This window comes from Halorhabdus utahensis DSM 12940 (assembly GCF_000023945.1).
Classification (GTDB): Archaea; Halobacteriota; Halobacteria; order Halobacteriales; family Haloarculaceae; genus Halorhabdus; species Halorhabdus utahensis.
The window spans coordinates 56,973-280,448 of the sequence record NC_013158.1; the positions used below are offsets into that span (position 1 = coordinate 56,973).

A 223,476-nucleotide genomic window follows, 5' to 3' on the forward strand; every position below is an offset into this window, starting at 1 on the left:
TGCCCTGTATGGTCTCTCTTGTCTCCATGGTCTCGGAATTTCGGCAGTTTCTGGAGGAGTTGGCAACGACGGAAGCACGCATCGCCGCGAGCGTCGGCGTCGCGGTACTCGCGATCATTATTGCGGCGTTCGTCCTTCCGTTCGGCCTCGAACGAGCGTATCGGCTCATCGCGACCCGTCTCGGGACAAGTCGTGTTGCCGACGGGGTTCGCCTCGTCGGCGGGTACGTTCCAGGTACCGTCGCCGAGGGCTTCGTTCGTCTGGTGCAGGTACTGGTCCTGGCGGCGGCCGGGATTTCATTGCTGGTTATTTGGGGACTCGTCGACACCGCCGAGATGGTGCTCACGTATTTCAGTGGGTCAGTTCCTTTCCTCGGCCGTGTGGGGTTGACACTACTGTTCGCCCTGCTGGCGTACGTCGGCGCCGACCAGTACAAGCAGATGGTCGTCCGGATCGGGGAGGAGGCCACCTGGCTGACCGATCATCAACGGGAGATCGTCATCAGGATGGGGCAGATAGCGATCCTTCTGGCTGCCGGACTGATTATTCTCACCGTCTGGGGGATCAATCCGGAGGGGCTGTTGGTCGGCGCGGGCTTTCTCGGCATCGTCGTCGGCCTCGCGGCCCGCCAGACGCTGGGCGCGCTGATCGCCGGCTTCGTGTTGATGTTCTCGCGCCCGTTCGAGATCGGTGACTGGGTCGAGATCGGCGACCAGGAGGGCGTCGTCACCGACATTACGATCATGAACACGCGCCTGGAGAACTTCAACGGCGAGGTCGTCTATCTGCCGAACGACCGCGTCAACGAACGGGCGATCGTCAACCGGAGTCGACGGGGATCACTTCGCCTTCGTGTCGACGTCGGTATCGACTACGAAACCGATCCGGAACACGCCAAGAATGTCGCCATGGAGACCATCAAGCAGATCGACATCATCGCGGACGCGCCCCCGCCACAGATCGTCCCGAAGTCCTTCGGCGATTCGGCGATCGTCCTCGAGATGCGTTTCTGGATCGATCACCCGACACCACCCCGGAAGTGGAACGCGACCGAGCGGGTCGTTACCCAGGTGAAAGCAGCCTTCGACCGCGAGGGGATCAAGATCCCGTTCCCGCAGCGTGAACTCAGCGGCCGGGCCGAAACCAACGGCTTCCGTGTGCAGCAATCAGAAAACACGGTCGACGACGCCTGATCTCAGTAAAGTCGCGTCCCGTTACCGATCCGGGTCTGGTAGGCCCGGGCGTCGATCCCTCGTGCGTCGAACGTGTCGAGCATCGCGTTGGCAACCGACCGCTGGTCCCGGCTCCGAGTGACGGCGAGGACGGCTGGGCCGGCCCCGCTGATCGTGACGCCGGTCGCCCCGGCCGCGAGTGCCGCATCCCTGACCGCGTCGTAACCGTCGATGAGTTTCGCTCGGGCGGGCGTGACGACATCGTCTTCCATGCCTCGCCCGACGAGTGCCGGGTCGTCACGGTACATCCCGGCGGTCAGTGTCGCCGCGTTGCCGACTGTCTCGACCAGTTTCTCGACGGTGGTCTCCGTCGGCACCACCTTGCGTGCGTCCCGCGTCGAGACGACGATCTCCGGGAGCGTGACGACGATGGAAATGTCAGTATCGATCTGTGTGACGCCGTCGGGCGTGGCGATCGTGAACCCACCGAGGATCGCGGGTGCGACGTTGTCGTCATGGGCGTCCCCGGAGACGACAGCCTCTCCCTTGGCCGCGATGGGGACGAGTTCTTTCCGGGACTTTCCACGATCATAGAGGTCGTTCAGTGCTACCGCCGCCGCCGCGGCGCTGGCGGCTGAGGATCCCAGTCCCGACGCTGGTCGAATCCCCTTGTCGATCTGGATGTGGGCTGGCGCGTCAAGCGCCTCGGCGACCGCACCGACGGTGTTTTTCTCGGGATCCTCCGGAATGAACTGGCTCCCGGCACCAGTCACCTCGATCGTCGTCCGATCGGCCCGCTCGACGCGAACGACGTCTGCCGGACGAGAGAGTGCGATCCCGAAGACATCGAACCCGCTCCCGAGGTTGGCGCTCGTCGCCGGGGCACGGGCCGTGCGCATACCCGCCTTTTCCGTACTGCAGTCAAAAAGGTAGCGAACCCGACTGCGACTCTCCTTCCCGTAAACATAAGCCACCGTCTCTCGAATTGGAAACAGAGTCGAGTCGATGGTTCAACTGTCCGTGTCCGTCATCGTGGCTGCTGGCAGTGCTGCCGGGGGAGTCGTCGCTGCCTGGTTGACTGTCTTCGCGTGGCGACGACGCGAAGTCGAGGCCGCCACGCCGTTCGCGCTTCTCGCGGGAGCGGCAAGCATCTGGTCGTTCTGCTATGCCGGTGCCCTGCTGACAGAAAGTGCGAGCACCGCGTCAATACTGTTGCTAACGTCTGCAGTTGCCGGTGCACAGGTTCCCCCATTGTGGGTCGTCTTTTCGATTGTCTATACCGGGTTCGAGCGATATCGACGATCGGTCCTCTATCCGGTACTGTGGACCGCCCCACTCGCGTACGTACTGTTGGTGATTACAGCGCCGGTTCATGGGCTGGCGGAGACGACCGTGCAGTTCCAGACTGTTGCCGGTATCACTGCTCCGGTCCCGCAGGATGACACAGCAACTGCGGCCTATACGGCCCTCTCGTATCTCTTCCTTCTCGGCGGCTACCTCCAACTCGTGCGGTTTCTGGTCGCCGCCCGGAACGTCTACCGCAAACAGACGGTCGTCATCATCATCGGCAGCGTCTTTCCACTTCTGGCAAACGCCTTGTACGTGATGGGCTTTAGCCCCCATCCTGGATTGGATCCGACGCCGCTCGCCTTCGTCCTTACCGGCGGGATCGTCGGCTGGGCGCTGTTCGAGTACGATCTGCTTTCGATTGTGCCACTCGCAAGCGACCTTGTCGTCGATGAGTTACCCGATCCGGTGATCGTCCTCGACGACGAAGACGTCGTCGTCGACCACAATACGGCTGCGAAAGCGGCTTTCGGGACGGACGATCTTTCGGGACGAAACCTTTGGGACGCCGTTCCGGAGTTCACCGACCGTCCTGCAGGCGATCAGTTGATATCGGCGAGTTCGACAACAGACACAGGTGAGGACGGGTTGTACAACCCGCAGACGACTGAGATCACCGACCAGCACAACCAGTATCGTGGCCGGTTGATCGTCTTCCGGAACGTCACGGCCCAGCAGCGGCGCCTCGACCGGATCGAGGCGCTCCAGGCGGCGACGGAAGGGCTCATCGATGCCCGGATCGACGACGAAATCGCCGATATCGCGGTGTCGTTCATCGATCGGATTCTCGATCAGGAGATCGCTGTCGTCTTTCTGGCCACTGACGACGACAACCAGCTTCGACCCGCTGCTGTCTCCTCGGCGATCGAATCAGTGAGTGACGACCGTCCGCCGAACCTGACTGTCGAGGACGAAACGCTCTGGTCTCGATACGAAGAGGCCGATTCGGATGGCGTCGTAACTGGCGACTGGGAATGGGGGCCACTGGAATCGGTCGATGCCGACGAGATGCTTGTTCTCTCGCTGGGCGATCATGGGTTGTTCTGTATCGGGTCAGCGGAGACTGACTATTCGCGTGGGGACCGACAGTTTGCAAGAATCCTTGCCGATGGGACGGAGACTGCGCTGGACCGAGTGGTTCACGAACAGCAACTGCGGGAGAACCGGCGAATCGTCAGACAACACACGGAACAACTCGAGTTTCTAAATGGTGTCCTCCGACATAACATTCGTAACGGGATGCAGGTCATCGACAGCAACGCGGATCTCCTCGGCGCACACATCGGCCCTGATCCGGACAGTCAGCGGTATCTCGACCGGATTCGGGCCCGGACTGCGGAACTCTCGGACCTCACTGCCAGAATCCGTTCGATCACCGACACGGTAACAACTGATCCCGAAGACCGTCTCTGGCCCGTCGAACTCAAGCCGGCACTAACCGAACAGATCGCGGTTATCGAGGACCGTCACGACAACGTCGACATCGAATTTCGCTGTGAAACCGAGCCCATCGTGCGGGCGAACGGACTGATAGAGGACGTCTTCGAGATCATCCTCCAGAACGCCGTCGAACACAACGATGCCGACCGCCCCCGCATCGAAATCGAGGTCACCCACGTCGGGGACTGGCTGCAGGTTCACGTGGCCGATAACGGCCCCGGCATCTCCGATCACCTGAAGGAATCACTCTTCGAGCGGAACGTCTCGGTCAGCGAGACCGCACACGGATTCGGGTTGTATTTCGTGTCGCTGATACTCGATCTCTTTGGCGGGGAAGTCTGGTTCGAAGACAACGAACCGCGTGGGACGATCGCTGTATTGGAGTTTCAACGAGCCCCAGACGAGTAACTCCGTCCGGTATTCCCTGTCGAGAGTGAGCGGTGAAGACAGCAAAAGGCCTATTCGCTGAAGCGCCAATAGCCAGGACATGATTGGCGTCGTCGGCGGCGGAGTCGCGGGGCTGGCAACGGCCCGTCGGCTGCTGGAGCAGGGACATCAGGTAACCGTGTTCGAAGCGAGTGAGGACCTCGGTGGGTTGGCGGCGACCTACGAAACGGCCGGGCACCCGATCGAGCGGTACTATCACCATCTCTCGAAGTCCGAAGAGACGATCGTCGAGTGGATCGACGAACTCGGCCTCGAATCCGACCTGGCGTGGGGGTACAGCAGTACCGCATACTACGTCGACGGGGTCGTCCATCCGATGGACAAACCCTGGGAGATCCTCGCCTACCCGCACCTCTCGGTCTACGACAAGTTCCGCCTTGGCATGCTCGTTCTGGATATAGACGTTCGCGGTGGCATTCCCTCGTTCGACACCTACGAGCGACTCGAAGACTTCGAGGACGTTCCAGTGAAGGAGTTCATCATCGATCACACGTCCCGCGGGTGCTTCGAGCGGTTCTTCAAGCCACTGCTGGAAGCGAAATTCGGCGATCGATGGGATGACGTCAGTGCTGCCTGGCTCCTGGGACGCGTGAAGTTCCGGGGCGAACGGGACCCACTCAGGGGGGAATTACTGGGCTATCCAATGGGTGGATTCGGTCGCCTGATCGACGCGCTGGTCGATGCCGTCGGAAAGATGAACATTTTCACGGGATCGCGAGCGGTCGACATCGGTATCGAAGGCGGTGCCGTCAAGTCCGTGACCGTCGAAACGGATCAGGGGAAGGTCCCACACGCCGTCGACGGCGTCGTCATCGCCACGATGCCCGACGTGCTGGAATCCCTGACGGGCTACGAGTGCGAGATCGACTTCCAGGGCACCGTCTGTTCAGTCATCAGTCTGGAGGAGGCGCTGACGGACACGTACTGGCTCAACATCGCCGACGACGCTCCGTTCGGCGCGCTCATCGAACACACTAACCTCGTCTCAGCAAAACAGTACGGTGGCGAACATCTGTTGTACGCCGTCAAATACATCCAGGATCGCGAGGACGAACTCTGGCAGATGGACGACGAGGGCGTCGAGGAAACCTGGCTCACCGGCATCGAGGACCTGTTTCCGGAGTTCGATCGCGAGTCAGTCAACTGGATCGAAACCTCGCGAAGTCCGAAGACGGCACCCATCTACGAGCGGGGCTATCTCGAGAAAGTCATCCCGTATGATCTGAGCGAGTACGTAGCCGAAGGCGTCTACTACGCCGGCATGGCGTCGCGAGCCCAGTACCCGGAACGCTCGCTCAACGGCGCGATCGTTGCCGGCGAGACCTGCGCCGAGTTGATCGACCACGACGAGTAGCGCTGTCAGGAAGTTCGGCCAGGACGCTGGGACTGTATCGAGGCGTTTCTCAGCTCCCACTCTGGCCGTGGGCCCCAGGCAGCCAAAAGATTTCTCCGCTGGAAACGACACCGAAATATTCATATTGCCTGTGTTTGACGGCCACAGATATGTTTGGCTTGGGAAACCTTGGCGGGACGGTCATGCAACTGGGAATCGGGACGATCGGGCGGTGGGTGCTCTTCCTCGTTGTGCTGGGGCTGTTCCTCGTCCCGGCGCTGTACTTCGGAGTCAGGTACTTCCGTCAATGGCTGGCACTGCGAGGGGCTGGCGAGACGTCGGTCGCCGAAGCCGCCAATACGAACGGCTTAGTGGGCCTCGAAGGCACGGCCGTGGCGGACAAGCCGATCGAACCGGCGCTCGCCGACGAGCGGAGCGTTGGCGCCAAGTACTACCTCAAGGGGATCGCCCCATTGCGCTTGGCCCATGAGTGGAACCCGCTGAATCCGATCGAGAGCCCGCTTGAATCCGGAGCGAACTTCGCTACCCCGTGGCGGACTGTCGACGAGGGCCAGATGACGACCGGGTTCTGGCTCGAAGACGACACGGGACGGATCCGCGTCGAGCCTGAGGACGCCTCGGTGTACGTCACCGGCGGGAAAGTCCACGCCGAGGTCGATACCGATCGTGACCTCGAATCACAACTGTCTGACGTGCCCGAAGACGAGATCGTCCGGGACAAACGCGAAATCTACGACGGGAAGGGCGAGATCGTCACGTTCGTCTGGTCGGTATTGAACTGGGGCGACCGGTGGTACCGGGAGGGGCACATCGAGAATGGCGACCAGGTGTTCGTCGCCGGGCCGGTCGAGACTGATCAGTCGGTATCTGACGAATCCGGAGCGGTCAACGCCGTCGTTCGGTCCGACGGCAGCGATGGCCCCTTTTTCGTGACGAACCGATCCCGGAACGAACACACGAACAAGCTGCTGTACGTGAGTCTGCTGATCTTCGCTGTCAGTGCCGTGTTCATCGGGCTGGTTGGGTGGGGCCTTCTTCAGGCTGTCTAGCTTTCGACGGTTGCCCGCCGACCGCGATCTTCTGTGTCTGGAGCGTCGGCATCACAAACCATCACTGCGTCACCGGGTCAGACGGTATACGAGCGCTACAAGGAGCAAGCCGAGATAGAGACCGAGCGCGTTGCGAACGGCGATCCACGCCGGCGAATGTTGTTGGATTCCCAGTCCCAGATCCCCGATTCCATAGCCGAGAAGTACCACGAATCCCATCCGCAAACTGATTGGCCGGGACTCCGGACGCCACCGTGTGAGTGCCAGCGCCGCGACGACCGAGACAGCGGTAATTCCACTGTAGGTCTCTGGTATCGACACACCAGGTGCATGAGCAAATGCAATCGCGATCGGGAACAGCACCATGTGGATTGCGACGTACGTGACGACGAGGTGTTTCCCACGTCCCCAGCTCTCTTTGAGCGATCTAATCGGCTGTGGACCCGCTTGCTCGGCTGACTGGCGAGTGGGGGACATGCGAGAGTGGTCAATCCAACGAAACAAATCAGTTACGCACTCCAGATGCACCCGGTAGGCCGGCCTTCAGCCCTCTATCTCTGCGTCCTCAACGGCGTCCGGATCCACACCGGGGGCCTCCTCGACGTCGACCTCCTCGGGTTTCTCGCCGCCGCCGATCACAATTTCGCCGTCTTCGGTCTCGACGTAGACATCATCAGCAAACCCGCCGATTGCGTGGGGATGGTCGGGATCATCGAGCTTTTCGGGCGTCGATGGAGCTTCGGGCAGGCCGCCCTCCGGCGCGAACGCACCGAGCGGGTCGTCGATCGTGATACCGTGAGACTCGAAGAAGTCGGCGTAGCGATCGTAGTGGGCCTCGACCTCCTCGACGGGGAATTCCATCATCTCCGTCCAGCCGTGGTTGTAGAAGTCGAAGTTGGCCTGGGCGTGGGTGATCTCCCGTGCTTCTGCCTCCGGGTGGCCTTCCTCGAGTGCCGCGACGTAGGTGTCCATCGTCGCGTCGAAGAACCCTTCCAGGCGTTCGCGCCGCTCTTCCTGGCGGTTCTCCTCGGCCCAGTCCAGGAAGACACCGGTGTGGAGATCGACCAGCTTGTCGGACACCATCTCGCCCACTACCGGCGCAGTCAAACTCTGTTTGGCGGCCCAGTGTTTGACGCTTTGCTTGATTTTCATCTTGTGATCCGTAGGCGCTCCGGTCACATCAATACCGGGACGACGGCAAGCACCGGCGGACCCGTTCCCAATCTGGCACGGTTTGACGACCATCGAGCCGCCGGCCGAGCGGGCTATCCCAGTCCCTAATCGGGGACTGCCAGCGGGGATTGTGCCGATAGCAATCCACATTAGGCCCCGGTCCCAACATCGGGAGCATGACCACGTCGCACGTGATCCTCGGCGACGGCATCGCCGGGAGTTCCGCCGCGGAGACGATCCGTGAAGCGGATCCCGACGCCGACGTCACGATCATCACCGACGAGGGCGAACCTCTCTACAACCGCATTCTGATCAAGGAGTTCGCCAAAGGTACCCTCCCCGAAGAACCGGTCTCGATTCACGAAGAAGAGTGGTACGAGGAGCGGGACATCGACCTCGCACTCAACACCCGCATCACGTCGGTCGACACCGACGCGAAGGTCGTCGAGGCTCACGACGGCACCACCTACGAGTACGACAAGTTGCTGGTCGCCACCGGGGGGACACCGACCAGGCTCCCGGTCGAAAACAGTGACGCCGAAGGCGTCCACTACTTCTGGACGTTCAAGGATGCCCGGGCGATCCGCGACCACGCTGCCGAAGCCGAGACGGGCGTGATCGTCGGGGCCGGACTGCTCGGCATCGACCTCGCTGCGATCTGTGGGGCACAAAACGTCGAGGCCGACTACCTCATGCGGGGCAACCGGTGGTGGCGCTACGCCTTGAGCCTCGACGGCGCGGAGATCATTCACGAGGCACTCAGGGAAAAGGGCGTCACGCCCGTCTTCGAGAGCGGCGTCGAACGCTTCGAGGTCGACGACGACGGCCACGTCACCGGGGCCGTGGACGCGAACGGCGAGTTCCACGACGGTGCGTTCGCTGCCGTCGCGATCGGGCTGGACTTCAACACCGACTTTCTCGAAGACACACCCGTCGAACTCGACGACGGCATCGTGGTCGACGAACACATGCGGACCGGCGTCGAGGACGTCTACGCGGCCGGCGACCTGACGCAGTACTTCGACGTCATTCTGGATGAACGTGCCCAGAACGGCTCGTGGGGTAGCGCCAAAGAGCAGGGCGTCGTCGCCGCCGAGAACATGGTCGCCGACGAACCCGTCGAGACGTTTCGCTACGTCTCCTCGTACTCGATCACACACTTCGACTTCCCGTTTCTGTCCTTCGGTCATCCGACGATCGGCGACGACGAGGCCGAACGGAAGTATTCAGACACCGAGTGGCGACGGCTCACGTTCAAGGACGGCCAGCTTATCGGCGGTGTCCTGATCGGCGACCTCTCCCAGCAGCAAGCCTTCAAACAGATCATCCGCGAGGAGCGACCGGTTGGCGATCAAAAGGAGGCGTTACTCGAACCGGAAGTCGACCTCGACGCATTGGCACCCCCTGCCGTCGAGAAGTGACTGTGCCGGAAGACGTGCCCTTGTCGGATCGACACCGTTTTGCTCGCGACGCTGTTGTCCCGGGATATGGACGCTGACGCCGACGGCGAGATGACGCTTGCGTTCGACATCGACGCCCTACAACACCTGGCACATCCGGATACAGTGTTCAGTGATGCTCGCCAGTGGAGCAAGTACGTGGGCATCGTCTCCGAAGAGCCGACCTACGTCGTGACGAACTTCGCCCGGAAACACCGGATCCGCCAGGACTTCTTCTCCGGGCCTCGCGGGCGTGCGGAGAGCTTCGAGACGATCAAAGACCAGTTCGAAACTCCCCGATACGTCTACGTCGGCACTGACGAGGTGGCTGCGGAGGCGGCCCGGTCGAACGGGTGGGAATATCTCGACGTCGAGGACGCCGCCGAGGCAGCCGAGTGGGAACTCGGCGAACCCGAAGTCCCCTCGGCCGAAGACACCGCCGAGACGCGCGATGATTGGCCCTGAGAGCGGACGGCGTTGTCCCTTGGTGGGCAGTTACTTCGGGTACCGCGTCGTTTAACCCCCCGGACCCGCAATCTCCGCCGATGGCTACCCCCCGCGTTCCGAGCGACGAGGACCGGCTGGAACTTCCGTGTGGCGAGACCGTAGACATCCATACTTTCGACATGGGTCGGCGCGAATTCGAGTGTCACTGCGGTCAGTCCCACGCCCTCGTGATGGACGTTCATCCGCTGACCAGGTTCCTGCCGTCGTTTCTCGTCGACACTCTGGCCGAGACTGTCGAACCGAGTGGGGAGGCGGAACAACTCGGGACGGGCCACCTGATGGGCATCGTCATGGAGGAATTTCCCGACGACATAGTCGCGAAGGACGTCGAGGACGATGGGGCGATCGGGTGTGGGCTGCTGTGGGTATCCGAATTCGATTCGCGTCGGCTCCACGAGATCGTGGTCGAACTCGTCGTCGACCTCATGGAACACGCGATCAGCCACGCCGAAGACGACACAGCGCGGGAAACGTTCGAGGAAGACATGCGTGAGTTCGACGTGGGAACGTTCGTCGATGCGTACCGTGCCGAACGCGACTTCGACGGGGACAACGATACCCCCGTCTAACCGTAGTGGAAGCTGACGAGTGGCGGTACCCACGCCGTCTGACCGCGACGTGTGACAATGCCGGCGGCAATGACGTCTGTGTGACATTCGGACCCGTCGCCTTCTGTCGAATGGCGGGCAACAGCCGTCAGACGCCAGTCTGACGGTGTTTAATGGTGTTCGGGGACGTTTGTCAGACCATGCTGCGCCACGGCGAGTTCGAGCGTATTCGCGCCGTGCTTGCCGAGACGGATCTCGAGGAGCCACTCACTGCGCGGGAGATCCACGAGGTCCTGCAGGCCCACGACGAACCGTTCGAGAGTCCCCACGAGATCGCGACTGTCCTCGGTCGTCACGCCCAACGAGGGAACGTCGAAGTCATCCGCGGTCACCCCTATCGGTATCGGTTCGACGACCGTGGCCAGTAGCCCCTCGCGCGCTTCTCGATCACAACACGTTTGAGACGACCCGCCGTGGCTCCGCTCGTGCGTAGCGTCATCGATCGGCTGGAGGTACGAGAGCCGCGGCGAGCGATCACACTCGTCGTGTTCGTCGCGCTCGTGGCCCGACTCGTCGCGCTCGACGTGCGGATCGCCCACTGGGACGAGGGTCGAGTGGGGTACTGGATCCTCCACACGGCCGCCACCGGGTGGTGGGAATACCGGCCGATCATCCATGGCCCGTTCGTCCAGCACGTCACCCGGTGGACCTTCGAGATCGGCGGCGTCTCGGATTTCACGATGCGGCTGCCGGTGGCCCTGATCGGGAGCGCGCTTCCGGCGACAGCGTTGCTGTTTCGATCACGGCTTCGCGATGTCGAGACGATCGCCCTCGGTGTCGTCCTCGCGGCGAACCCACTCCTGCTCTATTACTCGCGGTTCATGCGCAGCGACGTCCCGGTCGCCGCCTTCGTGTTCGTCACGTTCGGCGCGCTGGTGGCTGCCGTTGATCTGGACCGTCGACGCTATCTTCACCTCGCCGCAATCGCGTTCGCCCTTTCGCTCACCGTCAAGGAGAACGCGATCCTCTACCCGGTCTCGTGGCTCGGAGCCGGCACGCTCCTGGCTCTCTCCCGACTCGCCGACGATCACTACGGCAATGGAGATCCGAGGAAGACACTGCAAAGATGGGCGCGTGCCATCCGCCGCCGCGCGTGGGCCTGGCGACGGAGTCTCATCGTGCTCCCCGTCGAGATCCTTGCGGTGTTCGTGTTCTTCTACGCACCACGCTCGCCGAAGACGGACGTTGGCCTCTGGAGTGCAGTGGCCGACCCGACATTGCTCCCCGGCGTCGTACGGCACGCCACACTCGGATCGATGGGGGAGATCGCGGACCTCTGGTTGTCACCGAGCATCCGTGGGCACGCGTACGGTCCGTATCTCGCGCACTTTGTGATCGTGCTCGCCGTCGCGGCCGCCGCGACCGCTGTCTTCGCGGCCCTGGCAGTTCGGTGGCAACCACGACCCATCGTGACGTTCTGTGGCTGGTGGGCGCTGTCGGGCGTCGTCGGCTATCCATACGTCGCTGACGTCAAAGCGCCGTGGCTCGCCGTCCACGTCGTGATCGCGCTGGCGATCCCCGCCGCCATCGGGCTCGTCGCCACCGTCGACCGAATCCGAAAAGCTCGCGTCGAGCGCCGCCAACTCGAAGCGATCGGTTTGGCCGCATTGCTCGTCTCTTCGGGCGGCTTCGTCATTGCCTCGGCCGGGCTAACGACCTTTCAGCAGCCGCCTCACGAACTGAACATCGTCGCACAGGGCGGACAGCCGAGTGGCGACCTCCGTCCAATAATCGAGGACATGCAGGCGGTCGCAGCCCACAATGAGGGGACAGACGTTCTCTACTACGGCAACCTCTCGATCAGGGACGAAGCTCGGGCGGATCACCCACCTGTCCCGCCACGCTGGTTCAACCGGCTGCCGTTACCGTGGTACACCGAACGGGCAAACGCCACGGTCGACAGTGTCGACACTGTCGCGGACATCGCCGCTGATCCACCACCCGTCGTGATCGCCGAGAGTGACGCACGATCGGACGTCGGTGGGGCACTCGATGGCTACGCCGTGCGCGAGGAGGCGATCCTGATCCGGCCCGGCCCGCGGACGATCAGCGTCGTCGGATTCGAGTACCATCTCGGGGGAAAATCACTGGCATTCTATATCGATCGAGAGGCCCTGTCAGCTGCGACGGCCGGTCACGAGGGTGACACTCGCTGATACGATATTCGAAATCAGACTTCGATGATCGTAACCTTTCGCCGGGTTTATTACGATGAGCGAACTCCGGATGCACAATGACAGCCGACGACCAACCGACGATCCTGTTGATCGGGAGCGGCCCGATCCAGATCGGCCAGGCCGCAGAGTTCGACTACTCCGGCGCACAGGCGTGTCGCGCGCTCCAGGAGGAAGGCGCACGCGTCGTCCTGGTCAACTCGAACCCGGCGACGATCATGACCGACCCCGAGATGGCCGACGAGGTCTATCTCGAACCGATCAATACCGAAGCCATTGCCGAGATCATCCGCAAGGAGGAACCCGACGGCGTGATCGCGGGTCTGGGCGGCCAGACCGGGCTCAACGTCACCGCGGAGCTCGCTGAAGAGGGTGTCCTCGAGGAACACGACGTCGACGTTATGGGGACGCCGCTGGATACCATCTACGCGACCGAGGACCGCGAGCAGTTCCGAAAGCGGATGGAGAAGATCGGCGAGCCGGTCCCCGCCTCGACGACGATCAAGAGCATGGACGAGGTCGAGGCGGCCGTCGAAGAAGTGGGTGGCCTCCCCGTCATCATGCGGACAACCTACACGCTCGGTGGCGCGGGATCGGGCGTCATCGGCGACATGGACGAACTCAAGGAAGCCACACGCAAGGGCCTGCGCCTCTCCCGGGACGACCGCGTGATGATCACCGAGTCCATCGACGGTTGGATCGAACTCGAGTACGAGGTGATGCGCGACGCCGATGACTCCTGTATCATCATCTGCAACATGGAGAACCTGGATCCGATGGGGATCCACACCGGGGAGTCGATGGTCGTCACTCCCTCTCAGGTCATCCCCGACGAGGGCCACCAGGAGATGCGCGACACGGCGCTGAAGGTGATCCGCGAACTCGAGATCCACGGCGGCTGTAACATCCAGTTCGCCTGGCGCGACGATGGCTCGCCCGGCGGCGAGTACCGCGTCGTCGAGGTCAACCCCCGCGTCTCTCGCTCGTCGGCACTTGCGTCAAAAGCGACGGGCTACCCGATCGCCCGCGTGACCGCGAAGGTCGCGATGGGCAAGCGCCTCCACGAGATCGAAAACGAGATCACCGGCGAGACCACCGCGGCCTTCGAACCGGCCATCGACTACGTCGTCACGAAGATCCCGCGGTGGCCGATCGACAAGTTCCGCGACGTCGACTTCGAACTCGGGCCGGCGATGAAGTCGACCGGCGAGGCGATGTCGATCGGCCGGACGTTCGAGGAGAGTCTGTTGAAGGCGCTACGCTCGACAGAATACGACCCTGCAGTCAACTGGACCGAGGTCAGCGACGACGAACTCGAATCGGAGTACCTCGTCCGCCCGTCGCCTGACCGGCCATACGCGATGTTCGAGGCCTTCGAACGCGGCTATTCGGTCGAGACGGTCTCGGAACTGACCGAGATCCGCGAGTGGTACGTCGAACGCTACAAACGGATCGCCGATGCCGCCGACGCCGCCAGTGCGGGCGAACTCGATATCGCGGCCGAGGCCGGATTCACCAACCACGAAGTCGCGACGCTCGCCAGCGGCGGTGCGTTCGACGACACGCACGCCTCCTGGTTGCCAGACCGTCTCCTCGACGAGCGTGGCGTGGTCAGCGACGACGGGGAGGCGACGCCACAGACCGACGGCGGCGGCGTCAGTGTCGCGGACGTCGAAGACGCCGCCCCCGCCCGCTCGTTCAAACAGGTCGACACCTGCGCGGGCGAGTTCGAGGCCTCGACGCCGTACTACTACTCGGCTCGCGAACCTCTCTCGGGGCTGGAGCGCAACGAAGTCCAGGTCGATCCGGAGATCGAGAGCGTCGTGGTCGTCGGCGGCGGCCCGATCCGGATCGGGCAGGGCGTCGAGTTCGACTACTGTTCGGTCCACGCCGTCCGTGCCTTAGAGGAGATCGGTATCGACGCCCACGTCGTCAACAACAACCCCGAGACGGTTTCGACAGACTACGACACGTCCGACGGCCTGTTCTTCGAGCCGATCACCGCCGAAGAGGTCGCCGACGTGGTCGAGGAGACCGGGGCCGACGGCGTGATGGTCCAGTTCGGCGGTCAGACGTCGGTCGACATCGGCCATCCACTGGAGGCCGAACTCGACCGCCGCGGACTCGACTGTGAGGTCATGGGGACCTCGGTCGACGCGATGGACCTCGCGGAGGATCGCGACCGGTTCAACCGTCTGATGGACGATCTGGGCATCGCCCAGGCGGAGGGTGGGACGGCGACCAGCGAAGCCGAGGCGCTCGAACTCGCGCGTGACATCGGTTACCCGGTGCTCGTCCGGCCGAGCTACGTGCTCGGTGGGCGGGCCATGGAAGTCGTCTACAACGACGACGACCTCAAGACGTACATCGAGGAGGCCGTCCGGGTGAGTCCGGACAAGCCGATCCTCGTCGACGACTTCCTCGCGGACGCCATCGAACTCGACGTCGACGCCGTGGCCGACGGCGACGATATTCTCATCGGCGGTGTCATGGAACACGTCGAGACCGCCGGTGTTCACTCAGGTGACTCGGCGTGTATGATCCCCCCACGTAGCGACGAGATCGAGAACGTCATGCCGCGGATCCGTGAGGTGACCGAACAGATCGCCGGCGCCTTAGAGACGGTCGGACTCATGAACGTCCAGCTCGCGGTCCGGGACGGTGAAGTCTACGTCCTCGAAGCGAATCCACGCTCCTCACGGACGGTTCCGTTCGTCTCGAAAGCGACGGGCGTCCCGATCGCCAAGCTGGCTGCGAAAGTAATGGCGGGTGCGAATCTCGACGAGCTCGACGTCGCCGAGCAACAGCCCGAGCAGGTCAGCGTCAAGGAAGTCGTCCTGCCGTTCGATCGCCTCCCGGGTTCGGACCCGCGTCTCGGCCCCGAGATGAAGTCCACGGGTGAAGTCATGGGTACGGCCGGGAGCTTCGGGAAGGCCTACCAGAAGGCCCAAATGGCGGTCGACAAGCCGATCCCGCTTTCGGGCACTGCCATCGTCGATCTGCCGATCGTCGGCTTCGAGGAACACTTCGAGACGCTTGATCTCGATGACTTCGACTCCCAGGCCGAGCTCGAGGCTGCACTGCGGGACGGCGAAATCGATCTCGTGATCTCCCGGAATCGTGACGTTCTCGAAGTGTGTGTCGAGGAGTCGACTACCTACTTCTCCACGATCGCAAGCGGTAAGGCGGCCCTCGAGGCTATCGAGTCGGACGACCAGCCGCTGTCGGTCCAGGACGTCGCGACCCGTCCGAAAACGACTCGGAAGTGGGGCGACAACTGACGGCCATATGGATCCCAGCGAGAAAGCACTGGAATCACTGCTTGCGGACGATGAGTCACTGGTCGAGTCCTGGACGGTCGATACGGTCACTCGCGGTTTCGAGTTCTCCCCGCCCGGACTGGGTGGCACTGAGACAGTTGGCCTGACCGATCGCCGAATCGTCTGGCTCGATGACGAACTCGAAACCGTCGACCTGGAAGACATCAGGTCAGTGGGTGTCGACTCCGTCGGTCAGTCTCTGGCATCGATGCTGCTCATTACTGGCCCTATCGCGACTGTACTCGGCGCGATTGTGACCATCGTACTCAGGCTGTTTACGTCGCTGCCGGCCCCACTCACGCTTGCCCCCCTTGGAATCGGGCTGTGTATCCTCGTCGCTGCGCTCGTCGGGTCTCGGCTGCAGGATCCCGAAGACGTCGACCGTCAGTACTACCTCGACATGAAAACCTTAGAGACAACGGTCCAGATCTACGCGACTGAATCGACCGTCGTGGAGATGACCGAACGGGTCAACACGGCACTGCAGTGAGGCTCACTGTTTGCCGATGCCCGATCGGCAACTGGCGGCGACCGGCAAACACTTGCCCCCCTCGGTCGATAGGGGGAGTATGAGCGACGTGGACTTTTCGGTCGAGAAGTACGAGAAACACAGGCATGCGGGCGAAATCCTGGCGGAAGTACGCGATGAGGCCGCCGAACGCGTCGAAGTCGGTGTGAGCCATCTCGAAATCGCCGAGTGGGCCGAAGACCGGATCCGCGAGTTAGGCGGGAAACCGGCCTTCCCGGTCAACATTAGCATCGACGAGGAAGCGGCCCACGCGACACCCAGTATCGACGACGAGGCGACCTTCGGCGAAGAACTGGTGAACCTCGACATCGGCGTGAGCATCGACGGCTGGCTCGCCGATACGGCGGTGACGGTCAACCTGTCCGGCCACGACGAACTCACCGAGGCGTCGGAAGAAGCACTCGATGCGGCCCTCGAGATCGTCGAGCCGGGCGTCGAGACCGGCGAGATCGGCCGGGTCGTCGAGGAGACCATCGACGGCTACGGCTTCAATCCGGTCGTCAACCTCACCGGCCACGGACTCGGCCAGTACGAACAGCACACCGAGCCCAACATCCCGAACCGAGCAGTCTCCCAGAGTGCGACCCTGTCGGCCGGTGATGTCGTCGCCATCGAACCGTTCGCCACCGACGGCGCAGGCAAGGTTCGGGAAGGCAGCGACGAGGAGATCTTCGCACTCGACCGGGAGGGGTCGGTTCGTAACCGCCGCGCGCGTCAGGCGCTCGAACAGATCACCGAGGAGTTCAAGACGCTGCCCTTCGCCACCCGATGGCTTGATGTCAAACGGCCGTCCATGGCACTCAAGCGGCTGAAGCGAAACGACATCGTCCACGGCTATCCTGTGCTCAAAGAGGAAGCCGGAAAATACGTCAGCCAGAAGGAACACACGATCATCGTGACCGACGACGGCTGTGAGGTCACGACCCGGAGCCGATGACATCCTCCCCGGCGTGAACAGAGCGGGACTACGTCCCGCAGGCAGTCGGGCCTTGCCCGACGACGCCGGGGTTTCCTCCGTGGGAGTCTCAGCCGGTCTACGACTCGCCGGAGGCAACATTCCCGTCACGGTGGACGGTACTCGGGTCTGTGCGCTGTTCTTTGGGACGGTGAGAGCGTGGTGACTCCGACCAGTCGTGGTCGTCCCACTCAAACCGCACGGGCCGTGCCATCGGCCTGACCGCTTCCTCTGTGTGCCGCTCTAGGAATGTTTCCGACGCTGTAAGGTCGGCGTGCCCCTCGAACCCACACGGACAGGTGAGTGTGTCCTGATGCCGTGTCGTTCGGTCTGTCGAACCACACTGCGGGCATTCCTGACTGGTCCACGCCTCTGACCGGACTTCTACCGTGATACCGTATTCTTCGGCAGTACAGACCAGTCGCTCGGTGAATTGCTTGAATGCCCAGAAGTTATGGGTCTTGGCGTTTGTCTCGACCGACCAATGCGTGTCCAGTACGTCGGTCAACCCGCCGATATACAGTGTGTCCACGCCTTCGGCGTACAGTCGTTCCAACAGGTCACGACACAACGCTTCCTGAGCGTGGTCCCGGCGACGAGTCCGTTTCTGGTACAGCCGCCGGATACGCTTGCTACTGTATCGCCCTTCATCGAGTTTCGACTGTAACCGGGCGATTTCTCGCGTCGTGTCGCGGAATCGCTGGAACAACTCGCGGCCCTCGTACAGATATTGCTTACCGGTTGTGGTGGTACAGGCGACGAGATTGTTTGCACCAATGTCCAGAGCGGCCTTTTCATCGGCCAGTGGAGTATCCCGTATCTCGTCAGAAACAGTCACGGGTTGCGAAGCCCTGAACGTGCTATCAGTCTCGTCGTACCACAGGTCTAACCGACCCTGTTTCTCGTACTCGGGCCAGTTCGGGTCGCCAGTGATTTCCAGACGGAGACGCCCAGTGTGGTCGTATCGGTCTTTCAATTCACTCCCGACCAGTATTTCGAGTCGGGAGCGATCGCCCCATTCGACGGTGTACGACGTGTTGCGGATGACGGTATGGAGTTTGCGGCCCTCGTCTTTGTTGCCCCAGAATCCCGGTGGTTCCGGGTGTTCAGTGACGGACGTATCCGACTCGTCGTGATACGCTTTCTTGTTCTCGAAGAATCCGCGCCATGCTTCGGAGTTCTTCCGTATCACCTGTTGGGCGGTGGACGCACCGAGGACGCCTTTGTATTTGCCTTCGAGTCGGCCTGTATCGGCGTCCCACACGTCTTCGTTTTCGTAGCCGCCTTCGTCGTTGTACCGCATGAGGCGTCCGTAGTTAACCTCGTTCCAGAGAGCGGCGGAAGCGTCCAACAAGTCCCGTAGCAGTCGCTCTCCATTGTCGGAAAGCGGTCGCACGGCGAACGTGTTGGTACGCTTCACGACGACAGATTATTATACTTTTAGTCTTAAAGTCTTTTCGTCATGCGACCCAACATCGACATTTCACACACGCTCGGTGGCCGAGTCAAAGACTACGCAGAAGCGAACGATTTGGACCTCTCGGAAGCCTATGCAGAGGTGTTAAAAGCAGGTCTGGAAGCGTTGGAGACTCAGGACCAGCAGTAACACGACGGTTTCCCACCGGAGCTTACGCGATTCACGCCCGCCGTGAACAGCGTGGCGTCGAAGACGCCACGGGCAGTCGGCCGTAGGCCGACGACGGCGGGACTCTCTCGCTGTTGAAAGGTAGGCCGCTTTTGCACCACGGAACGCAGTTTCCGAGCCCACGACAGCCCCTCAAGCGTCGTTCATTCGACGTTCAGTCCGATGGCCGCAGGACTGACACACAGCGACGCGATATGGCTCACGGGAATAGGCGGCGTTCGCCGACGCCTCGTTTTCTGTGTGCAGCCTGATCGAGACGCCGTGGGGCCGGTTGCGCTCACAGGACGGACAGTACTCGGTACGGGTATTTGCCGTCTGATTGGCAGTCGCCATACCGGTTGTGCGTCGGCAAGTACCTTTTAATGGGCGCGTCGTTCGCACCGTTCATCGAGTGGTGGGACAGCACTCGAAAGCACGAACCGAGACGGCCCTAGGGGGCATTTCCAGACATCTCTGTCCCGCTCCGGCATGAAAACAATCCGAAAACGGCCGATAGATATAAATATCACTTCTTCGTGAATCTGTAGTCCGTCAGAGGCGGTCGACGATAGCCGGAATCGTATCGGATGGTTCGCCAGCGGCCCCGGCCTCGGAAGCTTCTTTGGATCCCAGCGGCGACTGTGACACCATGGATCAGGTTTTCGCCCCGTGGCGTATCGAGTGGGTCGAACGCTCCGAGAAGAATCCGGACGTCGATGCGTGTATCTTCTGTGAGCTTCCGGGGTGGGACGACGACCGAACGAACCGCCTCATCGCCGAGAACGACCACGCCTACGTGCTTCTCAACAACTACCCGTACAATCCCGGTCACGCGATGGTGATCCCGCGCACACATACCGGCGCCTACGGCGATCTCGACGACGAGGAACTGCTGGCTCACGCCCACCTCAAACAACGAACGATCGACGCCATGGACGCCGCGTTCGATCCCGACGGCTACAACGTCGGCCTGAATCTCGGCGGGAGTGCGGCCGGCGGCTCGATCGACGACCACCTCCACACCCACGTCGTCCCCCGCTGGGAGGGCGACAACAACTTCATGGCTGTCGTCTCCGAGACGAAAGTCATCGTCGAAGCACTCGAGGATTCCTACGAGCGGCTGCACGATGCCTTTGCCGATCAGTCCGGGGCGATCGTCACTGATCCCGACGACGCGATCTCGTTTTCGTGATCGTCGCGTCGCCACTCACCACCCTCGATTCCCGGGCGATCACAACCCTTGATCGGTGAACCGACCTTCCTGCTCGTAGATGGCCACCAGCTCCTCGACGAACTCAGCGATCGTTTCGTCGTCCTCCAGATAGGGTTCCATCCGTTCGACCAGTTCGTCGTCGAGTTCTATCGTGCGTGACATTATGTATCGTACATTCTGTCGAGGCTTATAGATGTCGACCGTATCACTGACGGGGTTCACTCATCTCGCCGTGAAACACGAAGTCACTATAGGCATCGCTTCCCTATCCGCAGTCGATGACTCGTCGCCGGACGCTTCGACGCGTCGGTCTATTGTTGTTCGGAGCGAACCTGGCGCTGTTCGTGGCCAAAGGCGTCGTCGCCGTCGAGACCGGCAGTCTCGCCGTCCAGTCCGAAGCGATCAACAGCCTCGCCGACACCGTCTATTCGCTGGTTATTGTCGGCGGACTCTACCTGACGACGCGGCCGCCGGACTTCGAACATCCCCACGGTCACGAGCGGATCGAGCCGTTCGTCTCGCTGTTCGTGGCTGCCGGCATCTTCCTGGCCGGCGGCGCGGTGATTTACCAGTCAGGGACAGCATTGCTTGCCGGTGACATCGAGTCGTTGCGGAGCCCAGCGGCCATCGGCGTTCTCGTGGTCTCCATCGGCGCGAAACTCGCCCTCTATCGGTACTGTCTGGCCGTCGGACGAACGTGGCAATCGCCGGCGCTGGTCGCGACCGCCCTGGATAACCGCAACGACGTGCTGACCGCCGGTGCCGCCCTGGCTGGCGTCATCGGTGCAGCCGTCGGGGCACCGATCCTCGATCCACTTGCCGCTCTCGTGGTGGCCATTGGCATTCTGCACACCGGCGTCGAAGTCGTCCGGGACAACGTCAACTACCTCGTCGGTGCGGCCCCGCCGGACGAACTCCGGAAAGAGATCCTTCGGACCGCTCTGGACCATCCCGACGTCAAGGGTGCACACGACGTAATCGCCCACTATGTCGGCCCTGAAATCGACGTGAGTCTGCACGTCGAAGTCGAGGGCCATCGAACGCTCCGGGAAGCCCACGACATCGAGTCGGCCGTCGTCCAGTCGGTCGAGGAACTTCAACAGGTCGACGACGCGTTCGTCCACGTCGATCCGAAGGAACTCGGCGAGTGGAAAACCGACGAGGCAGTCGATCAGTTGGTCGAGACGACTGAGGAGACCACCGACAGAGCCGACGACGGGCGATAGTGGCGACGGACCAGCCGATTTTTAGGTGCCGGGGGAATGGTGGATGTATGGACGAGGCGATCGAGTTCGGTACTGACGGCTGGCGCGCAGAACTTTCCGAGTTTACGTCACCCCGCGTTTCCATGGTCGCACAGGGGATCGCCGATTATCTCAGGGAGGAAGCCGATCACGCCGGCGGCACGGTCGCTGTCGGCTACGACGCCCGCGATACCTCGCCCGGGTTCGCGGCGGACGTCACGGAAGTCCTGACTACCAACGGGTTCGACGTCACGCTGTCAGAGCGTGACTGTCCGACCCCCGTAGTGGCCTGGACCATTCAAGACCGGAATCTCGCCGGTGCAGTCATGATCACCGCCTCACACAACCCACCGCGGTACAACGGCATCAAGTTCATCCCGGACGACGGTGCGCCCGCGCTCCCGGAAGTCACCGAGGCGATCGAATCGCGGCTCCGTGAGCCCGAGGCACTCCCGGCTGACGAACACGGCGTCTACCGGGAAGACGACTTCGTGACGCCGTATTTCGAGGACGTCCTCGTCATGATGGACGCCCACCTGACCGGGATCGATGTCGTCTACGACGGCATGCACGGGAGCGGGCGCGGCGTGACCGACGAGTTGCTGGAGATGGCCAAAGCGGACGTCCATCGAATCCGGTGTGACTACAATCCGACGTTCGGCGGTTCCTCACCCGAACCGTCAGCCGAGAACCTCGAAGCGCTCGTCGAAACAGTCGAGGAACGCGACGCCGACATCGGGATCGCCAACGACGGCGACGCGGATCGCCTCGCCGTCGTGACCCCCGAGCGCGGCTTCCTGAACGAGAACCTGTTTTTCGCCGCGCTGTACGACTATCTGCTCGAATACAACGACGGGCCGGCAATTCGATCGGTTTCGACGACCTTCCTGATCGACCGGATCGCCGACGCCCACGGCGAGGATGTCTACGAGACGCCGGTCGGATTCAAGTGGGTCGCCCAGGCGATGGCCGAACACGACGCGCTGATCGGCGGCGAAGAGAGCGGCGGGTTTTCGATTCGCGACCACGTCCGCGAGAAGGACGGCGTGTTGATGGCGCTGCTCGCGGCCGTAATGACGGCCGAACGGCCGATCGACGATCGGATCGACGACATTCTCGAAACCCACGGCGAGGTCCACCAGGATCGTCGGAGTATCGAGTGCCCTGATGACCGGAAGGAACCCGTCGTCGACGAACTCGAATCACAGTTACCGGACACCGTCGCCGGTGTTGCCGTCGAACGCGTCAACGACGCCGATGGGTTCAAGATCCTGCTTGCGGACGGCTCCTGGCTGCTGGTCCGTCCGAGCGGGACGGAGCCGAAACTCCGCGTCTACGCGGAGGCCGACAGTCCGGACCGGATCGACACGCTGCTGGATGCTGGCGTCGACCTGGTCGAACCGCTGGTCTGAGACGGTCGAGTTACGTCGCTTATTCCGGTTCGATTTCGAGATGCTGACAATGTTTTGCCTCGGCATCGTAGCAGTCCGGACACTCGGGGCGACGCTCGACGTATCGGGTTAACCGGGCGGCGACGTCATCGCTGAGCGCGTGTTCGAGACGGCACGCCTCGTCGTGAAAGCCGTCGGTCACGTCCAGCCCCTCGACGAGGAATCGCTCGATGAGGCAGTGCTTGGCGAGCAGATCTCTGGCCTGTTCGGTCCCCCGCTCCGTGAGTTCAGCACCCCTGCGCTTCTGGTATTCGAGAAGATCCTGTTCCTGCAGCCGCGAGAGCATCTGCGTGACGCTGGGCGGCGAGACGCCGAGTCGATCCGCGATCGCGCCGGTTCGCGCCGCCTCGCCGTCCCGCGAGAGGAGGTATATCTCCTTGAGATACATCTCCACGCTCTCGCTCGTGGCGGACTCGCTGTGATGGCTCACAATTGTTCCCGCTACACGACGAATGGAGAAATACTCACCGCTCCCCACAACTGTGTCGCTGGACCGTTTCTTCGAAAGCGTTCCCGTAGGGTCATTCCCGGCCCGTATATTACTATAGGGCATTTTCATGAATAGGAAATATTAAGCCTCGTCATTTCTTACCCCGGGGTAATGACACAGGTGGTAGCGACTACGACCGGACTGTATCCCCTGCCGGACTGGGCGAAAGACGAGTTGGCCAACTTGAAAGGCCACCAACGGAGCGACCTGATCGACGGGTCGGAAGGCGAAGCAATCGTTTCGACCTACGAGGCGGCACGCGAAGACGTGATCGAGGCCCAGCAATCTGCAGGGCTAGACCGGATCGTCGAGGGCCAGCTCCGGTGGGACGACATGCTCGCGCACCCGCTTTCGGTTCACGATGCCGTCGAGACCCGCGGGATCGTCCGCTATTACGACAACAACAACTTCTATCGCGAGCCGGTCGTCGAGGACGAACTCACGTTCGACGGCGACATCGGCGCGGAACTCGACGCCGCGGCCGCGTTCGTCGACGATGGGCTGCAGGCGGTTCTCCCCGGCCCGTACTCCCTCGCCGACCTCGCGACTGACGAGTTTTACGGCGACGAGGCCGCCTTCCTCGACGCGATCGGGGACTTCCTCGCCGAGGAGGCCGGTGCGTTCCCCGAGGTCGAGACGCTGTTCCTGCTGGAGCCGTCGCTCGTGACCGAGCCGCCGGCCGATGGCGGTGAACACGCCAGCGAAGCCATCGATACCGTCGCAAGCGCGATCGATGCCGACGTCGTCGTCCAGACGTACTGGGGCGCACTCGAGGAGAAAGTCTACGCCTACCTCCTCGACGCCGACATCGACGCCGTCGGTCACGACCTCGTCACCGACCACGAGGGGGCGATCACAAACGTCAACGAGTACGGGACGACCGACGACGTTGCGCTGGGGCTGGTCGACGGCCAGAACACGCTCGTCGAGACGCCCGCGGAGATCCGCGAACGTATCGAGTGGTTCCTTGCGGAGACAACCAACGACTTCGAGACGGTGTATGCCACGCCGAACACCGAGTTGCTGTATCTGCCCGACAACAAGTTCGAGGCCAAACTCGACGCACTGGCCGCAGCCACAACGGAGGCGATCGACCAATGAGCGACACACGCGAACAGTTCCGACCGGACGACCACGACAACGACCACTTCCTGCTGACGACCGTCGTCGGCTCCTACCCGAAACCGGAATGGCACGATCGCGCCCGGGAACTGTTCGAGGCCGAAGACACCGGCTTCGACGAGGACGACTGGGAAGAATCCAAAGACGATGCCTCCCGCGTCATCACCCACGAGCACGAACGCGCGGGCATCGACGTCGTCACCGACGGCGAGATGCGGCGCAACGAGATGGTCGAGTACTTCGCCCACCGGATCGACGGCTACGAGTTCAACGGCCGCGTGAAGGTCTGGGGCCACAATTACTTCGATAAGCCAAGCGTCGTCGAACCGGTCGAGTACGACCAGCAATGGCTCGTCGAGGAGTTCAAGTTCACCGACGAGGTCGCCGACGTGCCGGTGAAGGTTCCGATCACCGGGCCCTACACGCTGGCGTCCTGGAGTTTCAACGAGGCCTACGACTCGGAGGCCGAACTCGCCTACGACCTCGCGGACCTCGTCAACGAAGAGATCGAGGCCTTGGTCGAGGCCGGCGCGCGATACATCCAGATCGACGAACCCGCGCTGGCAACGACACCCGACGATCACGCGATCGTGGGAGAGGCGCTTGAACACATCGTTGAAGACGTGCCCGATGAGGTCCGCCTCGGACTGCACGTCTGTTACGGTGATTACTCGCGGATCTACCCCGAGATCCTGGAGTTCCCCGTCGAGGAGTTCGACCTCGAACTCGCCAACGGCGACTTCGAGCAGATCGGCGTGTTCAAAGAACACGAGTTCACCAAGGACTTCGCACTGGGGGTCGTCGACGTTCACGACACCGAGGTCGAATCCGTCGCCGAGATCAAGGAAAACATCAAGAAAGGACTAGAAGTCGTCCCGCCCGAGCGACTGACCGTCTCGCCGGACTGCGGCGTGAAACTTCTGCCCCGTGAGGTGGCCTACGAGAAGATGGCCAACCTCACGACCGCCGCCCGCGAGATCGAAGCCGAACTCGACGCTGGTGAAATCGACGTCCCGGCTTGCGAATGATCCCGCCGCAGTGAGTGCCGACTCGAGAACGGCCGTCCGATTGCGAACCCGATGCAGTTATTTCGCCGACCCACAGATTGAACAAGTGTCGGAGAAAACCATCATCTGTAATATATGGTCGAACAGGAGGTGAACGGCGCTACGCACACCTGGCCATATCGACCGCGGAATGTCGGTGGCACACTGCTCGCCGCTGTCCCCGTCGTGCATGTCGCGGCTCGGGCCGGCGTGGAGCCACCGGTGATCGGATTCGGGATGCTTGCCGTTGGCGGTCTTCTCGTGGTGATTTCACGGTTCGAACGAACGCTTCGGCCGTTTGCCGTCGGGATACTTCTCACCGGAATGAGCGTGTTTCTCCAGGCAAGCTTGGACGGTGCCGGTGTCGAGCGGGCAACGATCTTTCTGGGACTGTTCGGGGTCGTTCTCGTGGTCAGCGAAACGAGTCCGGTTCGTCACATCAGCCGCCGTATCAATGAACGGATCGACCCGTACGTCGAGGCTGCGGGAACTCGGCTCGGCCGCTGGCTCGCACCTCTCCTGTCCAGACTGAGTTAGGACGGGAACGGGGGACCGGATCATTCCGCTTCGACCGTCTCGATCGCCCGCTTGCCGATCTCGATCACGTCACTCGGGAGTCGGTCGCTCGCCGCGTCGAGGTCGGCCGGCGAGAACCACTCCCAGGCGTCGGCTGGCGCTTCGCCATCCCCGGGCCCAATATTTCGGCTGTCGGCTTCGCCATAGAAAATGAAGTCGACGTGCTGGTGGCCGACCTCGCCGTCGTGGACGTTGATGTCCTCAAGCAGGAAATGCTGGGGCTGGGGGATACTCTCGACCGTTGATGAGGTAATGTCCTCCTGTGGTGCGAGGAGGTCGACGTCGAGTCCGAGCTCTTCCCGGGTTTCCCGCTTCGCCGCAACGTGGGGGAGTTCGTCGCGATCGATGTGCCCGCCGGGCGGGAGCCACATGTCCAATTTCTCGTGGTCGTGTAGTGCCGTCTCGCCGTCGTGAACGACGTAGACGGTCGCGACGAAATGACGCGTTGTCTCCATGGACGCCTTCGAGAACGGGCCGGAGTTGAACCTGCCGAAACGCGTGAGTTGCGAAAATGTGACTGCGTAGCTGACGGTCCTCAGGCCGTCCGGATGTCCTGTTTGGCTTCCAGCAGTTCGTGATACCGGTTGCGGATCGTGACCTCGGAGATGTTCGCGACCTCGCTGACCTCGTTTTGCGTTACCTTCTCGTTTGCCAGCAACGAGGCCGCGTAGATCGCAGCCGCGGCGAGGCCGACCGGACTTTTCCCGGAATGGACTCCCTCCTGCTTTGCGTTCTCCAGGAGATCACGGGCGTGTCGCTCGGCTTCCTCCGTGAGTTCGAGATCCGAGGCGAACCGCGGGACGTAACTCGTCGGGTCCGCGGGCTTGACTTCCAGTTTCAGTTCGCGGACGACGTATCGATACGTCCGGGCGACTTCGTCTTTCTCCACTCGCGAGACGTTGTCGATTTCGTCGAGGCTACGCGGGTTGCCGGCCTGGCGGGCGGCCGCATAGAGCGATGCGGTGGCGACGCCCTCGATGGAGCGTCCGGGGAGGAGGTTCTCGTCCAGCGCACGGCGATAGATCACACTTGCCGTCTCGCGAACGTTCTCGGGGAGACCAAGCGCGCTTGCCATGCGGTCGATCTCGCCGAGGGCCTGCTTGAGATTGCGCTCTTTGGAATCGCGGGTTCGGAAGCGCTCGTTCCAGGTGCGCAACCGCTGCATTTTCTCGCGCTGGCGCGAGGACAGGGAGTTGCCGTAGGCATCCTTGTCCTGCCAGCCGATGTTCGTCGAGAGTCCCTTGTCGTGCATCATGTTCGTCGTCGGTGCACCGACACGGGACTTCTGGTCCTTCTCGGCGGCGTCGAACGCCCGCCACTCGGGGCCGGGATCGATCTCGTCCTCCTCGACGACGAGGCCACACTCACCACACACCGTCTCGCCGCGCTCGGAATCCGTTACCAGGCCGCCACCGCACTCCGGACAGACGTCCGTCTTTGTTTCCTCGTCGGTGGTACTCTCGCGCTGATTCGCTCTCTCGTGGCTTCTGAGGGTCGTATCTGACATTGGTCGATTACGTGACGGGCACAGAGCCCGGAGAACACTGTCACTCAAATCCGTCTTTTTTCTCTGAGACCTTAAATTCTTTGGTCGACCAAAACCTTGCCTTTGCGGAGAGACAAACGCTGCCCGGGGTTTCGAAACCCTTAGTGGGAATCCCGCATTCACCTCAGCCATGAGTGAATCGGCCGTCGATCCCGATGAGGTCGAACACGTCGCTGACCTCGCGCGGGTGAATCTGGATCCCGAAGAGCGCGAGCGCTTCACCGAGCAGTTCGCCGATATCCTGTCGTCTTTCGAGACGCTCGACGAGGTTCCCGAGGTCGAACCTGCGTCGGAGTTGACCAACGTCATGCGCCCCGACGAGGTCGAAACGAGTCTCGACCAGGACGAAGCACTGGAGAACGCCCCGGACCGCGAGGATGGGTTCTTCAAAGGGCCACGCGTCTCATGAGCTACAACGCCTACATCACTGAAGAGACGATCGAGGGCGATGGCGACGGCCCGCTCGCGGGTCGAACTGTCGCTGTCAAGGACAACATCTCGACGGATGGCGTTCGGACGACCGCCGGCTCGGCAATGCTCGCCGAGTACGTCCCGCCGTACGACGCCACCGTGGTCGAGCGCCTGACGGACGCCGGGGCGACGATCCCCGGCAAGACCAACATGGACGAGTTCGGGATGGGGACGACCACGGAGACCTCCGCGTTCGGGCCGACCGAGAACCCCGCCGCCAAAGGCCACGTCCCCGGTGGATCATCCGGAGGATCCGCGGCTGCCGTCGCCGCCGGCGAGGCCGATCTCGCACTCGGTAGCGACACGGGCGGTTCGGTCCGGTGTCCGGCCGCCTTCACGGGCACAGTTGGGATCAAACCGACCTACGGACTGGTCTCGCGATACGGCTTGATCGCCTACGCCAACTCCTTAGAGCAGATCGGCCCGATCGCCCCTTCCGTCGAGGAGGCGGCCGAACTGCTCGAAGTCATCGCCGCTCCCGACGAGAACGATGCGACGACGCGGGCCGCTCACGAGGAAATCGGTGGCGAAAACCCCGATGACATGCGCGAGTATTCCTTTGCCGACGCAGCAGACGGCGACGTCGACGGGCTTGAGATCGGGGTTCCCACGGAACTGCTCGACGGAGCCGACGAGGACGTCGTCGAGACGTTCTGGGACGCCATCGACGAGCTGGAATCGCAAGGCGCGAGTTACCACGAGGTCGACCTGCCGTCGGTCGAACACGCCGTCGAGGCCTACTACGTCATCGCGATGAGCGAGGCGTCCTCGAACCTCGCGCGCTTCGACGGCGTCCGGTACGGCCCGACGCCCGACTACGAGGGCAACTGGAACGAGGAGTACGCGAAGGTTCGCGAGGAGGGCTTCGGCGAGGAGGTCAAGCGGCGGATCCTGCTGGGGACCTACGCGCTCTCCGCGGGCTATCACGACAAGTACTACAAGAAAGCCCAGGACGCCCGCGCGTGGGTCAAACAAGACTTCGATTCGGCACTCGAAGACGCCGACGTCCTCGCGTCGCCGACGATGCCCGTCCCGCCGATGGAACGCGGCGAGAGCCTGGACGATCCGCTCACGATGTACCTCGCCGACGCTAACACGACGCCGGTCAACCTCGCGAACCTGCCCGCCATTTCGGTGCCAGCGGGCGAGACGAGCGACGGGCTTCCGGTGGGACTGCAGTTGATCGGTCCCGCGTTCGGCGAGCGCGCGATCATTCGGGCCGGCAGTGCGCTGGCGTAGTCAAGGAATCGCGATTGATTCGGCGGGTCATCGATCTTTCTCAGAACGAGTTTGTTATAACACACAAATTCTATACTATAGTCTTTCGAACTGATGATCAGTTTGGATGTCTGGCCAACGTACTACCTCACGTCGAAAGGCCCTGCGAGGAATCGGTGCAACATTCCTATCCAGCGGCGTCGCAGGCTGTGTTTTCAGTGACGGCACCACTCGTGGGTTGGAACCGCTGATCATTCGCAATACAAAAGAAACGCCGATCAACGTGACTGTGACATTTCTCGACTGTGGAGTCAGAGTCGACCCGAACGAACCACAGACACTGACAGTATCTCCGGGAGAGGAAGAGTCAATCACGAACGTTGTACGTAACTCCGGGACGTGTCCGGTAAAAGTGAATGTACAGAACGGAACGACAGAGACCTACGACTGGAATGTCAATGAATTGGCGCTGTTCGTCATCGTCCAAGACAATGGGCTATCGTTCGAAATGGAAGATAAGTCTAGGTATCATACGTCAACTGAGATAGCGAATTGATGCAAGAAACGCCGGTTCTCTAGTTGAGATGGAAACGAGCCTTTCACGTCGAAAGATATTACAGGCAAGTGGAGTTATCGCTGCGCCCGTCGCTGCTGGTTGTGTTTTCTACGAACAGAGAGGGCCGACGGACGTGACCGTATACAACGAACGGGAGGGGGAGGTTGCGGCGACAGTGCGATTCGTCGACTGTTCGATCACTGACGAACTGACCAAGACAGCGTCGGTTGCCGCCGGCAGCAAGCACACGTTCAACCATGTCGTCAAAGAACAATCCGGGACCTGCACGATCGCGGTCGAAACGGGGGGAGGGTTGACGGACAGGTTTGACTGGCAAGTGGGGGAGAGTACCCTCGACGTTCGAATCTACGAGAACGAAATCGAGCTCTCACCGAAATGATGTCTCCTCGCGTTCAAAGCACGCCCCGATAAACGTCCTCCAGCGTGTCGACAGCGTTCTCGATGCTGATCGCCTCCCGGCTGTCGAGACATGCCTCGCCGAGTTCCCCGCGTTCCGAAAGCACGCGCTCGATTGCCTCCCGGAAGGCCCCGATGTCTCCTTGGGGATACGTGTAGCCGGTGACGCCGTCCTCGATAGTGACTGAGAGTGCGCCGCTGTCGACGCCGGCGACGGGCGTCCCGCAGGCGTTGGCCTCCAGGGCGACCAGTCCCTGGGTTTCGACGGGACTCGGGAATGCGAAAGCGTCCAGAATGGAGTAAAACGCGGGCAACTCCTCGCGCGGCAGGAAACCGAGGAATCGCACGTCCACGTCGGCCGCGGCGGCCCGGGATTCGAGGTCCTCGCGAGCGGGACCGTCGCCGCCGAAGACGACCGTGACGTCCATGCCGTCGGTGGCGGCGACGATGTCCGGCAGACACTTCTCGTAGCCGTGGCGGCCGGTGTACCCGACGATCGGCCGGTCCTCGGGCAGGTCGTATCGATCACGGAAGTCGGCCGTCTCGACGGGCTTGAACCGCTCGATGTCGACGCCGTTCGAGACTACCTCGACGGGCGTTGACACGCCAACCGATTCACGGACGTGCTCGCGTGTCCGCTCGCTCGGTGTGACTACGATGTCAGCGCGATCGAAGAACCATCGTTCGTAACTTTGGGCCGTCTTGCGGATCGTCCGCTCGACGCGATCACCAAGCGAGACGTACGACGCGTATTCACTGGTCGGCGTGTGATAGGAGGCGACCAGCGGGAGATCCTGTGAACGTGCAACTCGCTTTGCACTCATTCCCAGCCCGAAAGGCGTGTGAGCGTGGACGAGGTCCATCTCGCCAACTTCGTCCGGGACCTGCGGGACGCCGATCCGGAATCCCTCGTAGAACGGAAACGGCAGGCTCCGGACCGGATACTCCCGATCGTCGGGGTCGTAGTCGTCGGCGGCGGGGTAGATAATCGGCATATCACCGCCACGACGGTGCCAGGCGTCGCGCCAGGACTGGACCGTGTAGGTGACGCCGTTGACCGTCGGGAGATAGGTGTCGGTGAACGCGGCGACGGACGGCACACTCATGCTGATCGTGGATTCGGCGACGAGTGATTAATGCGTTGTGTCTTACTCCGGGGGCGGATCGACATCCCTAACCCCCACACACCGTTATTGCATGTTAATGAGTAATGACGCAGCCATCGCCACAGAGCGGATTCAGCGGCTGCACGAAGCAGCTCGCGAGGCTGCCCGTTCCGGAAAGGACCAACGGGCTCGAAGCCACGTTCGCCGGGCGAAACGTATCGCCCAGCGCCATCGGTTGTCACTACCCGACCGGTTCGATCGATTCACGTGTGCGGACTGTGGGGCGTACTTGCTTCCCGGTCGATCGGCCCGCGTCCGCACGCAGAACGGCCACGTCGTGATCACCTGTGACTGTGGTAGCCACGCTCGCTATCCCTACGACGACCAGTAGCCGATCGTTCGTCAACGACATTTTCTGCGCCGCTGTGGTGGCTCAACCCCGGTCCAGTGCCGAAGCTTCAAACAGTCTGGGGACGAACAACGGGGTATGAGTGACGTGACACCCGAAAACGCGATGCATGACCTGGACGTGACGGTCTGGGTCGGCAAAAAGGGGCTCGACGCGGTCGTCGACGAACTCGGTGATCAGTTGCACGAACGCGGCCTGGTCAAGGTCAAGTTCTTACGTGCCGCTCGATCCGAGGGCGAACCGGCGACGCTCGCCGCGGAGCTTGCCGATCGGACGAACGCAACGGTCGTGGACACACGCGGCCACACAACTGTTCTCAAACGATGAGCTCGATCACGTTCGTGCCACTGGTGGGCGTCATCAGTGATCTGCTTGCCGAACAGAACGTCCCGTATGCGGGGGCGATCGGCTCGACGATCACGTTCGTCCTCGTGCTCGGGCTGGTGTCGCTTCTCGGTCGTGCCACAGTCCAGCCCATCGTCCGACGTGGCCTGCGATCACGTGGCGTGGACAAACACGCATCGATACCGATTCTGAAGCTCACGCGGGGCCTGATCGTCTTCGTTGCCGTCGCCGTCGCCTTCCAGATGGCCGGGTTCGGCAACTTCCTCACGTCGCTGGCGACCATCGCCGCCGCCGCGACGCTCGCCATCGGCTTCGCGATGCAGGACGTCATCGCGAACTTCGTCGCCGGCGTGTTCATCTTCACCGACAAACCGTTCCGGATCGGCGACTGGATCGAATGGGACGACCACTCCGGGGTCGTCGAGGACATCAGTCTCCGGGTGACCCGGATCCGCACGTTCGACAACGAACTGCTCACCGTTCCCAACTCCCACTTGACCGACGGCGTCATCAAAAACCCCGTGGCCAAAGACGAGCTTCGGATGAAGTTCACCTTCGGTATCGGCTACGACGACGACATCGACGCGGCAACGGAGATCATCATCGAGGAGGCCGAGGCACACGACGACATCCTTGAGGATCCCGCCCCGTCGGTCCGGCTCGTCGAACTCGGGGACTCCTCTGTGGGTCTGCAATCGCGGATCTGGATCTCGAATCCAAGCCGGTCGGACTTCGTGAAGACCCGCGCTGAATACGTCAAGACTGTCAAGGAACGCTTCGACGAGGCAGACATCAACATCCCGTACCCCAACCGCACGATCGGTGGTGAACTCGAACTCGCGGGCTCCGGTCCTCTCGCTACCGAGGAGTAAACGGCGTCCGCAAACGATCTGTGACAACGCGAGAATTATTTTCGGCGTTCGTCGAGGCGCGGTGCCAGCCCCGCCGCGATGGAACGCATCCCCTCGTCAGCAGGATGGAGGATGTCCCAGGTGAGTTCCGAAGCGTCGAGAAGCTCCGTGCCGTCGACAAGGGAGACATTTTCGTGTGGTGATTCTTTGACGACAGTTCGCAAGGCACTCCGGAACGCTTCGGCGCGCTCCGGATCGCCCGATTCAGTGACGTCAGCGAAGTACGGGAACAGCGTCACGCAAACGACCGGTTTCTCGGGATGGGCTTGTGCGATGGTATTGACGAAGTACTCGGCGCGCTCGCGGAACTCGGCCCTCGTGAACTCGGCGTTCGCCATGTTGACCGACAGCGCCAGCGTCGCGACGTCCCAATCCTCGCGATCGGCGATGTACTCGGCCATCGCGGGGTCCGCGTACGCCGACCCGGAACAGCCGAGGTTCACCACGTCGTAGTCGTTGGCCCGCGCGATCTGTGTGACGAAGCTCAAGTGTGCCGCGGAAGCTTTCGCCCCCTCGGTGATCGAGGTGCCGTACGCGAGATACCGCTGGTCCGGGAGTTCCGCGGCCGTCGGCGGACGACAGTTCCCGGAGACGTCGTGGAGTGCAACGGGGACGAACCGCTCGAAGGCGATCCGACAGACGCGCGGATCGAATCGGCCCTCATCGATGCTGTCATCGAGTTCAGCCAATCGCTCGGGCACACCGAGCGTGAACGTCTTCGGCGTCGAGTCGATCGCCTTGGCCTCCCACGGCTGAAACGATCCCCAGAAGATCCGAAGTTCCGCTCGCTCGGGAGCCGAGAGCGTAATCTCGATCTCCTCAGCGTCATCTTCGGGGACGAACCGGATCTCGCTGTGCGTGGGATGGCGAACTCTGTGACGTGCTTCCTCGTTCAGGTCTCTTCTGACGGATTCGGGGACACGGGAGAGTCGGTCTCCGTCAGGTGTCCATTCCGCGTCCTCTAACTCAGCGACGTTGTGCAGCGAAACAGACGGGTACTTCTCCGTAGACATTGGGACACAGTGTGATCGATGGCGGCAAACATATTCCTGACCATTTCGATCAAGCGGCGGCGTTCGAACCGAACGCCATTCCGCAGGCCCGAGGCTCAGAATGTGATGAATCGGTATGAATGGAGTGGACGCCCGGGATGGCCCGGCGTTCGAGCGTGGGGAATCCCGCGTGCCTCCTCCACCCCGCGACCCTGCGAGCGGCAGGTGTCCAGGGGTCCGCTGCTCGCTTCCGCGCCTGGCGGATTGCCCCCGGTTAACGACACCGGCACGCCCCTGCAGGCGATTCAGTGCCGACCGCTACCCCCGCAGGACGAGGCTTCGACGTTGGCTAACGGGGCCCGCGCCCGTCTGCACGGACGCCCCCGGGTTTCGGCCCCCGCTGAAGACCATAGCGCGGGGTGAGAGCGGGGCCTAACCGCCCGGCCTAGTCCAGTTCACTCTTCCTCACTAACCCATAAGGGCCTTTCGGCTCGGCGGCGTGCTGACGGCGGTCGAATCACAGCACGTCCAGTTCGTAGGCGTACCACGTCGCGACAACTGGGATCGATGCTGCTGTCCCCGTGAGTGCGTATCGGTGGAGCCACGTGATCGAGATGACGTCCGATCGGGCAGTCAGGAGCCAGCCGACAGTCATGATGGCGATCAACAGTCCAAGTGCGAGTCCCACACCAGCGGCCAGCGCTGGATCAGTGCGGTCTTCTCGCCCGGCCGCGAGAACTATCACAGTAACGAGTGCCAACAAACCCCCGAAAAGCGGATCGATCGTGCCCGACGTATAGTATGTGCTGACCGATCCAGTGGCGAATGGATACGCCAGTGCTGCCAGAAACGACAGACACGCGAGGATTCCGATAGCTGGAACGAGGCGTCTTCGGTCCATAGCTGGAGGTCAGACCGCCGCCGTCTTAATGGCGACGCTCGTCGCGTCGCACCGAAAGGCGCACAAATCCCGAGTCACAATCGCGGGGTATGGGATTTGGCGACACCGCGAAAAAACTCCAGAAAGTCACCAGCGCAGCAGAGGACCTCTACGAGAAGATGAACCAACTCCGCGGACAGGTCCAGTCGCTCCGGGAGGAGGTCGCGACCACGAGCGAACAGGTCGATGAGATCGAAACCGACCTCGCCGAACAGCGGGCCCTGATCGAGGCGATCGCCGAGAGCCAGGGGCTCGACGTCGAGACTGTAATTTCCGACGCTCACATCGAGAAGGCCGATGCCGACGACGTGGCGACCGAGGAGGCAACCGACGGGGAAGCGGCCGTCGATACGGACGACGGGAATTGAAGAATCGGTTGAAAGAGTGTACCCGACGTGTCGTGGTGAGAGATTAACCGTCGGCCGGCAGACCCGAGCGCTCACCCGAGCAGTCGTTGGTGTTCAACCTTCATACACCGGTCTTGAACGAATTGGCGGCCTGCATCCTCTGCGTTTCGGGCGCTCTCGTCGTGGGTGATCCCCTTCTGCAGCCAGATTGTGGGCTCGTCCTCGCGCTCGAGTGCCGCCTCGACGATGTCCGGTACCTCCTCACTCGGGCGGAACACGTCGACGACGTCGACCCTGTCGGGGACAGCCGAGAGGGAGTCGTACGCATCACGGTCGAAGATGGTCTCGGCGAACGGATTGATCGGGATGACGTCGTAGCCTGCTTCGAGCAGGTACTCCGGAATGTCGTGGGCGGCCTTGCCAGGTGTCGATGAGCAACCCACAACTGCGATTGTCTCGCTCGTCTCGAGGATCTCGGCGATGGTTTCGTCGTCAGTGACAGGCATAGCGAGAGCTACGAGTATGGTATGGAAAAACGTGGCGCAAACAGCGCATCGAGTCGGAATCGCCGGGACGGATAGAGACATTTTTTAGAGTGGGTGCGTTTTGGGGTAATGCGAAGGGTCGGCCACGGCGACGTGGGCGCTTAGCTCAGCCTGGACAGAGTACTTGGCTTCGGACCAAGCTGTCGGGGGTTCAAATCCCTCAGCGCCCGTAACAAGGCTTCTCGGTAGAGATTGACCGGACAGCGAAAGGGTCCTTATAAATCACATCAACCACCTGAGGCTTGATTTCAACCCGTGACGGGACGCACCCTCTTTCGTCGTGCGTTCACTAAGAGCCGACGTGAGCCAGATGGTTAACTTTTCTCACCGTCACAATATCGGGCGTGGATGTCGCCGGGGCCGGATCATATATTTGGCTCATGTTCCCCATCAGGTCCCATGCAGCGCCGTCTCCAGTAACTCCAACAGTTGACGAGTGTTTGGGGTCGTGGCGTTCGTTCGTCTCCCAGCCAAGCGGGTCTGTCGGGGAGTAGTCGGCGAAATCGTAGTCGTCTACTCGACCATTCCCACTTTCCGCGCCTGAGCCAGAACCAGATCCGCATGCTCTCTGACCCACTCCTCCCCCTTCCGCTCCACCGTCTCCTCCAGTATTTGCTGACCTTCTGGGGTCAACTGTTGCCTGAGATCACGGAGATCTGTCATACGTTGGGGTCCTCGTCCATATTTTGGACTCCGGCGTCATAACCGTGATCGTCTGTCTGGGGGTCCAGACGATACAGTCGAAGATACTCTCCGCGATCTCCATCCCCGAACCCACTTGGCCCTCCGTCTGATGATTCAGCGTGAGGGGACCGAGATCCCACCGACCGGTTTTATCTCAATCGGTGACGGCATCCTGTTCGATCCCAACTCGCCAGTGGCCCGCCTCGTGACTCGTCTGTCTGAACCCTCAGCGACGACTCCTATCTCTGATGATCTGGCACGATCCTCTTTCGTTGCTGGTCTACTCCTCTCTCATCTGCTCGACGCACCAGTAGTACATCTCTTCGCGTAATCCCGGAGATGTTGGACCGAACAGCATTCCGAGTCGATAGCCGAGGTTATGCCACGAGAGACTACTGTGGGCACGCTCACCGTAGTCCTCCTTGTCCGTATCTACGCCCTTTCGCCAGCCTTGGTTGAATACGTCGAGTTTTTCGTCATCGGGATCGGGGTCATCCCGGTCGTCTTCTGCATGTGTTAGCGCTTGGTTGATGTGATACGTCAGGGAATCGTTCATGTGGATAACGAACAAATCCTACCCTCATGGGTCTTTGGTCCCCTCGGGCTTTGGCGATCAGGTCCGACACTCTTTCTGGGAACCTCCGGAATCAGCGGCCTCGAAGTTTGGGGTTTCGGTTCTGTCGGCACTACCTCACGGCTCGTTCTCCCACAGGCCGATTCTCTACCCGTCTCGTCGGTCGTAGACGGCTCTGCTCACACTCGAAGCGTTCGTAGGTGGTATGGGCCCCGATCAACTCGATCCGCGGCTAACGGGACTGGAGAGGCCCGCTGTACCTTTAGCGCCGATCTCGGGGGCAGGGGTCCTGTCGCCGAGGTGTCGACCCCGTGATGGCAACCTCGTTGTCTAGGCCGAGTCTCTCCGCTTAGTCGCCCGCCAGCCCCTCGCGGACAGCGCTGGCTCTACGCTCTCGCACCTTCGATCATGATCAAGGAGTTTGACTCATTGGCCACTTGCGTCCCACTCAGGAAGGCCGTGACGGCGTCGACGACACTCAGTGTCGATTACGATCGTTGACACTCACTCTTCTCGCTCAAAGTCGGAGAGACGCATTTCTTTATTACCGTCTTGACTCCGGCCCTCTTGATTATCAAAATTTAGCTCCCTGGAGCCGGTTGTTTCATCGACAGGAACTACCTGTTCTCCGCCGACATATATCTCGCCATCTCGTTCCTCTACATCGCCCTGTTTGAGTCGGTAGATTAGTTTATTATTGCTCATCTTATCGCCTGACTCTGTTACGTAATATCGACCTTTTTCATTCCCCCAACTGAGCAACGTAACCTCACTCTCTGAATCGGGCATTTCGATAACCAGGATATCCGCCTCTATCTGATACGGTGGGCTCGCATCCTCCTGTGAACGCAGATCGTTGATGACGTTCCTGACATGGACCCTGAACCGCTCAACAGCTTTCTCAATATTCTCCTCCTCTACCTCGTGGACATATCTCCAGCGTTTAACGGCCGGGACGGAGGGATCGGTCACGGTGACTTACTTTATATCTAAGATACTTGTTTGTTTCTACTGACCCCTCAGAGAACGCTGTTCTATCACTTTCGGTCCCACCGGTCAGCGTTTTCAGTGATGGGGCTTGTGCCGGAGACGAAGGTTCGTATCTTGGAAGCGTTAGCCGAGGAGCCAACACATGGGTACCAACTTGCCGAGGATCTCGATCTCTCCCACGGCTACATATACACGCACCTAAAGGAACTCCGCGATGAGAACATGATCGAAGTCGTTGAGGAAGGCATGGATAAGAAGATCTATGAGTTGACCGAAAACGGAATCTATCTTCTCGCGGCACTCACTGACCGGGATCCAGACTCCGTCTGAACCGTCAGCGACACCCCCGAAGATATTCAGAACTACTCATACTCTCTCCCTCAATCCCTCCGGTGCTGCCAGCGTCGACAGTTCGGGTTTCGGTTAGTCGCACGATCCTGAGCCTTCCATTAGCCCCCTGCGGACGCCTCTGTGGCCCCTTACACGATCATTCGACGAGGTCTATGTGGGATTGGTCGTCTTACTTGATCGTGGGTGTCTCAGAGGGTCACAGCGGGCCTCGGTTGGTCCTTCAGAGATCTTCGCGACTGAACACGAGTCTGGCGCTGTGCTCCTCCAGCCACTCGGCGTGCTCCTCGTAGCGGGGATCGTGCTCGGCCACGAGTGACCAAAACATGTCGGTGTGATTCGGCTCGCGTAGGTGGGCGAGTTCGTGGACCACGACGTAGTCGATCACCTCTGGCGGGGCCATTAGCAGCCGCCAGTTCAGGCTGATCGTTCCGTTCGTCGAACAACTCCCCCACCGGGTCCGCTGGTTTCTGATTTCGAGACCGTCGTACTCCAGCCCCATCTCAGCGGCGAAGTGATCGAGACGGTCAGAGAGGTGCTCGCGGGCCTGACGTCGGTAGAAGTTCCGGAGGGCGCGCTTGATCGACGACTGTTCGACCGCGCTTCGTCGAAGGTGGATCGTCCCTTCCCCAACGACGGATTTCTTTCTGGGCTCAACGACCAGTTCGCGCTCCTCGCCCAGGTACGGGAACGTCTCACCGGGCTCAAATGTCCGATCCGGGACATCGTCCCGATAGCTGTCGAACTTTGCCTTCTTGTCGAGCACCCACATCGCGTTCTCCGTCAGGATCGCCTCCGGATCCTCGTGGGCGTCTGAGGGTACAATGACGGTGATCCCGTCGATCCCCGCGTCGATCCGGGCCTGTGTGGCGTCATCGCTCTTCGTGACCTCGTAGACCACTTCTTCGCCGGCCAGCGTCGTCGTTCGCTTACTCGTCGTCTGCGACATAGTTTTGAATCAGGTAGGTATGGACGGCGTCGATGAACTCGTCGGTGACCAGTTCGCCTCGGTCGTGTTCTTTCACCAGTACATCCAACAGTACAAGTTCGATCTCCTTGACCGTCTGGTCGTTCGTCTCCCATCCTTCGTAACTCGTGTCGACGCGGTCGTCGAACTCGGCTACGATGTCGCGGGCAAGTGCTTCGACGGTGTCCTCAGAGAGATCGAGATCTCGCTCCTCAGTGATGTCTGTGAAGATAGCGAACTCGGCATCGGACATCCCGCGTTCGTTAGCCTCCTCCTCGATGGCAAGCACCTCTGCTTCGACCTCCCGGAGCGCCTCGACGGCCTCGGGATCGGCTCTGTCGCCAGCCTGCCACTCCTCGACGATGTCGGTCACGCGCTCGCTCAGTCGTTCGTAGCGGGGGTTCTGTCCCATTCGAGATTGCGTGCTCTCCTGGATGGCGTGAGCGATCGTCGACGCCTTTGCGGCGTCACTCCTGAGGTGGTCCAGGTCCTCCAAGTACTCCGCGCCGAGTTCGTAGACGGGATAATCCCGCTTGATCTCGCCGATGTCGACGTGCTCCTCGACGATTTCACGCGTCTTCTCGCGCATCTCGTCTTCAGGTCGTTCCGAGCGGTTGGCCGTCCGCTGGAAAGCCGTGTGGATCCGCCCGAGCCACCCGTAATCCTCATCGATCCCTTCTTCGACAAGTCGGCGATCTGGCGAGACCGATTCATAGAGGTCCTGGAGTCGTCGGAACCCTTGCTTGAACTCTCGCTTCTCAGGATGGGTACTCACTCGGTCAAGGCACTCGTCGACGACCTCCTGGCTGTCCTCCCTGGGGATTCCCTCGAAGATATCGAGAACTGCGTCGAGTTGGTTCTGGAGTTTCTCGAACAGTTGCTCGCTGTCTTGGGCCGCGTACTGTTTCGTCTCGTCGTCGTAGTCGAGGGCGTCGTCGATATTCTCGAAGACACCCTGGAAGTCGACGATTTCGCCATTCTCCTTGCCATCAGCGGGCCGGTTCGTGCGGGCGATCGCCTGCATGAGAGTGTGATCATGGAGTTCCCGGTCCAAGTACATCGTCTTCAGTACAGGGGCGTCAAAGCCCGTCAGTAGCATATTGTGGACCACGAGGAGTTTGGGATCGTCTTCGTTTTTGAAGTCCCGGACGATCTGATCACGCTCGCCGGGATCGGTATGGAACTGCTGGAGTAACTCCGGATCGTCTTGCGTCGTGGTAAAGAGAACGTCAACGGCGTCCTCGCCTCGCCGGTCGACCAAGCGTTCCCCGTACATGGCCGCCGACTCCCGACTCGGGGTGACGACCATGCCTTTCCAGCCGTTCTTCTCGACGCCATCGAAGTGATCGTCGATCTCGGCGACCACACGTTCGACGCGGGGCTCGATCTCGGCGAGCATCCGACTGGTGACGTGATCGCGGATGATCGCCAACTTCTCCTCTTTGGGGAGGGTGGCGAACGCCTCGTCGAACTCCTCGTCGAGGCCGGCCTCGTCGACGTCCCAGTCCATCTCGTGGCGGAGTCGGAAGAAAACCGGGAGGATCAGCTCGTCGTCGATGCCGTCCTTGATCGAGTAGCGGTGGAGGTACTCCTCGCCCTCGGGAGAAAACTCGTCGAACGTGTTGCGGTCCTTCTCGCGGTCGCCTTCGCGGACGGGCGTCCCGGTAAAGCCGAAGTGGTACGCATCGGGAAGGGCGGCTTCGAGTCTGCTCCCGAGATCGGCCTCCAAGAACCGGTGGGCTTCGTCGGACATCACGACGGCCTCGTCGGTCGACTGGACGCCGGGATCGACGTCTTGGAACTTCTGGATGGTCGTCACGACGAGTTCGCTCCGGCCCGCCGCGATGGTGTCTTCGAGTCCCTCGATACTCTCGGCCTCGGTCCAGCGCTCGAAGGAGAGGTTGGCGAGCTGGTCGCGCATCTGGCTGTTCAGTTTGTCCGTGTCGACGACGACAAACAGTTGCGGGGCGTCGAGAATGTCGCGTTCGAGGAGGTTCTTCGCCGTGAACAGCATCGTGAACGACTTCCCCGAGCCCTGGGTGTGCCAGATCAGTCCCTTGCGGTGATCGCCGCGCTCGACACGGTCGAGGATCCGCTTCACCGCGTAGTACTGCATATGGCGGGGGATGATCTTCGCGTCTTGGTCCGGTTGCTCCTCGAAAAAGACGAAGTACTTCAGGATGTCCAGTAGCGTCTGAGGGTTCAGCAAAGCCTGGACGGCCTGCTTGACGTCGTTGTCAGACTGGTAGGCCTCGGGTGCGGTCGTCCACCCTTGGTAGAACTCGCGGGGGGCTCGGACGGCTCCGTACTGGAAGACACTCTGGTCGGCGGCGACGTTGAACAGCGTCGGGATGAATGCCCGTGGGACCTTCTCCTCGTAGGCCTGGAGGTCGGTGATCGCGTCGTAGAAGTCGTTGTCCTGGGTGACGGATTTCAGTTCCATCTGGACGATGGGGATCCCGTTGATGAGCAGGGTCACGTCGGGGCGAATCGAGCCGCGTCGGGAGACGGCGAACTCGTCGACAGCGTGGAGCCGGTTGTTCTCGGGGTGCTCGAAGTCGATCAAGTCGGCGTAGATCGTCTTCGTGCCGTTGTGTTGCTGGTCGACGGTGTGTTTCTTGCCCGTGGTCAGGATCTCGTGGAACGCCTCGTTGCCGTCGAGCAGGTTGTCGTGATCGAGGTCGCGCCGGAGCGAGTTGAGAAAGCGGTCGACGTTGGCCTCGGTCAGTTCGTCGTTGATCTCGACGACGGCCTCGGCGAGCAGGTCCCAGTAGATGACCTCCGAGCGTTGGCGGCCGTATCGCTCGTCGAGAACCGTCGCGCCGTGGCCTTCGTCTGGGTCATACGTCTCCCACCCGAGGCCGTCGAGCCACTGGAGGACCGATGTCTGAAGGCCGCCCTCAGATGGTTGTTCGTTAGCCATGCTGGAGTGCGTCGTCTACGATCTCGATGTCTGTGTCGTGGGTGCGGACCTTGCCCGAGAGGAGGTCTTGCATGAGGCCCTGTTTGAGGCGCTGGAGTTGCCTTTTGGACTCTCTCTGACTTTCGAGAGATTCTGATATTGATGACACCTTTTCGACGATCCGCTTCTGTTCATCGAGCGATGGCACTCCGACTCGAAGCTTACGGAGGGCCCCGAGGTTGAAGTGCTTCTGTGCCAGACCAGCCTGAAACCGGTCGATCTGCTTTCTCCCTGCAAAGGAATTAATCCACATAGCGGCGTAGTGGGGGTCCAATTTCGGTCCCGGCGTGGAAATGAGTAAATCTGCACAGTTTGCCCCATCAAATTCACCGTCGACGACGCAAGAAAGGCCGGGGTCCCCCGACCTCACCGTTATTACGTCACCTTCCTGCAATCGGCTGTTTTCATTTTCGGCGTTCGACTCTTCCGACATATACTCGAAATCCCCATCAACGATGCCATCTCTGGAGATATCTTTCGAGCGAAGAATCGGGACTGTTCCGTCGTCGTCGTAATACTGGGAAGGCTTAACGACGATACCGACGGAGGAATCTGAAATCAGTTTGCTGTACTGTTTGACATCCCAGTCACAGGGAATGTCGCCGACCCAACTGCTTCGATATGCGACATCGTCGTCGGGCCTGAGCGTCCCATCTTCACGAACGCCCCTCGAAAGGACATCTTGTTCAGTACCACGACGGACCCGTTCAGTTTGCTCGATTATCTCTTCGCTCTTCTGAATCGCCTGATCGACGGTATAGAGCACGCTGGCGATTTTGCGCTGTTCTTCGGCCGGAGGCATGAGTGCTTTCAGGCCGTACGCATCATTTCGGTTTAATCCAGGTATGGCAGATGCAGCGTTTAACCGTTCCAGTTGGATGTTCTGAAGGAGGTAATACAGGAAACGCAGGTTTTGGCTCGTCTCCTCGCTTGTGATATAGTATGTCGTATCGATAGGCCAAAACGGTCTATCGCTGAAATCAATCTCACCAATTGAACCCTTTCGCCCCAATATGATGCCTGGTTTCTCTACAGCGGCCTCAGAATGCGTGTCTACCTGGCCATTAGAGCCAAAAACAGGTACGGTTCCACTTTCTCGACTATCTGATGGAAGATTATCACCGTACTCTAAGGTTAGAATCTCACCCAGCCTAACAAGATTCCATGACTCAATCGGGGAAGATTCGAATTGCTGTAAATCCCCAACACTAACGTCTCCAGAATGATTTCCTCCTGCTTCCTGCTCATCTACGAACTCGTCCAGCGTCGCCTCCTCACTCATAGTTCAGCGCCTCCATGTGCTGGTCCATCCGCGCCTCGATCTCGTCGCGCTCGGCCTGCAACTCCCGGAGCGTCGCCAGTTCCTCAGCCACGTCGATCTCTTCCTCGGGTTCGGTCGTATCGACGTACAGCGCGATGTTGAGGTTGTAGTCGTTCTCCCGGATCTCCTCGATCGACACCGTCCGACTGACGCGCTCCTCGGTCGTCCAGTCCCGGAAGTTCTCGACGACGTGGGCCACGCCCTCGTCGGTGAGTTCGTTCTGGTTCGAGAGTTCCCGATAGAAGGCCTCGTCGGCGGCGTGGATGAACTGCACCTCGCCCTCGCGCTCGGCGGGCTTGTCGGTGTTCAACAAGAGGATGGCCGAGGGAATCGAGTTGTTCTGGAACAGGTTCTCGGGCAGGCCGACGATGGCCTCGACCAGATCGTTTTCCAGCATCGGCTCCCGGTAGCGGGACTCGTGCTTGCGGAACAGCACGCCGTGGGGGATGACGATGGCCGCCTGGCCGGTCTCGTTCAACTGTTCCGCCATGTGCATGATGAACGCGTAGTCGCCCCGGTCGGCGCGGGGGAGCTTCTCGTGCCAGTCAAAGCGCCCGTAGGTGTCGTCCTGGAGTTCGTCCTTCTGCCAGTCCGCCGAGAACGGGAAGTTCGCGAGCACGTAGTCGAACTTGGTCAGTTCGCCGTTCTCGGTGAACTGCGGTCGCAGGAGAGAGTCCTCGCGCTCGATCCGCCCGCTGAGGCCGTGGATCGAGAGGTTCATCTTTGCGATGGCGGCGATATCGGGATTGATCTCCTGGCCCGTGAACGTGAGCTTCGAGGGATCGCCGCCCTGCTCGTCACGGTAGTGGGTGGCCGCCTCGACGAGCATCCCGCCTGATCCCACAGTCGGGTCGTGGAACGTATCGCCATCCTCGAAGGGGGCGAGCAGCCTGACCATCAACTCGACGATGTGGGGCGGGGTGAAGAACTGACCGCCGGACTTGCCCTCCTCCTCGGCGAAGTGGCGCACGAGGTCCATGTACGCCTCACCGAGCATATCCGGCGGGACGCTGTCGTTATCGAGATCGATGGTGCTTAGGTGCTCGATCAGACGAGTGAGTCGATCGTCGGTAAGGGCGTCCTCGGCGACGTAGTCAGCCCGGAACACGCCCTCGACCTCGCCGTCGTTGGCCTCACGAAGGGCGTCGAAAGCGTCGTTGATCGCTTCGTCGACGTTCTCGTTGACCGCTCGTAGGTCGTCCCACAGGTAGCCGTCTGGGACATACGGTACGTCGTAGATGTTAGGCCGGTTGGCGTGTTCATCCCCGTACTCTTCGACGTATTTCTCGCGCTGTACCTCGAAGTTGTCCGAGATCGTCTTGTAGTACACCAGCGGAAGGATGAAATCCTTATACTCTGTCGAGTCAACAGCGTCACGGATGATGTCTGCGCACTTGAAGAGATGAGAGTCCAGTTCGTCGAGAGTCAGCGACATGGGATGAACCTATCAGGGGATCATCTTAGTCGTTGGTGATTGGCGGTCCACTTCACTACGTGTTTCCAACCCACCAGATTTTCAGGAGGGGGTCCCGCTCTCTGTGGGAGGGTCTCCTAAGAGCGCGATCCGCCGATTTCGCGTTTCACTTCGCCGTCTGAACCCTCAACCACTCTGTTCGTCGCATCCGTTGTCTATCTCCCGGAACTGGACAGGAGTCGTGCCTGAACCCTCAGACGGTCCATGTTCGGGGTGGTGTTGGTCGAAGTCGACAAGCCCGAGGAGCGTGGTAATCTGGTCGATATACTGGCGCTTCTCCTTCTGGATCTGTTCGATATCGGGCCCGTAATCGGTGATCTTCTCATACTCGTTCGGGACGGGGATTGTTAGGGAGTAGACGTCGCCGTCGACGAGGATCACCTGTCCGTCTCTCGTCGGAGTCCCTTCGACGGTCTGCTCCTCGAAGTCGGTCGGGACAGTCGTCGTCCGTTCGTGGAGGGCTGTCTCGATCTCCTCCAGCCTCTCGATTTCTTCGCGGAGGGCGAGCGCGGCGTCGAGTCGCCATTCGGCCTCGGTCATGGCCACGGTCTCGCGGACCTCCCGGCCAATCTCCGACTCGTTGATGTACCGGTAGACCTGCCGGGTCGAGATGTCGAGGGCGTCGGCAATCTCCTCAACCGACCACTGGCCGTCCGAGCCGGCTCCGAAGTACTTCGCAACCGCGAAACGGGCCTTGGCCTCAGGAGAGGTGTACTGACTCGGACCGGTGGGACCGCGGGAGAGGGCGAGTTGATCGGCCCCATCGCGCTGATCAGACATGACGTCTCTCGACCGATCTTTATGTCCGTTTATATATGGGCGTTGGGACGTTCGTGGCTCGCTGGACCCTCAGACGAGGTCGCCCCTCGTTTGAGCGCTCAGACGAACTCGTCGAAGTCCTCGGTCCGACACTCGGTAGGGTGTATCCTCGTCTGAACCCTCATCGGATGCTTGTTACTTTTCCGAGGAGTCGCGACATAAGACACACGGGGGGCGGTGGTTACAGACGGGTATTATGGGGTAGGTCGAGATCAAGGAACCCGTCGTCATACCAGATTGTCGCCCCTCGGTCCACGCTGGTCACGTATCCAGCGCGTTCGAGACATTTTAGTGCTCGTCTGACTCGTTTCATTACCGACCTCTCTTTACTGCCTCGCCACTGAATGAGCCCCTCATTAACGATGGTGGAAACAGTCGCCTCTCCCCCGAGTAGCTCCATGCTGTTCTGAAGAGTTATCAGGGTGGCCTCGTGGAACACTGGCCGGCCGCCGTTCTCCTTCGCGCTCTCGATCCAGATCCGACCGAGATCTGGATCGACTGGGTTGATCCTCGTGAGTGCGGTGTTCGTGATTGTGTTCGTCAGGTAATCGTCGCGGTCTCGGAGCTTCACTCGGGGACGACACGCCCGCATGATGTCGGCGATGTCTACCTCGCTGAACCCCCAGACGAGGAGCATCGAGACAGTCGCCATGTCCGCCTCGCTCGTACTCGGATAACTGCCCCCGGGGTTGTATGTGGACAGTAGATGATCCAGCTTCTTAGACACGATCCGAGCTTCCTGTACCGTCGCCCCCCACTCGTTTGTGACCGCGTCTGGGTCGAAATCCTTTCCTAAATCTTCGATGTCATCAGGCTCCAAGGGCTTTGGATCTCCGTGGGAAGAGCCTTTGCTGGCTCCGTTTGACGGTCGGAGTTCAGGAGGGATATGCTCCTCTCGAATCGTACCGATGCCGGGATTTTGGACCTGATGGTAAATGCCTCCAGACGGATGGATCGAGCCCGGGGCGACTACATACCAGTTCTTCGCTCGAATCTCGCCCGCGCCGGCTAACTCACCTTTTCCATGAGCATTATCGACTGACCCGCTGTTACGGTAGGTCTGATGGTAGCCGGTTCCCGACCCACTTCGCACGAGGAGCGTACGCGGAGTCTCATTTGGGGGCCACAGACCAACATCGTCGTGATCCGTGAAGACAAGTTCCTCGGTTCCATGCTCTGGACGTCCAGCGTAAAGCACGAACCCACGACTTCCGCTCCGGATCGCCTCGACAGCCTCATCGGGAGGGCGGAGTAGCTCTTTCGCCCGGGGATTATCCAGCCCAAACCGGTCTCGTATCGCCGGATTTTTGCTATCATCAGTTAGCGGCATCAGTAACACATCATCCCAACCGGCAACAGCGAGCGCGTCGAGATATTCACGAAGGAGTTGACCTCGTTCTTCATCGCTCGTGTTGCAGATACAGACACGATTCTGGTGATTACACTTGGTGGCCGATACGTCGATTCGTTGGTCTGATTCTGATGGCATTTTTTGTCCAACCAGACCGGGCGAGATCGCCGACGCCACGTTTAAGCGGCATACCAACCAAAAATGAGGCGAAGTCTGTGAGTTCAGCGCCTCACTTTGGTCGGGGCTCCCTCCCCGGCCTTGGTTCTGATCGGTCAGTCGAGAGTCTCTTCTTGGGGATCGAGTTCGTCAGCGGCGCGTTCGAGGAAAGTCGTCCAGTCAATACCAAGCCTCGCCTTCGCCACGCGGGCCTGATCGCGGACTTCCTCGTGAACTCGGATCGTGGCATACTGAGGTCGTTCTGCCATGACTCATCTTATCCACTAAAGGCCCAAATATCCGAGGTATGGGTTCTCTATCTCACGTTTAGTAAAAATCAACGTCATCACATACCCGATATCGTTTCGCTCGTTCAGCTTGCACTCTATCCGGTTGGCGTCCGCCTCCCGGCGCGACAGATCGCGGTTTTCGGTGTGGCATCGACGAGAGGGTCCGCCACGGACCGCTGGGAGCCCTTCACGGGGAGTCCTTCTCTCGACGAGGGGGATACATCGTCGAACATCTCGTGGGTCAGAAAAAGCCGCGTGACGAGGGTTGTTCGCCTTTAGCGGCGACTTCACCGATCAAGGTGGACGAAGATCCCGCCAGCGGAAGTCCACAACGTCGCCCGAGTCGAGTTCGAGGCGATAGATCAGGGAGTCACGTTCGTCACCAGTCGCTTGAGAAGCATCGTCTTCGAGAACGCTGAGAACGACTCCCTCTTCCCCATGATAGATGTCATGGTCGGGATCGGTCTCGTCAGGGATGTCGACCCGGACGCGGTCACCCTCAGTGAACCGCTTCATCAGCAGAGGTAAGAGCGGGGAGACAGTTAGTCCTGTCTCACCTCGGTCCACTCATGGCCACACGTCTCACAGGTGTAGTGCTCCTTGATGATCTTCGGTTCCTCCTTCTTGAACATCCAGACGTCGCTATCGTCGCTACAACGGGGGCAGGATTTGGAGGCCTTCCGTGCGATTGGCATGTCTTGATCACCCCTTCGACTCGTCTCCTTCCCCCGACACGTCTGAGGGTTCAGCCGCCCGTACCTGCTCGACCTCCTCGATGGTCAAACGGATCTCATCGACGTCTTCGCTACTGGGATTGAGCACAGAGAGGTCGAAAGTGGGGTCCTGATCGATCGGGACAGCAGAGGGCCGAACCTTTTCGATGTCTCGGACGATCCAGAAGCCCTCTGGACTGTCGTCGGGATCGGCGAGCACCTCGAAGACAGCAAGGTCGGTAAACTCGTCGACGAACTTAGACAGATCATGCCACGAGGCGGGTTCGATCTTGGGGTAAGAGTTTTCGTCAGAAGCCTCTCTGACCCTCGGGAGGTCACATCCAGCGCCGTCTCTTGGGACTCCAGTTCGGTCCATGGGCTATACCCCTTCAAGATAATCTCGGCGCTGTTCGACCTTGACCTCCTCCGAACGCTGGTCATAGTGCATATCGAGGACTTCCTGGCCGACATTCATTCTATCTGAGACGACTTTCTCCGGGACATCCTCGGACAAGTGATGAGTTATAGAGCCACGACGAATCGCGTGAGGAGAGACAGATGAAGGGCACTTACTGGCCGTCTTTCGATTCCCCTTTACTGCCTCACAGGAGTCTTGCTGTCTTCCGTGGGGGCACTCACTCACATACTGACAGGGTCTCGTCCACCGATATACGGTCTCTCGGACCGTCGTCTTGTGGGCTCGTCCGTGTGACGTCGACAATAGTGGCTGACGACCGTATTCGTCGACGACGTCTGGCCGTTCGTGGGAAAGCCAGTCATCGAGGATCCGGCACACCTCATCCGAGAGGGCAACAAGTCGTTCGCCCTCTTCTTTGTTCTTCAGTGGCGTCCCGGAACGATGACGAACTTTCAGCCGTTGCTCCTCGGGATCATAATCTTCGACATCGAGAGCATGAGCGGCCCCGGTGCGGATTCCGGTGTGCCAGAGTAGCGCCATGAGAGTGTGAGCCCGGGAGGCGTACTGGAACCGACCGAGATAGTCCAGGAGTGCTTCGGCTTCCTCTGGGTCAAGCATCACGTCTCTTTGGTTCTCGCCATCGCTCAAAGTCGGAGAGAGGATTGAGGTGTGAAGATCAGTTTCGACGGCGTCAATCGACTCACAGAACCGGATGAACACCCGTAGAGTGTCCATCTGCGTCTTTACGGAGACTTGATTCAGGTCCCCGTCGTCCTGCCGCCAGAGCTTATACTGGTGAAGGGCACGGCCTGAGAGATCGTTCAGATTCTCGATCTCTTCGACCTCGCACCATCGGATGAAGTGACCGAGACGGTAGTCGTGGGCTTCGATCGTTGCGTCCGAGGCGTCGGTACCACGCTCTCGGAGATACATCTCTTTCGCTTCCACCGGGCGAATCGGTTCGAGTTCCTTGGACATAGTTCGCTCCGAACGCCCGACGTCAAAGGGCCGTCCCAGGTCACCAGCCAACCCGACATCTCGCCCGATTCCCCGGGAGCGATCGTAGCTGGCTGCGGTTTTTCCCCATGTTTTGCGCGGAACGGCGCGTTAGCGCCGCACGCCCCGGAAAACATGGTTCGGACCAAGCTGTCGGGGGTTCAAATCCCTCAGCGCCCGTGAATTCTGCGCGAACGACAGTGAGCGTTGAGGAGCGTCGGCTGAGAGATTTAAATCCGAGGGGTCGCGCACAGCGGAGCGAACACGTTTGCATCGTCGGCGTCAACCTGCTGTGGCGCGGTCGGACCGTCGTACCGGACACGCCGTAGGGGCACTCTTTTAGATCGGGGTGTGCTTGGCGTCCCTATCAACGTCGCCATCGTGGGCTACTTGCTGTTCTGGTGAAGGGGCATAGAGGAGTTTCTTGACGTCCAGCCACAGCCGGACGGTGTTCCAGCCGATCGCGACCGCCAGCAGCGAGACCACGATCAGGATGGGTAGATTCCCCGGTTCAGTTCCAGTGCCCGGCGTCTCGGGGAACCGGAGGGAGACGACGGCGAGGAACGTCGCCCACAGCGTCAGTCCTTCCTTCAAGCCCCGGCAAGCTGTATCGCCCGAGAAATGACGTACATGAGCACGATTGCCGTGCCGACGACGAGGACAAGCTGTGTGAACAGCACGAGGAGGAGGCTGACGACCGTCGCTTCAAAGACCGCCAAAACCAGGAAGTACGGAAGCAACGCGAGGGATCCGAACAGGACGACGAGTCCCACGATGGGCAGTGCTTCGCTCCAGATCTGTCGGAGGTCTAACTCGCCGCTCTCGTGGTTGACGAACGGTGGAGAATCTGATATCGAAGGAAACTCACGGCCTTGACCCGTAAACCTTCGGCAACGTCGTCGCAGCCACGCGAGACTTTATTTGCTCTCGCTGTGCATGGCGAGATGGGAATTACATGGCGTTCTCGAACTATCTCCGCGAGCGCCAGTGGCCGACAGTGCTCGGCACCCTACTGTTCGTCGCCCTCATGGTCGCCGGATATTACTACAACATCACGTTCGTCCAGCTGGGACTGATCGACCTCGGCACCCGGTTCGTGGGCCTCTCCGAGACCGCCGTCTCGCTGTGGATGGCCGTGCTCGCGCTCTGTACGCTGGTTGTCGCCGTCGTGACCGGCGTTGCGATGGATCGACGGGAGTGGAGTACGGACCTCCGGACGAAGTTCCGCCTGCTCCTCGGCGTCGTCGCCGTCCAGTTCGTGCTCACGCTCGTCGCACCGTGGATCCGGACTGTCCCCGCTTTCGGCGCGTGGATCGTCGCCGCGTCGATCGGCCTCGGCGTCGGGTTCCCCGTCTCGTTCTCGCTCGCGATCGATCTCGTCCCGGTTCCCGATCGGGGCTACGTCGCCGCCGCGATCACCGCCGTCGCGTACTTCCTTGCGAACGCTATCCCGCTGTCGTGGTCGATCACCGTCTTCAGCCGGGTAATGGTTCTCGCAATGGCACCCGGGCTGCTCGCGCTGGCCGTCCTCTCGTTCGGCCGGTTCGAGTTCATCGAACGGATCCAATCGACGTGGGAATCCCAACATCATACGTTTGGAACTGGGCGGTTCTGCCGACCCGACGCCATCCGGACGCGAGGCCTGGCCTTCGCCGTCCCCGTCGTCCTCATGTTCGGCGTGTTCTTCATCGATAGCCTGGGCTTCCTGCGGATCATCGACACGCCAGCACTGTTGCTCACCTCATGGCAGTCTCCCGACCTCTCGATGCGGCTGTTCATCGCCATCGCGCACGTCGTCGGTGCCGTGATGGCCGGCGTCATCTACGCGAACTACTCGCTGTCCCGTGTCTTCCTCTGGACGTTCGCGCTCTTTGCGCTGACACACGTCCTCTACACCTCTGACCTTCGGATCGCGTCCGTCTTCCCCACGCTCGCCCAAGGGACGACGTCGCCACTCAATCCGGCGATCTACGCCGTCGCCGTGAGCTTCTACACGACGCTGAACTTCGCGCTCTGGCCCGACCTCTCGACAGCCGCAACTGTCGGGACGCGCTCGGCGATCGGGATCGGCGTCGCGGGCTGGCTTGCCACCTTCTCCAGTACCGCGCTTGCGCTGTACTTCCACGCAGCGGACCTGACACTCCTCACCCACCTGAACGTCGTCCAGGCGCTGTCGCTACTCCTGGTCTTTGGCCTGGCCGTCGGCCTCTACGTCCGTCGGATGGTCACGATAGTTCGTGCGAACGGAGGAACGGCAACATGACGCCGACCGACGCGATCCCGCTGTTGATCGTCGTCCTGCTGATGGTATCCATCGGTGGCGGCGACGTCCAGCAGATGACCGTGACGTTCCAGGGCGACAACAATGTCGAGGCGCTGGAAGACGTTCACGTCGTGGCCGGCGGGACGCTGACCGTTCCCGAGAACGCGTCCGTCAGCGGCGACGTGTATGCGATCGGCGGCACGACGACCATCGCGGGCGAACTCGACGGCGACGTGACTGTCTTGGCGGGGAACCTGTCGATAGTGGATAGCGCGGCCGTCACGGGCAGCGTGCAATCAATCGCGGGGGAGTCTGCGATCGCTCCCGGAGTGAGGGTCGGGGACGCGACGACGTTCGAACCGCCGGCCCCCGCGAGTTCTCCCTGGCGACGGGTCGGGGGGTTGTTCGTCCAGTTCCTCGTCCTCGCGGCCGCAGGATGGTGGCTCGTCTCCCGCCATCCCGGGCTGCTCGACACCGTGAGTGAAGCCATCACCGACCATGCGCTCGTCAGTGGCGTCGTCGGCTCGCTCGCCGCCACGTCGCTGCTCGTCCTGTTCGTGTACATGGCGTTCACGATTCTCTTGCTTCCACTCAGCATCGTCGGCCTGTTCGCCGAACTGCTGGTTGTCCTGTACGGGCAACTCGCCTTCGGCTACCTGATCGGCACTCGATTGCCGATCGAACAAACGACCCGGGCGACGGTCGTCGGAATCGCGGTGTTTCTCCTGATCATTGAGGGACTCGGGCTGATTCCGTACATTGGGGCACTCGTCCAGCTCGGGCTGATCGTCGTCGGGTTCGGGGCGGTGCTGAACACGTACTTCGGCCTCCAGCGCTTCGAGCCGGTCACCATTCCCGGTGGGGTCGAGTGATGTGGGATCGTCTCCAGAAGAGCAGTCGAAGCGGACGCGAGCTGCTCGCGCGGTTGAGTCCGACACTCCACATGGGCTGGCGCCAGGTCCTGTTCGCCAACTGGCCAGTTGACCCGTCTGTCGTTCGTCCTCACGTCCCCGACGGCCTGGCAGTGGACACCCACGCTGGCGACGCGTGGCTGTCCGTGGTCCCCTATACGAACGTGGACGTTCGCCCGACGTGGATTCCAGCAGGGTGGGGCGTCGCTTTGCCTGAACTCAATCTTCGGACGTACGTGACCCACGACGGCCACGATGGGGTGTACTTCTTCAGTCTCGACGCCGACGGCCTGCTGGGGGTCCTCGGCGCTCGACTCTTCCACCACCTCCCGTATTTCTACGCCAGCATCTCCATCGATACCGACGGCGATCGAGTGCGCTTCGAGAGCGAGCGGCGACATCCGGGTGCCCGCCCCGCTCGGTTCGCAGGAACCTATCACCCTACCGGCGATCAACTGGCGGCCGACGCCGGATCTCGGGCGGCGTTTCTCACCGAGCGGTATCGTTATTACACCCAAGTTCCGTCCGGTACCCTTCGTTACGCGCGGGTCGATCACGAACCGTGGCAGTTGTACGAGGCGAACGTGGACCTCGGAGAGAACACACTGTTCGAAGCGAACGGTTTCGCTCATCCCGAAACGGATCCGATTCACTATTACAGCCCCGGTGTCCGAACGATCGCGACGCGGAACCGTCCAATCTGAGCCTGGCTGACTTTAGTTCTCCTCAAAATATCACATGTATCAATCCAGCCCAATAGCTGCCAGTTCCTGATAGAATCGAATCGTCCGTATCCAGAAGTATCAGGTCCCATACGCCGAGAATTACCGATACAGATAATATCTCAGCAATCCATTGTATGTCGGTGAAACTGAAATGACTGAAACACTCACTGACACCGTGCCGGTTAGGGAACCCCTGACTGGACCCCGACGCCTCGCCGGCGGCCTCTTCCTCGCGCTCTCGGCGCAGTTCATGACCGCGATCATGCTCGCCGCAGCGATGGCACCGGACTACGACTTCGGGGCCGGTGCGATCAGCGACCTCGGGGTCTTCCCCGAGACTGCGCTCCTGTTCAACGGCTCGTTGATACTCGTCGGGATCCTCAACATTGTGGGCGGGGTGTACTTCTATCGCAGCCACGGCAAGCGCTGGCTCCTTTCGCTGTTCGTACTGGCCGGCGTCGGCGCAATCGGAACGGGGCTCATCCCGCTGAACGTCAGCGACGCCCACAGCCTCTTTGCCCTTGTGGCGTTCCTGTTCTTCAATCTCGAAGCGATCGGCAGCGCAACCCACCTCACCGGACCGATGCGAGTCCTCTCGATCGTCACGGGGACGATCGGTCTCGTCTTCCTGGTCCTCATGGCGGTCGGCGACGCCGGGACGACGGCGGCATTCGGTCCCATCGGCCACGGCGGCACCGAGCGCATGATCGTCTATCCGGTCATGATCTGGCTGATCGCCGTCGGTGGCTATCTGTTGGGTGCGGAAGCAGCAACCGATCAATGAAAGTGCCGACGCAGGAGCGCTCAATTTCGACCGAGAGAGGTGCAATGCTGATCGACTGGACCACTCCGCTTGTGCACCAATTGTTTTGACCTCTTCACGACAACAATGAGTATGCGCGTTCGAATCCTTGGATACGCCGCTTTTGCGGGGATCGCGACGTTCCTCGTCGTTTTCTTCGCGGTCTCGGAAGCACTCCTCCCCTATATCGAGTTTTCCGTATTGGTCGGGATCCCGGTGGGTCTCCTCGTCGGGACCCTTTCCGCCGCGTTCGTGCTCACAGAATTCGGATCGGACACGAGTCAGACCCGTCGAGCTCTCGCTCGCGGACTCGGGACCGCCGGTATCGGCTTCGTAGTCGCGTTCGGCATCGGGCTCCTGACTGGACAGGGAGTCACACTGGCGACAGTCCTTGGAGTCGCGACAGGGCTCATCGCAGGCATGGTGATCGTCATTCGAGAAACGGGGTGATCCGATGGTCTCACGCCGTCTCCGCAGTCGTCTACTGGCAGAAGGACGCAGTACTCGCCATCCTTGAACGGGCCTGAACGCGATCGATAAGTTCATTCTTTCGTGTCCCGTCGTATCCAACATAATGATGCTCCCGACCCACGCCCTCGCAGGGATGGCCCTGGCACTCCCGGTGGCGTACGTCGCCCCGGAGTTCGGCGGCCTCGCCCTCCTCGCGGGGCTTGTGGGCGGGATGTTCCCGGATTTCGACATGTATGTCGGCCACCGGAAGACGCTGCACTACCCCGTCTATTATGCCGCCCTCGCGGCCCCCTTTGTGGCGATCGCATTGTTTCTCCCGTCGGTCCCGACAGTCATCGCCGCCGTCTTCCTGGTCGGTGCGGCCCTCCACAGCCTGACCGACGTGTTCGGAGGCGGCCTCGAACTCCGTCCGTGGGAAGGCAACTCTGAGCGAGCCGTCTACGATCACTACCGGGAGCAGTGGATCGCCCCACGGCAGTGGATCGGCTACGACGGCTCGCCGGGTGATCTCGCGCTCTCGTATGGGCTCGCTGCCCCACTCCTGATTGCGATCGAGGGTCCCTTTCAGTGGGTCGTGATCGCGGCACTGGCCGTCGCGAGCGTCTATTCGGCCGTCCGGCGGTGCCTGCCACGGATCGCTGTCACCGCCCTCGACGTGGCCACGCCGTGGCTCCCCGAAGATGTCCTGTCGGCCCTCCCGTCGCGCTATCGCGATGGCCACCCGAAATCAGCCGGACCGAGCACGTCCGATTGAACGAGTCACCGAACGACAGCCGTTTCTCGGAAGCGTGCCAGCGGGAACGTGTTTAGTCGAAAATACCTTGGTGTCGCCGGCACACGTCACCGAAGTGATGGACTGACCGATCGTGTTCGATCTCCTCACTCTTCTTGCGCTCGCACTGCAGGGAGCGATTCTCGGACTCCTCGTCGTCGCCGTCCGCCGCCGGAACGTCGCGGCCGCGGTCAACACCGCGGCCGCGCTCGCGCTCGCTGTCCTCCCCATCGTTCTGCAAATCAGTTCCCGGCTGACGCTGGAGCAACCGCTCGCCTTCGATCCGCTGCTCGCGGTCTGGCTCGGCGTCGCCGGCTTCCTCCACTCGCTCGGCATGCTCGGGCTGTACGACTCGACGTGGTGGTGGGACCACCTCACGCACACCGTCTCGGCGGCGCTCGTGGCGGCACTTTTGTACGCCGCGTTGCTCGTTGCCTTTCCGACCGCTACCTGGCCAGGGGGCATCGGTGCGATGACGGTCGCGTTCACGTTCGTGATCGGCGTCTTCTGGGAGTTGATCGAACTCGTCGGCCGGGACGTGGCTGACCAGCTGGACGTCGAACCGGTTCTCGTCCACTACGGCTGGGGAGACACGGCTTTGGATCTCGTCTTCGACGTGGTCGGCGCGGTCGGTGTCGTCGCTCTCGACGTGACGGTCTTCGTTTCGGTCGTCGAGCGGTTCCCGGCCGTGACCGAGGGGCTGCTCGTCGCGAGCGGGTGGCTCGTGGCCCTCGGATCGGTCGGCATGGCGCTGTTCGTCGGCGTCGGGGGATCGATACGGGAGTGAACCGTATCCCGAACGGCCTACGCCATCGTGTACCCGTCGAACCGGCGGACTGCATGCCGATAGGACACCACGGGGAGTATGACGGCCCCGACAAGCAGGACGGCCGAGAGAAAATAGAGTGTATCGGCGGAGACACTGAGACCGAACGGTAGCGCCCAGGAAACCAACCCCGCCGCCAGGTCCCGAACGCTCGATTCGTAGACGACCCCCGCGGCGGCCGCGGTAACGAACAGGTAGGCGCTGAACAGTACGAACGCCCATCGGCTCGGCAGGACCGTCTTCATCGAGCGCGTGACGTTGACCGCCTCGAAGCGCGGGAAGGTCATCCCAACGCCGATCGAGAACGCGGCCGAGAGGACCATGACCACCGGGGTCGCGAGTACGAGCGCGAGTGCAGTTTCGGATTCGATCGGGCTCAATACGGCGAGGACGGCCGTCAGGACCGTCCCGATCGGGATCGCAATGGCAAGGCCGGCGAGCAGGTGTGCGTGGACGAACGTCCGACCATCGACGCGGCTCAACAGCGTCGAGGTCAAGGCCGCGCCCTGATCGCCCAGCGGGTTCAACGTGAAGATGACACCCGCCGCCCAGGCGGCGACCACCACGGCCACGAACGGGAGATGGGGCGGAATTTCCCCGCTCTGGACGATATCGGCCAGGAAGCCACCCATCATCAGCACCGGGAAGAACGCATACAGCAGCTTCAGCGGGGCTCGCACGGCCCGCCGCCAGGACAACGTTATCAGAGCGGCCGTTCGCGGCCCGAGGACACTCTCGATCCGGCGTTCGATGCCGGGGCTGGCTGCTTCCGTCGCGACCGGATCGGGTTCGGCGCCAGCGAGTGCCGGATCCGAGAACCAGTGGATCCCGGCCACGCGCGACCCCGCGATGGTTCCAGCGACCGTGAAGACGAGTGTGAACGCAACCGCGCCGCTGGCCTTCGCCAGGGACCCCTCGACGCCGGGCGTCCCGAGGAACAGGAGGTCAGCGTACCAGGCCATCGGCGAGGCCTGCATCGGCTCGAACAGCGCGACCATGAGCTGATCGACGGTCCCCGTCGAGAGCGCCGCGAAGTAGCCCAGGAACACCATGACGAGGATGACACCCTTGTGCTGGGCGACGAACGGGAACCGCGAAGCGACGTGGCGGACGGACAACCCGATCGGATAGCCGACCGTCACCGCGGTGAGCCCGGCGGCGAGGATCGCGACGGGAACGGTCACCACCGGCCAGAGGACGCCACTCCCGAGCGCCAGGCCGGCACCGAGTCCGACCGCAGGGCCGAGGACCCACAGGACGACGTACGTGAACTCGGCGACGTAGACGCCGGCCAGCGCCTCCCGCGTCGGGACGACGGTCAGGATCCCCTCGGGTTGGGCGAGCGTCCCGCGCTGACCGACCGCTCGCACGGCGAAGATCACGGTGATGATCAACCAGAACAGCGCGAGGATGCCGCCGGCGATCGGCGTCGAAAATGTGCCGATCCCGAACAGCGGTCCGCCTTCGGCAAGTGACGTTCCCATCCGGTAGCCGAGATAGCCACCGCCGAGCGTGCCGACGAGGACCAGCAGAACGTACATCACCAGTCCGATGATCGACGACGACCCGCTTCGCCAGTCCGTGTGTTTCCGGAGCATTCGGGTCACGTCGATCCGGGCCAGTCGAACGCTGTGATCGAGTGCGCTCATGGTCACGCACCGTCGGCCGCAGCCTCTGGTTCGGCACTCGCGTACTCCTCGGTATGATCCGCCGTCACTGCAAGGAAGACATCTTCGAGCGTGTCTCCAGTACCTTCCTCGGCCTGCTGTTTGAGAGCCGCGGGCGAGCCCTCCGCGACGAGCCGGCCGTCGTGGAGGACGCCGACCACGTCGGCGAGTTCCTCGACGACCGAAAGGATGTGCGTCGAGAGGAAGATCGTCGTCTCGCCCGCGGCGAGTTCGGCGATCAGGTCCTTGACGGTTCGGGCAGCCCGCGGGTCGAGACCGCTCGTCGGCTCGTCGAGGAGGAGCACTGACGGTTCGTGGAGGATCGCCCCGACGAGTCCGGTCTTCTGGCGCATTCCGGTCGAGTAGCCACTGATCCGGCGGTCGGCGGCCTCGGCGAGATCGAACCGGTCGAGATAGTCCGCGATGCGTTCGTCGGCCTCGTCACCGGGAATGTCGTGCAGCGCGGCGACGTGCCGGAGGTACTCGCCGGCGGTCAACTCGTCGAACAGCGGCGGCTCCTCGGGGAGGTAGCCGACGTGCTCGATAACGCCGTTTCGGTCAGTGATCGGAATGCCGGCGATTCGGGCCTCGCCGGAGGTTGGGCGTGTAAGCGTTGTTAGCATTCGCATCGTGGTAGTCTTGCCGGAACCGTTCGGCCCCAGGAACCCGTAGACGGTCCCGGGTTCGATGGCCAGATCGAGGTCCTGGACAGCAACGACGTCGCCGAAGTGCTTCGTCAGGTCGGTAGCCTCGATTGCGAATGTACTGTCGGTTTCGTTCACTTCAGTCCCACCCATGGACGAGCGTTCGGACGAGTGAGACATAGTGGTACTGGTTGTCATTCCCATGCCCCGGTGTAAAGCCGGTAGAGCGATTCCCGCATCCCACCGATCACGAGCCGATCGAGTCCCCTCGTGTACGCCGCGAGGCCGACGAAGAAGGCCGCGAAGACGAGTGCGTTCTCGATAGTCATCGCCGCGGGCATCTCTCCATCGAGTTCGACCACGACTGGAATCACATCTTCCAAGAACCCGATCGCGCCGTTCCAGGCCAGTAGCGCGATCGTCGCCCCAAGGATCAACAAGACGAGGTTGATCGTGTATTCACTGTCCGTCGGTCGCTTGCGGTCCAGGTATGCCTCGCGGTCCGCTCGTGATTCGAAGGTGAGTGGATTTGGTCGGAGCTGAGCATACACCTGGCTGCCAAGGGTCAGCAAGGCGATAGCCCAGAGGAACATGGCAACCAAAGTGGTGAATGGATCCGGAACCAGCGTCGGAACTGCCCCTTCCAACGCTTCGACCAACACTGGTGTCATCCGGTCAACGATGACGTAGAACACCCCGACGCCGACTAGTGCTTCTACCGGGCCGTACTGTGGATACAGTAACTGAACGGGATGACGGGATTCGACCTTCCCACTCTCGGTGAGGTCATCCTGAGGTGACCTCTCCGGGCTCTGGCTCGCCGGCTTTGTCTGTACGTTAGTCATCGAGACCTCGGAAAACGATGGAGTAAATGGGGTTCATAGAATGATCGATATACATACGTATTCATAGAATATAATTCTATACTACAGTTCTCGATAGCAGTGCTGAGCGAGATAGTACCTGTGCTACGGCGCTCCCATCTTGATACAGCGAGGGAATCCTGCCCTTCCCGTGAGTGACGAGTGTTCTGACCTAGTCAGAACCGAGGAACGAACAGGGCGGGAGGGAATCGCGTACGCTCTATACAGCAATCCACCGGCTATCCCACATTTGACTCCCCAGTGTTATTTCACTATATGAGTAACTTTTATACTTACTCAAATACATATGGATACTGTGGAGCTTCGACGTACTGCCGTCGTGAAACTTGACGTAGGTGACGATGCTCACCGCCTTCTCCAAGAGACGATAGAGCGCTTCAAACAGGCCGCTCAGATGGCTGCAGACGACGGATGGAACGGCACTGAAGACGGCTATATCGTCACGTCGAAAACTGAACTCCACGACCGGACATACGACGCAGTACGCGAAGCGACCGACGAACTCAATGCTGACCTCGTCTGTGCCGCGCGGAATCGGGCCGCCGACGCACTCGATTCCTGTGTCGAGAAACGCAAAGACGGCGAGAATCCCTCGAAACCACAATTCACGTCGGATTCAGTCGTCTACAACCTGAACGCAATCACCTACTACGACGACTACGCCACGCTTGCCACTGTGGACGGCCGTATCGAAGCCGAGTATGTCCTCCCTGACGAAGACGTCCCACCGACGACATACTTCTGTGAAGAGTGGGAGAAACGCGAAGCGACGTTGCATCACCGTGACGGCGACTACTACCTCCACATCGCTGTCGTGAAAGAGACGGACACAGAGCCGGAAGATGCCGAGAACGGAACGGTTCTCGGCGTAGACTTGAATGTGGATGGACACCTTGACGTCACTTCGAGTGGCGCGTTCATCGGCAACGCCGACTACCTCAACCACAAACGCCGAGAATACGAAAAGCGGCGTGGGAAGATGCAACAGGCAGGAACGCGGTCGGCCCACTTGACGATGAAATCGCTCGGTGGCCGATTCACCAACTGGAGCGAAGACTACCTGCATCGTGTTTCGAAGGCACTGGTGCAGGAAGCGCTCGCCCACGACTGTACGCACATCGCGTTCGAGAAGCTGAAACATATCCGCAAACGTATCTCGAACGCGTCAAAGTTCCAGCAGTGGGCGTTTCGCCGTATCCAGGAGTACACCGAGTACAAAGCCGCCGAGTACGGGATTGCGGTCGAGAAGATCGCGCCACAGTACACCAGTCAACGGTGCAGTCACGTTGACTGTAGCTTCACGCACGACGACAACAGAGACGGCGACGAGTTCGAATGTCTGAAATGTGGGCGCGAGTACCACGCCGACTACAACGCCGTCGCCAGAAATCGAAGATTTCTGGCTGCCCGTCAGACGTAGTCTGACGACCGCGAAGAACATCGCTCGGAAACTACTCCAGAACTGGCACAAGTCTGGGTCTGGAGGGGTAACCAGTCATCTTGCCCTGAAGTCGGGGACGTTAAACGTGAACGGCATTTACACGCCTACCACCATTTAGTGGTCAGAACGGGAGTCCACCGACAAGCTCCGCCCTTCAGGGCGGAGAAGGTGACGCCACTGCTCTGGCGAAATCCAGCTACTGCGGAGATCTGATTCGTTGGACCTCGTTACACGTCACTCGGATCTTCCTCAAGGCGCTCATACAGGTAGTAGGAGTACACCACCGTGATGCTGGCCGTCACCAGCACCGGGACGATCAGGAAATAGATTGCGTACTCCCCGAATAGCAGTCCCACGAGTGCCACCGCCGCGGTAAGTTTGAAGAGCGTCGCCCCGAGGGCGTTCGTCTGCTCCCAGACCTCGGGACTACTCATCGTCCACGGGGTACGAATGCCGACGAACCAGTTGCGTTCCACGTGGTCGAGGAGGACACCGACGAGATAGAAGAGAATGGCCACAGCTGCCAGTAGCAACAACACAAAGTCGAACTCGTAGCCGAGGTTGAACGCGACGATGCCGCCGTGGACGATCGCCATGAACGCCGTGAAGCCGACGACGAACCAGTCGTAAATCGGGCGGAATTCGGCGATGTTCTCGCCGAGCGGATCGATACGGGGAATGACAGCGAACATACCGAGGAGGGCTGCCGTCAGTATTGGAATGAGGGCGAGGGCGACTGGCTTCGACATCGTGTCGTCGGGCACACCAGCGGCGTTCCAGTGCGTCGCCATCTGTTCGGGGAGATCCGGCGCGGCGAGGACACTGACGACACCCGAGGCGACGACCAGACCAGCCGCCAGAGCGAACCGATGTGTCGATTTCATGTCGGATAGTACGGGTTTCAGCGTCATAAATGAGTCCGTCTATCAATTCGTCAAATATTGAGTGAATTGCGATAACCCCGTTACTCTGTACCTATCACTTCGTCCTCTCGCCAGATGGCAAACAATCAGTGATCGATTCGCGCTGTGCATCCCGTAGCGTCATGAGAATAGCTGAAAATTCTGACTGATATCCATCAATCAGACGGTCGATTTCGGCTAGCTCACGCCCTGAAAGGGAATCCGTTCGCCCATCGAACGAGCCCCCTCAGCGCCCGTGGCAGAATTTCACCGTTCTAATCCCCCGACAGCGGCAGGGTGACTACCGTAACGAATCCAAAGTGCGTGCTTTCGTTCGTTGATCGAACGAACGCAGCTGTCACGGGCAGACGGCGCGAAGCGCCGTCGACGCCGAGGTCCCCTCACTGTATCAAGATGGGGCCTTACTCTCGCATATATGTGATCCATCCAAACCTATAATAGAGTCAAGAGACTACTATCGGATATGACAGACCAGGGTCTCGAATCGTGGACGAAGGACTTGACGGCCCGCGAACGCGTCAGGGAGATCGCAACGACGCTCACCGAACCGCGATCAGTCGAATGGGTGCGTGACCAGGCGCAGGTCTCCGCCTGGCAGACCGCCAAAGACGAGTTGGAGATGCTCGTCGAATTCGGGCAAGTCCACGCGATCGACGGTGACGACGGGAACACGAAGTACGCGCCGAACTACCAGCAACGCTACTTTGAGGAAGTGACCGAGTTGATCAACAGACACACGCGTGAGGAACTGCGCGAAGAGATTGCCACGATTCAAGAGACCATCGACGAGTGGAAGCGTGAATTCGACGTCGAATCCCGCGACGAACTCGAATCGACGCTAGCCGACAACGAGCTTACCAGTGAAGCTGTCCGGGATCGCAACAGCGTGCTCCGGCAGTGGGAGCGCCACGAGGACAACAAACGGCTCATCAAGCACGCCCTCGAACTCTACGACGATGCCAGGTCACTCTATCCCGGAGAGAACGCGTCTTCGAGTTCCTCAGTCTCACTCACACAGTAGTCCCGATGATTTTCCTCGCCAATCGCGCGAACCTCGATACACGGACGCTCCTCACGCGACTCCACAACAAACTTCAGACCCAGGTCACTGACGAGACATCGCCGATTGAACAGGTCTGGTATCACACCTCACAAGGGAACAAAGTCGGCGTCCGGGCGACGATCACTCCCAGCGTGTTCCTCGGAACGTCCTACCCTGTCGAGGAAGCTGAGCTCCAGGTCTCGTTCGATTTTCCCGCGGACGCCGCCTACGATTATTATTCCATTCAGTGGGTCGAGTCAGCGCGTGACCTCATGATCGGATGGCACCAGGACGAAACCCACATGGATCTCGGAGAGTGTCATTTCCAGATCGATTACCAAGGGGAGACAGTACAACGAGAGTCTGCGGCATTTCTCGATGTCCATCCGCTCAATGTATTCGATCGACGAATCGATGATCTCGTGGACGTCCTTGATGTGATCGACTGGGATGATGACATCCCAAGCGTCTCGAAGGAAAACGTTCAGTGAGACAGCCTCTCCTCACGAATCGGGTTCTCTCTCATATGCTCGTAGTGCTTGACGAAGGCACGAAGGTCTTGCCGGACACGGTGAAACAGCCCCTGTCGAGGGATTGATACAACCGCTCGTGATGAATGCGCGCCGTGTATCTCGCAGCTTCTTGAAAATAGATACTATTTCTGACCGATTTTCGCCACTCAGACGGCAGATTTCGGACGTCTCACGCCCTGAAAGGGAATCCGTTCGTCGATCGAACGAGCCCCCTCAGCGCCCGTGAATTCTGCGGGAACGACAGTGAGCGTTGAGGAGCGTCGAATACAACTGGTGGTCTGGTCTCGTCTACGCTGGCTTTCTGTGGCGCTCGACCGTGCTCAGGTGTCGGCAAGTTGAATCGCCCGGGCAATGACGTACATGAGGACGACGGCCGTCCCGACGGCGAGGACGAGTTGAACGAAGAGGACGAAAAACACGCTGAGGATCGTGCTACCGAAGATCAGTCTGATCAGGAGATAGGGGAGCAATGCGAGGCTCCCGAACAGGATGATCAGGCCCACGAGAGGGATCGCTTCGTCCCAGATCTGATGGAGGTCCAGTTCGCCGTCGTCCTTGTCTACAAACGGGGGAGATGCTGACATCGTCTGTACCTCCCGACCCACTAACCTAAAGCTTCGGTGGCCGACGTCCATGTGTGGTACTTACACCCGCTGTCGCGTCGATTGGGAACGTTTTAGCCGCCCATGGCCCGCTAGTCGCCAATGAGCTACAAGATCGGTCTCGTGGGCAAACCCTCCGTCGGGAAGTCCACGTTTTTCAACGCGGCGACGATGAACGATGTGCCGGAAGGGGCTTATCCGTTCACGACGATCGACCCGTCGGTCGGCGAGGCGTATGTGCGGGTCGATTGTGCGGCCCCGGAATTCGGCCACTCCTGTACCCCCAATCACGGCTACTGTGACGATGGTGTCCGTTTCGTTCCGACGAAGCTGGTCGACGTCGCGGGACTCGTTCCTGGTGCCCACGAGGGGAAAGGACTCGGCAATCAGTTCCTCACGGATCTCAACGAGGCGGACGTGCTGGTCCACGTCGTCGACTTCACCGGCGAGACGGACCTCGAGGGTGAACCGACGACGGATCACGACCCACGCGAGGACATCGACTTCCTGGAGAACGAACTCGACATGTGGTATCTCGACGTCTTCGAGAAGGGGATCGAGCGCCACCAGACGGGGTATAATGGCGCAGATGGAGACATCGAGGCCGACCTCGCCGAACAGCTCTCGGCGTTCGGGATCGGTGAAGACGAGATCAAGCAGGTCATTCTCGCCGAAGAGTTAGAACTCGATCCCAACACGTGGGACGAGACGGATCGGGAAGCCCTCGCCCGCGAGATCCGGATGCGGACCAAGCCGATCGTCATCGCGGCCAACAAGATGGACACCGAAGCGGCACAGGACAACTGGGACGCGGTGACGAGCGATCCCGAATACGAGCACCTGACGTTCGTCCCCGTCTCAGCCCACGCCGAGAAGGCGCTGAAGAACGGCGACGAACAGGGTGTGCTGGACTATCGCCCGGGTGACGCGGACTTCGAAGTGACGGCTGACCTTCCCGAAGAGAAAGCCGCGGGCCTCGAAGAGATCCGCGAGTTCGTCGGGGCCTACGGCGGGACAGGCGTCCAGGACGTCATCGAAACGGCGCTGTTCGAAGTCCTCGATGCGATCGCCGTCTTCCCTGGCGCGCGCAAGCCACAGGACGACGGCACGTTCCTGCAGGACTGTTTCGTCCTCCCCGACGGCTCGACGGCCGAGGACTTCGCGTACTTCCTGCATACCGACATCGGCGAGGGCTTTCTTCACGCTCACGACGTCCGTTCGGAGCGTCAGGTCGGCGCGGAGACGGAACTCGATCACCGTGACGTCGTCGAGATCACGACGACAAACTGAGGCGACGTGCCGACGGCCGGAAGACGGCTATATTCGCTACAGAATGCCCATCGCTTCCAGCCGCTCCGGAAGATACGTATCAGTCACGAAGTCCAGGCCGTAGGAGGCCAGGGCCTGCTGTTCGGACTTCTTGTCGATGTCGAGCTGGAGTTCGATCTGTTCCTCCCAGTAATCGGTCTGGAAGCGGGGATCCTCGAGTTCGGACTCAAGGGCGTTGATGTCCGAATCCGCGAGCGGGTCGGTCGGGAGATCGTACTCGACGATGTCCTCGGGCTGGACGCCGATGAACTGGGCTTCCGGCGTCGCGAGGTACTTCGAGAGGTGGGCGGACTTGATCGACCCGTAGGCGACCGACCCATAGATCCGGTAGGACCACGGGTCGCCGTCAGTGAACACCGTCACCGGCAGATCGAGTTCGTCGTGGAGTCGCTTGGTCAGCCGCCGGGTCGCCCGGGCGGGCTGGCCGCCCAGGTGGACGACGAGGGCGTTGTACTCGTCGTCGAAGCCGTTTTCGACGAGTCGATCGCGCATGCCGCCGGTCTCGACACAGAGGACGAAGTCCGCGTCGTTGTCAAGGAACTCGATGGTGTCGGGATCGTTCGGGATCTGATAGCCGCCCTGGCCCACGTCGTCCTGGCAGTGGATCTCCCGATCGCCGCGGTTGGTTTGCTCCCGAAGTCGCAACGGCCCCATCACCTTGGCACCCGATTCCTCGGGACGCATGTGGAACTCCTCGCGGCGCACGTCCGAGACGATTTCCAAGTCCTCGATGATCTGATTTGACTCGTCCTGGCTGTTGAACTGCGCTTCGTCGAGGTCCCAGGACTCGCTGAGGTAGTACAACTCACGCAGCGTCGAGGACCGATCTTCTTCGAGTTGGTTTGCGAGGAAGTCGATCGAATAGATGACTTTCAGGAGTTTCTGTGCCCCTCTGACGCTGTTAGAGGATCGCGTACTCTTCCGATCACCGTAGACCCAGACCTTCTGTTCGGGATCGTACTCGATGTTGGTCTTCGTCCGCGTGGGGACGTCCATGTGGGGGACGTCGCCGCGCTCGAACTGGTCGTAGAACTGTGCCGCCAGCTCGATCAACCGCTCGCGGGCGTCCCCGTCGCTTGCGTCTTCCGTGTTGCCTGTGTCCGTGCTCATTGTTCACCGTCCACTGTGAGTTTCTCCTCGGCGATGCCCTCGACCGAAATGTCGAACTCGGCATCATCGCTTACCTCGTACGACAGTGCGGCCTCGTCGCCACTCGAAACGGTCGGCGACCACTTGATGAACCACTCGCCCTCCATCTCGACGACGCGCGCGTCGTCGCCGTCAGCCTCGACGTTCGCCGGCTCGGCGGTCACGATGTCCGTGATCTCGACGTCGGCGTTCGTGCTGTCGTTGTTCTCGACGACAAGACTGACTGTCCCGTCCTCACGCTCCCGCTCGAGAAGGACGTTGTTCATGATCCGGGCCAGCGAGTCGTCGATGTTCAACTCTGCGCGCCCGGTCACCGCAGTCAGCTTCGTCGCCATCTCCGGGAGGATCGTCCCGAGTTTGTCCTGCTTTTCGCGGCGCTGACGACGCGACCGCCGCTCGTTGAGGAACGACTTGAGTTCGCGGGCCGCCTCGCGGATCGCGAGTTCGATCTCGTCTTCGATCTCTGGAATGTTGGCGATGGCGTCCTTCGATTCGCTCGTGAACGGGACGTTCGTCGAGGCGACGTGGATCATCACCACGGCCGGCCCCTTCGGAATCCCGCTGCCGCCCGGTTGATCGAGACCGTAGTTGCGCCAGTTGATTGTCTTGACGACGTCCGTCGTCGCACACGCTCCCCGCTGGTAGACCAGCGGGACGCGGTTCGCGAACCGCATGACGTCGACCGGGCCACCCTCGTCGAGTTCGCCACCGTAGGCGATACCCGCCTCGACGATGAACGGATCCCCGCCGTGGACGGAGGCGTCCCGCGTCGAGGCCGCGTAGAAGTCGGCGTCGAACTCCTTTCGCAGTCCTTCCTCGACGAGTCGCTCGGAAATCGGCGCGAGACAATCAGTGGGCGGCGAGATGATGTCCGTCTCGCGCATCGCTTCGAGGAGGTCGGCGGCCACATCACGGTTGTCAGCGATCTCCGTCACGTTCGGCACATCGTCGGGGACCGTCTCCATGATCGCCCAGATCTCCGTGGTGACGTTCTCACGGGCAGTCTCCCCGATCGTGGCGTCGTCGTATTCCTCGGTGTTTTCGGCGGCCCGCTCGACGTACTCGGCGAGCTGATCGCGAGTACATCGGTGGCGGTCGTCCTCGTCAACGAACTTCGCGGCGATCCGGTCGGCCAGCCCCTCGATCGTCGCGTCGTCTTTCCGTTTGCTGGTGGCCGCGTCGACCAGGCCATAGAGGTCCGAGGCCAGCGTCTCCCGGACGTCACCTTCGTCCGTGTTGCCGATGAGTTGGGCCCACGCGGCCGCGGTTGCCTTCTCCCGGACGGTGCTGCCGAACGTCGTGCCGAAGCCCTCGGCCGCAGCTTCGGCAGCCTCGTCGACGATCGCTCGGAGTTCGTGGTGAGCAACTCGCTCACGATCGTCGATCGCGTCGGCCACTTCGCGGGCGAAGGACTTCGTCGCGTCCTTGCCCTTGTTGGCGACGGCAGCCCTGACGGCCACCTCCACGTCACCCTCGTGGACCTGTGGCGGTCGCCAGGCCATCTCGCGACCGAAGTGTCGGTCCCGGAAGTTATCGAGGACTTTGTCGGACGTTTTCCCGCCTACGCGGGTGAACTCCCCCTGCAAGAAGCCGGACACCGAATACGAATCGGTGGCTTCGAGCATCTTCAGCAGCGTCCCGAGTTCGACGCCGTGGGGATGGGGGCGGATCTCCTTGGTCTCGGCTGGCAAATCCGCGCCCTCGACGCGTTCGAACTTCGCCGGCTCGGCCATGTTCGGCTCGTGGAACTCGATGCGAGCGTGGGGGTTGACCACGGCCGTGTGCTTGATGTAGTCGTGGAGCTGCTGGCGCGCCCGGAGATTGGCCTCCAGTTCGACCTCGATTCGCGTCCCGTGGGGGCGATCCCAGGTCGTCGTCTCGTCGACATCGATCTCGGGCTCGTTGGTGTCAGTGTCAATGATCAACTCGAAGTAGTGAGCCTCCTCGGAGCCCTTGGTTCGGGAGGTGATCTTGGCGGGCTTGCCGGACGTCAATTGCGAATAGAGGACGGCTGCGGAGATCCCGATCCCCTGCTGACCGCGGTTCTGTTCTCGCTTGTGAAACCGGCTGCCGTACAGCAGTTTACCGAAGACTTTGGGGAGTTGCTCCCGCGTGATACCCGGGCCGTTGTCCTCGATGACCAGCCGGTAGTACTCGCCGACGTCTTCGATCTCGACGTAGACGTCGGGGAAGATATCTGCCTCCTCACAGGCGTCGAGACTGTTGTCGACACCCTCTTTGACGGCCGTGACGAGTGCCCGGGCTCCCGAGTCGAACCCGAGCATGTGCTTGTTCTTCTCGAAGAACTCGGCGATGGAGATCTGGCGCTGGCTCTCGGCCAGTTCCTCGGCGATCCCCTCCTCGCCGAGCGTCGACTGCATCGATGGCATTCTCTATGCAATCAGCGACCGCGGGCGGGCTAAAGCCTTCCGGGTAACTGGTGGGCCCGTCCGTGTCCGTTCAGTCAGCAGCTTCGAGTTTGACCGTTCTGGCGGCGTATTCCTCGAGGAACGCACCGTGGCCGCCAACGGTCGTCCGGCCCTCGTCGGTCTCAAGCACCAGCGTGTGCTCGATCGGGAACTCGTTGGTGACCGGGTCGACGATTCCCTGGTTCGTCTCGACGACGCGGCCGGTGACGGTTTCGACGTCCGCCCCACCCTCGTTCGGTGTCGCCTCCACACAGGCACTCACGGCAGTCCCCTCCCGCAGATGCAGCGTTGCCTGGAAGACCGCGTGCTCGAAGCTGTCGTACGTTTGGGGCAACGGCGCCGCCTCGATCACGGACAGTTCGTCGGCACTCAGCCAGAAGTTCGCCAGGAACGATTCGAACAGTGTCGGAACGATCCGCTCCTGAACCAGCGATATTGCCCGTTCGTCGCTGTTTGCGACCGTCATCATCTCCGAAGAGGAGACGATACCGAACTCACCATCGACGGTCAGCATCACTGGGACTGGAACGTTCCAACTCCGGACAGCACTCGCCACGGGGCGATCGTACGCCGCAAACTCGGTTGGGTCCGGCTGTGCATCCGTCACCAGCAGGAGGACGAACACGCCCCGCTCAACGGCGTCCTGAAGCCCCTCGATCACGCGCGGCAGCGTCGAATGGGGGATCGACAACGCGATCCGCTGTTCGGATTCCTCGATGTACTCGTTGATCCGTTTCACCACGGTGACCCGGGACTTGATCACGTCGAAGCGCTGGGGCCGGGATGTGGCCTCTGAAAAGCGACGTTCGAGTGCCGGCTCGATCTCTTCGAGACGGTTCGAGAGGATCTCGATAACGTCTTCCGGCCGCTTGGCGCGGATCTTCGTCGGGACGACGTGATCGTTGACCTCGACAAACCCCTGGTCTTCGAGTTCTTCACAGACGCTGTAGACGTACCGTTTGGAGACGCCAGTCGCGTCCGCGATCGTACTCGCCTTTGCCTCACCGTTTTCGAGGACCGCAAGATAGGTCTGGATCTCGGTGTCCGACAGTCCGAAGTGCGCTAACTGCCGAGCGAGTGCCGAATCGTCGCCTTCAGACATGCCTGCCCCTCGAAGCGAGATGCGTCTTCAGTGTTCGGTCTCCCACTCGCCCTCTCCCTCGATATTTCGAGGCATTGAATAGGGTCGCCGCTGATTCCCTCCCCAGAGGCCCACCACACTGTTCGTTCGCCATACTAGTGGGTAATACTGGGTCCGGGGGGATAAATTGTTTGTATCATTTCTTCGTCTATCTATCGTGCATGCCCGCGCGCACGTGAAATTTAAGACCCCCGAGACGTAAGTCTCCATCAAGGTTTTTATGAGCGACGACAACGCCTACGGGGCCGGCCAAATCCAGGTACTGGAGGGCTTACAAGCCGTCCAGAAGCGGCCGGCGATGTACATCGGTTCTACCGACACCAGGGGATTGCATCACCTCGTCTACGAGGTGGTCGACAACGCCATCGACGAGGCGCTCGCCGGACACTGTGACCACATCGAGGTCACGATCCACGACGACGGATCAGTCTCGGTGACCGACGACGGCCGGGGGATTCCGATCGACATCCACGAGGAGTACGACCGGCCAGCCGTCGAAGTCATCATGACCGTGCTACACGCCGGGGGAAAGTTCGACAACAAGTCCTACCAGGTCTCGGGAGGGCTCCACGGCGTCGGTGTCTCGGTTGTCAATGCCCTCTCCCAGAAGCTCGAAGTCGAAGTAAGCCGGGAAGGCAACGTCTGGAAACAGACGTTCGATCACGGTGCGCCCGCGGACGACCTCACCGAGATCCGCTCGCTCGATGACCCCGATGAGACGGGGACGACGATCCGCTTTTGGCCGGACGAAGAGATCTTCGAGACCACCGACTTCCAGTTCTCGACGCTCGCGAACCGCCTTCGGGAACTCGCCTTTCTGAACTCCGGGGTCGAGATCACGCTCGCTGACGATCGCGAAGAGCGGGCCGAAACCTTCCAGTACGAGGGTGGGATCCGGGAGTTCGTCGAGTACCTGAACGAAACCAAAGATCCGCTGCACGACGAAGTCGTCTACTTCGAGGACGAGGATCAGGACATCCAGGTCGAAGTCGCCCTCCAGGCGACCACCGAGTTGCAGGGCTCGATTCACGCGTTCGCGAACAACATCAACACCCGCGAGGGAGGGAGTCACCTCACCGGCTTCAAAACCGCGTTAACTCGCGTCGTCAACGATTATGCGACCACCAACGACCTTCTCTCGGACATCGAGGAGACACTCAAAGGGGAGGACATCCGCGAGGGGCTGACGGCGGTCATCTCGATCAAACACCCGGACCCCCAGTTCGAGGGCCAGACGAAGACCAAACTCGGCAACAGCGAGGTCCGTGGCGTCGTCGAAAGTGCGATGCACGAGAATCTCGGGACGTACTTCGAGGAGAACCCGGCCGTCGCCCAGGCGATCGTTCGGAAGGCTGTCGAGGCCGCCAAAGCCCGCAAGGCCGCACAGAAAGCCGAGGAACTCACCCGCCGCAAGAGCGCCCTGGAGTCGACCGCACTGCCGGGGAAGCTGGCCGACTGTCAGACGAAAGATCCCAGCCGGGCGGAGCTGTTCATCGCCGAGGGGGACAGCGCGGGCGGGAGTGCCAAACAGGCCCGAAATCCCGATTTCCAGGCCGTCTTACCCATCCGCGGGAAGATCCTCAACGTCGAGAAACACCGCCTCGACCGGATTCTCGAGAACGAACAGATCCGCAACATCATCACCGCGCTGGGGACCGGCGTCGGGGACGAGTTCGATCTCGACGAACTCCGGTACGAGAAGATCATCTTCGCTACTGACGCTGACGTCGACGGCGCACACATCCGGACACTGTTGCTCACGTTTTTCTATCGACACATGCGACCGTTGCTCGAGGGAGGCCACGTCTACGCCGCCCGCCCGCCGCTGTACCGGATCCGGTATCGCGGCGAGACCTACGACGCGATGACCGACGCCGAACGTGACGAGATCATCGAGGAGAAATGCAACGGGAATCCGACCCAGATCCAGCGGTTCAAGGGCCTGGGGGAGATGAACCCACAACAGCTCTGGGATACGACGATGAATCCCGAGAACCGGTTTCTCAAGCGGATCACGATCGACGACGCCGCCGCTGCGGACAAGATGTTCTCCGTGCTGATGGGTGACGCCGTCGAACCGCGCAAGCAGTTCATCAAGGAACACAGCCCCGAAGCTGAATGGGTCGACATATGAGTTCAGACGTACCTGAGGGTCCGGGTGTGACTGCCGACGCCGCACGCGTCGAGCACGTCCGGATCGAAGACGAGATGGAGCAAAGTTACATCGACTACGCGATGAGCGTCATCGCCGGGCGCGCGCTCCCGGATGTCCGTGACGGCCTCAAACCCGTCCATCGGCGCATCCTCTATGCGATGCACGAGATGGGTGTCTCCTCGGGGTCGTCTCACCGCAAGTCCTCATCAGTTGTCGGCGAGGTGATGGGTGACTATCACCCTCATGGGGACAGCGCGATCTACGACACCCTGGTGCGGATGGCCCAGGACTTCTCGATGCGGTATCCCCTGGTCGACGGACAGGGCAACTTCGGGTCGATGGACGGGGATCCGGCTGCCGCGATGCGGTACACTGAGGCCAGGATGGCCCCGATCGCCGAGGAGTTGCTCGCGGACATCGAGAAAGACACCGTCGACTTCCAGGCCAACTACGATGACCGTCTCGAGGAACCCGAGGTACTGCCGTCGGCGTTCCCGAACCTGCTGGTCAACGGCTCGTCCGGGATCGCGGTCGGGATGTCCACGAACATCCCCCCGCACAATCTCGGCGAAGTCATCGATGCGACGATCCACCTCATCGACAACCCCGACGCCGAGGTGACCGATCTCATGGAGTACGTCAAGGGGCCGGACTTCCCGACCGGCGCGAACATCGTCGGGAAGAACGCGATCCACGCGGCCTACGCCACGGGCCGGGGTCGACTGACCGTTCGCGCCGAGTACGAGTTCGAGGAGACGGATTCGGGCCGCCCCCGGATCGTGATCACGGAGATCCCCTTCCAGGAGAACAAGGCCCGCATGGTCGAGCGGATCGCCGACGACGTCAACGAGGGGATCATCGAGGGCGTCTCGGACCTCCGCGACGAGTCCGACCGGGACGGCGTCCGGGTCGTCATCGAGTGCAAGCGCGGCGCGAACGTCGATGTCGTCGAGAACCAACTGCTCGATCACCACCTCGAATCGACCTTCGGCGTCATCAACCTCGCCCTGGTCGACGGCGAGCCCCGCGTGCTCACGTTAAAGGAGACCTTGGAGGAATACGTCGCCCACCGGAAGGAAGTTGTGCGTCGGCGCTCGGAGTTCGATCTCGCGGAAGCCGAGGACCGCGCGCACATCCTCGAAGGCCGACTGAAAGCCCTCGGGAACGTCGACAGCGTCGTCGATCTGATCCGGGACTCCGAAGATCGCGACGAGGCCAAGGCCGCGCTCGAAGAAACGTTCGACTTCTCGACGGAACAGGCCCAGCATATCGTCCGAATGCAACTCGGCAGCCTCACCTCGATGGAGGCGGCCGAGGTCGAGGACGAATACGAGGAGGTCGAGGCCGAGATCGAGCGCTTAGAGACGATCCTGAACGACGAAAGCGAGTTGCTCGACGTCATCAAGGACGAACTCCGGGCCGTCAAAGACGAATACGACGACGATCGACGGACGAGCATCGTCGAGGATGACGGGACGGTCACCCGCGAAGATCTCATCCCGGAAGAGGAGTGTCTGGTCGTCGTCACCGAGGACGACTACATCAAGCGCATGCCTGCGGACCGCTTCGATGCCCAGCATCGCGGTGGCAAGGGCATCATCGGGGCGGATCCCAAGGAGGGCGATCGGGTTTCGACAGTTTTCCGGGCGAACACCCACGACTATCTGTTGGCCTTCACGAACCACGGCCAGGTCTACCGATTACGGACCTACGAGATCCCGGAAATGTCCCGGACTGCGCGCGGGAAATCCGCCGTCAACCTCATCAACTTCGACGACGGCGAAGAGATTACGGCCGTCGTCAGCATGGACGAGTTCGACGACGACGAGTGCATCACGATGGCGACCCGCCAGGGATATGTCAAGCGGACCTGCTGTTCGGAGTTCGAGAACATCCTCTCGACGGGCATCATCGCCGCGAAACTCGAAGACGGCGACGAACTGGTCGACGCCGTCGTCACCGATGGTGAGAGCGACCTCGTCATCGCCACCGAAGACGGGATGACAATCCGGTTTGACGAGACCGAGGCCCGGCAGATGGGTCGGACCGCCCGCGGCGTCCGCGGGATCGACCTCCGGGACGGCGACAACGTCGCCGGAGTGGTCGCGACCGACGAGCACGACGAGCGGGCACTCCTGACGGTCACCGAGCGGGGCTACGGCAAGCGAACGCCACTCTCGGAATATCGCACGCAATCCCGGTACGGCAAGGGTCTCATCGACATCAAGACCGGTGATCGCAACGGCGGCGTCACGGCCGTCAACGCCGTCGCCGAGGACGATCACGTCATCGTCATGAGCGCAACTGGCCAGATCATGCGGTGTCCGGTCGAAGATGTCTCGACGGTCGGCCGCAACACGATGGGCGTCACGATCATGGACGTTGCTGCGGATGACACCGTCGCGAGCGTCGACGTGATCCCGGGGACGGCGATCGAGGACTCGTAGCGACTGTCCGGCAAGCGGATCAGTACAGGGGCGGATTGTATTCGTGCGGGACAAAGATCCGTCGAATGTTCGTCCCGATTGCACTGCCGACTATGCCCAACAGGCCACTCAAGGGAACATATCCTAACCCACGAAACGAAAAGAGCCCGATATAATTGTTCAGTGTAGTTACTGTATCCCCCCATTCTACCCCACTACTGTAAAGAAAATAGAAAAATAATATGAAGACAAAGCTCCCGACCCATGCCAGGGCAGCGAGGGTGAAACCGATGCGGAATCCGACCGCAGCGGCGTCAAACGTGTTTTTGCCGTACTGAAACCCGCCAGCAAGTCCACCAGCGGCCGGACTCAGTACGGCCACATCCATTCGTCCAATAGACGCTCCGACGACAGCTGTCAGGGCCATGATCGCGAATCCGACGACGATTGGTTGCCACTCAGTACCGAAAACGCGGGTGCGGAGGGACTGCTTTTGAGCGGGGATGCTCATATCCGTAATACCAAGATCATCTACTAAATCGTTACTACTTTTGAGCTTATAACTATGAGGTGGCAGGCATGTTACTACCGCCTGTCGCTGAGACTGACTGACAGTGGCCATTGCCGTTGTCGTCGAGGACACCGTCGCCAGCGTCGACGTGATCCCCGGGACAGTGATCGAGGACGCGTAGCGACCGTCCAGTGGGTTGGTTCAGTGCAGGGGTGGATTGTATTCGTGCGGGACCAGAATCCGTCGAAGGTTCGTCCCGACTGCACCGCCGATCGTTGCCAGCAACCCACCTACCAAAAGATACCCCAATCCATAATAGAGGACGAAAGGGAGGGGTGCCGCGGCTTCGGTCTCACCGAGATAAACCGCTCTGAAGACAACAAACGACACGGCCCCGCCAGTTGCGAGGGCCACACTGACCATGCCGATACGTAATCCGAGTCCAGCCGAATCCCCCGTGTTCTTGCCGTAGTGGAAGCCGCCGACGAGCCCACCCACACCCGGACTCGTGAGCGTCAGATCAGCTCGTCCGATGAAGAACCCCACAGCTGCTATGACAGCCGTGACGACGAGACCGACGACAACTGGCTGCCAGTTGGTACCGAAAACGCGGCTTCGGAGGGACTGCTGTTGAGCGGGGAAGCTCATAGAGAACTGTTCTGAGGAACGTATAATAAATCTTTACGATATTTAGAATTCCTGAATAACCTGGGGTCCTCAGGGCCATATTCCCGAACGATGCGGAGAGAACCATTCGATCAGACGGTCGTCTTCGCTCCGTCGACGCCATGAAGCGGAAGACTGGTGACGAGACCATCTCAGCGTAAGATAGCGCGGAGCCCCCTTCGTCAACGAGCAGCGCAGTCCGCGCAAGCGGACAAGGAGCGCAGTAGGGAGGGGAGGAGCGCGTCACATCCCTCGACAATCACAGTTCTCTGCACTCGGCCAACTTCCCCACTATCTAATAAAAGAATTTAACTACATAGAAATTCTTGAAACGAGTATGGAGGTGCGTCGCACGCTGCCGGTAAAACTGAAAGTTTCCGACAGCGACAGAGGCGCACTTCTCGACACTATCGACCAGTACAAACACATCGCCAACGAGACCTGCGACCACTGCTGGAACGAAAACGACTACAAGCAAACCGCGAAGTACGCCGTCAAAGACGAGCTGTACCACGACCTGAAAGACGAGTACGATCTCACCGCAAATCTCGTCCAGCAAGCCATCTTCCAAGCCGTCGAAGCCGTCAAGGCAGGCGTCGAACGCCTCGAAAAGAACGAGGACACCAGCCAACCCGAGTTCACCGCCGACACTGCACGGTACGATAAACGCGCCGCCACCTTCCACGACGACCACGTTTCGTTGTCCACTGTGGACGGACGTATCATGGCCGATTACGTGCTGCCTGAAGATGAGACAGATACGCCGTTCGAAACGTATCTTGACGGCGAGGAGTGGGAGTTCCGCACCAGCACGCTCCACTACAAGCCGTTTGAAGACGAATTCTGGTTGCACATCGGCTTCAAACGCATCGAGGCAGACACTGACAGCAGACAATCTGACGCTGATGTCCCCGAGCACAACAACACTGTCCTCGGGATCGACCTCGGCGTCGAGAACCTTGCTGTCGCGTCAACCGGGCGGTTCTGGACGGGCGACGAACTCGACCACTGGCACCGTGAGTTTCAACAGCGGCGGGGTGACCTCCAACAAGCCGGCTCACAGGAGGCTCACCGTACACTCCAGCGTGTCTCGAAGCACGAGACGGCCTACTACAAGCGGCATCTCCATATCATTGCTAATGAGATCGTCGAAGAAGCGGTGGAACACGAGTGTTCGGTGATCGCCTTCGAAGACTTGACCGACATCCGCAAACGAGCACAGGGGGCGACGTGGCATCACCGCTGGCGCTTTAACCGCCTGTATGAATACGTCGAGTACAAGGCCAAGGCCTACGGCATCGACGTTGAAGAACTGGAACGAAGCCCGCAGGCGCAGACGGTGCCAGCCTACTACACCTCACAACGTTGCAGTAGCTGTGGGTTCACGCACGAGGACAACCGCCCCACGCAAGAACACTTCGAGTGCCAGAAGTGTGGCTACGAGAATCGCGCCGACTACAACGCCGCGAAGAACGTAGCGGTGCGGTGTTGTCGGCGGCTACTCCGTCGCAACCAAAATGGGGGCGACGGAGGCGCACCCGTAAACGTCGCGCTGAATGGCGGGACGATGACCGTGAACGTGTAAGCACCGACACCCCTTCGACGGGGAGACGGGCCTCTCCGTGCCACGTACTGTGGCCTGAACGGGAGTCCACGTCAAAGCCCCACCCTCAACGAGCGAACCCCTCTGTGGGTGAGCGAAGTAGGGTGGGGTAGTTTACAACGGAGGCGGGTTGTATTGAGCCGGAACGACTATCCGCCTGAGACTGGTTCCGACGACGCTTCCGATCCCGCCGAGCAGCGCACTCCCAGGGATGAAAATCAATGCGAACGTAGCCAAAAAGAACATCGACGTTTGCGGACCGAACTCATCCACCCCAGAGTATGCATTTTCGGATTGGTTCGCGCCGGATTCTCCGCTGCCCGGAGTATCGACGCCGGATGATCCTGGTCCAGATGCTCCATTGCCGGATGCTCCGTCGCCAGCATCATCCACACTGGTTGCTCCTTCCGGAGGTTCTCCCAGATTAGCTGTGTCTGGAGCGGATTCATCCACGCCGGAGTCTCCCAGGTCGTACGCTTCTGCACCACTTTCTATAGTGTCAGTTACCCCTACGTTTTCGTCTGCCGGGTCCATGGTTAACGTCCAGGAGCCACTCGCCATCAGCACCAGCCCGACTACAATGGCCAGGGAAGCGCCGATCGCTCCGATTCGGTATCCGATTATAGTGGTACGCTTTGGGTGTTTCCCGTACAGGAAACCGCCAACGAGTCCGCCGAATCCCGCGGTCGCTAACATGAGTGGTAGCACACCACCTACCACGCTCACCAGCCCGGTCAGCAACATGACTGCGATGCCAGCAATGACTGATAGCCAGTAGTCGGCGGACCCACGGGAGTGGAGGGACGTGAGGGCGTCGGGGATCGCCATAGCTAAGATGAAAAGCATTATTGTATAAATCTTCTCCTCGTCATTCCGTCGTGATCGTTTGAACTATACAGATTGGCGTCATACGATCAGGAGCCATGAGTTCGATCAAGCGACTTGTACTCGACCTTCTGAAGCCAAACGAGATCGAGAACGTGGAATTTGCCAGGACACTCGCCGACCTCGACGGGGTCGAGGGGGCGAACGTTTCCCTACTCGAGTCCGACAAGGACGTTCAGAACCTCAAGATCACGATCGAGGGCGAATCGATCGAAAACGATACCGTCGCCTCGACGATCGAAAATCTCGGCGGGACGATTCACTCCGTCGACGAGGTCGTCTGTGGCGATCGCATGGTCGAGGAAAGCTCGACCCATCAGGACTGACCCGTGTCGTCGAGACTGGCCAATCTTCGGGAACTGTTGAAAGACGAGGACGTCCGATCGATCTCCCGTCGATACTTTATTTCGAACGGCTTCGACGGGACTTTGACGACCATCGGCATCATCGTGGGATCGTTCCTCGGTGGGAGTCAATCGAGCATGGAGATCGTTCGGGTTGTCGCCGGGGGGACCGTCGGACTCGCAGCCTCCGGCGTCTGGAGCGTCTGGGAGATCGAGCGCGCCGAGAAGCTCGCGGAACTCAAGGCAGTCGAGGAGAAGATGCTCACCGGCCTCGAAGGGACTGCACTCCACGACCGGAAAGGCGACGCCCGGAAGGTCAACGCTATGATGAGCGGACTCGGGCCGACGATCGGCATGCTTCTCCCGATCATTCCGTACTTTTTCGTCGGGGTTGCGCTGTCGATGATGTGGGCGACGGTCATCGGCGTGTTGATCGGGGTCTCCCTGCTGTTCGTCTTCGGTGCGTACATGGGCAACCTCTCGGAGCAGAACTGGGTGATTGCCGGACTCCGGACCGGGGTCGTCGGGCTCGTCGTCGGCGGCATCAATATCATTCTGCCCGGGTAATTCTCCGCAAATCTCCCCAGCAGCCGAACAGTTACGCCGATGTCAGTCGGTAGACAGCACCCGTCGAGCCGACCAACTGTCCGCGCTCGCTGGCACAGACGTAAAGCTCGCCAGCCTGATCGCGGCCGAACGCCAGGATCATCGGGGCAAATTCGCTGTCATCCACCGAAATCGTCGTGGTCTCCCAGAGCCCGTCCTCCGTTGGGGTGCCGACAAAGAGTGTCCCGTTGGCCTGCCAGTCGGCGAAGACGTACCGATCACGGAGCCCAGGGATCGACTCGCCCGTATAGAACTGTCCCCCGATCACCGCGACGCCGCTAACCGGCTGGCCGCTGTGAGGATACTCGATCACCGGGTCGAGCAAGGGTTCGCCATCCGGTGTCTCGATCGGGCAAGACCCATTCGACGACCCGGGCGAGAAACAGTGTGTCCCTTCCCGGACGTTCCAGCCGTAGTTCCCCCCGTTCGTGACGCGGTTGACCTCCTCAAATCGACCCTGGCCGACGTCCGCCGCGTACAACTCGCCGTCGTGAAACGCCATCCGCCAGGGGTTGCGTAATCCCCACGCGTAATACTCGTCGAGCCCATCCGTCCCCACGAGCGGATTGTCCTCGGGGATCGCATAGGGTTCCTCGCCGGTTTCGGTGACGTCGATCCGGAGCACACCGCCCAGAAGATTCTCGGTGACGTCCTGTCCATTCCCGCCGGAATTTGCAGCAAACCAATCGGAAACGTGCCCAGTGCCAGTGTCGTCGGCCCCACCGCCGTCACCGACGGCGATGTAGAGATATCCATCGGGCCCGAATTCGAGTGCGCCTGCGTTGTGATTGGTCTGGGGTTCCGGAAATTCGAGTATCCGCTGTTCGGTGTCAGTGTCAGCAGCGAGCGTGTCCGTCTCGATCGAAAACGAGGAGAGCGCGAACGTATGAGAGTAGTCCTCCGGTGTCGCCTCACCCGGTGGCGCACTGTACCGAACGAACAGGCGATCGTCCGCGGGATAGTCCGGATGGAGCGCAAAGCCGAGCAACCCTCGCTCGTCGTAGCCCGAGACGTCGATCATCCGATCCCTGATATCGATCAGTGGTTCGTCCCGGACGCTCCCGTCCGAAACGACGTGGATCGTTCCCACCTGATCGGCAACGAGAACCACGCCGTCCTCTGGTGGAAACGTGACGCTTACAGGTGCCGTGAATCCTCCCGCGACTTGCTCGACGCCCACTGACGCCGGCAAACCCTCCTCATCGCTTTCGGTAGTTGTTTCGTCCGCTTCCGTCGTCGTTGTTTCGCTCTCGGTCGTCGACGGTGGCTCGTCAGTCTCGGGACTCTCCGTCGTCGATTCGGTATCAGTGGTCTCAGCCGTCTCAGTGTCTTCTGTCGGTGTCGAATCGTCTGTACAGCCCGCGAGACTGCCCCCGACCGCCGTAAATCCCGCCCCAAGCATTTCTCGTCGAGTAAAATGTGAACTCATGACAAACTGCTCCGGCCCGACGGAAAAAACGGTTCGTGTGGCGGCAGGACAGTCCCCGACTCAGAGAGGGAATCATGTCCGGTAGCGACGACAAACGGCGATCTACCCGGCGAATTCATAGAGCTCGTCGCCGACGTGGTGGATCGTGTCGACGACCTTGCCCTCGTCGCCGAGCATCGCCGACCCGTCGACGCGGGCGCGCCCCACTGCCAGTACCTTGCCGTGGTTCTCCTCGCTGATGACGAGGAGGTCCCCGCTGTCGATCGACTCGTCGGCTTCGACGATCCCGGGGCGCATCACGTCCGCGCCGTCAGAGACGAACGAGATGGCACCGGAATCGACGGTGACGACGTTCTGGGCAGGCTGATACTCGTTTGCTCCACGGACAGTGAGGAACGGATCGTCGGTGCTGTCCGGCGATTCGTCGTCGGGAACGTAGAAGACTGCGGGCGCACCCTCGACGAGAACGACCTCCCAGTCGCTGTCCTCGAACGTGACTTTCTCGTAGGTCTCGGCGTCGAGTTCGACGCCCAGTCCTTTGGCGAGTGCATCCTCGATCTCGTCGATCGCGTCAGCCCGGAGGTGGTGGCGGGATTTGACGTTCATACAGGAGGGCTGGTCGCGGGCCGGGATAAATCGATTGTTTGTCGAAACGCCTACCTATCGGCCAGTCATATCCGGTTGCATGACTGCTAACGAGGAGGACGAGCAGGCCGCGGCGGGCACCCCCGAGGGGCAGGGTCCCGTCGAGATCGACGAGGAACTCGCCCGCCATCTCGAGAACAAACGCGAGGAACTCTTCGAGAAGTTCGAAATCCCGGACGGCTTTCCGCCCGAAGTCCTCGAAGAGGCGAAAGCCCGAACCGAGGACGTGGGAAGCGAGATCGAGGCGGAGATCGACGAGCGACGTGACCTTCGGGAGATGACGACCTGGACGACCGACCCGATCGACGCCCAGGACTTCGACGACGCCATCTCGATCGAGCATCGCGACGACGAGATCGTCCTCTGGGTTCATATCGCCGACGTGACTCACTACGTGAATCCGGACACGGCGATGTGGAGTTCGGCCGTCGAGCGCGCGAACACCGTCTATCTGCCGGGCTACACCGTCCACATGCTACCACCGATCCTGGCCGAGACGGTCTGCTCGCTGGTCCCCAACGAGGACCGACTCGCCCACACCGTCGAGATGCACCTCGATCCGGAGACCCTCTCATACGAGAACATCGAGATCTACAAGTCTGTCATCCGAAGCGATGCCCGACTGACCTACACCGAGGCTGAACGCCTCCTCGACGAACCCGAGACGGCCGAGGATGTTCTGGAAGACCAGTCGGTGGACCTCGCCGAAAAGACCCAGGCGATCTGGGAACTCGCGGATCAGATGCACGAGCAGCGCAAGGCGGACGGCTCACTCGTGTTGAACCCACGCCGCGATCGCGCCCATACGATCATCGAGGAGTGTATGCTCAAAGCCAACAAGGCCGTGACGCACGTCCTCATGTGGGATCGGGGCGTCGAGGCGATGTATCGCGTGCATCCACAGCCAAGCCCGGAGGAGTGGAACGAGGCGCTCCAGGAGATTCAGGACTTGGGCGGCGTCTCGATCCCAGGCGGGGGCTGGGACGATCCACGGCAGGCCGTCAACGCGACGCTGGAAGATGCCCCGGAGCGCCAGCTTGACAAGATCCAGTGGGCCGTGATGAAAGTGATGCCCCGTGCGAAGTATATGAACGACCCCTTCGGCGGCCACCACGCGCTGAACTTCGAGATCTACGGTCACTTCACGTCGCCGATCCGTCGGCTCTCCGACCTGATCAACCACTGGATCGTCCATACCAACGATGTTCCCGAGGATCTCGTTGCACTGTGTGATCGCGCCAGCGACAAACAGAAGGACGCCGAACAGTGTGAACGGGAGTACAAGAAGTTCCTCGAAGAAGTCGGTCTCGACCCCGCAGCGGTCAACAACCGCGGCATCGAGGTTATCGACTCCGACTAGCTGTCGATCAATCGGGGGCGCAGCTGCATCCACTATTCAACACCAGCACCGACGAAACGTGCCCCCAAGGAAGCCACCAGTCGACCCTTCGGATCAGCGTGTGGAAATTTACTACATGGTGCATGACCAGTCTGCTCATATTCTGGCGAGCAGCTTGCCGCGTTGTCATACCAGTCCCGTCTGGACCTGAGAGAAACCGGTTCGGACGGGATATCTCCGGGATGTTTTGGCCCGTATAGCGGCCGTCTTCCACGGACATCCGGTTGCCCCCTGGCCGGTGAGCTCGTCACCTCGTGGCTGTCCGCCTTCCGGGCAGAATGTCTCGATGACATGAATGACTGACCTGGAGAACCAGTATGTAACTCAGTCTTCGAGGATCATGAGAACGAACTAAGCCGGAGACGGCATCTCGATGGTTCCCAAACTGGTTAGGCATGGGACCCATGGTATCCGAAGGTGTATCAAGACTACAGTGTTAGCGTCACGTCACGTTGCAGCTGTCGTCACCATTACAAGCAAGCCGTTCTTATGGAGAGATAACGCACTGTTGATATGATAGGCCGATCCGTCAAAACAAGCAAGGCAATCCACCGGCGGACCGGAAAGACGTTTTATATCGCCACGAGATTGCTTCCCGAGCGAGTGCGGGAAGCGACGTACGCTCTATATGCGTTTTTCCGGATCGCCGACGACGTGGTCGACCGCCCGGACCCGCCCGATGCCGAGACCCAACGACGCCATCTGGAAGCGATCCGCGCCGCCGCAAACGGTGAACAGATCCAGCGGGGAGTCCTCTCGGAGACGGACCGTGAGGTTCTGGAGACGTTTCGATCGCTTGCCGAGGAGGCCGACATCGATCCCGCCGAGATCGACGTTTTCATCGACGCGATGGCCCAGGACATCGATCATTCGGGTTACGAAACCTACGAGGAATTACGTGGCTACATGCGCGGCTCCGCCGCTGCCGTCGGAAACATGATGCTCTCGGTCATGGACCCACCGGAAAGTGATCGTGCCACGCCTCACGCCAGGTCACTGGCCGAGGCATTTCAACTGACGAACTTCGTCAGAGACGTGCGGGAGGACATCAGCGAGTACGATCGGGTGTATTTACCGGACGAAACGCTCGATCGGCACGACGTGACGGAAACACAACTCCGGCGCGGTGACATGACCGACGACGTGGCTGCCGTTATCCGGACCGAGCTTCACCGGACTGAATCCCTGTACCGACACGGTGTGGCGGGGATACGGTACCTCCCCGAGGACTGTCAGTTCGCCGTCCTGTTGGCGGCAGTCTTGTACGCTGATCACCACCGACAGATCAGACACCTCGAGTACGACGTCCTGAACGGCGACGCGTCGCTGTCGATGACGCGACGGCTGTGGCTACTTGCCCGAACCTGGTATCACTGGCGACGGACCCACGATCCCGAAGCAGCGTTCTACGCGGCAAGTGCAATTTCGGAAGACGGGCCGGCGAGCGATCACCCGGATCCACAGTTACAACCGGATCGCGTGATCTGAGACACTTTCGCATCGAGCCCGATCGTTTCATGCTGGCGATGACCGCCGTCATCGGCCGCATCGTGTCTGACGTAAAACCTATACCCGTCCCGAACACCGGAATAGATATGGGACTGATGAGCAAAATTCTGGGGGGCTCAGGCGCCTCTCGCCGGACGGATGATTACGTCGAACTCGACGCCGGCGATGCCAGTACGACCGCCCCCGAGGCTGACACCGAGGTTCGAATCGCACGGATCGGAGACAAACAGGACGTCATCGAGATCAAAGACGCCGTCTACGACGGCGACATCGTCCTCGCGGACATCACTCGTCACACCACGAAAGACCGGACGATGGAACACATCACTGACGAACTCAAACAGGTCGCAGGCGAGGTTGGCGGTGACATCGTCCAAAAGGACGACGATCAACTCATTATCACGCCATCGGGCGTCGCCGTCAACCGTGACCGGCTCGGCCGGTAGTCGACGCTCACTACTCGGTCAGACCGAGTCAGGTTTATCGGCGTCGTCCTCGACCGACCGTTTCATCGAGTCGCGACGGGCTTTGGCGTCGCGACCCGTCGCCATCTCGAGAAAGTCGTTTTTGACGTTGACGGCGTCTTCGGCCGCCTCGACGTGACCTTCAGCGATCACTTCTTCCGCCGGTCGCTCTTCGATATCGAGCGCGAGTTTGTCCTTCTTACTCCCGTATGGGACGGTTCCGACGGTGACACGCTCGAAAACCGGGTTGTCCGGCTCTTCGACGATGAACAGCTCCGTATCGTTGTAGGGTTCCGTACCAGCGATAGGGCCGAAGTACTCTTCGACTGTCTCGCGCATGTCCGGAATCCTGTCTTCGAGATACTCGCCGCGTCGCATCTTGTACTCGCGCATAGAAGCCCGTTCGATAGTGTCGGGTTTACCCTTTTCGCGTCGGCTCGATCACTGGGCCTCTATGACGAGCATCCCCTGATGACAGTCGGGACAGTAATCGCCCTCCCGGAGCGAGGAGGACTCGACCGGCGTCGTGAATCCACATTCCGTACATCGGAACTGGCCATCCACGATGGTGTTTGTCCCCGTGTCTCCATCCTCGACAGCTTGTTGGGCGTCGCCTAGATCGGGGTCAGTGCTCGACCACACTTCCGCTTCGTCGTCTGTCGACGACCCCTCGGCTGGCTCGGCGCTCGGCGATCCGTCGTCTGTTGTGACGTCAACGGAGAGGTCGGGACCTACGGACGGCTCGACATCCTCGGATTCAGTGGTGGTTTGGCCGGCCGAGCCAGTGTCCGTCCGCGTGGATTCTTCGGGGTCGGTAGATTCGGGCCACTCACCAGGCTCACGGACCGGATCGTCTTCGTCGTCGTCTTCGAGGATGACGCCGTCGTCTTCGGCAGGTGACTCGTACTGTGCTGTTTCGTCGGATGGCTCCGCGTTCGTGGGGTCGGCCTCGGCAACTGGCTCACCTGCCTCGGCGTCGACGATGTCTGTCGCCGCTGGCGTCGCATCCGGCTGCCCGTCGGATTCATCCGCCGTGGCTTCCTCTTCTGTAGCCACGTCTTCCGGCGTCTTGATCGTCGTTACTTCAGTGTTCTCGGAGACGACACGCGTTTCGCCACAGCGCCTGCACGTTTCGACCTCCCGGATCGTGCTGACGACCTCGTTGCCCTGTTCCTCCCGGTCGCGCTCGACGGTAGTCTCGCCGAAGTCGTGACCGAAGACCGAACACTTGATACCCATTGCCATGAAGTGGCCACCTGCGAGTTATAAGCGTACTGCTTGGGGAGTGGGGACAAGTGTAAAACCTGCCACGGCAAAGTGGTTAGTATGCAAGCGAAGCCGGAGTACCGTGACCGGGATGACACGGAAGTGGCGGTACTCGATGCGCTCGCCGAACGCCACGAGGAAGGCATGACCGTCTTCGAGTTACGGGCTTCCGTCGAGGTCGATATCGACCGGCTCGAAACCGCACTGGCGGACCTCAAGGCCGACGATCTTATCGAAGCCACTGACGAGGGCGAACAGACACGTATCGTTCCTGAGTCCACCGCGATCGGACCGGCAGACGACGAATCAACCGAGACCATCCTCAACAGACTTCGCGAGCGGTTTTCGCTCTAGGAGACGGTAAGCGTCACGAAGACGACCGACAGATTCTGCGCGACGATCAGCATCCCGCCGCCGATCATCCCGACAAACCAGACCCGCCACCCGGGGACTTGCTCGACCTGATCCCGACAGGCGAGGAGCACGAAACTGGCATACAGGGCAACGGCTCCCTTGAGGAATACCACAGCCAGCGGATCGGCCGAAAGCAACATCCGGAGTAACGGATTCACCTCGCCGGCGACTGACCCGGTGACGTTCGACGCCAGTATCGTCGTGGCTGTGTCACCGACACCCCAGATGAGCGCCAGAAAGAGAACCAACTCGCGGTATCCGGGCGTCTCGACGCCCTGCGGCCGGTCGAGACGGGTCCGGACTGACATGGGTATACGAAATATGACGGCAGGCAGTGTCAAAAATCGCCCGCTCCAATTATCGGTTTTGAGTATCAGTTTGAGAATCAAATGATGTCTCGAATTCCTGCTACCGATTACCACCCGAGTTCCGGAAAGACAGTCCTATCAAATGTAAAACCAGACGCCGATACCACATGGAATCGCTCCGAAGTAGTCCCGGGTCAGTTTGGTTGATTCCCCTGAGATATTCACTCCCTGCATGCGACCCCCCGGTGAGCAGCTAACTCTCAGGGGGAGGGTCCAGTCAGGCGGTTCTCATCCGGAGACGATCACTCCAGGGTTGAGCCGCGGGTCCGCTCCGTGGCGGCCGGACCGCCTGCCGGTGATTCGCCACATGTCTGGCAATCTTCCCTGGATTCGAACGGGATTTCGGTGAACGACATCGACCGTGCATCGTATCGAAGCAATCTGCCGGTGAGTGTCGTCCCGATGTCGAGGAGGTGCTTGATCGCTTCCGTCGCCTGGATGGACCCAATGACGCTCGGGACAGCGCCAATGACTCCGGCAGTTTCACAGTCCGGAATCGTACCCGCCGGTGGCGCTTCAGGGAAAAGACACCGGTAGCAGGGCGCACCACCGTCGAACGAGGTCACCTGTCCCTCGAACGCCGAGACGGCACCGTGGACGAGGGGCAACTCAGCGGTCACACAGGCATCGTTGAGTTGATACAGCGCCTCAATGCTATCGGTCGCATCGATGACGACGTCGTACTCTCCGAGTGGCACCTCGTCTTCGTCGAATCGTGTCTCGTAGCAACGAACCGTGACGTCCGGGTTGAGCTGAGCGACGAACGCCTCGGCGCTGTCGACCTTGGCCCGACCGACGTCGTCCGTGCCGTGGACGACCTGGCGCTGGAGGTTGCTCCGTTCGACGACGTCGTCGTCGACGAGACCCAGCGTGCCCACGCCCGCCGCTGCCAGGTACTGGATGACGGGTGAGCCCAGTCCCCCAACGCCGACGACGAGTACCGACCCCTCAAGGAGTGCGGCCTGTCCAGCCGGACCGACGTCGTCCATGACGATCTGCCGGGCATAGCGATCCAGTTGACCCTGTTCCAGATTCGGTGATGACATAGCAACCACTACCGACTACTCGTGAATAAGCAATGTGACCTGAATGGCTTCTGTGAGATTATGTCATATAAAAATATTTATCACGGTGGGTTCTGGCCTGCCAATATGGCCCCATCAACCCCGCTACGAGACCCCTCCGCGTATTTTCAACGTCACGACCGGCCGTCACTTTCTATCGCTGCAGGGGTTATCCTCACAGAAGCGATACTAATATCGATCACTGTCTGGCTATTTTTGCAGCAAGTCATGGCACAAGTGAATGTCTCTCCGGCCGAACGCGCGAGCGTGAATCATGCCATCAGCGGCGGAATCATCGGTGTGTTCATCGGAATATTCTTCGGCTGGCTCCTGTTTGCAGCCATCTTTCACGTCTTCGTCTGGTTCGCCAGTGGTGATCGAGGATTCGGGACGACGCTGGCCGTCGTCGGTGAGGCGGATCTAGTCTCGATCGTTCTGTTCCCCATCGCGGCCGCTGGCCTGTTCATGATGGTCAGTGAGATCCCATCGAACCCAGCTGCCGCTGCCGAGTTCCTTGAGCAAACTGGTCCATATACATCCCCACTGTCGCTGCTTGCGAGCTTTGTCGGGTTCATCTGGAAAGCAGCCGTTCAGGGAATCGGACTCGCCGAAGCCCACGGAATCTCCGTGTCGAAAATGCTGACGGTCGCACTTGTGCTTGGGTTCCTTGGATTCTTTTCGAACCTGGTTTGAGGATCGCGGTTACGAGTCTCTCGGCCGTCCGATCAGAGATCGTACAGGGACCCGTATTTCTCGGTCACGTACTCGAGGAAGTAATCCGCGGTATAGGTTTCACCGGTCGCTTCCTCGATCAGATCTTCGGTCGGGTAGCGCTTGCCGTGTTGGTGGACGTTCTCGGTAAGCCACTCGTGGAGCGCATCAAATTCGCCCGCTCGAACGGTGTCGTCAAACGGTCCGATCTCCGCGTCGGCCGCATCGTAGAGCTGGGCCGCGAGCACACTCCCGAGTGAGTACGTGGGGAAGTACCCGAAGGTGCCGTTCGTCCAGTGGATGTCCTGGAGACAGCCCTCGGCGTCTGTGTCGGGACGGACCCCCAGGTATTCCTCCATCTTGTCGTTCCAGACGTGCGGGACCTCGCTGACGTCCAGATCGCCCCCGATCAGGGCACGCTCGATCTCGAATCGAAGCACGATATGCATGTGATAGGTGAGTTCGTCCGCTTCGACCCGGATGAGGTTGTCGTCGTAGACCCGGTTGACCGAGCGATATGCGTCCTCGGCACTCGCCCCAACGCCGAGATGATCTTCGACAGTGGGCATGAAATACTCCCAGAACGCCTGCGAGCGGCCGATGTGGTTCTCCCAGAGACGCGACTGTGATTCGTGGACCGTCAGGTCCCGGGACTCACCGAGTGGCGTGCCGTAGTGATCGTCCGGGAGGCCGAGAGAATAGGTCGCGTGTCCGAACTCGTGTATCGTCGAGGACAGCGAGTCCAGGGGCTTTTCCTCGTCAAATCGGGTCGTGATCCGGGCGTCGAATTGTGTGCCGGAGGTGAACGGATGGGCCGAGGTATCCAGCCGACCGCGATTCCAGTCGAAGCCCAGTTCGTCCAGGGCTTCCCTGACCAGTGCTTCCTGATCGTCGACGTCGAACGTTCCTTCGAACGGGAGGGGCTGAGTAACGCCGCTATCGGCGACGTCGTCGATCAACGGAACGAGTTCGTCCCGAAGCCGTTCGAGGATCCGTTCGGCGGTGTCCAACCCGAGATAGGGTTCGAACTCCTCGAAAAGCACTTCGTATGGGTCCCTGTCAGGATCGATTGCCTCGGCATATTCCCGTCGCAGTTCGACGAGTTCCTCGAGGACAGGCGCAAACGACTCGAAATCGTCGTCCGCCCGGGCTTGTTCCCACACTGGCAAGGCCTCAGACGTGGTCTCGGAGATGCGTTCGACCAGATCACGAGGCACGTTTCGTGCCCGTTCGTGTTCACGACTGACCTCCCGAACAACCGCTTGCTGTTCGGGTTCGAGGTCGACAGCTTCGAGCTCTGCGAGCGAATCCGCGAGGTCGTCGTCCGTCAGCAGGTCGTGATGCAGCGTCGAAAGCGCCGACTGTTGTTTCGACCGGGCCGGCGTCCCGCCATCAGGCATCATTACCTGTTGGTCCCACCGGAGCAAGCCGCCAGCGTCCGCCACGTAGCTGAGCTGCTGTACGTGATCGAGTAGTTCGGCGTAGGCGTCAGGCGCTTTGGCTCCCATGCCCGCTCCTTCGGCCGGGTCCGGCAAAGACCCGACGGTTCTACTCTGCACAGATGATCCCAGATGGATCCATCCGGACCGAACCCCTGCACCAAACTATATAGCGGCATATGATTTACCCATTCGAGGCGGAACGAACGGTCACTGAGTGACCATTTCGCAGTTTCCAATAATATGTCACCCACACCCACAATCTCGCCGATCTGCCGGGGTCGGGAAGCGCTGATCAAAAGGTAAGCCGATTAACAGCCGAATGCTGGCGGAGAGAAAGGTCGCGTCACGGAGACAGCTTTGCTGTTTCCATTCGAGGCGGCACAACCGCATTGCTGGCGTCACAGTTTGCGAAGATCGGCGGCGGCCACCCTTCCCGGAATCCCCAGATGGTGAGCCGACGGGAGCGAAGTCGCGAAGCGACCAGGTTACGGTGAACGGTGAAACCGCCAACAAGGCGACCGTCGTGAGCGCCTGCGCTCGCGGATACGACGCGAGACGCCAGTACAACCTCAGCCCGTCCGTGACTCCGGTGGGCACAGCCCACCACTGATCATGGAAACCAAAGCTTTCCGGAACGGCAAACGCGTGATCCGAACGGAATGAACATCTCGAACCCCTGAACGGCGACCCCAGGGTGCCTGGGAGTCACGGAACGCGTTTGGGGGCGGCTCGTGTGATCGCACGCGATTCGGCCCCTCGCCTGCACAGAATCTCGGACGCAGAATCCGGGCTCAGTCTGGTGTGTAACCGGCTGAGATGTCGCTCTCGAACCATTCCCGATCCGAGACGGAATCGGTCACGCAATCCGGTATGGAGAGTGAAGCGGACATTCGACGCCTCGCTAACAGAACACAGCGGGGTTCAGTCGTATAGGGATCTTACAGATATTTCGGCGTGAGCCCTCTCACTTGAGGGGAATCACTCACTTGCAGGGGCGGAACTCCTCAATCGGCCTGGGCAGGTTCGGACCCCGGAGGTTTCCAGTTCGGGATGGAATTGCCTTTGTGGGTAGATTGTATCGATACCAACGTTCACGTGGAGTCCCCCATCAGCCGGCAGATTTCTGAGAGACGAAGTACAAACCACGAGAGTGAATAGGTATGGCCACTGGACATAACGATCGGCAACCTGACGGACAATCGTCGATCCAATGCAACCGTTTACGACCCTAGCCACACCAGGCCCACGTTAGTGGCAGACGCACTACTATCCGAAATCAGTATCCCGACCGTGGTCGAATCCAGCGTCCACATGTTCGCTTCGATTAACAGAGTCAAGGCGATCGTCCTGCTGCTGGACTCGTGAACTTTGAGAACCCCCCTTTGACTACCTCGAAGGCCAGCACAGAGAAGCAGTGGTTTCGCCGTCCAACCCCCAGGGGTCAGACCCTGAAAACCACTAGTCAGAAAACCGGGTCGAAACGAATACGTTGAGACAGCCACAGACAGTGTTCGTCGCCCGATTCAGTTATCGGTGAAAATAGACCTCAAATTCAGTAATGTGGTCCTATAATTCCGGAATATACGGTGCAATTCGCTCGCATTACAGTCACACATACACAGATAACTCCCCTTATCGGCAATTGTAGGGATAGATTGAAGGTGGGACGAACCGAACGACCGAGCATGCCGGATGAAGAGTCGACGTCCCGAACAGCTGTCAAGACGTACGTCCCGGCCTACCAAAAAGATGCCTGGCAGTCCCACGCCGACGAACTCGGGATGAGCCAAAGCGAGTTCGTCAGGACGATGGTCCAGGCCGGACGGCGGCATTTTTCAGAGGACGAGACAGTTGCCGCTACTCGGACACCCCAGCCGAAACCCACTGACGGTAGCCAGACAGGCGAAGGTGGCCTGGCCGATCGCGTCCGCGGGCAGCTATCAAGCGCGGGCGCACTAACATGGGACGAACTGGTCGCCGCCTTGACAGACGACATCGAGACACGGCTCGAAGATACACTGGACGAACTCCAGGAGGAAAACGCCATCAAGTATAGTGGCCGTGAGGGCGGCTACACCCTGGTCGAACCATGAGTACCGGTACTGCCATTCCAGAGGAGGTTGAAGATCCGATCGAGTACTTCCTGACGGATATTACCTACCAGGGAAAGAGCCAGCGGACGAGTGACGCTTACGAACGGGTCCTCAGGGATTTCGAAGCATCACTCCGTGAGAACGGCGAGAAGCCCCTCGCTGTGGCCTCACATCGTGATTGTATGGCGTGGATCCATTCCCAGCGAGAAGAGCTCTCAAAGAGCACTGTGGCCACGTACGCGTCCTATCTACACCGATTTTACGCCTATATGACCCAGATCGGCGTCTTCGATTCGAATCCGATGGCGATCGTCGTCGAAGAGATGGACGAACGGATCGACGCTGATCCGGCTCGTCGCGACGTTTCGATCCCGGAAATGCAGGGCTTCGTCTCCGGAATCGACCATCCGCTGGACCGTGCGGTAATCGTCACGTTGCTGAAGACCGGGATGCGAGTCGGCGAGTTGTGTAATCTCGATCAGCGTGATCTCCATCTGTCCGATGATCCCCGCGAATCGGTAACGACACGACCCGCCCTCGATGGGCGACCGGACTCACTGTTCGTCGCAAGTGAGCCCTCTCGGGGTGCAACAGTGAATGGCGAGCAGCGGGCTGCCTCGAACAAGCGCCGGCGAGACACAGTCGTTCCTGTCGATGCCGACCTGGCCGAGACGCTCCGGGCCTGGCTGGATGTTCGTCCTGACCCGGTTTCGTCCGCGCGTCCGCTGTTTACCAGTACGACGGACAACTGGGGCCAGCGGATCACGACTGATGGGGTACGTCACATCGTCACCAGCCACGCAAGTGTGCATGGGTGGTACGACAACGGTGGCGGTGTCGAGGAAAACGTCACGCCACACTACTTCCGGCACTTCTTCACCACACACCTTCGAGATCGAACCGGTGACCGTGGGATCGTGAAGTATCTGCGCGGCGACGTCGCCCAGGATATCATCGATACGTACACCCACGATTGGGGAGATCGGGTTCGTGACGTATACGAAGATCACATCTACGAGCTTCCGGTGGCTGCATATCGTACGATGTCAGAGACATAAATCACATATCGCTATATAGATATCGGCCCCATCCGGGACGCATGGTTGCACCCACAAACGCGACAATGAGCGCTAGCTGATCGGCTCGATACTGGTTTGGGTGAGGTACGAGCGAGCGGAGCCCGGGACGGCCTTCGTGTCCGTCACGTCGAACGCAGCAGTGTCGACGATATCGGCCGCGGATGTGCCGACGCGGAGTTCGTATGACCCTTCTTCGACGACGAGGTTCATGGCCAAATCGTGGTAGGCAAGTCGAGTCATGTCGATTTCGAAGCTGACGCGCTTTGACTCGCCGGGTTCGAGATGCACGCGCTCGAAGCCGAGCAGTTCCTGGACGGGACGGGCCTGGCTCGGGTTCTCGGCGTGCTGGTAGAGCTGGACCACGTCGTCACCGGCGACGTCACCTGCATTCGTGACTGTGACGCTCGCGGTTAGCGTGCCCATCGGCGCGACCGTCTCGGCGTCGAGTTCGAGTTCGCCGTACTCGAAGTCGGTGTAACTCAGCCCGTAGCCGAACGGATACAGCGGCTCGCCATCGTCGTAGACGTGCTCCTCGTTCGCGGAATTGGGTTTCCGGCTGTAGTAGACTGGCTGCTGCCCGACGGATTTAGGGATCGAAAGTGGCAGGTGTCCGCTCGGATTGTGGTCGCCGAACAGTACGTCCACGATTCCGTTGCCGCCCTCCTCGCCGGGTAGCCACGCGTGAAGCAGGGATGGGACTGTCTCGGCGATCTCCGGGATCGCGTGGGGTTTGCCGCTGACCAGCACGACGATCACCGGCGTCTCCGTCTTGGTGAGGCGGTCGAGCAGGTCCGCCTGCACGCCCGGCAGCCCGAGATCGGTGACGTCGCTCCCCTCACCGCTGGTCGGGATCATCGACTGGTTGCGGTGCGCGAGATCGTCGTCGGAGAGATCGACGGCCGAGCGTGCGCCGACGCAGGCGATCGCCACGTCCGCATCCGTGGCTGCCTCGGCAGCCGCGTCGAACTGCTCGGTCGAGGGGCCGGACGTGGTACAGCCTTCGACGTATTCGACGGCGAACCCAGCGTCTGCACCGCGCGTTTCGAGGGCGTCACGTGGCGTCGTCGCCTCGAAGTCGGTTTCTTCCTGATTGAAGTGCGCGGGGTATGCGTAATCACCCAGGAGTTCCTGATCGTCGTCGGCCTTCGGGCCGAGAAGGGCGACCGTGTCGAGGTCGTCTCCCAACGGAAGCAGCCCATCGTTTTCCAGCAGCGTGATCGACTCACGGGCCGCCGTCCTGGCGAGTCTGGCTTGTTCGTCGGTGTTGAAGGCTTGCGGGACAGCTTCGGGATCGACGAACGGATCATCGAGCACCCCGGTTTCGATCTTCGCCCGGAGGACGCGACCGACGGCGGTGTCGATCGTCGCTTCGCTGACCGCTCCCGCCTCGAACGCTTCGAGCAGTGGGTCACCGTAGCAGTCGGTATTTGGCAACTCGACATCGAGACCCGCCTCCAGTGCAGCCACGCCGGCCTCGCGTTTGTTGGCGGCGACGCCATGTTCGCCGTCAAGGAGAGCAACGCTCCCGTAGTCCGAAATAACTGTCCCGTCAAAGCCCCACTCTCCACGGAGGACGTCCGTCAGGAGCCACTCGGAACTGGCACAGGGGACGCCGTCGATGTCGTGATACGCGTTCATGATCGAGGCGGCGTCGCCGTTCCGGATCACCGCCTCGTAGGGGTAGAGGTGGACCTCCCGGAGTTCGCGCTCACCGATCTGGACCGACGAGCGGTTCTTGCCGCCTTCCCCCATTGCGTGGCCAGCAAAGTGCTTGAGTGTGGCGTGGACGTCACGATCGTCTCCCCGAACGGCGTCCGTGGCCTGTAATCCCGAAACGTAGGCACGCGCCATCGCTGCCACGAGTTGGGGGTCTTCGCCGAACGTCTCCTCGACACGGCCCCAGCGGAGGTCGCGGGCAACGTCGAGCACTGGCGAAAGCCCGTGGACCGCACCGGTCGCCTGCAGCTGGGTTCGGACCACGCCGGTGACCGATTCGAGCAGTTGCGGCGACCACGTGCTCGCTATGCCGATCATCTGCGGGAAGACAGTTCCCTGGGGACCCATGTAGCCGCTCAGGCATTCCTCGTGTGGAATCGCCGGAATACCGAGCCGCGTTTCCTCGATGAGGTACTCCTGGAGTTGGTTCGTGAGTAGCGCGGCCCGTTTCGGATCGAGATCGCCCTCGCCGGCAGTGCGGGTGAGATGACCGATCCCGTCGCTCAGCTGTGTTTCGACGCCGTCTCTCTCGAGCGTTTCGTCCTCGATGAAATGCGACGGGTTGGCCGAACCCAGCTGAGCGACTTTCTCCTCGATGGTCATTCGGTCGAGCAGGTTCGAAACCCGTCGTTCAGTGCGTCCCGTGGTTTTCCGCTCCGAGTGATCGTCTGGTGGGGCCACAACGACGGTCCGTGCTCGGCACGCGGATTTGAACGTTTCGGACGCCGTTCTACGGACCCGAGAGCGGTTACCGGACCGAGAGATCGAACTCGCCGGCGTCGAGAGCCAGGACAACCACGTCATCCTCGTAGTCGATCGATCGGACACCCTCGCGTGTGGGAGTCGTCTCGACGGATAGATCGACTCCCGATTCGGACACCGACCTACCGGCCGCGTCGGGGAGCCTGATGGTCGCCGACGTGTTCCAGGGCACCCTCACCGACAGGTCATAGCCCCCGTCGGTCCGCTCCCAGTCGACGGCCATCTCCCCGTTACGGGTCTCGTAGCTGGCTTCGACCCATTCCAGGTCCTCGACGAGCGAGGGCGCGATCGTGACGTGGTCAGTCACGGGCCGATCGCCGATCTTGATCCCGGCCAGTACCTCGTAGAAGTATTCCGAGACGTGCGTGAGCGGGGAGTGGTTCAGCGAGTTCATACCCGAGCCGATGCTGTCGTCCGAATTCCAGCGCTCCCACATCGTGGTCGCGCCGTTACGCGCCATGTACACCCAGCCCGGCCGTTCGGGCTGGCTGACGACCTCGTATGCCAGGTCGTCGTAGCCGTGCTCGGCGAGCGTCTGGATGAGTGGGCGAGTCCCCAGGAACCCGGTCTTGAGCTTCCCGCCGTCGGAACGGACCTTCTCGGCCAGCCCAGCCGCGACCGTCTCGACGTGGTCCTCGGGGACGAGCCCGAGGAACAGCGGCACGGCGTAGGAGGCCTGCGTCCCGGGCCGATAGCGTCCCGCCGCGGGTTCGAAGAACTCCTCGTTGAACGCCGTCGGGAGCCGATCGGCCCACTCGCGGTAGCGAGCGGCGTCGCCATCGTTGTCGAGCACATCGGCGATCTTCGCGAGGATATCCGTGATCTGGTAGACGAACGCCGTCGTGAACAGATCGTAGGGGAGCCCGCGCCGACCGTTGGTGTTCTCGAAGGCCAGCCAGTCGCCGAACTTCCCGTACGCGCCCGGAACCAGATCGTCCTCGGTCACCGACAGCCAGTACTCGACGTGGGCGCGCATGCCCTCGAACTGTTCTTCGAGAATGCGCTCGTCGCCGTCGTGGCGGTAGCGATGCCAGGGGATCACGACGCGGGTAATCGTCCACGTCGGGTCGCCCGGGTTCTCCGGGGCCTTGTTTGGGATGACGTCCGGCGCGTAGCCCAGTTCGCTCGCCGCGTCGTCGTGATCGCGCGCCCACTTCTCGTGGAAGCGTGCGGCGTCGAAGTTGAACGCAAGCGACCGAGCGGCGATCTGTGCGTCACCGGTCCAACCGAAGCGTTCGTCGCGCTGTGGACAGTCCTCCGGGATCGAGTGGGCATTACCGGCCAGCCCCCAGACGGCGTTGTGCTGGACCTGGTTCAGGTCGTCATTCGAGCAGGCGAACTCCCCGCGTCGATCCATCGCCGTGTGGACGACCTTCGCCGTGACGGCCTCGGGATCGAGTTCGCTCGGATATCCCTCGACCTGGGCGTACCGGAACCCGTGGTACGTGAATCGGGGTTCGTAGGTCTCGCTCCCCTCGCCGCGGGCGAGGTAGGTGTCGGTCGCGTCGGCGCTCCGGAGGTCGACCGTCGCGAGGTCGCCGTCGTCGGTCAGCGTCTCGGCGTGTTTGAGCGTAATCTCCTCGCCGGCCGCCGGGTCCTCGATTTCGATTTCGAGCCAGCCGGTAAGGTTCTGGCCGAAGTCGAGGATCGGCCCGTCGGGGTGCTCGTGAACGTCCTCGACGTCGAAGGTCTCGACGATTTCCATCGGTTCGATCCGCTCGGGTCTGAGCGTTCCTCCCGGGGAGTCGACGACTTCGGCACCGTCCCACTCCGGGTCCTCGAAGCCGGGGCGTCGCCAGCCGTCGGCCTCGCGGCGGGCATCGTAGGTCTCGCCGTCGTAGATGTCGTTTTCGACGATCGGGCTCTCCCGGGCCGCCCAGTCGCAGTCGGTAGATATCCGGCGGGTCGTCCCGTCCGTAAATTCGACCGTGAGAACGACGCGGGCTCGCGGTGATCCGTCGGCGACCCAGTAGGCCCCGCGTTTGGCGAACCAGCCGCGACCGAGCCACAGCCCGACGGCGTTGTCACCCTTGGTCAGTTGTTCGGTGACGTCGTCCGTCGAGTAGAGAATCCGCTTCTCGTACTCGGTCCAGGCCGGGTCGAGCACGCGGTCGCCGACTTTCTCGCCGTTGATCGCGAGTTCCCCGTACCCGACGGCGGCGACGTGCGCACGGGCCCGTTCGACTGGTTTCTCAAGCTCGAACTCCCGGCGGAGCTGTGGCGATGTTGAGGCCAGCCGCGAGTCGGTGTGGCCGTTCAGGAGATGCTCGCGGCCCCACGTCGCCGTCTCGACCGACGAGGAGACCTCGGCGGACGCGTCGCCGGTCAGATCCGTCCCCTCCCCGTCCCGGACGGTGACGCCGGCGAGGGCGAAACACTGCCAGGGGTGGACCCCCTCGGTCTTGCGGGAGTCTGCCGCGTCGCGGCTCGTCGGGGGGACGAACTCGAAGAGGTCGGTCGCCGTGATGCGGAGGTACCGCCCCCCGGCGTCGAGCCCGTCGTGGGTCTGGGGCGGCGTCGCGAGGTCGGTCGGGAGCCCGTCGGTGGTGCTTTCGCCCTGGTCCGGCATCCTCCGCTCGGCGACGACCGTACTCTCGGCGAAGTCGGGATCGTCGGATAGTTCGATGCGATAAGTCTCGGGGAAGCCAAAGCCAGCGAGTGGGTTCGACGACCAGTGGATCGTCACCGCCACATCGTCGGGGGTCCGCACGACCGAGATCGGATCGGCCGGGTGAAGCGTGATTTCGTCGACAGGCCGGCTTTCGCCGAGGTCGAGTTGAACCCACTCCGCGGCGTCCTCCTCGGGCCGGTGCCACTGGCTACGCCAGCCGTCGGTGTCGCCGACGCCGGGCTGATGGGCGATCCACTCGCCCGACCAGTCTTCCGGACGGAGCGCCGTCGAAAACGATTCGGGCTCGGCCCACTCGGTCTCGCCGCGGTCCGTCCAGACCTTCACCGACCAGTAGTAGGTCCTGTCGGCTGCGAGGTCGGGACCGTCGTAGACGACGTTGGTGGCTCGATCCGAGTCGACCCGTTCGGAGTCCCACAGCGTTCCGTCGCCGTTGGCGACTGCGTCTGGATTGCGTCCGACGACGAGGCGGTAGGCTCGCTGGGCCGCGCCGCGACGTGCTGTCTCGATACGCCAGGAGAAACGGGGCGGACGCGACGGGTCGACGTTCGTCGGCGACTTCTCGTACTCGACGCGGAGGTGGCTCGGTGTCGCGTCCGCCGGTGTGGTCATGGCCGCGGATGAGGATGGCAGCGGGCAAAACACTGTGGGTCGCGGGACAGCCCCTCTCTTAGTCCTCGATCTCGCCGGTCAACAGATCGACGTGGTGGCCGAGGTGCTCTTCGAGGAACGCGTAGTGATCGTCCTCGTATTCGCGAAGTGTCCCCAGCAGGTCGTCCTTGAACCGGAACTCCCCGTTTTCATCCGTGGCTGACAGCACCGAGCCGTAGGTGATGTGCAACAACTGCCGGCCGTCGTCCTGATCGAGAATTTTGGGAAATTCGTCGTCCGTCAGGTCGTCGATGTCCGGCACGTTCGAGAGGTCCGTGTTGACGTGGTAGGTGGCCTTGTCCTCGTCGAAGCGTTCGAGGGCGAACGCGTGAATCTCCCGATAGAGATCGGGATCGTTCTCGGCGACGACGCGGATCGCCTCGAGATAGCTCGTCCCGGCGGTCTTGACGTGCTGGTAGTCGCTGGCGTACTCCTCGAAGAATGGGTAGATGCTGAATTTGTCTGACCCCGAATGCAGCGAAAGCCGATAGGGGCCGTAGGTCTCGGCGATGGCGACGTGGCCCTTGAGATCCGCTTCGAACTCGTTGAGGTCGCCGATGTAGTCGATGCCCTTCTCCAGGGAGCCGACGAACCGCGGGGCGAGGCTGGTCACCTCGACGCCGCGGCGGTCGAGTTCGCTAGCGATGAGGGCGTGTTCGAGGTGAGTCGTCGGCGTTTCGGTCTCGTCGACGGAGACCTCGAAGTCGAAGTCGCCGTCGACCGCTTGCGCGACCCAGCCGTACAGTTCCTCGGCAAACTCAATGGCTTCGTAGTACTTCACTGCCGCCCGCTTGAGTTCGATCTCCGAGAAGGAATCCGACCAGGTGAACCCGTCGGTCTTGGCCTCGAAGGTCTCCCCGGCGTAGCGATCGAGGATCGCCTCGCTGTCCTCGATCTGGGCGAAGGCGGCCTCGACCTTCTCCTCGCTCATCGAATCCGCGTCGGCGACGACGTGCTCGCTCGGGTCGCAGGTGAACATCGTAAAGCCGACCCCGGCCGTCCGTTCGACGTCCTCGCGGGCCATGAGGTGGTCGGCGTCGGCGACGAAGCCACCCTCATAGCCCTCCTGGAAGACGCCGAAGATGGCCGTCGCGAGGACGTCCTCGGGCGAGCGGCCGGTCCGGTCCATCTCGCGGATCGACTGTTGGGCGAACACCGGCACTAGATCGGAATCGCGGACCGCACGGACGTGCCCCGGCGTCGCCAGGCCGATCCGGTCGCCGAAGCCAAAGGCCGACTGCCGACCGGCGGTCGTCGGTTCGAGCCACGGGAAGACCTCCGCCAGCGCCATGGCGTTCCCGTAGGTCAGCGGAAAGACCTGGCCGTCGCCCTGGACTGTGCCCCCGTCGAAGTCAGCGATCGCCGGCCCAGCGACGTAGAGCCGGCGTTTTCCATCCGCGTCGTTGACGAGGGCGAACGTCGAGTCCCCGTCGCTGTAGACCGATCGTTCGTAGACAGTCACGGCCGGCGGTAACGTCGCCTGTAGCTCGTCCGTCGCCATGGCGACCCGTTCTCCGGTGGGACTCATAAGCGTTCATCAGTGGGGCGGGAACCAGACGAGCGTTTCGAGGGGTCGACGCTCAGGGCAAAATTGATTCGACCCTTCGCCGAAGGCCCTGCCATGGCGTTCATCGACGAGGAGTACCTCCTCGAGACGGAGACGGCCGTCGAACTGTACGAGGCGATCGGCGACGCACCGATCCTGGACCCGCACAGTCACGTGGACCTGCAGGAAGTCGTCGCAAACGACGGCTGGTCGGACATCTGGGAAGTCCAGGGTGCGACCGATCACTACGTCTGGGAACTCATGCGCAAGCGCGGCGTCCCCGAGGAGAGGATCACCGGCGACGCCTCGAACAAGGAGAAGTGGCTCGCCCTCGCGGAGATCTTCCCCGAATTGGTCGGCAATCCGACCTACGAGTGGGTCCATCTCGACCTCAAGCGCCGATTCGGCATCGAAAAGCGGATCTCACCCGAGACAGCCGAGGAGATCTGGACAAAGACGAAAGACCTCCTCGATCAGCCCGAGTACAAGCCCCAGGCACTCCTCGAGGACATGAACGTCGAGGTCATGTGCTCGACCGACGATCCCACGGACGATCTCACGTATCACGAGCGTGCGGCCGAGGAACTCGACGGGATCGCGGTCAAGCCGACCTGGCGGCCCGACCGGGCGATCAAGATCGCCGACGACGGCTGGCGGGATTTCGTCGACGAACTCGAAGAAGCGCGCGGGATCGAGACGACTACGCTCGATGGGTTCCTCGCCGCAATGGAAGACAGCCACGACCACTTCGACGACCACGGTTGCGTCGCAAGTGATCTGGGAATCAAGCAGCCGATCTCGAAACCTGTCAGCGAGGAGCGCGCCGCGCGGATCTACAAGCGAGCAATCGCCGGCGCGAACCTCGATCCCGACGAAGTCCGGGACTTCGAGGCCTTCATGCTCGAGCAGATCGGCGAGTGGAACCGCGAGACCGACTGGGTGACCCAGCTCCACATCGGGGCCGTCCGGGACTACCGTTGGGACCTCTACGAGAGGTTGGGTCCCGACACCGGCGGCGACATCTCCACGCAGGACGTCGAACTCGTCGATGCGCTGGAATACTTCCTCAACACGTTCGACGGGGAACTCGATATCGTCCTCTATACGGTCGACCCAACGCACTACCCGACGACGGCGACGATAGCACGGGCGTTCCCGAACGTCAGCCTCGGCGCAGCCTGGTGGTTCAACGACAGCCCGTTCGGGATGGAACAACAGCTGAAGTACGTCGGGACGGTCGATCTCCTCTCGAACTATGCGGGGATGGTCAGCGATTCCCGAAAGCTCGTCTCGTATGGCTCGCGCTTCGAGATGTTCCGCCGGAGTCTCGCCAACGCCGTCGGCGACATGGTCGAACGCGGGCAGGTTCCCAAGCCGGAGGCCCGCGACCTCGTTGAACGAATGGCGTACGACCGGCCGAAGGAACTGTTCGGATTCTGATCGACTCCGCGCCAGGCCGATCTCTCCGAGAAGCCGGAACCAGTACTTTCCTGGGCTCTGCTTTCCTGGTGCTTGCTATGTGTGAGTCCCACGAGGAAGACGGCCGGTTCGAGGACGTGTCGATCGGGTTCGTCGGCGGCGGTTCTCGCGACTGGGCGGGCAAGATGATGACCGACCTCGCCAGACAGCACACTCTCGAGGGCGAGGTTCGCCTCTACGACGTCGACCAGGAGAGCGCCGAACAGAACGCCCGCCTCGGCGAGCTGATCCAGGATCGCGAGGAAGCGATCGCCGAGTGGGACTACCGGGCCGTCCCGTCCCTCGCCGACGCGCTTTCGGGCGCGGACGTCGTTGTCCTCTCGACGCAGGACCCGCCGGCCGAGACGTTCGCCCACGACCTCGACATCCCCGCCGAGTACGGCATCTACCAGTCCGTCGGCGACACGGTCGGCCCGGGCGGAACCTTTCGGGCGATGCGGGCCATCCCCCAGTATCGCGAGATCGCGGCCGCGATCCGCGAACACTGTCCCGACGCCTGGGTGCTCAACTACACCAACCCGATGACCGTCTGCACCCGGACGCTCTATGAGGAATTCCCCGATATCAAGGCCGTCGGGCTCTGTCACGAAGTGCTCCACGTCAAGGAGGACCTCGCCGCCTATGTCGAGAAGCACCGCGACGTCGCGGACGTCGACGGCGACGACCTCCGGGTGAACGTCAAGGGAATCAACCACTTCACCTGGATCGACGACGTCCGCTTCCGAAGCGAGGGCGTCTTCGACGTGATCGACGCCGAACTCGATTCCCAGCTCCCGCTCCCTGGCGGATTCGAACCCGGCGACCTCGACGGCGAGACCTTCTACGTCGACAACGATCAGATCGCGCTGGATCTCTATCGACGCTTCGGGCTCTTCCCCGCCGCGGGCGACCGCCACCTCGCCGAGTTCGTCCCGTGGTACCTGAACATCGACGATCCGCAAGACGTCCAGCGGTGGGGGATCCGCCTTACGCCGAGCGACCACCGGATCGAGCACTGGCCGACGAACGAGCGCCAGCGCGAGCGCCATCTGGAAGGCACCGAGGAGTTCGAATTCACCGACACCGGCGAGAAGATGGTCGAGCTCATGACGGCACTGCTCGGCGGCGAGGAACTGGTCACGAACGTCAACCTCCCCAACCGGGGGCAACTTTCCGGGGTTCGCGAGGGTGCGATCGTCGAGACCAACGCGCTGGTGACGGGCGACGACATCGTCCCGCACGCCGCCGGCGACCTGCCGGAGCAGGTCCGGAGCATGGTCAGAACGCACGTGAGCAATCAGGAGACGCTGATCGAGGCCGGATTCGCTGGCGACCTCGATCTGGCGTACCGGGCGTTCCTGAACGATCCACTCGTGACGCTGCCGCCCGAAGACGCCCGAAGCCTCTTTGTCGACCTCGTCGACGCTGAACGCCCCTATCTCACCGACTGGAACCTGGAGGAGGCAACTGTCCTCGAAGCATAACGCCGGGTCGGCTACCGGTTTCTCGCACGGGTCGGCGATCCCCCTGCCAGCCGTTCACGTCGGGCCGATGGCGAGCAGGTCCCCGGAGAATTCGCTGACGTACAGCCGCTCGCCGGCAACCGCAACGCCGGTTACAACCGACGGATACCCCGACATTCGATCGATAATGTCCCCGGAATCGGCGTCGATCGCCAATAACTGACCCTCCTCCTCACCAGCGACGGAGAGATATATCGTTCCGTCGGCGACGATCGGGAACATACCCGGGTACAGGCCGTCGAGCGGAACCGTCCACTCCACGTCACCGCTGTCAGCCGAGAGCGCGTAGAATTTCGGAACCATGTACTCGGGCGTGTCTTTGTGCCACCATTCGCCGAGATCTGACTCCGTGAGTTCATATCCGAACATGTAAACTGTCCCGTCGGCCAGCGCAGGTTTGCCGTAGACGCCGAGATGCAATCCCCCGGGGTTGTAGCCTGCGGGAACGTTCTCGAGGGCAGTCTGGCGACGTTCGGCGTCGAAGTCGGGTTTGAACTCCCAGCGAACGGATCCATCCGTCGGGTCGAGCGCCACGAGCTTCCCGTCGGAAACGGTTATCATACCGACGGAAGCGTAGATCGAATCGCCCGCGACGATGCTCCTCAGCGCGGCTCTCTCGCCGGACTGATCCGTGAGGAACTCGTCGGTGTACCAGTCACGTTCGCCCGAGCGATCGACGGCGACGATGCCGCCGCCGTACATCGGGACGTACGTCCGCTCTCCGTCAGCGGCCCCGGTACCGTCGGCAGGAACGACGTCGCCGTCCGCAGTCGTCGCCGAGAACGTCCAGGCGTGAGACCCGTCTGTCGAGGTGGCGTAGACCGTCCCGATGTCTGTGTTCCCTTGCACGATCACTTCTCCGTCGCGGACGATCGGATCGCCCAGCGCATACTTCTCGTGTTCCCACAGTATGTCGCCGGACTCAGCATCAAGCGCCCACAGTCCAGTCTCGTGATCGGCGTCGGGAGCGACGACATACACCGTCCCGGAGACGACGGAGAGAGACACTGGCCGCTCAGCCACAATGACCGTGGACGTGAGTGGGTCACTCGACCACGCGATCTCACCGTCATCCGCTATCTTGTGGAGGTGACACGCCGTGCTGAATTCGCGACCGCTAATTCCCTCCCAGGACGCGACGAAGATCGATCCGTCAGCGACGACCGGCGGGGACACGTGCGGCGTTAGGTGTTGCTCGACACCGGCGTCACTTCTGAGGTCCCCGGCTGAGACGCTCCAGGCCTCCGAAAGGGAGTCTTTCGGTCCCGATGCCGAGGGATTGAACGCGGTATTTCCGGGTCCGTATCCGGTCATCGGCCACGAGCCGAGGGACTCCTCGCTTCCGAGAAAGCCCGAACAGCCGGCTAACGATCCGATTCCGAGCGCTCCACACGTCGAGAGGAGGCGGCGGCGGGAGACCAATTCGGACATACGATAGTAACTCATTCATAACATCACAAGTAACTTTATCTTACCGACTCAATTCATGCGATTCACATCTTCCCGGGTGCCCGAACGGACGGTCCGGAGTACTCACTCGTCGACGTCGTCGGTCACTTGGGTCAATCGGTCGACTGCCTCCTCGACAGTGAGCGGTGGGTCAGGGAACCCGGCACGGACGAACGCTTCCGTGACGCGCGGCGGCGAGACGCCGACCGCCGACAGAGACTCGTGGTCGGTCAGCACCTCCCGGACCTGGCCATCGCGGACGATCGATCCCGTGCGATCCAGCAACACGACGCGGTCGGCAATCCGTGGCACCAGGTCGGCATCAGGCGTCGAGACGACGATCGTGGTTCCCGCCTCGTTGCGACGGTCGAGTGCGTCGAGGATCATCTCCCGGTGGTCGGCGTCGACGTCGGCGACGGGTTCGTCGAGCAGGACGAGCTCCGGATCGACGGCGAGGGCCGCGGCCAGGGAAGCCCGGCGCTGCTCGCCGCCGCTGAGCCTGAAGGGCGGCTTCTCCAGCAATCCATCGAGTCCGAACTCGGCGGCGAGCGCGTCGATCCGCCCGGTCGCCGTCCCGCGGTCGATGCCAAGCTGTGCCGGACCGTATTCGAGGTCCTCACGGACGGTCGCGTTGAACAGGTAGTCCGCAGGCGTCTGCGGGCAGTGGGCGATCCGATCGCGGAGGTCGTCGGCCGATTCGTCGGTCCCGAAGTACCGCACCTCGCCACTCGCGGGGTCGCGCAGGCCCGCCAGCAGCGAGAGCAGCGTGCTCTTGCCCGCGCCATTGGGACCGAGGATCGCCACGCGCTCGCCCGCCTCGATCGTCAGGTCGATCCCCCCGAGGGCGGTCGTGCCATCGGGGTACGCAAACGAGAGATCGCGAGCGTCGAGGGTGTTCACGCCAGCAACACCCCCGCCGCGACGGTCGCGAAGACGATGAACGCAAAGGCGGCGTCAGGCAAGCCGATCGCGTGCTGTCGGGCGTACGCCCGGCCCGCCGTCCCGCCCCGCGAACGGGCCGCCCGCCCGACGCGCTCACCGCGGTCCAGCGCTCGCAGGAGGAAGGTTCCGAGCAGCGAACCGGCTTCACGCCAGGACTCCCGCAGCGTGGCGGATCTGATCCGACGACTCCGCCTCGCGAGCACGAGCCGCGAGAGTTCTTCGAAGACGACCAGCAGGTACCGGTAGGTGATCGCCAGCAGCGTGACGACCGTTCGGGGAACGCGGAGCGTCCGCAGGGCACCCACCAGCGCGGCGAACCGCGTCGTCGAGAGCAACAGCCCGAGCAGCGAGACGCTCGCGCCGACGCGGAGGGTGAACGTCGCGACGTAGGCCGCGCCGGAAAGGGTGACCGGCCCGGCGAGCGTCGCGCCCGGGACGAGGACGGCCTGTGGCGCGACGATCAGCAGCGAGACGGCCATGGGCACGCCCGTCCGGAGCGCGTGGGTGCCCAGCGGGACCCGGGAGAGGACTGCCGCGAGGACAGAGAGGGCGAGCATCGCGGCGGGTGGCCCCGGCCGGTCGAACGTGACGGTGACGACCAGCAGCGCCAGGACGCCGAGCAGTTTCAGAACAGGGTGGACGGCCTGGAGCCAGCCCCGTCGATCGGCGACGCGCTCGTCGGCCAGGAGACCTCGTGTCCGATCGGTCAGCGTGCCCGCCGATCGGCTGACGGGGTCAGCGCGGGTCACGTTGGGCGGTCAGCGGGCGGCCGGCGAGCCAGCCGATCACGAGGACGAGCGCCGCGCCGACGAGCCCCGAGACGAGCGTCCCAACGTAGGGATCGACGCCCGCGAGCCCGTAGTCCGGGAGCAGGGCGGGCAGCGTCGAGACGGCGTGGGCGGTCGCGCCGGTCGCACTCGCAGCGTGTTCTAACGGTTCAGTGTAGCCGACCTGTCCGGCCGCCCAGGCGAACAGCGGCGAGAGGACCACCAGGCCACCGACGACGCCGGCCCCGCGACGGAGGAGTCGACGCCGGTCGATCGTCGGCGTCCGCTCGGCGAGCAGGTCGGGACGGGCTTCGGCGACGAACTCGTAGGCCAGCAGCGTGATCGCGCCCTCGGCGATCCCCAGGAGGACGTGCCAGCCGCCGACGATCGCCAGCACGGTCGACAGTTCGTAGGCGAAAGCCTCGGAGACGCCGAGCATGACCGCCGCGACGAGGGCGGCCGCGGAGATGCCGACCCAGCCGGCGGCGAAGACGGCCCCGCGCTCGTGATAGGGAGCCAGCGCCCGGTAGACGGCGTAGCCGACGTAGACCTGCACGATCGCCATCGCGAGGACGTTGCCACCCATGACGAGCAGGCCGCCGTCGCCGAACACCAGCGCCTGGATCGCGAAGACGCTGGTCATCGCCAGCGCCGCGAGATGGGGGCCAAGCAGAATGGCAGCGAAGGCCCCGCCGACGAAGTGGACGCTCGTCCCGCCGGGGATGGGAAGGTTCAGCATCTGTGCAGCGAAGATCGCGGCCGCCGTGACGCCCAGCAACGGTGCGTGGGGGCCGTCGAGGTCGCCCGCCGAGCGCCGCGCGGCCCACGCCAGGACAAGGACCGACAGCAGGGCCGCCCCGGCGGCGATCCAGAGGTCGAGGTATCCGTCGGCGATGTGCATCGATAGCCGGTGGTAGGTCACGCCAGGTAATAATACGTTTCGGAGTTTGAGTAATACTGGGAACGGAAGCTACAAGGCTGATATGACCGGCCGGTCAATCGGGTGTATGGCCGACGACCTCGACAGGGTGAGTCTGACGTTGCCGCCCGAGATGACCGACCGCCTCGACGGCATCGTCACCGAGTGGGACTACGCGAGCCGATCGGAGGCCGTCCGGGACGCGTTGCGTGACTTCTTCACGACCTATGAATGGGAGGGCGGCGACGAGACGCGTCACTACGGCACGATCGTCATCGCTCACGAGCATGACCACGACAGCGACGTGGCCGGCCGCCTCCAGACGATCCAACACGAGTACGCCGACGTCGTCACGTCGGTCCAGCACATCCACCTCTCGGAGGACCGCTGTATGGAGACGCTCGTGGTCGATGGCACCGCCGGCCAGATCGACGAACTGGCCAACCGCCTGCGAGCGATCGGCGGCGTCAAGCAGGTGAAAGTCGTCGTTGTCGGTAGCGGTGGGTCCGGGGCCGACAAAGTCGACAGTGATCGGGCGCACAAACACGATCACGCGGGCGAGCCGGCCGATCACGAACACTGATCGGCTCGCCCGGGGAACGGCGGCGGCCGACCAGTAGTTTTAAAAAGATATCCGTATGATACTATCAAACATGACAGGCGATCTGGAGAACGACGATCGCGGATACGAGCAACATCAACAAGAGATCAGCGAGTCGGTCGACGGCGGCGGGTGTGCTGAGACGTGGGAGACCCTCTCGGAACAGCGCACTCCGGACGAGTCCGAGGCGGACCAACAGCTGGATGTCGAGCGCGTCTTGCTCGACATCGACTGTTTGGAGTTTGCGGGCGACGGCGAGGACTTCAAGCTCCAGCCGTCGTTTCGGCGCGAGTGGCGGTCTGCGATCGAAGCACTCGACGAGGAGGCACTCGATACGGTTATCGCGGATGTCTTCGACGTGGATGGGGAGATTCAGATCGACGAAACAGAACAGGCCGTTCACGTGCGACACGACGGTCGGTTGCTCGCGCAGTGGGTATCACATCCCGCGATGGTCGCCGACCTCGCGGCCTGTCACGTCTTCGAACAGCGGGATGGCGACTGGCCGGATCGGTCGGCTGCCGAACGGAGCAAATTTGCCGGCAGCGTCCGACTGTATCTCGAATTCTGTCCCGACTGTGGGGGACACGCGTCCTTCGACACGGACGTCGTGACCTCCTGCTGTAACGATTATGAGGTCGCAACCGTCTCCTGTGAGGACTGTGAGGTTACGCTGTTCGAAATGCCGGTCGCTGCGGATCCGGCGTGACTCCTGCCGACTGATCCCTCAGTGACGGTAGTGATCGACAGTCCGGAAACACACGTACAACAGGGCGTTGAGCATGCCCGTCAGCCAGAAGATCGCCCCGAGATTCAACCCGAAAACGCCGGGGCGGTTGACCGCGACGACATCTTCGAACAACCAGCCGACTGCGACGGCGATGATGCCCCAGACGATCAGAATGGCGGCGATCCGTGCACCCTCTTCGATGTAGTCGGTGATCGGATCCGCGTCGCTGGCGGTCGAATCAAGTGACATGATCGTGCGTCCGTCGTATGTGCCATAAGTCTTCCCCACGGATCTCAAAGCCGAGTCGAGAGTCGTCGGCCCGCCTCAAGTCCCGTTTCCAGGGCGGCGTGCGTTCGGCCGGTCCCGGCGAGCCAGTCGCCGGCGAGGCCGAGGTCGTGCTCGAGTGCCTGCTCAAACAGGGCCGGATTGACCCGGTCCCCGGGCAAAGCGTATCTGAATCGTTCATGATCCCACCAGTCCGGCTCGGCCAGTCGGTCGTCGGCCAGCAGCGTCGCGGCGTGAGTGCTCGCGGCGTCGGCCGCTTCCGCCGGCGTCGCGTCAGGACGTCCGGCTGCCCAGGCTGGACTCAACTGGACGATCAGGATCTCCTCGCCATCGGGGACGTGGCCAGGTTTGCACGACTCCCTGGAGAGCCACCCGACGGCGTGTTCCTTGTCGGTGTTGACCAGGGCGTAATAAGGTACGTCCATCTCGAAGGGATAATGGAGCGCGACCGAATCGATCGTCCGATAGGACTGTCGCTGCCGGGCGGCCACCAGCGTTTCTCTGAAGTCGGCTTCCCAGTCCGCTTTGGCGAGGAGATCCCCGGCCGGCGGCGTCACGACGACCGCATCGGACGCCAACCGTTCGCCGTCGGCAGTAACCGCCCACCCGTCCGCTGTACGAGCGAGCCGGTTGACAGCTGTCTGCTCCTGAACTGTCGCGTCGCTGGCATCGAGGAACGCACGGACGATTTCGTCGATGCCGTCACGCCCGGACAGTTTGACTCCCTGATTCGGCCGGCCCTCCTCGACTTCACCGGATTCGTCGAACACCCAGACGTCCCCGGTCGTCTCGGCGAGTCTGTCACCGACGACCGAACGGAAGCGCTCTTCGACGCGGTCGTTCGGTGGATCGACGTAGTTGGCACCGTAATCGTAGACACAGTCCTCCCGGTGGGCCGAGACCATCCGCCCGCCGATGTCCTCCGCCTCGAAGACCGTCACCTCGGCTGCCTCGTCCAGCGCGTACGCTGCTCCTGCTCCGGCGATGCCGGCACCGACGATACAAACCTTCGATGTCACGAACAGCGCTACGGTGGCGAGCGGATAAAGGACTGGGGCCTCGACACGGCCGATCGAACACGGTCAGTCACTCCTCGCCCGGCATCGGCTCCAGTGCAACGAACTCCAGGTTCTTTTCGGCCAGGAGTTCCTGCGCTCGGTCCGTCGCCGAGGGCGCGACGAGGATGCCACGTATCTCCCGGTCAGCGTGGAGATCTCGGGCCAGCGCGTCGACGTAGCGGTCGAGCTGGCCGACGGCGTCCGGCCCGACCCGCCGGCGTTTGAGTTCGACCACGACTGCCCGGTTCTCGCTGTCCTCGCCGTAGATGTCAATTGCGCCGGCGGGTGTCGATCGCTCGGTCGCCAGCGGTTCGAAATCAGGCTCGATCAACCCGGGCGACTCCAGAACCCGCTCGCGGAGGTCTTCCTCCGTGCCGGACAGCGAGAGGTCCTCCGGATCAGTCACGTCGACAGTCGTGACGTATTCGATCGATTCGAACGTGACTTCGAGATATTCTTCCGGACCTGTCCGGCGGCTTTCGATGTGAAGCTGGGCGTCGTCAAGCCCCACTTCGTGCGTCGAGCCCGGTGGCTGCCAGTTGACCGGCTGATGGCCCTCGTCGGTGTGGACCAGTGCCGTGCCGTCGGGTTTGAGCACGAGCAGTCGATCGCCGGGACCGAGTGTGCTTTTCGCACGGCCGTCGTACTCGACGCGACAGCGACCGAAGACCGTCACCATGTCGCCTCGATCGACAGCTCCGGCGATTCGTTCGCGGGCAGTCTCGGCCGGCGGATCGACTGCCAGTTCGGGAGTCCGCTCGAACGTTGGCCCGTGATCGTCACCCGTATCGGTCACGGATTTTGGTAGCCGGGCCGGTCACAAAAGCGTCGCGTGTCGCGATCACATCCGGGAGGATCTCCGACGACCAGCTCACGATTCCCCGCTCGGTGACGAAGTCCCGCCAGCAACCGTCGTCGTCCCGCCGCGATCGACAGTCCGTTGGTTCGGACGGCGTCGGCGACGGTCGCTTTCGCCCCCCGGAGCCAGGTTCGTAGCGCTGGCCCATCCCGTGGAGAGTAGATCGCAACTACCGCCCCGTCACCGCATGGTTCCGGGACTGGCTTCCCCAGATAGTGCTCGACGGCCAGCCAACACATCACAAACGCCGTCCACTCGCCACCAGCGCGACGGTACATGCCGTCAAACCGGGCGAAATCGAGCGACTCGACGACATCCCGAAGCGAGTCAGCCGCAGATGGGGGTTTTCGGGGCGGCCGCCAGCCGTCAATTGGTTTGGTGCGTCCATCCTGCCAGGTCGTCTCCCCATGCCACCACCCATCCTCGGTGGGGATCACGACAAGAGCGCGGTGGCTCACCGGCACTCCCTCCGCTGGTCGCTGGTTGGATCCATTCGCATGTATATTTCGAGAGTGGTTCTGTTCCGGTATTTGAAGCCGCGGGCCGGCAGTTCGACTTGATCGGTGGAACGTCTTCGGCGTGGCCTATTTGAAGCCGGGTCACCTTGTGATGGTAGATGCTGGAAGACGACTTCGGTCGTGAACTCACCGGTCTGCGAGTGTCGCTGACCGACCGGTGCAATTTCGATTGCGTGTACTGTCACAACGAGGGGCTGGGCGACACGCGCGGGCCGATGGCGCCGAGCGAGGAGGAGCTTTCGACCGATGAAGTCGTCCGCGTCATCGAGGTCGCCGCCGACCACGGTGTCGAGGCCGTGAAGTTCACCGGCGGCGAGCCGATGCTCCGGACCGATCTGGGGGAGATCGTTCGCCGGACGCCCGCGGGCGTCGAGACGTCAATGACGACAAACGGAACCTTCCTCCCCGATCGCGCGGCCGAGCTGGCTGACGCGGGGCTCGAACGCGTCAACGTCTCACAAGACGCCCTCGATCCGGAGGACTTCGCGACGCTCACGCAGTCGGGGGCCTACGACCAGGTGCTCTCGGGCGTCGAGGCCGCCCTCGACGCCGGCCTCGCGCCAGTCAAACTCAACATGGTCGTCTTCGAGCACACTGCCGGCTACGTCCCGGAGATGGTCGAGCATGTCGCCGACGGCGACGGCCTGCGCCTGCAACTCATCGAGTACATGCCCGAACTCGCCGGCCGGCCCGAGTGGGCGATCGACATCGACCGTGTCCACGACTGGCTGGCCGAGCAGGCCACCGAAGTCACCGCCCGTGAGATGCACGACCGGACGCGCTACTGGATCGACGGGACTCCTGATGACGGCGATGGCGGCCTCGTCGAAGTGGTCGATCCCGTGGGCAACACGGACTTCTGTGAGAACTGCCACCGCGTTCGCGTCACCCACGACGGCTATCTGAAGGGCTGTCTCAACCGCAACGACGACCTCCGGTCGCTGGGCGATCGCTCCCGGGAGGCCATCGAAGCAGCGCTCAGAGATACCGTCGCCGAACGAGTCCCGTACTACGGCGAGTACCTGATTGAAGACGACAACGGCGAGTGGGTACGGAACCCGGCCTACGAGGGGAGCAAAGGTGATCGAGCCCCATACGAGTACGAAAACGATGCCCCGGGATCGGAACGGGCAGACGACCAGCCCGCCACTGAGAAGGGTGGTGAAGATGCCAGCCATGCGGCGACCGATGGCGGCGAATCCACTGGAAGCGTACCCGACAACTGATCGGCGCTGACTGTCTGAGTGTCCCAGACGCGAATCAATCCCTTCAAGTCACCCGCGAGCGTCGATTCACCCGTATGACAGACTGCCCGGAATGCGGGGCCGAGGTTTCCCTGCACGACGACGTCGAAGTCGGAGAGATCGTCGACTGTGCCACCTGTGGCGCGGAACTCGAAGTCGTCGCGGACGATCCCGCGACGCTCGAACCTGCCCCGGAACTCGAAGAAGACTGGGGCGAGTAACGGCGCACGCTTTTCACGAAAACAGCGACGACCAGCCCTTAGCTTTCGCGCCAGATCACGGTGACCGTCGCGTCGTCGGTCTCGACAGTGTCGTGAGAGAGGCCGCGATCGTCGAGTTTCGGATAGAGATGCTGTGGCGCGCGATCGTTGAACTGGACCAGTACTTCATCGTCGGCGAGGTCGGCTGTCGCTTCCAGCGTTTTCTGCAACGGCTTGGGCGGGCCGAGGTTCCGAACATCCAATTCGACTGTCGAGCGGTCGTCAGGGGCCCCACTCGCCGCCACCGGATCCCCGGCGTTCATGGCGATTCCTCCGTGAGGGCATCGGGACCTGGAACCTCACCAGTCTCCTCGAATATCTCTTCAAGACGCTGGAGGTCGTCGTTCAGCGACTCGCTCTCGTTATGCATCTCGGCGACGCGGACTCGAACCAGATCGTAGTCGTGGCGCTCGGCAAGTCCGTTCCAGGCCCGGAACGCGCCGATCGCCAGGGAATTGCCGGCCGGACAGAACTCCGTCGTCGGCGTGAACTCCGCCCTGAGGACGCCATCTTCGTCGGTGTCCTCGGCGTAGCGAAAACCGGCACCTGGATGACGCGTATCGAGATTCAGCTTCGCCAGGTTGTAGCCGAAGGTCATGTCGTAGACGCCGCGTTCCTCGAAGACGTCCCAGGTTGTCGCGTGAAAGTCGACGTGATCTTCGCCCGTCAGGACATCGTGCCCGTCGAGAAATGCGTCCGGTTCAGGTACATTCTCGGGGACAAACGACCCTTCCTCGTCGAACGTGTCGCTGCTTGCACCGAGTCGCTTCATGGTTTCACGTATGTCTCCGGGCACCCCGGAGGTTGTGCCGAACGTGTTCGGGCCCGTGGCCGGTATCGCGAACAGACGCCAGTTGCCTTCAGGTGTCCTCGGCTGGCGAAGCCGACAGTGACGGGAACAATACCCTGCCAGGCGAGTGTGGTCCGTGGTGGTGGACGGTCAACCCGAGGTTGACCGCGACGATGGCAAACCCAGCCCCGATGGCAACGACACCGGCAAGTTCAATCGTGGAACCGACGTCCATGGCTCCACCGACGGCCTGAATGAGCACGCCAGCCAGGAGGACGAGAAAGTCTGCGTTCGCGAGCCGACTGTCGTAGAGGTCTTCGACCATCGGGACGGGCTCGTAGCCGATGCGGTCGCTGTAGGTTTCCAGCCAGACGAGGAAGGGCACAATGTGATACAGCGTCCCGATCACGACGAACCCGAGCACGCCGACCAGCAGGACGGGCTCACTCGCCGGCGTACCGAGCACTGTCAGGCGGTTGGTCGGTTCGGCCAGCCAGGCTGGGAGTGTCAGGCCCGCCCAGATGACCATGGCGAACGCGACGACCGCGTACCGTACGAGGACGGTCGAAATCTCGGTCCGGGATCGAAATAGCTTCCGGGCGAGGGAGAGCCCAACGATGGCGATCGACCCAGTCACGAAGACGACACCGATTCGGGCGAGGAGAGCGTGTCCGAGCAACCGCCCGAGAGCCAGGGCCCCGACACCGAACGGGTACGCGACGAGTTCGCCGCGCTGGACGAGCCTGTCGAGGCGGTCGTCATCTGCCTGTGTGAACATCTCGCCAAGCTGATAGAGCGCACCGATCACCGTGGTCAGAAAAGCCCCGAAGACAGCGACGGTCACGTGGGCGCTCGCAACGCCCGTCCGGCTGATCGCGAGACCGATAAACAGCGGTTGGGTATAATCAAGAGAGAGGAGATATCCCAGGATAGTCAGGAGGAAAAACGCCAGCAGCGCGATGACGAAGTGCCACTCCGTTGTGTCGAGTGGTCGCGCACGCCAGAGCGTCCGCCCGATGTTGTAGACGAACACCCAGATCCCGGCGACCAGCAGCGTCCCGGCGACGTGCAACATCGTCAGTTCTGCAGTAAGCATCGAGGCGACGAAACCGGCGAGGCCCGCAACGACTAGCCAGGCTTCGACCGCACTCAGCCGCTGGGAGTACAGTCCAACGCCGGACCAGACGGGGACGAACTGGGTCATCGCTCCCATGATCGTCACACCGACGAAACCGGCGAGAAACAGATGGGTGTGAGCGATCCCCGAGAGTCCGATCGGGTTGTCGACGGTCGCCACAGCGAGTATCTGCCCGGCGAGTGCGACCAGCACCGCAAGGGCCACGTGATGCAGCGTTATCGCGACCGGCGGCCCCTTTTCAGTATCTACGTCCTGCGTGAGGGTACGCATACGCCCCCGTTGGACCGCTCGCATCCTGCCACATTTGCCGAACATATTCGGTAGCGTTCTACCGGCCGCGTCGATGGGCAACGATGGCACGGCGGCCTGCTATCGGGCCAGCGAAAATGGGGAAGGGAGGCGATCCGATCAGGCTTCCTCGGGTTCGGGGGGTGCGTCGATATCGACCGCCGGCTCGTCAGTGTCGTCCTCGCCACGTTCGAGTAGCAGACCTGTGATACCCGCGGCGAGGAGTCCAACGCCGGCTGCTCGTACCGCATCGAGATACCACGCTTTGGGTTCGAGTTCCCCGGGATTTTCGAAGCCACAGAGTGAGAGTCGCGTCGAAAGCCGGACCAGTTGTTTCGGCAGGAGGGCGGCGAGCAGTCCCTGCAGGGCGATCCATCCGTACCCAACGCGGCGGAGTATCCCGAGCATCACCCCTGTTTGGACCCGGAATACCCTCAATTTGTGGGTCCGCAACCAGTGGGTAGGAAGTCATCCAGCGTGATCCAGTAGCCCGTGTTATATGATTTGATTGAGATGAGCACTGAAGCGGGCATGATCCGGTGATTTGGGTCCGAAACCCGGTAATCTACTGGGTATGCCCCTAGTCTTCTTAGGTTTCTGGTAATATTACCATGTATGGACTGGTTTGCATCGCGATCAAGTGAAGCGTGGCCCGAACCAGGGCTCGTCGGGAACTTCAGGGCCTCGCTGTCCCAGTGGGACTTGACGCCACGGCGCATCGCTGCGGTGTACCTCCTCTTTGGATTCGTCGGGCTGTATATCTCAGATGTCATATTTGCCAGTATTTTCGCCGAGCCCCTTCGCAGTCAGATCCAGGCGCTCAAGGGCGCGGTCGAGATTCTGGTCACTGCCGGGTTCATCTACGCCATCAGTGTCGCGAGTCGCCACCAGCTCGAACGGACCAATCGCCGACTCGAACGGCGGAACGAGGAATTGCACGTTCTCCATCGAGTACTGCGGCACAACCTTCGCAACGACCTCAACGTGATCGAGGGCCACGCCGAGTACGTCGTCGAATCCCAGCGTGATGAGGAGGATCTATCCGAGCCATGCAAGACGATTCTTCGGAAGACGGAGGCGATCATCTCCTACATTCAACGTGCGGGCCAGATCAGACGGTTAAACGAACGGGAGTCCGTCGAGACGTACGACCTCCCGGAGATCATCCCTTCTGTCGTCGAACGCAGCGAAGCGATCACGGATGCAGTGGATGTGACGACCGAGATACCCGAGGAAGCCACGATCTGGGCCAATCATATGTTTCCGGCCGCGCTCGATGAACTCCTCACGAACGCGGTCATCCACGCCGACAGCGATACACCCCAGGTTTCGATCAGCGTCTCGAAGACTGATGGACCAGACGGAATGACCGCCGTCGATATCGCGGACGATGGTCCCGGCATCCCCGAGTCAGTCCGACGCGTCATCGAGTCCGACGAACACGACCAACTGGCCCATCTCAGCGGCCTCGGTCTGTGGTTCGTCCACTGGACGCTCACCGACGCCGGTGGCTCCCTTTCGTTTGACACAGATGGGGACGGAACGACGGTCCGGATGCTGGTTCCGACCGCCGACAGTTCGTAACGTGCCCCATAGAAGACGCCGTTTTCGCTTCGCTGTTTGATGACACCGAAAATCTCGCTGTAGCCACCTCGACGGGCCCATGGTCCATGATTGTCCGATTTTGGAGCCAGAGCCCCCTCCCAGAAACCGGCAAAAATAACCGCATAATGCGACACAATTCGGCTTTGTCTTGCGTATGGGCCCATATCAATAACGATTTATCAACCGGTATACAGTGGACAGACGGTTTCGGACGGCGCTCATAATAGCCCCCAATATCGGGGTCGGTCACTCACGGGAAGACAGCATCTCTCGGAAAGATGATATATTGGCGGACCTGGTGACCTGGGCCCAGAGATTGAAAGAATCAAACTCTGGTCGAATGTATTCCAACAAAGTGAATTATACCGCGGATAAGTCGATATATTTTCGTCATGGGGCGCGGCAAGAGATGGGCCGAAGCAGGCAACTATGACCGGTAAGGTTCGAATACGGAGTACTGTCACATGAGTGCTATCGAATTCATCCCGCCGGCTGCGCTCGGCGACCGAGACGCGGCGATCGTCGACGTCCGCGAGGCGGCGGCGTACACCGACCTCGGTCACGTCCCGGGCGCAGCCAATATCCCAGTCGATCGGTTCCGGGACCCGACCGGGATCGCAAGGGGGATGCTGCCCGATCCGACGGACCTGGCAACGTGGCTCGGTGAGGCCGGAATCAGCCCCACCGATCCAGTGATCGCCTACGACGACGACTGTGGCGTCTACGCCGCTCGCTTCCTGGCGACGCTTGCGGCGTTCGGTCACGATGGCGACCTGTATCTCCTGGACGGGGACTACAGCGTCTACGAACGCGAGGCAGACGTCACGGTCGAACAGCCGGACGTCGAGCCTGTCGAATACGAACCGGACGACCTCGACGAGACTCTTCTCGCCGACCGCGAGGACGTCGAGGCGGCAGTCGACGGCGAGGCGATCGTCGTCGACACCCGGACCGAACCGGAGTTCGAGCAGGCCCACATTCCCGGGGCCGTCCAGCTCGACTGGAAGGTTTTCGTCGACGACGAGACCGGACGACGACGGAGCGTCGAAGCGATCGGGTCAACCCTCGCTGAACACGGCCTCGAACCCGATCGACCGGTCGTCCTCTACTGTAACACGGCTCGCCGACTGAGTTACGTCTTTGCGGTACTCGAAGACCTCGGCTACGGGGACGTCAGGTTCTACGAGGGGAGCCTCGAAGACTGGCTTCGCACCGAGACCGACGACTGGGACCCCGCCGAGATCAAGCGCCGCGTCCGCGAACACGCCAACCAGGGACCAGCGGCGGTCAAAGAAGCCCTCGGGGAGGACGCCGCGGCGAAGCTCAAGCTGGTCGGCCTCTACGGGCAGAAGCAAAGCGGCTATTTCATGTTCCGGACGAAGATTCCGGGCGGTGTCCTGACAGCCGACGCGGCCAGGGCGCTCGGGACCGTCGCCGAGGAGTACGCCACGCTGCCCGAAGAGCGCGACCCCAAAAGGTCGCCGTTCGGTGACGGGTACCTCGACGTGACTACCCGTCAGGACGTGCAGTTCCACTGGATCCGAATGGCGGACGTTCCCGAGATCTGGGAGCTGCTGGATCCGGCCGGCGTCTCGACGTTCCAGACCGGCGGCAACTCCGTCCGGAACGTCGTCTCGTGTCCGGCAGCGGGCGTCGCCGACGACGAGGTGCTCGACGCCCGCCCGGTCGCCGAGGCGATCACCGAGGCGTTTCTGGCCGACCGCCGGTACGCCAACCTGCCCCGGAAGCTGAAGGTTAGCGTCAACGGCTGTCGCGGGGCCTGTGCCCAGCCGGAGATCAACGACCTCGGATTCACCCCCGCGCGGAAGGGCGATCGGGTGGGCTTCAACCTCGCCGCCGGGGGCGGCCTCTCGGACAGCCCCCGCGTCGCCAGCGACCTCGATGTCTTCGTCGAACGGGACCAGGTCGTGGACGTGGTGCGAGCCACGGCGGACCTGTTCATCGAACACGGGAGTTATCTCGACACGGCAGTCAATCGCCTGCGCTTTCTCGTCGAGGAGTGGGGGGCCGAACAGTTCCGCGAGGAACTACAGCGCTTTGCCCCCTTCGAGTTCGAATCTGCCGGTGAGGACCTTGTCACGCATCACCACCCCGACCACGTCGGCGTCCACGAGCAGGCCGACGGAGACAATTACGTCGGCCTCTCGATCCCGGTCGGCCGGATCGACGGCACGGACTTCCGGGGGATGGCCGATCTCGCGGAATCCTACGGGAACGGCGAGATTCGATTGACCACCCAGCAGAACCTCCTGCTTCCGGACGTTGCCGATGGGGATCTCGACGACCTGCGGGCCGAACCGTTGCTCGACGAATACTCCCCCGATCCCGGGCCGTTCACACGCGGCGTCGTCACCTGCACCGGTCGGGAGTTCTGTAATTACGCCCTTGTCGAAACAAAAGCCCGCGCGAAACGCTGGGCCGCCGAACTCGACGAGCGGGTCGACATCGATCAGGATCGGGTCGGGCTGCGCTTCAGCGGGTGTACCGCTTCCTGCGCCCAGCCACAGATCGACGACATCGGCCTGCGTGGGGAAACTCGCCAGACCGACGACGGAGTGGAGAGTGCTGTCGACATCGCCGTCGGCGGCAAACTCAATGTCGATCCACAGTTCGCGACCTGGATCGCACCACGCGTCCCCATCGAGTCCGCCCCCGATGCGATCGAGCGACTGGTCGCGGTCTTCGAACGCGAAGGGCGCGATTGTGAGCAACTCCACGAGTTATGTCGACTGGCGGACGATGATCGACTCGCGGAGGTACTGCATCCAGCAGCAATAGATCCTGTCGAAGCCGCTGCAAACGGAGGCCGAACCGATGCCGACTGAGAAATCACCACAGCCCCGTGCGCCCGCAGTGGGCGACGATCCACGGGAAGCGACGACCGACGTACAGCCACCGGACGGAAAAGTGCGCTTTCGCCACCTCGACGAGGCCGTCATCGAGGCCGATCGGTGTGTGCAGTGTGGCTCGTGTGTTGCCGCCTGCCCCTCGGACTCGATCGGGATCGCCGACAGCGATCGCCGGCCGACCCTCGTGAAGATGTGTACGGGCTGTTCGCGCTGCTGGGACACCTGTCCGCGGGCCGGTCTCCGGTATGAAAGACTGCCGACGCTCGACGGTGCCGATCCCGAAACGGTCGACGGCGGCATCGGTCCGATCGAGGACGGCTACGCCGCAAGCGCGGCCGCCGACGTGGCCGGCGCACAGCACGGCGGGGTCGTCACTGCATTGCTTGCGGCCCTGCTCGAATCCCCCGATGGGATCGACGGGGCCGTTGTCGCCACGGAAGCAACGGACGGCACCGGACTCGCCGAGCCAGCGCTGGCGACCACGCCGGCCGAGGTTCAGGAATACGCCGGGACGTTGTTCACCCAACCGTTGCAACTTGCAGCGCTTGAGGAACTGCTTGCTGATGCGGATCTCCCGGCGGACCCGAGCCTGGCACTTGTCGGCACGCCCTGCGTGATCGAAGGCGTGACTGCACTCGACCGGAGCCCCTACCGCGATGACCGTTTCGACGAATCGCGCCCGCTCGATCACGTCGACCTGACGGTCGCACTCACGTGCACGCAAGCGCTGGACGACGAGGGGCTCGAACACGTCCTCTCCCGGGAGTACGGCCTCGATCCTGACGACGTGGCGGGCCTGGATCTCGTCGGCCAGGGGATCCGGATCGACCTGACCGATGGCGGAGACGAGCGCGCCCCCCTCGGGGACTTTCGGGGAGCGATCTTAGACGGGTGTCTGGAGTGTGCCGACGCGACGGGGGGGACGGCCGACCTCACGGTTGGGACCGTCGGCAGCGCACAGGGGGAGTCGACGGTGCTGGTCAGGACCGAGCGTGGGGCAGCGGCGTTCGACCGTGCCGAGGCTTCACTCGACGCCAGACCACTCGAAGCCCTCGCGCCCGTCGAACAGCTCGCACAGTGGAACGCGGATCGCGCCCGAGAGGCGACGGCCCGGGATATCGACCCCGAGGGCGACCTGTGGATCCCCTACAGCGCCCACCGGGAAGCGTACGATGACACCGACCGCGCGCCGGTCGCGTTCAACCCGGCGCGCGTTCACCAGTACGAGGAGTGGTGCTGAGATGTCCGACATGAGACAGTCCACTGCTGACGAGGAGACGACCGAAGACGCTGCACAGTCCATTGAAGACGACCACCTCGAAGATGTCGAGGACGGGTGTGGGTGTGCGGAGGTCTGGGAACATCTTTCCGAACAACGCGAGGACACCTAGGGGCGTCTCTGGAACGAAGGGGACACGGCAAATCGCTCGACACCATTATCAGCACACGGAACATATCCTCAGGTATGGGAAAGCGAATCGAAAAAGCGGTCAGTCGGGCAAAGTTCGCAGCTATCGGCGGGGCCATCGGGGCCGCAGTCGGCGGGTTCGTGAGCCGGAAGGCTGCCAGTACCGGAGCCGGCATCGGCGCGCTCGTCGGTGCGTCGATCGGTGAGAAGCGCGTCGACCTGGGCGAAATGGCCGAGAAGGTGACGGATCGCTCGGGCGAGTAGTGGGCAACAAATTCATCGCTCTTTGTCGGTGGACGATTCCCTAGCCTGGAGAAAGTACCCCGCGAAGAACAGCGGAATGCCGGTAACGAATAAGATCCCGTACGTGACGGGAAGTACTTCCGCAACGTGATTTATTCCCGGTCCAGTATGAGAGGGGTTCAAGAAGAGAGCCACGAGTCCAGGGATGGGGAGACAGAGGAGTGCCAGGAAGGCCGACCGTTCAACTCGCGGATAGCGACCAGTGGCAAATCCGAGCACAAAGAACAACGTAGCTGGGAGAAGTGGCACCAGAGCGAGGACGAGCTCGACATTTTGAACGACCGCCGGAATGGATAGCAGTACGCCGAACACGCTCACCGAAATTCCAAGAACGACAGCGATCAGCCCGACAGGAGGCCGGTCGGTGAGTCGATCGAACACTGACTCTCCCTCCCCGACGGTCTGAAATGGGAATCGATCTTGCGTTCGTGAGGTGAGGACGGCCAGTACGGGCACGTTGACGACCGTAAGTATGAACCAGATCGCGATCACTTCCGGGAGGAGCCACTCGGCCTGATGGGTCGCGAGCGTGAGTCGCATGTCGACTCTGTCCGCAAGTTCCGTGGATGGTGCATACACGATGTAGAAATCACGCGGAACGAGCGTCCGCTTGCCCTCCCACACGACAGATTGTCGATTGTCACTCACTATTCCCGTGTCGGGTGGTTTCACCACGATTTTGTCTGCGTCAGTCGTCAACGTGGCTTGATCCGCACCAAGTTCGTACCTGTGGAAATCCGCTGTCTCGTGATGGAAGAAATATACGAGCGTCACGTCACCGAACCCTTGTGTGGCGAAGTCTTCGACGGTGAACGACATGAAAAGTTCCGATCCGTTCATCCGGGCGGTTAGATCGGTCGTTTTTCCACCATGCATCGAAATGCGAGCCACTAGGTCGTGAAAGATTTTATCAACGACTGCGCTCTCGGCAAGCCGATCTACCCGATGTGGACTCTCACGTAAGGTCTCGACACTCTGGCCAGTAAGATTAGATCGGACGTGCCACCGTGCACTCCCATCCGGCTTGACCACGATGGATACGTTACTCGATTCAACAGTCACACTCTCCGGTGTTTCGTCGGCGACAATGCCCTGTTCACAGGATAGACACACGTAATGAGAGGGTGGATAATCACAGCCGCTGAGTGCGATCAGTGACACGACCAAGAGCGTGAGTGCGAACTTACGCCGGGCAGTCGCCATCACCGTGCCTGTTCTGTTACTTGCATCATAAATATGGGTGATTACTGCCGCTTTCCACGTCAGGAACTAGTAAGAATACGTCGAGAGTAACGGCAACAGCGACACACTGGCCGGTCGTCACCATCCACTCAACGCGGATATCTGCAGCCAAGATCGATACCGGCGCGGCACGTACCCATCTCAAAGCCTAAATGCGCCCGCGCCTCACACCGGGACAATGAACGGTAACAGCTTCGGTCGGCTTTTTCAGGTGACCACGTACGGCGAGTCACACGGCGAGGCGATGGGGTGTACGGTTTCGGGCGTCCCGGCGGGCGTCGAACTCGACGAGGATGACATCCAGCACGACCTCGACCGGCGCAAACCCGGCCAGTCGATGATCACGACCTCGCGGGACGAACCCGACGCCGTCACGATCAACTCGGGCCTGCAGGACGGCTACACGACTGGCACGCCGATCGGGATGGTCATCCAGAACAAGGATTCCCGTTCGGGCAAGTACGAGCCCTTCGTCACGGCCCCCCGCCCCTCCCACGGAGACTTTACCTACTCGGCGAAGTTCGGCACGCGCAACTGGGGCGGCGGTGGCCGGTCCTCGGCCCGGGAGACGGTCAACTGGGTCGCCGCGGGTGCCATCGCCAAGCAGGTCCTCGACCAGAGCGAGTACGATGTCCAGATCAAGGCTCACGTCAACCAGATCGGCGAGATCGAAGCCCCGGATGTCACCTTCGAGGAGATGCTCGAACACAGCGAAGAAAACGACATCCGGTGTGCTCACCCGGAAACTGCCGAGGAGATGCGCGATCTGGCCGAACAGTACCAGCAAGAAGGTGATTCCATCGGCGGGTCGGTCTACTTCGAATGCCAGGGCGTCCCGCGGGGACTCGGCGCGCCCCGCTTCGACTCCATCCCTTCGCGGCTGGGACAACTGATCTACTCGATCCCGGCGGTCAACGACTTCGAGTACGGGGTCGGCCGCGACGCCCGGACGATGGCCGGTAGCGAGTACAACGAGGACTGGGAATTTGATTCGAATGGGGATCCGGTCCCCGTCGGCAACGACCACGGCGGGATCCAGGGCGGGATCACGACCGGCGACCCCATCTACGGCGAGATCACCTGGCATCCGCCGGTCTCGATCCCGAAAGCCCAGGAGACCGTCGACTGGGAGACGGGCGAGCGCAAGGAGATCCAGGTCGTCGGCCGCCACGACCCCGTTCTCCCGCCGCGTGCCGTCCCCGTCGTCGAGGGGCTCCTGTACTGTACGGTGCTAGACTTCATGCTGCTCGGTGGACGGATCAACCCCGACCGACTCGACGGCCGGCCCGGCGAGTACGACACCGACTACCATCCCTCGAGTCCGGTCAACGACCCCGACGACGCCGCGACGCAGGCCGAGACGATCGACGACGAGTGACGGCGACTCCGGATCACTCCCCAGCCGACACGTCGCCACCGAACAGCGACATATCTAGGGAGCGCCAGCGCCGGATCGCACACACCAGCGCATCCAGCCCCACAATGGCAACGCCGACGATCCCGACCGCTTCGAGTGTCGGGTACTGGGCAAAGATGGACGTGAATTGCTGGATGGCGATGAACGCGACGAGGTACGCCACGCGGCCGATGCGACGCAGATTCATGGTTCAGTGTACGCGCGACAGAGCCAAGAACGTGTGGACTCCGGCAGCAAGCCGTTCGCCGCGACCGCGCGCGTTTTGAGTCACCCACCCCATCCAGGTACCATGAGCCCGGACATCCCGGATCCACGGAACCCCTACAGCATGGACGAGGACTGTACCAACTGCCCGGCGCTGGTCGAGTCACGGACGCAGGTCGTCCATGGCTACGGCGACCCGACGGCGGACGTGATCGTCCTCGGGTCGGCTCCGACGCCGGGTGCAGATCGGACCGGCATCCCGTTCACTGGCGACGAGACCGGCGAGACAATACAGGAAATTCTCGGGGCGGTCGGCCTCAGTGATTCCCCACCCGACACCACTGAACCTGACCTCACGGAGGTCTATCTCACCTACGTCACGCGGTGTCACCACTCGGATCGAAGCGCAACCGAGGAGGAACGGCACAACTGCGAGGGGTATCGCACGGCGGAACTTCGCCGGATCAACCCGGAACTGATCGTGGCTGTCGGGCAGGAGCCACTGGAAGCACTGGCGTTCGAGTACACGATGGAAAGCGCCGACGAACTGGACGTGACTGCCGAACACGCGACGACGATCCAGGGCCGCGGATTCGAGATCCTGCCGATGATCGAACCGGTGGCTGCCAGCGAAAGCGAATTGACAGCCTTCCGCGAGCACTTCGCCGAAGAACTCGACCGGGATTATCGACAGACAAAGGGGCAACGCCGGAAGTAGCCGACGACAGCGGCGGCGTCAATCGAGTTCCCAATCTTCCGGGGCAGTAGACATATCGCCGACTTCGGCGCGGATGTCCGACAGTCGCCAGACGATATCGGTGAGCGTGACCATGCCGACGAGCGAGAGGTCGTCCATCACCGGGACCTTCTTGACGTCGTTGTCGGCCATTTTCCTGGCGACCCACTGGACGGTTGCGGAGGGACTCGTCGTGATGACCGGCCGATGGGCCAGATCCATCACACGAATGTCTTCGAAGGGGTTGCCCGTTCGATAGCCCGCGTTGAGCGCGTCGGTTTCGGTGACGATCCCCACTGGATTGCCCTCGTTGCTGACGACGACAACCGACCCGACCTCGTGTGTGAGCAACTTCCCGACCGCATCTCGGAGCGAGGCGTCGCGATCGACGGTAACCACGTCCGTCGACATGATTTCCGTGACTTGCATGCTTCGGTCTCCGTCCGGGGCGGACATAATGGTACACGGTAACACAAAACGATCGGAGACACATCGATATGCCAACATGAATCTCGGAAAGCAGCGCATACAAGAGCACGAGTCTCCCACCTACTGGCATGGCTACCGTCGTCGTTCGCGCTGACGCACCGATTTCGGGGACTGCCCTCCCACACCTCGTCGCGGAGACCCCACTGACCGAGCGAGAAGCCGCCGAGCTCTACCAGAGTGCGCTACAGGATGTGTGCGAAGCTGTCGCCGGCAGCGGCGCAGACCTGCTCGTGAACTATCGTGAGCGAGACGAGATCGAGGACAATGTCGAAGCGGACCTCCGGGACGTCGTCACAACAGCGCTCGACGATCCCGAGGCGGCACGCTTCGAGGTGCAGGTCGGATCGACGCCGGCGGCCCGGATCGGCAATACGGTGACCCACCTGCTCGAATCGGAGGGGGAATCCTCAGTCGCCATCCTGGATCCAACAGCGGTGCTTGCCGCTCGGCCGCGGCTCGATCAGGCGTCGATGCAACTTCGGCGCAACGAGGTCGTCGTCGGTCCCTCGGTGAACGGCGAGGTGTTCTACGCGGGCTTCACCGAATCGATCGACTTCAGCGGGATTGACGGCCGGTTGGACATCGAGACGATCGTCGACCGGGCAAACGATGCGGGACTCGCAGTGAGTACGCTCGAGATGGCACCGACGCTCCGAACGGCGGCGCAGTTACGTTCGGCACTGCCGGTCCTGCGGGCGCGGCGAGTTGGCGGACTCCCGGTACCCGAACGTACGGTCGCACGTCTCGAAGAACTTGGCCTCCGGACAGTCGAAAACGAGGACAGCGAGATCAGCGTCGAGCGATCGTAATTCCGGGGACGATCACTGGAAGGTCTTGCCGACCTCGGGTTCGTCGAGTTCAGTCTCGCGTTTGTCGAAGCGCTGTTCGATCTCCTCGTAGCGCTCGCGGACCTCGCGGTCGACGCTCGGCTGGACTTCTCCGAGCGCGGTTTCGAAGTGGCTCTCGTCGATCAGGACGTTCCCGACGCTGTCGTCGACGTCTTCGGGATCGACGCTCCGGATGAACTCACGCGTGGCGGCCATCGCAGCCTCGCGGGCGACGGCCTCCAGATCGGCACCGACGTAGCCGTCGGTCCGGCGCGCCAGGTCGTCGAGGTCCACGCTCTCGGCGAGCGGCTTGTCCCGCGTGTGCACCTCGAGGATCTTCCGGCGCGCGTCCTCGTCGGGCACGGGGACGTGGATGTGTCGGTCGAGTCGACCGGGTCGGATGAGCGCGGCGTCGATGAGATCCGGGCGGTTCGTGGTGGCGATCACGACGACGTCCTCCAGATCCTCGAGCCCGTCGAGTTCGGTCAACAGTTGGGAGACGACGCGTTCACCGACGCCCGAATCGCCCATATTGCGCCCCCGCTCGCCCGCGATCGAGTCGATCTCGTCGAAGAACACCACCGTGGGTGCGTTCTCACGCGCCTTCGAGAAGACTTCGCGGACGCCCTTCTCGGACTCCCCGACGTACTTGTTGAGGAGTTCCGGCCCCTTCACGGAGATGAAGTTGCTCTGGGCCTCGTTGGCGACGGCCTTGGCGAGCAGCGTCTTCCCCGTGCCTGGTGGGCCATAGAGCAGCACGCCCTTGGCGGACTCCATGTCCATCTGCTCGAAGACGCCGGGGTACTCCAGGGGCCACTGGATGGTCTCTCTGAGGCGTTCGGTGGTGTCTTCGAGCCCGCCGACATCTTCCCAGGAGACGTCGGGCACCTCGACGAACACTTCCCGGAGCGCCGAGGGTTCGATCCCCTTCAGTGCCGCCTTGAAATCGTCTTCAGTGATTTCCAGGGATTCGAGGATCTCGGCGTCGATCTCGTCGGCTTCGAGATCGATCTCCGGACGGATCCGGCGAAGCGCGTTCATCGCCCCCTCTTTGGCGAGTTGTTCGAGGTCCGCACCGACGAAGCCGTGGGTCCGTTCGGCGTATTCGTCGATGTCGATCCCGTCGTTCAACGGCATCCCGCGGGTGTGAACCTGCAGGACTTCTTTGCGACCCTTTTTATCGGGCACCCCGATCTCGATCTCGCGATCGAAGCGACCGCCACGACGGAGGGCGGGGTCGAGCGCATCAAGTCGGTTGGTCGCGCCGATGACGATCACGTCGCCGCGCTCCTCGAGGCCGTCCATGAGGCTGAGGAGTTGGGCGACGACGCGGCGTTCGACATCGCCGCTCGTGTCATCACGCTTGGGGGCGATGGAGTCGATCTCGTCGATGAAGACGATCGCCGGGGCGTTCTCCTCGGCCTCGTCGAACATCTCCCGCAACTGCTCTTCGCTCTCGCCGTAGTACTTCGACATGATCTCCGGGCCCGAGATCGTGGTGAAGTAGGCGTCGATCTCGTTGGCGACGGCTTTGGCCATCAGCGTCTTGCCGGTGCCGGGCGGCCCGTGCAGGAGGACGCCCTTCGGCGGCTCGATGCCCAGCTGGTTGAACAGCTCGGGGTGGCGCATCGGCAACTCGATCATCTCCCGGACCTGCTCTAGCTCGTCGTCGAGCCCGCCGATGTCCTCGTAGGTCACGTCGGGCGTCCCGCGGGCGTCCTCGGGTGCCTCGCCGGTGATCTGCTCGGCGGGCTGTTGGCTGACCTCGATCTCGGTTTGCTCGGTGACGACGACCGTCCCCTCGGGATCGGTCTCGGCAATCTTCAGCGGGATCTTCTGGCCACCGACACTGGAGACCGGGCCGAGCCCGAGCGAGAACGGCACAGTTTGGCCTGTCGTGACTGCCTGCCCGGAGAGCTTGTTCCGGACGTGCGGGCCGATGTTTCCGCGGACGCGGAGGTTCTGGGGAAGGGCGACCGAGATCGAGCGGGCGGGTTTGACGTCGGCCTTCTCGACGTCGATCCGGTCGTCGATGCCGACGTCCGCTTCCTGTCGGAGCTGCCCGTCGATCCGGACGACGCCGTCGCCGGTGTCCTCGGGATACCCGGGCCAGACACGGGCAACAGCCCGTCCCTCGCGCCCCTCGAGAACGACGTAGTCGCCGTTCTCCAGGTCGAGTTGCTCCATCGCCGCCCGATCGATCGCGGCCAGCCCACGACCGGCGTCCTTCTGTTTGAGTGGTTTGACGGTGAGTTTCATCCTTTCACCTCGATGGTAAGAACGCCGTTGTTCATAAAGGCTGTTGGCTCCCCCCCATCCGGCAGAGAGACGTCATACTGGTCGTCGTCGGTGATGACGATTGCCGTATCGCCGACGACGTCGACAGCACCGTCACGGCCGATATCGGCCACGAAGGTCGTCGCGTCCTCGTAGTCGAACCGGCGGATCGCCGCGTCGCCGACTGTCTGCTGTTCTAATCTCATGCTAACCTTGAGTTAGCTCTAGTACTATTTAAATCTACCGCTGAAATACGCCATACGTGCCACTATATCGCCAATCAAGTAGAAAAGCGGTTCACACCCTTTACTCAGTCGAGATCGAGATCGTCCGCGACGTGGCAGTGTTCCTCGGCCGGGAACTGACCGCCTTCGACGGCGTCGACGTACCCGTCGAGTGCGTCGGCGTAAGCATCCCGGACGTTGCCGAACGCTTCGGCGAAGGGCGGAGCTGACTCGCTGAGGCCCACCGCGTCGTCGACGACCAAAACCTGGCCGTCACAGTCAGGTCCAGCCCCGATACCGATCGTCGGAATCTCGAGGTCGGCAGTGATGGCCGCCGCAAGGTTGGCAGGGACGTGTTCGAGCACGAGTGCGAACGCCCCGGCGTCCTCGTGGGCCACGGCGAGGTCGCGGATCTCTTCGGCTGCGTCCTGGGTGGTTCCCTGCCGGGTGTATCCCAGTCGGTTGACGTGCTGGGGCGTCAAGCCGAGGTGGGCCATGACCGGGATGCCGAGATCAGTCAGGTGCTCGGTCAACTCGACGGTGTGGGGGCCACTCTCGATCTTGACCGCGTTCGCCCCGGCCTCCTTGAGCAGTCGGCCGGCGTTCTCGACCGAGTCGCCCCGGTCCGCCCCAACGCTCAGGAAGGGAAGATCTGTGACGACCAGCGCGTCGTCGGTTCCCCGGACGACCGCCGCCGTGTGGCTCGCCATCTGGTCCATCGTGACGGGGAGCGTCGAGTCGTGACCCAGAACGACGTTGCCGAGACTGTCCCCGACCAGAATCACGTCCACGCCGGCATCTTCGACCAGTTCGGCCGTCGTGGCGTCGTAGGCTGTCAGCATCGTGATCGGCTCCGTCCCGACCATCTCCCGGACGTCTCGCACCGTAGTCATGCGTGCTAGTCCGTCACGGCTCGCTATTACGCCTTCGGGTCAGTCACCACCGGTGGCAGTTGCGCGATCGGTGGGATAAACCGACAGACGCAAGAACACGGCCCACACAGACCCACCTGTGGCCGAACCGAGTGCGCGCACCGATCCCGACGGCGTCGATCACGGGTGGGTCCTGCAGACGACGTTCGTCGTGACAATCGTCCTCGGCGCGCCGATCGTCGCCGTCCTCTCGCTCGGACAATCGCTGCCGACCTGGACAGCACGGGCAACCTTTGCGATACGCGTCGGTGCAGTGGTCTGGTTTCTGACCGCAGTCGGCGTCTTCGTATACGAACGGCGGTATCGCGCCTGAGAGTGGACATCGGCCGGAGCGATCACTTTTCGAGCCACTCCTCGACGTACTGGAAGTCCATCCCGGCCCGATCAGCCGTTCGTTCGTCTTTCGCCGTGTCGCCGACGAACAGTGTCCGCGCAGGGTCGGCGTCGAGTCGGTCGGCCAGTGCGAGCAGGGGTTCGGGATCCGGTTTCTGGGCTGAGAGCGTGTCCCGACCCACGACCGCCTCGACGGCTTCGAGCAGGTCGTGGCGCTCCAGGGCCGTTCGAACCGCCGCCTCAGCGTTCAGCGAGCAGACGCCGACCGGCACGTCGAGTGGGAGTTCGGCCGCTGCAGGCAATCGCTCTGCTGTGCGAGCGCCCACGCGTTCGTGCGTCGCCACGACTTCAGTTGCCACGTCCAAGATCCCCGCGGCTTCGGCGCGTTCGAGTAACTCCCAGAGACTTGCCCCCTCGGTGTCGATCCCCCGATCTCTGAGACGGGACGCGACCTTCTGGGTCACCAGCGTCCAGTCGACATCGAGCCGGACGAGAGTCCCGTCGAGGTCATATATCACCGCCTCGTACGACACTGTCATGAATTACCGTACGAAACCAGCTCCCAAAGGTGCTTCGTCACAATCAGCGGCCGAACCGGCGCTGGCGCTGCTGGTAGTCCCTGATGGCACGAAGGTAATCCCGCTTCCGGAAGTCCCGCCAGTTGACGTCGGTGAAGTACAGCTCCGAGTAGACTGATTGCCAGATCATGAAATCCGAGAGTCGCTCGGCGCCCGTTTTGATGACGAGGTCCGGATCCGACCGGAAGACAAGCCGGCGTTCGATCTCCGACTCGTCGATGTCCGCGGGGTCGAGTTCCCCAGCCTCGACTTCCCGGGCAAGTGCCGAGACGGCGGTGGCAAACTCGTGTTTGCCGCCGAGGCCGATGCTGATCTGTATCGGGGTCTCGGCCTGGTGGTCGTCCGCAGGACCGCGGACAGCCACGTCCCTGGATGTGTCGATCCCTTCGAGTTGTCGCCGCAGCGTCGGCACGGCGGCTTCATCGAGGACGCTGACGTACAGGATGAGGTTTCGGGCACCGTACTCGAAGGCCCACTCGAGGACTGATTCGAGTGTATCGTAGGCACCCTGTTCCAGTAAGTCCTGTTCCGTCAGGACGATCGCGACGCGTTCGGGAAGGACCGCGTCGCTCAGACGGATGCGTGTCCCCAGATACCGATCGTACAATCCCACGCGGGGAGATCCGTCACCGAACAGTAAGAAGGTCACGAAGCCACTCGCCCAGGAGTCGGTCGTGGGTCGGAACTGGTAAGTAGCTCTCGGGGAAACCGCCGGTAGTGACCTCCGCGCTCCGACGTGCGGTAGCGTTCGCACTTGTCGGGTTCGCCAGCGTGATCGCTCCCGTTGCCGACCGGCTGTTCGCCCCGGATATCGCGACACTGGTAGCGGCCGTTCCGTTCCTCTTGCTGACTGGCGGATTGCACGTGGTTGAATCGGGCGTTATCTTCGAGTTGTTCGCGCGACCGGGCGACCGCCGGGACGGCCGACTCTACGGGCTGGCCGGCTTCTCACTGTCGATCGCCGCCCTGATTCTGCTCGCAATCCAGTTCGACATGCCAACAGCCGTTCCAGTGGCCGCGACACTGATCCTGAGCGTCGGCAACGTCGGCGCGCACGTGGTTCGGGCCCAGGGCGGGGAACCGATCGTCGCCACGGCCGGATTCGTCGTCGCTGGCTTCCTTGCTGGGTTCGGGAGCTTCGTGCTCTCGGGTTCGATCAGTGGCGGCCGCCCGGCGTTTCCGGTCCTGGTCTTTCTGGCTGCAAGCGGGGCCCTGCTCGCCGCGTTGCTTAGATCGATGTTGTTCGAGCGGGACGATCCGCTGGTGATCATTTCGGTCGGCCTCCTGTTGTGGCTGTTTACGGACCTCTCGATATCGCTTTCGACCTCTGGCATCGCGATCGCACTCGCGATCACGGTCGCGCTGGGGTACGTCTCGTATGCGCTGGAGACGGCGTCGCTTCCCGGCATGTTGACCGGGGTACTGTTAAGCCTCCTGACGATCGTGATCGGGGACTACGGCTGGTTCGCGATGCTGATCACGTTCTTCGGCGGTGGCGGGCTGGCAAGCAAATTCAGATACGACGAGAAAGTCATCCGCGGCATCGCTCAGGAGAACGACGGGGCCCGCGGCAGCGGCAACGTCCTCGCGAACTCCCTGATCGCGCTGTTCGCCGTGTTGGCTGCCGCGGCGAGCCCACGACTGACCGGTGTGCATCCTGACCTGTTCCTGTTCGTCTTCGCCGGATCGGTTGCGGCAGCGATGAGTGACACGCTGTCGAGCGAGTTCGGTGGGCTCTATGATGCCCCACGACTCATTACTACCTTCGAACGTGTCGAACCTGGAACCGACGGCGGGGTTACCTGGCAGGGTGAACTCGCCGGGATCGCCGGCGCAGGGATCATCGCCGCCATCGCATTGCTCCTGTTCGAGACAATCACACTCGGCGGGGCTGGCGTGATCGTCGCCAGCGGATTCATCGGCATGACTACCGACAGCCTGCTCGGAGCGACGATCGAAGGACGATGGGTCGGCAACCAGGGCGTGAACTTCCTCGCTACGCTCTCGGCCGGGATCGCCGGGGCGGTGCTTGCAGTCGCTACGAATATTGTGGCGCTTTGATCAAGATGAGCCAGGATCGGGTCGAGATACGGGACATCCGGCCCGCCGACGAGAGACGCCTCCGGTCGATTCAGCGAGCGGTCCTCGACCACCCCTCGCCACAGCTGCTGACAGCCGCTGCAAGCGGCCTCGGTATCGGGCTCGTCGCCGACGCCGATGAGCGAACCATCGGATACGTCTTCGCGCTCGTCGGGGACGACACAGCCTATGTGCCGGAGATAGCCGTCGACGCGTCCCGCCATAGGCAGGGGATCGGGAGCGCACTGCTCGAGACGCTGATGCAGCGCGCTGGCGAGGCTGGCGTAGCCGAGCTCCGGCTGACGGTTCGAGCGGCCGACGAACGTGCCCGCTCGTTTTACCGCGGACACGGTTTCGAGGAACGTGAGCGACTATCGGAATATTACGAGACAGCGCCGACGACCGGGATCGTCCTTGCCAGATCGGTCTAGGCAGCTCCCGGGACCGTGACGCGGACCGAGGTAGGCTGTTTGACGAGGTCACCACGCTCGGTGGCGACGATCCGGGAGATCCCACGCTGTGCGGCGACATCGAGTAGCCGTTGGGTCACGGGGCCGTCGATGACCACCGTTCCGGGGACGGGATCGGCGTCACGGATCGTCTCGAAGGCTTCCTCGACGGGGGCTTCCGAAAGGGTCGCCAGGGAGTCATCCAGCAATCGCACCGCACCGGCAGACTCGCCGATGACGGTCTGGACGTGATCGTCGAGCGTCGCCGACGTGCTGATCGATTCCTCGCCGTCGTCCTCTGCGTCGTCCGGTCCGGATCGACTCACTGGACTGTCATCTCCGGCAGTTTCGGACGGCTCGTCCGCTCCGTCGTCAGCTCCTGATACCTGATCGGCCACATCGCCGTTGGCAGGTACCGGGACAGACTCCCCGCCTTCGGTCGTGATCTCGGCTGTCGAAACGGTGGCACTGGCCCCGTCCCCGTCAGCCACAACGGCGTCGTCATCCGATGGCTCGTTTTCCCCCTCGGTAGCGGCTGTGTCGGTCGCTCCCTCGCCAGCCACTGCGTTGGCCCCGTCTTCGCCACCGACCGCGTCGGTCTCCGCTTCAGCATCAGTCGCGTCGGCTTCGTCCTCGCCAGCCACTGTCGACCCATCGTCGGTGGCTGACGCCGATGGTGAATCGTCGAGGCCGTCGCCGGGGTCACCATTGGCTGGCACCGAATCCACGGCTTCACTATCCGTCGTTTCCCCGTCCGGACCGGGCGCGATATCGCTCGGCGAGATCTCGCCGTCGGCGATCGAGTCGTACGGGACTTTCTCCCGAAGCGCGTCGGTCACGTCCGTCCGTGAGAGGTCTTCGACCGCCCGGCCGGCCGGGGCAAAGGCGACGTAATCGACGCTGCCGACCTGGGCGAGTTCTTTCAGGATCAGATCCCCCCCGCGGTCGCCGTCGAGAAATGTCGTCACCGTGCGATCGTGGGTGAGGTCGGCGATCGCATCCGGAACGTTCGTCCCCTCGACGCCGACAGCGTTCTTGATCCCGTACTGCAACAGCGTCAACACGTCCGACCGCCCCTCGACGACGATGATCGCATCGCCGTCGGCGACTCTCGGACCTGCAGGATACCCCTTGTACTCGGTGATGCGCTCGACGCGGGCGCGGCGACGAACCTCCTCGACGAGTTCGTGACTCGACATCACTTCCTCGTCGAAGCGGGCGAGCAATTCCTCGGCACGGTCGACGATCTCGCGCCGCTTCGCGGTTCTGACGTCTTCGAGTTGGGTAATTTCGAGCGTTGCCCGACAGGGGCCGACCCGATCGATCGCTTCGAGGGAGGCTGCCAGAATCGCGGTCTGGACCCGGTCGAGTCCGCTCGCGATGGTCACCTCGCCGGTCGAGCGGCCGCCCTCGGCGTCGATCGTGACGTCGATGCGGCCGACTTTCGAGGACTCCTGTAAGGTCCGGAGGTCGAGTTCGTCGCCGAGCAGGCCTTCGGTCTGGCCGAATATGGCGCCGACGACGTCACTCCGTTCGACCACCCCGTTGGCTTCGATCTGTGCGTGAATGAGATATTTCGCTGAATCTTGCATTGTTGATCTGCCCGTCGTGCGGGCGTGATGTGATTGCCATGACCGAATCCATGGACGAAACAACGTACGTGACGAGCCAGCAAATGCCTGTCGGGAGAGAGACAGACGCCCCGCAGGGGGTCAGCAACGTTTGATTAGGCTAGCCTGCATCGTTTTACGTCAGGGGGACCTGTTCTGGTAACATGAACGAAGACCTGATCGCGACGGCGATCGACGAACTCGAGGACGTCTTTTACATATTCACGCCCGAAGGCGAATTCGTCGCCTGGAACGAGCAGTTGCCGGCGGTCTCCGGATACACTGACGACGAACTGGACGAGATGGAACCGACGGCACTGTTCTCCGGTGACGGGAGCGAGGCCGTCGCCGACGCGATCGAGACCGTGATCAAGAACCGGCGTCGAACGGCCGTTCAGGCCAACCTCGAAACGAAAAGCGGGACGGAGATCCCCTACGAACTCTCGGTATCGCCGTTGATCGAGGACGACGAACTCCGCGTGATCGTGGGTATCGGCAGGGACATTACCGATCGCCTGGAGAACGAACGCCGGCTCCAGCGGATGGCCGAGGAGATCCGTAACCTCTCGATGCCGGTCGTCGAGATCTGGGACGGCGTCATTCTGACCACGGTCGTCGGCTCGCTCGATACGGCGAAAGCCGAGCGGTTGACCGAGGAACTCCTCGATCGGATCGTCGAGGCCGAAGCGTCTGTCGCGCTGATCGACATCACCGGCGTGGCGGCGATCGATACGGCGACGGCCCAGCATCTCATCGACACGATCAACGCCGTGAATCTGCTCGGTGCCCGCGTCGTCATCACTGGCATCAGTCCGGACATCGCCCAGACCCTCGTACAGCTCGGCGTCGAACTCGATGACGTCGAGACGCGCTCGTCACTGATGGATGGCCTCCAGGTCGCACTCTCCTGGCAAGGGGTGACGTTCGAGTGACGGCGGCCGATCCCGCGATCACCCGAGTGTTCGACGTGCTGGTCGCGAGGTTCCCGAGCCAGCCCACCGACCAGGCGGTCGACGAGCTCAGGGCGGCGGTGTTGGCGGAGATAGAGGAGTCGAACCCGAACGGCGTCGTCCTCGATATCTCGGGCGTGAATACGCTGGATTCGTTTTTCGCCCGCGTCATCGCAGAGACGGCGGCGATGGTCGAGCTGATGGGCGGGACAGCCATCGTCGCCGGGATGCGGCCGAGCGTCGCGATCACCGCCGCCGAACTCGGCTTCGACCTCGGGGGCGTCGAAACGGCGCGGGATACCGATCACGCCCTCTCGCAGTTAGGGGTCCGTGCCGCCGAGGAGACACGCAATGAATGAGACGGGCTCGCTCCGGGAGGACGTCACAGTCAGACGGTCGGGCGAGCTACAGCTCGGTGCCGAGGACCACGTCCTGCGAGCACGCCAGCGGGCACGGGAGGTCGCCGAGAGCGAAGGCTTTTCGATCACTGACGTCACCCGGATCGTCACGGCCGTCTCCGAACTCGCCCGGAACATCCATCTCTATGCCGGTGATGGCACGATGAGCTGGCGCGTTCTCGAGGACGGCGATCGAGACGGTCTGGAGATCACGTTCGACGACGACGGTCCCGGAATCGACGACGTCGAGGGCGTCCTGGCCGCCACGCACTCGACATCCGACGGAATGGGCCGCGGAATCCAGGGAACGCGGAAGTTGATGGACGAGTTCTGGCTGTCTTCGAGTACCGATACCGGGACGACCGTCACCATCAGGAAGTGGCAGTGATGCCCGGAGACTTCGAGGTTCGACGGGAGAAACGACAGCGAGTCGAGACTGATGACGATGTCGTCCTCGCACGGTCGCTGGCCGAGGACATCGCCGGCCAGGCCGGGTTCGATACCGACGTCGGCGCAGAGATCGGTATCGTCGCCACGGAACTCGCCGAAAACGTCCGGAAACACGCCGAACACGGCGAACTCACCGTTTCTCACATGGCCGATGACGCGGACAGCGGGATCAGGATCGAGTCCCGGGACGCCGGGAGCGGAATCGAGGACATCGAGAATGCGTTCACGGACGGCGTCTCGACTGCCGGCAGCCTCGGCCGCGGGCTCGGCGCAGTCAACCGTCTGATGGATCGGGTCTCCGTCATGTCGCCCGGAACGCCCGGCAACGGCACCCACGTCACGGCCGATCGATGGGTCCGGTCGTTCGCCGAACCGACGGTCGATCCGTTGCTCACCTTCGGGGCGGCATCCCGGCCGAAAGTGTTGGGCACCGAAAACGGCGATAGCTTCGTGCTCACTCGGTGGAACGACACCACTCTCGTCGGCGTGATCGACGGACTCGGACACGGGCCGCCGGCCCACACGGCTGCGATGGCCGCGAAGGGCTACGTCAACACGCACGCCGATCGCCCGCTCGGGGAGATCTTCGCGGGGACCGAACGTGCCTGCAAGGCCACTCGGGGCGTCGTGATGGCACTCGCGCGCTTCGACTGGACAGCCCAAACAGTCACGTTCGGGGCCGTCGGGAACATCACGCACAAAACTGACGGCATCGATCTGCGTGTGGTGGATCGACGTGGGGTTCTCGGCAGCAACGGCCCGGATCCCGTCGTGGCGAGCGCCGATCTGGTCCCGGAGACGCGGCTGGTACTCGCCTCGGACGGCGTTGACTCCCGGTGGCAACTGAGTGACTACGAGCGGATCCTCGCCGACGCCCCGACCGTGGCTGCCCGGCGGCTGCTCGCCGAGTTGGGCAAAGACCACGACGATGCGACAGTACTCGTTGGACTGCCGGCAGATGGACCCGGCTCCGAGACCGAAACCGATCAACGGGAGAACCACCAGTGACAGCGGACATACTCACGCAGCTCCGGCAACTCGCAGTTGATCGCGACGACGACCTCGGGGACCTGCTCTCGACCGCGGCCGATCGGATCGCGACCCAGGACGATCGGATCGCGGAGCTCCAGACGGAACTCGAAGAGACCAACGAGGGCATGGTCGCGCTGACGCTCGAACTCCAGGAAGCCGAACAGCGCTACCGATCGCTGTTCGAGAACGCCGTCGAGGGGATCTACAAGACGACGCCGGACGGTCGACGGTACGTCCTCGCCAACAAGTCGATGGCCGAGATCCTCGGCTACGACGCTCCGGAAGCCCTCCAGGAGGCGGTTACTGACATCGGCGAGGACGTGTTCCTTGATCCAGACCGCTACGAAACCTATCAATCCAGACTCAGAGATGCGGGGGCGATCGAGAACTTCGAGTATCAGGTACAGCGCGCCGACGGCGAGGTCAGATGGGTCAGAGACAACGCCCGGACCCTCTCCGATGACGGCTCACCGTCCGGGTTTCGTGGCGGTGTCATCGACGTAACCGAACTCCGGACCTACGAGACGCGCCTGGAGCGGACCAACGAGGAACTGGAGGCACTCAATCGGCTCGTCCGTCACGACATCAGCAACGACGTGCAGGTGATCCAGGCGTTCGCCGAACGGCTCGATGAACGACTGGTCGAGGACGGCGAGCGTGAAGCCATCGAGAAGATCCTCTCGGCGACCGACCACATCACGGACCTCACCGAGAACGCCCGCGAATACATCGAGGCGGTGACCGGCGATGACGATCCCGAACTCGAACCTGTTGACCTCTGTCAGGTACTCGCCTACGAACTCGATCGCCAACGTGATGCCAATCCTCACGCACGTTTCGAGCTCCTGACTGACCTGCCCGCCGTTGCCGTCCGGGCAAACGAGATGCTTGGGTCGATCTTCCGGAACCTGCTCGGCAACGCCGTCGAACACAACGACAGTGATCCAGTGGTCGAGATCGTGTGTATCGTCCACGCCGACAGTGTCGAGATACACGTCGCGGACGACGGCCCCGGAATCCCGCCGGATCGTCGGGACGCGATCTTCGGAAAGGGCGAGCAGTCTCTCGACAGTGAAGGGACGGGGATCGGTCTCTACCTGGTCGACCAGCTGGTCTCGCTGTACGACGGAGAGATCCACGTCGAGGACCGGGCGGAGTGGTCACCCGTCGATCCCCAGACCGGTGAGCCCGTCGAAACCACCGTCGAAGCGGACTCCGGATCCGTGTTCGTGCTTCGACTTGCCCGCGCCTGAAGGGCCCTCAGTCGAATGGACGCCCCCATCGAGAGGACAAACTGGTGGATTGTGGCAACTGTTATACCACGCCCTCCTCAATCCACGCCTATAGATGGCCGAACGGAACGGCACGTTGTTTTGGGTGGTCGTCGGACTCGTGTTGAGTGGCCTCGCGATCCCGTGGTTCCTCTGGGGGGACGACACGGTTCTGGCGGGACTGCCGGTGTGGCTGTGGTGGCACATCGGCTGGATGATGCTGGCATCGGTCGTGTTCTATGTGTTCACCCGGCGGGCATGGGGTGTCGGCGTCGAGAGGGGTGTCTGAGATGGCGAACGTCGCCCTGCAACTCGGGATCGTCGTCGGCTACCTCCTGCTCGCTCTCGGCGTCGGGTTGGTCGCGTATCGGCTGACCGAGCGCTCGGCGGAGGACTACTACCTGGCGAATCGGACGATCGGAACGGTCGTCCTCCTCTTTACGACCTTCGCGACGCTGCTGTCGGCGTTTACGTTCTTCGGCGGCCCCAACCTCGCGTTTGCGGCGGGGCCGGAGTGGATTCTCGTCATGGGGTTGATGGACGGCGTCATCTTCGGAATCCTGTGGTACGTGATGGGCTACAAGCAGTGGCTCATCGGTCGCGAATACGGCTACGTCACGGTCGGGGAGATGCTGGGCGACCGCTTTGACTCCCGGGCTCTGCGTGGACTCGTCGCCGGGATCAGCCTCTTCTGGCTACTGGAGTACGTCATGCTCCAGCAGGTCGGGGCCGGCCGGGCGCTGGAATCGCTCACGGAAGGGGCGATCCCCTACTGGGCGGGGGCGACGTTGATCACCGCATTTATGATCGGGTACGTCGTCCTCGCGGGAATGCGCGGCGTCGCCTGGACGGACACGTTACAGGGCGTGTTCATGCTCGTCCTCGTGTGGGTTGCCCTCGCCTGGATCGCCGTCTCGGCGGGTGGCCCCGGCGAGTTGACGGCGGCGATGGGCGAGGTAAACCCCGAATTCCTCTCGCTTGGCGGCGGGCTGTACTCGCCCCAATACATGCTCTCGATGGCGATCGCGATCGGCTTCGGCGTCGCGATGTTTCCCCAGATCAACCAGCGCTTTTTCGTCGCCCGGAGCGAGCGCGTCCTCAAACGGTCGCTGGCGCTGTGGCCCCTGCTGGTCATCCTGCTTTTCGTCCCCGCGTTCATCCTCGGGGCGTGGGCGACGGGACTCGGTGTCACGCCCAACGCCCGGGGGAACATTCTCCCGCCGTTGTTGAACGCCTACACGCCGACGTGGTTCGCCGCCCTGGTCGTCGCGGGCGCGATGGCCGCGATGATGTCCTCAAGCGACTCGATGTTGCTGTCGGGGTCGTCGTACCTGACGCGGGACCTCTATCGCCCGTTCGTCGATCCGGACGCCAGCGACCGCCGGGAGGACCTCGTCGCCAGGTTGGCAGTCGTCGCCTTCGCGCTGATCGCACTGGCGATGAGCCTCGGGACGAACCTGACGCTGATCGAGATCGGCGCGACGGCGTTCAAGGGCTACGCCCAGCTGACTCTGCCCGTGCTGGTCGCGCTGTACTGGCGCGGGACGACGCGTGCGGGGATGCTCGCGGGCGTCGGTATCAGCCAGGCGTTCTACCTGCTTGCGACGTTCACCGACCCCGTCCCGGCGACCTACGGGGGTTGGCAGGCCGGGCTGATCGGGATGGGGATCGGTCTCGTGGTGACGGTCGGCGTCTCGCTGGTCACCCGTGCCGCACCCGAGGAGAACGCTGATCGGTTCGTCACGCCAGAGAGTACCGACGCTGACTAGGGGCCCTCGCAGCCATCACCGAGTACCGTGGGGTTCCCAGCGTTTCACCCACCACATTCGTCCAGAACAACCAGCGAGTCGAGGACAGACAGGTCAAAATTCCGGTGAGCTACCGATTTGGGGATCAGATTCTTCAAAAATAGATTCGACGATACGTTTCCCCGACATTCCGCGACGTATGAGACTGGTTTTTTATCAAACCGGGCCTACATAGCGAGTATGCAAACACACATCGTCCCGGTCGGCTTCGACTACGACCGGCTCATCGCGCCGCTGGTCCGGGAGCAACGCACCGTCGACCGTGCGATCTTGCTCGAAGGCGCGATCGGAAACGAGGCCAACGCCGAGTACTCCCGACTCCTGACCAGTCAACTGGAGAAGGACTTCCAGAACCTGCTCGGCTCGAAGACCGAGCGCATTCTCGTCGAGGACGTCTACGATTACGACGCCGCCTTCGAGCAGGGCTTCTCGCTCATCAGCGACGAACTCGATCGGGATCCTGACGCCGAAGTCTGGCTCAACATCTCCGCGATGCCCCGGACGGTCAGCTTCGCCTTCGCGACGGCCGCCCACTCGATCGCCGTCGAACGTGAGGGGGACCGTCACCGGATCCACACCTACTACACGGCCCCCGAGAAGTACCTCGAAACGGAACTCGCCGAGGAACTCCGCAAGCAGATCGATCTGCTCGAAGACCTCTCGGACGATGTCGACGACGATCTCGTCGAGAAGCGCCTGGGAAGCGCCCAGGATCTCATCGAGGAGTTCGACGAGCGCGGAACGACGATCGGGGCCAAGGAGATCAACGGCAGCTACATGGTCGAGATCCCCGTCGCCTCGTTCTCGAACGTCAAACCCTTCGAGGAACTCATCCTCTTCACCCTGGGCGAACACGGCGAATTTGAGTCCGTCTCAGAGCTTGCCCAGGCCCTGGCCGTGGACCTCGGCGAGGAGTACACCGACAGCTTCCGGTCGAAGGTGCTCTACAACGTCGATCGCCTCGGGCCGGGCGGCAAAGGCTACATCGAGCAGGAAGAACACGGCAAGTCCTACCGGACGCGGCTCTCACGCATCGGTGAACTCTGGGTACGTGCCCACTCAGGGGAACGCCCTGACCGCGCGCCGGCAACCGATTAGGGCGCTAGCGTCTCGGCGAGGTCGCCTCGCTGCTCGTGTTCGGCGAGAATGTCGCTGCCGCCGACGAACTCACCGTCGACGTACGTCTGTGGGATGGTCTCCCAGCCGCTCTGTGCTTCGAGCGCAGCCCGGTACTCCGGGAGGGAATCGAGGACATCGACAGTCTCGAAGTCCTCACAGTGGGCGCGTATCAACCCGACCGCTCGCTGGGAGAAGCCACACTGCGGACGCTGTGGCGTCCCCTTCATGAACAGCACCACATCATTTTCTTCGATCACGCCCTCGACGTGTTCAGTGACAGTCTCGGCGTCAGTGGGAGTCTCAGTTGACATCGTCAGATTCAGCGCATCGGTCCGCCTATGACTTGGGGAACAGTCAAGGCCTGCCTCTTTCTGCGACGTGCTATCAAATACCGTATATTGCTGGCCTGCGGGATGCCTCACTCGGCTTCCTCGGGCGTCCGGGTCGTCACCTTCAAGGCGTGGATCTCGGTCGTCAGGGCGTCCTCAAGCGCGTCATAGACCATCTCGTGTTGCTCGACGAGTGTTTTCTCGGCAAAGGCAGGCGAGACGACGGTGGCTGCAAGATGTTCGGTGTCGTTCGGCCGCGGATGGGTGACAGTCGCAGTCGCATCGGGGATCGCGTCCTCGATGCGGCGCTCGACTTCAGCGGATTCCATGTCCGTGCTGGCCGACGGGCGGCCAAAGGGGTTGCGCTCGTGACAATCTGTGACGGACCGGCCGCCCCGGCCAGCGGCCGATCAAACACGAAACACTCAATCCGGATGAACTCACAGGGAAAGATATGTCACGCGTCCCGTCCGGCGTGGGCTCCGGATCGACGAACACGGGGACCGCTCGCACCCCTCCTGTAGTAGGGGCGGTATAGCCCCACAGCTCCTTCTCACAGTCACGGACGGATCGCACGACGACCACTGACGCCACAAACCATGAGTACGGAACACGAAACTGACGACGAGCCGACCGACGAATCGACACCTGACCCCGCACTCGCAGGGGACTACGATCCCCGCGAGACCGAGCCCAGATGGCAGGACTACTGGGTCGACAACGACGTCTTCGCCTACGAGGAAAGCGAGACGCCCGACGCCGACACCCAGTTCACCATCGACACGCCACCGCCGACCGTCTCGGGCAGCCTCCACATGGGCCACCTCTATCAGTTCACGCTCCAGGACTTCGTCGCCCGGTTCCGGCGGATGACCGACGACACCGTCTACTTCCCCTTCGGGTACGACGACAACGGCATCGCCTCCGAGCGTCTCACCGAGCGCGAACTCGACATCCGTCACAGCGACTTCGAGCGCCGCGAGTTCCAGGAGAAGACCCGCGACGTGTGTGCCGACTACGAGGACGCCTTCACCGAGGACGTCCAGTCACTCGCCATCTCGGTCGACTGGGATAACACGTACAAGACGATCGAGCCCCGCGTCCAGCGCATCTCCCAGCTATCGTTCCTGGACCTCTACGAGCAGGGCAAGGAGTACCGCCAGCGCGCGCCGACGATCTGGTGTCCCGACTGTGAGACGGCCATCTCACAGGTCGAACAGGAGGATACCGAACAACACACCACATTCAACGACATCGAGTTCCCGCTGGTCGCGGACGGGAACGGCGAAGCCGACGACGGCGAGACGCTGACGATCTCGACGACGCGGCCCGAACTCCTGCCGGCCTGTGTCTCGATCTTCGTCCACCCTGATGACGACGCGAACGCTCACCTCGTCGGGGGGACGGCTGAAGTCCCGCTGTTCGGTCAGGAAGTCCCGATCATCGAGGACGAGCGCGTCGACTTAGAGACCGGCAGCGGCGTCGTCATGTGCTGTACCTTCGGCGACCAAACTGACATCGAGTGGTACCAGGCACACGACCTGCCCCTGCGGATCGCCATCGACGAATCGGGAACGATGACCGACCGCGCCGGCGAGTACGAGGGACTGTCGACGACCGAGGCCCGCGAGGCCATCATCGCCGATCTCGACGACGCGGGACACCTGCTGGAGAGTCGCGATCACCACCATTCGGTCCAGGTCCACGAGCGCTGTGAGACCGAAGTCGAGTATCTCGTGACCGAGCAGTGGTACGTCGACATGCTCGACTCGACCGAGGAGTACCTCGAGGCTGGCCGGGAGATGGACTGGTACCCCGAGAAGATGTTCACCCGGTACAAACACTGGATCGAGGGACTCGAATGGGACTGGTGTATCTCTCGCCAGCGTGACTCGGGTATCCCCTTCCCGGTGTGGTACTGCGAAGACTGTGGCGAACCCGTCTTCGCTGACCGCGAAGACCTGCCGGTCGATCCCCTCAGCGACGACCCGCCGGTCGATAGCTGTCCGGAATGTGGCGGGGCGGACTTCGAGCCGGAGAGCGACGTCTTCGATACGTGGGCGACCTCCTCACTGACGCCGCTGATCAACGCCGGGTGGGACTGGCAGCCTGCCGACGAGTCGGCAGAGACAGCCGACTCGGTGGACGCCGGGGAATTCACCTTCGACAACCCGGAACTCTATCCGATGAACCTCCGGCCACAGGGTCACGACATCATCTCCTTCTGGCTGTTCCACACCGTCGTGAAGTGTTACGAGCACACCGGCGAGATCCCCTTCGATACGGTGATGGTCAACGGGATGGTACTCGACGAGAACCGCGAGGCGATGTCGAAATCGAAGGGCAACGTCGTTTCGCCGGAGGCAGTCCTCGAAGACTTTCCCGTCGACGCCACGCGATACTGGGCCGCCGGGACCTCGATCGGCGATGACTTCCCGTTCAAGGAAAACGACCTCGAGGCCGGCGAGCGCCTGCTGCAGAAACTCTGGAACGCCTCGAAGCTCGTCGATCAGCTCGCACCCGGGAACAACTACGAGGAGCCCGAGGACCTCGCAGCGATCGACGAGTGGTTGCTTGCGAAACTCGACGACACCATCGAGAGCCTGACCGAGAAACTCGATACCTACGAGTTCTCGAAGGCCCGCAACGAACTCCGGACGTTCTTCTGGTCGACGTTCTGTGACGACTACCTCGAGATCGCCAAACAGCGAGACGACAAGTCGGCCGCCTACACACTGGTGACGGCCCACCGGACATTCCTCAAGCTGTTCGCTCCCTTCCTCCCACACGTCGTCGAGGAGATCTGGCAGGCGAAATACGCCGAGGTGGGTGAGCGCAACTCGATCCACGTCTCCGAGTGGCCCGAACCCCGCGGCTACGACGCCGACCTCGCCGCCGGGGAGACGGCGATGGCGACGATCGGCGCACTGCGGGGCTACAAGACCGACCACGGCATGGCGTTGAACGCCGACATCGATCGCGTCGAGGTCTACGGCGACGTGAGCGGCTTCGAATCGGCCATCCAGCAGGCGATGCACGTCGATGAGCTCTCGGTTGTCGAAGACGATCCCGAAATCAGCACCGAGATCGCCGAGATCAGCCTCGATTACGCCACCGTCGGACCGAAGTACGGCGATCAGGTGGGCGGTATCGAGCAAGCGATCGCGACAGACGAGTACGAACTCGACGGGGACCGGCTTCACGCCGGCGACGTGACGCTCGAACCCGACGAGTTCGAGGTACGCAAGGAACACACCTACGCTGGCGAGGGCGAACTCGTCGAAACCGACGACGTGGCGATCGTCGTCCAGTCCTGACGCGCGTTTCAGTGACGCGTCACACCGGTCGATCGCCGACACCGTTCTTGTGACTGTGCGAGGCCACGTGAGTTTATATGCGATCCCGAGGGGAGAGCGTCCTGTCGACGACGGCACACAGTGATCGTCCGTCGTCACGGGGGACTGATGCATATCGAACGAGCACGTACCACGGCGGTGAGTAGCGCCAGGCAAACACGGAAAGCGAGACAGCGGCGGTGTCTCGGCCAATGATCGGAGCCCCGCTCGGGGTCCTTCTTGGCGTGGGATTCGGCCTCGTCCTCGGCACAGTCGTCGCCAGCGTCACTGCGATCGTCGGGTTCGCGAGGAGCGACAATGTGAACCCCCCGCTCTCAGGGGAGAGCGGCGTCGGTGTCACGCTGTTTCTCACCGGCGCTATTGCCGTCCTCTTCGGGATCCTGCTACCGATCGTCGGCAATGGGTGGGGAGATTCACTCTCTGATCCCATCCCAGCAGTGGCCAACTGGACGGCAGCGGTGATCGAGTTTCTCCCACTTGTGGTACTCGGCGGAGTCACGACGATAGTTCTCGGGCGATACGGCTACCGACAGGGCGAACGCATCGCCGGAGACGTTCCCGCGAGCGAAACGGATCGACACAACAGTCGGGAAACGCTGTCTCCAGCCACCGTGGCTGACGCCGATGCCACTGGCCGGGTTGGGATCGACGTCACGCTCGACACGGCGTCGTTCGAGAGCCAGCATTCGCTATTGGCGGCGAAATGGGACGCGACCGACTCCCGAACCTGGGAGTTTCAGGCTGATCTGCCGATCCATGAACTCGAGGCCCGACTGGCAGATCGAGTCGAGACGAGATTCGACGTCGACGTCACGCAGGCCACGATCGACAGCCAGGGGCAGGCGACCGTCAGCGCCGCACCGTCGCCACGAACGGGCGCGAATCAGTTATCGGCCGGACAGCGTGCTGTCACACTCGACACGCTCGTCCCCGCCGGCCTCGAAGTCGGCGATAAGGTTGTTCTCAGAGTCACGGGTGGGGGTGTCGACGGAACCGTTCTCGGAATACAGTCCACCCAGTCCACGAAACGCGACTCGAACACCTCCAGCGGGCGTCCAGGTGACGGCGCCACTGGCGCGTTCAGAGCCAGCGGGGACGAAACGCACTCTTCGGCCTCACCAGCCGATCGGACCATCGATCACGCCGACTCCAGATTGTCCGTTGCCGTCGCCGTTGACGACGTCGAAACGGTGCTGACGGCGGAAACCGTCGACGTCTTCGTGCGGTCCCAGGGTGGAAATCAAGCACGGGGAGCGTTCAGACAGTTACGTCGAACCGCCGTGATCGTCCGACACGTGACGATCGACGAGCAGAACCAGGACCTGCTCGAAAACGAGGCCGCGAACGTCGAGATACTCGCCCGTCGGATGCCCGATGCCGGAGACGAGTGGGAGTTTCGGTCAGTCAAACACTCGGATCACCCCGACGAGCCAATCGAGGACCGATCCCGCGAAGGGGACGAAAGCCACTTCCCGGAGGAACCAGCTAAATCGCCGAAATCAGACGTCTGTGCCGCTGAAGATCCCATCGAACAAGCAGTTCCCCGAGGAACGGACGTGCTCCTCATCGGGAACGAACGCACCCTGGCTCAGTTCACAGCCCACGAACCGACCCAGAGTTCGGCGGTGGAACGATGACGACTGCCTTTCTGGGTATCATCGGGTCGGTCGCCACCAGTGGCAATCAGCTCTCGTCGCTGGTTCCGCCCGGAACGCGGTCGGCCGCCGTGAGTCTCACCGCGTTCGCTCTCTTCGGGGCCATCACGGCAGGTGCGACCGCGATCCTCTATCGACGACTGACGACCCGAGCGCTCCCGACCGGCGCTGGCGTCCTCCTCAGCTGGCTCGGAGTGTCTCTCTGGGTCATTGTCCGCATCGCGGCAGGTGGAACTGTCGTCGCCGGGCACTCGATCGTGCTCGATGCGACCGGTTACTTCCTCGTCGTGGCGTTCGGGTTGACTTGGGGAGCTGCCGCCGGGGGAAGACTCCTCGGAGACGCGCTCGGCTGTGAGATCTACGACATTGTGCAAGCCAAACAGACCGACGAAACAGCCGCTATCCGGAGAGCGGCGAGACAGCCGGTCAGCGTCGAGTTGCCGGAGACGATTCTGGATCGGTCTCACAGCCAACCGATCGATTCGTCGACAAAGCGCAACCTGGAAGGTAGCACGTGGTGGTTTCCTCGTGGTCTCTCCAGAGGCGAACTCGAATCCAGAATCCGAACCCGACTCGAACGTGACCACGGAATCGATCGGACCGAAATAGCGCTGTCCGGTGACCGTGAGATCCAGACGCTCGCAGTCGGGCACGAACCGTCCGGAGTGACTGCGGCATTACCACCCAGGACCGTGGGTGTCGCCGTTCGGAACGAAGAGGTCCCAGCGGCCACAGTGCCCGACCCGATCGAACGGTGGACGGTGCAAAACGATGGGATCGAGTTCGCTGGCCGCGGGACGCTTCAGGCGGCAACCACCGACCGAATGACGCTCGCTCTCCCGGCGAATGCCGTCAATGCAGCGACGGGCAATCGTCCGACCGAATACACGACAAAGCCAGCAATTCCGGACGACGTGAATGAGGTTCTCTCCGCCCTCAGGCAGTCAGCCCACACGATCAGCATGCTATCGATCGAGGAGGGCGATCCACTCGACGGCGAGTTCGTCGGCTGGCTGCCCGTCTGGACCCTCGTCATCGTCCGGAACGGGACGACCATCCCGTTTCCTGCGGACACCGAGACGCTTCGACGCGGCGACGATATCTACGTCCTCGGGGACGAATCCGCGTTCTATGACCTCGCTTCGTTCGAACGCGAGCGACGATCGCGGTGTGGCGCGTGATGGGACGATAGTTTATATCCCGGGGCGAAGCCACCGACCCCATGCTGGCAGTCGCAGGGACCAAGGGCGGGTGTGGCAAGACGACGACCGCAATCGGCATCGCAGAGGCCTTCGCCCGCGCGGATGTCCCGGCTGTGGCCGTCGATGCTGACCGACAGTTGCCGAACGTCCACGTCATCGGCGATGTCGATCGCGAGCCGACGCTGGCGACAATTGACGAAGGGGACGCTGTCTCGGATGTCGCTGCCCGAAGTCCTCGTGAATCGAACGCCCAACTTCTTCCCGCACCCCTGTCGTCAGAAACGGTCCCGTTCGAATCAACACTCTCCAGGGTCGCGGATGCCCCGGCCCGGGCCGTCATCGACTGTCCTTCAGGTGCTGGCCCTGATGGCGTCGAACCGCTCTCGGTTGCCGACCGCGTCATCGTCGTCACGACAGATGCGAAACGAAGCATCGAGGGGGCGAGAGTGACGGTAGAGATGGCTGGTCGCCTCGACGTGCCTGTCGCCGGGATCGTGGTCAACCAGTGCGAAAGTGTGCCACCGACCATTGTTGAAGCGACAGACTCGCCGGTACTGGCAGCAGTGCCAGACCGTCCGGATCCACTCGCCCACCCGGAGACACGTGCTGCATACGATCGTGTCGCCGCGGAGCTCACCAACCGCTGGGACTCGAAAGTACCGGACGCCACCGACCGGTTCACAACCGGGATCGACTCGCTCGATGCGGAACTCGGTGGCGGGATTCCCAATGGAAGTGTGGTCAGCGTGGTCGCCGAACCAAACAGCCAATCCGAGCAACTTCTCTACGCACTGACCGCCGCTCGCGGAACATTGTATCTGAGCGTGGAACGGTCGCAGTCACTCGTCCAGGAGGCAGTCGAGACGGCAGCCGTTACGCCCGGAGAACCCGTAATCCGGCATCTCGATGGCCCGGACGTTCTTTCGGAAGCGATGGAGTACGTCGAGTCACTCCCGGATGGGGCAAACCTCGTTATCGATTCGATGGACCTCTTCGAGCGGGCCGATCGAGAGCGGTTTCAGAAATTTATGAACGGACTCCTCGACCGGGTGAGAGAGACGGAATCGGTCGTCTTCCTGCACTGCCTCGACTCCGAGGACGAGCCCGCACTCCGACCGCTGACGACCCACTTTGCGGATCTGGTCTTCGAGCTCGAGGTGACGATGAACGTAGCCGGCGTATCCCAGCGCCTGACAGTCCCGAAGCATCGCGGAGAGCCGATACCTCAGGAGACGATCGAACTCGACTTGATCGCCGAGTCGGTGCTTCCAACTCGAAAGCAATCCGTCGGTGATTGAGCGATCTTCGGCAGCTGGACTGAAAGAGACGATGACCGCGACCGTAGAGACTGATCAGCGACGCGAACGGCGTTGCAGCCGATGGCGACAGTCTCGAAGTCGATCCCCGAGTGCCTCGAACCGTTCGCGGACAGGACTCTCCGGCGCGGCATCGCGAACTGGAACCCACGCCTCCTGTGCCGCGCGAATGTCACTCCGCGCGGGGATGTACGTCACCGGCGCGTTGAACTGCTGGGTGAGGTCCGTTCGGATCTGTTTGTAGGTCGACTCGTCGGTTTCGTTGAGCACGACGGCTCCCACGGGAGTACCGAGATCGACAGCGAGTTCGTGGGTTCGGGCAGCGTCCGCGAGAGCCGCTTTGCTCGTATTCGTCACGAGGACCGCAACGTCGGCACTCGAAATCTCGACGCCGACGTCACGGGCCAGTCCCGCCGGACAGTCGACGACAACCGAACCGGCCGCTCGATCGAGTCTCCTGACGACGGGCTCGAACGCCTGCAGATCGACCGCACGAGCCCCCTCTATGGTCCGTCCACAGGGGAGCAACTGCATGTTCCAGAACTCTTCGAGGGCCTCCATCGGATCGACACGGCCAGCAAGGACATCGTGAAGATCCGGGCCGGTACCACGGGGGAGATCCGCGGTCGAAAGATCGCCGTCGACGACGACTGCATCCAGTTCCGCAGCCAGGTTCAGCGCGACCGTCGACTTGCCGACACCGCCTTTCCCGCCCGTGACTGCCACGATCATTGCGGATTTCGGACAATGTCCCTGGGCGGCCGCCACGCAGCCAAGTCACGGAGCACTGATTGGGTGTCCCTGTCGAAGTCCGCTGGCGTCGCTCGTCGGACATCGACAAGGCGCATTGGCGGGTCCCGTGGCTCTGCCGGACTCCCAAAGCCAACACCTCGGGACTCCCCGGGGTGCAACACTGACTCCCAGGTATCTTCATCCCACTCCGAAGCGGTCACATCCCCGTGTCGAGGGTACCAGGTGGGGCCATCGAGTCGACTCTCGATTTTGATCACCTGGGCAGTCCCACGCGTGTTCGTGACTGTCGCCAGAACGAACGTGACCCCCTGTACAACCGTCGTCTTCGCGTCTACATCGACCATATGTGGCTATCGGATCTGTTTGGTGTCCGAGTCAGTGCTGTCTGGCGATCAACAGTGCCCCGCCCAGAAGCGCTACCATCGCGACAAGCACACCGAAGCCGGGGCCGCTGGTCGTTGTCGTCGTACTCTCGCCGACCGTTGGTGGGCTGTCGCTATCTGTGAGTGTGCTTTCGTTGTCTGGTGTCCCATCGGTGGTCGCTGTCCCGCTAGAGCCAGTTTCGTCAGAGGTCGTGGAATCTGTAGCTGCAGTCGTCGTTTGCACATCTACATCTGCCCGGATGGATATCGACTCCGTCAGAGAATCCCCGCCAGCGTCGACGGTGAGTTCGAGCGTCCCCGTCGTGTCAGCGATTACGTCGGCATCGATTGCCCGGGTTTGTCCGCCGTCGAGACTGAGGGTTTCGACCGGTCGCTCGTCGCCACCAACCCCCAGGACGACCTCCGTCGATCCACTAACGTCCCCAGTGTTTCGCACGGTCGCAGTCACCGTCACTGTCTCGCCTTCGTCGACTGTTTCGGGCACGTCCAGGGCAGCAACTTCGAACGTCGCTGGAGCCAGCATCGTCGTGTTGGTCCGCCGCGTCGTCTCACCGAACGACACCGCGTGTGTGATGGTGCGACCGGTGGGCTTCGATGCGTTCACTTCGAACGTGTGTGTCGTGCCACTCGGCGCGACGCGGATTCGATCCTCAACCGTCTGTTCGTCGCCGCGGTAAGTGACCGGAACCGAAACGGCAGTATCGGCGGTGTTCTCGAAGATCGCTTTGACATCGTAGGTTCCGCCGGGCGTCACAGTTTTCGGGGCGATGACGTTCCGGAGTGTGACGCTGTCGTTATTGAGGACAGTCAACTCGCCGAGATTACGGTCGCCGAAGGTGATATCGTACGTCCCGGCTTGTCCAACGGACCACGAGAACGTCGCTGTCGTCTCGTCGTGGCCGCCGACGTGGAGAGTGTCCGTAGCGACCGTCTCGCCATCGGCAGTAAGCGTGAGCGAGTCACTGCCGGGCAATCCGCCGTCGTTTTCGAGCGTGGCCGAAACGGAAGCGGTCGAATTGGCGAGAATCGTTGCCGTGTCGAGTTGCGCGTCAGCCATGGAGATGTCCGCAGGCGTGCGAACGTCGAGCGTCGCATTGGCCGTCTTCCCGTTGACAGCGACTGAAATGGTTGTCTGGCCTGTCTCTGATGGAGTCACGGTCCCGTTTTCGATGGTGACGATCTCGTCGCTCAGGTCGTAGTCGCTCGTCTTCGTCGCGGTCGTGCTCGTACCATCGTACAGGTCCAGCGTGACTGTGATGTCGGTCGTGTCCTCGACGCTGACGAGCGAATTGGTCAGCGAGATGTCGACATTCTGGACGTGTTGTTCGAGGACCGGATACCCGTCCGTCGTCATGAAATCCGTCCCGACGAAGAGATACTCCATGTTCTCCTTTGCGGAAGGACCGGTCATTTGCTCCGTCGTGAGGCCGGTGGCACTTCTTGATCCTCTTCCGACTCCCTCTTCGGTTCCGCTCAAATTCATGTCCCAATACAGTTCAGACAAGGTTGGCCAGACAGAATCAGCGTTGCCGAAGAAACCACCAGCTTGAGCGGTTCCATCAACCCTTGCTGTCGAAAACGAGTTCCGAACTTCTTCAGCTCGTGCGTTTAGAGAACCGACGAAACCGCCAGTTGGATTGCCATCTGCCGTAATATTCCCATGAGATATTGAGGCGAAAATTTTACTGTCCGGATTTTGTACTCCAGCCATTCCACCTACGCCGTTTCCAGATCCGATTGCGCGAATATTTGTCATTGTGTTTTTAATTTGGCCACCATACAATGCACCCGCGGCTCCGCCAACCGAGTCTGATCCATACACTTTCCCTGTGATTGTTGAGGTGTTCACATTTCCGTTTTTAAGAAAACCAACTAGACCCGCACTAGCGACATCTCCTCGAATATCCACATCATGGAGGTGGAGTGATCTCACAGACCCCTTTGAAATAACGCCAAATAGGCCGACATTCTCTTCAGATACTCTCGTAATTGAAAGGCCCGTGATTACGTGATTATTTCCATCAAATGTTCCCCGAAATGGACTACTCGTATTTGGTCCGATTGGATCGAATCCCAATCCCTTATTCCAGTCTTCTGTCTGTCTAGCATCGATATCTGAACGGAGAATATAATTGGCCGAGAGGTCCTCTTCCATCGCCTGGAGTTCATCCAAGTCTGTGATTTCGTATGGGTTACTTTCTGTGCCTGACCCATTCATCTGATCAAGTGGTGATGGCTCCATTCCAAGAGCTGTTCCTGAATTCATAGCGACTATGAATGTAATTGAGAATACAGCAAAAATGCAAAAGGCATATACTATTTTGCTTTTTGAATTTTTCATGAGTTTTGACATTTATCTATATACTACCAGCTTTGGCGTATTTTCAGTAGTAGAATAGTCCGAGTCAGATGGTGAGATGACTTCAAGCTCAATATCCCCACGTTTTTGATCTGACCTAAAATCTACGTCTATAGGATTATTTTGATTTGAATTTTTTATATTCAATTCAGCATAGCCATCAGTCGTATTCAATTCTACTGGCGCGTTGCTGACTGTCAAACTCCCACTCCGAACCAGCACGTACGCACCCTCAACTGGCTCACCCTCGCTCGTCACGACACTCACATTCGTGGATTCGCCCACATTAACCAGTTCGTCACTGAACTCCACAGTCACCGTTTCGTCCTGAAAGCTGTCGTCGAACTGTCCAAGGACGTTCATCATGAGTGAGAGGGCGGCGACGCCGACGACCAGCGCGATGACCAGCCGGATCGGTAACCCTTCGATCGCTCGTTCGTCCCCCGCAAAATCGCCGTTGCTCCGTCGCATACCATTCGTGGCTGCGCTCTCTCATATAAACTCCCGGACGCCCGGCCGTTCAAGTACGATGGCGCGGCCACCCTTCCCATGACCTTCGTCATCGGCCGTGGGGAAGCGGACGACGACGGCCTGCCGAAACTCCATCTCGGGGCCTACAGAGCACTCGACGGCAGTCACGGGGCCGACCTCTATCTGGATTTGGACGGGCCACACTCGATACTGGTCGTCGGCAAGCGTGGCTACGGGAAGTCCTATACGCTCGGCGTCATCGCGGAAGGACTCTCGCGGACAAGCGGGGTCGCCCCGACTGTCATCGATCCGATGGGGGTGTTCGCCTCACTCGCAACCGATTCTGGCTGCAGTTCGATTGCTGGGACAGTTCTGGACGATCCGGCTGTTGTCCCCGACTCACTCGATCCCCGGTCGTGGTGTGCGCTTCTGGGCCTCGATCCCGAGAATGGAGCCGGGAGCCTCGTCTGGCAGGCAGCACAGGAGCGGTCGACGCTCGATGGTATGACGATGTCCGTCACCGAGCGAAATGCACCGAGTCGAGACGAACGCGCTGCGATCAACCACCTCCGGCTCGCCGAGTCCTGGGGCGTCTTCGACGAAGACGGGATCGACGCTGAGACGCTATTGAGTGGGGAGATCACGGTCCTCGATGTCTCGGGGCTCGATTCCGCGCCGATGAACGCCGTGTGTCGCGGCGTCGGAGAAGCGCTGTACCGCGCCAGCGTGAGTGACACCATCGATCGTCTGCCGTGGCTGCTGGTCGACGAGGCTCACACGTTCTTCGATGGCGTTGCAAAACGTGCCCTCGAAACGATACTCACCCGTGGGCGTGCACCCGGTGTGAGCCTCGTCTCGGCGACCCAGCGGCCGAGTGCCGTCCCGGATGTCGGTATCTCTCAGTCAGACATACTCGTCTCACACCGGCTGACTTCGGGGGCAGATCTCGATGCACTCACGCGGGCCCAACCGACGTATCTGAATGGCCCACTCTCCGAACGAATGCCGGCTGAACCCGGTGAAGTCGTTATCATCGACGATTCGACGGAAACAGTCCATGCAGCCCAGGTTCGGAAACGAGAGACGGCACACGGCGGTAACAGTCCATCTGTGAGCGAGAGAGCGCGAGCAAATACATGTTCGACTGAAAGCAAAACAGCGACGGACTAGACCGATGGGACTGATGTCGGACCATCCAGGAGCATTCCCCGTGACGATTAACAGGCCCCCAGCGGTCTATACCAGCCGGGAAGACTGCGTGGATCAAATCTGTATTCACCTCACGGTGCACCAGCGGGAACGGCATCGACAAGTGTTGGATGGGGGTGAGTCTCTCCTGAGAGAATGATCCGGTACGTTCTCGCAATTATACTGACCACTGCGCTGCTTGGGATCGGTGTGGCTGGCGTCGATCACGCCGCAACCGTCCGGAGCGAGCAGCAGGTCGAAACACAGATTGCCAAGTTCGAATCGGCGGCGATGTCTCTTCTCGACACTGAAGAACCAACACCATCAGGACAACAGGGAGCACGACGGATCGTTGACCTCGACTTTCCATCCGGCGGCTTTACATCGAAGGCGGTCGATACGTTTCGAATCCGTCCGAATCCAAAGGGAGTCTCTCTGCTCGAATACAGCGTCAGTGGACGAGTGACTCGAACGAGGCACGTTGGTGCCAGCGTTCGAAACCTGGGCGCCGCGAACGGGACGACAATCTTCGATGGTCACACTGGAACCGTGACGATTGCGCTCTCGCTTACAGAGGCAAGGGGCGAGCCAGAACGCAGTTCCGAGGTATACATCGCGCTGCGAGTACTGTCAAAGGTCGCTGAAGCTAGTGGTGGAGTTCGTAATGAAAAAGCGATGTGGAGTTTGAGATGGCCAGAGGCCCGCAGTTGGAGAAGGTTCGCTTGAAGCGATTGAGGATGCCAGTTGCACGAGGTTTTCGTCATAACGGGGTGGCCCGTAACTTTAATCTGTCGATCAATAGGGGCCAGACTGGGATGGGGCGATGTAGAGCAGGTATCACTACAATCAATTTCAGCTCTCTTCAACACCGACGGAATCACCAGAAGGGCGACAATGCGTTGCCGTGCCGATATGAAAACGACAATGCCGTACAATCACCAGAACTGTTGGTCGATCTGGAATTGAATCTCAAAGACGCCAGCGAAGTGGCGGTCCACGATCGAATCACGGTCGATCCCACGACCCCGCATCCTGCGTGACAGAGACCGAAATTGCGATGTGTATTGTCGCTGTGACCGACCCCATTCCCAGTTGCCACGACGCCACTGGTACCGAGTGCCGAGCGTAACTTGCGTCTGTTCGTCTGGTCTACCTGCCGTCTTCAGCGTGAGTCTGATGTTCCGTGACGAAGGTTCCCCCAGAGAGTTGTCGACTTCTCGAAACCTCGCGCTGTTCAGTGGCGACATCGATCTGCAAAGCCCCCTTAACACCACATGTCGTCCCGGGCCCCAGTGCCTCGACATCTAGCCCCACGGCGATCGATTCCCCCGGATCGAGTGTTGCCGCCGAGCGTTCGATGTTTGCCGAATACGGGCCGAGTGAGTCGGCATACCTCTGGTTCCCATGCGCATCAGGTTCCCCGTCGTCCGGTGAGAGAACTCTCGTCGGGTTCTTCGAGTCGTAGAAGTACGCGTTCGTTTCTGCCCCATTGCCAACCAGTGGAATGAACACGCACACTTGCTGTGTCCCCTGATTCGTGACTTCGAAGAGATCGTTCATTCGCATGTGCGAATGCAGGTTCACGCCGCGTTCGCCCGCACTCGCATCGGCCACGGCAAATACAAGTTCGCCGCCCGATTCGTCCTGACTCACGTACGTCGAATACGGTGAGTCCTCAACGGGCGAAAGATCCATCGGCGTAGCTGCGTCGTGGGCCACCGCTACTGAGAGCCGTCGATTTGTGGACGAACTCCTAAACCCACCGGTCCCGATGGCCGCCACCGTGCCGGCAGCGAACGATCCCAACCCGATCAGAAACTTCCGTCGTTCCATGGTACCCCCGCACACGCCCACCCCCAGACGATACGCGCCAACCGGTCACGGTGAGCGTGTGCAACTACGCATAGTGAATGCACCCTCATTGTATCATGCCACTTGAAGGCCTGGTAAGCATTGTTCGAGTGTTTTCTACAAGGAATTGAACGAGCGGTAGTATCTGCCACTATGAACTCCGGATGGACAACTTCTCATTGAACCAAATACAACTCAAGCAATGACTGCTTACTAGCGTTGAACGGTACCCGGGAGTGGACTTCGATCACGATCCGCTCAGGCCCAGGTTCCTGACCGAGAAAATGGATGTGGTTGGCCGCGTTTCCGAGACGTATTTTCACATCACTAAGTTTTATGTGTTGACCAGAGCACTGTTTGAATGTATTGCGGGCCGCACGCAGCAAGGGGTGGGCACGATATGGCAAAATCGGGGGACGGACAGAGTATCGGACGAAGTATCGGGCAGACTAACACGCCGGAGCCGCAGTTCACGCGCGACGAAGCCTTCGAAGTTCTCAGTAATCGTCGTCGCCGGTACACGCTCCATTACCTGAAACAGAACGGTGACGACGCGACCCTAGGGGACGTCGCTGAGCAGGTTGCAGCGTGGGAAAATGGCACTACTGCAGACGTCTCTGCGTCGGAACGAAAGAGCGTCTATACGTCCCTTCAGCAGTTTCATTTGCCGAAGCTCGATGAGAAAGGCGTTATCGAGTTCGACCAGCGGACGGGCGATATATCGCTAACGGATGCTGCCCAGGATCTGGACATCTATCTCGAAGTTGTCGACAGATACGAACTCCCCTGGAGTGCGTACTATCTCAGCGTCAGTATCCTCGGGGCCATCGTGATATCGCTCTCGTCGCTCGACATCGGCCCGTTTGCCATGCTTACGCAAGCAGGATGGTCGGCATTCCTGATCGTGGTCTTTCTGGTTTCCTCGGGCGCACACTTTCATTTGTCACGGCGGATGCGACTCGGCGTGGACGACACGCCACCGGAGGTGGCCAGCGAGTAATGGAGGCGTTACCGCTGCTCCATTCGGGGGATCACTGTGATATGGCGCTCGCTCGGATCGGCCTTGAGTGACTTTCAAAATACATGCACTCCACGGAAGCGATTCCGGGCCGCATCCGGACAGAGGTTTCCTGACGCGAGCTTCATCGCGACGACGATATCTCCGCGCTGTATTTCGCTCTCGGCCAGCCTTGCACCGACTGCGCGCTCGTTGTCGTACATCTGGGCGGTGTCGACGAACCGATACCCGGCATCGAGTGCCGTCCGCACTGCACGGCGACACGCCGCCGGATCAGTCGGCGTCCCGAGTCCGATTTCCGGCAGCCGTTCCATAGAATCAGTCGGACTGGCAACGGGGTAAGCCGTTTGCCGCCCCGGCGGGAAAGCGGTCGGCCACTCGTTCCGCAAGCCTTTACGTTCCGGTCACGATCACGGAGTGTGGACCCTGATACTGTTCGCCGAGAATGGGCCGACCGCTCCGGCGAGTACTCCCCCGAATACTACGCACACTACGGCCCGAACGAGACGAGCGAGGCGATCCGGGAGACGCTCGATCAGTATCTCACATCGGACGCGTCGATCCTCGAACTCGGCTGCAGTTCGGGGCGACACCTCGCTCACCTGCTAAAACACGGATACGAGGATGTGACTGGAATCGAAGTCAACGACGATGCGTTCGACGTGATGGCAGAGACGTATCCCGAACTCGCGAGGCAAGGTACGTTCTATCATGACACGATCGAAGCGGTCATCGAGGACTTCGCTGACGGGCAGTTCGATGCCGTATTCGCGGTCGAGACGCTCCAGCACATCCACCCGGAATCTGTATGGGTTTTCGACGAACTGGCCAGGGTCACTGACGACCTGCTCATCACCGTCGAAAACGAAGTGGATGGGGAAGGTAGCTCCGAACCGGAGGTCACGTACGTCTCCGAGGACATCCCGCTGTATCACCGTGATTGGAATCAAATATTCACCGGCCGTGGACTCGTCGAAGTCGACGCTGTCGCTGGCGAACGTGACACCCGCCGGACGTTTCGGGTCGACGGATAGCTGTCGAGTCGAAGCGTAGATTTACACGCCTGGCACTCGCTCGGTCGGCATGGACCACACGACGTCACCGGCTGAATATCTCGCCCCGTCAGCACTCCCCGCCCAGCCAGCGCTGCCTGATCCACTGGTCACATTCGGCGGTGGGGACGTCGAGACAGTCACGGATTGGAAACAGCACCGACGGCCGGAGATCCGACGGGCGTTCGAACACTACGTCTATGGATACGCGCCGGCCCGACCGTCGATCGACATTGAGACGAAACAGACAACAACGGTACTCGACGGACGGGCGACGCTCACGGAACGGACGATCCACATAGCCGAGCTCCCTGCGGACGCACCGTCGATCGACCTGGCCGTGTTCACGCCGGCCACACGGGATACTGCGCCGGTGTTTCTGGGTCTGAACAACACCGGGAATCACGGGGTGATCGATGATTCTGCGGTGACGATCACCGATACGGCCGCCGAATCTGGGCTCGAGGATCGCGGTGTGGCGAGTGAGTACTGGTGTCTCGAGCAGCTGATCGACCGCGGGTACGGCCTTGCCACGTTTCACCCGGCAGATATCGACCCGGATCGTGATGACCCGACGGATGGCATTCGACAGTACTACGATGACCTTCCTGTGCCGTCCGTGGCTCATTGGGGGACGATCGCGACGTGGGCTTGGGGACTCCAGCGTGGCGTCGATGCGCTGTCCGAGGATCGAACGGTCGAGACAGACGGGATCGCGGTCATCGGCCACTCGCGATTGGGTAAAGCCGCACTCCTTGCTGGCGCTCTCGACGAACGCATCGATCTGGTGGTTCCGCATCAGTCGGGGACCGGCGGGGTCACGCCGGCCCGCGATAACGACCAGGAGACGATCGCAGCGATAACCGAGGCGTTCCCACACTGGTTCAACGACGTCTTTCCGGCCTTCGGGGGGCGGCCGGAACGCCTGCCGGTCGACCAGCATCTGTTGGTTTCGCTCGTGGCCCCTCGACCACTCATGGATACGGAAGGGGCGCGGGATTACTGGACGAATCCGGGGCGTGCGCTCGACTCGGTTCGGGCGGCCGATCCCGTCTACGAGCTACACGGAGAGACCGGAATCGTCAACGACGGACTCCGCTCTGGGGATGACGCTATCACGCCAGAAACGGTGGGCCGACTCCTGCAGTATCGACGGGAGACGGCCCATACCCTGAACCGAGGCTACTGGGACGCTATTCTGGACTTCGCAGACATCCACCTCTCGTAGTCACCCCTGGCCGAAACGAAAAGCCGATTCGACCGTTATTCTTCGGCCGAGCCGCTGTTGTCGCCGAGACCACCCTCAGCGTATTCTTTGGCGGCGAAGCCAACGGCGACGCCGACAGCGAGGGCGATCGCGGCCGTGATGCCAAGACCGATCGCCGAGGCGACACCATCGACGACGAGATAGACGATCTCGAGGTTCATGCCGAGCATGTCGAGCCCGATGACGGCGACGACGAAGTAGACGATCGCTTTCACGCCGGCGGTGACCCACGGGCCGTACTCACTCTGCTGAACGGCCTCGGAGCCGGCAGCCTGTCGGCCGGCGTACTCGGCGAAGACGACACCGAACATGATGATGGCGGCGCCCGCGAGAGCCCGCGGAAGGTAGACGACCAGCGTCTGGACCCACTGTTCGAGGATGGCAAAGCCGACGAACCTGATCGCGACCAACAGTGCGAACAGAACGACGTAATACTTCACGACGAGACCGACAGCACCGGCAAACGACCCGTCCTCACCCAGCAGTGGGGCAATGGGCGAGTCGGCGAACCACTCGTCGAGTCCGGCCCGACCCACCAACTCATGGGCGATAGAGCCGATTCGGCGACCCAGGAACACGCCGACGAGAAGGATCACCAGTGCACCGACGATGCCCGGGAGTTCCGCGATGAATGATTTGATTGCCGATTCCCATGACGCCACGAAGCTATCGACGAACAACGGGGCAGTCACGAACTGATCGAATGAGCCAGTTGCTACCATACGGGAAACATCGCCAAGCGGGAGCTATTAAGCTTTTATAGTTATACGTTGCAAACAACGTCGTATTGACAGGTCACGGGTCGGCCGAGAACCCGATCGTCTCGCTGAGGAAGTGCTTGATTGCGGCCGGTCCGGCCTGCTGAGTGACAGACTGTCCCGGATCTGCCTCGCCCGCCTCGAAGTGAGTCCGAACGGTCACAGACTGCGCCGGTCGTGGGGTCGTCGTCAGTCGATCCATCGCCGAGCGCTCGCTGTCCGCGCCGAAGACGTGGCCCAGGTCTACCAGCGCGTGGACAGTAACGTCGACTCCTGCTTGATGGAGCGCATCAGCGAACAGTTCCGTCTGCTCGAACGGAACGACGTCGTCGGCCTCGCCGTGCATCACGAGGAATGGCGGTGTCGTCTCCGAGACGTGTGTGATCGGACTCCCTAGCCGTGCTTTCTCGGGGTTTTCGGAGACGGTGTCGCCAAGCAAGAGTGATTCGAGGCCGTCACCGCCGAGTTCGCGGAGGTCGCTGATGCCGTACCAGTCGACGACGGCCTGCACGCGCCCCGAGTGGTCGGGAGCGACGGCTTTCTCGACGTGGTCGGGCGAATACACCTCGCCAGCCAGATCCGAGATGTCTTCGAGCGTGCCGGCGAGGGCCGCCAGATGGCCACCGGCGGAAGCCCCCCAGACGGCCACATCGGCTGCATTGTACCCGTACTGATCGGCGTTAGCGCGCAGCCATCGGATGGCAGCCTTGACGTCGACGATCTGGGCTGGGAAAATGTCCCGCGGCGTCGGGTTGTCGGGCGCGGGATCGAACGGTGAGTCGTCCGGGATGGGTGCCAATCGGTAGCTCACACTCGCGAACGCGACCCCCCACTCGGCGGCATATCGTTCCAGGTCGGGGGCGTTCGCACGCGTCGCGTAGGCCCACCCGCCGCCGTGGACGTAGACGACGAGCGGGGGGTCCTCGGTTTCGGGGATAAACAGGTCGAGTTGCATGTCTCCGGCGTCGCGTTCCGCATAGGTGACGCCCTGGAACCGTTCGACGCTCATGGCCCGGTCGGTCGTTGTCTCCTCGGCCGAGTCGCTGTCGGATCGAGACATTCGTAACCGAGATCGACCACTCGAAACTTGTAGTTCGTGGTTCGAATTGTCGGGTCCTCCGGCCGCGTTACAGCACGCCCTCGCCTTCGAGAACGTCCTGAAGTTCGCCCATCGACTCCACGACGACGTCACAGGCGGGTTCGACGGCGGGTTTGGGATCGAATCCCACCGCAAGGCCAGCGACTTCGAGCATCGGCAGGTCGTTCGCGCCGTCACCGACGGCGACGGTCTGGTCCATCGAAACGTCGCGCTGGGCTGCGAAGTCCGCGAGGGCATCGTCTTTCGTCCCCTCGATCAGTGGCCCCTCGACCGCGCCCGTGAGTTCATCGTCCGCCACCGGCAACCGGTTCGAGACGATCGTGTCGACGGTGACATCGTCGTGCTCCAGTGCGGCAGCCACGCCGCGCTCGAAGCCGCCCGTAAATATCGCGACCGTCACGCCAGCCACCCGGAGTGCTTCGATCACGTCGGCCGCGCCCGGACGAAGATGGACCTGTTCGAAGGCCGCCTGTACGCGGTCGTCGTCGAGTCCCTCCAGCAACGCACAGCGTTCCCGGAGGCTCTCGGCGTATTCGATCTCGCCGCGCATGGCCCGCTGGGTTATCTCGTCCATGCGCTCGGTGACGCCACACTGTTCGGCGAGGAAGGTGGTCATCTCGTCAGACGACAGCGTTCCGTCGAAGTCGAAAGCGACGATCATGCTCACCGATTGGCGAGCCCCGTTTTCAAAGCTCCCGGTTCGGACCGGCGAGCCGTTTGTCGCCGTCCGGACATCGCTTCAGGGCCACTCCGGCGAACTGTCCAATCAAGCCGGACGGAGCGCCTCGCGGCCGTGACGGGAGGCGAGGATGCTCGTGAACGTCGCCACGCCCGAGAGTGCGGCCGCACCGCCGAGGAAGAACACCCACTCGATGCCGGCCGCTCCCATCAACCACCCGCCGACCAGTGGGGCGAGAACGCTGCCTGGCTTCCAGACCAGCGAGCGAATGCCGAAACTGCTTGCGATCCCCTCGCCCTTGCCCTCGTCGGCGAACAACGCCATGCTGGCGGGTTCGCGGAACCCGTCCGCGATCCCGATGAGTCCGTTGAGGACGATTGCCGCGAGCACGGCACCGGTGACCGTCCCGGCGATCGGGACCGACACGCGAAACAAGCCTTCAGCCCCGGTTATGAAGGGGAATGCGATGCCAAACAGTCCGTACGCACTGCCGCCGGCAATGATGAACGGCTCGCGCCCCCACCGGTCTGAGAGTCGACCGGTATAAGGTTGGGAAAGCATGTTCGTGAACTTCTCCGCCGCCACGACCACGCCGGTCACGCCCGCCCCGTACGCGAGGCCGCCCTGGGCCGCGTTGAGTCCGACGAAAATCGGCACCCATTTGCGGACGAGCGTGACTGCGACCGCGTACTGCGCCCGGAAGGTAACCATCGTCAGGATCCGCCGGTTGATCGCCAGGTCGGTAAACGCGAATCCTTCGACAGTCGTCTCGTCGGCGTCGACGAACCGCCAGATACCGACCGCCGCGACGGCAAGTAGCGTGGCCACGAGCAGGAACAGGACGTCGAATCCGGTGACCTCGTAGAGGATGCCCCCGCCGATCGGGGCCACGATACCGGCCGCCATACGGAAAGCGTTGTACTTCCCGATGTAGTTCGCGCGGCTGTCGGCCGGCGCGAGATCGCCGATCAGGGCGAGCCCCAACAGACCGACGCCGGTCATGCCGAGCCCCTGCAAGAAGCGCGCGCCGAGAAAGCCCTCGATCGACGAGATCACGGCGAACGTGAGGTAGGCGAGGACGCTGAGAGCGAGACCGATCAACAATACTGTCTTTTTGCTGTAGCGATCACCGGCCCAGGCGATCGGGACGATACCGACCGTCCGGGCGAGTTCCAGGGCCGTGACGAACACGCCGATGGTGAGGCCGGTCGCCCCGAGCGCCTCGATAAAATCCGGCAGCAAGGTCAGTACCGACATGAACCCGAAGCTGCCAGCAAACCGCATCACGTACAGCGAGGAGAACTGCAACTCGTCGTTCGACAGTGCCATGTCACTCGCGGATCGACGGCTTCCGGAAATACGACTTTCGAAATGCCAGCCTACCGCTTGGTGGCTCCGCCCCCGTCGAAAGCGAGCACACCCGTCGAGATTCTCGATCGGCTGATCGGGTGGTCGTCCGGTCGCAAGGACTTTGGACGCGCCGGGTGGACCGTTCGGTATGACCGACGTTCATCCGGGCCAGCGGGTCGCGGTCCTGGCCGACTCACAGAACCTCTATCACACCGCCCAGAGCCTCTATCAGCAGAACATCGATTACGGGGAACTCCTCGACGCGGCAGTCCGTGACCGACAGCTCACGCGCGCCATCGCGTACGTCATCCGGGCGGACGCCGACGACGAGGAGCGGTTTTTCGACGCCCTGGAAGACATCGGCTTCGAGACCAAGGCCAAAGACATCAAAACATTCGCCGACGGCTCGAAGAAGGCCGACTGGGACGTGGGGATGAGTCTGGATGCCGTGACGTTGGCCCCGCACGTCGATACGATCGCACTGTGTACCGGTGACGGCGACTTCGCCCGGCTGGTCACACACGTCAGACACGAAGGCGTCCGCGTCGAAGTGCTGAGTTTCGGGGAATCGACGTCCGAGGAACTCCTCGACGTGGCCGAGGACTACACGGATCTGAGCGAGGACACCGAACGCTTCCTGTTGTAGACCTCAGACGGGGCGACCCTCGCCGGCCGTGCCGACCAGCAACGTTCCGGCCGCCAGCCCGAGCGCAGCGATGCCGGCTGCCAGCGGGGGGATCAGGTCGGTCACGCCGATCAGGAGGATGATCGCCGCCGACACCACGAGCAGTGCGAACCCGCCGCGCGTCCGCAACGAATCGGTCGTCATTGCCTCGGTGTTCGCCGTCGGCGGGCATAAATCGAGCCCTACCCGTGGTCGTTTGCCGTCTCGCCAGTCTGCAGCCGTCCGGCCGTGACCGACTCGAGGGCGGGCCGTCGGATGACAGGGGTTATGCGTCCCCGAATGCAACCGGGAGGCGATGGACGAGTGGACGCGCCTGGGACGAATCGCGGACTATCAGTTCAGTGCTGGTGCCAGCGATGCACTATTTGGGGACACGACAGGCCTGACTGTCACCCGATCGAAGTCGGGGCGGCCACGCCAGATCCACGCACCGGACGGGCGGCTGGTCTCACTTGGACTGGACGGTCGGTTCACGCTTGGTCTCACCGGCGGGCGGCGGCTCAAAGCGGCACTCGACGCGCCGACTGGTCGAGTTTACGTCGGGGAAGAGAGCGAGCCGTTCGTTCGTGAGGGACGCAATGCCTTCGCCAAGTTTGTCACGGAGGCCGGCGCGTCGATCCGCTCGGACGACGAGGTGCTGATCGTCCGCGAGGACGACACCTTGCTTGGCGTTGGGCGCGCGGAACTCCCGGCAGCCGCCATGGCAGACCTTGCGAGTGGCGTTGCCGTCTCGGTCCGCGATGGAGCCGAGGAGTAAGCCGCCCGCGCATTTCCAAACAGGAGGTCACGTCGTGACGTCGCCAGGCTTTTCATCACCCGTCCCGGATCGAGGGGTATGTTTGGCGGAGGCGGCGGGGGTCTCAACCCGCGCAAGATGAAGCAGATGATGGAACAGATGGGGATCGACCTCGAAGACATCGACGCCGAAGAGGTCGTCATCAAAACTCCCGACGAGGAGTTGGTGTTCGATGACGCCGAGGTCCAGCGCATGGACGCTCAGGGCCAGCAGACGTACCAGATCGTCGGCTCTCCCGAATCCCGCGAACGGGGTGCAGGCGGCGACATCGAAGACGCGACCGGAACCGAGGACGATGCCGACGACGGGATCCCGCAAGAGGACGTCGACATCGTCGTCCAGCGGGCAGGCGTCGACGAACAGACGGCCCGCGAGGCACTGCAGGAGGCCGACGGCGATCTCGCGGCGGCGATCGCCGCCCTCGAGTGAGCGTCCTTCTCGTCGGAGAGGGCCGGGAGTACCTCGTCGCCCATGGGGAGACTCTGGAGACTGATCTGGGTGTCCTCGAAGTCCCGGAGGACGCCGCACCTGGTGAGACGCTCGAAACCCACCTCGGAACCGAATTCGACGTTCGGGCGCTTCGCGGCCCGGACCTCTTCGAGCACTTCGAGCGGACGGGCGCGCCGATGATGCCCCGAGACATCGGCCTGATCGTCGGTCACACCGGTATTGCGGCCGGCGACCGCGTACTTGACGTGGGGACCGGAACCGGCGTTCTCGCCGGCTATCTGGGCCGGGTCGGCGCGTCAGTCGTGACCTACGAGCAGCGCGAGGACTTCGCTGACGTCGCCCGCGAAAACATGGCGCTTGCTGGTGTCGAAGATGCCGTCGACGTGCGGACCGGCGACGCGACCGAAACCCTCGGCGAACTCGACGATGACGCGCCGTTCGACGTCCTCACACTCGACACGGCCGATGCGTCGGAACTGGTCGGGCACGCGCCCGACCTGCTGGCCGACGGCGGGTTCGTCGCCGTCTACTCGCCGTTCGTCGAAAGCTCGAAGGAAGTCGTCAAGACGGCCCGAGACGTCGGTCTCTCGGAGATCGAGACCTTAGAGACGATCCAGCGGGAGATGGACTTCGACGACCGTGGGTCCCGCCCCTCGACGGCCGGGGTCGGACACACCGGCTATCTGACGTTTGCGCGGCTGGTATAGCCGACGAGTTCACCGTCACCTCCGGCAGCTGGGCAAGTGATCAGGGATCGAGCAATCCCGCCTGAGCCCTCTCTATCTGGTGTCCGGTCCGTGAAAACCCGAGTCCGGTGTGTTCGAGTACGCGACCAGGTGCGTTCAGGAGACCTCGTACGTCGCGATCACTGCGGAGACACCGTCGTCGGGAGAGTGCCAGACGATCGTGATCTCAGCTCCACTTTCGAGTCCCGAAACAGTGATTTCGTCGCCTGCGGTGATCGGCCCCTCGGGCCATTCATCGACGCTACCCGGGCTTCGAATTTCGATCTCAGATCGGTAGATGGCGTCCCCGCCACTATGCGTGATCGTCACCGTCCCCGAGTCGTCCGCCTCGAAATCCAGTTGTGCATTTGGGGCGGTTGGCTGCTCGGGGCCCAATGAAAGCACGAACGTTCCCAGAAACGCACTCCCAAAGACCACCAAGAGTGCGAGAATCGAAATCACCCCACGATTCGCCGATGGCTGCGGTATGTTCGAGTGCATCTGTCGGATGGTATTGACAGGAAAGCTATTAGTATTGTCGACTCTCCATGACGCCGCTGTGACTCACCTAGACGGTGACTTGCCGAATCAGCGTCTGGAGTTCGTCTCGACTTGTCGCTGGATCGAAGTCGATCGCGGTCCCCGCAAGCACGTTAGAAAGATCCGTTGGATGCAATCCGCCGGCCAGAAGCATTGCCTCATCGTGCCAGACGGCGATCCATCCTTCCATCGGTATCGCGATTTCGCCCGCGTCCGTCTCGACCGGGAGCGTCGCCTCGAAACGTGTGCGTTTTGCCCGCATCCCTGATGCAACGTCGATCCGGTCGTCGTCGCCGGCTTCGACATCGACGAGCCCCTCATCACGAAGTTGTTCGGCGAACTCCTCGCGTGCAGCGGTTCGAACTTTCGGCAGGGCCATCGCCGGGCCGATGCCGGGCGGCAGCGGTGGAGAAAAGGTGAGCCGCGTGGCGTAGAACAGCCGCCAGAGATGGTCCGGCCCACCGGCCGACCGAATGTGCTCACGTAGTCGGTCGTCTTCGAAACGGAGCTCGTGAGCGCGGGCAACCACCCCCATGACGCGTGCCCGGACCTCGACGCGGGTGTCCCGGAGCGACCAGCCGCCCTCCCGAAGCTCTTCGATCGGGGGAATCGGATACTGACCGTCCTCGGATTCCCACGGGAGATCACCGCTGGCGGGGAGATCCGATCCGCCGGCAGTCCGGTCTCTGTTCCCCGTCACTGCTCAGTGATCGTCCTCGCGCCACTTGTGGCCGCACTCGGTACAGGTGAAAAAGCGGGTTTCGGACTCGTCGGCGGCGCGGATCTGTTTCAACTCCCAGTAGGCACGGTCGTTGTCACACTCCACACACTGGATCTCGGTCGTCGGCCGGGCGTCCGCCTCACTGTCACTGAGATCGACGACTTCGCCAGCCTCCTGCCCCTGGGTTGTGACCATGCCGCTCTCCGTGGCTGCTTCCCGCGGCGTTTCGGCACCGCAGCTTCCACAGACCCACATGTCTCCCTCGGTCTTCATCATCGAACCGCACTCGTCGCAGAATTCCATACCCGCGATATGCCAGTTGAGGAACTTAAGCTTCGGGATTCACGCTCGGGTAGTGTTCAGATAAGGATCTAACCAGAGTGAGACTGCCCTGAAAGCCCTTGCCAGTTTCGGTCCCGCGCCTCGCTGCGCGCTTCGGCCGCGCTGCGGCCTGCAGTGCTTGCTTCGTCGGGGTTCCCGAAACTGGCTCGCCCTTTCATTCCGCCAGGATCCGGCTGAAAAGAAGGAGAACCAAACTCTTTGCTCGGTGCTTATCTGAACACCGCCCACGCTCGGGAGCTCAGCCCATCTGATCGCCGCTGTTGGATTCCCAGGCGTCACAGGCGTCCATATCGTCGAGATAGCGGCTGTGGTGGCTACAGTGCGGTTCGAGTTCGTCGTCGACACGTACGTAATTGAACTGCTCGCAGTTCCCACAGTATCGATCCGGCTGCCCACGAACCGGCATCGACTCGATAATCTCGCCGTCGTCCGCGGCCGAGCCGATCGTCGTCGAACCGCCATCACTTGCAGCCTGTCGCGCGGACGTACTTTCCGTCGAGGCGTTCCCTGTCTGGGTCGGAACGTCGCCGTCGGGATCGGTCCCGAACATCCCGACACCACCAACGGCAGGCATGTTCGTTCCGGCTTGCTCGACGAGTCTGACCGTCCCCTCCTCGGTGATCCGCATTTCGGCCGCGCCACCGGGTGACTTGCGGGTTTTGAACGTCGCGATGGCGACGAACAGACACCAGCCTGTCGTGATCGCCCCGACGAAATATAGTGCGAGTGTCGTCAACGCCAGGGCCGGGTTTGCGGCCGGCGCACCTGGCCACTGCATCGGGTAGGCATGGGTGAACAGCGCGACCGCAAAGACCGTGAGACTCGCCCCGATCGCGATCGTCGCCCTGGTGAGCCGGCTCGTCGGGAGCACGACGAACAGGCCGACGAACGTCGCAGGGAGCCCAACTCCGGCGAGAATGCCAGCCAACTCACGCGCACCATAGACGCCGAACCCCAGCGTGGCTCCGATACCCGTCGTCGCCAGCACGACGCCGACAGCCACCAGCCCCAACCCGATAGCGAACAGCGACAAACCGGCGAGCACCCGGCGACGGCTCGCGACCGCACCCATCCGCCGCTGGTAGACGTCCGTCAAACTGGTCATGGTGAACGGTACCACGTTGTCCTACAAAACAGTACGTCAGACACCTGTCTTGCAATTGACGGTGGTGGCGTGGGTGACGCCCAGACTCTCGGTCTACGATTGGGTGTCACTTCCGAAAACACTAATCGCCGGCGCGGTCAATCATTCGACATGGCAGACGACACCGACGAGGAGTCCGAGGGACCGCCGATCGAACTCGGCGACGGCCCGGACGTTGCGGGCGTTCCCCTTGCCCAGATATCCTCGCGTCTTACGTACGGAATCGAGCAGAGTACCGTCCGTCATCGTGAGGGCGACACCGAAATCCGGACGCCCGACGGCCCCCGAGAGCTTGGGGACATCCTGGACGCGGTCGATGTGCCGTACTTCGAACGACGCCAGGAGTTCGAGACGGCGATCCGCGAGGAGATCGGTACCGGTCCGGTCCCGACGGAGTGACACTCACGACTGGATCGACGCCCACCTTCGAAATCAATCCGGTCGACACCGACGCTCGTGCCGACGACGTCCCGATATCTCCCACGGCCCCACTTATTCTGTCACGAATCCGAAGAAACAGCCATTATGAGGTATCCGTAATCGATTGTACCGGTTACGGACCCGATTGCTCGTCCGCCATGGGATGATCGGTGACTCCAGCACAGATCTTAAGTGATGGTTCGAACTAATACTTCATATGCGAACTAAGAGTTCGGAAAGTGAGGCAAACGATGCGGAGAGGGCGTCGCTCGGGTTGCCGGTCCCGATCAGGGATAGCGATCTGTTCAAACACACGGCGAGCGCGCCGATCCTGAACTTCCTCGTGGACAACCCGGAGTTCGAGTTGTCCGTCCGACAGCTATCCCGACTCACTCCGGTCAGCGACCGGGCGACCGCCGACGCGGTGGATGTCCTTGCCGCGAACGGACTGATCGACGTTCGCCACGAGGGTAACGCCCGACAGGTGCGGATCGATCGATCACGGCTTCAGGACCCCGAGGATCCGATCGAGCGGATTCCGCAAGTCCCCTACCGGACGCCGGTCCGAGTGATCGCACAATACGTGCGCGACGAACTTGCGGATGTCCTGGGGATCGTCCTGTTCGGCAGCGTCGCCCGCGGCGAGGCCGACCGTCGATCCGACATTGATCTCTGGGTACTCGTTGGGGATGATCTGCTTGAACAACGCAACGCGGCGAATCGCCTGGCGCGCCACCTCGAAGGGCTTCAGATCCCGCCGGCGATCGCACTTGCGGAGGCTCGTGACGAGGATTTCGAGGCGCACTGGGAGGAGATCCGGGCACGGCTCGAAGCCGACGACGCCGAATGGGCGTCGGCCGAGCGTCACTCCGTGGAGTTCGTCGTTGAGACGCCGGAGTCGATCCGCCAGCAATCCACTCGCGTCGATGCGGGGCAGCTGTTCGGGTCGGGGATCACTCTCCACGACAGCGAGGCCCTGACGGCGGTCAAACGGGAGGTGCTCCGGCATGAGTGATCCCACAGCCCTGCTGGACCGTCTCGATGCCGCCGAGGACGCGTTCGGTCACGCCGCTGGCCGCCCCGTTTTCGAGCCGGAGGTGAATGCTTCGACTGAGGCAGACCCGGGAGAGGTCCCGCTCCAGAAAGCGTGTCGGCTGCTCGCTGTCGCCCACGAACTCGACGATGTCGGCGAGTATTATAGTGCGATCCTTGAGTCTTCGTTCATCGCCATCGAACACACGCTGCAGGCGTACCTGCTTGCGATGACCGGCGTCGAGGAACACCGACTCCGCGACCACGACCGCCCGTACGAACTGGCGAAAGGACAGGTCCCACTCACCGACGAGACGATCGATCGACTACAGAGACTCTACGACACTAGGCGAACTGACCATTACTATGGGACAACTGTGACAACGCGCCAACAAGCCGTCGCGATGCGCGAACTCGCGGTGACTGTCCACGATCACGTTATCCGCTTCGATCACACGTTGGAACGGTTCTGCTGCTGTTCGGACGGACGATAATAGAAATCCGACCAGATCGCATCAATCTGGATTTACCTTTCCATCCTGTACCAGTGCATCCAGATTGTCGTGGCCGGTGGATCCACCGCCAGTGTGCTGTGCTGAATTGCCTTCATAGTGCAGCCCCAGCCGGATTTCACGCCGATACCCCTGAAGCGCCTGCACCATCTTATCAGCGAGTACATCCACCGGCTGGCCTTCATCGGTGTAGATGGTGGTTTCTTGATCCCCATCGATCAGCTTCCGCATCAGATCCGTTTCCATCACGAACATCACAGCTAGCTTCAGGGCCTGGCTGTCATTCATGCACTTCTTCTGGTATTCCAGATACTTCCCCTTCACCGCTTCCCGCTGCCGATCATCCATCACTTCCAGCAGCCGTTCAGCCGTCATGCGCAGACCGTGTTCCATCGCATTAGCGTTCCCATCCGGCGGGGCTGCATCCGGGTTCCCTGGATTCCCTTCAGCGTTCGAATTCCCCGGCGGGCCAGATCTGCTTGGCTTCCCACCGGGATTACCTTCTGGCGCACCGTGGCCGTCCGGAACATCCCCATCTGGCCCATGCAGGTAACAGTGATCATCTGAATCAGAAACCAGGTTCTGGCACGGCTTTCCTGTGGTCGTATCCTGCCAGCCACATATGGCTGAATTCGGTCCCTTGGTGGCCATCTGTTCCTTAGTTCGTGTTTCGTTTCTAAATACTTCTAAACCACTGCTGAAACCGATATACCGCACACGGCCATAGGACATCAGTCCGGAAGTTCAAGCCAAATGCCCACAATAATGAATTATGCCCGATCTTGGTGCACCACACGAAATGATACTGTCTTTTCTCGAACAGAAAGACCCGGATATTCGGACAAAATATACTGAATATAAAAAGGAGCGATTAGACCCGCTTCCAGACGTTTCCCGAACATCGCTCGATAAGGAGCAGAAAAATGCAGTGTTCCCTCTGCTTCTGAAATCTGAAATTGCCATGCACCAAGCCACTGATAGAAGGCCAGATATGATGCCTAATGATGCCTTCAGTGCGATGGGATTTTGTTCTTTTTTAGACGTGTTAGAAGATATTGATATCGTGGATCCGCATGGGAATACGATATCAAACGATTTGGCAGATCTGTATGGCAGGGCAATTGTGGATGACCCTGAATCCTTCTGGGATATCTACTTCGAAATGGAAGTTGCCCATAAATTTGTTCTCGAAGATTTAGAGGCCTATCCAATAGATGAATCAGAGATAGATGGATCGGGTTCGGATGTTCTCTACAAATCTGGCAATCGGGATTATTGGGTTGAATGCAAGAACAAACGACAGTCTACCAGTTATGAATGGGAATTAGAAAGATTGGGGCGGGAGATATCTGACCGTCTATGGATTGAACACAGTCTGGAGGATGCTATTGGTGAGGATAGTTTTGCCATCCAAGTATCCAGTGATCAGGATATCTCGTCTGAGGTTATTGAGGAAAGCGATTCTAGGGAACAGCTGATCGAGAGGCTAGCCGAGGAGCTATCAGAGATGATCAGCGACCGTGAATCCACGAGAGAAGTAGAAGTACTGAATACCGATTTTGAGCTAGAATTGATAGGCTACCACAGTGGCCGATATCCAATTCAACTAACGGATGAAGGGATGGAAGCACTGAATAAACGTGCAAATCTGGCCAAGATAACCAACCCATATCAGCATCTTGGCATCAACCCAGATATCATCGATTCAAATGGTCACGGTATGGTTCACGCCGAGAACACCGGCGATAACGAAATAGAGATATTCAGCACGTATGCCTTTATTCTGGATATCCCCTGGGACATTCCCTACCATTCCTGGGTATTCTCGACAATTGATGGCGTGACAGAGCAGTTCCCAGACTATCCAGACATTATGGTATTCGTGAAAATACCTGCGGGCATCATTTACCAGATGATGAACCAGCAGACAACCAATCATAGGGGTGAACAGGTTAGTAAATGGAAACGGTTGGAAGAGCGGATTATTGGTATATATGCTGATTCCGACCGTTCAGATCGGGTCAAGTCAGTAGTCCTGATGACTGATGTGGTGATTGATCAGTGGACGGATGATGGTAGACAGATTATGCAGCAGAACGCTGTAAAGTCGATTTTCAATGAGAATGTGGAGGACGAAATCCCGGGTGAATTCGTTGATATGGTCGAAGGTATGAACAAGATCGAGAACCATTTGACCAGAGCAGGCCGGTTCACTCTGAATGACCAGCATCTGTAACTAATCGGGATAGGTAAACAGGTAAGCCACTCTACCCTACTGGATGGATTCAATTTGCAGGCACCGAATTCCAGTTAAGTAATAGATTTCTGCTCTATAAAATCAGTAGTGTCAAAGGGCATTGAGAATAGCCTAGTTCGGTGTATTTCCTGAAAAATTCCAACCCCAATTAACAAGAGCAACCGCTGTCACCATCCTGATTATGTCCAAATTCGATGACTACTTCCGGTATACATCTGAGCTTCTGCAAACGCGGTATGAGCAGTCACAAGCTATTGACCATAACCTGACTGCTGGCGAAGTGCGCGAATTGTTTGTAGAAGAATTCCTTTCTGATATGTACCCTGAGCAGTTCGTATTCGGCGATGGAGAGATCATTGATTCATCCGGTAGAGTCAGTCCCCAGGCTGATCTGGTAGTATACGATCAGCAGTCACCATTATTGACTTATGGCGGATCGAATCATTTCCTTGCTGAAGGTGTTTTAGCACATCTTGAAATCAAGTCAGATCTAACCAGTTCTGTTGATGATGTGTTAACCAAAACCGAGGGGGTGAAGGAACTAAATAAGAATTGGGTGGAGAACACCAGGGAGCAGATTGATTTACCCCATGTCTTTTCAGGAGCCTTTGCTTTCGAAGGTCCATCGCCAGAGACACTGTTAAGGCAATTGTGCGAATTCTATGATATTGAAGTGTTGCAAGAGGGAGAGCAATCTGTTATTGAGACTGGCGATTATCACTGGGGGGAAGTGATCGATGTGATTTGCGTTCTTGGTGAATACGTATTCTTCAAACACACGAGTCTTGACCGACAAGGAAACCCAACAACCACTATGCAGCTACTAGATACGGGTGAAGACAGCCTATCAGGCTTTTTTGTATTCTTAGCAGGTAGCATTTATCGAGGGATGGCTGGCAGACCTGATCTTCGCAGTTATATGTCTATGGGCGAGTATGATGCATTTGAGCTACCTGACTGAATCTCTTGGGGGATAAGGAGGAATACCATCGGATAAGATTGCAAGGAGCCCGAGTGGACTGAGATACCTGTTTGTATATTTATTAGCTTGGCAAACTAGGGCACGAGTACTATCAGAGGTATCGTATCTTATGTCCCGTGGCGTAACTGATGAAGAACTACTTGCTGAGATAGGGAGATTAGCAAAAGAACTCGGGCGTAAGCCTACAGCATCCGAAATGAACGAGAAGGGTAATTATTCTGCATCAGCCTGTCAGAATCATTTCGGAACATGGGGCAACGCATTAAAAGAAGCTGGATACGAGCCACGATACGAGCGATCTGATAGCCCGAGTGAAGAAGAGCTATTAGATTAACTTTCAGAGGTTGCTGACCGCTTGGGTCGAACCCCGAAAATGGATGATATGGATGAAGTGGGGGATTACTCGGCGAAGGTCTATTCCACACGCTTTGATTCGTGGAACGATGCGCTTTCTCGGGCAGGATTAGAGACAAATAGAGACGTTGTGCTTTCAGATGAAGATTTAATTTCCGACCTACAAAAGTTCGCCTCTGAATACGGTAAAACCCCAACACGGCGTGAGATGAATCAGGATGGGCCACATTCAGAACGACCATACATTGAGAGGTTCGGATCATGGAATGAGACACTGGATGAAGCAGGCCTGGAAATCAATCAGGCATCGCATGACCGTGATGAACCAATATCCCGCGAAGAACTACTATTTGAATTACAGCGGCTAACTGACGAACTTGGACGACCACCAACCGGCCCCGAGATGCATGATTTCGGGGCGTTCTCGCATTCGATCTACCAACGGAAATTTGATACGTGGAATAATGCCCTACGTGAAGCAGGTTTAGATCTGCACGACAACAAAGGAACACCTGATGGTGAACTAATCAGTGAAATACAATCACTTGTTGATGAGCTAGGTAGGGTACCGGCTGCCCAGGATATGAACAACAAAGGGAAATATATGCATTCTACGTATCAATCGAGATTCGGCTCGTGGAGTGATGCTGTTAGAGAAGCCGGTTATGAGCCAGTTTGGGGGCAGTCAGGATTCCCGGCCGGAGAAGAACATCCAGGGTGGAAAGGTGGTCATAAACGATACTATGGCCCATCGTGGTCATCTGCCCGTCGCAAAGCACGTGAACGTGATGGTTACACTTGCCAACGATGTGGAATGACCGACGAAGAACATCTGGATGAATATGGTCACAAACTACACGTCCATCATATCAAACCGTTCCGTACATTCGATGACCACGAAGATGCAAACGATCTAGGGAATCTGATCACGGTTTGCCTCGACTGTCACAACCGGCTTGAAGGACTGCCATTAGATTTCCAGACACCGGATTGACGGTGTATTATCTCTGTCCTATAACGCAGGGGGCGCAATTTCGGAAGATACATTTTGATCTGGTGGGGGCAACCCCCTGTTCATGGTGAAGAATTTTGCCCGCTGCCGAATGTGAGCCGGAATATGACCGTATCTGGCCGTCCCGATAAATCGATACCGGGTGATGTGTGGAAGCTCTTCATCCGGTGTCTGTAGATCCTTCAGCTCGGGTGTACCATCCCAGAACTGCTTTCCAGAAGCCCAATACAGGGCTAGCTTCCACAATTCACCAGATCTATCCCCAACCCGACGCTGACCCACTGCATCCCGAACGTTGCCTGGATCCATCGAAGCCAGATCACACAGGATCCGCATCGATTTCCCCAGGTACTGGCGGGCCGAAACCCGACTTTCCCCATCTCTGATCAGCCACCGATAATCCCGCTTCTGAACCCGACGCACATCTACGATCCGGCCCTGTTTCTGACCCCAGTAATTCGATAGAGCTTCCTGGGACGCTACCCAATTCACCCCGAACAGCAGCATGTGCAGGTGGGGAAGCCCGCTGTCTGACCATTCCAGCACATACAGGTTATCTGGTCGGAAGCCCAGACGTTCCGGTGCGTCCCCCTTTGGTTCGTAATCCAGCCAAGCCATGAAGCGGTTTTTCGTTTCCAGCAGCGATTCCACCGCATCCAGGGCCGAATCATGCAGTTTCGGATCAGTAGTGACTGAAACCAGGGCTGCCCTGTCGTGTTCCTCTGCTGCCCGATCCAATGCATCGGTGAACCCATCCCGAATATCGGACGCTTTCCCCGGGGTATTGAATCTGGTTTGATAGGGAATGGCCAGGTATTCCGGTCCGGATCCACGCACCCGTTCGAACAGATTCCACCTGTCGGCTATGCTTCCAAGTTCCGTCGCCAATTCATCAAGCAGATCAGCCCGGATCGAATCTGCATCGATCATCGTATGCTTCGACAGGTAGGATTCAGCCCGTTCCCTGGCGTACCGATCCCGGGATTCACCCCTTAACGCATCCACCCCGTCGCAGTCATGCCTTTTTGCCGGATGCTTACTACGGTTCAAGTGAAACACGTCGGGTGTCGGTTCCACCCACAGATCCCCGCCCCTTCTGGCGATTAGGAACATATCGTGACGTTCGAAGAACCGGCGGGCCAGTTGGTAATCCCGAGTGTCATAATCCGGGGACCCACCTTCGAACACGTCCCGAACGATCTTCACTAACGGTGTGCCTTCCGGGGTGTTCCGGACGTATTTGAACAGTTTCGTCTTAGCCGCTTCACGCCAGGGCGCATCCCAGGGGGTGTTGTGATCCCCGGGACTTTTACAGCCGCCAGTGCGTCCCGTGGGCCGTCCCAGAACCCCTTCCAGCAGTGGATGGGCCGGGGGATTCACGCCGACCCCCCACCGAAGTAGTATCATAATCCCGATAAGAAGCCGCAAAACCGCTATACGTAGTTAAGTAGTGGAATTGTAAAGAATTTGTCTTAAGCCGGTGGGGGGATTTGAACCCCCGGCCTAATCCTTACGAAGGATTCGCTCTAGCCAGTCTGAGCTACACCGGCCTGCAATAAAACGTAGTAGCGATGACCGCAATAAGGATTGCGAATCGGAGGCCCGTCGGGACTCACTCACACGTCGAAGTCGCGGTGGTTCTCAACGGGACAGACGTACGTCCAGAACGACGTTTAGCTCGTGAGGTGCGTAGGACCGAACCGTGTGCCTTGTTTCGACCGTCACGTCGTACTCGTCGCCGGCGGCCTCGCGGATCGCCCGCTCGCCAGGCCCGAAAGGATCGTCCTCGTGCTGGATGTCGTAGTAGTGAACCACGGCCTCCTCGCCCGCAATCTCGAGAGCGGTCTCCAGAAACTCGTCGGCACTGTGTGGAAGGTTCATGACGATCCGGTCGGCCCAGTCGGCGTGCGCCGGGACCGTCTCGCGGACGTCGCCCTCGATCGCCGTGATCCGGTCAGCGACATCGTTGCGTCGAGCGTTCTCCCTGAGATACTCGATCGCGTCAGGGTTGACATCCACGCCGACGCACGTCGCGCCCTCCTTCGCCATCGGGATGACGAACGGGCCGACACCGGCGAACATGTCGAACGCCTGCTCGCCGGCCCCGACCTGCTCGACGACGCGGTGACGCTCAGTCGCCAACCGGGGCGAGAAGTACACCGCTGCAAGGTCGAGGACGAACTCACAGCCGTACTCACGGTGGACAGCCTCGGTGCCGTCGCCGGCGAGGACGTCCCACTCGCGGACGCGTTGTTCGCCCTTGACTTTCGAGGCGCGATTGACGACCGTCTCGACTGGGAGGTCAGCGGCCATGATCGCCTCGGCGATCTCGCGTGCCCGATCGATGTCGTCCTCGTCGATGATCACGACTTCACCGAGGCGCTCGTAACTCGGCTCGAACCCGAGCACGTCGGCGGGCATCGTCTGCCCCTCGCGGACTGGCGAGTCGTGATCGACGACCGCGTACTCCTCGGGGACGGCAGACGGATCGACGATTGGAATGAGAATGGCGTCCTCGACGACGTCGATCTCGTGACCGTCGTCGATAAGATCACGCTCGGCGAGGCGGGCGCGGGTCGCTTCGCCGTCCTCGCGGGGGACGCGGACGCAGGGCACAGCCATACGGGCACCTGCGTGCGCTCGGGCGGTAAGCCTGACGTTTCACCGTCGCGATCCTGAGGAGCGGGTCCGGAACGCTTCGCTTATGCCCTCGGCCGACCCAGCGGAGACATGCTCACCTTCGTTGGCCTCGGCCTCTATGACGAGCGCTCGGTCACGCTCGCCGGCCGAGATGCGATCCGCACAGCGGACCGTGTCTTCGCCGAATTCTACACCAGTCAGCTCGCCGGCGCGTCCATCGAGGAGATCGAAGCCTTCCACGACACCGACATCGAGGTCCGGGATCGAGCCGGCATCGAGCAGGATCCGGATCCGATCCTCGACGCCGCTCTCGAGGACGAGGTCGTCTTCCTGACTGCGGGCGACACCATGATCTCGACGACGCACGTCGACCTGCGACTGCGCGCCGAGCAGCGCGGGATCGAAACGCAAGTGATCCACGGCACGACTGCCCAGGCCGCGGCGAGTTCGCTCACTGGACTCCAGAACTATCGCTTCGGGAAGGCCACGACGCTCCCGTTCGAGCGCTCCCACGGTGGGGATGGTGTCCCGGACAGCGTGATCGAGACGATCGAGGCCAATCGAGATCGGGGTCTTCACACGCTCGTCTTCCTGGACATCACCGTCGAGAGCGACGACGGGACATATATGCGGGGGGACCAGGCAGCCTCGCTCCTCGCCAAGCACTGGCGTCCGAACGCGCTGGGCGTCGTGGTCGCTCGGGCGGGCAGCCCCGATCCAGTCGTCCAGGCGGGCCGCCTGAGTGCGCTCGCCGAGATGGACTTCGGCGGCCCTCTGCATCTTCTGGTGGTGCCCGGGTCGCTCCACTACATCGAGCGAGACGCCCTCGCCGCGATCGGTGATGCACCTGCCGATGCGCTCGACGAGAACATCGTCGACTAACGCGCCTATTGTTCCCCGAGACGTCAGTTCTCGGTCGATTCGACGTCGAGTGCGTCCGTGAGATCGTATTCCGTGCCAGTGATGACGTAGAGCCCCTCCTCCACGACGGTAAGGACGTCCGGGACCCACCGGAGGACGAGCCAGGTGATCGCGATCAGTGCGAACACCGACCCGAACTGCGCGAGGATCCGGTCGCCGATGTAGTACGAGACCAGGTACGGATCGGACGCCGAGAACAGCGACATGATCAGCTCTGGGAAAATGTGCAGCCGCTGGTTGCCGAGTGTATGGGCGATGAAGACGTTGCGAACGATGTTGAGCACGTAGATGACGCCGATGGCGACGCCCATCGCCTTGGCCTTCTGCCGGAGCGACCCGCGGACAGCACCGATCAGCCCGACGAAGATCGCCATGCTCCCGATACCGGTACACGCGAGTCGGATGGTGTACGTGATCGGGTGGCCACCCGGCGAGTAGAGGAACGTGTTCCGGTATGGGAAGTGTTTCTCCGGGAGATCGGCCTGACCCGACAGAGCGGACCCATCGGGAAGTTCGAGACCGGCAGGGAGGTATGGGTACCAGTCGCCGAGACGGTACTGATCGCCGAGCATCCCCAGCACAAAGTCCGTGTGCGAAGTGACCGTCTGGATCAGCGGGCGTCGGACGAACGCGAGCGAGGACAGTGGCAGGAAGAACAGCCACGCGAACGCGATCGCTCGCGAGACGACGAACAGCCGCCGACGGCCGTTGGCGATCAGATAGGCGACGTATATCGACAGCGGGATCGCGATCACGACACCGACGCCCTCGGTGATCGACTTCTGGGCGAAGACGAAGTAATGGACGTACGTCAGCCAGTAGCCCGAAAGGACGATCCACGCGCCGACGTAGGCGCGTTCGGCCCACGTTTCGTCGTAGCGTTCGAGGACCACACCCGCGAGAAAGGCGACCAGCACGACCCACGCGAGCGTGCCGGCGTATCCGTTCAACGCCGCCAACCAGTCGACGAGCGGATCGATCATTCAGTATCGACCGTTGGATGATTCCGACTATATGTCTTGTCGTTGGGACGCGTCTACCCGTGCGCCGCTCACCCGGCGTTCGGCACTGTTTCTTCGATGATGGACTCGACCAGCACGACGATCCCTTTGAGAGCGATGACGATCCCGGCGAAAACGAACGCGATCCACGTCGCGAACCCGACAAGCGTCGCATCGAGGCTACCGTTCGCGGTCCCGATGGCCCCGAACCACGATCCGAGCCAGGCGACGAGTATCCCCGCTGTGACGTACACTGCCGTGTAAAGTCGGATGCCGAGCGTGTCTTCCATAGGTTCGCATCATCGAATGCGAAAATAAAATTGTGGGTCGATTTGTCGCATCTTCGGGTCCCGGCGTGACTGTTCCTGATCCTAGTGCTGGCTGGCTACCTCGAACCAAGCAATCTCTCGTATCGGGCGCTATTCTCACGGCATATTTGGGCGCTCGATAGACGATCAAAGCAGGCCATCAGGAAAAACGGAATCGCCGTCACCTCCTCGCGGAAGTCTGGTTCGGCATCTGCACAACGTGGAACCCTAGGCGCGCTCAGTTTCTCTATTGGCAGACTGTTTGCTACTGAAACGGTCGTCCATCCACTGGCCGAGCAATCCACCGATGACGCCGACGACGATCAGCACAACGGTGAGAATTCCAGCCGTCAGCACCCCGGCACCGGCCGACGACGCGTTCATGAGCCAGGAGTCGCCGACAACATCGACGAGTATCGGGTTTCCCCACCACGCAGACACGGCCACGCCACTTTGCCAGAAGAGGATCGGTATTCCGCCGGATATCCCGGTCACAATGCCAGCCTGCATCCCGTTCACTCGTTGTGATCGGGAGAGATAGCCCGAAGCGACGCATGCAATGAACAGCGGTAGCACCTGAACGCCGTCGAAAACGAAAACCCAGTTAATGCCGATCGTAAATGGGATCGACACGATTCCGAGCAAAACCGCGTTTCGGAGCGGTCCATGACCCAAATCACGGAACTGGTTCTTGAGTGACGCCATATGCAGGGAAATGTTACGATACGATAATAAGTTCGGGGGAGGACAACCGTCGATACGGTTGGGCGTGTCGAAAACCCGCCGTTCACAGCCACTCGCACAAAAAGCGATCTTGACGAGCGAAGCAAGTCACGGCTCGGTGACCTCAGCGTTTGACGATCTCGATCTCGTGACCGTCGGGATCCTTCGTGAAGGCATAGTTGTAGTCACAGGACTCGGGGTCGCGGTAGTCCTCGGCGTCTCGCTGCATGAGCGTCCCCCAGGTGTCTTCGAGCGTGCCTTCGTCCGTACGGACCGCCAGGTGGCCCCAGGCATCACCCATCTCGTAGGACCGGCCGTCGTAGTTGTAGGTCAACTCGACGGACATCGCTTCCTCGGCCGCCCCGGCAGGCTTCATGAAGTACAGCGCGAACGAGGAGTGCTCGCTCCGGCGGACGAGGTCGTATTCGAGCGCGCGTGTGTACCAACCGATGGCTTGCTCTGCGTCCTCGACCCGGATCATCGTATGGTCGATGCTCCAGCGCGCGCCGTGGTCGCGCTCGACGATCTCGATCTCGTGGCCGTCGGGGTCCTTGACGAAGGCGTAGCCCGGGTTCTCCTCCGGCGGGCGGTAGTCCTCGACGCCCTCGTCCATCAGCTCGTCGTAGGCTTCCTCGACGTCCTCGACGCGGACCGCGATGTGGCCCCAGGCGTCGCCCATCGTGTAGGATCGCCCGTCGTGGTTGTAGGTCAGTTCCAGCGTCGCGCCCTCGTCGTGGACATCTGCGGGGCCGAGATGGACGTTGGTGAACGTCTCGGCTTCCCAGCGACTCTTCTCCTCGTAGTCGAAGTGGGTGGTGTACCAATCGAGCGATTCCTCTAAGTCCTCGACGCGCATCATGACGTGATCGAGCGTGCCGTCCATGTTCGATCGGTCGGGCGGACGGCCGAAAAACGTGCCGGACGCGGCCCGTTCGTCACGGAGCGAAAGGCTAGCGAGGGAACGTGCCGATCCGACGAAGGTCCGGCCAGTAGAACCACCACGCGATCGTCCAGGCGACGAGGGTGCCCAGCGGGACGACCACGTACCCACCGCGCCGGAAGAATCCCCAGGAAACGGTGAGTTGGGTCACGCCGACTAGCACGAGCAGGCCGGCCGTCACCCGTGGGTCGCCCCGGTTGACGGACTCCGCGGCGACGCTCGCGAGCGTGAGAGCATAGATCACGACGCCGATCGGCCAGGACAGCAGGAACGGCGGTGGACCGCTGCCGGTTGCTGCGAGATAGTCCGGGAGAAGCGTGACGTGAAAAGCAAACGGATCGAACAGCCCCCATGGCATGACCAATGTTACGTACCCGCCGCTGAGCAAAACCGTCCAGGGTACGACAAGTAGCGTGAGCACAGCCACGGCCCGCGTCCCCCGGTTGACATGTGGCATGGGCCGTTGATACGATCAGGTCCCAGAAACGTTTACCGGGCGATGCAACATACGAAACTGCTTTCCGGGACGGCTTTTCAACGAGACTGGTCGCTGGCGGACACGATGTCGAATATCTCCCGCGTTTCAGCATGGTAACTACCGGAGAAGGCCTCGGTTCGATCGAACGTGATGTCGCCGTGCACGCCGATCGAGTCGACTGGTTCGGTAACCGGGTCGACGATGAGTTCGAACCCAAGCGATCCCGCGCCGAGTTCACCGAGATCGTCGACGGCGATGACCGTCGTGAGATCGTCGTCTGTATCCATACGAATGTCCGGCCAGGGTCCACCGTCCGGGACTTTGAGGTACATCTCGGCCGGTACGCCGGCACCGCCCGGTGGCCCGCGCAACTCGAAGGCCATGCGTTCGGTCCGCAGTCCCGCCCGATGCCAGAGATGTATTCGAAGCGGGAACCTCTCGGTGGTGGTCTCGGGAGCGTATCCTTGCATGATGCTGAGGGTCGCCTGCTCGGTGTCGTCCCGATAGAACGTCACGTGATGCTCCATGTCATCCCCGTCATCGGTCGTCTCGGTGTGGGTCAGCTCCGTCGAGCCACCGAGAGTGCCACACCCGGCCAGCCCGCCGACGCCTGCGATGCCGGCTGTGGCGAGAAACGTTCGTCGTTGCATATCGGTGCTAACGGCAGTCAGCGGAAAGGATCGGCGGTAACTCAAATGACTTTTTGACCGCCGAGTGGCCGTCTGGTCGACCGTCGAGGGGACGCCGCCAGCAGCCGTCTCACCGATCGATGATGAGGCGAAGGACGTCTTCGTCGGCGAGTTCGTGATCGCGGCCGACCTGCTGATCGTCGTGGGCCGCGCTCTCTCCCGAGACACGCGCAAAGCGAAAGCGATCGTCGAAACGCCCGCCGATCTTCTCGCAGGCGTCCCCCACGGTATCGCCCTCGGTAAGGATCAGCGGCTCGTCGTAATCGATCCCCCGACCGGGCTTGTCCATGTAAATACGGATCAGGCCGAGTTCGTCCCAGATGCGGTCGGTCAGGCTGTCGAGCCCTCTCTCCTTTTCGGCACTGATGAAGATGGCGTCGTCGGGATCGATATCGACCTCACGTAAGTCACTCTTGACGGTGTCGACGTAGCTTGGGTCGATCAGGTCCGTCTTGTTGACGGCAACGATCGAAGGCAGGTACTCACGGTTGTCCATGACGCCGTCGATCAGCCGGTCGATGTCGACCTGCTCGCCGATGGTCACGTCGGCGTTGACGAAGTCGTGTTCCCGGAGCACGCTCTTGATCGTCAGTTCGTCCAGTTCGAGATCGACGGACGCGTTGACGGAGATGCCATCCTTGTGCTTCCGGCGGACGTTGACCCGCGGTGGGTCGACGTCCAGCCGGACTTTGTTCTTATAGAGTTCCTCCCGGAGGCGCTCGTACTGCTGGATCTCGAAGGCCGAGAGGACGAAGAGAACGAGATCTGCCGTCCGGACGACCGAGAGGACTGCCTTGCCGTCGCCGCGTCCGCCAGCAGCACCCTCGATGAGTCCCGGGACGTCGAGCAACTGGATGTTCGCGCCGTTGTACTGGAGCATCCCGGGATTGACGTCGAGCGTGGTGAAATCGTAGGAACCGACGTCGCTGTCGGCGTTGGTCAGCGCGTTGATGAGCGTGGACTTGCCGACGCTCGGGAACCCGACCAGCGCGACTGTCGCATCGCCGGTCTTCTCGACGGCGTAGCCCTCGCCGCCGCCCGAACTCGATTGGCGCTTCTCGAACTCCTCTTTCTTCTCGGCGAGTTTGGCTTTCAACCGGCCGATATGCTCCTCCGTGGATTTGTTGTAGGGCGTGGATGCTATCTCTTCTTCGAGTTCCTCGATCTCCGCTTGCAGCCCCATTACCCGACTCTCTGCCGTCACGACTCAAAAACGCTTCCGTCCGCGTCGCGAACTATCGCCCGGACGTGAGCGGGAGACTTCGATACACTCATCCGACGGCAGACAGAGAATTGACTCAATGGCAACCGCGTCTCGCCTCCGGGACAGCACGCAGATCCTGCTCCCGGCCGACGACATCGACGGGCTCGGTGGGGCCCTCTCGGATCGGTTTACCGTCACCATCCGTGACGAAGGATCACAGTTCCGTATCATCGGCAGTCCCGTCGAGATCAAGCAGGCGAGTGCGTTTCTGGCCCGAAACGGCATCGCCATCGAGTGACGCTGTCACGGGCCAGTCAGGTGGGGTGGGTTTTCCCATATCAGCTACTGCATGGGCTTTCGGGCAAATTCCAACCTAGCGACGGATAGCTCTGGCCGGTGACGTGGGGCCAAGGGCCGGGATGGAAAAACAATTCTTAAATCCACGCCGACGGACATCCGTGTATGGCTGGAACGATTGAAGTACTCGTTGCTGGTGGGCAGGTCGATCCTGGTCCGCCACTCGGCCCCGAACTCGGGCCGACCCCTGTCGACGTGCAGGCCGTCGTTGGGGAGATCAACGATCAGACCGAGGCGTTCGATGGCACGGAAGTACCGGTGACGGTCGAGTACGATGACGACGGGGCATTCACGATCGACGTGGGCGTCCCGCCGACCGCGGCACTCATCAAAGACGAAGCTGGGTTCGAAACCGGCAGCGGCGAACCCCAGGAGAACTTCGTCGCCGACCTCTCGATGGAACAGGTCAAGACCATCGCCGAACAGAAACACCCCGACCTGCTCTCATACGAACTCAAGCAGGCCGCAAAGGAAATCATCGGCACCTGCGTCACGCTGGGTGTCACGATCGAAGGCGACGACCCCCGCAAGGTCGCCGCGAAGATCGACGACGGCGAGTACGACGAGATCCTGGTTGACGCCGCCGAAGCATAGCGACGCCGGACATAACCGCGAAGCGATCGGCGCTCGCGTTTTCGTCGCGATATCGAGACGGATAGCAACGCTTCTCAGGCACAGTATTGACTGATCACCCGTCTTTCCAGAGACCAGTCGGCACCACTGCCGAAACGGCTCGCGCTAGGATGCCCCGTTCTCGTCTGCAACGTCACTCAAACCGTCGCGAATACTGTCCTCACCGTGGGCAGAACCACTGCCGCCTGGATCACTCGTGTCGGTATCAGCCCCAGGTTCCGGTGGTTCCTCCGCAGCGGGGACGTGAATCGAGACTGTCGTTCCGCGTTCGACACCGGTGTGAACTGAGACGGTGCCGCCGATCTGGTCGACGAGCCAGTTGACCAGCCAGACGCCGAGGCCACTGCCGTGATCGATCGACGTCTCTTCGAGCTGGTTGGTCAACAGCGCTTCCTCGACCATCGGAATTCCGGGACCATTGTCCGCGATGTCGATCCGGACCTCCGTGTTCGCCCCCACGGCGGCACGCGCAGGGTCTTGACGGCAGACGGAAACCGTGACCTGTTGCTCCGATTCGGGCAAGTCGTTGTGGATGAGTGCATTCCGGACGATCTCCTCGATCACGATCGGAAGCGTCGCCGAGTCGAGCGCCAGGGCCGTCGCCGGCAGGTTGGTTTCGATGGTCGCTTCGGGGAACTGCGACGCCAGTTCTTCGGTCCGTTCCTCGACAATCGAGACGACGTCAACCGGCCCGACAGCTTGTTTGGGCTTTGCCAGCAAGTCGTCGTAGAGCGTTCGAGCGTGTTCGCTCGTATTTATCAGTCTCAGAGCTGTCGAATGGATCTTTTCCAGATCGGATTCGACAGTGTCGGGGACGTCCTCGTCGGCGAGAATCCGCTCGGTGTGAGAGGTAACGACGTTCATATCGTTGCGGAGGTTGTGTCGCAGGACGCGATTCAGGACCCTTAGCTGTGAGTCACGCTGTTTGAGCATCTCCGAGACGGTGTTGAACCGCCCGCTGATGCGTCGCCATTCGTCGATCGAACCCAGGTCGAGGTCCGTCCGATACTCGCCGGATTCAAGCGTCTTGAGTGCGGTACTGAGTTCCTGAATCTGCGCGAACGTCGTCCGGGACACCCAGAGGCCGACGACCGCGATCGAGAGCAACGCCACGGCGACGCCACTGATCTGCATCATCGTCGCAACCCGCAACTGGCCGGCGATTGTCGCGGTCGGTCGGGCGACGCTGACGATCCAGCCGGTTCGCGTTACCGTCGCGTTCGCCGTGATCGGGTCGCGAACGGTCCCGGCGTCGCTGAACAGCGTCTGGTCGTCGGCTGTAACCGTGACGGACTCTCTCGAGCGGCTGACGTCAGTCACGTTGCCAAACAGTGACGTCGGTCCGATCTCGATGTTCCCGCTGAAGACGCCAGTAACGCTCTCGTTCGCGCCCCAGATCGGGGCTGCGATCCGAATGACGTAGTCCCCGTCGAGCGTCTGATCGACGTCGCTGACGTACGTCTCCCCGGCGAGCGGGCGCTGCATGAATGCCCGTGAGGAATAATTGTTTCCGACGAGGGCAGCCCGTTCCGCCGAGGTGAGATCCGAGCCGGCGATCGAAACCAGCGCGCCCTCGGCACTGTAGATGCTGGTACTGTCGAAATCGGTTCGATCGATAAACGTCTCGAGCAGTCGCTGTTGACTGGGTGTCCCGGTGACGTCGATCGTCGTCGCCCAGAGCTCGACGGACGTCGCCGTCGTTTCGACCCAGGTGTCGATCCGATCCGCGACGACAGTGGCCGTCTGTTCGACTGCCTGTCGCTCCTGAGCACGCACGTCAGTTTTATGTAATGTAAATCCAACAAAAATCGTCCCGGACAGAACGAGCGCGATGAGGACCAAAACACTAAACAGCGTTGTCCGGAGGCGCATTTGTAACGACGTGGCTCAAAATGAGTGTGTGGCGATGTAAATGTAGCGAGACAGGGCGGACAACGTGGCAGATACTCGGCAGACGGGGAAATGAGGCGTCGAGCGTCTGCTAGCGCTCAAACCGACTCGAGTTGCATCGATAGTCCAGGTCGGTCCGGGCTTCGTCAATAGTCCAGGTCAGTTTTGAACTGTACCGTCATTCAGGGGACAATGATACTCGACGGAAGTGCAGGTCGCTGTTGCTCTTCGGGGGCTCGCATCGCTCTTTCGGTTCGACGGGTTTAAGTGTCGCTTCGGCGTCGTTTCAGAGGAGACAGGCTAGTGCCTGTTTCACTGACCCGTAGAAGCCCATCGGGCGCACTACGGAGGTGGACAATGGCAGATCAGGACATAGAGAACGCAGTAACTCGTGCACTCAGTGAGTCTCCAGAGCGGAACTTCCGCGAGACGGTGGACCTCGCTGTCAATCTGCGCGACATCGACCTTGACGATCCGTCGAACCGTGTTGATGAGAGTATCGTACTACCGGCCGGGACCGGCCAGGAAACGACGATCGTGGTCTTCGCCGACGGCGAGACCGGGATCCGTGCCGAGGAGGTCGCCGACGACGTCCTCGACGGTGACGATCTCGAAGACCTGGGCGACGACGAGGATGCGGCGAAGGATCTCGCCGAGGAGACCGACTTCTTCGTGGCGGAAGCCGCGCTGATGCAGGACATCGGTCGCTACCTCGGGACGATCCTCGGTCCACGTGGGAAGATGCCCGAACCGCTCCAGCCCGACGACGACGTCGTCGAAGTCGTCGAACGGATGAAAAACACCGTGCAAGTGCGGAGTGGCGACCGGCGGACATTCCACACGCGGGTCGGCGCAGAGGACATGCCGTCGGAGGAGATCGCCGACAACGTCGACGTGATCCTCCGGCGGCTCCACGCCGACCTCGAGAAGGGGCCGCTCAACCTGGATTCGGTGTACGTCAAAACGACCATGGGGCCGGCCGTGGAGGTGGCCTGATGAGCGCCGAATCCGAACGCAAGACAGAGCACATCCCCGAGTGGAAACGTGAGGAGATCGACGACGTCGTCGAGATGATCGACGCCTACGATAGCGTCGGCGTCGTCGACCTGGCGGGTATTCCCAGCCAGCAGCTCCAGGACATGCGCCGGAACCTCTACGGTACCGCGGAGATCCGCGTCAGCCGGAACACGCTCGTCGAGCGTGCACTGAACGAAGTCGACGAGGGTCTCGATACGCTCGTCGACTTCGTTTCGGGCCACGTCGGGCTCATCGGGACGGACGACAACCCCTTCAGCCTCTATCAGCAACTCGAGGCCTCGAAGACGTCGGCCCCGATCAACGCCGGCGAGGTCGCGCCGAACGACATCGAGATCCCCGAGGGCGACACCGGGATCGACCCCGGGCCGTTCGTGGGCGAACTCCAGAGCGTCGGCGCGAACGCACGCATCCAGGAGGGTTCGATCCAGGTGCTCGAGGACTCGACGGTGCTCGAGGCCGGCGGTGAAGTCTCGGCCGACCTGGCGAACGTGCTTGGGGAACTGGGGATCGAGCCCAAGGAAGTGGGGCTCGATCTGCGCGCCGTCTACGCCGAGGGCGTGCTCTTCGAACCAGAGGATCTCGAACTCGACGTCGAGGAGTACCGCAGCGACATCCAGGCTGCGGCCTCGCGTGCTCGGAACCTCTCGGTCAACGCCGTCTACCCGACGGCCCAGACCGGGCCGGCACTGCTCCAGAAGGCCCGCGGCGAGGCGAAGAGTCTCGGCGTCCAGGCATCCATCGAAAGCCCGGACCTCGCGGACGACCTCGTGAGCAAGGCTGACGCGCAGGTACGCGCGCTCGTGAGCCAGATCGACGACGACGAGGCCCTGCCCGAAGAACTACAGGGCGTCGAGGTCGACACTGCATCTGAGACAGCCACAGCGGAACAGGCAGACGAAGAAGCTGAAGACGACACCGAGGACGCCACTGACGAAGCCGAGGACGCAGCCGACGATGACGATGATGACGGCGACGACGGTGGCGACGCACTCGGTGCGATGTTCGGATAACAACGGAGGACAACAATGGAATACGTTTACGCAGCACTCATCCTGAACGAAACGGGCGAAGAGATCAACGAAGACAACCTGACGAACGTACTCGACGCGGCCGGCGTCGACGTCGAGGAGTCCCGCGTGAAGGCCCTGGTGGCCGCACTCGAGGATGTCGACATCGACGAGGCCGTCGAAGAGGCCGCCGCCGTCCCCGCAGCGACGGGCGGCGCGGCCGGCGGCGAAGTCGAAGCTGACGACGAAGGCGGCGACGACGCTGAGGAAGCCGACGAGGAAGAAGCAGCCGACGAGGCGGAAGGCGGCGACGACGAAGACGAAGACGCCAGCGGTGAAGGCCTCGGCGAACTCTTCGGGTAAGACCGACCACCGCAGTTTCGGCCCTTTTTGTGCGAACTGCTTTCCCGTCGAGTTACAGCATTCCGTTCGGCTGAGCGGCGACAGCAATATTGCTTATAATTTGCAATACTATTTGATCCGATACAGTCCGGCCAAGACTGAGATTGTATAAAAAACCCAAATATATGGGATCGCCTCCTTACGAATATCCGAAATAGAGCGTTGATGGACAGATATAGAATATCGAATACCGGTTAAAATTGTGGATTATTAGCAATACTATGGGAACGCTTATGTGGATTCGGGTGATACACGGAATCGATACATGGCTGACGTCGACTTCCCGACACCAGCGGAAACAGCGGAGACAATCACTCCGAAAGCCCTCAAATCCCGGATCGATGCCGGAGAGGCAGTCACGATCCTAGACGTTCGGATGGGAAGCGAGTACGAGAAGTGGCATATCGACGGGGACTCAGTCGAGACAATCAACGTGCCGTACTACGAATTCCTCGACGACGATATCAGTGGAGACGTCTTTGATTCGATCCCCGACGATCGAACGGTTACGGTCGTGTGTGCGAAGGGAGAAGCCAGCGAGTACATTGCCGGTGTGCTCAAAGCGCGTGGCTACGACGCCCAAAGCGTTGCCGAGGGGATGAACGGCTGGGCGGAGATCTACGAGGCCGTCGAAGTCGAGGGCCACGACGGCCCTGGCACGGTCTTGCAGTATCAGCGACCCTCTAGCGGCTGTCTGGGATACCTCGTCGTCGACGGCGACGAGGCCGCAGTCATCGATCCGCTCCGTGCGTTCACTGATCGGTATCTCGACGACGCCGAGGACCACGATGCGGATCTCGTCTACGCACTGGATACTCACGTCCACGCAGACCACGTCTCCGGGATCCGTGCGCTCGCAGACGCGGGGGTCGAGGCAGTCCTGCCAGCGGCGGCGATCGACCGCGGCGTCGAAGACGCAGACGACCTGACTGCCGCCGAGGACGGCGACGTCTTCACCATCGGCGACGTCGAGATTGAAGCGATCCACACACCCGGGCACACGACCGGCATGACCTCTTATCTCGTGGGCGACGCGCTGCTCGCGACCGGCGACGGCCTGTTCGTCGAAAGCGTCGCCCGACCGGACCTGGAAGCCGGCGACGATGGGGCCGAGGACGCCGCTCGGCAACTCTACGAGACCCTACAAGATCGGATCTTGACGCTAGCGGACGACGTGCTCATCGCCGGTGGGCACACCAGCGACGCGGCCGAGCCAGCTGCCGACGGCACCTACACCGCGCCGCTTGGGGATCTCCGTGCGGAGATGGAGGCCCTCTCGATGGACGAAGACGATTTCGTCGAGTTGATCCTGGCGGACATGCCGCCCCGGCCGGCCAACTTCGAGGACATCATCGCGACCAACCTGGGTCAGAACTGGATCGACGACGAGGAAGCGTTCACGCTGGAGCTCGGTCCGAACAACTGCGCGGCCAGCCAGGATTCACTCGCCGGGGACTGATCGACGCATATGTTCCCGGACCCGATCGTCCTGTCGCTGTTCGAGCAGTTCTTTCCCGAGGGGATCGCCCGCTACGCCATCGGCGGGCTGTTCGTCGGTCTCGGGACAGCCGTCATCTACGCAGCCACGGCCATCGCCCCCGGCGCGAGCACGTTCCTCGAATCGACGCTGACGTTCGTCTCGGATCGATCGCGCTTCCAGCAGTACCGCGCCACGCGTGACTGGCGGATCGTCTTCACCGTGGGGATCGTCCTCGGGGCAGCCGTCTACGCCCTCATCTGGCAGGGCGAGGTCTGGACGACCGACGTCCAGCCCTGGCGGCTCCTGGCCGGGGGGATCCTCGTCGGGATCGGCACCCGAATCGGGAAAGGTTGCACCTCCGGCCACGGCGTCTGCGGGATCGGCTCGCGCTCGAAGACATCGCTGGTCGGCGTGATCACTTTCCTGGGCGTCGCCATCGCGACGGCCCAGGTCGTCATGGCACTGGGGGTGAGTCCCTGATGGCGGGCGCGAACGGGCCCAACGACGGTCGGCATCCGCTGTTCATGCCCGTGATTCTGGTCGGTGGCCTCCTCTTCGGATTCGGCCTCGCTGCGAGTCAGATGGCCAAGCCGGAGGTCGTGCTGGACTTCCTACAACTCACCGACCTCGGCTTGCTGTTCGTGATGTTCGGCGCGGCTATCGTTTCCGGACTCGCCTTCGCGGTGATTCCACGCCTTCGCGACCGTGCGCCGCTGACCGGCGACACCTACAGTCGCCGGCTGAAGTCCTTCGACCGGAACGTCCTGGTCGGCGGGGCGATCTTCGGCGTCGGCTGGGGGATCTCCGGGGTCTGTCCGGGCTCGGCCTACGCGAGCGTCGGGATCGGCAACTGGCCGATCCTGATCGCCATCGCCGGGATGTTCATCGGCGCGTACCTCCAGGGCGTCTGGCGATCACGAACGAACTGACTGTTTCGCTTCGTCTTTTCCATGGAACCTGCCACGATAGCGCTGTTCGGCGTCGCGACCGTCTCGAGTCTCGGTATGGCCTGGGTGATCGGGGCCGGCTCGAGCGGCGCGACGCCCTTTGCGCCCGCCGTGGGTGCCAACGCTATCTCGACACTCCGGGCGGCCCTCGTCGTTGGCGTCCTCGGATTTCTCGGGGCGGTGACCCAGGGCGGCAACGTCTCCGAGGCCGTCGGCAGTGGACTTATCAAGGGCGTCAGCCTCCCGCCGACGGGCGTCATCGCAGTCCTGTTGATCGGCGCAGGGCTGATGGCGATCGGGATCAAGACCGGCTACCCGATCGCGACGGCCTTCACCGTGACCGGCGCGGTGATCGGCGTCGGCCTCGCGATGGGGGGCGATCCGGCCTGGGCGAAATATGGGGAAATTGGCGCGCTGTGGGTCCTGACGCCGATCGGCGGCGGGGCGGTCGCCTTCGGGATCGCACGGACGCTCCCACGTCCGGACGTGCCCGAAGACGTGAGCGTGCCCATCCTGGCCGCGCTCGTCGGCGCAGTGGTCGTCAATCTGGAGTTCGCCTTCCTCGGCAGTGTCGGCGGGACGATCGCGACTGCGGGCGGGCGCGTGATGCCAGCCGGTCGCAGCCTCTCTGTCCCGCTCGTCACGGCGCTCGCCGCCGTCGCGAGTGCACTCGTCGTCCGATGGGATATTGCCCGCGACCTGACCGGCGGACTCCGGCGATTCCTGCTCGCGCTCGGCTCGCTCGTGGCGTTCTCGGCCGGCGCAAGTCAGGTCGGCCTGGCCGTCGGGCCGCTGGTTCCCCTGTTCGAGGGACAGTCGATGGTCCCGACGTTCGCCATCCTGCTGGGCGGCGGGTTCGGCATGCTCGTCGGGTCCTGGACCGGCGCGCCCCGGATGATCACCGCCCTCTCCCAGGAGTACGCCTCGCTGGGTCCACGGCGCTCGATCGCGACGCTTGTCCCCTCCTTTTTGATCGCCCAAATCGCTGTCCTGCTCGGCGTTCCGGTCTCGTTCAACGAGATCATCGTCAGCGGCATCGTTGGCAGCGGCCTGGCCGTCGGCGGAGCCGACGTCAGCCGCCGAAAACTTGTGGTGACCGTCCTTGCGTGGATCGGCTCGCTCGCGGTGGCGCTTGGACTCGGATACGGTGTCGCGACACTGTTCGTGGCGAGATGACCCAGGCGGCCGGTCACGCCCCGGTCATGATCTCGAAACGGGCACCGCCGGACTCGCTCTCGGTGACCGTGATCGTCCAGTCGTGGGCCTGGACGATCTCCCGGACGATCGCGAGGCCGAACCCGGTGCCGTCTTCGGCGGTCGTGAAACCGCTCTCGAAGACATCCGCGCGCTCCTCCTCTGGGATGCCCGGCCCGTCGTCCGCGACGAAAAACCCGTTCTCGACATCCCCGACGGTGATAGTCACGTCCTCGCCGACGTGGTCGATCGAATTGCGGAAGAAATTCTCAAGGAGCTGTCGGAGCCGGCTCCGTTCAGCCTGCAGAGTTACGTTCCCCTCGGTTCGAAGCGTCGCCCCCTCCGTCTTGACGGTCTCCCAGGACTCCGCGGCGATCGTCGATAGCTCAACAGCTCCCGTCTCGGTGACGGTCTGGCCGCCCTGTGCAAGCGTCAGGACATCGTCGATCAGCGCGTCCATCCGATCGAGGGCGTCCGCGACATCGTCCAGCTGGTCGCTGTTACACTCCGTCCGGAGCAGGTCGAGACGTCCCACCGCCACGTTTAACGGGTTTCGCAGGTCGTGGGCCAGGACGCTGGCGAACTCGTCGACGCGCTCGTTCTGGCGTTCGAGTTCAGTGGTGACCAGGCCGTGTTCGAGTTCATAACCAACCCACTTGCTCATCAATCGAACGATGGTCTGCTCGGCGTCGGTGAACGGTTGCTCGCGCGGCTCACTCGAGGCAAAACAAAACGTGCCATACAGTTCACCGTTCGCAACGACTTTCCCACCAACGTAACTACCCAGTTCGAACACCTCGTAGGCTGGATCGCTTTCCCACCCGGCTTCGACGGCGTCAGCGATCACGAGTAAATCGTCGGCCTGTATCGTTTTGCGACAGTATGCCTCGGAGAGCGGACACGTCTCTCCAGGTTGGAGGAGCGCGTGATCACCGTGTGCATAGACGATCCGCTGTGTTCCGGACTCCAAATCACCGTTCGATCCCGGTTTGATCTGGGAGAGAAAGCCATACGCGAGATCCAAATGTTCACACCCCAGTTCGAGCAATCGGGTTACCTTCTGTTCGAACGACCGGTCGGTGTCGGCCGTGATCTCGTAGAGTTCTTGGAGCAGATCGACCGTCGCCTCGCGCTGGCGCTCCTGTTCCTTCCGTTCGGAGATATCACGGACAATCCCGGTAAAGCGATGGTCGCCGTCGATCGTCGTCTCGCCGAAGGAGATGCCCAGCGGGATTTCCGTCCCGTCGCGATGGCGACCCGGCAGTTCGATCCAGTCCCAGTCGAGTTGGCGCTGGCCGGCTTCGAGATACCGAGAGATCGCCGCCGTATGCTCGTCGTGAAACCGTTCGGGCATAATGGTATGGAGTGACTCGCCGACCAGTTCCCCTGGCGTATAGCCGGACAATTCTGTGATCGCATCGTTCGCATACTGAATAATGCTATCCTCGTCGATAGTCAGGACGCCAAGCGTCGTCTGCCCGGTCAGCGCCTCGAAGCGGGCCTCCGTGCGCTCGAGTTCTGCCAGACGCGCGCCGCCCGCAGCCGTGGAGAGCGAAGGTGGGGGATCGCCCGCTGGTCGTTGTCGACGCTGCTCGACGGCGGTGACGATCCGCGTTGCAAGTTCGCTGTAGGCGTCCGGCCCATCGGGCCGCCGTACGTAGTCCGTCACGCCCGCGGAAATCGCCTCGCTGGCGGCGGCCGGGGAGTCCACATCAGTGATCAAAACGAACGGGAGATCTGGATGGTCCGCCCGGACGGCCTCGAAGAACTCGATTCCGGTCGTGTCAGGGATGTCGTCGCTGGCGACGACACAATGGTACCCGGAAGCGGCGAGAGCGTCCACTCCAGCATCGGCGTCCGGCACACTCTCGACGGCGAGTCGATCGGCAACACGTTCGAGAGCTGTCGCCGGCGCGGTTTCCGCGTCCACGCTGCCCGCAACGAGGAGGACGCGGATCGTCTCGACCATATCAGGTTCACCCGCCGCCCGAAGTTAAACAGTTCGACGACGCCGAGAGGGCTGCTAGCCGGCCCGTCAAGCCACGCGCTTTGGCGGCACGACCAATACGTTGCCGTCTGCCTTTGCCACGATATCCTCGGAGACGCTCCCGAGCAGGAGTCGCCGGAGCCGACTGTGGCCGCGCGAGCCGACCAGCGTCGTCGTCGGGTCGTATTCCCCTTCGGCGGCGAGGATCTCCTCGACTGGGTCGCCATCCCGAACCGCAATCCGCGTCTCGATGTCCCAGTCCTGGAGTTGGTCGGCCAGTTCTTCGAGCCGGTCGCGAGGGTCGTCGCCCGGCTCCGGATCGGCGGGTGTCTGGACGTGGACCAGCGTCGCTTCTTCGGCCGCATGCCGGAGATACGAGAACGCCTCGAAGGCCTCCCTGGCGTTCTCCGAGAAGTCAGTCGCGTACAGCATCCGCTGGAAGAGATGCTCCTGGAGAACGGCAGGGTCGTCCGTCGCCCGCTGGATCCGGTTGACGAGCAGCGGCGTCACCGACGTCCGCGCGAGGTTTCTTGCCGTCGAGCCGATGAACCGGTTTTCCAGCGGGCTCGATCCCCGTGACCCGACGATCGTGAGACTTGCGCCGACCGACCCCGCGATCCCGTTGATACGACGATGTGGCGTTCCGCGAACGACATGTGTTTCGACGCCGAAACCAGCATCCTCGAAGGTCTGTCGATACCGATCGAGGGCGCTCTGTCGGCGCTCCTCGAAGTTCATTCCGGGCATCCCAGAGTGGACGTTCGATGGGACGACCGTAACGAGGTGGAACTCCTCGACGCCGATCCGCCCTAAACATTTGAGGCACGTCTCGTTGGCGATCGTGGCTTCGCTCGCCTCCGAGAGATCTGTCGCGTAAACGGCTTTCATATCGCCTGGTTGGTAACGGAGCTATAATATTGCTTCGATTGTCCAATACTAGTTGTCCCCTCACGTTCGAACGCCACTCCTGGAACAATACTGAACTGCCAACTGGAGACACCGATTTACAACAGATCGAACACCGGAAAGGCGGCGTAAATCGCCGGATTTTCAGGATTCTGCTCGTTTTCTGTGGAACGACAACCGCCGAATCGGTGACGGCGCCGTTATATTTGAATAAGTTATGAGAATATTTTGATCGGTTATGTGGCAGATACGTGTTTGTAATATTGTGTCGACTGTTCAAAAGCGTTTTACCCACTGGTCGAATAGAGAGTATTGAACGACGAATCATGATCCGTACACAACTGTCGGCGGTCACGAGGGGAGACGCATGATCGGACTCGGATCGCAGGCCCAGATTCTCGGAGCGGCCACACTCGTGGGCGCTGTGTTAATCGAGGCGGTCGTCCTCTATATTGGGTATGGGGCACTGTCGAGTGTCGTCGCGGAACCGCTCGTCGAACGCATTCGTACACGCTAACCCATGGAACTGTTCGGACTCGCCGCGAGCATGCTCGTGCTGTTCGTCGGCTTTGGCTTCATGGTCGGCGTACTGTTCGGCTTCTTCGGAATGGGCGGCTCCTTCCTCGTGACGCCCGCGCTGATGATCATGGGCTTCGAGACGACCACGGCCGTCGGGAGCGGGATGGCCTTCGTCTTCGGGACGGCCGTCATCGCGACGCTCAAGCACCGTGATCTCGGCCAGGTCGACTACAAACTCGGCGGGCTCATGATCGTCGGGACGACCGCGGGGATCGAAGTCGGACGGATCGGGCTCTATTTCCTCCAGGACCGGGGGCTGGCCGGTCTGATCGTCGGCGTCACGTATGTCGTCCTGTTGGGTGGGGTCGGCCTGTTCGTCACCCGGAACGCGCTCCGTGACGACGGCGACGAGAGCGACGTCGACCACCACGACGCCGAGGCGGAGATCGACCCGGACGAGATTCCGGATATCGCGAAGAAGATTCAGTCCTACACCATTCCGCCGATGATGACCATCGGTGGCGGGATCAAGGTCTCACTGTGGATGGTACTCGGCGTCGCCTTCGCGACCGGGCTCCTCTCCGGATTCCTCGGCGTCGGCGGTGGCTTCATCCGGATGCCCGCGATGTTCTACCTGATCGGCGTGCCCGTCCCGATCGCAGTGGGCACAGATCTCTTCGAGATCGTATTCTCCGGTGGCCTCGGTTCGTTCCTGTACGGGCTGGAGGGTGCCGTCGACCTCTCGATCGTCGCGCCGCTGCTGGCCGGGAGCGCGCTCGGCGCGCGGATCGGCTCGACGGCCACCAGCCTGGTCGATGAGAGCGAAATCAAGATCTACTTCGGGCTGATGTTGCTCGGGGGAGCGGTGGCCGTTGCCCTCCGCCAACTGGGCAACGCCTACGGAATCGGCGAGCTCAAGCTGGTCAGTTTCGCCCTGATCATGCTCTCGGCCCTGGCAGTCGGCGGTGCCGTCATCTACAGTGCCGTCAGTGCGATCCGGGTGGACGCGGAGTCGACTGAGGTCGCCCCGGCGGATTGATCATCGGGTCGCCAACCGCTCACAGGTCTCCATCACGCGCCGCCTGTCGAATCGCCGCCGCTCGGTCGCTGATCGCATCGCGCTCCTCCTCGTCCTTGTCATCCCAGTGGCTATAGACCAGTCCCATCCGGTGATTCGACCGGATCTGGTCCTCGTTGCGCCCCAGAAAGTCCCAGTAGAGTGCGTTCAGCGGACAGGCGTTCTCGCCGGTCGTCTTTGTCTTGTAATACCGACAGTCACCGCAGTAGTCGCTCATTCGATCGACGTAGTTGCTGGTGGCTGCATACGGTTTGGTCGAGAGGACATCGCTGGCAAACGTTCCCATCCCGACGACGTTCGGCGTCGTCACCCAGTGAAACGCATCGACGTAGGCGGCGTGGAACCAGCGATTGAGTGCCCGTGGCTCGATCCCGAACGTCGTGCCGAAGTTCGAGAGGACCATCAGGCGCTCAATGTGATGGGAATACCCGCGACGGCGGACACCCTCGATCACGTCAGCCAAACACGCCATGTCAGTCTCCCCGGTCCAGAAAAAGTCGGGGAGCGGTTCGGTCGCGTTCAACTGATTTGCCGCTCCTAACTCGTCGCGCTCTCGCCGATAGACGTGACGCATGAACTCCCGCCAGCCAAGCACCTGCCGGACGAATCCCTCGACGCTGTTGAGCGGTGCGTCGCCGCGCTCGAAGGTATCGATCGCCCGCTCGATTACCTCGCGAGGGTCCAACAGCCCCAGATTCAGGCTACTCGACAGCAGCGAGTGACTCATCGCCCACGAGTCGCGCTGCATGGCATCCTGATACGAACCGAACGTTGCGAGACGATCCGTACAGAAGTCCTCGAGTGCTGAGAGGGCCTGCTGCCGCGTCACCGGCCACCGAAACGCCTCCGGATCGGCCCAGGACCCGCCGTAGGGCGCTTCATCGTAGCTGCCGTCGAAGCGGTCGGCCACCCACGAATCCACGTCGCGAGTTATCTCGTCGCGCTCGAACGTCGGGGGTCCCGGAGGCGTCCAGTCGTCGGGCGGCGTCTCACGGTTGTCCTCGTCGTAGTTCCACTCGCCACCCACGGGTTCGTCGTCGTCCATCAAATACCCGGTCTCCCGGCGTATGTGTCGGTAGAAGTCCTCATGGCGGTAGTTGTCGCCTGTACGATCGGCTGCCCAGTCGTCGAACAGTTTCCGCGAACAGCAAAACAGGGAGTTCTCGACGATTTCGAGGGATCCCCCGCGTTCCTCGACGAGAGATCGGAGCCTGTCTGCGTCGCCGCCTGCCGGACACATCATCCTCAGGTCGTCGGCGGGGGTGTCGTCGAAGTGGGCGTCGAGGCCGTCGCCAAACGTCTCGACCTGGTGGTAGTGGACATCTCGACCCGCGTCCCGGAGTTCGTCTCGGAAGTGTCGCATCGCGCTGAACACGAGCGTGAGCTTCTGGGGGTGGTACGGGAGGCGCTCGGCGAAGGCGTGGGCTTCGATCAGCAAGACTGGCTCGTCCGGCCGTTCGGCGACGGGGCCGTGTTCGCGAGTGAGTTGATCGCCAAGCACCCAGACGGTCACGGGATCGACCTCCCAAAGCGCATGGATGCACTGTTCGTATCGATGATGTGTAAACCCACGTTTCGGTCAGGCCGGCCCGGGCTCATTATCGCTCACCGGAGAACGGTCGCGGCGGGAGTGAGCAAACGCGAAGCGTTTGCGATCTACGCCGCGGCCGCTTCGTTCCTCCCTTCGGTCGTTACTCAGCGGCCGCGGCGGGAGTTCACCGAGTGAAACGAGGCGAACGTCGATAGACGAGCGAAGCGAGTCTATCGGAGATTCGAACCCGATGGCGAGACTCGCTGTGCTCGCGGTTTCACCGCTCGCCTTACGAGACGCTCTTTCCAGTCACGTCTCGCACCGCTCGTCTCGCGTGATTCGAATCCCTTGGTCCTCCGCTCCTCACTCCGTTCGTCGCTACGGACGGGGCGGGAGTGAGCAAACGCGGAGCGTTTGCGAACTACGCCGCGTCCGTCGTGTGTGACGAGCGGATGCGAGGAACCGCGACGGACGCGGCGGGATTCGAACCCGCGATCGAGAGGTTAGGAACCTCTCGCCCTGTCCACTAGGCCACGCGTCCCGCCAGGGAATGGGAGGTGACTGAAGAAAAACGGTTGGGTTTACTGGCGTGGGATCTGGCTGACGCCGGATCGTTCAGTTGGTTTCCGTGCTCGTTTCGGTGTCCGAACTCGCTTCGGTGTCCGAAACGCCGAATTCGTCGTCGGATTCCTCGTCCAAGGAACTGCCACTCTGGATCTCTTCGAGTTCTTGCTCGACCTGTTCACGCCCTTTCTGGAACTCGCCGATTGCCTGACCACTCGACCGGGCAAGCTTCGGAATTTTGTTCGCCCCGAACAGGAGGACTGCGAGGAGCAGGAGGAGGAGTACCTCCGGCCCGCCGGGGATGCCCAGTTGCAAGATTGTTGTTTCGAACATCGCTACTGAAACCTTACCTACTGTCTATTATAGTCTTTTTGCTAAGCGGTGCACCGGCGCGTGAGTCGACCAGCGGTCAGAGTTGTCGAAAGCGGTACACCTTTGCGGGACTCACCCGTACTGGCGGATGCAATGGTAACCGAAGGCGACTCCGCACCGGACTTCACCGCACCACTCGCAAACGGCGACGTCGACTCGTTCACCCTCTCGGAGCATCTCGATGAAGCACCGATCGTCCTTGCGTTCTTCCCTGGCGCGTTCACGAGCGTCTGCAGCCACGAGATGACTGCGTTCCGCGATCGGATCGAGGAGGTCAGCGAAGCCGGCGCGACGCTGTACGGGATCAGCGTCGACTCGCCGTTCGCGCTCAACGAGTTCCGCGACAAACTCGAACTCCCCTTCGACCTGATCAGCGACGCCGAGAAGGAGATCGTCGAGGCCTACGACCTCGCGATGGACTTCGACGACCTCGGCGTCTACGACGTGGCCAAGCGTTCGGTGTTCGTCGTCAACGGTGACGGCGAAATCACCTATGCGTGGGTCAGCGACGACCCCGGCGTCGAACCGGACTACGACGAAGTGATCGAAGCCGCAACCGACGCAGCCTGACGTCGCGAAGCCGACTGATTTTTCCGGACCGCGCCGCTGTAGCCGGTATGACAGATGCGACAGATGCAGGCGGGAACGAAGGCAGCGCGGGCCGGATATACGATCCTGAGGGAGCACACGCGTTTCCCGACGAGCGACTCAATGCGGTCCTGGAGTACGTGCGTGAAGATGCCGAAATCCAGGCGTATCTCTCGGCACAGAACGTCAATCCCGTCACGCGAAAGCAGTACAACGATCACGGCGAAAAGCACATCACCATCGTCCGCAATCGAGCGCTGTGCCTGTACGACTTATTAAAAGAGGGAGGGGTGACATTCAACGGCGCACGCGAACAGGGCCTCGATGAATCCGACGAACCCGTCATCGTCGCGCTGGCGGCAACCCTCCACGACATCGGTCACGTGGTCCACCGGGACGATCACCCCTACTATTCGATTCCGCTTGCAGCGGACTTACTGGACCGGATCCTTGCAGATCTACCCTTCTACGACGTCGCCGCGGCAGTCCGCGTCAAAGCCGAAGTCCTCCACGCGATTCTCTGTCACGACACGGCAGAGAAGCCGCTGACGGTCGAAGCCGGCGTCGTGCGGGTCGCTGACGCGCTGGATATGGAGAGTGGCCGCTCACGCATCCCATACGAACACGGTGGCCGGGGGATCAACACGGTCTCCAGTCAGGCGATCGAAGCAGTCCACCTCCGGACTGGCGATGGAGTCCCTGTCCTCGTCGAAATCGAGATGACCAATGCGGCCGGCGTCTATCAGGTCGACAACCTCCTGAAGGCCAAGTTGCACAACTCGGGGCTCGAAGAGCGTCTCCGCATCGTCGCCATCAACACCCGCGAGGACACCGATCGGATCGTCGAGCGTATCGAATTATAGTCAAGGGCGCTCCAGAAAATCGGACACACGCCTTGAAACGGTCTGATAACAATATTTAATATTTTCACCACCCTGAGTTAGTATATGAGTGTTGTCAGTGTCTCGATGCCCGAGGAGTTGCTCGAACGGATCGATCAGTTCGCGGAAGATCATGGCTATACCGGTCGGAGCGAAGTGTTCCGGGAAGCGAGTCGGAATCTCCTCAATGAGTTCGAAGATCAATCCCTCGAGGGACGAGCGTTGATGGGCGTCGTGACTGTGGTCTTCGAATACGAGACGACGAACGTCGAAGAGAAGATGATGCGACTCCGCCACGACCACGAAGAACTGGTCGCCTCGAATTTCCACAGCCACGTGGGTGGCCGTCACTGTATGGAGCTGTTCGTCCTCGAAGGCACGCTAGAAGCTATTTCGACGTTCGTCGGGAAGATCCGTGCCACGAAGGATACGCTCACGATCGATTACTCGGTCCACCCCGTCGACGATTTCGGGGCGCTGGCCGACATCTCATGAGGGCGTTCAGTGTATGCTCTCGCAGGTGACCACTCACAATCAGATGGTGCATGTCAAATCGAAGGATACGATGGGTGAGATATGGCAATCACTGCATCAGTTGCCGAAAATCTAACACCGGACGGTTTTAGGGCTAGGAGCGCCTCCATTATGTTGTTATGGGCTTTGGTAGCTACGATGAATCCGAGCAGGAGAATCAGGCCAGTGGATCGGACATCGACGACAGCGAGAGCGTCGACGTCGATGCGACCGACCACGACGGGGACGTCAACTTCGAAACCAACGCCTCACAGGACGAACTCCTGGACAAGCTCCAGGACATGAAAGACTAAGACGGCGATCTCTCTCTGTTCGCTACTCGGTCTTCTCGTATTCCGCAGCCAACGCGTCGAGTGTTTCGTGGTGTTCCGTCGTATGTGGGGCCGTCAGCGGCGAAACGCTGATCCGATCCTCGACGACGGCTCGTCGGTCGGTCCCGTCCGGGTCGGGAATGGTCCCCTCGGCCATCCACTCCCAGATCCGATCGTGGAGTTCGATCTCCTCCCCATTTTCGACGGCACCCATCTCGTAGACGCGTGATGGTGTCGTGATCTCCATCGGTGCCGTCGCGTTCCCCTCGACAGCAAGCGGCGCGTTGACGTTCAGATAGTCAGCCTGCTCGAAGACACCGGATTCGAGCCCTCGATCGACAAGATACCGCGCCGCTCGCGTCGCGTTCGCGTACGAGCCCGGCTCCTCCGTGAGTGGATCCCATTTGTCGTCGTCGCGAACCGGAACGTACATCGAGACGGCGATCGCCGGCACGTCGAAGAAGGTGGCTTCGACGGCGGCACTGACCGTCCCGGACCGGCCGAGGACGTACGCACCGAGGTTCGCGCCGTCGTTACACCCGGCGACGACAATGTCGACATCGTCGAGCAGGACTTCCATCCCGGCGACGACACAGTCCGCCGGTGTACCGTCGATGGCGTACCCGAGTTCGTGGTCGCTCACGCCGACGTTCGTCGAGATGGATCGCCCGACTGCACTCCGGTCGGCGGCGGGCGCGACGGCCGTCACGTCACCGACCGTCGAGAGGGCGTCGTACAACGCACCCAGTCCGACGCTGTCGATCCCGTCGTCGTTCGTCAGCAAGATCGTCGGCTCCTCGTTCATGGGCGGACTCGGGGCGGCGGGCGCAAAAACCTTCCTCGCGCGACGACGACCACAGAGCCGTCCGCCGCTTCAGGGAACCGGCACGCTGTCGACGACGGTCTCGGCGTCGACGACGAGATTGTACGCACCCTCGTCGTCGTTCCACAGCGCGAGCGCGTTCTCGAAGGAAAGGAGGTCACCATACTGGCTCTCGACGAGGCCACGGTTCAGTGTGGACTCGCGGGTCAGTACGGCGAAGTGATCGATAGCTTCGCTGCCATCGCCCACCAGGAACAGCGGGTTCGCGTCGGGGCCGGAACTGAGGTCCGGACTGAGCTTGATCCCGACGACGTCAACCCGATCAGTGACGTACGAGTCCGCGTCGGCCATTGTGGTGACGCGAGATTCATCCGGCCTGTACTCGATCGCGGTCGCATCGTCTCGCCGGAGGATCGAGTAGGCGTACTGGACGTCCGTGTTGCGGAACTCGCCGTCGTCGTGATCGGTATCGTCACAGGCATCGTCAAGCCGCTGTTGGAACGGGGGGGCCGCCAGATCGGGCTTGCGATCGAACGACCAGCACTCCCCGGCGGGCGTCTCGCCGGGCCAGAGACGCACGGTTGGGGCGTAGATCGTGTAGGTGTCTTCGACGGCCCGCTCGATGGTCCGCAGGCCGGTTGCCGTCCGCTTGTCGGCCGGCGACAGCGCCAGTATCGACCCATCGGGTTCGAGGGCGTCGCCATAGTGTTCGAGGACGGTCGCCGGCGATTCGAGTTCGTCGAGGACGTTCGAGAAGACGATCAGGTCGAACGTCCCGTCCGGTTCGAAGTCCTCGGCACGCTCGCGATGGACGGTGGTGTGGGCGTTCCGGGCAGTTTCGTCCAGGAGTTCCGAGAGAACGTCGGCGGCGGCGCTCGGTTCGACCGCGTGGTAGTCAACGATACCACCGGCGTCACAGACGAGATCGAGCAAGCCAAGCGCGGGACCGCCGACGCCGGCCCCGATGTCGAGCACCCGAAGCTGTGCCGGCAACCGATCGTCGGCCAATAGTGGTCCCAGGGCGTACTGACCGACGGCATAGTAATCCGGGAGGTGATAGATGGCGTACGCGAGGGCAGTCAGCCGATCGTAGGCGACATCCTCTCCCTGGAGGTAGGACTCCTTGACCGCCCTGATACGCGAGCGAAGTGTCGCACCTGACTCCCCCGTCGGCCAGCCAGCACCGAACTCTCCGACAAGTTGATCTTCGACGATCCGGGTGTAGCCGTCCGGAAACGTCTCGACCCGGTCGACGCTCGCGTCGAGCGGCCCCTCGGGGGCCGGAACGAAGGTCCCGTCCGCGCGTTCGGAGAGACCGAGTTCGACGGCGGATTCCCGGATCGTCTGCGTGACGACGCCCGGGTGGGGCTGGTCCGGAACGTACTCCCTGATCTCGTCGGGATCGATCGGTCGGACGTTCCGAAGATACCTGACGCTGTCCAAAATGGCGTCACGCTGATCGGGATTCATCGGGTCCCCTGGGCCGGGCGAGCGGCCTGATACAATTCCTCGAACCCATCGTCGTCGGCATTCGCGAGTCGGTCAGCCGCGGCGGCGACGTCGTCGACACCTTCGAACGCCGCCTGGATGTCGGCATAGACGCGGGGTTCGCCGTCAGTGACGGTCTCAAGTAAGTCAAACAACCCCGCGGAGATGGGGGTCTGGAATCGATCCGGCACGGGCTCGGCAGCCAGCCCGAACGCCAGGATCGCGGCGTGGGTCCGGGCCTGAACGGTCTCCATCGCCGCATCGTGTTCCGCCGGCGTCGTCTCGAATAGCTCGTTGCCGGCGGCAGTGAGCGCGTTACGAACCCGATCCGTGACGGGGCCTGATTCAGCAGCAACAAGCGGCACGTTCCCGGGAGCGTTCGCCGGAGCGAACAGCGGGTGAAAACTCACCCGCTCGCAATCAGGGGCATGTTCGGCCATCGCCTCGACGGGTTCGGCCATGATCCCTGCAAGATCACAGATGGCCTCTTCAGCGTTCGTGGCGTAACTCTCGATCGCTTCGGCGGTCACCGGCATCGGGACGGCGATGCAGACCAGCTCGAAGCGCTCTGTCGTCTCCGAAGCGACGGCCCGGCCGCCGACAGCGTCGGCCGCCCGTTGGGCCGCAGTCGAATCGAGATCGGTGACGGCAATATCCGGTGAATGAGTGGTGTCTGCCACCAGTGTCCGGGCAACCCACCGACCCATTTCCCCGGCCCCGACGACGAGTACGTTCATGGGAATGCGGTACTCCGGGCCGACTCAAAAGCAATTCGCCTCACCTGCCTTTGACGTCAGCAAATAATAATGAGTTATCCCCCTTCGAAAGCGCTAACACGCCCGAACGGGTAACCGGGCGCATGAAACGCGTCCGCTTTCGTGACCCGGCAGGAACGATTCGGGGGGGACGGTGGGTCGTCGAGGACGGGGAGGCGTACGTCACTACTGCACTCGGAGCATCCGACCCCGTCGCGGCGGACGACCGAACGTATCGGGCCAGCGACGTCGACGTACTCGCACCGGCTCAGCCGACGAAAATCGTCTGCATCGGGCGGAACTTCGTCGACCATGCTGACGAACAGGACGCCGACGTCCCGGACCGCCCGCTGCTGTTCTTGAAGCCACCGAACACCGTCGCCAGCCACGGCTCGACGGTCTCGCTTTTGGCCGGCAAGGAACGCATCGACCACGAGGCCGAACTCGCGGTCGTGATCGGTGAGACTTGTCACGACGTGGACGCAAGCGACGCTGAAGACGTGATCGCGGGCTACACCTGCTTCAACGACCTCTCGAACCGCGACGATCAGCGTGTCGAGACCAACTGGGTCCGCGGCAAAGCCTTCGACAACGCCGCGCCGATGGGGCCGGTGCTCGCGACGCCCGAGGAGGTGCCGGCGGACGCGAGCATCGAACTCCGGGTGAACGGTGAGACGCGACAGTCGGGGAGTCGCGAGGACATGGTGTTCTCGGTGCCCGAACTGATCGCCGAGATCACCGACTACATGACCCTCGAACCCGGCGACGTGATCGCGACGGGCACGCCGGCCGGCGTCGGCCCGCTCGAAAACGGCGACACGGTCGAGATCGAGATCGAAGGGATCGGGACGCTCGAACACGGCGTCCACATCCCCGAGTGACAGATCGACACAGATGGAAGAACTCGACGTCGAGGACGGGTTCGACGTCCACGACTACCGCCACGGGCTCAAATTACTCAAGGAGGACCGGGAGACGATGCGCCTCGAGAATCGCGAGGGGTTCGCATGCCCGGCCTGTAGCCGTCCATTCGAGCGGTTACTGGTTTCAGAAAAGCGGATGCACACGTTCAATTCGCCGCCCGGGCCGTTCTGTCTCGTCCGGACGGCCGAACAGTTGCTGGTGTTGACCCATTCGAAGTGACTCCAGCAGTCGGCTGTCTGTCTCCCCGGAAGGCAAACTGTTAGGGGCCAGGCTGTCGAGTGTAGGGTCATGGCAGCGGTAACCGACCTGGTCGAGCGACTCCGCAGTGGGGAGCTCCGGCTGTACGAACTCGAGGACATCGCCGATCCGGACGACGCGACGGCTGCGCGCCGTGAGTACGTCGAGACAGAGGCCGACGCCGATCTAGAGACAGTCGGCTCGTACTCGATCGACGCCGCCGACGCCGAGCCCAACATCGAGAACATGATCGGGACGGTCCAGATCCCGATGGGTGTCACTGGTCCCCTGCCCGTCGACGGCGAGGCGGCCGACGGCGAGTACACCGTTCCGCTGGCGACGACCGAGGGGGCGCTGGTCGCGAGCGTCAACCGCGGCGTCACCGCGATCCGGGACGCCGGCGGGTCGACTGCCCGTATCATGAAATCGGGGATCACCCGCGCCCCTGTCTTCAGCGTCGCGGACGTCGGTGAGGCCAAGGCGGTCGCTGAGTGGGTCCGCGAGAATGAAGCCGAACTCGCGGCAGTCGCCGAGGACACCGACCCTCACATCGCCTTCGAGGACGTCACGCCGTACGTCGTCGGTGACTCCGTCTTCCTCCGGTTCCGGTACGATACCGGCGACGCCATGGGGATGAACATGGTCACGATCGCTTCTCGGGCGGCCAGCGAACTGGTCGAGGCGGAGACCCCGGCAGAGCTGGTGGCGCTCTCGGGGAACCTCTGTTCGGACAAGAAACCGGCGGCGATCAATTCCGTCGAAGGGCGGGGCTATACCGTCGCAGCCGATGTCTTCCTTCCCGACGACCTCGTCGAGGACACGTTCCACGCGACCAGCGAGGCGATTGCGACAGTCAACACCCGGAAGAACCTTGTGGGGAGTGCGAAAGCGGGCAGTCTCGGATTCAACGCCCACGTCGCCAACATTGTCGGTGCGGCCTTCCTCGCCCTGGGCCAGGACGAGGCCCAGGTCGTCGAGGGATCGAACGCGATCACGAGCCTCGAAGCCCGCGAGGACGGTCTCTACGCCAGCGTGACACTGGCCTCCCTGGAGGTCGGGACCGTCGGCGGTGGGACGGCCTTGCCGACCCAATCCGAAGCGCTGTCGGTGCTTGGCCTCGCTGGTGGTGGCGATCCCGTCGGATCGAACGCGGAAGCACTCGCGGAGATCATTGCGACGACGGCACTGGCTGGGGAACTCTCCTTGCTGGGTGCGTTAGCTTCCCGGCACCTCTCAAGCGCACACGAAGAACTCGGTCGGTGATTTTCAGGCGACGCTGGCGTCGGGTTCTGTGTTGACACCAGGGCAGACATCACTCGTCGCCATCAGCCGTGGTCGGCTGCGTATCGTCGACAACGACGGCGTACCCGAACCCCGTCGCGATCAGGAACAGACCGCTGAGAACCAGCGTCAGTCCGCCAACGACAGCAAACAGGAGGGCAGACCGTGCGAACGGGGCGAGAAAGACGAGCGTGAACCCGGCTGCGCCGGAGAGAGAACCGACGCCACTCCGATATCGGCCCTTCGTTGCCGCATACAGCCCGACCGTTCCCAGACCGATCGCGGCGACGCCTGCAACGATGCAGAGTAGCTCGTATCCCCCGAGACGGACGCTCAGGTCCAGTGCGACGACGCCGGCGGAAGCAATGCCCGCAATGACGAGGGCGATCCCGCCGATCACCGGCTCTGCGGCCGTCCAATCGGTTGGCTCGCGTGTGGTCACATCTACCGGTACACACCCGATCCTCTTGAAACTGTGCGATACGTCGGTGATTCACACACCAGTGCCCAGGAGTCTCCCCTCACTTTCACCGCGGAGGACGGCTTTCAGTTTCACCGCGGATGGACGGCTGAGAGGTTTATGCGACCCAGGTCAACGGACACTCGGCGGCCGTCGGTGAGCACCGACGGGCGTCTCCAGGTGTGAGAACTATGTCGACTGACGACCCATCCATCCCCGCACGCATTCAGCCCTGGCTCGACGTCATCAAGCGCTCGTTGACGATTCTGTTGCTTGCCTACGGCGTGCTCAGGGCACTCGGCATCGCATAGCCCTATCAGACGAGACGATACGTGCCGCGATTTTCGCTGACGTCACCGGCCCTGACGAGGGACGAGAGGGCTCGTCGCGTATACTTCTCGGGCACCCCACGCTCGGCAGCGTATTCGACGATCGCCTCTTCGTCTGGATCATCGAGTTCGACGAGAGCGGCACGGACGATTTCCTCACGGCTGGTCGATCCGCCGGCCCCTTCCGTCGCGCGTCGACCCGCGTCGGCGGCCTCGTCACTATCGACGCCCTTCGATTCGAGGTATTCGTCGTCGTCGATCACGGCCTCGGACACCGCCGCCTCCATCTCCGCGTAGGAATCCAGTCCGTCAAACGCCTCGCCCAGATCCTGGCGTTCGGCGAGCATCGCGGCGCGGGCTTGCCGAGCGGCGTCGGCTGTTTCGGTCTGTGCGAACTTCCGCAGGAGGTCGAACTGCCGGCGCTTGCCACATCGTGGACACTGCGAGGTCTCGGGTCGCCCCTCGATCACCCACAGCGCGCTGCAATCCGTACAGCCGACCACCGAGTACATGGCCGTCATCTCCGACCGGACAGGCTTGAATCCTCCGCTCGGTCTATCGACTTGGCCATCTTCACGTGCGTGATGCCGGCCTCCTCGAACTCGTCGCTGACCTGTTCGTAGCCCAGATGCTCGTAGAAATCGACGACGCGAAGCTGTCCATGGAGTATCAGCCGCGTTAGTCCCTGTCGTCGCGCCGCGGCCTCGACGGCGTCCATCAGTTCTCGGCCAAGCCCTTCCCCACGGTGGGACTCCAGGACCGCCAGGCGTTCGACCTTGCCGACGCCGGCCTCGGGTTCCCGGAGTCGCGCCGCGCCGACAGGGTCGCCGTCGGCGTAGGCGACGAAGTGGGTCGCCTCATCCTCGTGCTCGTCGATCTCGATGTCCGGATCGACGCCCTGCTCCTCGACGAAGACGGCAAAGCGGACGTCGTAGGCGTCCTCTCGGTCGCCGTCGACCTCGATGCGGTAGTCGGTGGCGGTCATGCTCGTGACTGAGCAGTGTAGGCGGTGACGGTCAAAGGGCGTTGCGTTCGTACAGCTACGAGAATGGCCGGCCGTCTGAAGGGGGCGTTACGCCAGTTGCTCGATGTTCGCAACAATCTCTTCGGCGTACTCCTCTGTGCCGAGTTTCTCGGCGTCCTCGAGCTGTCGTTCGAGGTCGTAGGTGACTTTGCCCGCGGAAATCGTTTCCTCGACGGCGTCACGGACGAGATCAGCGGCCTCGTCCCAGCCCATGTAATCGAACATCAGGCGACCGGAGAGGATCATCGCGGTCGGGTTGGCCATGTTCTGGCCGGCGCGCTTGGGCGCGGAGCCGTGGACCGGCTCGGCCAGGACGCGGGCGTCGCCGAAGTTCGCGCCGGGTGCGATACCGAGGCCACCGATCTGGGCCCCGGCGGCGTCGCTCAGGTAATCGCCGTTGAGGTTCGGCATCGCGAGCACGTCGAACTCGTCGGTCCGGAGTTGCATCCACTGGAGCATGGCATCGGCGAGGCGCTCCTCGACCATGACGGCGTCTTCGGGAATGTCGACCTCGTCCTGGGTCTCCCAGAGGGAATCAGGCGCAGCGAAGACCTCCTCGTCGGGGTACTCCTCCTCCGCGACTTCCATACCCCAGTCACCGAACTGCCCCTCGGTGAACTTCATGATGTTGCCCTTGTGAACGAGCGTGACCTTGTCGCGGTCGTGCTCGATGGCGTAGTCGATGGCCTTCCGGACGAGGCGCTTGGACCCGTACTCCGTGATCGGCTTGATGCCGATGCCGATCGGGCCGTCGTGCATCGTCTCGTCGAAACCCATCTCCTCTTCGACGAAGTCACGGACTTCCTCGACCTCGTCGGTGCCTTCCTCCCACTCGATGCCGGCGTAGACGTCCTCGGTGTTCTCCCGGAAGGTCACCATGTCCATCTCCTCGGGAGCCTTCATCGGCGAGGGGACGCCGTCGAGATAGTACGTCGGGCGGACGTTCGCGTAGAAGTCGAGCGTCTGCCGGAGCGCGACGTTGAGCGAGCGGAAGCCAGCGCCGACGGGCGTCGTCAGCGGCCCCTTGATCGAGACGCGGAACTCGTCGATCGCGTTGACCGTATCGTCCGGAAGGTTCTCGTCGTAGCGCTCACGGCCGGACTCGCCGGCGTAGACGCGCATCCAGGCGATCTCGCGGCCGGTCGCCTCTGCGGCGGCGTTGAGCACTTTCTGGGCGGCGGGGCCGACATCCTTGCCGATCCCGTCGCCGTGGATGATCGGGACGATCGGGTTCTCGGGGATGTCCAGTTCGTCCGCGTCCTCGTCGATGACTTCGATGGGCTGGCCCTCGCTAGGTACAGAGACCTGGTCGTATGCGTCTGCCATGTTCCGACCCTCGCCCGTGGCTTACAAAGGCCTGCCGTTTTCCGCGAGAACCGCACTCCCGGCACGCCTTTCCGCGATTCCACTTCCGGCGGTGACTCACCGGAACGCGGCGGCGATCCCCGCGACCAGCGCCGGCCCCTGTTTGACGACCGCGCGTGGCAGTCGCTGTCGGGCTCCATCGAGCGTGTCCGCAAGGGCACCGGTGGCGTTCTCGGCGATCCCATCCCCGTGGCCGACCAGAATCCGGTTCGGTTCGAGATCACCGAGAAGATCCCGTGGCGGAAAGAAGCGACAGGGAAGCGTCAACGTGAGGCGCTCGCTGCCGACGGTCCAGCGGGTCGACAGCAGATCGGGCGTGTACAGCTTTCCGTCGCCCTCACGGTACGCGACGCCCTCCCGCCAGCCCGGAAGCGGATCGATGCGATCGACGACGAACCCCGACTCGCCCAATTCGCGGCCGTAGCGTTCGATCGACGCGTCGACGCGTTCCGGGACGCGATCCATCCAATCCGGAATGAACACCGGCACGTCGTAGCGGTCGGCAAACGTATCGGCGTCACGGGCGTGGAAGTTCGAGAGAACGGCGACGCCGGCCACTTCGCCCAGTTCGGCGGCCAGCTCGTCAACGCCAGCCGCGTCCAGCGGATCGAACAGCCAGACGCCGTCACCGCCGCGGACGGCGTAACTCGCTCGCTGTCCGCCCTCCTCCGGATGGGCAATCCAGCCAAATCCCGTCTCGAAGTGATCGAGGATTCTGGGGTCCGTCGCGTCGCGACGGTCGTATACGGGCATGGCAGTCGCTGGGACTGTCACCGACAAACCGATTGCGAAAGACGAGCGTGGTAGCCGGCGGAAACCGCGTCTCGAATGCCCGCGAACGACAGATGTTTTATCCGTGGCTGTCCGAACAGTGACACATGACTGACCACAGTACGGCTCGGTCGACGCGCCGGGCATTCATCGGGGGCCTCGCAGTCACGGGGACCACTGGCCTGGCCGGCTGTAGCGGGTTGTTCGGTGGCGATTCAAACCCAGTCGCGAACGCACCAATCCCGGATAATCCCGGACAGTATACGTACGAAACGATGGGGAGCAGCGACGCGCCGGTGTCCGGCGCATTCGTCACCAACTGGAAGTGTCCGCACTGCTCGACCTTTTCGACAGGGTTCCTCGGAACGATCGTCGAAGAGTACGTAGAACCCGGGGATGTCATACTCGAACACCGTGCGCTGGCCTATTCAGGCCAGAATCCGTGGATGGGTGAGGATGCACCGCGTGCGGCCGAGGCCGGACTGGCAGTCTGGCGCACGGATCCTGCGTCGTACTGGGAATATCACGAGCACGTCATGGCGAACCAGGGTAATCCTCGTGACACGTGGGCGACGACGGATCGTCTCGTCGGATTCGCTGAGGATGTCGGCGTTAGCAATGTCGAGGCGGTCCGGACTGCCATCGAAGACAGAACGTACGAGCAAACAGTCCGCTCCACGGCGAGTGCACTGGGCAGGGCAGGCATTACTTCTACGCCCGCTCTTGTGATAGAAGGCGAGGTCTTCAATGCACTCAACAAGTCGGCAGTTAAAACGGCGCTCGACGAGAAAACGTCGAATGCCTGAACCAATGCAGGACGAACCCGCAGTCGTCATCCTCCGGCTCGGCCATCGACCAGGCCGCGACGAACGGATGACGACCCACGTCGGACTCACGGCACGGGCGCTCGGTGCCGACCGGATCATCCTCGAATCGGCAGCCGAGGGTCGGCGTGAGACGATCGAGGACATCACCGACCGGTTCGGTGGCCCCTTCGACGTCGAGGTCACTGATTCCCCGCTGGGCCGGCTGCGATCCTGGGAGGGATCGATCGTCCACCTCACGATGTACGGCCAGCCAGTCCAGCGCGTCGAGGACGAAATCAGGGCGAGCCACCGAAAAGAGCCGCTGCTGGTGGTCGTCGGGGCGGAGAAAGTCTCCTTCGAGGTGTACGATCGGGCCGACTGGAACGTCGGCGTGACCAACCAGCCCCACTCCGAAATTGCTGCGCTCTCGGTCTTTCTCGATCGCCTGTTCGACGGGCGCGAACTCGACCGGGAGTGGGAAGACGCCGACAAGCGCGTCGTTCCGAAGGAGACGGGGAAGCGAGTCGAAGAGGCCGAGTAGTGGAGTCCCCGGAGCATGAATCGAGTGCGGCTGGCCAGCCGCAGGATCTCGCGCCCATCGTTCGGAGAATTTAAACGACTCACTGCCTCATGGGTATACAATGGCTTTTGAGGAATATCTCGAGGATCCCGTCATACAGAAGTACCTCCACGAGCTCGTGGGACCGACGGGCATGCCGGTCGCGGCCGCACCGCCCGATGGCGAGGTCACCGACGAGGAACTCGCCGAGGAACTCGGCCTGGAACTCAACGACGTCCGCCGGGCGCTGTTCATTCTCTACGAAAATGACCTGGCGAGTTACCGCCGGCTCCGGGACGAGGATTCGGGCTGGCTGACGTATCTCTGGACCTTCGAGTACGACAACATCCCCGAGCAACTCGAATCCGAGATGCACGACCTCTTTGAAGGTCTCGAGGAACGTCGTGAGTACGAACTCGACCACGAGTTTTACCTGTGTGAGAACTGTGGCATCCGCTTTGAGTTCGCCGACGCGATGGACTACGGCTTCGAGTGTCCCGACTGTGGCTCGTCGCTCGAAGCGATGGAGAATACCGCACTCATCACGGCGATGGACGAACGGATCGACGAACTCGAAAGCGAACTCAACCTGGATATCGACACCTGATGGTCGTCCTCGCAACCAAATGCTACGTCGGCGGCGATGCGCGCGATCGAGCGCTTGATTCACTGGGTTCGCTCCTCGACAACGACCTCGGCGAACTCGACGTCGAGTTCGACCTCGGACTCCGGAACGACGACTTCCCGTCGGTGACGGTCACGGGACCGGACGCGGAAGTCGCCCGTAACCTCCTCCGGGAGGAGTACGGCGAGATCACCCCACATCTCGTCCCTGAGGAGACGTACGTCGGGACGCTCGAATCCTGGGACGACGACGGGTTCGTCCTCGATGCCGGTCGTCCCGTCCGGATTCCGGCCGACGAGATCGGACTGGGGCCGGGAACGCCCGAACAGATTCGGACGCGCTTTGGGCTCGTCCAGCACCTCCCGCTCCGGTTCGTCTGTCTTTCCGATGGGGACGGCGAGACGCCGCCGACAGGGCGACTCGACGACGACGAACGCGACCGGCTCTACGAGTGGACCCGCGGGACGGGCCGGCTGAACGTCAATAGCGCGACCCGAGCGGAGGTTCGTGCGACGGTCAACCGCGCGGGACACGCCGAGGACATCGTTACCGTCGAGCGCCTCGGATTGCTCGAACAGAGTGTCGTCTGCCGTGAGGGAACGGATCCGCCCGGGCTGCTTGCCAGCGTGGGTGAGTATCTCCCCGCTGAACTGCTTGCAGTCGTCCCATGAACAGTCGAACGCGCTTCGTTTTCGGCGTCGTGGGGTTGCTGGGCCTGCTCGCGCTGGCAGGCTGTCTCTCGCCGGTCAGCGACGCCGACCTCGCCGAGAACGCCACCTACGACTGGGACACGGAGGCCAACGCCACCTACCGACTGTATGCCGGCAACTACACGGCAGTCGTCGAGATTCAGGACCAGGCGTCCCTGGAGTTGTTCCTCGAGGATGGACTCGGATCGGAACAGCCCATTCCGATCTCGGGGCTCAAATTCCAGTACCCCAACGGGACGGTTGGGAATGATTCGGTCTACTCGGTGTCGACAGGCCGATCCAAGGTCGTCCTCGAACCCCCCGTGGAAAACGGGACGGTGGCGTTCACCGCGAGGCGGTCAGGATCGACCTTCCGCACCAGAACGCTGGTTGCCGGGTCTCACGAGGTTGCACTCTCACCGAACAAGCGTGTCGGGTTGCCGGTCGTCTCACGGGTCGTTCCCGGCGGGTACGAAACCGAGCGTTCGGGGGACCGGGTCCTCCTCCAGTGGGACACAATCGAGCGCAACACGATCTCAATCAAGACCTATCTCGAACGGGACCTCGTGCTGTTCGGTGGGCTCGTGGGGATCGTTTCAGTGGTCGCGGTGATCGGACTCGCGTACTACCGTCGGGAGATCGCCAAAGTCAGGAGGCAACGACAGGAACTCGGTCTCGATGTCGAAGGCGAGACCGATGACGACGACCCCCGGGACCGCGGTCCGCCGCCGGGAATGAAGTAGCGCTGCCTCCGCAACGCCGCCACGGCGCCGCGGTCATCGTCAGTCTGACGATATGACCGAGGGGCGTCACCTCTTTGTCCGCCCAGTGCCGACATCCGGTATGCGCGTGGGGTTGATCACTGTCGGTGACGAGCTTCTCGCCGGGGATACGGTCAATACCAATGCCGCCTGGCTGGCCGAGCAGTTGACCGATCGTGGCGTTACTGTCGGCCGTATCACTGTCGTTCCGGACCGAACAGCGGACATCGCCGAGACCGTCGACGCGTATCGTACGCAGTACGACGCCGTACTCCTCACGGGCGGGATCGGACCCACACACGACGACGTGACCATGGAAGCCGTCGCCGAGGCGTTCGACGTCGCGCTCGTCGAGGACCAGGCCGCGCTCGACTGGCTCGCCGAGAATCGGGATTACGCTCGCGAGGATCTCGCCGACGGGACAGCATTGATTCCAGCCGGTGCCCGGATGATCCCGAACCGCGAGGGCGTCGCGCCAGGGTGCGTCCTCGCGAACGTCTATGTCTTGCCGGGCGTACCGGCAGAGATGCAGGCGATGTTCGACGTGGTCGCGACCGATTTCACGGGTGAACAGCAGCATATCGAGGTTGTCCACGTCGACGAACCCGAGAGCGCGTTGCTCGACCGTATCGAAACACTGGGGGACCGGTTTGACGTCACTGTGGGAAGCTATCCTGGCGAAATCGTCCGCCTCAAGATCTCAAGTACGGACCGAGACGCTGTCGAACGCGCGACTGCATGGCTCCGTGAACGGGTCGAGTTGGCGGCGGCCGAGGAGAGCTAGCGGGCCAGGTAGCGCCACCACGCCAGCGCGAGGATAATACTGACCAGGCCGACGATCGCCCCGGCGACGTTGATCACCGTCGTATCGACCGTCGAAGTGAGCGGAGTGAGCATACCTCCGGCTACCACCCCGCGGAACTTAAACCATCCCGCCGTTACAGAACACGCCGGAACCGTAGCGGGGTGACAGAACCACGTCCCCCTGCTTTCGTCATCAACCCGGTCTTTTGAAGTGTCTCAATCGTCTACCGTGGACTAACGAATGAGCGAGGACTTCTATGACGTTCTGGGTGTCTCCCGCGATGCGAGCGAGGAGGAGATCCAGGAAGCCTACCGCGAGAAAGCACGCGAGTATCATCCGGACGTGAGCGACGACCCCGACGCCGAGGAGAAGTTCAAAAAGGCAAAGAAGGCAAAGGAAGTCCTCACCGACGAGGAGAAACGCCAGGCCTACGACCGCATGGGCCACGATCGATTCGAGCAGGCCGAAAAGCGCGGGGGCTTTGACGACCGTAGTGGTCGGGGTGGCGCAGGCGGTCGACGGGCTGGTGGCGATCCCTTCGGCGGTGGGGGCTTTGGCAGCGTCGAGGACATCTTCGATCAGTTCTTCGGCGGCGGGGGTGGCGGCCGCGGTCGTGACCGCCCGCGACAGGGCCAGGATCTCAAGACACGCCTCTCGATCGGCCTCGACGAAGCCTACGAGGGCGTCGAAAAACAGTTCACCGTCACGCGGCCCGAAACCTGTTCGGACTGTGGCGGCGAGGGCCATCCCCCTGATGCCGACTCCCGGACCTGCCCCGAGTGTGAGGGACGTGGACAGGTCACCCGCGTTCAGCGGACGCCGATGGGTCGCGTCCAGCAGACGACGACATGTTCACGGTGTGATGGCGATGGGACACTCTACGAGGAGACGTGTTCGACGTGTCGCGGCGACGGTGTCGTGCGAAACGAGGCGACCCTCAGCGTCGACGTGCCCGCCGGTATCCGCGACGGCCAGTCGCTACGGATGGAACGCGAAGGCGCACCCGGCGAACACGGCGGCCCCAACGGCGACCTCCTGATCGAAGTCGAAATCGAGGAGCACGATGACTTCGAGCGCGACGGCGACAACCTCCACTACACCGCACCGATCACGTTTCCGCAGGCCGCGCTGGGCGATACGGTGGAGGTGCCGACCTTCGACGGCCCCGTCGAGGTCGACATTCCGGCCGGGACACAGAGCGGGGAGACGTTCCGCCTCGAAGGCAAGGGCATGCCACGGCTCCGTCGGCGTGGGCAGGGGGACCTGCTGGTCACGGTGCAGGTATACACGCCCGAGTCGCTCAACGACGAGCAACGCGAGGCACTCGAAGCGTTTGCGGAGGCAAGCGGCGAGGAGATCGACGTCGAAAAGGGCTTTTTCGACCGGCTGAAGAACTCGCTGTAGCCGACTCGGGGGTACCGTCTCGGCTCAGTCGACGACGCGCCAGAGATACATCGAGGCGATCGAGCGGTACGGCTGCCAGCGCTCGGCGCGGGCGACCATCGCCTGCCGCTCCATGTCGTCCTCGAAAATCGTCTGCATCCCCTTCCGGATACCGAGATCCTCAACCGGAAAGACGTCCTCGCGACCCAATGCGAACATGAGAAACATCTTCGCGGTCCACGGGCCGATCCCGGAGATATCGGTGAGTTCGTCGATGACGGCCTCGTCCGACCGGCCATCGAACGCTGCCTGCGTGTAGTCATGCGCTTGCCACGCGCTCGCGACGTTTCGGATCGTCTGGCCCTTCCGCCCCGAAACGCCGACGTCCCGAAGCTGCTCGACCGGGACGTCACGTAGCGCGGTCGGCGTCACGTCGAAGTGCTCGAACAGGCGCTCTTCTATCGCGTCCGCCGACGCCATCGACAGTTGCTGGCGGACGATCGAGGTGACCAAACGCTCGAAGGGGTCTTCGGCCGGTTCGACCGAGAGTTCGCCGTGTTCGGCCACGAGCGGGGCCATCGCCGGATCGTCCCGCAGGACGTTGTGTGGTTCTCCCATGATCGATGGGGCCAAGCCACCGGAGAAAAATATGTCGATCAGTCGTCGTCACGACAGGGGACGCGCGTCTCGACGGTCGCTGCGCCGTCGATCGGCTCAGCCGGCACGCCCGCAACGGTCGTCTCCGCCGGGACATCCGAAAGGACCGTCGCACCGGCTCCGACTGTTGCGTTCTCACCGATGGTGATGTCACCGATGAGGGAGGCCCGGACGCCGATTTTTGCCCCGTCTTCGACAGTCGGGTGTCGTTTTTCGCGACGCATCGAGTTCCCACCCAGGGTGACGCCGTGGTACATGAGGACGTCGTCGCCGATCTCGGCAGTCTCACCGATCACGACCCCCATACCGTGGTCGATGAAGAGTCGCTCGCCGATCTCGGCCGCCGGATGGATTTCGACACCGGTCAGAAACCGCGCGATGTGGGAAATGATTCGCGCCGCCAGACGGTAATTTCGCTCCCAGAGTGCGTGAGCGATCCGGTAGAACCAGACTGCGTGAAGGCCGGAATAGGTCAACAGTACTTCCGCTGTGCCGTCCGCTGCTGGATCCTTCGCCTTCGCCGTCCGTACGTCGTCGAGTATTTGCCGTAACATGCGTTTGAAGGAGACTGGTCGTTTCGGCATCGGTCCAGCGGGCGAGAACCCGCGTCAATCGCGCGCGCCCACGCGGCCGAATCCGCGCCAGTCAAGCCGTGGTATGCGAACTAGTGGATCAACAGGCTTAAATCTATCAGATCGGCCGGAGATACGCCGGTTTCGACGGCCAGTATGCCGGCAAGATCCTCAAAACCCGCGACGGTGGCGAGCGGCCGTCGGATCGGACCGTAAACAGCGGTACACAGAATTAGCACGCTACGAGACAAAAGATCGGTTGATAGACGGGCGAAAATAGCGGAATCCTCGCCGTACAGGGTGCAGGAACGACACGCCACGGGTCCGCAGCGGTCGCCGCGCTATCGGGATACGACGTCCGGTTGCGGGATATCACTGCGGAAGTGGTCCAACACGGCCACGAATAGATCGATTGGCGCTTCGAGAAGATGGCTTATCAGGAACGACATTCGCAAGTATCTTCGCCGGGCGGCCACGAAGGACGGTTCGATGTATGAGTGACGATTACGAGACGCTCCTGGTCGATGTTGCAGGCAGTATTGGGACGATCACGATCGACCGGCCAGAGCGGATGAACGCCATCAGCCCAACCCTGCTCGACGAACTCGCCGACGCGATCGAGGCGCTGGAATCAAACGACGACGTTCGTGTTGTCGTCCTCGCCGGCGCGGGCGACCGGGCGTTCTCGGCGGGCGCGGACCTCTCGGTGATCACCGAGGGCAACGCCGTCGACGTCGCGCAGATTTCCCGCACGGGACAGGAAACCTTCGCCGCGGTCAAGGCGTGTTCGATGCCGGTCGTGGCCGCGATCGACGGCTTCTGTCTCGGTGGCGGGATGGAACTGGCGACTCACGCTGACCTCCGAATCGCGACCGAAGACGCCGTCTTCGGCCAGACCGAGCACACTCTCGGGCTGCTGCCGGGCTGGGGCGGAACCCAGCGACTCCAGCGGATTGTCGGCGAGGGACGGGCGAAAGAAATCATCCTCACCGCCGATCACTACGACGCGGACACCATGGCCGACTACGGGTTTCTCAACGAGGTTCTCTCCGAAAACGAGTTCGAGGATCGCGTCGACGAACTCGCGGCCGATCTCGCCGCCGGCCCGCCGATCGCCCAGGCGTTGACCAAGCGGGCGATGCACAAGGGGCAGGACGACGTCGATGCCGGCCTGGAGATCGAATCGAGCGCGTTCGGTCTCCTCCGGGACACTGAGGACCTCGTGGAGGGGATCGACGCCTTCCACGAGGACCGCGACCCCGAATTCGCCGGCGAATAACGTCGTCACACATCAGTCATATGATCAGTATTCCCAGAGCCGGTCGATACGGTCGCTGATCTCGGGATGGGCGTCACGGAGCGCGTCGGGGTCGGTTTCGCCGTTGACGTTGCTGACGTGAACCTCCCCGCGGCGGCCGTCGTATCGGTCCTGGAAGTCGTAGACGACGCCCACAACGTCGACGGCTGCCGGGACGTGATCGCTGTCACGGAGGAACTCGACCTGCCGGTCGACGTTGTACTCGACGAGATGGTCGATCGCGGCCGCGCGGTCCAGGTCCTCGGGGAGAGTCTCGACGCCTGCCCGGAGGTGTGGTTCGAGTATCCCGATCGAGTGCTCGATACCCGGTGGTTCGGAGATCCCATCAGTCAACGCGTCGTAGGTGGCCGTGACTGCGCCACAGCCGGTGTGACCGACGACGACCGCCGTCTCGGTCCCCGTGTGTGCGATCGGATAAAGGACGTCCCCCGAGACGACAGATTCGCCGTCGGCGTCCTGGAGGACGCGGTTGCCGATGTTGCTGACAGTAAAGAGATGGCCCGGGTCGTCATTGCCGAAGAGGTGATCCTGCATGACGCGGGAGTCCGAACAGCAGACTGTCACTGCGTCGGGTCGCTGGCCGTCCTGGAGGGTGTCGAACCGGTCGTCAAACGCGCTCGCGTGGGCTGTATTGCCGGCAAGCAGCGAACCGAGAACGTCGTGCATACGCGGGCAGAATCGTGCCGGCGGTTTAGTGGTTGAGATTTGCTTCCGCCGTCCCGCGTCCGACTGTTCGAACAACGTACAAGGATAAAGTGTCTCCCTCGCGGAGGCGGGTGTATGGGTGAGACTGAGATAGACAACGTCGACAAAGCGATCCTCTATGCGCTCCAGGAGGACGCCCGGAACATGTCCTCGGCTGACATCGCCGAACGAACCGGGACCTCCGACAGCACCGTCCGCAAGCGCATCCAGCGACTCGAAGCCGACGACGTGATCAAGGATTATAGCGCCCGCGTCGACTACCAGCAATCGGGTTATCCGCTCCGGATGTTGCTGTACTGTACCGCGTCGATCCCCGAACGCGGGGACCTGATTCCCGACATTCTGGCTATCGACGGCGTCGTCTCCGTCCAGGAACTGGTCACCGGTGAACAGAACCTGCTCGTCACCGTCGTCGGCGAGTCCGACAGCGACATTACGCCCGTTGCCCAGGAACTGCTCGACATGGGACTGACTGTCGCCGACGAGGTCCTCGTTCGAGCCCACGAGACGACGCCGTTCGGCAAGTTCGACTCCGGAGCCACGACTGCAGACGATTCCTGAGGCGTCTCCGGCGTGACGCCGTAGCCGCTACCGCGGCGAGTCGCGCCAGCACGGCGCCGTCCGTTTCTCGCCGGCGCGTCGTCGATCGCCGCCCGAGTGGCCAAATCCCGTCCCGCGAAACGATCCCCAGGACGACCTGTGGCGTCTCCCCCGGGAGACCGCACAAACATAACGTTTTATAATAGGATATATTCGATCGGATTGTGACGATAGCAAGATTTAATAATCAATCTGTTCTCAAAGATAGTGATTACGACCAGAACGGGATTATACGGCTGAACCGATTCCCGGAACGGTCGTGAGGGACAACGATGTCTGGACGCACAGCGAACGCGACGGTCGGATCGCTCCCGGACACGGCGGCTACGAAGTCGCTTGTGCCCGCAGCACTGACGTGGCTCGTGTGGGCCCTGTTCGCCGCGAGCGTGGCGACGCTCGTGGCCCAAGTCCGAGCGAATGACGTATGGCGCGTGGCCAACGTGGTCGCGATCGACGGCCTGACTGTCCTGCTGTGGGTCGTCGTGACGTTCGTCAGCGGAATCGTCCACAGCTACTCGCGCCGGTACCTGTCGGGGAGCGCTCACGAACGGCGGTTTTTCGTCGCCGTCTTCGGTTTCACAGCGGTCGTGATGGGGCTGGTCGGGGCCGATCACGTCGTGGTCTTTGGCTTCCTGTGGCTGGTGATGGGTCTGGTGATGGCGGAACTCGTGGGACTCGTTACGGGCTGGAAGCAAGCCCGGGCGGCCGCGCGCGTCGCCCGCCGGTACTTCCTCGCGAGCGGCGCGCTGCTCGGTCTGGCGCTCGGAGCGTTGTGGTGGGCGACCGGCGAGCCGACGATCACGGGGATCACCACGGCCACAGACGGCCTCGGCGG

234 protein-coding genes, 3 tRNA genes, 1 other RNA gene and 6 pseudogenes (1 of these 244 cut by a window edge) are annotated in these 223,476 nt (G+C 61.8%); 126 read left to right on the top strand and 118 right to left on the bottom strand.

Annotated elements, in window-relative coordinates; genetic code table 11:
* Positions 1 to 8 precede the first annotated feature (8 nt).
* Positions 9 to 1,193, top strand: a complete 1,185-nt coding sequence (locus HUTA_RS00285; RefSeq protein WP_143920303.1) for a mechanosensitive ion channel family protein — start codon at positions 9 to 11, stop codon at positions 1,191 to 1,193.
* Between the two features lie 2 nt (positions 1,194 to 1,195).
* Here the strand turns inward: HUTA_RS00285 and HUTA_RS00290 are convergent, their stop codons facing one another.
* A complete protein-coding gene (locus HUTA_RS00290) occupies positions 1,196 to 2,071 on the bottom strand; it encodes a homoserine kinase (RefSeq protein ID WP_012795124.1) in 876 nt (291 codons plus the stop codon).
* Positions 2,072 to 2,177: 106 nt separating this feature from the next.
* On the opposite strand from HUTA_RS00290, the gene HUTA_RS00295 reads away from it, so the two are divergent.
* The 3 genes from HUTA_RS00295 to HUTA_RS00305 all read left to right on the top strand — a co-directional run bounded on the left by HUTA_RS00295 (position 2,178) and on the right by HUTA_RS00305 (position 6,809).
* On the top strand, positions 2,178 to 4,367 hold the full coding sequence (locus tag HUTA_RS00295; protein WP_012795125.1) for a sensor histidine kinase: 2,190 nt from the start codon (positions 2,178 to 2,180) through the stop codon (positions 4,365 to 4,367).
* A gap of 79 nt (positions 4,368 to 4,446) precedes the next feature.
* Positions 4,447 to 5,760, top strand: coding sequence for an NAD(P)/FAD-dependent oxidoreductase (locus HUTA_RS00300; RefSeq protein WP_012795126.1), 1,314 nt, complete (start codon positions 4,447 to 4,449; stop codon positions 5,758 to 5,760).
* Between the two features lie 149 nt (positions 5,761 to 5,909).
* On the top strand, positions 5,910 to 6,809 hold the full coding sequence (locus tag HUTA_RS00305; protein ID WP_012795127.1) for a hypothetical protein: 900 nt from the start codon (positions 5,910 to 5,912) through the stop codon (positions 6,807 to 6,809).
* 69 nt (positions 6,810 to 6,878) lie between these two features.
* On the opposite strand, the gene HUTA_RS00310 is transcribed toward HUTA_RS00305, so the two are convergent.
* Both HUTA_RS00310 and HUTA_RS00315 read right to left on the bottom strand, forming a co-directional pair.
* Complete coding sequence (locus HUTA_RS00310; protein WP_012795128.1) at positions 6,879 to 7,286, bottom strand: hypothetical protein; 408 nt, start codon at positions 7,284 to 7,286, stop codon at positions 6,879 to 6,881.
* A 66-nt stretch (positions 7,287 to 7,352) separates the two neighbouring features.
* Positions 7,353 to 7,961 (bottom strand): DUF6149 family protein, encoded by a 609-nt coding sequence (locus tag HUTA_RS00315; RefSeq protein ID WP_012795129.1) that lies wholly within the window; start codon positions 7,959 to 7,961, stop codon positions 7,353 to 7,355.
* 197 nt (positions 7,962 to 8,158) lie between these two features.
* On the opposite strand from HUTA_RS00315, the gene HUTA_RS00320 reads away from it, so the two are divergent.
* The 8 genes from HUTA_RS00320 to map all read left to right on the top strand — a co-directional run bounded on the left by HUTA_RS00320 (position 8,159) and on the right by map (position 17,496).
* Positions 8,159 to 9,403, top strand: coding sequence for an NAD(P)/FAD-dependent oxidoreductase (locus HUTA_RS00320; RefSeq protein ID WP_012795130.1), 1,245 nt, complete (start codon positions 8,159 to 8,161; stop codon positions 9,401 to 9,403).
* A 66-nt stretch (positions 9,404 to 9,469) separates the two neighbouring features.
* The gene (locus HUTA_RS00325) at positions 9,470 to 9,886 is read left to right on the top strand and encodes a DUF7124 domain-containing protein (RefSeq protein ID WP_012795131.1); all 417 of its coding nucleotides are present in this window, start codon (positions 9,470 to 9,472) and stop codon (positions 9,884 to 9,886) included.
* Between the two features lie 80 nt (positions 9,887 to 9,966).
* Positions 9,967 to 10,497, top strand: a complete 531-nt coding sequence (locus tag HUTA_RS00330) for a DUF5815 family protein (RefSeq protein WP_012795132.1) — start codon at positions 9,967 to 9,969, stop codon at positions 10,495 to 10,497.
* 152 nt (positions 10,498 to 10,649) lie between these two features.
* Positions 10,650 to 10,904, top strand: a complete 255-nt coding sequence (locus HUTA_RS00335) for a hypothetical protein (RefSeq protein ID WP_012795133.1) — start codon at positions 10,650 to 10,652, stop codon at positions 10,902 to 10,904.
* A gap of 57 nt (positions 10,905 to 10,961) precedes the next feature.
* Positions 10,962 to 12,692 carry a flippase activity-associated protein Agl23 gene (locus HUTA_RS00340; RefSeq protein ID WP_049941119.1) on the top strand — a complete coding sequence of 577 codons (1,731 nt, stop codon included), beginning with the start codon at positions 10,962 to 10,964 and terminating at the stop codon, positions 12,690 to 12,692.
* 77 nt (positions 12,693 to 12,769) lie between these two features.
* Positions 12,770 to 15,991 (top strand): carbamoyl-phosphate synthase large subunit, encoded by a 3,222-nt coding sequence (carB, locus tag HUTA_RS00345; RefSeq protein WP_012795135.1) that lies wholly within the window; start codon positions 12,770 to 12,772, stop codon positions 15,989 to 15,991.
* 7 nt (positions 15,992 to 15,998) lie between these two features.
* Complete coding sequence (locus HUTA_RS00350; protein ID WP_012795136.1) at positions 15,999 to 16,520, top strand: hypothetical protein; 522 nt, start codon at positions 15,999 to 16,001, stop codon at positions 16,518 to 16,520.
* A 79-nt stretch (positions 16,521 to 16,599) separates the two neighbouring features.
* Positions 16,600 to 17,496 carry a type II methionyl aminopeptidase gene (gene map, locus HUTA_RS00355; protein ID WP_049941383.1) on the top strand — a complete coding sequence of 299 codons (897 nt, stop codon included), beginning with the start codon at positions 16,600 to 16,602 and terminating at the stop codon, positions 17,494 to 17,496.
* A gap of 97 nt (positions 17,497 to 17,593) precedes the next feature.
* Here map and HUTA_RS00360 read toward each other — a convergent pair whose 3' ends face one another.
* Both HUTA_RS00360 and HUTA_RS16135 read right to left on the bottom strand, forming a co-directional pair.
* Complete coding sequence (locus HUTA_RS00360; RefSeq protein WP_012795138.1) at positions 17,594 to 18,934, bottom strand: IS200/IS605 family transposase; 1,341 nt, start codon at positions 18,932 to 18,934, stop codon at positions 17,594 to 17,596.
* 357 nt (positions 18,935 to 19,291) lie between these two features.
* On the bottom strand, positions 19,292 to 19,492 hold the full coding sequence (locus HUTA_RS16135; protein WP_079891660.1) for a DUF7835 family putative zinc beta-ribbon protein: 201 nt from the start codon (positions 19,490 to 19,492) through the stop codon (positions 19,292 to 19,294).
* Between the two features lie 295 nt (positions 19,493 to 19,787).
* Here HUTA_RS16135 and HUTA_RS00365 point away from each other — a divergent pair, with 295 nt between their 5' ends.
* Positions 19,788 to 20,330: an HIT family protein gene (locus HUTA_RS00365; RefSeq protein WP_012795140.1), complete on the top strand. Its 543-nt coding sequence runs from the start codon at positions 19,788 to 19,790 to the stop codon at positions 20,328 to 20,330.
* Positions 20,331 to 20,369: 39 nt separating this feature from the next.
* On the opposite strand, the gene HUTA_RS15440 is transcribed toward HUTA_RS00365, so the two are convergent.
* Entirely contained in the window at positions 20,370 to 20,513 is a 144-nt protein-coding gene (locus HUTA_RS15440; protein WP_012795141.1) for a DUF7557 family protein, read from the bottom strand.
* Positions 20,514 to 20,629: 116 nt separating this feature from the next.
* Between HUTA_RS15440 and HUTA_RS00370 the strand changes: the two genes are divergently transcribed.
* The gene (locus HUTA_RS00370; protein ID WP_012795142.1) at positions 20,630 to 21,577 is read left to right on the top strand and encodes a cation diffusion facilitator family transporter; all 948 of its coding nucleotides are present in this window, start codon (positions 20,630 to 20,632) and stop codon (positions 21,575 to 21,577) included.
* A gap of 47 nt (positions 21,578 to 21,624) precedes the next feature.
* A complete protein-coding gene (locus HUTA_RS00375) occupies positions 21,625 to 23,007 on the top strand; it encodes a phosphoglucomutase/phosphomannomutase family protein (RefSeq protein ID WP_012795143.1) in 1,383 nt (460 codons plus the stop codon).
* Between the two features lie 19 nt (positions 23,008 to 23,026).
* On the opposite strand, the gene HUTA_RS00380 is transcribed toward HUTA_RS00375, so the two are convergent.
* Positions 23,027 to 23,476 carry a metal-dependent transcriptional regulator gene (locus tag HUTA_RS00380; RefSeq protein ID WP_012795144.1) on the bottom strand — a complete coding sequence of 150 codons (450 nt, stop codon included), beginning with the start codon at positions 23,474 to 23,476 and terminating at the stop codon, positions 23,027 to 23,029.
* 171 nt (positions 23,477 to 23,647) lie between these two features.
* Here HUTA_RS00380 and HUTA_RS00385 point away from each other — a divergent pair, with 171 nt between their 5' ends.
* The 3 genes from HUTA_RS00385 (at position 23,648) to HUTA_RS00395 (ending at position 26,241) form a co-directional block, all read left to right on the top strand.
* The gene (locus HUTA_RS00385; protein ID WP_012795145.1) at positions 23,648 to 24,637 is read left to right on the top strand and encodes a hypothetical protein; all 990 of its coding nucleotides are present in this window, start codon (positions 23,648 to 23,650) and stop codon (positions 24,635 to 24,637) included.
* Positions 24,634 to 25,686: a methionine synthase gene (locus HUTA_RS00390; RefSeq protein WP_012795146.1), complete on the top strand. Its 1,053-nt coding sequence runs from the start codon at positions 24,634 to 24,636 to the stop codon at positions 25,684 to 25,686. The genes HUTA_RS00385 and HUTA_RS00390 overlap by 4 nt, the downstream gene beginning before the upstream one ends.
* Positions 25,687 to 25,800: 114 nt before the next feature.
* Complete coding sequence (locus HUTA_RS00395) at positions 25,801 to 26,241, top strand: hypothetical protein (RefSeq protein WP_012795147.1); 441 nt, start codon at positions 25,801 to 25,803, stop codon at positions 26,239 to 26,241.
* Between the two features lie 20 nt (positions 26,242 to 26,261).
* Here HUTA_RS00395 and HUTA_RS00400 read toward each other — a convergent pair whose 3' ends face one another.
* Both HUTA_RS00400 and HUTA_RS00405 read right to left on the bottom strand, forming a co-directional pair.
* Positions 26,262 to 26,735 carry an NUDIX hydrolase gene (locus HUTA_RS00400; RefSeq protein WP_012795148.1) on the bottom strand — a complete coding sequence of 158 codons (474 nt, stop codon included), beginning with the start codon at positions 26,733 to 26,735 and terminating at the stop codon, positions 26,262 to 26,264.
* Positions 26,736 to 26,815: 80 nt separating this feature from the next.
* Entirely contained in the window at positions 26,816 to 27,787 is a 972-nt protein-coding gene (locus HUTA_RS00405; protein ID WP_012795149.1) for a transcription initiation factor IIB, read from the bottom strand.
* A gap of 169 nt (positions 27,788 to 27,956) precedes the next feature.
* Between HUTA_RS00405 and gatC the strand changes: the two genes are divergently transcribed.
* The 3 genes from gatC to HUTA_RS00420 all read left to right on the top strand — a co-directional run bounded on the left by gatC (position 27,957) and on the right by HUTA_RS00420 (position 30,471).
* Positions 27,957 to 28,235 carry an Asp-tRNA(Asn)/Glu-tRNA(Gln) amidotransferase subunit GatC gene (gatC, locus tag HUTA_RS00410; protein ID WP_012795150.1) on the top strand — a complete coding sequence of 93 codons (279 nt, stop codon included), beginning with the start codon at positions 27,957 to 27,959 and terminating at the stop codon, positions 28,233 to 28,235.
* On the top strand, positions 28,232 to 29,536 hold the full coding sequence (gene gatA / locus HUTA_RS00415) for an Asp-tRNA(Asn)/Glu-tRNA(Gln) amidotransferase subunit GatA (RefSeq protein WP_012795151.1): 1,305 nt from the start codon (positions 28,232 to 28,234) through the stop codon (positions 29,534 to 29,536). Before gatC ends, gatA begins: the two co-directional genes overlap by 4 nt.
* Before the next feature lie 668 nt (positions 29,537 to 30,204).
* Positions 30,205 to 30,471, top strand: a complete 267-nt coding sequence (locus HUTA_RS00420) for a hypothetical protein (protein ID WP_049941120.1) — start codon at positions 30,205 to 30,207, stop codon at positions 30,469 to 30,471.
* Between the two features lie 13 nt (positions 30,472 to 30,484).
* On the opposite strand, the gene HUTA_RS00425 is transcribed toward HUTA_RS00420, so the two are convergent.
* Positions 30,485 to 31,594: a glycosyltransferase gene (locus HUTA_RS00425; protein WP_012795154.1), complete on the bottom strand. Its 1,110-nt coding sequence runs from the start codon at positions 31,592 to 31,594 to the stop codon at positions 30,485 to 30,487.
* Between the two features lie 91 nt (positions 31,595 to 31,685).
* Between HUTA_RS00425 and HUTA_RS00430 the strand changes: the two genes are divergently transcribed.
* From HUTA_RS00430 to HUTA_RS00440, 3 genes are all read left to right on the top strand, one after another.
* Entirely contained in the window at positions 31,686 to 31,985 is a 300-nt protein-coding gene (locus tag HUTA_RS00430; protein WP_012795155.1) for a ribonuclease P protein component 4, read from the top strand.
* A gap of 96 nt (positions 31,986 to 32,081) precedes the next feature.
* On the top strand, positions 32,082 to 32,330 hold the full coding sequence (locus tag HUTA_RS00435; RefSeq protein ID WP_012795156.1) for a YhbY family RNA-binding protein: 249 nt from the start codon (positions 32,082 to 32,084) through the stop codon (positions 32,328 to 32,330).
* Positions 32,327 to 33,220 (top strand): mechanosensitive ion channel family protein, encoded by an 894-nt coding sequence (locus HUTA_RS00440; RefSeq protein ID WP_012795157.1) that lies wholly within the window; start codon positions 32,327 to 32,329, stop codon positions 33,218 to 33,220. Before HUTA_RS00435 ends, HUTA_RS00440 begins: the two co-directional genes overlap by 4 nt.
* Positions 33,221 to 33,255: 35 nt before the next feature.
* On the opposite strand, the gene HUTA_RS00445 is transcribed toward HUTA_RS00440, so the two are convergent.
* The 3 genes from HUTA_RS00445 to HUTA_RS00450 all read right to left on the bottom strand — a co-directional run bounded on the left by HUTA_RS00445 (position 33,256) and on the right by HUTA_RS00450 (position 35,152).
* On the bottom strand, positions 33,256 to 34,272 hold the full coding sequence (locus HUTA_RS00445; RefSeq protein WP_012795158.1) for an SGNH/GDSL hydrolase family protein: 1,017 nt from the start codon (positions 34,270 to 34,272) through the stop codon (positions 33,256 to 33,258).
* Between the two features lie 122 nt (positions 34,273 to 34,394).
* Positions 34,395 to 34,707: signal recognition particle sRNA (ffs, locus tag HUTA_RS14855), an RNA gene on the bottom strand.
* A 61-nt stretch (positions 34,708 to 34,768) separates the two neighbouring features.
* Positions 34,769 to 35,152, bottom strand: a complete 384-nt coding sequence (locus HUTA_RS00450) for a DUF7548 family protein (RefSeq protein WP_012795159.1) — start codon at positions 35,150 to 35,152, stop codon at positions 34,769 to 34,771.
* An 89-nt stretch (positions 35,153 to 35,241) separates the two neighbouring features.
* On the opposite strand from HUTA_RS00450, the gene HUTA_RS00455 reads away from it, so the two are divergent.
* Positions 35,242 to 35,559, top strand: coding sequence for a DUF5798 family protein (locus tag HUTA_RS00455; RefSeq protein ID WP_012795160.1), 318 nt, complete (start codon positions 35,242 to 35,244; stop codon positions 35,557 to 35,559).
* 71 nt (positions 35,560 to 35,630) lie between these two features.
* On the opposite strand, the gene HUTA_RS00460 is transcribed toward HUTA_RS00455, so the two are convergent.
* The gene (locus HUTA_RS00460; protein WP_012795161.1) at positions 35,631 to 36,044 is read right to left on the bottom strand and encodes a CoA-binding protein; all 414 of its coding nucleotides are present in this window, start codon (positions 36,042 to 36,044) and stop codon (positions 35,631 to 35,633) included.
* Positions 36,045 to 36,178: 134 nt separating this feature from the next.
* On the opposite strand from HUTA_RS00460, the gene HUTA_RS00465 reads away from it, so the two are divergent.
* Positions 36,179 to 36,253, top strand: a tRNA-Arg gene (locus HUTA_RS00465).
* A 343-nt stretch (positions 36,254 to 36,596) separates the two neighbouring features.
* Here the strand turns inward: HUTA_RS00465 and HUTA_RS15445 are convergent.
* The 3 genes from HUTA_RS15445 to HUTA_RS00475 form a co-directional block, all read right to left on the bottom strand.
* On the bottom strand, positions 36,597 to 36,746 hold the full coding sequence (locus tag HUTA_RS15445) for a hypothetical protein (RefSeq protein ID WP_012795162.1): 150 nt from the start codon (positions 36,744 to 36,746) through the stop codon (positions 36,597 to 36,599).
* 301 nt (positions 36,747 to 37,047) lie between these two features.
* The gene (locus tag HUTA_RS00470) at positions 37,048 to 37,323 is read right to left on the bottom strand and encodes a hypothetical protein (RefSeq protein WP_012795163.1); all 276 of its coding nucleotides are present in this window, start codon (positions 37,321 to 37,323) and stop codon (positions 37,048 to 37,050) included.
* Between the two features lie 522 nt (positions 37,324 to 37,845).
* The gene (locus HUTA_RS00475; protein WP_012795164.1) at positions 37,846 to 38,313 is read right to left on the bottom strand and encodes a hypothetical protein; all 468 of its coding nucleotides are present in this window, start codon (positions 38,311 to 38,313) and stop codon (positions 37,846 to 37,848) included.
* 99 nt (positions 38,314 to 38,412) lie between these two features.
* On the opposite strand from HUTA_RS00475, the gene HUTA_RS00480 reads away from it, so the two are divergent.
* Positions 38,413 to 38,661, top strand: coding sequence for a PadR family transcriptional regulator (locus HUTA_RS00480; RefSeq protein WP_012795165.1), 249 nt, complete (start codon positions 38,413 to 38,415; stop codon positions 38,659 to 38,661).
* A 241-nt stretch (positions 38,662 to 38,902) separates the two neighbouring features.
* Here HUTA_RS00480 and HUTA_RS00485 read toward each other — a convergent pair whose 3' ends face one another.
* The 13 genes from HUTA_RS00485 to HUTA_RS00540 form a co-directional block, all read right to left on the bottom strand.
* Positions 38,903 to 39,628: a M48 family metallopeptidase gene (locus tag HUTA_RS00485; protein ID WP_012795166.1), complete on the bottom strand. Its 726-nt coding sequence runs from the start codon at positions 39,626 to 39,628 to the stop codon at positions 38,903 to 38,905.
* Positions 39,609 to 42,569, bottom strand: coding sequence for a type I restriction endonuclease subunit R (locus HUTA_RS00490; RefSeq protein WP_012795167.1), 2,961 nt, complete (start codon positions 42,567 to 42,569; stop codon positions 39,609 to 39,611). The genes HUTA_RS00485 and HUTA_RS00490 overlap by 20 nt, the downstream gene beginning before the upstream one ends.
* Positions 42,562 to 43,890 (bottom strand): restriction endonuclease subunit S, encoded by a 1,329-nt coding sequence (locus HUTA_RS00495; protein WP_012795168.1) that lies wholly within the window; start codon positions 43,888 to 43,890, stop codon positions 42,562 to 42,564. Before HUTA_RS00495 ends, HUTA_RS00490 begins: the two co-directional genes overlap by 8 nt.
* Positions 43,883 to 45,364, bottom strand: a complete 1,482-nt coding sequence (locus HUTA_RS00500) for a type I restriction-modification system subunit M (protein ID WP_012795169.1) — start codon at positions 45,362 to 45,364, stop codon at positions 43,883 to 43,885. The genes HUTA_RS00495 and HUTA_RS00500 overlap by 8 nt, the downstream gene beginning before the upstream one ends.
* A gap of 165 nt (positions 45,365 to 45,529) precedes the next feature.
* Positions 45,530 to 46,183 carry a helix-turn-helix domain-containing protein gene (locus tag HUTA_RS00505; protein ID WP_012795170.1) on the bottom strand — a complete coding sequence of 218 codons (654 nt, stop codon included), beginning with the start codon at positions 46,181 to 46,183 and terminating at the stop codon, positions 45,530 to 45,532.
* A 220-nt stretch (positions 46,184 to 46,403) separates the two neighbouring features.
* Entirely contained in the window at positions 46,404 to 47,711 is a 1,308-nt protein-coding gene (locus tag HUTA_RS14860) for a bifunctional DNA primase/polymerase (RefSeq protein ID WP_143920304.1), read from the bottom strand.
* Positions 47,712 to 47,845: 134 nt separating this feature from the next.
* A complete protein-coding gene (locus tag HUTA_RS15450) occupies positions 47,846 to 47,998 on the bottom strand; it encodes a hypothetical protein (RefSeq protein WP_169304872.1) in 153 nt (50 codons plus the stop codon).
* Positions 47,999 to 48,313: 315 nt separating this feature from the next.
* A complete protein-coding gene (locus HUTA_RS00520) occupies positions 48,314 to 48,535 on the bottom strand; it encodes a hypothetical protein (protein WP_012795173.1) in 222 nt (73 codons plus the stop codon).
* 26 nt (positions 48,536 to 48,561) lie between these two features.
* Positions 48,562 to 48,714 carry a hypothetical protein gene (locus HUTA_RS15455; RefSeq protein WP_012795174.1) on the bottom strand — a complete coding sequence of 51 codons (153 nt, stop codon included), beginning with the start codon at positions 48,712 to 48,714 and terminating at the stop codon, positions 48,562 to 48,564.
* Positions 48,715 to 48,721: 7 nt separating this feature from the next.
* Positions 48,722 to 49,108: a hypothetical protein gene (locus HUTA_RS00525; protein WP_012795175.1), complete on the bottom strand. Its 387-nt coding sequence runs from the start codon at positions 49,106 to 49,108 to the stop codon at positions 48,722 to 48,724.
* A 3-nt stretch (positions 49,109 to 49,111) separates the two neighbouring features.
* Positions 49,112 to 50,128, bottom strand: coding sequence for a tyrosine-type recombinase/integrase (locus HUTA_RS00530; RefSeq protein ID WP_012795176.1), 1,017 nt, complete (start codon positions 50,126 to 50,128; stop codon positions 49,112 to 49,114).
* Between the two features lie 357 nt (positions 50,129 to 50,485).
* Positions 50,486 to 50,740, bottom strand: a complete 255-nt coding sequence (locus HUTA_RS00535; protein ID WP_012795177.1) for a hypothetical protein — start codon at positions 50,738 to 50,740, stop codon at positions 50,486 to 50,488.
* Entirely contained in the window at positions 50,737 to 50,919 is a 183-nt protein-coding gene (locus HUTA_RS00540) for a hypothetical protein (RefSeq protein WP_012795178.1), read from the bottom strand. Before HUTA_RS00540 ends, HUTA_RS00535 begins: the two co-directional genes overlap by 4 nt.
* A gap of 182 nt (positions 50,920 to 51,101) precedes the next feature.
* Here HUTA_RS00540 and HUTA_RS00545 point away from each other — a divergent pair, with 182 nt between their 5' ends.
* From HUTA_RS00545 to HUTA_RS00575, 7 genes are all read left to right on the top strand, one after another.
* Positions 51,102 to 52,409: an MFS transporter gene (locus HUTA_RS00545; RefSeq protein WP_012795179.1), complete on the top strand. Its 1,308-nt coding sequence runs from the start codon at positions 51,102 to 51,104 to the stop codon at positions 52,407 to 52,409.
* Positions 52,406 to 53,281, top strand: coding sequence for a bactofilin family protein (locus HUTA_RS00550; RefSeq protein ID WP_012795180.1), 876 nt, complete (start codon positions 52,406 to 52,408; stop codon positions 53,279 to 53,281). Before HUTA_RS00545 ends, HUTA_RS00550 begins: the two co-directional genes overlap by 4 nt.
* A gap of 71 nt (positions 53,282 to 53,352) precedes the next feature.
* On the top strand, positions 53,353 to 54,024 hold the full coding sequence (locus tag HUTA_RS00555; protein WP_049941385.1) for a YqjF family protein: 672 nt from the start codon (positions 53,353 to 53,355) through the stop codon (positions 54,022 to 54,024).
* 172 nt (positions 54,025 to 54,196) lie between these two features.
* Entirely contained in the window at positions 54,197 to 54,829 is a 633-nt protein-coding gene (locus HUTA_RS00560; RefSeq protein ID WP_012795182.1) for a DUF998 domain-containing protein, read from the top strand.
* A 111-nt stretch (positions 54,830 to 54,940) separates the two neighbouring features.
* A complete protein-coding gene (locus HUTA_RS00565) occupies positions 54,941 to 55,297 on the top strand; it encodes a hypothetical protein (protein WP_049941126.1) in 357 nt (118 codons plus the stop codon).
* Positions 55,298 to 55,421: 124 nt separating this feature from the next.
* The gene (locus HUTA_RS00570) at positions 55,422 to 56,072 is read left to right on the top strand and encodes a metal-dependent hydrolase (RefSeq protein ID WP_012795184.1); all 651 of its coding nucleotides are present in this window, start codon (positions 55,422 to 55,424) and stop codon (positions 56,070 to 56,072) included.
* A gap of 112 nt (positions 56,073 to 56,184) precedes the next feature.
* Complete coding sequence (locus HUTA_RS00575) at positions 56,185 to 56,877, top strand: hypothetical protein (RefSeq protein ID WP_012795185.1); 693 nt, start codon at positions 56,185 to 56,187, stop codon at positions 56,875 to 56,877.
* Positions 56,878 to 56,894: 17 nt separating this feature from the next.
* On the opposite strand, the gene HUTA_RS00580 is transcribed toward HUTA_RS00575, so the two are convergent.
* Genes HUTA_RS00580 through HUTA_RS00590 form a run of 3 tightly spaced genes read right to left on the bottom strand, consistent with a single transcriptional unit; the run spans position 56,895 to position 60,072 of the window.
* Complete coding sequence (locus HUTA_RS00580) at positions 56,895 to 58,565, bottom strand: hypothetical protein (protein WP_012795186.1); 1,671 nt, start codon at positions 58,563 to 58,565, stop codon at positions 56,895 to 56,897.
* A gap of 2 nt (positions 58,566 to 58,567) precedes the next feature.
* Entirely contained in the window at positions 58,568 to 59,380 is an 813-nt protein-coding gene (locus HUTA_RS00585) for an ABC transporter ATP-binding protein (RefSeq protein ID WP_012795187.1), read from the bottom strand.
* Between the two features lie 41 nt (positions 59,381 to 59,421).
* The gene (locus HUTA_RS00590) at positions 59,422 to 60,072 is read right to left on the bottom strand and encodes a hypothetical protein (protein WP_012795188.1); all 651 of its coding nucleotides are present in this window, start codon (positions 60,070 to 60,072) and stop codon (positions 59,422 to 59,424) included.
* Positions 60,073 to 60,397: 325 nt separating this feature from the next.
* Between HUTA_RS00590 and HUTA_RS00595 the strand changes: the two are divergent.
* A pseudogene (locus HUTA_RS00595) lies at positions 60,398 to 61,670 on the top strand (RNA-guided endonuclease InsQ/TnpB family protein).
* A 109-nt stretch (positions 61,671 to 61,779) separates the two neighbouring features.
* On the opposite strand, the gene HUTA_RS00600 reads toward HUTA_RS00595, so the two are convergent.
* Positions 61,780 to 62,436 carry an SdpI family protein gene (locus HUTA_RS00600; protein WP_049941388.1) on the bottom strand — a complete coding sequence of 219 codons (657 nt, stop codon included), beginning with the start codon at positions 62,434 to 62,436 and terminating at the stop codon, positions 61,780 to 61,782.
* 502 nt (positions 62,437 to 62,938) lie between these two features.
* Here HUTA_RS00600 and HUTA_RS00605 point away from each other — a divergent pair.
* Positions 62,939 to 63,496, top strand: a complete 558-nt coding sequence (locus HUTA_RS00605) for a DUF7342 family protein (RefSeq protein WP_012795190.1) — start codon at positions 62,939 to 62,941, stop codon at positions 63,494 to 63,496.
* Positions 63,497 to 63,501: 5 nt separating this feature from the next.
* A complete protein-coding gene (locus HUTA_RS00610) occupies positions 63,502 to 64,008 on the top strand; it encodes a hypothetical protein (protein ID WP_012795191.1) in 507 nt (168 codons plus the stop codon).
* Between the two features lie 362 nt (positions 64,009 to 64,370).
* Here the strand turns inward: HUTA_RS00610 and HUTA_RS00615 are convergent, their stop codons facing one another.
* A complete protein-coding gene (locus HUTA_RS00615; protein ID WP_012795192.1) occupies positions 64,371 to 64,634 on the bottom strand; it encodes a hypothetical protein in 264 nt (87 codons plus the stop codon).
* A gap of 120 nt (positions 64,635 to 64,754) precedes the next feature.
* On the opposite strand from HUTA_RS00615, the gene HUTA_RS00620 reads away from it, so the two are divergent.
* A complete protein-coding gene (locus HUTA_RS00620; RefSeq protein ID WP_012795193.1) occupies positions 64,755 to 65,942 on the top strand; it encodes a redox-regulated ATPase YchF in 1,188 nt (395 codons plus the stop codon).
* Between the two features lie 36 nt (positions 65,943 to 65,978).
* Here HUTA_RS00620 and HUTA_RS00625 read toward each other — a convergent pair whose 3' ends face one another.
* The 3 genes from HUTA_RS00625 to HUTA_RS00635 form a co-directional block, all read right to left on the bottom strand.
* A complete protein-coding gene (locus tag HUTA_RS00625; RefSeq protein WP_012795194.1) occupies positions 65,979 to 67,091 on the bottom strand; it encodes a DNA topoisomerase IV subunit A in 1,113 nt (370 codons plus the stop codon).
* The gene (locus HUTA_RS00630) at positions 67,088 to 69,520 is read right to left on the bottom strand and encodes a DNA topoisomerase VI subunit B (RefSeq protein ID WP_049941127.1); all 2,433 of its coding nucleotides are present in this window, start codon (positions 69,518 to 69,520) and stop codon (positions 67,088 to 67,090) included. The genes HUTA_RS00625 and HUTA_RS00630 overlap by 4 nt, the downstream gene beginning before the upstream one ends.
* Positions 69,521 to 69,590: 70 nt before the next feature.
* Positions 69,591 to 70,661, bottom strand: a complete 1,071-nt coding sequence (locus tag HUTA_RS00635; protein WP_012795196.1) for a TrmB family transcriptional regulator — start codon at positions 70,659 to 70,661, stop codon at positions 69,591 to 69,593.
* A 259-nt stretch (positions 70,662 to 70,920) separates the two neighbouring features.
* On the opposite strand from HUTA_RS00635, the gene gyrB reads away from it, so the two are divergent.
* Positions 70,921 to 72,834 (top strand): DNA topoisomerase (ATP-hydrolyzing) subunit B, encoded by a 1,914-nt coding sequence (gyrB, locus tag HUTA_RS00640; RefSeq protein ID WP_012795197.1) that lies wholly within the window; start codon positions 70,921 to 70,923, stop codon positions 72,832 to 72,834.
* Positions 72,831 to 75,302, top strand: a complete 2,472-nt coding sequence (gyrA, locus tag HUTA_RS00645) for a DNA gyrase subunit A (protein ID WP_012795198.1) — start codon at positions 72,831 to 72,833, stop codon at positions 75,300 to 75,302. The genes gyrB and gyrA overlap by 4 nt, the downstream gene beginning before the upstream one ends.
* A gap of 19 nt (positions 75,303 to 75,321) precedes the next feature.
* Here the strand turns inward: gyrA and HUTA_RS00650 are convergent, their stop codons facing one another.
* Both HUTA_RS00650 and HUTA_RS00655 read right to left on the bottom strand, forming a co-directional pair.
* Positions 75,322 to 75,792: a hypothetical protein gene (locus tag HUTA_RS00650; protein ID WP_012795199.1), complete on the bottom strand. Its 471-nt coding sequence runs from the start codon at positions 75,790 to 75,792 to the stop codon at positions 75,322 to 75,324.
* Between the two features lie 201 nt (positions 75,793 to 75,993).
* Positions 75,994 to 76,440, bottom strand: coding sequence for a DUF5518 domain-containing protein (locus HUTA_RS00655; protein ID WP_012795200.1), 447 nt, complete (start codon positions 76,438 to 76,440; stop codon positions 75,994 to 75,996).
* A gap of 355 nt (positions 76,441 to 76,795) precedes the next feature.
* Between HUTA_RS00655 and HUTA_RS00660 the strand changes: the two genes are divergently transcribed.
* Entirely contained in the window at positions 76,796 to 78,043 is a 1,248-nt protein-coding gene (locus HUTA_RS00660) for an RNA-guided endonuclease InsQ/TnpB family protein (RefSeq protein WP_012795201.1), read from the top strand.
* Positions 78,044 to 78,175: 132 nt separating this feature from the next.
* On the opposite strand, the gene HUTA_RS00665 is transcribed toward HUTA_RS00660, so the two are convergent.
* Positions 78,176 to 78,889: an ICP22 family protein gene (locus tag HUTA_RS00665; protein ID WP_143920305.1), complete on the bottom strand. Its 714-nt coding sequence runs from the start codon at positions 78,887 to 78,889 to the stop codon at positions 78,176 to 78,178.
* A gap of 95 nt (positions 78,890 to 78,984) precedes the next feature.
* Here HUTA_RS00665 and HUTA_RS00670 point away from each other — a divergent pair, with 95 nt between their 5' ends.
* Positions 78,985 to 79,272: a DUF211 domain-containing protein gene (locus HUTA_RS00670; protein WP_012795203.1), complete on the top strand. Its 288-nt coding sequence runs from the start codon at positions 78,985 to 78,987 to the stop codon at positions 79,270 to 79,272.
* Positions 79,273 to 79,275: 3 nt separating this feature from the next.
* Positions 79,276 to 79,857, top strand: coding sequence for a VIT1/CCC1 transporter family protein (locus HUTA_RS00675; protein ID WP_012795204.1), 582 nt, complete (start codon positions 79,276 to 79,278; stop codon positions 79,855 to 79,857).
* 31 nt (positions 79,858 to 79,888) lie between these two features.
* Here HUTA_RS00675 and HUTA_RS00680 read toward each other — a convergent pair whose 3' ends face one another.
* Positions 79,889 to 81,325, bottom strand: coding sequence for a PQQ-dependent sugar dehydrogenase (locus HUTA_RS00680; protein WP_049941128.1), 1,437 nt, complete (start codon positions 81,323 to 81,325; stop codon positions 79,889 to 79,891).
* A 102-nt stretch (positions 81,326 to 81,427) separates the two neighbouring features.
* Positions 81,428 to 81,931 (bottom strand): RNA-binding protein, encoded by a 504-nt coding sequence (locus HUTA_RS00685; protein WP_012795206.1) that lies wholly within the window; start codon positions 81,929 to 81,931, stop codon positions 81,428 to 81,430.
* A 79-nt stretch (positions 81,932 to 82,010) separates the two neighbouring features.
* On the opposite strand from HUTA_RS00685, the gene HUTA_RS00690 reads away from it, so the two are divergent.
* From HUTA_RS00690 to HUTA_RS00700, 3 genes are all read left to right on the top strand, one after another.
* A complete protein-coding gene (locus HUTA_RS00690) occupies positions 82,011 to 83,330 on the top strand; it encodes an RNB domain-containing ribonuclease (protein WP_012795207.1) in 1,320 nt (439 codons plus the stop codon).
* A gap of 552 nt (positions 83,331 to 83,882) precedes the next feature.
* Positions 83,883 to 84,857: a phytoene/squalene synthase family protein gene (locus HUTA_RS00695; protein ID WP_012795208.1), complete on the top strand. Its 975-nt coding sequence runs from the start codon at positions 83,883 to 83,885 to the stop codon at positions 84,855 to 84,857.
* Between the two features lie 107 nt (positions 84,858 to 84,964).
* Complete coding sequence (locus HUTA_RS00700) at positions 84,965 to 85,324, top strand: cell division protein SepF (protein WP_012795209.1); 360 nt, start codon at positions 84,965 to 84,967, stop codon at positions 85,322 to 85,324.
* An 18-nt stretch (positions 85,325 to 85,342) separates the two neighbouring features.
* Here HUTA_RS00700 and HUTA_RS00705 read toward each other — a convergent pair whose 3' ends face one another.
* A complete protein-coding gene (locus tag HUTA_RS00705) occupies positions 85,343 to 85,735 on the bottom strand; it encodes a DUF5611 family protein (RefSeq protein ID WP_049941129.1) in 393 nt (130 codons plus the stop codon).
* 48 nt (positions 85,736 to 85,783) lie between these two features.
* Positions 85,784 to 86,581, bottom strand: coding sequence for a DUF7093 family protein (locus HUTA_RS00710; RefSeq protein WP_049941130.1), 798 nt, complete (start codon positions 86,579 to 86,581; stop codon positions 85,784 to 85,786).
* An 87-nt stretch (positions 86,582 to 86,668) separates the two neighbouring features.
* Here HUTA_RS00710 and HUTA_RS00715 point away from each other — a divergent pair, with 87 nt between their 5' ends.
* Entirely contained in the window at positions 86,669 to 86,962 is a 294-nt protein-coding gene (locus tag HUTA_RS00715; protein WP_012795212.1) for a DUF6432 family protein, read from the top strand.
* Here HUTA_RS00715 and HUTA_RS00720 read toward each other — a convergent pair.
* Together HUTA_RS00720 and HUTA_RS00725 are read right to left on the bottom strand one after the other, a co-directional pair.
* Positions 86,959 to 87,330, bottom strand: a complete 372-nt coding sequence (locus tag HUTA_RS00720; protein WP_012795213.1) for a hypothetical protein — start codon at positions 87,328 to 87,330, stop codon at positions 86,959 to 86,961. The two genes, HUTA_RS00715 and HUTA_RS00720, sit on opposite strands and share 4 nt — an antisense overlap.
* A 302-nt stretch (positions 87,331 to 87,632) precedes the next feature.
* Positions 87,633 to 88,436 carry a HesA/MoeB/ThiF family protein gene (locus tag HUTA_RS00725; RefSeq protein WP_012795215.1) on the bottom strand — a complete coding sequence of 268 codons (804 nt, stop codon included), beginning with the start codon at positions 88,434 to 88,436 and terminating at the stop codon, positions 87,633 to 87,635.
* Positions 88,437 to 88,541: 105 nt separating this feature from the next.
* Here HUTA_RS00725 and HUTA_RS00730 point away from each other — a divergent pair, with 105 nt between their 5' ends.
* The gene (locus HUTA_RS00730; protein WP_049941131.1) at positions 88,542 to 89,147 is read left to right on the top strand and encodes a YIP1 family protein; all 606 of its coding nucleotides are present in this window, start codon (positions 88,542 to 88,544) and stop codon (positions 89,145 to 89,147) included.
* Positions 89,148 to 89,179: 32 nt separating this feature from the next.
* On the opposite strand, the gene HUTA_RS00735 is transcribed toward HUTA_RS00730, so the two are convergent.
* Positions 89,180 to 90,673, bottom strand: coding sequence for a carboxypeptidase M32 (locus HUTA_RS00735; RefSeq protein WP_012795217.1), 1,494 nt, complete (start codon positions 90,671 to 90,673; stop codon positions 89,180 to 89,182).
* Positions 90,674 to 92,292: 1,619 nt separating this feature from the next.
* Between HUTA_RS00735 and HUTA_RS00740 the strand changes: the two genes are divergently transcribed.
* Together HUTA_RS00740 and HUTA_RS00745 are read left to right on the top strand one after the other, a co-directional pair.
* Positions 92,293 to 92,700: a DUF5805 domain-containing protein gene (locus HUTA_RS00740; RefSeq protein WP_012795218.1), complete on the top strand. Its 408-nt coding sequence runs from the start codon at positions 92,293 to 92,295 to the stop codon at positions 92,698 to 92,700.
* Entirely contained in the window at positions 92,697 to 93,758 is a 1,062-nt protein-coding gene (locus tag HUTA_RS00745) for a tyrosine-type recombinase/integrase (protein ID WP_012795219.1), read from the top strand. The genes HUTA_RS00740 and HUTA_RS00745 overlap by 4 nt, the downstream gene beginning before the upstream one ends.
* Before the next feature lie 72 nt (positions 93,759 to 93,830).
* Here HUTA_RS00745 and HUTA_RS00750 read toward each other — a convergent pair whose 3' ends face one another.
* From HUTA_RS00750 to HUTA_RS00760, 3 genes are all read right to left on the bottom strand, one after another.
* Positions 93,831 to 96,098 carry a glycoside hydrolase family 3 N-terminal domain-containing protein gene (locus tag HUTA_RS00750; protein ID WP_012795220.1) on the bottom strand — a complete coding sequence of 756 codons (2,268 nt, stop codon included), beginning with the start codon at positions 96,096 to 96,098 and terminating at the stop codon, positions 93,831 to 93,833.
* 145 nt (positions 96,099 to 96,243) lie between these two features.
* Complete coding sequence (locus tag HUTA_RS00755) at positions 96,244 to 99,498, bottom strand: family 78 glycoside hydrolase catalytic domain (protein ID WP_012795221.1); 3,255 nt, start codon at positions 99,496 to 99,498, stop codon at positions 96,244 to 96,246.
* A 58-nt stretch (positions 99,499 to 99,556) separates the two neighbouring features.
* Positions 99,557 to 101,038, bottom strand: a complete 1,482-nt coding sequence (locus tag HUTA_RS00760; RefSeq protein WP_049941133.1) for a tagaturonate epimerase family protein — start codon at positions 101,036 to 101,038, stop codon at positions 99,557 to 99,559.
* A 120-nt stretch (positions 101,039 to 101,158) separates the two neighbouring features.
* On the opposite strand from HUTA_RS00760, the gene uxaC reads away from it, so the two are divergent.
* Together uxaC and HUTA_RS00770 are read left to right on the top strand one after the other, a co-directional pair.
* Complete coding sequence (gene uxaC, locus HUTA_RS00765) at positions 101,159 to 102,523, top strand: glucuronate isomerase (protein ID WP_012795223.1); 1,365 nt, start codon at positions 101,159 to 101,161, stop codon at positions 102,521 to 102,523.
* A 77-nt stretch (positions 102,524 to 102,600) separates the two neighbouring features.
* Positions 102,601 to 104,025, top strand: a complete 1,425-nt coding sequence (locus HUTA_RS00770) for a family 4 glycosyl hydrolase (RefSeq protein WP_012795224.1) — start codon at positions 102,601 to 102,603, stop codon at positions 104,023 to 104,025.
* Between the two features lie 54 nt (positions 104,026 to 104,079).
* On the opposite strand, the gene HUTA_RS00775 is transcribed toward HUTA_RS00770, so the two are convergent.
* The 5 genes and pseudogenes from HUTA_RS00775 to HUTA_RS16030 all read right to left on the bottom strand — a co-directional run.
* Positions 104,080 to 105,495 carry a PQQ-binding-like beta-propeller repeat protein gene (locus HUTA_RS00775; protein ID WP_012795225.1) on the bottom strand — a complete coding sequence of 472 codons (1,416 nt, stop codon included), beginning with the start codon at positions 105,493 to 105,495 and terminating at the stop codon, positions 104,080 to 104,082.
* A 102-nt stretch (positions 105,496 to 105,597) separates the two neighbouring features.
* Positions 105,598 to 106,341: pseudogene (locus HUTA_RS00780) on the bottom strand (energy-coupling factor ABC transporter ATP-binding protein); the annotation flags it as partial.
* Between the two features lie 68 nt (positions 106,342 to 106,409).
* A complete protein-coding gene (cbiQ, locus tag HUTA_RS00785; RefSeq protein ID WP_012795227.1) occupies positions 106,410 to 107,204 on the bottom strand; it encodes a cobalt ECF transporter T component CbiQ in 795 nt (264 codons plus the stop codon).
* Positions 107,191 to 107,445 (bottom strand): PDGLE domain-containing protein, encoded by a 255-nt coding sequence (locus HUTA_RS16065; protein WP_394295030.1) that lies wholly within the window; start codon positions 107,443 to 107,445, stop codon positions 107,191 to 107,193. The genes cbiQ and HUTA_RS16065 overlap by 14 nt, the downstream gene beginning before the upstream one ends.
* Positions 107,446 to 107,505: 60 nt before the next feature.
* Positions 107,506 to 108,123 (bottom strand): annotated as a pseudogene (locus HUTA_RS16030) (energy-coupling factor ABC transporter permease); the annotation flags it as partial.
* Positions 108,124 to 108,229: 106 nt separating this feature from the next.
* Here HUTA_RS16030 and nikR point away from each other — a divergent pair.
* Positions 108,230 to 108,634, top strand: a pseudogene (gene nikR / locus HUTA_RS00795) (nickel-responsive transcriptional regulator NikR); the annotation flags it as partial.
* Positions 108,635 to 108,794: 160 nt separating this feature from the next.
* Positions 108,795 to 109,451, top strand: a complete 657-nt coding sequence (locus tag HUTA_RS00800) for a hypothetical protein (protein ID WP_143920306.1) — start codon at positions 108,795 to 108,797, stop codon at positions 109,449 to 109,451.
* An 18-nt stretch (positions 109,452 to 109,469) separates the two neighbouring features.
* On the opposite strand, the gene HUTA_RS00805 is transcribed toward HUTA_RS00800, so the two are convergent.
* The 4 genes from HUTA_RS00805 to HUTA_RS15185 form a co-directional block, all read right to left on the bottom strand.
* The gene (locus tag HUTA_RS00805) at positions 109,470 to 109,721 is read right to left on the bottom strand and encodes a hypothetical protein (RefSeq protein WP_012795231.1); all 252 of its coding nucleotides are present in this window, start codon (positions 109,719 to 109,721) and stop codon (positions 109,470 to 109,472) included.
* Positions 109,722 to 109,765: 44 nt separating this feature from the next.
* Entirely contained in the window at positions 109,766 to 110,776 is a 1,011-nt protein-coding gene (locus HUTA_RS00810; RefSeq protein WP_012795232.1) for an NAD(P)/FAD-dependent oxidoreductase, read from the bottom strand.
* A gap of 67 nt (positions 110,777 to 110,843) precedes the next feature.
* The gene (gene nucS / locus HUTA_RS00815) at positions 110,844 to 111,560 is read right to left on the bottom strand and encodes an endonuclease NucS (protein WP_049941390.1); all 717 of its coding nucleotides are present in this window, start codon (positions 111,558 to 111,560) and stop codon (positions 110,844 to 110,846) included.
* A gap of 47 nt (positions 111,561 to 111,607) precedes the next feature.
* The gene (locus tag HUTA_RS15185; protein WP_143920308.1) at positions 111,608 to 112,132 is read right to left on the bottom strand and encodes a hypothetical protein; all 525 of its coding nucleotides are present in this window, start codon (positions 112,130 to 112,132) and stop codon (positions 111,608 to 111,610) included.
* 158 nt (positions 112,133 to 112,290) lie between these two features.
* Here HUTA_RS15185 and moaA point away from each other — a divergent pair, with 158 nt between their 5' ends.
* Together moaA and lysW are read left to right on the top strand one after the other, a co-directional pair.
* A complete protein-coding gene (gene moaA / locus HUTA_RS00820; RefSeq protein ID WP_012795234.1) occupies positions 112,291 to 113,418 on the top strand; it encodes a GTP 3',8-cyclase MoaA in 1,128 nt (375 codons plus the stop codon).
* 74 nt (positions 113,419 to 113,492) lie between these two features.
* Complete coding sequence (lysW, locus tag HUTA_RS00825) at positions 113,493 to 113,657, top strand: lysine biosynthesis protein LysW (protein ID WP_012795235.1); 165 nt, start codon at positions 113,493 to 113,495, stop codon at positions 113,655 to 113,657.
* A gap of 38 nt (positions 113,658 to 113,695) precedes the next feature.
* Here the strand turns inward: lysW and HUTA_RS00830 are convergent, their stop codons facing one another.
* From HUTA_RS00830 to HUTA_RS00845, 4 genes are all read right to left on the bottom strand, one after another.
* A complete protein-coding gene (locus tag HUTA_RS00830) occupies positions 113,696 to 113,959 on the bottom strand; it encodes a DUF2249 domain-containing protein (protein ID WP_012795236.1) in 264 nt (87 codons plus the stop codon).
* Entirely contained in the window at positions 113,956 to 114,468 is a 513-nt protein-coding gene (locus HUTA_RS00835; protein WP_012795237.1) for a hypothetical protein, read from the bottom strand. Before HUTA_RS00835 ends, HUTA_RS00830 begins: the two co-directional genes overlap by 4 nt.
* Positions 114,469 to 114,556: 88 nt before the next feature.
* Entirely contained in the window at positions 114,557 to 115,894 is a 1,338-nt protein-coding gene (locus HUTA_RS00840) for a hypothetical protein (protein ID WP_012795238.1), read from the bottom strand.
* Positions 115,895 to 116,032: 138 nt separating this feature from the next.
* Positions 116,033 to 116,320 carry a hypothetical protein gene (locus HUTA_RS00845; RefSeq protein ID WP_012795239.1) on the bottom strand — a complete coding sequence of 96 codons (288 nt, stop codon included), beginning with the start codon at positions 116,318 to 116,320 and terminating at the stop codon, positions 116,033 to 116,035.
* 207 nt (positions 116,321 to 116,527) lie between these two features.
* Here HUTA_RS00845 and HUTA_RS00850 point away from each other — a divergent pair, with 207 nt between their 5' ends.
* The 5 genes from HUTA_RS00850 to HUTA_RS00865 all read left to right on the top strand — a co-directional run bounded on the left by HUTA_RS00850 (position 116,528) and on the right by HUTA_RS00865 (position 122,059).
* Positions 116,528 to 117,496 (top strand): sensor histidine kinase, encoded by a 969-nt coding sequence (locus HUTA_RS00850; RefSeq protein ID WP_012795240.1) that lies wholly within the window; start codon positions 116,528 to 116,530, stop codon positions 117,494 to 117,496.
* A 485-nt stretch (positions 117,497 to 117,981) separates the two neighbouring features.
* Positions 117,982 to 120,363: a rhodanese-like domain-containing protein gene (locus HUTA_RS16035; RefSeq protein WP_012795241.1), complete on the top strand. Its 2,382-nt coding sequence runs from the start codon at positions 117,982 to 117,984 to the stop codon at positions 120,361 to 120,363.
* Positions 120,353 to 121,627 (top strand): Coenzyme F420 hydrogenase/dehydrogenase, beta subunit C-terminal domain, encoded by a 1,275-nt coding sequence (locus HUTA_RS00860; RefSeq protein WP_012795242.1) that lies wholly within the window; start codon positions 120,353 to 120,355, stop codon positions 121,625 to 121,627. Before HUTA_RS16035 ends, HUTA_RS00860 begins: the two co-directional genes overlap by 11 nt.
* 1 nt (position 121,628) lies before the next feature.
* Complete coding sequence (locus HUTA_RS15460) at positions 121,629 to 121,778, top strand: hypothetical protein (protein ID WP_012795243.1); 150 nt, start codon at positions 121,629 to 121,631, stop codon at positions 121,776 to 121,778.
* A 74-nt stretch (positions 121,779 to 121,852) separates the two neighbouring features.
* Entirely contained in the window at positions 121,853 to 122,059 is a 207-nt protein-coding gene (locus tag HUTA_RS00865; RefSeq protein ID WP_012795244.1) for a YMGG-like glycine zipper-containing protein, read from the top strand.
* A gap of 12 nt (positions 122,060 to 122,071) precedes the next feature.
* Here HUTA_RS00865 and HUTA_RS00870 read toward each other — a convergent pair whose 3' ends face one another.
* On the bottom strand, positions 122,072 to 123,301 hold the full coding sequence (locus tag HUTA_RS00870) for a hypothetical protein (RefSeq protein WP_012795245.1): 1,230 nt from the start codon (positions 123,299 to 123,301) through the stop codon (positions 122,072 to 122,074).
* A gap of 217 nt (positions 123,302 to 123,518) precedes the next feature.
* Here HUTA_RS00870 and aroC point away from each other — a divergent pair, with 217 nt between their 5' ends.
* Positions 123,519 to 124,718, top strand: coding sequence for a chorismate synthase (gene aroC / locus HUTA_RS00875; RefSeq protein WP_012795246.1), 1,200 nt, complete (start codon positions 123,519 to 123,521; stop codon positions 124,716 to 124,718).
* Positions 124,719 to 124,731: 13 nt separating this feature from the next.
* Here the strand turns inward: aroC and HUTA_RS00880 are convergent, their stop codons facing one another.
* Positions 124,732 to 124,944, bottom strand: coding sequence for a hypothetical protein (locus tag HUTA_RS00880; protein WP_012795247.1), 213 nt, complete (start codon positions 124,942 to 124,944; stop codon positions 124,732 to 124,734).
* A 102-nt stretch (positions 124,945 to 125,046) separates the two neighbouring features.
* Here HUTA_RS00880 and HUTA_RS00885 point away from each other — a divergent pair, with 102 nt between their 5' ends.
* On the top strand, positions 125,047 to 125,679 hold the full coding sequence (locus HUTA_RS00885; RefSeq protein ID WP_012795248.1) for a uracil-DNA glycosylase: 633 nt from the start codon (positions 125,047 to 125,049) through the stop codon (positions 125,677 to 125,679).
* 18 nt (positions 125,680 to 125,697) lie between these two features.
* On the opposite strand, the gene HUTA_RS00890 is transcribed toward HUTA_RS00885, so the two are convergent.
* Complete coding sequence (locus tag HUTA_RS00890; protein ID WP_012795249.1) at positions 125,698 to 126,126, bottom strand: CBS domain-containing protein; 429 nt, start codon at positions 126,124 to 126,126, stop codon at positions 125,698 to 125,700.
* 128 nt (positions 126,127 to 126,254) lie between these two features.
* On the opposite strand from HUTA_RS00890, the gene HUTA_RS00895 reads away from it, so the two are divergent.
* On the top strand, positions 126,255 to 126,995 hold the full coding sequence (locus tag HUTA_RS00895; protein WP_012795250.1) for a hypothetical protein: 741 nt from the start codon (positions 126,255 to 126,257) through the stop codon (positions 126,993 to 126,995).
* Between the two features lie 12 nt (positions 126,996 to 127,007).
* Here the strand turns inward: HUTA_RS00895 and HUTA_RS00900 are convergent, their stop codons facing one another.
* The 3 genes from HUTA_RS00900 to panB form a co-directional block, all read right to left on the bottom strand.
* Positions 127,008 to 129,272 carry a CDC48 family AAA ATPase gene (locus HUTA_RS00900; RefSeq protein ID WP_012795251.1) on the bottom strand — a complete coding sequence of 755 codons (2,265 nt, stop codon included), beginning with the start codon at positions 129,270 to 129,272 and terminating at the stop codon, positions 127,008 to 127,010.
* Positions 129,269 to 129,496, bottom strand: coding sequence for a DUF7127 family protein (locus HUTA_RS00905; protein ID WP_012795252.1), 228 nt, complete (start codon positions 129,494 to 129,496; stop codon positions 129,269 to 129,271). Before HUTA_RS00905 ends, HUTA_RS00900 begins: the two co-directional genes overlap by 4 nt.
* A gap of 104 nt (positions 129,497 to 129,600) precedes the next feature.
* Positions 129,601 to 130,407, bottom strand: coding sequence for a 3-methyl-2-oxobutanoate hydroxymethyltransferase (gene panB / locus HUTA_RS00910; protein ID WP_012795253.1), 807 nt, complete (start codon positions 130,405 to 130,407; stop codon positions 129,601 to 129,603).
* A gap of 118 nt (positions 130,408 to 130,525) precedes the next feature.
* On the opposite strand from panB, the gene HUTA_RS00915 reads away from it, so the two are divergent.
* Positions 130,526 to 130,759, top strand: a complete 234-nt coding sequence (locus HUTA_RS00915; RefSeq protein WP_012795254.1) for a DUF5822 domain-containing protein — start codon at positions 130,526 to 130,528, stop codon at positions 130,757 to 130,759.
* A 22-nt stretch (positions 130,760 to 130,781) separates the two neighbouring features.
* Here HUTA_RS00915 and HUTA_RS00920 read toward each other — a convergent pair whose 3' ends face one another.
* Positions 130,782 to 131,318 carry an HAD family hydrolase gene (locus tag HUTA_RS00920; protein ID WP_012795255.1) on the bottom strand — a complete coding sequence of 179 codons (537 nt, stop codon included), beginning with the start codon at positions 131,316 to 131,318 and terminating at the stop codon, positions 130,782 to 130,784.
* Positions 131,319 to 131,361: 43 nt separating this feature from the next.
* Positions 131,362 to 131,970 (bottom strand): undecaprenyl diphosphate synthase family protein, encoded by a 609-nt coding sequence (locus HUTA_RS00925; RefSeq protein ID WP_049941136.1) that lies wholly within the window; start codon positions 131,968 to 131,970, stop codon positions 131,362 to 131,364.
* Between the two features lie 104 nt (positions 131,971 to 132,074).
* Between HUTA_RS00925 and HUTA_RS00930 the strand changes: the two genes are divergently transcribed.
* The gene (locus HUTA_RS00930) at positions 132,075 to 133,418 is read left to right on the top strand and encodes a DUF92 domain-containing protein (protein WP_012795257.1); all 1,344 of its coding nucleotides are present in this window, start codon (positions 132,075 to 132,077) and stop codon (positions 133,416 to 133,418) included.
* Between the two features lie 5 nt (positions 133,419 to 133,423).
* On the top strand, positions 133,424 to 133,867 hold the full coding sequence (locus HUTA_RS00935; RefSeq protein ID WP_012795258.1) for a GNAT family N-acetyltransferase: 444 nt from the start codon (positions 133,424 to 133,426) through the stop codon (positions 133,865 to 133,867).
* Here HUTA_RS00935 and dnaG read toward each other — a convergent pair.
* A complete protein-coding gene (gene dnaG, locus HUTA_RS00940; RefSeq protein ID WP_012795259.1) occupies positions 133,864 to 135,477 on the bottom strand; it encodes a DNA primase DnaG in 1,614 nt (537 codons plus the stop codon). The genes HUTA_RS00935 and dnaG overlap by 4 nt on opposite strands.
* Before the next feature lie 182 nt (positions 135,478 to 135,659).
* Here dnaG and HUTA_RS00945 point away from each other — a divergent pair, with 182 nt between their 5' ends.
* From HUTA_RS00945 to HUTA_RS00980, 8 genes are all read left to right on the top strand, one after another.
* Entirely contained in the window at positions 135,660 to 136,427 is a 768-nt protein-coding gene (locus tag HUTA_RS00945) for a PAS domain S-box protein (protein WP_012795260.1), read from the top strand.
* Positions 136,424 to 136,804, top strand: coding sequence for an STAS domain-containing protein (locus HUTA_RS00950; protein WP_012795261.1), 381 nt, complete (start codon positions 136,424 to 136,426; stop codon positions 136,802 to 136,804). The genes HUTA_RS00945 and HUTA_RS00950 overlap by 4 nt, the downstream gene beginning before the upstream one ends.
* The gene (locus tag HUTA_RS00955; protein WP_012795262.1) at positions 136,797 to 137,231 is read left to right on the top strand and encodes an anti-sigma regulatory factor; all 435 of its coding nucleotides are present in this window, start codon (positions 136,797 to 136,799) and stop codon (positions 137,229 to 137,231) included. Before HUTA_RS00950 ends, HUTA_RS00955 begins: the two co-directional genes overlap by 8 nt.
* Entirely contained in the window at positions 137,231 to 138,301 is a 1,071-nt protein-coding gene (locus HUTA_RS00960) for an ATP-binding protein (protein WP_012795263.1), read from the top strand. The genes HUTA_RS00955 and HUTA_RS00960 overlap by 1 nt, the downstream gene beginning before the upstream one ends.
* A complete protein-coding gene (locus HUTA_RS00965) occupies positions 138,298 to 139,578 on the top strand; it encodes an ATP-binding protein (RefSeq protein ID WP_012795264.1) in 1,281 nt (426 codons plus the stop codon). Before HUTA_RS00960 ends, HUTA_RS00965 begins: the two co-directional genes overlap by 4 nt.
* Positions 139,579 to 139,672: 94 nt before the next feature.
* Positions 139,673 to 139,885, top strand: a complete 213-nt coding sequence (locus HUTA_RS00970; protein ID WP_012795265.1) for a DUF3311 domain-containing protein — start codon at positions 139,673 to 139,675, stop codon at positions 139,883 to 139,885.
* A gap of 1 nt (position 139,886) precedes the next feature.
* On the top strand, positions 139,887 to 141,365 hold the full coding sequence (locus HUTA_RS00975) for a sodium:solute symporter family protein (RefSeq protein ID WP_012795266.1): 1,479 nt from the start codon (positions 139,887 to 139,889) through the stop codon (positions 141,363 to 141,365).
* A gap of 219 nt (positions 141,366 to 141,584) precedes the next feature.
* Positions 141,585 to 142,502: an HFX_2341 family transcriptional regulator gene (locus HUTA_RS00980; protein WP_012795267.1), complete on the top strand. Its 918-nt coding sequence runs from the start codon at positions 141,585 to 141,587 to the stop codon at positions 142,500 to 142,502.
* Here HUTA_RS00980 and HUTA_RS00985 read toward each other — a convergent pair.
* Both HUTA_RS00985 and HUTA_RS00990 read right to left on the bottom strand, forming a co-directional pair.
* Positions 142,499 to 142,834 carry a glutaredoxin family protein gene (locus HUTA_RS00985; protein ID WP_012795268.1) on the bottom strand — a complete coding sequence of 112 codons (336 nt, stop codon included), beginning with the start codon at positions 142,832 to 142,834 and terminating at the stop codon, positions 142,499 to 142,501. The genes HUTA_RS00980 and HUTA_RS00985 overlap by 4 nt on opposite strands.
* Positions 142,835 to 142,941: 107 nt before the next feature.
* A complete protein-coding gene (locus tag HUTA_RS00990) occupies positions 142,942 to 143,181 on the bottom strand; it encodes a BolA/IbaG family iron-sulfur metabolism protein (RefSeq protein ID WP_012795269.1) in 240 nt (79 codons plus the stop codon).
* Between the two features lie 270 nt (positions 143,182 to 143,451).
* Here HUTA_RS00990 and HUTA_RS00995 point away from each other — a divergent pair, with 270 nt between their 5' ends.
* From HUTA_RS00995 to HUTA_RS01010, 4 genes are all read left to right on the top strand, one after another.
* Entirely contained in the window at positions 143,452 to 146,169 is a 2,718-nt protein-coding gene (locus HUTA_RS00995; RefSeq protein WP_012795270.1) for a valine--tRNA ligase, read from the top strand.
* Positions 146,170 to 146,399: 230 nt separating this feature from the next.
* Positions 146,400 to 147,845, top strand: a complete 1,446-nt coding sequence (locus HUTA_RS01000) for a hypothetical protein (RefSeq protein ID WP_012795271.1) — start codon at positions 146,400 to 146,402, stop codon at positions 147,843 to 147,845.
* Positions 147,842 to 149,044 (top strand): hypothetical protein, encoded by a 1,203-nt coding sequence (locus tag HUTA_RS01005; protein WP_012795272.1) that lies wholly within the window; start codon positions 147,842 to 147,844, stop codon positions 149,042 to 149,044. The genes HUTA_RS01000 and HUTA_RS01005 overlap by 4 nt, the downstream gene beginning before the upstream one ends.
* Positions 149,045 to 149,085: 41 nt before the next feature.
* Positions 149,086 to 150,363 carry a DUF7125 family protein gene (locus tag HUTA_RS01010; RefSeq protein WP_012795273.1) on the top strand — a complete coding sequence of 426 codons (1,278 nt, stop codon included), beginning with the start codon at positions 149,086 to 149,088 and terminating at the stop codon, positions 150,361 to 150,363.
* A 54-nt stretch (positions 150,364 to 150,417) separates the two neighbouring features.
* Here the strand turns inward: HUTA_RS01010 and HUTA_RS01015 are convergent, their stop codons facing one another.
* The 4 genes from HUTA_RS01015 to HUTA_RS01030 all read right to left on the bottom strand — a co-directional run bounded on the left by HUTA_RS01015 (position 150,418) and on the right by HUTA_RS01030 (position 154,347).
* On the bottom strand, positions 150,418 to 151,113 hold the full coding sequence (locus tag HUTA_RS01015) for a MinD/ParA family ATP-binding protein (protein ID WP_012795274.1): 696 nt from the start codon (positions 151,111 to 151,113) through the stop codon (positions 150,418 to 150,420).
* Positions 151,110 to 151,478 carry a DUF7857 domain-containing protein gene (locus HUTA_RS16140; protein ID WP_012795275.1) on the bottom strand — a complete coding sequence of 123 codons (369 nt, stop codon included), beginning with the start codon at positions 151,476 to 151,478 and terminating at the stop codon, positions 151,110 to 151,112. Before HUTA_RS16140 ends, HUTA_RS01015 begins: the two co-directional genes overlap by 4 nt.
* Before the next feature lie 31 nt (positions 151,479 to 151,509).
* Positions 151,510 to 152,928 carry a PGF-CTERM sorting domain-containing protein gene (locus tag HUTA_RS15465; protein ID WP_169304874.1) on the bottom strand — a complete coding sequence of 473 codons (1,419 nt, stop codon included), beginning with the start codon at positions 152,926 to 152,928 and terminating at the stop codon, positions 151,510 to 151,512.
* Positions 152,929 to 153,870: 942 nt separating this feature from the next.
* Positions 153,871 to 154,347 carry a hypothetical protein gene (locus HUTA_RS01030; RefSeq protein ID WP_012795277.1) on the bottom strand — a complete coding sequence of 159 codons (477 nt, stop codon included), beginning with the start codon at positions 154,345 to 154,347 and terminating at the stop codon, positions 153,871 to 153,873.
* Between the two features lie 78 nt (positions 154,348 to 154,425).
* Between HUTA_RS01030 and HUTA_RS01035 the strand changes: the two genes are divergently transcribed.
* Complete coding sequence (locus HUTA_RS01035; RefSeq protein WP_012795278.1) at positions 154,426 to 155,517, top strand: ATP-binding protein; 1,092 nt, start codon at positions 154,426 to 154,428, stop codon at positions 155,515 to 155,517.
* Between the two features lie 174 nt (positions 155,518 to 155,691).
* Complete coding sequence (locus HUTA_RS01040; RefSeq protein WP_012795279.1) at positions 155,692 to 156,261, top strand: DUF7311 family protein; 570 nt, start codon at positions 155,692 to 155,694, stop codon at positions 156,259 to 156,261.
* Between the two features lie 423 nt (positions 156,262 to 156,684).
* Here HUTA_RS01040 and HUTA_RS01045 read toward each other — a convergent pair whose 3' ends face one another.
* Positions 156,685 to 157,368, bottom strand: a complete 684-nt coding sequence (locus HUTA_RS01045) for a hypothetical protein (RefSeq protein WP_012795280.1) — start codon at positions 157,366 to 157,368, stop codon at positions 156,685 to 156,687.
* 418 nt (positions 157,369 to 157,786) lie between these two features.
* Between HUTA_RS01045 and HUTA_RS01050 the strand changes: the two genes are divergently transcribed.
* Positions 157,787 to 158,386 (top strand): DUF7344 domain-containing protein, encoded by a 600-nt coding sequence (locus HUTA_RS01050; protein ID WP_012795281.1) that lies wholly within the window; start codon positions 157,787 to 157,789, stop codon positions 158,384 to 158,386.
* Between the two features lie 74 nt (positions 158,387 to 158,460).
* Here the strand turns inward: HUTA_RS01050 and HUTA_RS01055 are convergent, their stop codons facing one another.
* The gene (locus HUTA_RS01055; RefSeq protein WP_012795282.1) at positions 158,461 to 158,718 is read right to left on the bottom strand and encodes an aldo/keto reductase; all 258 of its coding nucleotides are present in this window, start codon (positions 158,716 to 158,718) and stop codon (positions 158,461 to 158,463) included.
* 105 nt (positions 158,719 to 158,823) lie between these two features.
* Here HUTA_RS01055 and HUTA_RS01060 point away from each other — a divergent pair, with 105 nt between their 5' ends.
* Both HUTA_RS01060 and HUTA_RS01065 read left to right on the top strand, forming a co-directional pair.
* Positions 158,824 to 159,438, top strand: coding sequence for a class I SAM-dependent methyltransferase (locus HUTA_RS01060; protein WP_012795283.1), 615 nt, complete (start codon positions 158,824 to 158,826; stop codon positions 159,436 to 159,438).
* Positions 159,439 to 159,487: 49 nt separating this feature from the next.
* The gene (locus HUTA_RS01065) at positions 159,488 to 160,684 is read left to right on the top strand and encodes a glucuronyl esterase domain-containing protein (RefSeq protein WP_012795284.1); all 1,197 of its coding nucleotides are present in this window, start codon (positions 159,488 to 159,490) and stop codon (positions 160,682 to 160,684) included.
* A gap of 35 nt (positions 160,685 to 160,719) precedes the next feature.
* Here HUTA_RS01065 and HUTA_RS01070 read toward each other — a convergent pair whose 3' ends face one another.
* From HUTA_RS01070 to HUTA_RS01085, 4 genes are all read right to left on the bottom strand, one after another.
* Positions 160,720 to 161,445, bottom strand: coding sequence for a mechanosensitive ion channel family protein (locus HUTA_RS01070; RefSeq protein WP_012795285.1), 726 nt, complete (start codon positions 161,443 to 161,445; stop codon positions 160,720 to 160,722).
* Between the two features lie 73 nt (positions 161,446 to 161,518).
* Positions 161,519 to 162,541 carry an alpha/beta hydrolase gene (locus HUTA_RS01075; protein ID WP_012795286.1) on the bottom strand — a complete coding sequence of 341 codons (1,023 nt, stop codon included), beginning with the start codon at positions 162,539 to 162,541 and terminating at the stop codon, positions 161,519 to 161,521.
* Positions 162,542 to 162,608: 67 nt separating this feature from the next.
* Complete coding sequence (gene serB / locus HUTA_RS01080; protein WP_012795287.1) at positions 162,609 to 163,241, bottom strand: phosphoserine phosphatase SerB; 633 nt, start codon at positions 163,239 to 163,241, stop codon at positions 162,609 to 162,611.
* 105 nt (positions 163,242 to 163,346) lie between these two features.
* Positions 163,347 to 164,582 carry an MFS transporter gene (locus tag HUTA_RS01085; protein WP_394295031.1) on the bottom strand — a complete coding sequence of 412 codons (1,236 nt, stop codon included), beginning with the start codon at positions 164,580 to 164,582 and terminating at the stop codon, positions 163,347 to 163,349.
* Between the two features lie 175 nt (positions 164,583 to 164,757).
* On the opposite strand from HUTA_RS01085, the gene HUTA_RS01090 reads away from it, so the two are divergent.
* Entirely contained in the window at positions 164,758 to 165,255 is a 498-nt protein-coding gene (locus tag HUTA_RS01090) for a LabA-like NYN domain-containing protein (protein ID WP_012795289.1), read from the top strand.
* Between the two features lie 3 nt (positions 165,256 to 165,258).
* On the opposite strand, the gene HUTA_RS01095 is transcribed toward HUTA_RS01090, so the two are convergent.
* A complete protein-coding gene (locus tag HUTA_RS01095) occupies positions 165,259 to 165,438 on the bottom strand; it encodes a hypothetical protein (RefSeq protein WP_012795290.1) in 180 nt (59 codons plus the stop codon).
* 151 nt (positions 165,439 to 165,589) lie between these two features.
* Here HUTA_RS01095 and HUTA_RS01100 point away from each other — a divergent pair, with 151 nt between their 5' ends.
* From HUTA_RS01100 to HUTA_RS01110, 3 genes are all read left to right on the top strand, one after another.
* Positions 165,590 to 166,051: a PUA domain-containing protein gene (locus HUTA_RS01100; RefSeq protein WP_012795291.1), complete on the top strand. Its 462-nt coding sequence runs from the start codon at positions 165,590 to 165,592 to the stop codon at positions 166,049 to 166,051.
* Positions 166,052 to 166,129: 78 nt separating this feature from the next.
* On the top strand, positions 166,130 to 166,519 hold the full coding sequence (locus tag HUTA_RS01105) for a nascent polypeptide-associated complex protein (protein ID WP_012795292.1): 390 nt from the start codon (positions 166,130 to 166,132) through the stop codon (positions 166,517 to 166,519).
* A complete protein-coding gene (locus tag HUTA_RS01110; RefSeq protein WP_012795293.1) occupies positions 166,516 to 167,247 on the top strand; it encodes a methyltransferase domain-containing protein in 732 nt (243 codons plus the stop codon). The genes HUTA_RS01105 and HUTA_RS01110 overlap by 4 nt, the downstream gene beginning before the upstream one ends.
* 135 nt (positions 167,248 to 167,382) lie before the next feature.
* Here the strand turns inward: HUTA_RS01110 and HUTA_RS01115 are convergent, their stop codons facing one another.
* The 4 genes from HUTA_RS01115 to HUTA_RS01130 form a co-directional block, all read right to left on the bottom strand.
* Positions 167,383 to 167,766: a type IV pilin gene (locus tag HUTA_RS01115; protein WP_012795294.1), complete on the bottom strand. Its 384-nt coding sequence runs from the start codon at positions 167,764 to 167,766 to the stop codon at positions 167,383 to 167,385.
* A gap of 67 nt (positions 167,767 to 167,833) precedes the next feature.
* Positions 167,834 to 168,505: a hypothetical protein gene (locus HUTA_RS01120; RefSeq protein ID WP_012795295.1), complete on the bottom strand. Its 672-nt coding sequence runs from the start codon at positions 168,503 to 168,505 to the stop codon at positions 167,834 to 167,836.
* A gap of 3 nt (positions 168,506 to 168,508) precedes the next feature.
* Entirely contained in the window at positions 168,509 to 168,829 is a 321-nt protein-coding gene (locus HUTA_RS01125) for a transcription factor S (protein WP_012795296.1), read from the bottom strand.
* 277 nt (positions 168,830 to 169,106) lie between these two features.
* Complete coding sequence (locus tag HUTA_RS01130; protein ID WP_012795297.1) at positions 169,107 to 169,973, bottom strand: DUF7139 domain-containing protein; 867 nt, start codon at positions 169,971 to 169,973, stop codon at positions 169,107 to 169,109.
* Positions 169,974 to 170,123: 150 nt separating this feature from the next.
* On the opposite strand from HUTA_RS01130, the gene HUTA_RS01135 reads away from it, so the two are divergent.
* The 3 genes from HUTA_RS01135 to HUTA_RS01145 all read left to right on the top strand — a co-directional run bounded on the left by HUTA_RS01135 (position 170,124) and on the right by HUTA_RS01145 (position 171,958).
* Positions 170,124 to 170,411 (top strand): DUF5789 family protein, encoded by a 288-nt coding sequence (locus tag HUTA_RS01135; protein WP_012795298.1) that lies wholly within the window; start codon positions 170,124 to 170,126, stop codon positions 170,409 to 170,411.
* Between the two features lie 238 nt (positions 170,412 to 170,649).
* Positions 170,650 to 171,447, top strand: coding sequence for a nucleotidyltransferase domain-containing protein (locus tag HUTA_RS01140; protein WP_012795299.1), 798 nt, complete (start codon positions 170,650 to 170,652; stop codon positions 171,445 to 171,447).
* The gene (locus tag HUTA_RS01145) at positions 171,440 to 171,958 is read left to right on the top strand and encodes a hypothetical protein (RefSeq protein ID WP_012795300.1); all 519 of its coding nucleotides are present in this window, start codon (positions 171,440 to 171,442) and stop codon (positions 171,956 to 171,958) included. Before HUTA_RS01140 ends, HUTA_RS01145 begins: the two co-directional genes overlap by 8 nt.
* Before the next feature lie 21 nt (positions 171,959 to 171,979).
* Here HUTA_RS01145 and HUTA_RS15190 read toward each other — a convergent pair whose 3' ends face one another.
* On the bottom strand, positions 171,980 to 172,708 hold the full coding sequence (locus HUTA_RS15190) for a hypothetical protein (protein WP_169304875.1): 729 nt from the start codon (positions 172,706 to 172,708) through the stop codon (positions 171,980 to 171,982).
* A gap of 40 nt (positions 172,709 to 172,748) precedes the next feature.
* On the opposite strand from HUTA_RS15190, the gene HUTA_RS01155 reads away from it, so the two are divergent.
* The 5 genes and pseudogenes from HUTA_RS01155 (at position 172,749) to HUTA_RS14870 (ending at position 176,563) form a co-directional block, all read left to right on the top strand.
* Positions 172,749 to 174,212, top strand: coding sequence for a hypothetical protein (locus tag HUTA_RS01155; RefSeq protein ID WP_218915300.1), 1,464 nt, complete (start codon positions 172,749 to 172,751; stop codon positions 174,210 to 174,212).
* A 202-nt stretch (positions 174,213 to 174,414) separates the two neighbouring features.
* Positions 174,415 to 175,194: a DUF6602 domain-containing protein gene (locus HUTA_RS01160; protein ID WP_012795304.1), complete on the top strand. Its 780-nt coding sequence runs from the start codon at positions 174,415 to 174,417 to the stop codon at positions 175,192 to 175,194.
* Positions 175,195 to 175,324: 130 nt separating this feature from the next.
* The gene (locus HUTA_RS16070; protein WP_394295028.1) at positions 175,325 to 175,549 is read left to right on the top strand and encodes a homing endonuclease associated repeat-containing protein; all 225 of its coding nucleotides are present in this window, start codon (positions 175,325 to 175,327) and stop codon (positions 175,547 to 175,549) included.
* Positions 175,550 to 175,561: 12 nt separating this feature from the next.
* Positions 175,562 to 175,672 (top strand): annotated as a pseudogene (locus tag HUTA_RS15975) (homing endonuclease associated repeat-containing protein); the annotation flags it as partial.
* A gap of 27 nt (positions 175,673 to 175,699) precedes the next feature.
* The gene (locus tag HUTA_RS14870) at positions 175,700 to 176,563 is read left to right on the top strand and encodes a homing endonuclease associated repeat-containing protein (RefSeq protein WP_280985286.1); all 864 of its coding nucleotides are present in this window, start codon (positions 175,700 to 175,702) and stop codon (positions 176,561 to 176,563) included.
* Between the two features lie 18 nt (positions 176,564 to 176,581).
* Here HUTA_RS14870 and HUTA_RS01165 read toward each other — a convergent pair whose 3' ends face one another.
* The 3 genes from HUTA_RS01165 to HUTA_RS01175 form a co-directional block, all read right to left on the bottom strand.
* Positions 176,582 to 177,511 carry a hypothetical protein gene (locus HUTA_RS01165; RefSeq protein ID WP_143920312.1) on the bottom strand — a complete coding sequence of 310 codons (930 nt, stop codon included), beginning with the start codon at positions 177,509 to 177,511 and terminating at the stop codon, positions 176,582 to 176,584.
* Positions 177,512 to 178,056: 545 nt separating this feature from the next.
* Positions 178,057 to 178,131, bottom strand: a tRNA-Thr gene (locus tag HUTA_RS01170).
* Positions 178,132 to 178,222: 91 nt separating this feature from the next.
* The gene (locus HUTA_RS01175; protein WP_012795307.1) at positions 178,223 to 179,203 is read right to left on the bottom strand and encodes a class I SAM-dependent methyltransferase; all 981 of its coding nucleotides are present in this window, start codon (positions 179,201 to 179,203) and stop codon (positions 178,223 to 178,225) included.
* A gap of 108 nt (positions 179,204 to 179,311) precedes the next feature.
* Between HUTA_RS01175 and dph5 the strand changes: the two genes are divergently transcribed.
* Positions 179,312 to 180,103: a diphthine synthase gene (dph5, locus tag HUTA_RS01180; protein WP_012795308.1), complete on the top strand. Its 792-nt coding sequence runs from the start codon at positions 179,312 to 179,314 to the stop codon at positions 180,101 to 180,103.
* A gap of 23 nt (positions 180,104 to 180,126) precedes the next feature.
* On the opposite strand, the gene artA is transcribed toward dph5, so the two are convergent.
* From artA to HUTA_RS01215, 7 genes are all read right to left on the bottom strand, one after another.
* Positions 180,127 to 181,125 carry an archaeosortase A gene (gene artA / locus HUTA_RS01185; RefSeq protein WP_012795309.1) on the bottom strand — a complete coding sequence of 333 codons (999 nt, stop codon included), beginning with the start codon at positions 181,123 to 181,125 and terminating at the stop codon, positions 180,127 to 180,129.
* A gap of 68 nt (positions 181,126 to 181,193) precedes the next feature.
* Positions 181,194 to 181,433, bottom strand: coding sequence for a hypothetical protein (locus tag HUTA_RS01190; RefSeq protein ID WP_012795310.1), 240 nt, complete (start codon positions 181,431 to 181,433; stop codon positions 181,194 to 181,196).
* A gap of 246 nt (positions 181,434 to 181,679) precedes the next feature.
* Positions 181,680 to 182,156 carry a DUF5518 domain-containing protein gene (locus tag HUTA_RS01195; protein ID WP_012795311.1) on the bottom strand — a complete coding sequence of 159 codons (477 nt, stop codon included), beginning with the start codon at positions 182,154 to 182,156 and terminating at the stop codon, positions 181,680 to 181,682.
* A 142-nt stretch (positions 182,157 to 182,298) separates the two neighbouring features.
* Positions 182,299 to 183,057: a VOC family protein gene (locus HUTA_RS01200; RefSeq protein WP_012795312.1), complete on the bottom strand. Its 759-nt coding sequence runs from the start codon at positions 183,055 to 183,057 to the stop codon at positions 182,299 to 182,301.
* 67 nt (positions 183,058 to 183,124) lie between these two features.
* The gene (locus HUTA_RS01205) at positions 183,125 to 183,571 is read right to left on the bottom strand and encodes a TIGR04206 family protein (protein WP_012795313.1); all 447 of its coding nucleotides are present in this window, start codon (positions 183,569 to 183,571) and stop codon (positions 183,125 to 183,127) included.
* A gap of 77 nt (positions 183,572 to 183,648) precedes the next feature.
* Positions 183,649 to 184,242 (bottom strand): hypothetical protein, encoded by a 594-nt coding sequence (locus tag HUTA_RS01210; RefSeq protein WP_012795314.1) that lies wholly within the window; start codon positions 184,240 to 184,242, stop codon positions 183,649 to 183,651.
* Between the two features lie 109 nt (positions 184,243 to 184,351).
* The gene (locus tag HUTA_RS01215; RefSeq protein WP_012795315.1) at positions 184,352 to 185,464 is read right to left on the bottom strand and encodes an OBG GTPase family GTP-binding protein; all 1,113 of its coding nucleotides are present in this window, start codon (positions 185,462 to 185,464) and stop codon (positions 184,352 to 184,354) included.
* Between the two features lie 118 nt (positions 185,465 to 185,582).
* On the opposite strand from HUTA_RS01215, the gene HUTA_RS01220 reads away from it, so the two are divergent.
* The gene (locus HUTA_RS01220) at positions 185,583 to 185,783 is read left to right on the top strand and encodes a VNG_1110C family protein (protein WP_012795316.1); all 201 of its coding nucleotides are present in this window, start codon (positions 185,583 to 185,585) and stop codon (positions 185,781 to 185,783) included.
* Between the two features lie 164 nt (positions 185,784 to 185,947).
* Positions 185,948 to 186,436: a 50S ribosomal protein L11 gene (locus tag HUTA_RS01225; RefSeq protein ID WP_012795317.1), complete on the top strand. Its 489-nt coding sequence runs from the start codon at positions 185,948 to 185,950 to the stop codon at positions 186,434 to 186,436.
* Positions 186,437 to 186,580: 144 nt separating this feature from the next.
* Here HUTA_RS01225 and HUTA_RS01230 read toward each other — a convergent pair whose 3' ends face one another.
* Positions 186,581 to 188,251 carry a sensor histidine kinase gene (locus HUTA_RS01230; protein WP_245529119.1) on the bottom strand — a complete coding sequence of 557 codons (1,671 nt, stop codon included), beginning with the start codon at positions 188,249 to 188,251 and terminating at the stop codon, positions 186,581 to 186,583.
* A 471-nt stretch (positions 188,252 to 188,722) separates the two neighbouring features.
* Here HUTA_RS01230 and HUTA_RS01235 point away from each other — a divergent pair, with 471 nt between their 5' ends.
* The 7 genes from HUTA_RS01235 (at position 188,723) to HUTA_RS01265 (ending at position 194,415) form a co-directional block, all read left to right on the top strand.
* Positions 188,723 to 189,361 carry a 50S ribosomal protein L1 gene (locus tag HUTA_RS01235; RefSeq protein WP_012795319.1) on the top strand — a complete coding sequence of 213 codons (639 nt, stop codon included), beginning with the start codon at positions 188,723 to 188,725 and terminating at the stop codon, positions 189,359 to 189,361.
* Positions 189,361 to 190,413 (top strand): 50S ribosomal protein L10, encoded by a 1,053-nt coding sequence (locus HUTA_RS01240; RefSeq protein ID WP_012795320.1) that lies wholly within the window; start codon positions 189,361 to 189,363, stop codon positions 190,411 to 190,413. Before HUTA_RS01235 ends, HUTA_RS01240 begins: the two co-directional genes overlap by 1 nt.
* A gap of 15 nt (positions 190,414 to 190,428) precedes the next feature.
* Positions 190,429 to 190,773, top strand: a complete 345-nt coding sequence (rpl12p, locus tag HUTA_RS01245; protein WP_012795321.1) for a 50S ribosomal protein P1 — start codon at positions 190,429 to 190,431, stop codon at positions 190,771 to 190,773.
* Positions 190,774 to 191,077: 304 nt separating this feature from the next.
* On the top strand, positions 191,078 to 192,271 hold the full coding sequence (locus HUTA_RS01250) for an MBL fold metallo-hydrolase (RefSeq protein ID WP_012795322.1): 1,194 nt from the start codon (positions 191,078 to 191,080) through the stop codon (positions 192,269 to 192,271).
* Between the two features lie 9 nt (positions 192,272 to 192,280).
* On the top strand, positions 192,281 to 192,772 hold the full coding sequence (locus HUTA_RS01255) for a YeeE/YedE family protein (protein ID WP_012795323.1): 492 nt from the start codon (positions 192,281 to 192,283) through the stop codon (positions 192,770 to 192,772).
* Complete coding sequence (locus HUTA_RS01260) at positions 192,772 to 193,221, top strand: YeeE/YedE family protein (protein WP_012795324.1); 450 nt, start codon at positions 192,772 to 192,774, stop codon at positions 193,219 to 193,221. Before HUTA_RS01255 ends, HUTA_RS01260 begins: the two co-directional genes overlap by 1 nt.
* A gap of 21 nt (positions 193,222 to 193,242) precedes the next feature.
* Positions 193,243 to 194,415, top strand: a complete 1,173-nt coding sequence (locus HUTA_RS01265) for an inorganic phosphate transporter (RefSeq protein ID WP_012795325.1) — start codon at positions 193,243 to 193,245, stop codon at positions 194,413 to 194,415.
* 13 nt (positions 194,416 to 194,428) lie between these two features.
* Here the strand turns inward: HUTA_RS01265 and HUTA_RS01270 are convergent, their stop codons facing one another.
* Both HUTA_RS01270 and HUTA_RS01275 read right to left on the bottom strand, forming a co-directional pair.
* A complete protein-coding gene (locus tag HUTA_RS01270; RefSeq protein WP_012795326.1) occupies positions 194,429 to 196,402 on the bottom strand; it encodes a PAS domain S-box protein in 1,974 nt (657 codons plus the stop codon).
* Positions 196,403 to 196,468: 66 nt separating this feature from the next.
* A complete protein-coding gene (locus HUTA_RS01275; RefSeq protein ID WP_012795327.1) occupies positions 196,469 to 197,308 on the bottom strand; it encodes a universal stress protein in 840 nt (279 codons plus the stop codon).
* 385 nt (positions 197,309 to 197,693) lie between these two features.
* Here HUTA_RS01275 and HUTA_RS15470 point away from each other — a divergent pair, with 385 nt between their 5' ends.
* Together HUTA_RS15470 and HUTA_RS01280 are read left to right on the top strand one after the other, a co-directional pair.
* On the top strand, positions 197,694 to 197,843 hold the full coding sequence (locus tag HUTA_RS15470; protein ID WP_012795328.1) for a DUF7512 family protein: 150 nt from the start codon (positions 197,694 to 197,696) through the stop codon (positions 197,841 to 197,843).
* 3 nt (positions 197,844 to 197,846) lie between these two features.
* Positions 197,847 to 198,884 carry a sulfite exporter TauE/SafE family protein gene (locus HUTA_RS01280; protein WP_012795329.1) on the top strand — a complete coding sequence of 346 codons (1,038 nt, stop codon included), beginning with the start codon at positions 197,847 to 197,849 and terminating at the stop codon, positions 198,882 to 198,884.
* Between the two features lie 19 nt (positions 198,885 to 198,903).
* Here the strand turns inward: HUTA_RS01280 and HUTA_RS01285 are convergent, their stop codons facing one another.
* The 3 genes from HUTA_RS01285 to HUTA_RS01295 form a co-directional block, all read right to left on the bottom strand.
* Positions 198,904 to 200,436, bottom strand: a complete 1,533-nt coding sequence (locus HUTA_RS01285; protein ID WP_012795330.1) for a cryptochrome/photolyase family protein — start codon at positions 200,434 to 200,436, stop codon at positions 198,904 to 198,906.
* A gap of 486 nt (positions 200,437 to 200,922) precedes the next feature.
* Positions 200,923 to 200,995, bottom strand: a tRNA-Arg gene (locus HUTA_RS01290).
* 74 nt (positions 200,996 to 201,069) lie between these two features.
* The gene (locus HUTA_RS01295) at positions 201,070 to 201,351 is read right to left on the bottom strand and encodes a twin-arginine translocase TatA/TatE family subunit (RefSeq protein WP_012795331.1); all 282 of its coding nucleotides are present in this window, start codon (positions 201,349 to 201,351) and stop codon (positions 201,070 to 201,072) included.
* 132 nt (positions 201,352 to 201,483) lie between these two features.
* On the opposite strand from HUTA_RS01295, the gene HUTA_RS01300 reads away from it, so the two are divergent.
* The 4 genes from HUTA_RS01300 to HUTA_RS01315 all read left to right on the top strand — a co-directional run bounded on the left by HUTA_RS01300 (position 201,484) and on the right by HUTA_RS01315 (position 203,686).
* Complete coding sequence (locus tag HUTA_RS01300) at positions 201,484 to 201,960, top strand: redoxin domain-containing protein (RefSeq protein WP_012795332.1); 477 nt, start codon at positions 201,484 to 201,486, stop codon at positions 201,958 to 201,960.
* Between the two features lie 47 nt (positions 201,961 to 202,007).
* The gene (locus HUTA_RS01305) at positions 202,008 to 202,841 is read left to right on the top strand and encodes an HD domain-containing protein (protein WP_012795333.1); all 834 of its coding nucleotides are present in this window, start codon (positions 202,008 to 202,010) and stop codon (positions 202,839 to 202,841) included.
* 84 nt (positions 202,842 to 202,925) lie between these two features.
* On the top strand, positions 202,926 to 203,354 hold the full coding sequence (locus HUTA_RS01310) for a CopG family ribbon-helix-helix protein (protein ID WP_012795334.1): 429 nt from the start codon (positions 202,926 to 202,928) through the stop codon (positions 203,352 to 203,354).
* A gap of 158 nt (positions 203,355 to 203,512) precedes the next feature.
* Complete coding sequence (locus HUTA_RS01315) at positions 203,513 to 203,686, top strand: DUF5786 family protein (protein WP_012795335.1); 174 nt, start codon at positions 203,513 to 203,515, stop codon at positions 203,684 to 203,686.
* Between the two features lie 22 nt (positions 203,687 to 203,708).
* Here HUTA_RS01315 and surE read toward each other — a convergent pair whose 3' ends face one another.
* The 3 genes from surE to HUTA_RS01330 form a co-directional block, all read right to left on the bottom strand.
* The gene (gene surE / locus HUTA_RS01320) at positions 203,709 to 204,509 is read right to left on the bottom strand and encodes a 5'/3'-nucleotidase SurE (protein ID WP_012795336.1); all 801 of its coding nucleotides are present in this window, start codon (positions 204,507 to 204,509) and stop codon (positions 203,709 to 203,711) included.
* A gap of 69 nt (positions 204,510 to 204,578) precedes the next feature.
* Entirely contained in the window at positions 204,579 to 205,997 is a 1,419-nt protein-coding gene (locus HUTA_RS01325; RefSeq protein WP_012795337.1) for a small ribosomal subunit Rsm22 family protein, read from the bottom strand.
* Positions 205,994 to 206,752 (bottom strand): prephenate dehydrogenase/arogenate dehydrogenase family protein, encoded by a 759-nt coding sequence (locus HUTA_RS01330; RefSeq protein ID WP_012795338.1) that lies wholly within the window; start codon positions 206,750 to 206,752, stop codon positions 205,994 to 205,996. The genes HUTA_RS01325 and HUTA_RS01330 overlap by 4 nt, the downstream gene beginning before the upstream one ends.
* Positions 206,753 to 206,874: 122 nt before the next feature.
* Here HUTA_RS01330 and HUTA_RS01335 point away from each other — a divergent pair, with 122 nt between their 5' ends.
* The 3 genes from HUTA_RS01335 (at position 206,875) to hmgA (ending at position 209,194) form a co-directional block, all read left to right on the top strand.
* The gene (locus HUTA_RS01335; RefSeq protein WP_012795339.1) at positions 206,875 to 207,651 is read left to right on the top strand and encodes a fumarylacetoacetate hydrolase family protein; all 777 of its coding nucleotides are present in this window, start codon (positions 206,875 to 206,877) and stop codon (positions 207,649 to 207,651) included.
* Positions 207,652 to 207,664: 13 nt separating this feature from the next.
* A complete protein-coding gene (locus HUTA_RS01340) occupies positions 207,665 to 207,913 on the top strand; it encodes a DUF7385 family protein (RefSeq protein ID WP_012795340.1) in 249 nt (82 codons plus the stop codon).
* A 69-nt stretch (positions 207,914 to 207,982) separates the two neighbouring features.
* A complete protein-coding gene (gene hmgA, locus HUTA_RS01345; protein ID WP_012795341.1) occupies positions 207,983 to 209,194 on the top strand; it encodes a hydroxymethylglutaryl-CoA reductase (NADPH) in 1,212 nt (403 codons plus the stop codon).
* A 49-nt stretch (positions 209,195 to 209,243) separates the two neighbouring features.
* On the opposite strand, the gene HUTA_RS01350 is transcribed toward hmgA, so the two are convergent.
* The 5 genes from HUTA_RS01350 to HUTA_RS01370 all read right to left on the bottom strand — a co-directional run bounded on the left by HUTA_RS01350 (position 209,244) and on the right by HUTA_RS01370 (position 213,143).
* Positions 209,244 to 209,654, bottom strand: coding sequence for a hypothetical protein (locus tag HUTA_RS01350; RefSeq protein ID WP_012795342.1), 411 nt, complete (start codon positions 209,652 to 209,654; stop codon positions 209,244 to 209,246).
* Between the two features lie 334 nt (positions 209,655 to 209,988).
* Entirely contained in the window at positions 209,989 to 210,513 is a 525-nt protein-coding gene (locus HUTA_RS01355) for a DUF5817 domain-containing protein (protein WP_012795344.1), read from the bottom strand.
* A gap of 5 nt (positions 210,514 to 210,518) precedes the next feature.
* On the bottom strand, positions 210,519 to 210,986 hold the full coding sequence (locus HUTA_RS01360) for a GNAT family N-acetyltransferase (RefSeq protein WP_012795345.1): 468 nt from the start codon (positions 210,984 to 210,986) through the stop codon (positions 210,519 to 210,521).
* An 87-nt stretch (positions 210,987 to 211,073) separates the two neighbouring features.
* Positions 211,074 to 212,351 carry an NADP-dependent isocitrate dehydrogenase gene (gene icd / locus HUTA_RS01365; protein ID WP_012795346.1) on the bottom strand — a complete coding sequence of 426 codons (1,278 nt, stop codon included), beginning with the start codon at positions 212,349 to 212,351 and terminating at the stop codon, positions 211,074 to 211,076.
* Positions 212,352 to 212,447: 96 nt separating this feature from the next.
* The gene (locus HUTA_RS01370; protein WP_012795347.1) at positions 212,448 to 213,143 is read right to left on the bottom strand and encodes a hypothetical protein; all 696 of its coding nucleotides are present in this window, start codon (positions 213,141 to 213,143) and stop codon (positions 212,448 to 212,450) included.
* 125 nt (positions 213,144 to 213,268) lie between these two features.
* Between HUTA_RS01370 and HUTA_RS01375 the strand changes: the two genes are divergently transcribed.
* The 7 genes from HUTA_RS01375 to dnaJ all read left to right on the top strand — a co-directional run bounded on the left by HUTA_RS01375 (position 213,269) and on the right by dnaJ (position 218,810).
* On the top strand, positions 213,269 to 213,967 hold the full coding sequence (locus tag HUTA_RS01375; RefSeq protein WP_012795348.1) for a DsbA family protein: 699 nt from the start codon (positions 213,269 to 213,271) through the stop codon (positions 213,965 to 213,967).
* A 4-nt stretch (positions 213,968 to 213,971) separates the two neighbouring features.
* A complete protein-coding gene (locus HUTA_RS01380) occupies positions 213,972 to 214,508 on the top strand; it encodes a tRNA (cytidine(56)-2'-O)-methyltransferase (RefSeq protein WP_049941140.1) in 537 nt (178 codons plus the stop codon).
* Between the two features lie 100 nt (positions 214,509 to 214,608).
* The gene (gene tfe, locus HUTA_RS01385) at positions 214,609 to 215,133 is read left to right on the top strand and encodes a transcription factor E (protein WP_012795350.1); all 525 of its coding nucleotides are present in this window, start codon (positions 214,609 to 214,611) and stop codon (positions 215,131 to 215,133) included.
* Positions 215,133 to 215,822 carry a DUF2110 family protein gene (locus HUTA_RS01390; RefSeq protein ID WP_012795351.1) on the top strand — a complete coding sequence of 230 codons (690 nt, stop codon included), beginning with the start codon at positions 215,133 to 215,135 and terminating at the stop codon, positions 215,820 to 215,822. Before tfe ends, HUTA_RS01390 begins: the two co-directional genes overlap by 1 nt.
* Positions 215,819 to 216,583 carry a DUF5803 family protein gene (locus HUTA_RS01395; RefSeq protein ID WP_012795352.1) on the top strand — a complete coding sequence of 255 codons (765 nt, stop codon included), beginning with the start codon at positions 215,819 to 215,821 and terminating at the stop codon, positions 216,581 to 216,583. The genes HUTA_RS01390 and HUTA_RS01395 overlap by 4 nt, the downstream gene beginning before the upstream one ends.
* Positions 216,584 to 216,683: 100 nt before the next feature.
* Positions 216,684 to 217,385, top strand: coding sequence for a competence/damage-inducible protein A (locus HUTA_RS01400; protein ID WP_049941141.1), 702 nt, complete (start codon positions 216,684 to 216,686; stop codon positions 217,383 to 217,385).
* A gap of 261 nt (positions 217,386 to 217,646) precedes the next feature.
* Positions 217,647 to 218,810: a molecular chaperone DnaJ gene (gene dnaJ / locus HUTA_RS01405; protein WP_012795355.1), complete on the top strand. Its 1,164-nt coding sequence runs from the start codon at positions 217,647 to 217,649 to the stop codon at positions 218,808 to 218,810.
* A gap of 24 nt (positions 218,811 to 218,834) precedes the next feature.
* Here dnaJ and HUTA_RS01410 read toward each other — a convergent pair whose 3' ends face one another.
* Together HUTA_RS01410 and cysE are read right to left on the bottom strand one after the other, a co-directional pair.
* Entirely contained in the window at positions 218,835 to 219,407 is a 573-nt protein-coding gene (locus HUTA_RS01410; RefSeq protein ID WP_012795356.1) for a DNA-3-methyladenine glycosylase family protein, read from the bottom strand.
* A 38-nt stretch (positions 219,408 to 219,445) separates the two neighbouring features.
* Complete coding sequence (gene cysE / locus HUTA_RS01415) at positions 219,446 to 220,000, bottom strand: serine O-acetyltransferase (RefSeq protein WP_012795357.1); 555 nt, start codon at positions 219,998 to 220,000, stop codon at positions 219,446 to 219,448.
* A 302-nt stretch (positions 220,001 to 220,302) separates the two neighbouring features.
* Between cysE and HUTA_RS16075 the strand changes: the two genes are divergently transcribed.
* Positions 220,303 to 220,425, top strand: coding sequence for a 3-hydroxyacyl-CoA dehydrogenase NAD-binding domain-containing protein (locus tag HUTA_RS16075; protein WP_394295032.1), 123 nt, complete (start codon positions 220,303 to 220,305; stop codon positions 220,423 to 220,425).
* 95 nt (positions 220,426 to 220,520) lie between these two features.
* Positions 220,521 to 221,297 (top strand): annotated as a pseudogene (locus tag HUTA_RS01420) (enoyl-CoA hydratase/isomerase family protein); the annotation flags it as partial.
* A 24-nt stretch (positions 221,298 to 221,321) separates the two neighbouring features.
* Here HUTA_RS01420 and HUTA_RS01425 read toward each other — a convergent pair.
* On the bottom strand, positions 221,322 to 222,002 hold the full coding sequence (locus HUTA_RS01425; protein ID WP_012795359.1) for a carbonic anhydrase: 681 nt from the start codon (positions 222,000 to 222,002) through the stop codon (positions 221,322 to 221,324).
* 114 nt (positions 222,003 to 222,116) lie between these two features.
* Between HUTA_RS01425 and HUTA_RS01430 the strand changes: the two genes are divergently transcribed.
* Both HUTA_RS01430 and HUTA_RS01435 read left to right on the top strand, forming a co-directional pair.
* Positions 222,117 to 222,602, top strand: a complete 486-nt coding sequence (locus HUTA_RS01430) for an Lrp/AsnC family transcriptional regulator (protein ID WP_012795360.1) — start codon at positions 222,117 to 222,119, stop codon at positions 222,600 to 222,602.
* 311 nt (positions 222,603 to 222,913) lie between these two features.
* Positions 222,914 to 223,476, top strand: partial view of a proton-conducting transporter transmembrane domain-containing protein gene (locus tag HUTA_RS01435; protein ID WP_012795361.1) — the beginning only. 922 nt of this gene lie beyond the right edge of the window; only the first 563 of its 1,485 coding nucleotides appear in the window; its start codon is at positions 222,914 to 222,916; its stop codon lies off the right edge, out of view.

Coding starts and splice junctions, on each gene's coding strand:
- HUTA_RS00285 (WP_143920303.1), top strand. CDS start 9: ATGGTCTCTCTTGTCTCCATGGTCTCGGAATTTCGGCAGTTTCTGGAG.
- HUTA_RS00290 (WP_012795124.1), bottom strand. CDS start 2,071: ATGCGCACGGCCCGTGCCCCGGCGACGAGCGCCAACCTCGGGAGCGGG.
- HUTA_RS00295 (WP_012795125.1), top strand. CDS start 2,178: ATGGTTCAACTGTCCGTGTCCGTCATCGTGGCTGCTGGCAGTGCTGCC.
- HUTA_RS00300 (WP_012795126.1), top strand. CDS start 4,447: ATGATTGGCGTCGTCGGCGGCGGAGTCGCGGGGCTGGCAACGGCCCGT.
- HUTA_RS00305 (WP_012795127.1), top strand. CDS start 5,910: ATGTTTGGCTTGGGAAACCTTGGCGGGACGGTCATGCAACTGGGAATC.
- HUTA_RS00310 (WP_012795128.1), bottom strand. CDS start 7,286: ATGTCCCCCACTCGCCAGTCAGCCGAGCAAGCGGGTCCACAGCCGATT.
- HUTA_RS00315 (WP_012795129.1), bottom strand. CDS start 7,961: ATGAAAATCAAGCAAAGCGTCAAACACTGGGCCGCCAAACAGAGTTTG.
- HUTA_RS00320 (WP_012795130.1), top strand. CDS start 8,159: ATGACCACGTCGCACGTGATCCTCGGCGACGGCATCGCCGGGAGTTCC.
- HUTA_RS00325 (WP_012795131.1), top strand. CDS start 9,470: ATGGACGCTGACGCCGACGGCGAGATGACGCTTGCGTTCGACATCGAC.
- HUTA_RS00330 (WP_012795132.1), top strand. CDS start 9,967: ATGGCTACCCCCCGCGTTCCGAGCGACGAGGACCGGCTGGAACTTCCG.
- HUTA_RS00335 (WP_012795133.1), top strand. CDS start 10,650: ATGGTGTTCGGGGACGTTTGTCAGACCATGCTGCGCCACGGCGAGTTC.
- carB (WP_012795135.1), top strand. CDS start 12,770: ATGACAGCCGACGACCAACCGACGATCCTGTTGATCGGGAGCGGCCCG.
- HUTA_RS00350 (WP_012795136.1), top strand. CDS start 15,999: ATGGATCCCAGCGAGAAAGCACTGGAATCACTGCTTGCGGACGATGAG.
- map (WP_049941383.1), top strand. CDS start 16,600: ATGAGCGACGTGGACTTTTCGGTCGAGAAGTACGAGAAACACAGGCAT.
- HUTA_RS16135 (WP_079891660.1), bottom strand. CDS start 19,492: ATGGCGACTGCCAATCAGACGGCAAATACCCGTACCGAGTACTGTCCG.
- HUTA_RS00365 (WP_012795140.1), top strand. CDS start 19,788: ATGGATCAGGTTTTCGCCCCGTGGCGTATCGAGTGGGTCGAACGCTCC.
- HUTA_RS15440 (WP_012795141.1), bottom strand. CDS start 20,513: ATGTCACGCACGATAGAACTCGACGACGAACTGGTCGAACGGATGGAA.
- HUTA_RS00370 (WP_012795142.1), top strand. CDS start 20,630: ATGACTCGTCGCCGGACGCTTCGACGCGTCGGTCTATTGTTGTTCGGA.
- HUTA_RS00375 (WP_012795143.1), top strand. CDS start 21,625: ATGGACGAGGCGATCGAGTTCGGTACTGACGGCTGGCGCGCAGAACTT.
- HUTA_RS00385 (WP_012795145.1), top strand. CDS start 23,648: ATGACACAGGTGGTAGCGACTACGACCGGACTGTATCCCCTGCCGGAC.
- HUTA_RS00390 (WP_012795146.1), top strand. CDS start 24,634: ATGAGCGACACACGCGAACAGTTCCGACCGGACGACCACGACAACGAC.
- HUTA_RS00395 (WP_012795147.1), top strand. CDS start 25,801: ATGGTCGAACAGGAGGTGAACGGCGCTACGCACACCTGGCCATATCGA.
- HUTA_RS00400 (WP_012795148.1), bottom strand. CDS start 26,735: ATGGAGACAACGCGTCATTTCGTCGCGACCGTCTACGTCGTTCACGAC.
- HUTA_RS00405 (WP_012795149.1), bottom strand. CDS start 27,787: ATGTCAGATACGACCCTCAGAAGCCACGAGAGAGCGAATCAGCGCGAG.
- gatC (WP_012795150.1), top strand. CDS start 27,957: ATGAGTGAATCGGCCGTCGATCCCGATGAGGTCGAACACGTCGCTGAC.
- gatA (WP_012795151.1), top strand. CDS start 28,232: ATGAGCTACAACGCCTACATCACTGAAGAGACGATCGAGGGCGATGGC.
- HUTA_RS00425 (WP_012795154.1), bottom strand. CDS start 31,594: ATGAGTGTGCCGTCCGTCGCCGCGTTCACCGACACCTATCTCCCGACG.
- HUTA_RS00430 (WP_012795155.1), top strand. CDS start 31,686: ATGTTAATGAGTAATGACGCAGCCATCGCCACAGAGCGGATTCAGCGG.
- HUTA_RS00435 (WP_012795156.1), top strand. CDS start 32,082: ATGAGTGACGTGACACCCGAAAACGCGATGCATGACCTGGACGTGACG.
- HUTA_RS00440 (WP_012795157.1), top strand. CDS start 32,327: ATGAGCTCGATCACGTTCGTGCCACTGGTGGGCGTCATCAGTGATCTG.
- HUTA_RS00445 (WP_012795158.1), bottom strand. CDS start 34,272: ATGTCTACGGAGAAGTACCCGTCTGTTTCGCTGCACAACGTCGCTGAG.
- HUTA_RS00450 (WP_012795159.1), bottom strand. CDS start 35,152: ATGGACCGAAGACGCCTCGTTCCAGCTATCGGAATCCTCGCGTGTCTG.
- HUTA_RS00455 (WP_012795160.1), top strand. CDS start 35,242: ATGGGATTTGGCGACACCGCGAAAAAACTCCAGAAAGTCACCAGCGCA.
- HUTA_RS00460 (WP_012795161.1), bottom strand. CDS start 36,044: ATGCCTGTCACTGACGACGAAACCATCGCCGAGATCCTCGAGACGAGC.
- HUTA_RS15445 (WP_012795162.1), bottom strand. CDS start 36,746: ATGACAGATCTCCGTGATCTCAGGCAACAGTTGACCCCAGAAGGTCAG.
- HUTA_RS00470 (WP_012795163.1), bottom strand. CDS start 37,323: ATGAACGATTCCCTGACGTATCACATCAACCAAGCGCTAACACATGCA.
- HUTA_RS00480 (WP_012795165.1), top strand. CDS start 38,413: ATGGGGCTTGTGCCGGAGACGAAGGTTCGTATCTTGGAAGCGTTAGCC.
- HUTA_RS00485 (WP_012795166.1), bottom strand. CDS start 39,628: ATGTCGCAGACGACGAGTAAGCGAACGACGACGCTGGCCGGCGAAGAA.
- HUTA_RS00490 (WP_012795167.1), bottom strand. CDS start 42,569: ATGGCTAACGAACAACCATCTGAGGGCGGCCTTCAGACATCGGTCCTC.
- HUTA_RS00495 (WP_012795168.1), bottom strand. CDS start 43,890: ATGAGTGAGGAGGCGACGCTGGACGAGTTCGTAGATGAGCAGGAAGCA.
- HUTA_RS00500 (WP_012795169.1), bottom strand. CDS start 45,364: ATGTCGCTGACTCTCGACGAACTGGACTCTCATCTCTTCAAGTGCGCA.
- HUTA_RS00505 (WP_012795170.1), bottom strand. CDS start 46,183: ATGTCTGATCAGCGCGATGGGGCCGATCAACTCGCCCTCTCCCGCGGT.
- HUTA_RS14860 (WP_143920304.1), bottom strand. CDS start 47,711: ATGCCATCAGAATCAGACCAACGAATCGACGTATCGGCCACCAAGTGT.
- HUTA_RS15450 (WP_169304872.1), bottom strand. CDS start 47,998: ATGGCAGAACGACCTCAGTATGCCACGATCCGAGTTCACGAGGAAGTC.
- HUTA_RS00520 (WP_012795173.1), bottom strand. CDS start 48,535: ATGAAGCGGTTCACTGAGGGTGACCGCGTCCGGGTCGACATCCCTGAC.
- HUTA_RS15455 (WP_012795174.1), bottom strand. CDS start 48,714: ATGCCAATCGCACGGAAGGCCTCCAAATCCTGCCCCCGTTGTAGCGAC.
- HUTA_RS00525 (WP_012795175.1), bottom strand. CDS start 49,108: ATGGACCGAACTGGAGTCCCAAGAGACGGCGCTGGATGTGACCTCCCG.
- HUTA_RS00530 (WP_012795176.1), bottom strand. CDS start 50,128: ATGTCCAAGGAACTCGAACCGATTCGCCCGGTGGAAGCGAAAGAGATG.
- HUTA_RS00545 (WP_012795179.1), top strand. CDS start 51,102: ATGGCGTTCTCGAACTATCTCCGCGAGCGCCAGTGGCCGACAGTGCTC.
- HUTA_RS00550 (WP_012795180.1), top strand. CDS start 52,406: ATGACGCCGACCGACGCGATCCCGCTGTTGATCGTCGTCCTGCTGATG.
- HUTA_RS00555 (WP_049941385.1), top strand. CDS start 53,353: ATGGGCTGGCGCCAGGTCCTGTTCGCCAACTGGCCAGTTGACCCGTCT.
- HUTA_RS00560 (WP_012795182.1), top strand. CDS start 54,197: ATGACTGAAACACTCACTGACACCGTGCCGGTTAGGGAACCCCTGACT.
- HUTA_RS00565 (WP_049941126.1), top strand. CDS start 54,941: ATGCGCGTTCGAATCCTTGGATACGCCGCTTTTGCGGGGATCGCGACG.
- HUTA_RS00570 (WP_012795184.1), top strand. CDS start 55,422: ATGATGCTCCCGACCCACGCCCTCGCAGGGATGGCCCTGGCACTCCCG.
- HUTA_RS00580 (WP_012795186.1), bottom strand. CDS start 58,565: ATGAGCGCACTCGATCACAGCGTTCGACTGGCCCGGATCGACGTGACC.
- HUTA_RS00585 (WP_012795187.1), bottom strand. CDS start 59,380: ATGGGTGGGACTGAAGTGAACGAAACCGACAGTACATTCGCAATCGAG.
- HUTA_RS00590 (WP_012795188.1), bottom strand. CDS start 60,072: ATGACTAACGTACAGACAAAGCCGGCGAGCCAGAGCCCGGAGAGGTCA.
- HUTA_RS00600 (WP_049941388.1), bottom strand. CDS start 62,436: ATGAAATCGACACATCGGTTCGCTCTGGCGGCTGGTCTGGTCGTCGCC.
- HUTA_RS00605 (WP_012795190.1), top strand. CDS start 62,939: ATGACAGACCAGGGTCTCGAATCGTGGACGAAGGACTTGACGGCCCGC.
- HUTA_RS00610 (WP_012795191.1), top strand. CDS start 63,502: ATGATTTTCCTCGCCAATCGCGCGAACCTCGATACACGGACGCTCCTC.
- HUTA_RS00615 (WP_012795192.1), bottom strand. CDS start 64,634: ATGTCAGCATCTCCCCCGTTTGTAGACAAGGACGACGGCGAACTGGAC.
- HUTA_RS00620 (WP_012795193.1), top strand. CDS start 64,755: ATGAGCTACAAGATCGGTCTCGTGGGCAAACCCTCCGTCGGGAAGTCC.
- HUTA_RS00625 (WP_012795194.1), bottom strand. CDS start 67,091: ATGAGCACGGACACAGGCAACACGGAAGACGCAAGCGACGGGGACGCC.
- HUTA_RS00630 (WP_049941127.1), bottom strand. CDS start 69,520: ATGCCATCGATGCAGTCGACGCTCGGCGAGGAGGGGATCGCCGAGGAA.
- HUTA_RS00635 (WP_012795196.1), bottom strand. CDS start 70,661: ATGTCTGAAGGCGACGATTCGGCACTCGCTCGGCAGTTAGCGCACTTC.
- gyrB (WP_012795197.1), top strand. CDS start 70,921: ATGAGCGACGACAACGCCTACGGGGCCGGCCAAATCCAGGTACTGGAG.
- gyrA (WP_012795198.1), top strand. CDS start 72,831: ATGAGTTCAGACGTACCTGAGGGTCCGGGTGTGACTGCCGACGCCGCA.
- HUTA_RS00650 (WP_012795199.1), bottom strand. CDS start 75,792: ATGAGCATCCCCGCTCAAAAGCAGTCCCTCCGCACCCGCGTTTTCGGT.
- HUTA_RS00655 (WP_012795200.1), bottom strand. CDS start 76,440: ATGAGCTTCCCCGCTCAACAGCAGTCCCTCCGAAGCCGCGTTTTCGGT.
- HUTA_RS00660 (WP_012795201.1), top strand. CDS start 76,796: ATGGAGGTGCGTCGCACGCTGCCGGTAAAACTGAAAGTTTCCGACAGC.
- HUTA_RS00665 (WP_143920305.1), bottom strand. CDS start 78,889: ATGGCGATCCCCGACGCCCTCACGTCCCTCCACTCCCGTGGGTCCGCC.
- HUTA_RS00670 (WP_012795203.1), top strand. CDS start 78,985: ATGAGTTCGATCAAGCGACTTGTACTCGACCTTCTGAAGCCAAACGAG.
- HUTA_RS00680 (WP_049941128.1), bottom strand. CDS start 81,325: ATGAGTTCACATTTTACTCGACGAGAAATGCTTGGGGCGGGATTTACG.
- HUTA_RS00685 (WP_012795206.1), bottom strand. CDS start 81,931: ATGAACGTCAAATCCCGCCACCACCTCCGGGCTGACGCGATCGACGAG.
- HUTA_RS00690 (WP_012795207.1), top strand. CDS start 82,011: ATGACTGCTAACGAGGAGGACGAGCAGGCCGCGGCGGGCACCCCCGAG.
- HUTA_RS00695 (WP_012795208.1), top strand. CDS start 83,883: ATGATAGGCCGATCCGTCAAAACAAGCAAGGCAATCCACCGGCGGACC.
- HUTA_RS00700 (WP_012795209.1), top strand. CDS start 84,965: ATGGGACTGATGAGCAAAATTCTGGGGGGCTCAGGCGCCTCTCGCCGG.
- HUTA_RS00705 (WP_049941129.1), bottom strand. CDS start 85,735: ATGCGCGAGTACAAGATGCGACGCGGCGAGTATCTCGAAGACAGGATT.
- HUTA_RS00710 (WP_049941130.1), bottom strand. CDS start 86,581: ATGGGTATCAAGTGTTCGGTCTTCGGTCACGACTTCGGCGAGACTACC.
- HUTA_RS00715 (WP_012795212.1), top strand. CDS start 86,669: ATGCAAGCGAAGCCGGAGTACCGTGACCGGGATGACACGGAAGTGGCG.
- HUTA_RS00720 (WP_012795213.1), bottom strand. CDS start 87,330: ATGTCAGTCCGGACCCGTCTCGACCGGCCGCAGGGCGTCGAGACGCCC.
- HUTA_RS00725 (WP_012795215.1), bottom strand. CDS start 88,436: ATGTCATCACCGAATCTGGAACAGGGTCAACTGGATCGCTATGCCCGG.
- HUTA_RS00730 (WP_049941131.1), top strand. CDS start 88,542: ATGGCCCCATCAACCCCGCTACGAGACCCCTCCGCGTATTTTCAACGT.
- HUTA_RS00735 (WP_012795217.1), bottom strand. CDS start 90,673: ATGGGAGCCAAAGCGCCTGACGCCTACGCCGAACTACTCGATCACGTA.
- HUTA_RS00740 (WP_012795218.1), top strand. CDS start 92,293: ATGCCGGATGAAGAGTCGACGTCCCGAACAGCTGTCAAGACGTACGTC.
- HUTA_RS00745 (WP_012795219.1), top strand. CDS start 92,697: ATGAGTACCGGTACTGCCATTCCAGAGGAGGTTGAAGATCCGATCGAG.
- HUTA_RS00750 (WP_012795220.1), bottom strand. CDS start 96,098: ATGACCATCGAGGAGAAAGTCGCTCAGCTGGGTTCGGCCAACCCGTCG.
- HUTA_RS00755 (WP_012795221.1), bottom strand. CDS start 99,498: ATGACCACACCGGCGGACGCGACACCGAGCCACCTCCGCGTCGAGTAC.
- HUTA_RS00760 (WP_049941133.1), bottom strand. CDS start 101,038: ATGGCGACGGACGAGCTACAGGCGACGTTACCGCCGGCCGTGACTGTC.
- uxaC (WP_012795223.1), top strand. CDS start 101,159: ATGGCGTTCATCGACGAGGAGTACCTCCTCGAGACGGAGACGGCCGTC.
- HUTA_RS00770 (WP_012795224.1), top strand. CDS start 102,601: ATGTGTGAGTCCCACGAGGAAGACGGCCGGTTCGAGGACGTGTCGATC.
- HUTA_RS00775 (WP_012795225.1), bottom strand. CDS start 105,495: ATGTCCGAATTGGTCTCCCGCCGCCGCCTCCTCTCGACGTGTGGAGCG.
- HUTA_RS00800 (WP_143920306.1), top strand. CDS start 108,795: ATGACAGGCGATCTGGAGAACGACGATCGCGGATACGAGCAACATCAA.
- HUTA_RS00805 (WP_012795231.1), bottom strand. CDS start 109,721: ATGTCACTTGATTCGACCGCCAGCGACGCGGATCCGATCACCGACTAC.
- moaA (WP_012795234.1), top strand. CDS start 112,291: ATGCTGGAAGACGACTTCGGTCGTGAACTCACCGGTCTGCGAGTGTCG.
- lysW (WP_012795235.1), top strand. CDS start 113,493: ATGACAGACTGCCCGGAATGCGGGGCCGAGGTTTCCCTGCACGACGAC.
- HUTA_RS00830 (WP_012795236.1), bottom strand. CDS start 113,959: ATGAACGCCGGGGATCCGGTGGCGGCGAGTGGGGCCCCTGACGACCGC.
- HUTA_RS00835 (WP_012795237.1), bottom strand. CDS start 114,468: ATGAAGCGACTCGGTGCAAGCAGCGACACGTTCGACGAGGAAGGGTCG.
- HUTA_RS00840 (WP_012795238.1), bottom strand. CDS start 115,894: ATGCGTACCCTCACGCAGGACGTAGATACTGAAAAGGGGCCGCCGGTC.
- HUTA_RS00845 (WP_012795239.1), bottom strand. CDS start 116,320: ATGCTCGGGATACTCCGCCGCGTTGGGTACGGATGGATCGCCCTGCAG.
- HUTA_RS00850 (WP_012795240.1), top strand. CDS start 116,528: ATGGACTGGTTTGCATCGCGATCAAGTGAAGCGTGGCCCGAACCAGGG.
- HUTA_RS16035 (WP_012795241.1), top strand. CDS start 117,982: ATGAGTGCTATCGAATTCATCCCGCCGGCTGCGCTCGGCGACCGAGAC.
- HUTA_RS00860 (WP_012795242.1), top strand. CDS start 120,353: ATGCCGACTGAGAAATCACCACAGCCCCGTGCGCCCGCAGTGGGCGAC.
- HUTA_RS15460 (WP_012795243.1), top strand. CDS start 121,629: ATGTCCGACATGAGACAGTCCACTGCTGACGAGGAGACGACCGAAGAC.
- HUTA_RS00865 (WP_012795244.1), top strand. CDS start 121,853: ATGGGAAAGCGAATCGAAAAAGCGGTCAGTCGGGCAAAGTTCGCAGCT.
- HUTA_RS00870 (WP_012795245.1), bottom strand. CDS start 123,301: ATGGCGACTGCCCGGCGTAAGTTCGCACTCACGCTCTTGGTCGTGTCA.
- aroC (WP_012795246.1), top strand. CDS start 123,519: ATGAACGGTAACAGCTTCGGTCGGCTTTTTCAGGTGACCACGTACGGC.
- HUTA_RS00880 (WP_012795247.1), bottom strand. CDS start 124,944: ATGAATCTGCGTCGCATCGGCCGCGTGGCGTACCTCGTCGCGTTCATC.
- HUTA_RS00885 (WP_012795248.1), top strand. CDS start 125,047: ATGAGCCCGGACATCCCGGATCCACGGAACCCCTACAGCATGGACGAG.
- HUTA_RS00890 (WP_012795249.1), bottom strand. CDS start 126,126: ATGCAAGTCACGGAAATCATGTCGACGGACGTGGTTACCGTCGATCGC.
- HUTA_RS00895 (WP_012795250.1), top strand. CDS start 126,255: ATGGCTACCGTCGTCGTTCGCGCTGACGCACCGATTTCGGGGACTGCC.
- HUTA_RS00900 (WP_012795251.1), bottom strand. CDS start 129,272: ATGAAACTCACCGTCAAACCACTCAAACAGAAGGACGCCGGTCGTGGG.
- HUTA_RS00905 (WP_012795252.1), bottom strand. CDS start 129,496: ATGAGATTAGAACAGCAGACAGTCGGCGACGCGGCGATCCGCCGGTTC.
- panB (WP_012795253.1), bottom strand. CDS start 130,407: ATGACTACGGTGCGAGACGTCCGGGAGATGGTCGGGACGGAGCCGATC.
- HUTA_RS00920 (WP_012795255.1), bottom strand. CDS start 131,318: ATGACAGTGTCGTACGAGGCGGTGATATATGACCTCGACGGGACTCTC.
- HUTA_RS00935 (WP_012795258.1), top strand. CDS start 133,424: ATGAGCCAGGATCGGGTCGAGATACGGGACATCCGGCCCGCCGACGAG.
- dnaG (WP_012795259.1), bottom strand. CDS start 135,477: ATGCAAGATTCAGCGAAATATCTCATTCACGCACAGATCGAAGCCAAC.
- HUTA_RS00945 (WP_012795260.1), top strand. CDS start 135,660: ATGAACGAAGACCTGATCGCGACGGCGATCGACGAACTCGAGGACGTC.
- HUTA_RS00955 (WP_012795262.1), top strand. CDS start 136,797: ATGAATGAGACGGGCTCGCTCCGGGAGGACGTCACAGTCAGACGGTCG.
- HUTA_RS00960 (WP_012795263.1), top strand. CDS start 137,231: ATGCCCGGAGACTTCGAGGTTCGACGGGAGAAACGACAGCGAGTCGAG.
- HUTA_RS00970 (WP_012795265.1), top strand. CDS start 139,673: ATGGCCGAACGGAACGGCACGTTGTTTTGGGTGGTCGTCGGACTCGTG.
- HUTA_RS00975 (WP_012795266.1), top strand. CDS start 139,887: ATGGCGAACGTCGCCCTGCAACTCGGGATCGTCGTCGGCTACCTCCTG.
- HUTA_RS00980 (WP_012795267.1), top strand. CDS start 141,585: ATGCAAACACACATCGTCCCGGTCGGCTTCGACTACGACCGGCTCATC.
- HUTA_RS00985 (WP_012795268.1), bottom strand. CDS start 142,834: ATGTCAACTGAGACTCCCACTGACGCCGAGACTGTCACTGAACACGTC.
- HUTA_RS00990 (WP_012795269.1), bottom strand. CDS start 143,181: ATGGAATCCGCTGAAGTCGAGCGCCGCATCGAGGACGCGATCCCCGAT.
- HUTA_RS00995 (WP_012795270.1), top strand. CDS start 143,452: ATGAGTACGGAACACGAAACTGACGACGAGCCGACCGACGAATCGACA.
- HUTA_RS01000 (WP_012795271.1), top strand. CDS start 146,400: ATGATCGGAGCCCCGCTCGGGGTCCTTCTTGGCGTGGGATTCGGCCTC.
- HUTA_RS01005 (WP_012795272.1), top strand. CDS start 147,842: ATGACGACTGCCTTTCTGGGTATCATCGGGTCGGTCGCCACCAGTGGC.
- HUTA_RS01010 (WP_012795273.1), top strand. CDS start 149,086: ATGCTGGCAGTCGCAGGGACCAAGGGCGGGTGTGGCAAGACGACGACC.
- HUTA_RS01015 (WP_012795274.1), bottom strand. CDS start 151,113: ATGATCGTGGCAGTCACGGGCGGGAAAGGCGGTGTCGGCAAGTCGACG.
- HUTA_RS16140 (WP_012795275.1), bottom strand. CDS start 151,478: ATGGTCGATGTAGACGCGAAGACGACGGTTGTACAGGGGGTCACGTTC.
- HUTA_RS15465 (WP_169304874.1), bottom strand. CDS start 152,928: ATGACCGGTCCTTCCGCAAAGGAGAACATGGAGTATCTCTTCGTCGGG.
- HUTA_RS01030 (WP_012795277.1), bottom strand. CDS start 154,347: ATGCGACGGAGCAACGGCGATTTTGCGGGGGACGAACGAGCGATCGAA.
- HUTA_RS01035 (WP_012795278.1), top strand. CDS start 154,426: ATGACCTTCGTCATCGGCCGTGGGGAAGCGGACGACGACGGCCTGCCG.
- HUTA_RS01040 (WP_012795279.1), top strand. CDS start 155,692: ATGATCCGGTACGTTCTCGCAATTATACTGACCACTGCGCTGCTTGGG.
- HUTA_RS01045 (WP_012795280.1), bottom strand. CDS start 157,368: ATGGAACGACGGAAGTTTCTGATCGGGTTGGGATCGTTCGCTGCCGGC.
- HUTA_RS01050 (WP_012795281.1), top strand. CDS start 157,787: ATGGCAAAATCGGGGGACGGACAGAGTATCGGACGAAGTATCGGGCAG.
- HUTA_RS01055 (WP_012795282.1), bottom strand. CDS start 158,718: ATGGAACGGCTGCCGGAAATCGGACTCGGGACGCCGACTGATCCGGCG.
- HUTA_RS01065 (WP_012795284.1), top strand. CDS start 159,488: ATGGACCACACGACGTCACCGGCTGAATATCTCGCCCCGTCAGCACTC.
- HUTA_RS01070 (WP_012795285.1), bottom strand. CDS start 161,445: ATGGTAGCAACTGGCTCATTCGATCAGTTCGTGACTGCCCCGTTGTTC.
- HUTA_RS01075 (WP_012795286.1), bottom strand. CDS start 162,541: ATGTCTCGATCCGACAGCGACTCGGCCGAGGAGACAACGACCGACCGG.
- serB (WP_012795287.1), bottom strand. CDS start 163,241: ATGATCGTCGCTTTCGACTTCGACGGAACGCTGTCGTCTGACGAGATG.
- HUTA_RS01090 (WP_012795289.1), top strand. CDS start 164,758: ATGACCGACGTTCATCCGGGCCAGCGGGTCGCGGTCCTGGCCGACTCA.
- HUTA_RS01095 (WP_012795290.1), bottom strand. CDS start 165,438: ATGACGACCGATTCGTTGCGGACGCGCGGCGGGTTCGCACTGCTCGTG.
- HUTA_RS01100 (WP_012795291.1), top strand. CDS start 165,590: ATGGACGAGTGGACGCGCCTGGGACGAATCGCGGACTATCAGTTCAGT.
- HUTA_RS01105 (WP_012795292.1), top strand. CDS start 166,130: ATGTTTGGCGGAGGCGGCGGGGGTCTCAACCCGCGCAAGATGAAGCAG.
- HUTA_RS01115 (WP_012795294.1), bottom strand. CDS start 167,766: ATGCACTCGAACATACCGCAGCCATCGGCGAATCGTGGGGTGATTTCG.
- HUTA_RS01125 (WP_012795296.1), bottom strand. CDS start 168,829: ATGGAATTCTGCGACGAGTGCGGTTCGATGATGAAGACCGAGGGAGAC.
- HUTA_RS01130 (WP_012795297.1), bottom strand. CDS start 169,973: ATGACCAGTTTGACGGACGTCTACCAGCGGCGGATGGGTGCGGTCGCG.
- HUTA_RS01135 (WP_012795298.1), top strand. CDS start 170,124: ATGGCAGACGACACCGACGAGGAGTCCGAGGGACCGCCGATCGAACTC.
- HUTA_RS01140 (WP_012795299.1), top strand. CDS start 170,650: ATGCGAACTAAGAGTTCGGAAAGTGAGGCAAACGATGCGGAGAGGGCG.
- HUTA_RS01145 (WP_012795300.1), top strand. CDS start 171,440: ATGAGTGATCCCACAGCCCTGCTGGACCGTCTCGATGCCGCCGAGGAC.
- HUTA_RS15190 (WP_169304875.1), bottom strand. CDS start 172,708: ATGTCCTATGGCCGTGTGCGGTATATCGGTTTCAGCAGTGGTTTAGAA.
- HUTA_RS01155 (WP_218915300.1), top strand. CDS start 172,749: ATGCCCGATCTTGGTGCACCACACGAAATGATACTGTCTTTTCTCGAA.
- HUTA_RS01160 (WP_012795304.1), top strand. CDS start 174,415: ATGTCCAAATTCGATGACTACTTCCGGTATACATCTGAGCTTCTGCAA.
- HUTA_RS16070 (WP_394295028.1), top strand. CDS start 175,325: ATGTCCCGTGGCGTAACTGATGAAGAACTACTTGCTGAGATAGGGAGA.
- HUTA_RS01165 (WP_143920312.1), bottom strand. CDS start 177,511: ATGATCGATGCAGATTCGATCCGGGCTGATCTGCTTGATGAATTGGCG.
- HUTA_RS01175 (WP_012795307.1), bottom strand. CDS start 179,203: ATGGCTGTGCCCTGCGTCCGCGTCCCCCGCGAGGACGGCGAAGCGACC.
- dph5 (WP_012795308.1), top strand. CDS start 179,312: ATGCTCACCTTCGTTGGCCTCGGCCTCTATGACGAGCGCTCGGTCACG.
- artA (WP_012795309.1), bottom strand. CDS start 181,125: ATGATCGATCCGCTCGTCGACTGGTTGGCGGCGTTGAACGGATACGCC.
- HUTA_RS01190 (WP_012795310.1), bottom strand. CDS start 181,433: ATGGAAGACACGCTCGGCATCCGACTTTACACGGCAGTGTACGTCACA.
- HUTA_RS01195 (WP_012795311.1), bottom strand. CDS start 182,156: ATGGCGTCACTCAAGAACCAGTTCCGTGATTTGGGTCATGGACCGCTC.
- HUTA_RS01200 (WP_012795312.1), bottom strand. CDS start 183,057: ATGGACGGCACGCTCGATCACGTCATGATGCGCGTCGAGGACTTAGAG.
- HUTA_RS01205 (WP_012795313.1), bottom strand. CDS start 183,571: ATGCCACATGTCAACCGGGGGACGCGGGCCGTGGCTGTGCTCACGCTA.
- HUTA_RS01210 (WP_012795314.1), bottom strand. CDS start 184,242: ATGCAACGACGAACGTTTCTCGCCACAGCCGGCATCGCAGGCGTCGGC.
- HUTA_RS01215 (WP_012795315.1), bottom strand. CDS start 185,464: ATGGGGCTGCAAGCGGAGATCGAGGAACTCGAAGAAGAGATAGCATCC.
- HUTA_RS01220 (WP_012795316.1), top strand. CDS start 185,583: ATGGCAACCGCGTCTCGCCTCCGGGACAGCACGCAGATCCTGCTCCCG.
- HUTA_RS01225 (WP_012795317.1), top strand. CDS start 185,948: ATGGCTGGAACGATTGAAGTACTCGTTGCTGGTGGGCAGGTCGATCCT.
- HUTA_RS01235 (WP_012795319.1), top strand. CDS start 188,723: ATGGCAGATCAGGACATAGAGAACGCAGTAACTCGTGCACTCAGTGAG.
- HUTA_RS01240 (WP_012795320.1), top strand. CDS start 189,361: ATGAGCGCCGAATCCGAACGCAAGACAGAGCACATCCCCGAGTGGAAA.
- rpl12p (WP_012795321.1), top strand. CDS start 190,429: ATGGAATACGTTTACGCAGCACTCATCCTGAACGAAACGGGCGAAGAG.
- HUTA_RS01250 (WP_012795322.1), top strand. CDS start 191,078: ATGGCTGACGTCGACTTCCCGACACCAGCGGAAACAGCGGAGACAATC.
- HUTA_RS01255 (WP_012795323.1), top strand. CDS start 192,281: ATGTTCCCGGACCCGATCGTCCTGTCGCTGTTCGAGCAGTTCTTTCCC.
- HUTA_RS01260 (WP_012795324.1), top strand. CDS start 192,772: ATGGCGGGCGCGAACGGGCCCAACGACGGTCGGCATCCGCTGTTCATG.
- HUTA_RS01265 (WP_012795325.1), top strand. CDS start 193,243: ATGGAACCTGCCACGATAGCGCTGTTCGGCGTCGCGACCGTCTCGAGT.
- HUTA_RS01270 (WP_012795326.1), bottom strand. CDS start 196,402: ATGGTCGAGACGATCCGCGTCCTCCTCGTTGCGGGCAGCGTGGACGCG.
- HUTA_RS01275 (WP_012795327.1), bottom strand. CDS start 197,308: ATGAAAGCCGTTTACGCGACAGATCTCTCGGAGGCGAGCGAAGCCACG.
- HUTA_RS15470 (WP_012795328.1), top strand. CDS start 197,694: ATGATCGGACTCGGATCGCAGGCCCAGATTCTCGGAGCGGCCACACTC.
- HUTA_RS01280 (WP_012795329.1), top strand. CDS start 197,847: ATGGAACTGTTCGGACTCGCCGCGAGCATGCTCGTGCTGTTCGTCGGC.
- HUTA_RS01295 (WP_012795331.1), bottom strand. CDS start 201,351: ATGTTCGAAACAACAATCTTGCAACTGGGCATCCCCGGCGGGCCGGAG.
- HUTA_RS01300 (WP_012795332.1), top strand. CDS start 201,484: ATGGTAACCGAAGGCGACTCCGCACCGGACTTCACCGCACCACTCGCA.
- HUTA_RS01305 (WP_012795333.1), top strand. CDS start 202,008: ATGACAGATGCGACAGATGCAGGCGGGAACGAAGGCAGCGCGGGCCGG.
- HUTA_RS01310 (WP_012795334.1), top strand. CDS start 202,926: ATGAGTGTTGTCAGTGTCTCGATGCCCGAGGAGTTGCTCGAACGGATC.
- HUTA_RS01315 (WP_012795335.1), top strand. CDS start 203,513: ATGGGCTTTGGTAGCTACGATGAATCCGAGCAGGAGAATCAGGCCAGT.
- surE (WP_012795336.1), bottom strand. CDS start 204,509: ATGAACGAGGAGCCGACGATCTTGCTGACGAACGACGACGGGATCGAC.
- HUTA_RS01325 (WP_012795337.1), bottom strand. CDS start 205,997: ATGAATCCCGATCAGCGTGACGCCATTTTGGACAGCGTCAGGTATCTT.
- HUTA_RS01330 (WP_012795338.1), bottom strand. CDS start 206,752: ATGAACGTACTCGTCGTCGGGGCCGGGGAAATGGGTCGGTGGGTTGCC.
- HUTA_RS01335 (WP_012795339.1), top strand. CDS start 206,875: ATGAAACGCGTCCGCTTTCGTGACCCGGCAGGAACGATTCGGGGGGGA.
- HUTA_RS01340 (WP_012795340.1), top strand. CDS start 207,665: ATGGAAGAACTCGACGTCGAGGACGGGTTCGACGTCCACGACTACCGC.
- hmgA (WP_012795341.1), top strand. CDS start 207,983: ATGGCAGCGGTAACCGACCTGGTCGAGCGACTCCGCAGTGGGGAGCTC.
- HUTA_RS01355 (WP_012795344.1), bottom strand. CDS start 210,513: ATGTACTCGGTGGTCGGCTGTACGGATTGCAGCGCGCTGTGGGTGATC.
- HUTA_RS01360 (WP_012795345.1), bottom strand. CDS start 210,986: ATGACCGCCACCGACTACCGCATCGAGGTCGACGGCGACCGAGAGGAC.
- icd (WP_012795346.1), bottom strand. CDS start 212,351: ATGGCAGACGCATACGACCAGGTCTCTGTACCTAGCGAGGGCCAGCCC.
- HUTA_RS01370 (WP_012795347.1), bottom strand. CDS start 213,143: ATGCCCGTATACGACCGTCGCGACGCGACGGACCCCAGAATCCTCGAT.
- HUTA_RS01375 (WP_012795348.1), top strand. CDS start 213,269: ATGACTGACCACAGTACGGCTCGGTCGACGCGCCGGGCATTCATCGGG.
- HUTA_RS01380 (WP_049941140.1), top strand. CDS start 213,972: ATGCAGGACGAACCCGCAGTCGTCATCCTCCGGCTCGGCCATCGACCA.
- tfe (WP_012795350.1), top strand. CDS start 214,609: ATGGCTTTTGAGGAATATCTCGAGGATCCCGTCATACAGAAGTACCTC.
- HUTA_RS01390 (WP_012795351.1), top strand. CDS start 215,133: ATGGTCGTCCTCGCAACCAAATGCTACGTCGGCGGCGATGCGCGCGAT.
- HUTA_RS01395 (WP_012795352.1), top strand. CDS start 215,819: ATGAACAGTCGAACGCGCTTCGTTTTCGGCGTCGTGGGGTTGCTGGGC.
- HUTA_RS01400 (WP_049941141.1), top strand. CDS start 216,684: ATGCGCGTGGGGTTGATCACTGTCGGTGACGAGCTTCTCGCCGGGGAT.
- dnaJ (WP_012795355.1), top strand. CDS start 217,647: ATGAGCGAGGACTTCTATGACGTTCTGGGTGTCTCCCGCGATGCGAGC.
- HUTA_RS01410 (WP_012795356.1), bottom strand. CDS start 219,407: ATGGGAGAACCACACAACGTCCTGCGGGACGATCCGGCGATGGCCCCG.
- cysE (WP_012795357.1), bottom strand. CDS start 220,000: ATGTTACGGCAAATACTCGACGACGTACGGACGGCGAAGGCGAAGGAT.
- HUTA_RS01425 (WP_012795359.1), bottom strand. CDS start 222,002: ATGCACGACGTTCTCGGTTCGCTGCTTGCCGGCAATACAGCCCACGCG.
- HUTA_RS01430 (WP_012795360.1), top strand. CDS start 222,117: ATGGGTGAGACTGAGATAGACAACGTCGACAAAGCGATCCTCTATGCG.